Here is a 162,738-nt window from a genome sequence, read left to right as displayed (position 1 = left end):
CGGCCAATACCGCCAGCACCAGCCGCGTCTTCTCCTCGGCCGGGATCTTCGTTCGTCGTGATCGGACCATGATCCACCCAACCTCCTCGACAGCCACGCTGTGAATACCGCGACCCTGTCAGAAAGTTTGAGTCAGTGGAACCGCCTATACTCGAACGTATGTTCGAACTACTTGCGAACGTCGATCCGGACGCCGATGAGGCGGCCCTGGTCGAGGGCATCGCTGAGCTCGAACACCTAAAGGCTGTCGCTGCTGCCGGCCAGGCGCGGCTGACTGCAGCACTCGACCTGAAGCGTCGGGCCCGGGAAGAGGTCGAGGGCATACCCGCGGCCAACCGCGGCAAGGGTCTGGCCAGCGAGATCGCACTGGCTCGCCACGACGCCCCCAACCGCGGCAATCGCCATCTCGGCTTCGCCAAGGCTCTGGTTCACGAGATGCCCCACACCCTGGCGGCATTGGAGGCCGGCGCGCTCTCCGAATGGCGGGCCACCCTGATCGTGAAGGAGTCGGCGTGCCTGAGCATCGAGGATCGCGGAAAGCTCGATGTGCGGATGTGCGCAGATCAGTCTGAGCTCGAGGGCAAGGGCGACAAGACAATTGAGGCCGACGCCAAATCCATTGCCTACGAACTGGACCCGCAGGCTGTTGTCGACCGCGCTGTGCGCGCGGAGTCAGAGCGCACAGTGACTGTGCGTCCGGCACCCGACAACATGTCCTATGTGACAGTGCTGCTGCCGATGGCGCAGGGGGTCGGGATCTACGCCTCGCTCAAGCGCGCAGCCGACACCACCTTCGACGACCGATCCCGTGGTCAGGTCATGGCCGACACGGCTTACGAGAGGATCACTGGTCGCCCTGCGGACGTTCCCGCTCCCGTCGCGATAGACCTGGTGATCTCTGATGAGACGCTGCTGGGCGGCGACACCACTCCGGCTCGGGTCCAGGGGTACGGGCCGATCCCCGCTGCCATCGCCTGCCACCTGGCGAGCAGAGCTATCGCCGACGAACGCTCCAAGGCCACTCTGCGTCGGCTCTACCGCCATCCCGCCTCCGGTGCGCTGGTGGCTATGGAGTCGCGGGCTCGCTTGTTCCCCAAAGGACTCGCGCAATTCATCGCCTTCAGGGACGACACCTGCCGCACTCCCTACTGCGACGCGCCGATCCGCCACACCGACTATGCGAACTCGCACGCCACTGGTGGCGAGACAAATGGCCTCAACGGACGCGGCGCCTGCGAGGCCTGCAACTACGCGAAAGAGGCTCCCGGTTGGCGGATCACCACGAAACGCGATCGGGACGGCACACACACCTCCGAGGTCACCACGCCCACCGGAGCCCGCCACAAATCGAAGGCACCACCATTGCCGGGCAGGCCGCGATCCTCAGTGAGCAGCATCGAAATCGCGTTCGCCGACGAGATCGCGTGGCGCAACGCCGCCTGACTGACCTCTACACACCCATGCTGACTAGATGGAACTGTTGAACGGCTCCGGGCTGGCCATCGCGGCGGGGCTGAACGCCTACATCCCGCTGCTGGCGCTCGGCCTGCTTGTGGTCGAGGTTCGCGCGCTCGGCTAGATCCAAACGCCCTTACCGACCGCGACCACTCCCCCTGCGCTGATCGCGAATCGCTCGCGGTCCTTCTCCAAGTCGACACCGACCATCTCGCCGGGCCCCACGACGACGTTCTTGTCGAGGATCGCGTGGCGCACCACCGCGCCGCGGCCTATCCGGGTGCCCGGCATGATCACGCTGCCCTCGACGATCGCCCCGTCGTCGACAACAACGTTGGACGACAGCACCGAATTGCGAACGGATGCAGCCGAAATGATGCTGCCCGCGCCGACCACCGACTCCTGCGCGGAACCGCCGTTGACGAACTTGGCGGGCGCCAGCATTTCCGACTCGCCGCGGATCGGCCAGCGCTTGTTGTAGAGATTGAACACCGGATGCACCGACACCAGGTCCATGTGGGCGTCGTAGAACGCGTCCAACGTCCCGACGTCGCGCCAGTAGCCGTGGTCGCGTTCGGTGGCGCCGGGCACCTCGTTGTTGTGGAAGTCGTACACCGCGGCCATGCCGTCGGCGACCAGCCGCGGGATGATGTCGCCACCCATGTCGTGGTCGGAGTGGTCGTCGTCGGCGTCGGCGCGGATCGCGTCGATCAGCACCTTGGTGGTGAAGATGTAGTTGCCCATCGACACGAACGTCGACTCCGGGTCGTCAGGGGTGCCCGGCGGATCGGCAGGCTTCTCGACGAACTCGCGGATGCGTCCGGACTCGTCGGCGTCGATGCAGCCGAACGCGCTGGCCTCCGCCCGCGGCACCCGGATACCCGCGACCGTGGCTCCCGCGCCGCTCTCGATGTGGAACTGGACCATCTGCTCGGGGTCCATCCGGTACACGTGGTCGGCGCCGAACACGACGATGTAATCGGGATCCTCGTCGTAGATCAGGTTCAGCGACTGATAGATCGCGTCGGCCGAACCGGTGTACCAGCGCGGGCCGAGCCGCTGCTGGGCAGGCACCGGGGTGATGTACTCACCGGCCAACCCGGACAGCCGCCAGTTCTGCGAGATGTGCCGGTCCAGCGAATGCGATTTGTATTGGGTCAGCACGCAGATACGCAGGTATCGCGCGTTCACCAGGTTAGACAGCACAAAATCAATCAGCCGGTACGCGCCGCCGAAAGGAACCGCCGGCTTGGCGCGGTCGGCCGTCAGCGGGTAGAGCCGCTTGCCTTCCCCGCCGGCCAGGACGATGCCAAGCACATGTGGCAACTCCCTCATGAATCAAACCTATCCGCAGGTGCACGTGGCTGCCAGCCATTGAGTGCTATTGATCGGTTTTGTCAGTCAAGGTATTTGGCGTATTGGCAGTCGAATAAACCTCCGGCAGCTACTACGGTCGTCACTATGCGGGTGGCGATGATGACTCGGGAGTATCCACCCGAGGTTTACGGCGGGGCAGGCGTCCACGTCACCGAACTCGTCGCGCAGCTGCGCCACCTGTGTGAGGTCGACGTGCACTGCATGGGAGCGCCGCGGCCGGGCGCGTTCGTCCACCAACCCGATCCGGCGCTCAAGGGCGCCAATCCGGCGTTGTCGACGCTGTCGGCGGACCTCGACATGGTCAACGGGGCGTCCAACGCCACCGTCGTTCATTCGCACACCTGGTACACCGGGCTGGCCGGCCACCTGGCCGCGCTGCTGTACGGCGTCCCGCACGTGCTGACCGCGCATTCGCTCGAGCCGATGCGGCCGTGGAAGGCCGAACAACTCGGCGGCGGCTACCGGGTGTCGTCGTGGGTGGAGAAGACGGCCGTCGAGGCCGCCGACGCGGTGATCGCGGTCAGCTCCGGGATGCGCGACGACGTGCTCAAGACGTATCCGGCGCTGGATCCCAACCGGGTGCACGTGGTGCGCAACGGGATCGACACCGACGTCTGGTATCCGGTCGACCCGGAGCCGGGGGACTCGGTGCTCGAAGAGCTGGGCGTCGACATGACCCGCCCGATCGTCGCGTTCGTCGGGCGGATAACCCGGCAGAAGGGCGTCGCACATCTGATCGCGGCGACGCATCACTTCGCCCCCGAGATCCAGTTGGTGCTGTGTGCGGGTGCCCCGGACACCCCCGAGATCGCCGCCGAGGTGACGTCGGCGGTGCAGGAGTTGGCGCGCGCCCGCAGCGGCGTCTACTGGGTCCGCGAGATGCTGCCCATCGGCAAGATCCGCGAAATACTCTCGGCGGCGGCCGTTTTCGTCTGCCCGTCGGTGTATGAACCGCTTGGCATCGTGAACCTGGAGGCGATGGCCTGCGCGACGGCGGTGGTCGCCTCCGATGTCGGCGGCATTCCCGAGGTGGTCGCGGACCAGCAGACGGGTCTGCTGGTGCACTACGGAGCGGACGACCCAGCGCTGTTCGAGCGGCAACTCGCCGAGGCGGTCAACTCGTTGGTGGCCGACCCGCAGCGGGCCCGCCAGTACGGCCAAGCCGGCCGCCAGCGCTGCATCCAGGAATTCTCCTGGGCGCACATCGCCGAACAGACTTTGGAGATCTACCGAAAAGTGTCTTCGTAGGCGGTACAGGCGCCTAGCTGGTGACGCCCTTGAGTTCGTCGCCGAGGGCGGCCGCTTCTTCGGGGGTCAGTTCGACGACGAGCCGCCCACCGCCCTCCAGTGGTACCCGCATCACGATGCCGCGCCCCTCCTTGGTTGCTTCCAGTGGACCGTCTCCGGTCCGGGGCTTCATCGCCGCCATCGAGTGCTCCCTCCACATGAGCTGGCCCGCTCGGGCTGTTGATCTTCTCCTATTGTTCCCTATCCGCGGCGTTCGGTGTGCAAAGACCCGGCTATGACCGTCGATATCATGCGGCTTTGATGGCCGGGACCCAGCAGTCGGCGGTGTGGTCGTCGACCATTCCAGTGGCTTGCATCAAGGCGTAGGCCGTCGTGGGGCCGACGAATTTGAAGCCTCGGCGCTTCAACTCCTTGGCCATCGCGGTCGACTCCGGCGTCACCGCAGGCACCTGCGACAGGTCGGCCGGCCGCGGGCGTGGCGGCGGCGCGAACGACCACAGCAACTCGCCGAGATCGACGTCCAAATCGGCCACCGCGCGCGCATTGGCGATGGTGGCTTCCACCTTCATCCGGTTGCGCACGATTCCGGTGTCGGCCATCAGGCGGTCGATGTCGCGTTCGGTGTAGCGGGCGACGCGTTCGGCGTCGAACCCGTGGAACGCACGCCTGAAGTTCTCGCGCTTGCGCAGGATGATCAACCAGGAGAGTCCGCTCTGAAACGCCTCGAGGCTGATCCGTTCGAACAGCGCGGCCGAATTGCGCAGCGGACGACCCCACTCGGTGTCGTGGTAGTCCCGGTACAGCACGAAATCGTCTGGCGCCAAACGCGATTGATCGATCCAGCCGCATCGGGTGCGGCCGTCGTCGGTGACAGTCACGCGTCGTCCTCGCCGGAGGGCAACGCGTGGGCGCCCCGGTGCTCGTCGACGTCGTCAGTGTCGTCCTGGATGCCGTTGGCCGCGCGCACCGCGGCGAGTTGACCGCGCAGCAGGTCGAGTTCCTGGCCGAGTCGGTCGAGCACCCAGTCCACCTCGCTGGTCTTGTAGCCGCGCACCGCCTGGGTGAACTTGACGGCGTCGACGTCGGCGCCTGTGACGCCCGACGCGGGCAGCACCGTCGCGGTGGTGGCGCGCGGCAGCGGCGGCAACGATTCACCGCGGCCGAACAGCACGCTACCGAGGCCGAACAGCACGACGGCCACCAAGATCAGCACGACCAGATAGAGCAGAACCAAGGTCACACGTCGATATTGCCGGATGGCTCCGACAGGTCGCTAACCGCGCAACGTGTTCATCGGAGGCCGGTCCGCCAACGACACCGCCGAGGTGCGCGGGGTGTAGTCGTCGCCGTCGGCGAAGAACTGGGTCAGCGCCACCCCGGAGTCGGGTACGCCGCAGCGCGACAGCAGGGTCGCGATCACCTGGCGGCTCATCGACGCCAGTTCGGTCAGGGGCCGGTTGCGGTGTGTCCGAACTCCCAGGTTGACCTGGGCGATCGCGTCGAGGCCGAGCCGGTCGTAGGTGTCGATCAGCAGTCCGATCTCCACGCCGTAGCCGGGTGCGAACGGCACCGAGGTCAGCAGTTCCCGGGTGCCCGCGTACTCGCCGCCCAGCGGCTGCAGCAGACAGCTCAGTTCGGGTCGCAGCGACGCCAGCAGCGGGCGGGCGACCAGTTCGGTGACCCGGCCGCCGCCGTTGGCGTCCTCGCTGCCGCTGACCTTCAGCGGCCGCCGGTAGAAGCCCTTGACCAGATGCACCCCGTCGGTGGTCAGCAGCGGGCCGACCAGCTTGGGCACGAACATCGGGTCGGGGTCGATCAGGTCGGAGTCGACGAACACGATGATGTCGCCGGTGGTGGCGGCCAGCGACCGCCACAGCACCTCGCCCTTGCCCGGCTGTGGCTCCACCTCCGGCAGTGCGACCTCGCGGCTGACCACCTTGGCGCCCGCGGCGATCGCGCGGATCTCGGTCTCGTCGGTGGATCCGGAGTCGAGCACGATGAGTTCGTCGACCAGCCCACCGAGCAGCGGCGTGATGGTCTCGACGACACTGCCGACGGTCTCTTCCTCGTTGAGGGCGGGCAGCACCACCGAGATGGTCCGGCCGGCCTTGGCGGCGACCAGTTCGTCGACCGTCCACGACGGCCGGTTCCAGGTGTGGTCGGCCAGCCATCTGCCGGTGACGACGTCCGTTCCTGAGGAGCCGGGCGTCGGCTCGATGATCACGGTCATGACAGTCCCCTCACTGTGCGCGCTGGTGGCCGCACGCCCTGAATCGACGCGACCATTTCCAGCACGCGCCGGGTGGGGCCGACTTCGTGCACGCGGAACATGGCAGCCCCCTCCGCCGCAGCCAGAGCGGTCGCGGCCAGGGTGCCCTCCAGGCGCTCAGTCAGTCCCACACCCAGAGTCTCCCCGACGAAATCCTTGTTGCTCAGTGCCATCAGGACGGGCCATCCAGTGTTTACAAGCTCTTTCACATGGCGCAACAAAGTAAGACCGTGGTAAGTGTTCTTGCCGAAATCGTGGGTCGGGTCGATCATCACCGCGTCTCTGGCAACGCCGACGGCCACCGCGCGCTCGGCCGCCGCGGTCACCTCTGCGATCACGTCGTCGACGACTCCGCGTTCGGAGATACCGTAGTTGACCCGAAACGGCCGGGTCCTTGGCGTGGCACCCCCGGTGTGCGAGCACACCAGCCCGGCGCCGAATTCGGCCGCGACCTCGGCCAGAGCGGGGTCGGCGCCGCCCCAGGTGTCGTTGATCAGGTCCGCCCCGGCCGCGCAGGCCTGCTTGGCCACCTCGGCGCGCCAGGTGTCGACGCTGAGCACCTGATCGGGGAAGGTGGCCCGCAGCCACTCGATGAACGGCACGACGCGCACGATCTCCTCGTCGATGCCGACGGTCTCGCCCGGTCCGGCCTTCACGCCGCCCACGTCGACCACGTCCGCGCCCTCTTCGACCACCCAGTGCGCCGCCGTCTTCGCGGCTTCGTCGGTGAAGGTGGCGCCGCGGTCGTAAAACGAGTCCGGTGTGCGGTTGACGATCGCCATGATCAAGGCGCGATCGGCGGCCACCGGACGACCGCAGAAGGTGGACAACACGCCTTCCAGGCTACGGGCCTGCGATTTGGGTGTGTTCAGTCGCGGCCAGCGCGACCCGGCACACCGAAATCGGCGCCCAGTGAATCCACGAAGAGGTGCTCGACGGCTACTTCGACACCGGGCTCGCCATGGCGTTTCCGATGACCCCAGGTCATGAGGTCGCCGGCTGGGTCGACAGCGTCGGCCCGGACGTGCCGAAGGCGTCCGGTCTCGCGGAAGATCGCCCTCGACAATGGCGCGGACCACGCGATCAACGTTCGGGACAAGACGGCCGCATCGGTGCGCTCGGAATTGGAGGCGCTCACCGGGCGCCCCGAACTCGACGCGGTCATCGAATGCGCGGGCTCCGAGGACTCCATCCGGCTGGCGCGGTGGCTTCCGTCGGCTTGATCGGCAACCGCGTCGACATTCGCTTCGACGACGTGAACGAGACGCTCGAATCGATCGCTCGCGGCGATGTGCTCGGCCGCGCGGTGATCGTTTACGACTGACCGAATCGCTAGTTCTTGGGCCGCTTGCCGTCCGCGACCTCTTTCGGGTACTCGTCGTAGAACTCGACGTAGCCCTCGTCGCGGCCGGCCAGCACGTAGATCGGGTCTTCGATCTTGTCGGCTTCTTCGTCACCCTCGCCGGTGTTGCCGCCGTAGCCCTCCTTGCGGAGGTCGACCTTCTGACTCTTGAACGTCGATGTGTGCGCCAACTCCTTGACGACGCGGACGAACAGCGGCACCGCATAACCGGGCAATTTGTCGTAAGCCGCTTCGGCCAAGGCCTTGCCGTCGAACTCCTCGCCCTCCTTGAGCTGTATGGCCGCCATGCCTGCCTTGCCGCCGGCGCCCTCCACCTCGACCCCGAACACCGTCGCCTCCTCGACCTGCGGGTCGGTGGAGATCGCCGCCTCGACCTCGGTGGTGGCCACGTTCTCGCCTTTCCATCGGAAGGTATCGCCGAGCCGGTCGGTGAACGCCGCGTGCCCGAAGCCCTGCGAGCGCATCAAGTCGCCGGTGTTGAACCACACGTCGCCGTCCTTGAAGGCGTCGCGCACCAGCTTCTTCTCGGACTCTTCCTTGTCGGTGTAGCCGTCGAACGGCTGGAAGCTGCTGACCTTCGACAGCAGCAGTCCGGGTTCGCCATTGCGCACCTTACGGACGCGGCCGTTGTCATCGCGCACCGGATCGCCTGTCTCCGAGTCATATTCGACGAACGCCACCGGCGTCGGGCAGATGCCTGTCGTCTTGTCGACGTTGAGCACGTTGACGAATGCGGTGTTGCCCTCGCTGGCGGCGTAGAACTCGCACACCCGGGCGATCCCGAACCGCTTGGTGAAATCGTCCCAAATCGCAGGGCGCAGACCGTTTCCGGCGATCACCCGCACTTTGTGCTTGCGGTCGGTGTCCTTCTCCGGCTGATTGAGCAGATACGCGCAGATCTCGCCGATGTAGACGAATGCGGTTGCGTCGTAGCGGATGACCTCGTCCCAGAATTTCGACGCCGAGAACGACTTGCCCAGTGCCAGTGTCGAGCCCCCGTTGAGCACCGCCGACAACGCGACCGTCAACGCGTTGTTGTGGTAAAGCGGCAGACAGCAGTACAGGGTGTCGTTGCTGTTCAGCCGCATCCCCAGACCGCCGAACCCGGCGAGCGCCCGCAGCCACCGGTAGTGCGTCATCACGCTGGCCTTCGGCATGCCGGTCGTGCCCGACGTGAAGATGTAGAACGCTTTGTCCTTGGCGAGGACGGCCGACGCGGTGGCCGGGTTGCCTGTCGGCGCGGTTTCGGCGAGACGGTTGAATTCGTCGAGCGTCACGAGACCGTCGGTGTCGGCGCCGCTTTCATGAATCGGGTCGACGAATTCGGAGTCGGCGACGACGACCTTCGCCGAAAGCAGTCCCAGGCTGTGCTTGAGTACGTCGCCGCGCTGGTGGTAATTCAGCATGCCGGAGATGGCGCCGCACTTGACCGCGGCGAGCATCAGGAGGACGGGTTCCGGCGAGTTGCGCAGCATGATGCCGACAACGTCGCCGTGGCCGACCCCGCGTGCCGCGAGCACGGCGGCGTACCGATTGGCGGTCTCGTTGGCCTGCCGGTAGGTGATGTCGCGGTCCTCGAACCGCAGGAACACCTTGTCGCCGTAGCGGGCCGCTCGGTCCTGGAAAACCTTGCCGATGGACGTCTTGGCCGACGGGCGGGCGCCGAATCCGGTGATCACGCCACTCAAGATGGTCGGTAGGTCCATCAGCAGACCCGGTACCTGACTGGCGATGTCGAGCAACCCGACGCTGCTGCGAGTCCCCTTGTCACTCATGTTCGGTGCGTCCCCTCACTCTTCTGTTGTGCCACACCCTAGTGACCACGGTCACCGGGCAGGTGCGCACACCGCCATCGCCGCGGCTACCTCGCCGACAACGACCAATCGGTCCAGCGCACCTTCGGCGACATAACCGCTGTCGACCAGCCCGTGCAACCAGGCCAGCAGGCCGTCGTAGTGCCCGATCGGGTCGAGCATGACCACCGGCTTGTCGTGCATACCCAAATACCCCGCTGTCCAGGCTTCGAAGAACTCTTCGAGGGTTCCGATGCCTCCCGGCAAAGCGATGAACGCGTCGGCGCGGTCCTCCATGACTTGCTTGCGTTCGCGCATGGTGTCGGTGACCACGAGTTCGTCGGCGTCGGTGTCGGCCACCTCCCGATGCACCAGCGCCTTGGGGATCACCCCGACGGTTCGGCCGCCGCGCGCCCTGGCTGCGTTGGCGAGCGCCCCCATCGCCGACACGTTGCCGCCGCCGGAGACCAGCGTCCAGCCGCGCGCGGCGATCGCTTCACCGACCTCGACGGCCAGGGACAACAGCTCCGGATGTGTTGGGCCGGACGCGCAGTACACGCAGACCGCCCATTCGCGGTTGGGTTCTGGGGACACACGCACAAGGTAGCGATAGTCTCCGGCGGTGCCAGTTGAGTGGGTAACCGCGCCGCCCGAACCGGCACTGGAATTGGTCGAAGCGGGGGTGCGCGGACAAGCGGGCGCGGTGCTCATCGGGTCCGCGGGTGTCGGCAAGACGTGGTTGGCGCGCGCGACGGCCGACCGGTTGGCGGCACAGTTCGACCGCGTCGATTGGGTCACGGGGACCGCGGACGCCGTTCCGTTCGCGGCGTTCGACCACCTGATCGAGGTGCCCGACTCCGGTAAGACGGCCGAGGTGCTGCGGACCGCGCGGGAGTCGCTGAGCGACGGCAGGCTGTTGATAGTCGACGACGCGCATCTGCTGGACAAGCTGTCCGCCGCACTGGTCTACCAACTGGCGGTCAGCGGTGCGGTCAAGCTGGTCGTCACCATTGACCCGAATAGCGTTGTGCCGGAGGAGATCTCAGCGCTATGGCGGGACGATCTGCTGGCCAGGGTGGACGTCGACCCGGCCGGACACGACGACAGCAGGCAGGCCGCAGTTGTCAGGGATTTCGTCGCGGCGCTGCCAGAACCGGCGCACCGGGTGTTGGAGTATCTGGCCGTCGCCGATCCGCTGTCGCGCGCCGACGTCACCGCGCTCATAGGTGACATCAGCGATGCGGAGGCTTCAGGCGCCGTCGTGGTCGACGGGGACCTCGTCCGGCCTAAGCACCCGCTGTTCGTCGACGCGGTGCGCGACGCGCTGGGTGGGCCCGAACTGCGGCGGCTGCGGTCGGAGTTGGTGACTCGGCTGGCCCCGCCGGTCGGAGTGGTGGCGCGACTGCGGTTCGCGGTGCTGGCGCTCGACAGCGACAGCCCGCAGCCGGCGGCCGATCTGGCGGCCGCGGCCGAGGACGCGCTGCGGCTTGGTGATCTGGAGTTCGCCGAGCGGTTGGCCCGCGCTGCGGTCGAGCGGTCTGCGGAGCTTTCTCCCCGGCTGACGCTGGCCTATGCACTGGCGTGGCAGGGCCGCGGCAGGGAGGCCGATGCGGTGCTCGGCGCGGTGGATGCGTCGACGCTGTCGGAGACCGACCTGATGGCGTGGGCGCTGCCGCGCGCGGCCAACCAGTTCTGGATGCTCTCCGAGCCGGAGCGGGCGACCGCGTTCCTGCGGACGACGCGGAACCGGGTCTCGACGCCAGCAGCGCAAACCACGCTGGACGCGCTGTCGGCGACGTTCACGATGAACGCGGGCAGCCCCAACCGCGCCAAGCAGATCGCCGACGAGGTGTTGTCTTCGCCGGACGCCGACGACACCGCGGTCGGGTGGGCGGCGGCCGCGGCGGCGCTCAGTGCGGCGCGGATGGGCCGATTCAGTGAGGTGGACGCGCTGGCCGAACGCGCGATCGCGGCGGGGCATCCCGGCCTCTTGCGATTCACCAGCGGCTTCGGTCAGACGACGGCGCTGGTGATGGTAGGCGAATTGGACCGCGCGCAGGCGTTGGCGCAGCGGCTCACAGACTTCGCGCAGCTGCAGCAGCCCGGTCGCGCGATCGGCGAGGTGTTGGTGGCCGATGTGTTGATCGCCAAGGGTGAGCTCGAGTCGGCGGTGTCACTGCTGCGCGGTGCCGCGGCGGCGCTGGCGCCGACCGGATATTCGTGGGGTCCGCTGGCGTGGATGTTGTTGGCGCACGCGCTCGGCCAACTGGGTGAGACGGCCGAGGCGGGAAAGATCTTGTCGCGAGCCGAAACTCGGCACGGGTTGAAGTCGATGCTGTTCGCGCCGGAGCTTGCGTTGGCGCGCGCGTGGACACAGTGGGCACGGCGCGACGAGCACGGCGCGGTAGCCGCCGCGCGCGACGCCGCGAAGGCCGCCGAGCGTGGGGGTCAGACCGCAGTGGCGCTGCGCGCCCTGCTCGACGCGACCCGGTTCGGCGACCTCCGTGCGGTCGACAGCATCGCGCGACTCACCGGTGAAGTCGACTGTGTGCTTGGCCAGTTGGCTCTCGCGCACGCGCAGGCGCTGGTGGCCAAGGACGCGGATGCGCTCGATACGGTATCCACCCGGTACGACGCGATCGGGATGAAGCGCGCCGCCGCCGCAGCGACCGCGCAAGCCGATTCGGCGCGATGAGGTGGCCTGCGCCGGCCATACAATATCGGGATGAGTGACCCGCTGTACGTACAGCCTGACGGGGTGCGGACGTACTCGCAGATCCACGACGAGGTGGCGACCGGGCTGTCGCAATTGATGGGGGCCGCGGCACCCGAAGCCGCCGGTGTGCAGAACAGCCACGGCGTGATCGCGGCATCAGTCAGCAGCGCGCTGAACCAGGTGCTCGGTGGCCGCCAGGGCACGCTACAGGCGACATCGTCCTCAGCACAGACCATTTCGGAACTGCTGGCCAAGGCCGCGCAGGCCTACGAGCACGGCGATCAGAAGGGCGCCGCGACGCTGCGGGCCGCGGCCGAGGCAATGCAAGGGGCGCAAGGCACTTCGGGCGGGGCGGCCGGATCGCCTGCGTCGGCCGGCGCATCGGGTGCTGGCGATCAGAAGGGCGCCGAGATGATGGGCCAGATGGTCAGCCAACCCAAGTCGGGCTGAGCGGTCAGAGTCTGCGGCGCAGATCCTCGTCGCGGTGCTCCGGCGGCTTCGCCGGAGCGTGGCCCTGCTTGCCGTTCTCCGACGGCCCCGCAGTCGTGCGGTCGTTGGTCTCCAGGCGGTGCAGCGGTTCGCGTTCCTCACGCCGGGGCTGTTCGTGCGTTTGCGGTGCCGGTGCGGCGTGCTCGCGCGCGTGCGCAGGCGCAGGTGGTGGTGCTCCTGCCGCAGCCCCCTGGGTCGGGGCCGCGGGCGCACCGGCAGTCTGGCCTCCCCCGCCGCCCTGCGCGCCCTGCATCGCCTGCTGCATCAGCGAGCCGAACATGCCCGTCTGTCCGCCGATCGCCTGCGCGGGCGCACCGGCCATCTGCCCCATCTGGCCGGCCTGCTGCCCCAGCTGGCCGAGCATGCCGACCACCTGGCCCACCGACTGCGAACCGGCGTCATCCGAGTTCTGATACGCCGCCTGCGCCACGCCCAGCTTGCCTGCGAACACGCCCTCTTTGGCCTGAAGCGTCGCGACATTCGCCGCCAGCGGCGCGGCCAACGTCGGCAGCACGGCCGAGATGGTGGCGCTCAACGCGTCCTGTCCGGCGGGCAGCATCGGAATCTCGGGCAGCTCGACGGAGGCCGGATTCCAGGCCAGGCCTTCGGGTTTGCGCAGCGGGTCGGTCATGAAACGTCACCAATCGTCATCGACATCGTCCTCGGCAAGGTCGTACTCGAGCAGCGCGGGCACCGCCAGGCTCGCGCCGGTGCCGCCGCTTTCGCCGCGGTGGCCCATCATCGGCGCCATGCCGCCCATCCCGCTGCCCGCGGCCACCGGTGCGACCCCACCCGATGCACTGGTTCCGGCCGCGGCGCCCTCGGCCGGTGCGGTGCTCACCGACTTGGTGCCGACCAGGTTGGCCATCTGCGGCGTCTGCAACGGACTGCCACCCGCGCCCGGCAGCGACGCCGACCGCACCATCCCGGAGCCCCCACCCGCACCCGAGCCGCCCGCCAACGGGTGGTTGGAGAACGCGGAGAATGGTAGGCCGCCGGCACCCAGTGAATCCGACGTGCCGCCCTTACCGAACATCGAGGTCAGCTGTTGCAGCGGCTGGGAGAGCTGCTGCAGCTGTTGCCCCATCTGCTGCGGCACGGCCATCACCGCCTGGCCGAGCTGCATGGGAAGCTGCGCGGCCATCGAGCCCATCTGGCTCATCATCTGCATCGCCTGCTGCGGGGCCTGGGCAGCCTGTTTCCCGGCCTCCTCGCTGGTGTCCTTGGCCTCCTTGCCGCCGGGCACCGACGGCGCGACCCCCGGAAACGGGATACTGGGCGGCACGCCGAGGGTGTTGGCCAGTTCGGTCGTGTGGGCCGTCACGTTGGCGATGTTCTGCGACAGACCCATCTTGATGCGGCTGGCCACCAGCTCCTGGGCGTTGCTGAACGGCATCGCCGACAGCGCCTCGCACTCGTGCTGGACCTCCTGGGCGATGGTGTTCGCCAGCATCTTCGCCTTGACGACGGTGGCTTCCATCGCGCGCAGCTTGCCCGCGATCGCCGCGGCGTGCGCCGCGTTGGCCTCGTGGCCACCGATGATGGTGGTGGCCTCGCCGGTGGCGGCCAGCGCGCCGGCGCCCTCCCACACATCGGCCAGCTTCATCAGCTGACCTTGCTGCTGCGGCACGACCTGCCCGGTGATCTTGGTGGCCAGGGCCTCGTAGGTGGCCGCCGTGGCCGCCAGCATCTCCTCGTCGACGTTCGGCCAGCCGGGACCCGTCACCGTCTGCGACCCGTACGGGCTGCTGTCGGGCTCGATTGCCATGACGTCGAATTTACCGTGCTGGGGGTAGCTGCCGGTCCGCTAAATCGACTCCAACCGGCCGTCGCGCAGCTGTAGCCAGCGCTGGATGCCGATCTGCGCGAGGAACCGCTCGTCGTGGCTGACGACGACGAACGCACCCCGATAGGCGTTCAGCGCCGACTCCAGCTGCGCAACGCTGACCAGGTCCAGATTGTTGGTGGGCTCGTCGAGCAACAGCAACTGCGGAGCGGGCTCGGCGTAGAGCAGGCAGGCCAATGTGGCGCGCAGCCGCTCACCGCCCGACAGCGCCGCCACCGGAAGGTGAATCCGGTTGCCGCTGAACAGGAATTGGGCCAGCAGATGCATTCTGCGGGTGTGGGTCAGGCTCGGCGCACAGGCGGCGAGGCTTTCGGCCACGGTGCGCTGTTCGTCGAGCAGATCCAGCCGCTGCGACAGGTAGGCGACGCGGCCGTCGACCCGCTGCACCACACCCGCATCCGGGTGCACATCTGCGCCGACGACGCGCAGCAGCGTCGACTTGCCCGCGCCGTTGCATCCCGTCAACGCGATGCGCTCAGGCCCACGGATGTCGAGGTCGACGCCGTTGCCGGCGAACAACTTTCGTCCGCCACGGCTGACCTGTATGCCTTCGCCGTGAAAGACGGTGCGCCCCGCGGGGACGTCGGTGTCTGGCAGGTCGAGCACGAGCACGTCGTCGTCGCGAAGCGCCTGCTCGGCCTCGTCCACCTGAGTCCGCGCCCGGATCAACCGCTTGGCGTGCACGTCGTCGGACTTACCCGCCGACTCCTGGGCATCGCGTTTCAGCTTGCCTGCGACGATTTTCGGCAGGCCCGCATTCTTCAGGTTGCGTGCCGCTGTGCTGGACCTCCGCGCGACTCGTTCTCGTGCCTCCTGCCGCTGCCGCTTCTCGCGCTTCAACTGCTGCTCGGCGTTGCGCAGGTTGACCTCCGCGGTCTGCTGCATGTCCTGCACGGCCTGTTGATACATGCTGAAATTGCCTCCGTAGAACAGCATTTCGCCGTGATAGAGCTCGGCGATGCGGTCCATCCGGTCCAGCAGCACGCGGTCGTGGCTGACAAGCAACAGACATCCCGGATAGTCGTCGAGCGCCGCGTACAGCCGCCGCCGGGCTGCGAGGTCCATGTTGTTGGTCGGCTCGTCGAGCAGCAGCACGTCGGGTCGCTTGACCAACTGCGCCGCCAATCCCAACGACACGACTTCGCCACCGGACAGCGACCCCAGGCGGCGGTCGAAATCGATGTGCCCCAACCCCAGCCGGTCCAACTGGGCGCGGGTGCGCTCCTCGATGTCCCAGTCGTCGCCGATCACGCCGAAGACCTCCTCGCGTGCGTCGCCCGCGGCCAACGCCGAGAGCGCCGCGAGCACGGGTGCCACGCCCAGCAGGTCGGCGACGCTGCGATCGGCCACGAACGGCAGTGTCTGCGGTAGATACCCGACTGTGCCGTCGACGACGACAGTGCCTGCGATGGGTCGGTATACGCCCGCGATCAGCTTGAGCAGGGTGCTCTTTCCCGCGCCGTTGGGCGCCACCAACCCCGTGTGGCCGTCGTCGACGGTGAACGACAGGTCGGTGAACAGCGGCGTGTCGTCAGGCCAGGAAAAGGACAGGTTCGAACAGGTGATGGACATGTGAGGATCTCTCGTGACGATGCACGGACGGACGGCCGAAGGCAGTCGCTAACTCACATGCCCCAAGGGTACGAACCCGGTCAAGCGGATAAATATCGGCGCAGCATGTGCGCGGAAGCGGTGATCGCGGCGACGTCGACGCGCTCGTCGGCGCGGTGCGCGAGATTCGGGTCGCCGGGACCGTAGTTGACGGCCGGAATGCCCAGCGCCGCAAAGCGCGCGACGTCGGTCCACCCGTACTTCGCGCGCACCTGCCCGCCCGCGGCGTCGATGAGCGCGGCGGCCGCCGGCTGGGTCAGCCCCGGTAGCGCGCCTGGGGCGGCATCGGTCATTTCGATCTGCACATCCAACCCGTCGAGCACCTCGCGGACATGTTGCAGCGCCTGCTCGACGCTGCGGTCGGGCGCGAACCGGAAGTTCACGGTGACCGACGCAGCGTCGGGGATGACGTTGCCCGCGATCCCGCCGTCGATGCGCACCGCCGACAGCCCTTCGCGATACACACATCCGTCGATGTCGACGCTGCGGGCGTGATACTCCTTGAGCCGGGCCAGCACGTCGCCCAGCTTGTGAACGGCGTTGTCGCCCAACCACGATCGCGCCGAGTGCGCGCGGGTACCGGTAGCGCTGACGACGACACGTAGCGTGCCCTGGCAGCCCGCTTCGATGTAGCCGCCCGACGGCTCACCGAGAATCGCGACGTCGGCGTGCAGCCAGTCGGGCAGTTCGCGTTCGATGCGGCCCAACCCGTTGGCGGCCGCTTCGATCTCCTCGCAGTCGTACATCACCAGCGTCAGGTCGTGCGCCGGGTCGGTCACCGTCGCGGCCAGGTGCAGGAACACCGCGTCGCCGGCTTTCATGTCGGAGGTGCCGCAGCCGTAGAGTTCGCCGTTCTCGAGTCGGCTCGGCAGGTTGTCGGCGATCGGCACGGTATCGGTGTGGCCTGCGAGTAACACCCGCGACGGCAGGCCCCGGTTCGTGCGGGCCAGCACCGCGTTGCCGTTGCGCAGCACTTCGAAGCCGGTGGTCTGCGCGCGCAAAGCGGCCTCGATTTCGTCGGCGATGCGACGCTCGTCGCGCGATTCGCTGGGGATGTCCACCAGCGCCGCGGTCAGCGCAACGGGGTCGCCGCATAAATCCAGCGACGAGCCGCTCGGGCGAGGAGCCGAAGATGCAGCCACAGGAGTCGAGGTTAGTCGAGTAGCCTTTGGCGACGTGACTTCTGCAGCAGGCGTCGGCCTGGCGACCATCGCCGCCGACGGATCCGTCCTCGACACCTGGTTCCCGGCGCCCGAACTGGGCGCCGACGGTCCGACCGGCACCACGCGGCTGTCGGTCGCCGAGGTGCCCGCCGAGTTGGCCGAGCTGACCGGCCGCGACGAGGACCGCGACGTCGAGACGGTGGCGGTGCGCACGACGATCGCATCGCTTGACGACAAGGCCACCGACGCCTACGACGCCTACCTGCGACTTCACCTGCTGTCGCACCGGCGGGTGGCCCCGCACGGACTCAACGCCGACGGCTTCTTCGGCGTGCTGACCAACGTGGTGTGGACCAATTACGGCCCGTGTGCGGTGGACGGCTTCGAGGTGGTGCGGGCGCGGCTTCGCCGCCGCGGACCGGTGACGGTCTACGGCATCGACAAGTTCCCGCGGATGGTCGACTATGTGGTGCCCTCAGGCGTGCGCATCGCCGATGCGGACCGGGTGCGGTTGGGTGCGCACCTGGCGTCGGGTACCACCGTCATGCACGAGGGCTTCGTCAACTTCAACGCGGGCACGCTGGGCACTTCGATGATCGAGGGCCGCATCTCCGCGGGTGTCGTCGTCGACGACGGCTCCGACGTGGGCGGGGGCGCGTCGATCATGGGCACGCTGTCCGGCGGCGGCACGCAGGTGATCTCCGTCGGCAAGCGCTGTCTGCTCGGCGCCAACGCCGGGTTGGGCATCTCGCTCGGCGACGACTGCGTCGTCGAGGCGGGTCTGTACGTCACGGCGGGGACCAAGGTGCAGACCGCCGACGGCCAGACGGTCAAGGCTCGCGAGTTGTCGGGCGCCAACAAGCTGCTGTTCCGCCGCAACTCGGTCACCGGCGCCGTCGAGGTGGTCAAGCGCGACGGCACCGGCATCACGCTGAACGAGGCGCTGCACGCCAACTAGCCGCCGCGGCTAGCGGTCAAACCCGCTGCCGGCCAACCCAATCGGCCAGTCCCGCGGCATTGGTGACGTGGTCAAGGGCCATGGCGACGGCGCCGTGCAGTGGTCCCTCTTCACCGTGTTGGGCGTCGCACACCGGCGGCGGCGACACTTTGCGGAACGCCATCAACCCGTCGCGGTACGCGGTGTCGAAGACCTCTGGCGCGGCGGACCTGATCAGGGCGGCGACCCCGCCGAGCGTCACCACCTCGGGATCGTGCAGGTTCACCAGGCCGCCGACACCGCGCCCGAGCGACGCGGCGACGGCATCGACGGCTCGGCGGGTCGCGGCGTCGCGGCGTCCGATCAACTCGTGCACGTAACCGACCGGGTCGTCGGGCGGTCGATCGCCTCGATGTCTGGCCAGTGCGCGGCCGTCCACGGTGAGGTCCCAGCATCCGCGCGCACCACACGGGCACTCCAGTGCAGGGTTCCCGAACGGAACGTGGCCGTACTCCCCCGCCGCGCCGTGCGCCCCGGTGAGCGTCTCGCCGTTGACCACCAAAGTACCGCCGATACCTTGCGCCACAATCAAATACAGCGCGGTCGTGGCGCCCCTGGCGGCGCCGGTACGCGCCTCGGCCAACCCGGCCAGCGTCGCATCGTTACCCAGCAGCAGTGAAATACCAGCACGGGCAGGAATCTTCGACGTCAACACCGAAAGGTCGACGTCGCTCCAGCCCCTGGAGGTGAACTGCACCAGCCGCGAGTCGCTGACCGTGCCCGCCACCGATACCGCAATCGCCCTGAGCCGCTCGGACTTCCGCCGATAGACGGCACCGATGGCGTCGGCAAGCCGAGCAAGGACCGGCCCCAATTCGTCGCCAGGATACGCGGCCTGCGTCACCGGTTGCGGTAGGCCGTCGATGCCGGCCAACGCAAGGCGCCAGTCGGTGGCCCGCAGGTCGGCCGCAAGCACCAGCGGGCCCTGCGGGTGCGGACCGAGCACGGTGGTCGGTCGTCCACGTCCCTGTGTAGGCGCAGGCGTCTCGTCGAGCAGTCGCGCCTGCCGCATGCGGGCGACCAGTTCGGTGGCGCCGCCGCTGCCGATGCCCAGTCGCTGGGCGGCGGCGGCGCGGGTGATGCCGGGCTCGGACCGCACCGCGTCGATCAGTTGGCCGGCGCCCAACCAGCGCACATGCGCGGCCTGCCGTGGGTCCTGTGCCATCGCCGGTAGTATCTCACTTGAATATGCTCGGTTGCCGAGTATATTCGTGGCAATGTCGGTCACCGCGGAACGCGCCCCAAGTCAAGGGCTTCGGGACAGCGTGCCAGGACTGCTGTCTCTAGCGCTGGCCGCATTTCTCGCAGTCACGACCGAGGTTTCCTTGGTGGGACTGCTGCCCGCGGTCGGCGCGACCTTCAGTGTGTCCAATTCGGTCACCGGCCTGCTGGTCGGTCTGTACGCCGTGATGGTCGCCACCCTTTCGGTGCCGCTGACCGTCGCGACTGCCCGGTTCGGACGCAAGCCGCTGCTGCTGGCGACCGTGTTCGGGTACGCGGTGAGCAACCTGCTGGTCGCCGTCGCTCCGCTATTCGCGGTCGTCGCAACCGGGCGGGCCATCGGCGGGGTGACGCACGCGCTGTTCTTCTCGTTGATGATCGGATACGCACCGCGTTTGGTGTCGCGGGCGCATGTGGGGCGGGCGCTGGCGCTGGCCGGAGGCGGCGCCTCGGCGGGCATGGTCCTCGGGGTTCCGGTGACGACGTCGTTGGGCACCGCGGTGGGGTGGCGAGCGTCGTACGCGCTGCTGGCCGTGCTGTCGGTCGTGACGCTGGTGCTCGTCGCCCGGGTATTGCCGCGGGTGAATTCCGAACCGGTGTCGGATCGTTCGGCGACTGCGGGCCGCAAGGCGCTCACCGCCGTCTCGGCGTCGAACCTGTTCTCGTTTCTCGGGCAGTTCACGGTGTACACGTACGTCAGCGTGCTGCTGCTGAACAGCGGCGTCAGCCCGGCGTTCGTCGGCCCGATCCTGTTGGTGTGCGGCGCATGCGGTTTGCTCTCGCTGTGGTGGGTCGGCAGGCACCTCGACCGAAGCCCCCGCACCGCCGCGGTGGCTGTGCTCGGCACGGTGGTCGTCGCCGTCCTCACGCTCGGCGGCACGTGGCCCGCGATGGTCGCCGTCGTCGCCGCGACGGCCGTCTGGAACGGCGCCTTCGGCGGTCTGCCGTCGATTTATCAGGCCTGCGCTGTGCGCACACATGCGGTGTCGCCTGAATTGGCGGGGGCGTGGGTGAACGCGACCGCTAACGCGGGCATCGCAGGCGGCGCGGCGATCGGCGCCGGTCTGCTTCAGACCGCGGGCCTCTCGTCGCTGCCGTGGGTGGGCGCTGCGTTGATCGGCATCGGCCTCCTGGTGGTCGTGCTGTCGCCCAAGGCGTTTCCCGCGACGGCCTAGCCCGCCGCGTTGGGCCGCAGTGGCGGGCAGTTGCCCTGCGCATCGAGCGCCAACTCGAAATGCCAGATCTCGTTGGCGTAGATCTGACACAACCCGAACTGCGCGCCGTTGCGGATCAGCCACTTGTCCGCCTCGACTGGCGCGATATCGACGGCCTGTCCGACAACATGTTTCGACACATCCGGCGACGCCACGAATTGCCTGGCGACGTCGACGCTGCCGTAGGTGTGCACGGCGTCGTCGAACAGCTTCTGCTGGAACCCTTTTGATCGCCACCCGGAGTTGATCCTGAGGTCGACGCCCTGCGCTTTGGCGGTGTCGGCGGCCTTCTGGACGGCGGCGAGCAACGTCGGATCCAGGTTGGTCACCGTGGGGTTCGACGTGTCGTAGGGGCTCAGCGTCTGACCGTCGGGAATCCATCCGCCGTAGGTATCGGTGGCGGCCGGGCCGATGTTCAGCGGCGCCGGAGGCAACGGCGATTCGGTGGTGGACACCGGTTGGATCGGGATCGTCGTCGCGCACCCACCGATCAGCGAAGCGGCGACGAGGATCAGGGATACCGTGCGCATCAATCGTGTGCCGCGAGGATGCAGAACTCGTTGCCCTCCGGGTCGGCCAGCACCACCCAGGACTGCTCGCCCTGGCCGATGTCGACATGCCGTGCGCCCAAGGCAACTACACGGTCGATCTCAGCCTGCTGATCGTCGGGCCGGAAGTCGAGGTGAATCCGGTTCTTCACCACTTTGTCGTCAGGCACGTCGAGGAACAACCAGTTGGGTCCCGCACCAGGCGGAGCCTCGAGCACCACGTCGCCGTCGTCGTCGCGGTAGTGCCGCCACCCGAGAACCTCCGACCACCAGGCGCCGAGCGCGCCCGCGTCGTGGGCGTCGATGCAGATCTCGTCGAACCTCAGGGTCATCCGGTCAACTCCTTCTTCAGCACCTTACCCATCGCGTTGCGCGGCAGACTGTCCACCAACCGCACCTCGCGCGGCCGCTTGTGCACCGCAAGTTGTTGCGCGACATAGTCGATCAATGCTTGCGGGTCGGCGTCTCCCACGACGAATGCCACGATCCGCTGACCGAGATCGTCGTCGGGCACGCCGACCACCGCCACCTCGTGGACGTCGGGATGGCCCAGCAGTACGGTCTCGATCTCCCCTGCCCCGACCCGGAAGCCGCCGGTCTTGATCAGATCGACGGACTCGCGTCCGACGATGCGATGCATGCCCGCGTCGTCGATCACCGCGACATCACCGGTGCGGTACCAGTCGGCGTCGTACGCCTCGGCGGTGGCCTCCGGCTTGTTGAGGTAGCCGTCGAACATCGTGGGGCTCTGAATCTGCAGGCGCCCGATGGTTTTCCCGTCGTGCGGCACCGTTTCGCCGTGCTCGTCGACGAGTCGCGTCTGCACGCCGGTCAACGGCAGCCCCACCGAACCGGGTCTGCGCTCACCGTCGATGCGGGTGGACAGCGTGATCAGCGACTCCGTCGCCCCGTAGCGTTCGACCGGCCGGTGTCCGGTCAACTCGGTCAGCTTGTCGAAGATCGGCACCGGCAGCGGCGCGCTTCCCGACACCAGCAGCCGCGCCGAGGACAACGCGCGCGCCGCCGACTCGTCGGCGACGATGCGCGTCCACACCGTCGGCACCCCGAAGTATATCGAGCCACCGGCTTGCGCGTAGGCCTCCGGCGTCGGTCTTCCGGTGTGCAGGAAACGGTTTCCGATTCGCAGCGAGCCGATCAACCCCAGCACCAGGCCATGTACGTGATACATCGGCAGCCCGTGCACCAGCGTGTCCTCGGCGGTCCACTGCCAGGCCTCGGCGAGCATGTCGATGTCGGCGGCGAGCGCGCGCCTGCTCAGCACCACACCCTTGGGCGGGCCCGTGGTGCCCGACGTGTAGACGATCAGGGCCGTCGTATCCGGGTGCGGTTCGGGATAGCGATGCCACGACCGGGCATGCAGTCGCACCGGTATATGGGACAGGCCGTCGGCCTCGGCGGGTTTTTCCCCGAGCCACACCTGTGCGCCGGAGTCGGTCAGCATGTGCCTGCGCTCGCTGGCGCCGACGTCCGCCGGCACGGGCACGACGGGCACGCCTGCGATCAGACATCCCGCGACCGCCAGCACTGTGGTGGCACTGGGGGTGGCCAGGACGGCCACGCGGTCGGCGTCGGCGACCCGCTCGGCCACCGACGTGGCAGCGCCTACCAGATCGCTACGGCTCAGCGTGGCGCCGTCGATGCGTACCGCGTCGGCGATGTCGGCGCCGCCTGCGACGGCGGCTGGGTTCAGCGAGGCCAAGAGCACGACGTGAGGTTACCCATATGGGGCTCGGCGATACTGGGCGCGTGAACCAGATCCAGCGGGTGGGCTCGCGCGAGGTGTATAGGAACAATTGGCTGACTTTGCGAGAAGACGACATCCGGCGTCCAGACGGCAGCCCCGGCATTTACTCGGTGGTCGACAAGCCGACGTGTGCGCTGGTGATTCCGCGTGACAGCGACCGGTTCCACCTGGTCGAGCAGTTCCGTTATCCGCTGGGCAGGCGGCGCTGGGAATTTCCGCAGGGCGCCGCGCCGGGCCAGGAGGAACTCGAACCCACCGAGCTTGCGAACCGTGAGTTGAGCGAGGAGACCGGGTTGCGAGCGGCGTCGATGGAACTGCTGGGCACAGTCGACGTGGCGCCGGGAATGAGCAGCCAGCGGTGCGCGGTGTTTCTCGCGACGGGCATCACCGAAGGTGAGCACGACCGCGAGCACGAGGAGCAGGACATGCGCAACGGGTGGTTCACCCGTGGTCAGCTCGAACGGATGATGCGCGATGGCGAAATCACCGATTCACAGTCCGTCGCGGCGTGGGCTTTGCTGCTGTTGTCCGGTGGCTGAGATCACATGCGGAGGTTTGGCTCCCAACCCGACCACCGCCGCCGCCGCAGCCAGAGACGGCACGCCGACGACCCACATCGCCAGCTTGGCGTCGCCGGTCAAATCGGTCAGTCGCCCGGTCACGTCCGGTCCGAGGAATCCGCTGAGAGGCGCCCAGAACACCGGCACGGCACACATCACCGAACAAATGGACAGCGTGATGGCGACCGGATCGGTCAGTCGTTGTGATGAGTTCCGGCGGCCCGCGGGGTCTATATGGATGTGAACCGCGTGGCTGACAAGCATTTTGAACCGCACAACGTTCTAGACCGTTGAACAAACATGAGGTCTGAGGAGGTGACACGATGACCGCAATGTTCGGGATGATGGCAATGATGCCCGTGCTGTTCGCCAGTGCAGGCTACGTCCTCGTGTCATCCGGCAGCACCTCCGAATGCAAAGGATGCAAGCCCGATGAATGATGCGGACACCATCCGCCAACTCATCCTCCGCTGGGCAGACGCCGTTCACGCCGGTGATATCGAAGCCGTTCTGGCCGATCGTGATCCGGACATCGTCATGTTCGACGTGCCGCCTCCGTACGACGGCCTTCGGGGCATCGACGCCTACCGGAACTCCTGGCCGGACTTCTTCGAGTGGCAACGCCAGGGCGCCATCTTCGAGATCACCGAGCTGGATGTGACGGCCGGCGATGACGTGGCGTACGCGTACGCGCTAGCGCGCTGCGGTAAACCCGAGGACTTCGAGAACAACCCCGACAATCGGCTGCGAATGACCTTCGGTCTGCGCAAACGCGACGGCCGCTGGGTCGTCACGCACGAGCACGGCTCGTTCCCGCTGACCGGCTAGTGTCTGCGCTCGGCGAGCGCGCGCAGGAAGAACGTCAGATTCGCCGGACGCTCGGCCAGCCGGCGGACGAAGTAGCCGTACCACTGCGTGCCGAACGGGACATAGACGCGGACGTGGTTACCCGCGTCGGCCAACCGCCGTTGCTCGGTATCGCGGATGCCGTAGAGCATCTGGTATTCGAAATCGTCGACGCTGCGCCCGTTCTCCCGGGCCAGCGCGGGCACCGCCTCGATGATCTGCGGGTCATGCGACGCCACCATCGGGTAGCCCGACCCCGCCATCAACACCGCCAGGCACCGCAGGTAGGAGTCGGCGACGTCGTCGCCGGAGCGGTAAGCCACCGACGCCGGTTCGTCATAGGCGCCCTTGCACAAGCGGATCCGCGCGCCTGAATCCGCGAACTCGCGGCAGTCGGCTTCGGTGCGCTTCAGATAGGCCTGCAACACCGTTCCCAGCCAACTGAATTCGGTGCGCAGGTCACGCACGATCGACAGCGTCGAATCGGTGGTGGTGTGGTCTTCGGCGTCGACCGTCACCCACGCCCCGACCTGCTGGGCCCGCTCGCAGATCGTGTGTGCATTCTCCAGCGCGATCTTCTCGCCGTCGCGCGGCAGCGACTGACCCAGCGCGGACAACTTCAGCGACACCTCGAGCGGTCGCACCCGATCGCACGGTTCGTCGCGGCCGCCGAGCGCGTCGAGCAACTCGAGGTAGGCGGCGACGGTGGTGTTCGCGGTGTCGACGTCGGTGACGTCCTCACCGAGGTAGTCGATGCTGACCAGACGGTGCGAATCACGAAGCTTAGCAATGGATTTCATCGCATCAGCGACCGTCTCGCCGGGAACAAAGCGGTGCACCACGTCCCTGGTGACCGGCAGCCGCTCGGCGGTCCTGCGCAGCCCTTCCCGCCTGCTGGCGGCCAGGATCGCCGGACGCGCGACCCGGTGGAACAATTCGGTCATCATTTAAGACTCCATGTGCGGGTAATTGTGATCGGTGGGCGGCACGAACGTCTCCTTGATCGACCGGGCCGACGTCCAGCGCAGCAGATTCAGCGCCGAACCGGCCTTGTCGTTGGTGCCCGACGCCCGCGACCCGCCGAAAGGCTGCTGCCCGACCACGGCTCCCGTCGGCTTGTCATTGACGTAGAAGTTGCCCGCCGCATGCCGTAGCCGCTTCTCGGCGGCCAGCACCGCGGATCGGTCGTCGGCGATCACCGCACCAGTCAAGGCATACTTCGCACCGGTGTCGACGACGTCGAGTATCCGGTCGTACTCGTCGTCGGCGTACACGTGCACCGACAGGATGGGGCCGAAGTATTCGGTGCAGAACGACTCGTCGGTCGGGTCGTCGGACAACAGCACCGTCGGGCGCACGAAATAGCCATCGCTGTCGTCGTATTCGCCGCCGACGGCGATGGTCACGTTAGCCGCACTCTTGGCTCGTTCGATGGCTTTGACGTTCTTCGCGAACGCCCGCTCGTCGATGACCGCCCCGCCGTAGTTGCTCAGATCGGTGACGTCGCCGTAGCGCACCGCCTCGGTGGCCGCCAGGAAGTCGTCGCCCATCTGCTGCCACACCGAGCGCGGAATGAACGCGCGCGACGCCGCCGAGCACTTCTGACCCTGGTAGTCGAAGGCGCCGCGAATCAGCGCGGCGCCCAACACATCCGGGCGCGCCGACGAGTGTGCGACCACGAAATCCTTGCCGCCGGTCTCTCCGACGAGCCGCGGATAGGTGTGGTAGCGCTCGATGTTCGCGCCGACGGTACGCCACAGATGCTGGAACGTCGTCGTCGAGCCGGTGAAGTGGATGCCTGCCAGCCGCGGATCGGCAAGCGCCACATCGGAAACCGCGATCCCGTCGCCCGCGAGCAGGTTGATCACTCCCGGCGGCAAACCTGCGGCCTCCAGCAGCTGCATGGTCAGGTACGCGGCGAATGTCTGCGTCGGCGAGGGTTTCCACACCACGGTGTTACCCATCAGCGCGGGCGCGGTCGGCAGGTTGCCCGCGATCGCGGTGAAGTTGAACGGCGTGATGGCGTAGACGAAGCCCTCCAGCGGGCGGTAGTCGGTGCGGTTCCACACCCCGCGGCTGCTGATCGGCTGCTGCGCCAGGATCTGCCGCGCGAACGCGACGTTGAATCGCCAGAAGTCGATGAGCTCACACGGCGAGTCGATCTCGGCTTGGTAGGCGGTCTTGGACTGCCCGAGCATGGTGGCTGCGGCGATTTTCTCCCGCCACGGTCCGGCCAGCAGGTCGGCCGCGCGCAGGAACACCGCGGCGCGCTCGTCGAACGGGGTGGCCTCCCAGTCGGGCTTGGCGGCCATCGCCGCCTCGATCGCTGCCGACGCGTCGGCATGCTGGGCGTTGGTGAAGGTGCCCAACCGCGCCGAGTGCCGGTGTGGCTGGACGACGTCGACGCGGTCGCCGGCGCCCATCCGGTGTGCGCCGCCGATGACATGCGGCAGGTCGATCGGGTCGTCGGCCAGGGTGCGGAGCTGTTCGGTGAGCCGGGTGCGTTCACCCGAACCTGGTGCGTAATCGTGAACCGGCTCGTTGGCCGGCAGGGGCACGTCGGTGATGGCGTCCATGCTGCAAGGATCCCTGGAATGCGACGCACAACACATGGTCGATCCGACAACAGCATGTGGCGTTTATAGTCGAATCGGACAAAGGAGTGCGCCCATGGTCGAGCAGGCCGCCGGACTGGGCCTTGGGCAGCTGCTGCTGGCGCTGGACCGCACGATGGTCTCGCTGGTCGAGGCGCCCCGCGGCCTGGACATGCCGGTGAACTCGGTGGCGCTGGTGGATGCCGACGACGTGCGACTCGGCCTGGCGGTCGGGCCCGGCTCGGCGGATCTGTTCTTCCTCCTCGGAGTCTCGGACGCCGAGGCGGTGCGGTGGATCGGCCAGCAGCCGGGTGTGCCCGCCGCCATCTTCGTCAAGGAGCCGTCGGCGGCCGCGATCAAGCGGGCGGTCGCGCTCGGCATCGCGGTCGTGGCCGTCGAACCGCGGGCCCGGTGGGAGCTGCTCTACAAACTGGTCAACCACGCCTTCGAGCATCACGGCGACCGCGGCGATCCGCTCTACGACTCCGGCACCGATCTGTTCGGCCTCGCCCAGTCGATCGCCGATCGGACCCGCGGGATGATCAGCATCGAGGACGCCGACTCTCACATGCTGGCCTATTCGGCGTCCAGCGACGAGGCCGACGAACTGCGCCGGCTGACGATCCTGGGCCGCGCGGGTCCGCCCGAACATCTGGAGTGGATTGGGCAGTGGGGCATTTTCGATGCGCTGCGCGCCAGCGGCGATGTGGTCCGGGTCGCCGAGCGCCCGGAGTTGGGGCTGCGGCCGCGCCTCGCGGTCGGTATTCATCTGCCGTCGGCGGATTCGCGGCGGCGGCCGGGTTACGCCGGAACCATTTGGCTGCAACAGGGTTCGGCACCGTTGGCCGACGACGTCGAGGACATTCTGCGCGGTGGCGCGGTGCTGGCCGCGCGCATCATGTCACGGCTGGCGGCGACGCCGTCGACCCACACGTTGCGGGTGCAGGAGTTGCTCGGGCTGGTCGGCGAGGATCCCGACATCGGGGCGATCGCCAGCGAACTAGGCATCGCGGCCGACGGCCGCGCGGCCCTGATCGGTTTCGTCGGCGTAAAGAGTTCCGTGCCGGCGGACGTGATCGCATTGAGTGCCAGCGCTTTTCGCGCCGACGCCCAGATCGCGTCGACCGGCGAGCGGGTGTACGTGCTGCTGCCCAAGACCGGCGGCGCGTCGTCGGTGGCGTCGTGGGTGCGCGGCGTCGTCGCGGCATTGCGGCGCGAACTCGGTCTGACGCTGCGCGCGGTGATCGCGGCCCCGCTGGCCGGACTGGCTGCGGCGGCGTCGGCGCGTGCCGAGGTGGATCGGGTGTTCGACAGCGCCGAGCGGCATCCCGGCGCCATCGGTCAGGTCAGTTCGCTCGACGAGGCGCGTACCACGGTGCTGCTCGACGAGATCGTCTCGCAGGTGGCGGGTCAGCCCCGACTGGTGGATCCGCGGGTGCGTCGGCTGCGCGACGACGAACCGATATTGGCCGAGACGTTGCAGGCGTACCTCGACGGGTTCGGCGATATCGCCGCGGTCGCCCAGCGGTTGCATGTGCATCCGAATACGGTGCGCTATCGCGTTCGCCGGATCGAGAAGCTGCTGTCGACGTCGTTGGATGATCCCGACGACCGCTTAGTGCTGGCGCTGAGCTTGCGTGCGACGGAGCCTTAGTCGCCGAACGTGCGCTCGTATACGAGAATTTGGAGATTTTTCGAGCGGTAACGAACGTTCGCCGACGACAGAGGCTCCTTCGTTCAGCCGCGCAGCCGCTGCACCGCCGCGTCGATCCGCTCGTCGGACGCCGTCAAGGCGACCCGGACATGCTGCGCTCCCCGCGGACCGTAGAACTCGCCGGGCGCCACCAGGATCCCGCGCTGCGCCAACCACGCGAGGGTGTCGCGGCACGGTTCGCCGCGGCTGCCCCAGATGTACAGCCCGGCCTCGGAGTGGTCGACGGCCAGGCCGGCCGCCTGCAGCGCGGGCATCAGCACGGCCCGGCGTCGCTCATAGCGCCGGCGCTGCTCGACTTCGTGCGGATCGTCGTCCAGTGCGGCCACCATCGCGGCCTGGATCGGCGTCGGCACCATCATGCCCGCGTGTTTGCGCACCGCCAGCAGTTCGCCGACCACGGCAGGGTCGCCGGCGACGAAGCCCGCGCGGTAACCCGCCAGCGACGACGTCTTCGACAGCGAGTGCACGGCCAGCAACCCGGTGTGGTCGCCGTCGCAGACGTCGGGATGCAGCACCGAATACGGCTGCGCATCCCACCCGAGCCCCAGATAGCACTCGTCGGAGGCCACCAGCGCGCCGCGCTCGCGGGCCCACCCAACGACCTTGCGGAGGTGGTCGACGCCAAGCACCTTGCCAGTCGGGTTGCTGGGCGAGTTGAGGTAGACCAGCGCGGGCGTTTGCGGACCGAGTTGCGTCAGCGAATCAGCCCGCAGCACCTGGGCGCCCGCCAGCAGCGCGCCGACCTCGTATGTGGGATAAGCCAATTCAGGCACGACGACAACGTCATCGGGGCCGAGGCCGAGCAGCGTCGGCAGCCACGCGATTAGTTCCTTGGTCCCGATGACCGGAAGCACGGCATCGTCAGCCAGCCCGGTGATCCCGTACCTGCGACGTAGGGCCGCCACCGCCGACGCCCGCAACGCGGGGGTGCCAGCGGTCGTCGGATAGCCCGGAGCTGAACTGGCCGCGGCGAGCGCGTCGCGGATCACCGGTGCCACCGGATCGATTGGTGTGCCGACCGACAGATCGACTATGCCGTCGGGGTGCGACTTCGCGAGGGCGGTGACGTCAGCCAGGGTGTCCCATGGGAATTCCGGCAGAAACGTCGAGACGCGCTTACGAAGCTCCGCGCGAGCCGTTAGGAGTCCTCACCTTGTGGAGGCAGGCTCTTCACCGACTCGGGATCGTTCTCGGTGAGCCCCACCTTCGAGGCCCCGCCCGGCGATCCGAGTTCGCTGAAGAAGTCGGCGTTGATCTGGGTGTATCCACTCCACTGATCGGGCACGTCATCTTCGTAGTAGATGGCCTCGACCGGGCAGACCGGCTCGCATGCGCCGCAGTCGACGCACTCGTCCGGGTGGATGTACAGCATGCGTGCGCCCTCGTAGATGCAATCGACAGGGCACTCTTCGATACAAGCCTTGTCTTTGATGTCGACGCAGGGTTCGGCAATCGTGTACGTCACTGAGGTCTCCTCGATCTCCTGTCAGTGGGGCTGCCGTGCTTTGGTCGGGCCCGCCGAAAGTCGTTGCCAAGTATCCGTCGCCGAAACTTGGACGCGCGTGTCAGTGTGCCCTAACTTCCGCGTCGCCCGGTTAAGGGTTCCGCGTGGTTACTGATACTAGACGTTGCACATACAGCACGCCTAGGGACACACCTGGCCTTCCCTGCGTCGGGGTCATGTGACGGCGCGGCACATGCCCTGGTCGCAGTGATCTTGGCCGCATTCAGCGAAAACCCCGATTTTCAGGAAGAAGCGGCAATTGTCCAGACGTTTAACCAGATGTTAATTACTTAGGCCTGCCTAAGTCATATCCAAGGAGTCAGGAATGAGGAAATTCGCCCTCGGCCTGGCCAGCGCTGGCGCCTTCGCGGCGATCACCATCGGTTTGGCCGGCCCTGCAATGGCGTCGCCGGACTACGTCCTCCCAGGTCGGGACGACGCGTACACCAGGCAACCCCTGTCGACCACGGTCCGGCCGGTCGACAGCGCGGTGCAGATCAACTACCCCGCTGCAGGTGACGACATCAGCTGGCGCTGACAGATGGCGTCACTCACACACCGGTCGGCGCTGTGATCACCTGCAGGTAACGGAACAGCATCCTCACGTAACGGGTTCCAGTACTTAGCTCAACTAAGTCGGACAGAGGAGTCCTGAAATGAAGAAGTTTGCCATCTCCGTCGCAACCGCAGCCACCCTCGCGGTGACGGCCCTCGGTATGGCCGGGCCCGCCTTGGCCGCGCCGAGCGACGCTTCGTATCAGGCCGTCGACTGCTCGGTGCACGTCAACTCGGGCGGCACCGACGTCGGCGTGAACTGGTGCTGAGGTGACGATCCGCGTGGCCCTGCCCCACGCGATTTTGGGCGGCCACCCATCAGCAGACCTATCGCACTTTGAAGTCGACGGAGGATGACGGTTTGGTGACCGTCACTCCGGTCGCACAGCAGGGTCGGCCGGACAACAAGGTCTACGCCGTCTGCGACGCCGGTCGCGCCGAACTCGCGCGCTGGATCGCCGAACCGCTGTCGGGGCGCGGAAGTTCGGTGGCCGACAACCGTACCCGCGACATCGCGGTGAAAGTGCGCGGCTGCGAATACGGTGACCCTGACGCGGTGCGCGCTCAAGTGGCTGCGCTGCGCGCTGAGCGCGCCGAACTGCTCGACACCTACCGCGGTTTCGAGAAGCGGCAATTCCCCGACCCTAACGGGCTGTCAGGTGCCGCCCTGCATCAATACCTCGTGCTGCGTGGCGGTATCCGCGTCGGCGACGACTTCATCATCTGCTGCCGGATGTCGATGGCCGACTCCGTCGAGGACGGTCAGAGCTGGGACGAAATCACCGCACTGGCAACTGAAGTGGAGGCGGCGGGCGCCACCCTGATCAACACCCGGCATCGGCTGGCATGAGGCGCGGGTGCCGTCACCTCGGTGCCCAACAGCGCCTTCGTCGACATCAGCAACGCGTGGCCGAACACGTGACGATCCCGGTGATCGCGTCGAACCGGATCAACATGCCGGAAGCCGCCGAGCAGATCCTCGCCGACGGCAACGTGCAACTGATTTCGGTGGCGCGTCCGCTGCTGTCCGACCCGATGCGACGCGCCAAGCAGGTCGCCGTGGTCGGCGCGGGCCCGCCGGACTGGCGGCCGCCGTCACCGCCGCCCAGCGCGGCCATCGGGTGACGCTGTTCGACGCCGGCGACGTGATCGGCGGCCAATTCGATTTGGCACGAAGGATTCCCGGCAAGGAAGAGTTCGCCGAAACGATCCGCTACTACACCCGGATGCCCGACAAGCATGGCGTCGACGTTCGGCTTCGCACCCGCGCCACGGTGGACGACCTCACCGGTTTCGACGAGGTGGTGCTCGCCACCGGTGTGTCACCACGCCGGCTGAGCAGGCAGACGACTACAGGTCACCGTCATTAATTCTGAAGGAGTGGAAGGCCGAGTGGGGCGCGGCCGATCCGCAAGAGGCACGCGGCGCGCTGACCACCCCCATCCCGGCACCACCTGCGCGTGAGGTGTATCTGCTGCAGCGGACCAAGGGGCCGCAGGGTAAGCGGCTTGGCAAGACGTCGGGTTGGGTGCACAGGGCTGCGCTGAACGCTAAAGGGGTGCAGCAGCTTTCGGGCGTCAACTACGAACGCATCGACGACGACGGGCTGCACATCAGCTTCGGGCCCGATCGCTCCGACGTGCGACTGCTGGCGGTCGACAACGTGGTGATCTGCGCGGGCCGGGACGCGGTCCGCGCCCTCGAAGAAGGCCTGCGCCGCCGCGGTGTCGAGCCGCACGTCATCGGCGGGGCGGCGCTGGCCGCCGAACTCGACGCCACGCGCGCCATCCGGCAGGGCACCGAGCTGGCGGCCAAACTCTAAGGCGACGGACTCGTGCTCGCCGGGTTCTCCGGACATGACAACTGGACGTGCACCGTCTGGAATTCACCGGCGTTCAGGGGCTCAGCGACGGTGGGATAGATGCCCAGCACGTGGCAGTGCCGCTTGAGGTTCTCGTCCATATAGGCGATGTCCCGGTCGAGGCCGTTGAGCATCACGTTGTAGCCCCAGTCCTGCAGCTGCTCGATGACGTCACCGGCGTACGTGCCGAGATTCATGATGTTGTCGGCCTGCGCCACGGCGGGCACAGACAGTCCGGCCGCGACCAACGACATCGCGGCAACAGCCTTTCCAACCACCGAAGTTCTCCTTTGAACTCACGCTGAACAAAAGGTGAACTCCACATTAACGCGCACGTCAACCGCGTATGACGCATTTCGCGCCAGGGGAATGTATTCGGACTGTGGTCCGTTTAGTACGTCGAAGGTGTCGGAAGGGCCGACACCACTAGGTGAAAGAGACGCACATGACCTCGACTTCTGAAGCCACCACCACCAGCAAGCTCGGCGCGGGCACCTGGGCCATCGATCCGGTGCACTCGTCGATCAGTTTTTCGGTGCGCCACCTGATGGTGAGCAAGGTTCGAGGCCGCTTCGAGAAGTTCAGCGGCGCCATCGTCGTCGCTGAGGACGGCACCCCGTCGGTGACGGCCGAGATCGCGGTCGACTCGATCAACACCAACAACGAGCAGCGTGACGGGCACATCAAGTCGGCGGACTTCTTCGAGGTCGAGAAGTACCCGACGGCCACCTTCCGGTCCACCAATGTGCGGGCCAACGGCGACCACTACGCACTCGACGGCGAGTTCACACTGAAGGGCGTTACCAAGCCGGTCACCCTTGACCTCGAGTTCAACGGCGTCAACCCGGGTATGGGCCACGGTGAGGTCGCCGGCTTCGACGCGTCAGTGGTGTTGAACCGCAAGGACTTCGGCATCGACATCGAGATGCCGCTGGAGACCGGCGGCACGGTCGTCGGCGACAAGGTCACCATCGCGCTCGAGATCGAGGCGGTCAAGCAGGCCTGACGACGCGCGGGCCGGTGGGGCGTCAGCCCTGCCGGCCCCACACCGCCTCCGCGCCGGCGTCGCCGATGCGCACCACACCGACGATCGACGACACTCCGACGGCTAGCGCCAGGACCGCGACAATCACCGTCAGCACTGTTCTCGGCTTATCCGATCTGTTTGTCAGCCAGTGCAATACAGCGAGCGCGACCGCGACGAGCAATAGGCCGATCGAGAAGTAGATCATCCAATCGGCGCGCTCGGCGTGTTCCTGCAGGATCGGACTCGGCTGGGCCTGCTGGTCGTACAACCACTCCCCCGCCTCCGTGGTCAGCGGCGTCAGCACCAGGGTCACCGCCGCGAACGCCAACACCAGCCACACGAAGCGTCGGCGGGCCGCTGGCCACACTGCGCACAGCATCTCGAGCAGCGCGGTCAGTGGCGCCAGCACAACGATGGCGTGCACAAGCAGCGCGTGCGCGGGAATACCGGTGATCGTGGTCATGGCCCTCCTCGGCGACGGTTCGTCGTGTACACGTGCCGAGCGTGGCAGCTAGTTCACGACTGCGCCGAGTTTTACGCCGCGAGGGGTGCGTACGTCGTGGAACGTTGCCGCGCGGGCCTGCCGATGCCCGCCGCGATGTCGACCAGTTCTTCGACGCTCTTTGCCGAGCCGAACTCCGAACCGGCCATCCTGGAGATGGTCTCTTCCATCAGCGTGCCGCCCAGATCGTTCGCGCCGCCCTTGAGCATCACCTGCGTGCGCTCGGTGCCCAGCTTGACCCAGCTGGTCTGGATGTTGGCGATCCTGCCGTGCAGCATGATTCGCGCGAGCGCGTGCACCGCGCGGTTGTCGCGGTGCGTAGGCCCAGGCCGCGCCCCGCCCGCCAGATACAGCGGGCTGCTCTGGTGCACGAACGGCAACGGCACGAACTCGGTGAACCCGCCGGTCCGATCCTGGATACCGCGCAGCACGTTGAGGTGTCCGACCCAGTGATGCGGCTGGTCCACGTGGCCGTACATCATCGTCGACGACGAGCGCAGCCCGACTTCGTGCGCGGTGGTGACGACCTCGATCCACATCGACGTCGGCAGCTTGCCCTTGGTGAGCACCCAGCGCACCTCGTCGTCGAGGATCTCGGCGGCCGTACCGGGGATACTTCCCAGCCCCGCTTCGCGCAAGCTGGTCAGCCACTCCCGAATCGAAAGCCCGCTCTTGGTAACGCCATTGGCGATCTCCATCGGGGAAAACGCGTGCACGTGCATCGACGGGACACGGTTTTTGACCGCGCGCACCAGATCGGCGTAGCCGGTGACCGGTAGCTCCGGGTCGATGCCGCCCTGCATGCAAACCTCGGTAGCGCCGGCGACGTGTGCTTCCCACGCCCGGTCGGCCACTTCGGCCGTCGACAGCGAGTACGCGTCGGCGTCGCCCTTGCGTTGGGCGAACGCACAGAACCGGCAGCCCGTGTAGCAGATGTTGGTGAAGTTGATGTTGCGGTTGACGACGAACGTGACGTCATCACCGACAGTGTCTTTGCGTAGCGAATCAGCAAGCGCGGTAACGGCGTCCAGCGCCGGGCCGTCCGCGGTGGCCAACGCGAGGTACTCGTCGTCGGTGCAGCCTGCCGGGTTGCGCTCCGCCGAACGCAGCGCCGCCAGGACATCGGTGTCGATGCGTTCGGGCGCGCGCGCCGCCAGTTCGTGCACCTTCTCGCGGATCGACTCCCAGTCGCCGAACGCGCTGCCGAGGTCGCTGCGGGTGGCGGTGAGACGGCCTTCGGAATCGATCGCCGAATGCAAATCGGTGCGGCCCAACGACTCTGCAGCCTCGTCGGGTTCCTGCCACGGCCTCCCCACCGGATTGACGTCCAGGGCCAGGCCGGTCTTCGGGTCAGCCAACGCGTCGACGTGTCCGCGCACCCGCGGGTCGATCCACGCCGCCCCCGCCTGCACGTACTGCGGTTGCGCGGTCAACCGCTGCACCAGGTCGTAGCCCGCCTCGGCGGTGACGGCCGAGAGATCGTCCAGCGCAGGCCACGGCCGCTCCGGGTTGACGTGATCCGGCGTCAACGGCGACACCCCGCCCCAGTCGTCGACGCCGGCACCGATCAGCGCTAGGCACTCGGCGCGCGACACGAGATTCGGCGGCGCCTGGATACGCATCTTGGGGCCCATCACCAACCGGGTGACCGCGACCGTGGCGACGAAGTCGTCGAAACCGGCGTCAGGCACGCTAGCCATCGCGGTGTGGTCCTTGGCCCGGAAGTTCTGCACGATCACTTCCTGGACGTGACCGAACTCCTTGTGTGACTGGCGAATTGCGTGGATGGTCTCGGCGCGCTCGACGAGCGTCTCGCCGATTCCGACCAGCAGTCCGGTGGTGAAGGGGATCGACAACCGGCCGGCGTCGGCCAGTGTGCGCAACCGCACCTCGGGGTCCTTGTCGGGGCTGCCGTAATGCGCCAGGCCCTTGGTCTCGAACAGTCGCCGCGACGTGGTCTCCAGCATCATGCCCATCGACGGCGCGACCGGCTTGAGCCGTGACAACTCCGACCACGACATGACGCCGGGATTCAAATGCGGCAGTAGCCCGGTCTCTTCGAGCACCCGGATCGCCATGGCGCGCACGTAGTCCAGCGTCGAGTCGTAACCACGTTCGTCGAGCCACTGCCGTGCCTCGTCCCACCGCACCTCGGGACGGTCACCGAGAGTGAACAAGGCTTCTTTGCAACCCAATTCGGCGCCGCGGCGGGCCACGTCGAGGATCTCGTCGGGCTCCATGTACATGCCCATGCCCTGTGCGCGCAGCTTGCCCGGCACGGTGACGAACGTGCAGTAGTGGCAGGTGTCACGGCACAGATGAGTGACCGGGATGAAGACCTTGCGCGAATAACTGACCGGCAACCGACCGGTGGCGCCGCGCCTGCCTGCGGACTTCAGGCCCGCGTCGCGAACCCTCGCCGCGCTGGCGCACAGGTCGCCCAGATCCTCGCCGCGGGCAGTCATCGCGACCGCGGCTTCCTCGACGTTGAGCGCAACGCCGTCGCGGGCCCGCCGCAGGACACGTCTCAACGAGGCGGAGGAGGGCGCACCAGACTTCGGAGCGACCACCGGGCTGGGCAGATCGGCGCCGCGCTGGGGGTTCAGAGCCACTCCCGTGTAACCCCACGGTCGTCGAAAATCATCCGCAAGTCTCACATTCTGAAACCACTGCGCCGAACATATCGGCCACAGTAGTCCCAGTCGGGCGCCGCGTTGCGGCCCCGCCCCCGACACGTTGCTCAATTACCCCCGATCTTGTTGACACGCGCGTAAGTTCCCGATTGGTCCAGTAGCTGCCGTAGCTGGAGGGGGAGTTCAAGGTGGGAATTTTGTTTCGCTCAGTTCTGACCGTCGGGGTTGCCGCCGTCACCGCAACCGCTGTCGCCTTCGGTCCATCCATTCAGGAGCCGATGCCTGCCGCGCCACCTGCCCCCGTTGTTGCGGTCAGGTCTGCGCCGGTCGACTTGGCAGCGCAGGTGCGGCCCCTCGCGGTGGCAGAACTGCCGAACCTTCTGATCGGTTGGGTGGAGCGATTCATCGTGCCGCCGAGCGCGAGCCAAGCGTTCCCGGCGCCGCCGTCAGGTCCAGCCCCGGCGCCCCAATCGCTCACGGGCTCACTGGAATGGGCCTACCACGCCATCGAGCCGTGGGTGCAGTATGGCTTCGAGCTTGCGACCTACGCGGTGGGCTGGATTCCCTGGGTCGGCTGGCTGTCCGGCCAGATCATGATCTTCTACCACTTCGGCGAAAGCATCGTCCACGCGATCGCCCACAACACCCTGGACTGGCTGGCTGGTAACGGTAGCTTCTTGCAGAACGTCGGCGACGGCATCGCATGGACCATCGATGCGTTCATCCAATTGGGCATCGATCAGTGGAATTTCTGGCTACCGTCCCTGCCACCGTTGCCACCTTTCCCGTTGGCGGCGGCTGCGGCCACGACGACGACCGAAGACGCCACGACGCTGGCGGTCGCCGCCACCACGCAGCCGAGGGAGAAGCAGGACGGTGTCGAGGGTGAGGACGTCGTTGCCGTGACCGACGAGACGACGGTCAACGAGACGACGGTCAACGAAACCAAAGAGCCCAAGGCGCCCAAGGAGCTCAAGGCACCCAAGGAGCCCGAGGAGCCCAAGGGACCCAAGTCGTCGACCGACGTCGCGGCCGGGGCCGAGGACAGCAGCGAGTCCAACGACAACTCCTCCAGCCCCAAGAAGGCCTCGACAACCGAGAAGAAGAAGGGGCCCAGAGGCGGAACGGAATCGTCGACCTCGCCGAAGACCAAGGACACCACCGACAAGGGCGGGAAGAAGAAGGACTCCAACAAGAAGGACTCCAACAAGAAGGACTCCGACAAGAAGGACGACCAGTAGCGGTCAGGCCTGCGCGCGCACGCGCCGCCACAGCAGCAGGGCGGGCGGCAGCGCGCCCAACACGATCAGCAGCAGCGGTGCGTACTCCATGACACCGACGCCGCCGAACACGATGTCGTCACCGGGGCCGCCGAAAGTCAGCCCGGCGACGGTCAACAGCCAGCACCACAACGGCAACGCGGCCACTCGCGGTGAATCTGTCCATTGCATCGCCGCCCAGACGAGAGCGGCGTTGACGAACCCACTTATCAACGCGCTCACCGGAAAAGGCACGGCACCAAGCCGGAACTGAAGGAGGAATGCGGCCGCAATGGCCGACAGGACGCCGTCAACTGCGAGCAGCGTCAGGACGAGGCGACGCAGCGGCGTCAGGTGGGAATGCTGTCGAGCAGTGAGACGAGCGACCCGACCACCCATTGGAAGCTGTCAGCGCGGTCCTGCCAGTGCTGCAGGTTGGGATCCATATCCGGGTCCATCGCCCTCCCTTTCACACGTGAGCAGTTGACGGGCAGCTTACCGCGAGCCCGGCGCGCTATTCCAGATTCAACCCGGCCAGCAGGTCGGTTTCCCAGCCTCGGTCGTCGCGCTCCCCCGGGGTGCCCGCGGCGAGGATGTAGTGCTCGACAGCGCCGATCGGCAGCGCGATGTTGTTCGACAGCGCACATGATCGTCCGTCGGGGGCGACGGTGACCTGGGTGGCGTGCGCGCGCAGGGCCGCGACCTTGGCGGAATGCTGGTCGGGCACATCGATGACCGCGTCGATGGCGTCGTCGGGGTGACCGAACGGCAGGTCGTCGACGGACACCCGATGCCACTCCGGCGGTGCGTCGCCGAGCGCCTTCAAACCCTCGGCCATCGCGGACGTGGCCATCACCGTCCAGTACACCTTCGGCACGGTCCAGGGCGTCCCGGCGAACTCCCCGCGCCCCGAAGCGGCCACCGCAGCCATCGTGATTTCATGCGCGCGAATGTGGTCAGGATGCCCGTATCCGCCGTGGGTGTCATACGTAACGACGACGTGGGGTCTAAGTTGCCGAATCAGCGCGACGAGTTCGCCGACAACTTCGTTCATGTCGGCGTCGACGAACCGCTGCCAACGCCTCGGCGGGGTGCCGTCCATCCCCGAATCGCGGTAGCGGCCCGCACCGCCGAGGAAGATCGGTTGCGCGATGCCGAGCGCACGCAGGGCGCTCGACAACTCACCGATGCGGTAGCCGCCCAACTGGTCGGCGGCGTCGACCGCCAGGTACGCATAGCGGTCGCCGATGACTTCGCCCTCTTCGCCGAGTGTGCACGTGACGACGTGAACCTCGGCGCCACGTGCAGCGTAATGCGCAATGGTGGCACCGGTTGTCAGCGTTTCGTCGTCTGGATGGGCGTGCACGAACAACAGGCGCGGGGTTTCCTGAGATGGCATCGATAGCCACGCTACCGGCGGTCGGCCCAACCGCGCCTGGAGGTGTCGATCTGGGAGCGATGAGAGGTGCCCGTCACGCGGACGAGAGGTGTGAGCTGGCCGATGACACCGCTGCGGCGCGGGTGACTGTTGCGGGCGATCTGGGGCCGCCGCTGCGTGATCTGACACCCAGCGTTGTCGGGTAGGTAGCAGCTAGCGATGTTGCTGTATAACTTCGCGAACGTTGCCAGGATTGCGATTTGCTGCACAAAGTCAAAGAAAGTCAAAGAACCAAACTGTCGTCGGGCACCCAAATTGGCATAGACGTCAGTTAACTTTTGGCGCGGCCCCCGGTCGGTCCCAGCGACGTTGCCGAACCGTTACACATGCGACGATGGGGCTCGATGGCGGGCGAGTCAGTCGGCGATCCTCTACGTCCGGGTGTGAGACGAGGCGGGGCCGTTAGCAAATAACCTACGGTGCGAACCAGCACATTATTGACATTAGCAGCAATTTAAATTCAGCTAACTTATTGACAGGCTTATAAAGTGGCTTCGGTCGAACGGACTACTTTGCATAGGTTCACTAGTTTGAATTTGCCGTAGTCGAAGTTGGACGGAGCTGAACAGCTAACGTTGGGATTTCGGCCGGATAGTTTTGTCTGCAACAATGTCGGCAAACCGCGGTAAGAACCTGAGAATCAGATGAATCGTGTGACATAGGTTCGTGTGTGCGGCTCACTACTGCTCGGCTTCGGAGGAACCATGCAGCTGGCGCTCAGGCCCTACGTCACGACCGGCGTAGCAATCGTCGGCGCCAGCGTCATCGCTGTCGCACCGATCGTGCCGACGCCGAGTGACAGCTCAGTCGCCAAGAATCTCGACGGCGCGGTGAGGGGCGCGCTCGGCGGGTGACCGTGGCGACTAGGCAGATGCAGATATAGCGCCGCTCAAATGAATCGGCCCCCTCTTCCGTCCGAAGAGGGGGCCGATTCACATATAGATTCAGCTCGTGTCCCGGCGCACCGTTGAGTTCGGCTGCGCGATCGTCATTGTCGGCCTGCTGGCCGGTGTCGCCGGCGCGGCCACGACGCTGTTGCTGCATGCCATCGAACACCTCACCTACCACTACTCCTTCGGCAGCCTGCTGACCGGCGTCGGCGGCAGCAGCCCGGTCCGTCGCGCTGTCGGCCCCATGATCGGTGGCGCACTGGCCGGTTGCGGCTGGTGGCTTCTTCGACGACGCCGCGAGGTCCCCGGCATGACCGAGACGATCAAGAGTCACCGCGCCGTCGCACGCGTGCCGCTGTCGATCGACGCCGGCCTCCAGGTGCTGCTGGTCGGGTCGGGCGCGTCGCTCGGCCGCGAAGGGGCGCCCCGCCAATTTGCCGCAGCGCTAAGCGATTTCGGCACCAAACGGTTGGCCCTGACCCCGCGCGACCGCGAAATCCTGCTCGCGTGCGCGGCCGGGGCAGGACTCGGAGCGGTCTACAGCGTCCCTCTCGGCGGCGCCTTGTTCACGGCTCGCATCCTGCTCCGCACGTGGCATCCGCGCGCGCTCGGCACCGCGTTGATCACGTCCAGCCTCGCGGTCGCGGTGGCCGCCCCCGTCACCCACCTCGAGCACGCGCTGACGTGGCCGGACGCAACCCTTTCCTATCTATTCGCCTTCCTCGCCCTCGTGGTCGCGCCTCTGGCGGCCGCAGTGGGACTCGCGTTCAACCGCGTTATGGCCCTCGCGCGGCCCAAGGTGCAGTTCAAGTCGTGGGTACTCATCACGTCGGTCGCCGCCGCGGGTCTGTTGACCGGCATCTGCTCGATCTGGTGGCCGGAACTCCCCGGCAACGGACGAAGCATCCTGACCGTCAGCATCAACAGCGGTCTGACTCTGGGCGCAGCCGCGGTCATCTTGCTGCTGAAGCCGCTCTTGAGCGCGCTGTTCTTACGCGCGGGCGCGGTCGGTGGCCTACTCACGCCCGCCATGGCGACCGGCGCCGCCGCGGGATCGCTTGCCGCCCTCGCGTTGAACCAGTGGGCGGGCACCGAAATCCACGTCGCCGCTGTCTCATTGACATGCGCCGCGGGCGTCCTGGCGATCACGCAGCGGGCCCCGTTGTTCGCGGCGCTCTTCGTCTGGGAACTCGCCCGTCCGCCCTACTGGCTGCTCGCGGTGTTCGCGATCGCAGCTTACGCGTCACACGGGCTGCGCCTGCTCCGTGAGCGACACGCCGCAAATCCCACTACTTGATTCATCCCCTGCTTGGCAAACCAGCCGGCACTGATTTGTTGTGTTGTCAAGGATTGCTGCGGCTGACGATCGTTCGGATGGCGCATCGATCCGTGCGGACCCGTGGGCAACCTGCCGGCAACATCGCCCGAATCCGGCGGACACACGTACTGCCGACGTTTGCCGAATTTTCGGAAAGACTAGCTAATAAACAATGTTAATGGCTTGGCCCGGCGGCCCACGTAATAGCACTTACCTAGCCTTCGAATTTCCTTGTTAGCCCCACCACTCCGACCCCATTAGTCCAGCTACTGACCACTATCTAACAGGAAGCTGTGAGTCACAAATAATATTTCGAAAAGCCGTATTTAGCGCATTACTTCTGAGTAAGTTCCGAATGCTCGATCTACTGCATTTTGAGGAGATGCTATGCACGGTGCCACTGTTCGTCGTCCTTATCTCAATGCGGGTGTCGCCCTGGTCGGGGCAAGCGTCATCGCGGTCGCTCCCCTCGCACCAGCGCCGCCCCACGTGTCGCTGCCTGGCGTTCGCTCTGCCGAAGTCGCGCTGTCGGCGGCAACCAGTCCTTACGGACAGCTGCTGGAAAACACGGTCACCAATCTCAACGACTTGTTCCAACAGACGTTCGCGAACGGTGTCGCACCGCTTTTAGCGCAAGTACTGAAGAACCAGTCGACCATGATCACTCAACTCGGCCAGGCGTTGGAGCAGTCGCTGCAAATCAGCAACCCGTCCAGCTTTCCGGCGTTGCTGCAGAAAGCGTTGAGCGAACTGCGCGCCGGCAATATCCAGGGTGCGTCAGAGACCGTCGCCACCGGTTTGATCCAGGCCGCATTTCCATTCTTGCCGCCGCTTCTGCAGCCGCTGAATAACTTCGTCCACGTGGTGGATCAGTTGCCGACCGTAGTGCTCGGGGTCAGTCTCGGGGTGATACAGCCGCCGCTGGCGCTGGTGCAGGCCACAGGCCAGGCCCTGCAGAATGTCTTCGACGCCGCGACGTCCGGCGATCCCCTTGGCGTCGTCAACGCGATCATCAACGCCCCCGCTGTGATGCTCGACGGCTTCCTGAACGGTTACGCGCCGACCCAGACGGGCGGACTATTGTCGCCGGGACTGGGCACCCTCAGCCTGCTGGTCACCATCCGGGACGCGATCGTCACCGCGATCACCCCGCCGGCGGTTGCAGCGGCCAAGACAACGGCCGCGACTGACGAGGTGGCCTCGGCGAAGACGGCGGCCGCCAGGACCGTCACCCTGGACGTCGCGGCGGCCAAGACCGACACGGCGTCGACGGACGCTTCGTCGGCGATCACCTCCACCGGTGACACGGAGAGCGTAAAGAAGGACGCCGCGGCCACGGATGAGACCGCCGCCAAGGACGAGACGGCCGGTAAGGCCGCCGAGTCGACGTCCACCGAAGCGGAGTCCTCGAACGGGTCGACTGGCACTGCCAACGACACCTCCGCCAAGGACGACACCGGCGCCAAGGACGACACCGGCGCCAAGGACGACACCGGCGCCAAGGACAACACCGGCGCCAAGGACAACACCGGCGCCAAGGACAACACCGGCGCCAAGGACAACACCGGTGCCAAGGACAACACCGGTGCCAAGGACAACGCCGGCGCCAAGGGCGGCACCGGTAATTCCGGGGGAGCCAAGGGGTCTGACTCCGGCTCGTCTGCGAAGGACGACAGCACCGCGAAGTCGGGCGACGCCAAGAAGGAAACGGTCAAAAAGTCAGGCACCGCCAAGACCGGTAAGAAGAAGAAGTAATCGCTGAAGATCCAGTCGGCCCCCTCCGCTACCGGTGGGGGCCGATTACGTCGTCGCGGCCCTCAGTCTCCGCTCAGGAGCCGCCGGGATAATCCCCCTCTGTTATGAGTCGACCAGCCGTTTCGGGGTGGGAAACCGAGCCGATACCGCCAGTGGCAGGGCCACGGCACCGGCTTCCGAGTGCGCGCAGCAGGCGCCAAGCGCTCGCCACGGGCCGAGTGCTGGGCGCGTTGGCCGCTGTCGCCGCCCTGGCGGTGACGGCTGCGGGGTGGAGCGGTTACCGCAATCTGTCCGGCGGCATCACCACATCGCAGGCGTTGGTCGGCGCTCCCGCGTCTGTCGGTGGCGACGAGAACATCCTGATCATGGGACTGGACAGTCGACTCGACCAGCACGGCCAGCCACTGCCCCAGGACATCTACGACGCGTTGCACGCCGGCGACGAAACCGTCGGCGGCTACAACGCCAACGTGTTGATCCTGCTGCATTTGTCAGGCGGCGGCGCGAACGTCAGCGCGGTATCGGTGCCTCGCGACGACTACGTCGATCTGCCCGGCTGTCCCAGCGGGGTGTGCAAGGGCAAGGTCAAGCAGGCCTACGGGTTGGCCTATCAGCAGAAGATGGACTCGCTGAGCGACAGCATCGCCCAGTCCAGCCGCGAGCAGACCGCCCGCGAGGCGGGCCGCAAAGCCGAGATCAACACGGTGCGCAACCTGTTGAGTGTGTCGATCGACCACTTCATCGAAGTCACGCTCGGCGCGTTCTTTCAGATCGCACAGGTCGTGCAGCCCATCACGGTGTGCCTCAACGACGACACGTCGGATAGCTACTCCGGGGCGGACTTTCACCGCGGGGTCCAACAGATCAACGCCGCGCAGGCGATGGCGTTCGTACGGCAGCGCCGCGACGCGAACGACGAACTGTTCACCGACATGGACCGCACCCGTCGGCAGCAGGCGTTCATCGTCTCGCTGGTGACCGCGTTGCGGCACGGCGGCGCATTGTCCAATCCCGCCGACCTGAAGAACCTGCTGCAGGTCGCCGAGCAGAACATCGCCGTGGACGACGGCTTCGACCTTGCCCGCTTCGTCGACCGGGCATCGTCGCTGGCCGACAGCCGCCTGACCCTGTACACGCTACCGATCAGTGAGTTCGGCCAGAACTCCCAAGGCGAGGACGTCAACATCGTTGACGTGCAAGGTATTCGGCAGATAGTGCACAGCCTGTTCACCGATGGCTCAACTCCGCCCACCCCCACTCCGAGCCAAAATCCCTCTGCTCCAGCAACACTCGATGTCGTCAACGCCACGGACCACGACGGCCTTGGATCAGCGATAGAGCGCACCTTCGGTACCGACGGGCTGATCGCCGGGACGGTGTCGACGGCGGACCGGTTGGCCGACACCAGCACCATCGCCTACGGCGCGGGCGCCGGCGATGCAGCCCGCACGCTGGCCGACCGGTTGCAGGTCACCGCGACCGCCTCGGACACCGTCGCAGCCGGCACCGTGCGACTGACCATCGGCGCCGACTTCCCCGCCGATCAGTACATGACCGATTCCAGCCCGACGACCACCACCGCAACACCGGTCACCACGGTCGACGCGACAGCCACCGGCACCCAGGCGCCTGCACCCACCGATCTCACGGAGATGGTCGGGACGAACACTCCGTGCGTGAAGTGATCACTGAGGCGCCTTGACCCACTTTCCGGCGTCGCCGACGATGCCCACCGGCACCGTTCCGGTCAGGCTGACGTTCTGGACGCTGGGCCCAGCCGCGACGATCGTGGTGTCCTGCAGGATCGGTAGCACGGTCGCCATGTTCCACAGCCGTGGTTCGACGGCGTTGATCACTTGCCCGATGTCTTCGGTGCCGTCGAGCGCGGCGTCGATCTTCGGCTGAATGCTGCGATCGCAGATGCCGGTGATGTTGCTCGGCGCCTGCACCAGCTGACCGGACTCCGGGGTCGGCGGCGGACTGGTTTGCGTGGCCGTGGTGGCCGGCTTCAGCGACGTCGGTGACGTACTGGTCGGCGAGGGTGAGGGGGACGGCGTCGTGCCAGGCGTCGCGGTGGACACCGCCGTCGCTTCCAGCGCCGGACAGCCGTAGCGCGACGCCAGCGAGGTCGCCAGGTCGCCGCCCGCCTGATGCCAGCCGACCACCGCGTCGACCCGATTGTTGATCAGCGCATCGCCGTACAGCACCACTGGATCCAGCGCCGACACCGACGCGGCGATGCCGACGTTGCGGAGTTGGTCCGCGGCGGTGTTGGCCACGGCGACCGCGGTTGGGTCGTTGGCCGCCACCCCGAGCACGAGCGTCAGCGGGACACCGTCCTTGGTGATGCGGCCGCGGTTCTCGGGCGTTGGCGCGCCCGGCGTCGTCGGCGCGGTCGTGTCGATCGGCTCGACCTGGTAGCCCGCCTCGGCCAACAGTGCCAGCGCAGCCTCCTTGGTCATCGCGGGCGGCGCGGTCGGAACGTAGCCGGGGTCAGACGGCGAACGCACCTGCGCCTGCGCAAGTGTGACGGTGTTGTCGTCACCCGCACCAACCGACGCGAGCAAGTCGACGTCGAGCAGACCCAAAATCGCTTTGCGCACTTGGGAATCCGAGAGTGCGGGCTGCTGAGCTCGCAACGTCAACTGCATGACGCGCGGTGTGACGATGCGTGCCGTTCGCACGTCGGGGATCGCCGACAGTTGGGCGAACGCCGCCGCGCCGCCGTGCACCTGGGCCACCTGGGTATCGCCGTTGCGGATCGAATCGGCCAACGCGGCGGGGGCACCGCCGCGACGGAACAGCACCTGGTCGGGTTTGGCGGGCGCGCTCCAGTACCGGTCGTTGCGGGCGAGCAGGATCTCGTCGCGCTGCGGGTCGATGCTCTCCACGCGGAACTGGCCGCCGGTGACCGGCAGCGCCCGCGCCAGTCCCGCCGCGAATCCGCCGGGCACGTCCTTGACGATATGCGCGGGCAGGATGTTGTTGAACAGTTCGCGCCACGCCGGGTACGGCTGCGCGAACGTCACCACCGCCGTCTTTCCGCCCTCGATCGACTGCACACCGGTGATTAGGTCGTAGCCGGCCGGGTCGACGACACCGGGTTGGCCGACCATCTGGCGCCACAGGTACCAGAAGTCGTCGGCGGCGATCGGGGCGTTGTCCGTCCACGACGCCTCCGGCCGGATCTTGTAGGCGACGGTGAACGGGTTCTGGCTGATCACCTCGGCCGACTCCAACAGCGTGGGGTCCAGTTCCCAGCGAGACCCTGTGGGCGAGTTGGGATCCGGTACCGGCCGAAACGAGCTGGGCAGCACCAGCGAGCTGATCGCGGCGTTCACCGGGGACTGGTCGGACAGCAGGTGCGGATTGAAGCCGGGGCCGATCGAATCGATGGCCATGATGATCTGCGTCGCCTTGGCCGGCGGCGGCGGCGTCGACTGACTGGTGTCGGTGCTCTGCGGCGCCGGCGGCGGGCTGACGGTACATCCGCCCACCAAGGTCACCAGCGCGGATAGCGCAGCTATGACGCGTAGGGGCCCCGGCACGGTGTTCAGGGTATCGGCAGCACTAACTGCGGGCCTTGGCGCGCGCCTTCGCCCTGGCCCGTTGCGTGGCGTCGAGTTCGACCTTGCGCACCCTGACCACCTCCGGCGTCACCTCTACGCATTCGTCGGCGGCGCAGAACTCCATCGCCTGCTCGAGGTCCAACTCCAGCGGGCGAGCCAGCGTCTCGATCACGTCAGCGGTGGAGCTGCGCATGTTGGTCAGCTTCTTCTCGCGGGTGACGTTGACGTCGAGGTCCTCGGCGCGCGGATTGATGCCGACCACCTGACCCTCGTAGGTGTCCTGGCCGGGTTCGACGAAAAACTGGCCGCGGTCGGCCAACTGGATCATCGCGAACGGGGTGATGGTGCCCGAGCGGTCCGACACCAGCGAACCGGTGTGCCGCGCCCGGATGTCCCCGGCCCACGGCCGGTAGCCGTCGAACACCGCGTTGGCGATGCCGGTGCCGCGCGTCAACGTCAGGAAGTCGGTGCGGAATCCGATCAACCCTCGGCTCGGCACGATGAAATCCATCCGCACCCAGCCCGCAGCGTGGTTGGTCATCTCCTCCATCCGGCCCTTCCGGCCGGCCATCAGCTGGGTGATGGCACCGACGAACTCCTCGGGGCAGTCGATGGTCATCGCCTCGAACGGTTCGTGCAGCTTGCCGTCGATCATCTGGGTGACCACCTGCGGCTTACCGACTGTGAGCTCGAACCCCTCCCGCCGCATGGTCTCGACCAGCACGGCCAACGCCAGCTCACCGCGGCCCTGCACCTCCCACGCGTCGGGCCGGTCGATGTCGACGACCTTGATCGACACGTTGCCGACGAGTTCGGCGTCCAGCCGCGCCTTCACCATCCGCGCGGTCAGCTTGTGGCCGGAAACCTTGCCCGCCAACGGCGAGGTGTTGGTGCCGATGGTGACCGAGATGGCCGGCTCGTCGACGGTGATGCGCGGCAGCGCGTGCGCGTGATCCGGATCGGCCAGCGTGTCGCCGATCATGATCTCGGGCAGGCCGGCGACGGCGACGATGTCCCCCGCGATGGCGGAGTGCGTGCTCGTTCTTTCGATGCCCTCGGTCACCAACAGTTCGGTGATCTTGGCGTTCGTGATCACCGGGTGGCCGTCGACCTCGCGCATCCAGGCGACCTGCTGGCCCTTGCGGATCTTGCCGTTGTAGATGCGGATCAGCGCGAGGCGGCCGAGGAACGTCGACGCGTCGAGGTTGGTCACCAGCGCTTGCAGCGGCGCCTCCGGATCGCCCTTCGGCGGCGGAATGTGCTCCAGCAGCACGTCGAACAGCGGGTCGAGGTTGTCCCCTTCGGGGTTCTCGCCGTTGGCAGGTTCGACGGTGCTGGCGATGCCCGCGCGACCGGACGCGTAGAGCGTCGGCAATCCGAGCGCGTCCTCCGCGGCCTTCTGGGCCTCCTCGTCGAGGTCGGAGGCGACGTCGAGCAACAGGTCGTGGCTTTCGTTGACGACCTCGGCGATGCGGGCGTCGGGTCGGTCGGTCTTGTTGACGACGAGGATCACGGGCAGATGCGCGGCCAACGCCTTGCGCAGCACGAAACGGGTCTGCGGCAGCGGGCCCTCGGAGGCGTCGACCAGGAGCAGGACGCCGTCGACCATCGACAGGCCGCGCTCGACCTCACCGCCGAAGTCGGCGTGGCCGGGGGTGTCGATGACGTTGATCACCGTGGTCGAACCGTCAGGGTGCTTGCGGTGCACCGCGGTGTTCTTGGCCAGGATGGTGATGCCCTTTTCCTTCTCCAGGTCGCCGGAGTCCATCAGGCGTTCGATGGCGTCGTCGCCGCGGTGGTGCAGGGCGCCCGACTGGCGCAGCATCGCGTCGACGAGGGTCGTCTTCCCATGGTCGACATGGGCCACGATGGCGACGTTTCTGAAATCAGGGCGCAAATCCACGCCCAGATCATCCCAGTGTGGTCGGCCAATCACGAAAACGAGAGATGCCGGTCACTCGCCGGCTATCAGGCGCGCTCTTGGTCGGGTCTGTCGGCTTACACATCTGGCTCACAGCTCGCGCGCGTAGCGTCTGACGTGTTCGTCAAGACAGGTTGGAGGTTGACCTATGACGTTCGAAGAGGTCTTCACCATCACGGTCATCGCCGTTCTGGCGACCGCCGCGACCGCGGCGATCTACCTCGGACTGCTCAATTGGATGGGCGCGTTCTACGTCGTCCGCTGCGAAGCGTGCCATCACCTGACGTTCTCGTCGGCCAACAACGCGCAGCAATCATGCGCCCACTGCCGGCACCCTGCGTTGCTGCACCCGATCTACTCGCTGCGCCACTCCGGCGTGCGCGTGGTCAACGACCGGTTGCATTACTGACCCGGTGTCACGCCGTTCCGCCGACCCCCAGGATGCCGAAAGTCATTGACGCACTGGGTTCTTCGGATGTCGCGACCTCGCTGTCCAGCAGGAACCGCAAGATGAAGTCGTGTGACGTCGAGAGGTGTTTGCGCGTCAACTCGGCGGCGGCGATGGCGTCGCCGAGACTCACCGCTTCGTAGATCTGCCGGTGCTCCTCATGCAGATGACCCATGTAGCCGAACACGCCGACGTGAAGGTAGAGGTAGCGGTCGGTCAGTCGCCGCAATTGCTCGGTGAGGTGAATCATCGTGGGCCGGTTGGCCTGCGTGTAGATCAGGGCGTGGAACTGCGTGTTGAGCTCCAGCCACTCGTGTGGCGACGGCCCGGCCTCCATCGTCTCCAATATCGAAGACATCCGGGTGAGTTCGGCCCGCCCGACGTTCGGCACCGCGATTCTGGTCAGCACCGGCTCGACCGCCTCGCGCAGTTCGTAAAGCTCTTGTAGCTCGGCGACCGACAGCCTGCGCACGACGGCGGTGGCCGCGCTGATGTCGACCAACCCCTCACTCGCCAGCGCCTGAAGGGCGTCGCGGGCGGGCATCCGGCTGACGCCGTACTCGCTGGCGATCTGCTGTTGTGACAGCCGCGTCCCCGGGCGGAGTTCTCCGCTCAGCAACCGCTGCCGAAGCGCGTGGGCGACTCGGCCCGCCGCGGACTCACTCGCCATGTCGCCTCTCTCGAACCCTCACCGTCGGACATCCGTGGCAAACCGAGTCTATCGGACCCGAATGTATCCCCTTGCGACCTGGAACACACATCGACTAGCTTGCGGTATACGAGTTTATGTTTTGGTATACGACTTGGAGCCTGCGCGATGACCTTGATCGACTCCCCCTCTGATACCACCGCGGATCAGCGACGGCCCTATCCGACCGGGCTGCTGATCGGCGGTCGCGAGGTCGAGGGGCGGGCAGAACCCATCCGCGTCATCAATCCCGCGACCGGCGAGCTGATCACCGAGGTGGCAGGCGCCAGCGCCGAGGACGTCGACGACGCGGTCCGCACAGCCAACGAGGCCTTCCGGCACGGCGTCTGGCGGACCATGCCGATCCACGACCGGGCGCGGCTGATCCACCGGTTCGCCGACGGCATCGAAGCGCACATGGCCGAGCTGTACGAGCTCGAGACGCTGAACAACGGACGGCCGATCACCGAGACCAAGGCACAGATCACCCGGCTGGCGGAGTGGTACCGGTACAACGCCGCACTGCTGCTCGCCGACCGCACCTCGGTGGTCCCGCTGCGCGGTGACTACCACTCCTACACCAGCCGGTTCCCGATCGGCGTGGTCGGCATCCTGGCGTCGTTCAACCACCCGATGATGATCGCCTCCAAGAGTCTGGCGCCCGCCTTGGCGACGGGAAACACGGTGGTGCTCAAGCCTTCTGAGCAGACGCCGCTAACCGCGCTGCTGCTCGGCAAGATCGCGATCGAGGCAGGCATCCCCGACGGTGTGCTCAACGTCGTCCCCGGCCTCGGCCCGACGGCCGGCGCGGCGCTCACCGAACACCCGTTGGTCAAGAAGGCGGTGTTCACCGGCGGCACGGAACCGGGCAGGGCGATTGCGGTGGCGACGGCGAAACGGTTCGCCAAGGCGACACTCGAATTGGGCGGTAAGTCACCGGTTCTCATCTTCGACGACATCCCGGTCGACGTGGCCGCGCGCGGTGCTGCCTTCGGTGGTTTCATCGGCGCCGGCCAGACCTGCATCGCAGGTAGCAGGCTGCTGATCCAGCGCACGGTGTACGACGACGTGGTCGCCGCGCTTGCCAAGGTCGCGGCGTCGGTGCGCATCGGAGATCCCGCACTGGCGACAACCCAACTGGGACCGGTCATTTCGAAACGCGCTCAGCAGCGCATCCTCAACTATGTCGACATCGCTGTCGGTGAAGGGGCGCGGGTGGTCACCGGTGGACGGGCCGCCGACGTGCCCGGTCTGGGCGGGGGCTTCTTCGTCGAACCGACGGTGTTGGCCGACGTGACCAACGACATGCGGGTCGCGCGCGAGGAGATCTTCGGACCGGTGGTCGTCGCCATTCCGTTCGACGACGAGGCGGATGCCATCGCGATGGCCAACGATTCCGACTTCGGGTTGGGTTCGTCGATCTGGACGCGGGATGTGGCCCGCGCGCACCGGGTGGCCGGCCAACTGGAGACGGGAATGGTGTGGATCAACGACCACCACCGCCTCGACCCGTCGTCTCCGTGGGGCGGCGTGCGAGACAGCGGCGTGGGCAGAGAGGGCGGCTGGGAGTCGTTCCACGACTTCACCCATGTCCGCGCGGTCACCGTCCGGACCGCGCCCGACGACGTCGACTGGTACGGCGGCGTGGCGACGGATCGGCTGAACTGAGGTGGCCGGCCTGCGCGTCGAGTCCACGTCGGATGGCGTCCTCGAGGTGGTCATCGACCGGCCACCGCACAATCTGTTGACCGTCGAACTGTGCGCCGAGCTCACCGAACTGCTGCGCCATCCGCCTGCGGGCGCCCACGTCGTGGTGTTGCGGGCCAACGGATCGGTGTTCTGCCTGGGCCGGGAACGTGCAGGCGCGACACCGGGCGATCTCGTCTCCGAGACCAGGATCCTGGTCGGGCTGCATCAGGCGCTGCGTGACTCGCCGTTGGTGACGATCGCCGAAGTACACGGTGACGCAGCGGGTTTCGGGGTTGGTTTGATCGCGGCGTGTGACGTCGCGATCGCCGTTTCCGACGCCCAGTTCTCGTTCCCCGAGGTGGGTATCAACCTGGCGCCTGCTCTGGTGCTGGCGTGGCTGCCACGCGTGGTCGGCGAACGAGAAGCGTTCTGGCTCACCGCGACCGGCGAATCGATCAGTGCGAACCGCGCCCGGGACATGGGTCTGGTGAACGAGGTCGTCAGCGGAGCCGACGCGTTGACCAAGGAAGTGGCCGAGCGGGTGGCAGCACTGCGGGCTCGACACCCGCGCATTCACTCCGAGATCAAGGACCTCCTGCGGGCGTTTCGTTCGCTCGACGAGGACCAGGCTCTTGAGTTCAGCGTGAATCGGTTGGTGGTCGGGGCGCTGCGCCGCCACGACGTTTGACAAGTCAGCAAGTATCTCGTTCCAAGTGGCAAAGGAGCCAGCTATGACCGCAGGGACCGCGGGCGCGCGCACGCCGTGGCACCGGGAGATCACCCGATACCAATGGTCGGTGCTGTTGGCGACCACGCTGGGCTGGGCGCTCGATGGGTTCGACTACAGCCTGTTCACCCAAGTCGCGGGGCCGGCGACGGCCGATCTGCTCGGGCATCCGTCCACCTTTCACGCCGGGCTCGCCGTCACTGTCTTCCTGACGGGCTGGGCGATCGGCGCGATCATGTTCGGCGTGATCGCGGACTATGTGGGCCGGGTCCGCGTGCTGATCACCGGCGTGCTGCTCTACTCGGTGTTCACCGCACTCGCCGTCGCGGTGGTGAATTACGAGCAGTTCGTCGCGTTCCGGTTCATTGCCGGTATCGGGTCCGGGGTGGAGCTTCCGATCGGCGCGGCGTTGGTGGCCGAGGCATGGTCGAGCAGCAGGCACCGGGCCAAGGCCAGCGGGGTGATGATGTCGGGGCTGGCCCTCGGCGCGCTGTTGTCCGCCGTGGTCTACAACTTCGTCGGCCATCTCGGGTGGCGGTGGACGATGGCCTTCGGCCTGCTTCCGGCGCTCCTGGTCTTCTACATCCGGCGCACCGTGCACGAACCCGAGTCGATGGTCGAGGTGAAAGCCGCACGCCGGCAACGCAAAGCGGAACGCTCCGCGGGAGCCGCCAAGGCCGCCACCGACCGCTTCGTACTGGTCCGGCTGTTCACCAAGCCGCTGCTGTCGACCACTGTCGCCTGCACGCTCATCTGCATCGGCGCGCTGTTCGCGTTCTGGGGCGTCACCACGTGGACACCGGCGAACATCCGGGCCGTCATGGCCGACCAGGGAGTCACCGGCGGCGAGGTGGTCACCGCCGTCGCGTGGGGCACGGCGATGCTGAACATCGGCGGCGCAATCGGTTATGCCAGTTGGGGTTTCATCGCTGACAAGATCGGCAGGAAGAACACTTTCGTGATGAGCGTGCTGATCGGGCTCGGCGCGATCTGCGCCCTCTATCCGTTCGCGCACAGCTATGCGATGTATCTGGCGTTGCTTCCCGTCGTCGGATTCGGCGTGTTCGGAACCATCGGTGGGTCGGCGGTGTACTTCCCGGAACTGTTCGGACCTTCGGTGCGGGCGTCGGCGATGGCGGTGACCAACAGCATCGGTCGCTTCTTCACCGCCGCCGGACCGCTCTTTGCGGGCGTCATCGCGACCAGTTGGTTCGGCGGCAGTATCGCGATGGCGACGACTGTGGTGTCCGCGCTGATCGTCATCGTGTTCATCGGCTTGTTCCGCCTACCGGAAACCCACGGCCGGTTCGTCCACGGCGAAGAGCTCGCGGCCGTTGAGAATACAGCCGACCGGGCCTACGGATATGACATGAGCACCATCACCCGGCCGTCGGATGACGGGTCGGGGAAGTCGCTCTCGTCGAAGCCGTAATACTGCAGTTGGGTGTCGGTGATGGCGTCGATCACCTTGCCCTGTGTCTTGATCTCGCCGTCCGCCACGTCCTTCATGGCGCCGACGAAGTCGGGCACCGACAACGATTCGGCCAGCAGCAGCGCTTCACCACCCGACGCAAGTTGCACCAGCACACCGGCGCCCGCATAGTTGTTGCCACCGCGGCCCGTGCCACGCGGCGCCCAGTACACCGCTTCAGAGGCCAACGAGCCCTCGACCCTGCGGTATTGGTCGACGGCGTCGACGCTGTCGGCGACCGTGACGACCGGCAGCTTGGCGATGGTGCGCAGTTCCTGAATCCACATCCAGCTCAACGGGATACCGACGATCGCATAGATCATCACCATCAGCATCAGCATCGGTTTCCAGGCGATCTCCCACCCCAGCTTCCGTTGCGAGGTCCCCGCGTCGGCGGTCTGGGCGTCGAGTTGCTTGCGGCCGAACCCGAAGACGTACCAGGCCAATACGCGCGCCAGGGCCATCAACGCCAGGATGATCAGCCCGATGGTGCCCGCCACTCGCCAGTAGAAGGTGCTGTCACCCTGATTGGCCGTCATCGCCACCATCACCGCGGGGATGGGCGCGGTGAGAAGCAGCAGCAGCGCATACGACGGGTGGCTGGTGAGGTACTGGTAATGCGCCGTCCACTGCGGATTGCCCGCGGCCACCACGTAATCCCCGACGTCGGCCTTGATCATCGGCGTCCAGCTGCCGTCCACCACCCGTGGCCGGATCAAGTTCTTGACGAAGAAGAATCCGCACACCAGCGACACGACCAGCGCGCCCCAGAAGACGCCGGGCAGCGAGCCACGGGTGCCTGGCACACCGAATGCGCCGCGAATGTCGATGAGCTTGGCGATGAAGAACATCAACGGCACGGCGAAGAACAGCTCGAGCAGCCAAATCTGGATCAGTTGCGGAATTCGCGATCCGATCCGGTCGAAGGCGAGCACACCCCGCCAGATGAACCGCAGCACGCGCATGGGTGGGAAGAATAATGTGTGCCGCGTCCGAAGGCGCAAACATGAATCACGCAGTGAGCGCCTTCTTGAGGTGACCGACCCACGCGCGGTCCGCGGGCACCCACGGCAGGTCGCCTAGTTCCTCGGCGCCCACCCACCGCAGCGCGCGGTGATCGTTGGGATGTAAGACGCCACCGGTTTGCGTGACGCGGTAGGCGCGCAGCGTCATCGTCGGGCTCAACGACACGTCGGCGCCGATGCGCGAACCCACGATGACGTCGACGCCCAGCTCCTCGCGCAACTCGCGCACCAGGGCCGCGGCGTCGGTTTCGCCCGCTGCCACTTTCCCGCCTGGCAGTTCCCACAGCCCGGCCAACTCCGGCGGTCGTGCCCGCTGGGCGACCAGCAGCAGGGGACCCGAGATCAGTGCACCGGCAACGACGATCTGGTTCGACACTGCCGCGACGGTATACGGCGCATCAGCCGCTCGGGAACAGATGCGGAAACAGCTGGTGCAACAGCGAGCGCCCCGGATCGGGTGGCGGAGGCTTCATCGTCTCCGCCGTCAGCTGCGCCGCATGTGACACGTCGAACGGGACCGGCTCGTGGGTGACGGTGGGCGACGGCATCGGGGCGACGGCGCGCGTCGCGCTGGGCGTGGGCAACGCCGTCGTCGTCGGCGGGAACGAAACCGGTTGCCTTGGTTGGTGTTCGGCGCTGTCGGACACCCAGAAGACCGACACGACCAACCCGACCAACAGGACGACCAACAGCCCGCCCGCGGCGACAACAGAAACAGAACGCCGATGCACACCTCAATCCTGCGAAATGTGTCTGTCAGGGACCTGTCAGGCGAACCACGGTCGCGCTACGTTGACTAGATGGCTGTGTTGACGGACGACCAAGTAGATGCCGCACTGCCCGACCTACCCGGCTGGGAACGCGCTGATGGCGCACTGCGCCGCTCGGTCAAGTTTCCCGCGTTTCTCGACGGCATCGACGCCGTGCGACGTGTCGGCGAGAAGGCGGAGCAGAAAGACCATCATCCCGACATCGACATCCGCTGGCGGACGGTGACTTTCGCGTTGGTGACGCATTCGGAGGGCGGTATCACCGAGAAGGATCTGGCGATGGCGCGGGAGATAAATCAGATCGTCGGGAACCCGTAGCGGCGATCCACCCGAGCGTCGCCAGCGTGGCGACGATGTAGATCAGGCCTGCCCAGGCCAGATACCACGGCCGGGAGATCACCCAGATCGTCGGCTGGGCGAAGCTCAACAGCCACGGCACGCCGATCAGCGTGAGGACGAGCCAGCCCCATCCCAGCACCCGTGCGCCGAGCAGGTGCCGCAGCGGACCGTGCAGCAGCCAGATCATCAGCGGGATCAGCCACACCCAGTGATGAGTCCACGAGATGGGCGACAGCAGCAGCCCGAACAGTTGCACGATGACGATGGCGCCGAGCCGGTCGGCGGCGCCGCCGATAGCGCGCCACGCGAGCACCGCGAGCACCGCGGTGACCACGATGCCTGCGATCACGATCGGCCCGTAGCCGGCGTCGTGTCCGAGGATCCGCGAAATCCCGCCACGCCATGACTGGTTGAACGACGTCCCGATCGGGCCCACCCGGTCCGCGTCGCCGAGCAATTCCGTGAAGTAGTAACGGGTTTGGTCGCCGACGACGAGCGCAGAGACGGCGATGGTCGCGAAGAACACCACCGCGGAGAACACCACCGCGCCCCATCGCCGGGCGCCGACGAAGTACAAACCGGACACCGCAGGCGTGAGTTTCACACCTGCCGCGAGCCCGACGAGCAGCCCGGACAGCCACCAGCGCGTGCTGTAGACGGCGTATAACACGGCCAGCGTGAGAAGCACGTTGATCTGGCCGTAGTCGAAGGTGCTGCGCAGCGGTTCGATCCAGATGCCGACCGCGGTCCACACCATCGCGATGCGTCGATCGCTTTGCGGGCCGGTCACCAGTCGCTGGCTGATCCGCGCCACACCGTAGAGCGCGGCGATGATGCCGAGTTGCCACGCGAACGCGAGGATTCCGAACGGAATCAGATGCAGTGGATAGAACACGACGGCCGCGAACGGCGGATAGGTGAAGGGCAGCGGGAAGTCGGGCGTCTGGTCGGCGTAGACGTAGTCGTACAGCGTGCCGTGGTGGTCGAGTGCCGCCGCGCCGCCGACGTACACCCGAAGGTCGACGAAATTGGCGCCGTTGGGCACCAGGTATGTCCACGCGAAGCGCGCGGCGATGCTGAGCGCCAAAAGCACGGGCGCCGCGGCGGCCAAGCGGGCGGCCATGCGCGGTGCGGCGTCAGTCGAGGTGTCTATCCGCCCGACTCTAGCGACGGTCACCGATTCCCTTCGCATCCGTAACGGTTGAATAACCGCCACACGTGTCACTTGAGTAACACCAGTAACTGGACGACTGTCGGGCGCAGGCGTCCACCAACGAATTTGGGAGAACCATGAAATTGACCAGAAAAATGCTTGTCACCAGCCTGATCGCCGCGGCGAGTGCGGTACCGGTCGCATTGGGACTCAGCGCCACCGCGGCAGCTGAGCCGGCGGCGGCGCCGGCGCCCACCCCGGGCGTGCCGGGCCTGCCGTTCCTGCAGCAGTTGGCGACCAACCCAGCCGCCGCGACCACCCTGATGCAGGGCCTGACGTCAGTGCTCAGCGGTACGCAGGCCGCGGCTCCGGCGGCGGCGCCGGCGGCCACCCCTGCACCGACCGCGACGGCGTCTCTGACGCTTCCGCAGGCTCCGGCGGCTCCGGCGGCCCCCGCGGCCGCACCGGCTGCCGCCACCGCTCCGGCTGCTGCCGCCGCCCCGGCACAGAACCTGCTGTCCGGATTGCCCACCGGCCTCGCCTCGCTGCTGCCGCAGGGCATGCCGTTGGCAGGCCTGTTGCCCGCGGCGACTCCGGCGGCTGCACCCGCGGCGCCGGCAGCGGCCGCTCCGGCTGCCGCTCCTGCTGCTGCTCCTGCACCGGCCGCGGGCGTCGCGCCGCTGTTGATGCCGTTGTCCGCCTTGCCGTGACGGCGCCCGCGCAGCGATAGCCACTACCAGGAATCGGGGACATCATGGGATCGATCAGCACGAAGTTCGGCGGCGCCGCGGCCGTCGTCGGGTCGTCGGTAGCGCTGCTGTTGGGTGGAATGGTGCCTGCGGCCAATGCCGACCCGGCGCCCGCGCCGCTGCCGATCGATGCAATGCAGGCGCCGGGCTTGTCGGCGGTGCAGGGCATCGGCCCGGTGATACAACAGGCAGCGGCGGATCCGACCAACGCCGCGTCGACGTTGATGGCGGCCGCGGCCGCCTTCGCGGGAAACTCGGCGCTGCCGTCGGATTCGCGAAACGTGGCGACGGCGGTGAACCAGTTCGTCGCACACGTTCCCGCGCCAGGCGCAATTCCTGGCACGGAGGCGCATCTGCCGTTGGGGGTGGACCCGGCGCACGCCGTCGGTCCGGTGCCCGATGCGGCACCGGTGCTCCCGCCCGCTCCGGCGGCGGCACCCGCGGCAGCTCCCGCGGCGGCGCCGGTTGCGGTACCCGCAGCGGCAGCAGCACCCGCGCCCCCACCCGACCCCGCGGCGGCCCCGGCCGCGGCGCCGGGCTTCGGTCCTGACTCACCGACGACCCAGGACTTCCTGTACCCGTCGATCAGCAACGGCTGCCTGGCCGACGGCGGCAATGTGTTGGCGACCGCGATCTCGGTGGCGGGCCCGGCGAAGATCCCGTCACCCGGCCCGACCGCGGGCCAGACGGCCTATGTGTTCACCGCGATTGGCACCCCCGCGCCTGCCGCCGAACAGAAGCTGCCGTTGAACGTCACGTGGGTGAATCTGACGACGGGCAAGTCGGGCAGCGCGACGCTCAAGCCGCGGCCTGACATCAACCCGAACGGGCCGACGACACTGTCGGCCATCGTCGAAACCGGCTCGGGCAGCATCATCTCGACGATCTTCGGACAGGTGACCACGCTCGACAAGCAGTGCCAGTTCATGCCGACGATCGGGTCGACGGTCGTTCCGTGAATTCGGCGTCTGCCCAAAGCTGGGTTGATCAGTAGGCCATGAAGAGGATCATGTCCCGGTCGTACTCGCGGCCGGGATGTGCCTCGGCCAGATGAGCCTGGGCCTTCTCGACGAGGTCGTCCTCGTCCTTGCCGGTGATCGCCTCACCACAGGGGCAATTCAAGTGAGTCTTCATATGTTCACAATCGCATATCCGCCAAGATGGCGGTCATGGACTTGTACGACGTGATGCGCACCGCCGGTGCGGCCCGCCGATTCACCGACGACGCGCTGCCCGACGAAGTCATCGAGCGCATCCTCGACAACGCCCGCTTCGCACCCAGCGGTGGCAACCGCCAGGGCGCACGGGTGATCGTCGTACGGGACCGGGCCACCCGTGAAGCGATCGTCGAACTGAGTGTCACCGGCGCGCAGCGCTACATCGCGCAGTCCAGGAACGGCGAGGGCCCGTGGAACCCGGTGCAGCCCATGCGGGTTTCGCCCGAACAGGTCGCCGCCACCGAGGTGCCGCCCCAGCTCGGCGCCCCTGTGCTCAGCGCCGCCGCCGTCCTCGTCGTCACGGTTGACCTCAACATCTGTGCGGCAATGGACCAGGACCTCGACCGCATTGGCGTCGTCTCCGGCGCGTCTGTGTATCCGTTCGTCTGGAACATCCTGCTTGCCGCCCGCAACGAGGGCTACGGCGGCGTGCTGACCACCATGGCGGTGCCCGAGGAGCCGCGGGTCAAGGAATTGCTCGGCATCCCCGACGATTACGCGATCGCCGCCATCCTTCCGATCGGCAAGCCCGTCAAACAGTTCACCAAGCTCACCCGCAAGCCGGTCAGCGAACTCGCGACCCGCGAACGCTTCGACGGTAAGCCGTTTGTCGTCGGGTAACGGTTCGGCAGTTAGCTGAAATCGATGAGGTGTCATCGCTTCCCTTCGCGACGGCAGCCGTGAGACCTTGGATCCGTGACCTGCACGCTGGGCTACGCCACAGCCAGCGCCGCCGAGCAGAACCTGGAGGGACAGCTCGCGGAACTCAATGCTGCAGGCGTCGACCCGCGACGGGTGTTCACCGACAAGTTGTCCGATACCGCTGAGCGGGCCCGTGCCGGCCTGCACGCGATGCTGAGCTACGCGCGTTCGGGCGACACCGTCATCGTCGTCGCGGTCGACCGCCTTGGCCGCTCGGCCGCCGAGGTGACGCGCACGATCGCCGACCTCACCGACCGCGGAATCAGGCTGCGCACCCTGAAAGAGGGGCTCGACACCGGGACGTCGACGGGCCGCGTCGTCGCCCACATCCTGACGTCACTGGCCCAACTCGACCTGCAGCACGACCACCACGCGAGCTAACCCTTCGCCGCCTTGGCTGCCGCTTTCGCCTGCTTCTTGTACGACCGCACCTTCTCCAGCGATCCCGCGTCTGTCACGTCGGCCACCGACATGTACGACCCCGCCTTGCCGTAGTCCCCCGCTGCCTGCCGCCACCCCTTAGGCGTCACTCCGTACTGCTTGCCCAGCAGCGCGAGAAAGATCTTCGCCTTCTGCTCGCCGAACCCAGGCAGCGCCTTGATTCGACGCAGCACCTCTGGGCCGTCCGGGCTGCCCGCCGTCCACAGCGCCGACGCGTCACCGTCGTACTGGTCGACGATGATCTGCGCCAGATCCTGGATCCGCTTCGCCATGGATCCCGGAAAGCGGTGTATTGCAGGGGTTTTCGAGCACAGCGCCGCGAATTTGTCGGGGTCGTAATCGGCGATCTCGCGGGCGTCCACCCCGCCGATCCGGTCGGCGATCTTCTTGGGCCCCGCGAACGCCGCCTCCATCGGGTACTGCTGGTCGAGAAGCATGCCCACCAGCAGCGCGAACGGATTGGACTCCAGCAGCGCATCGGCCGCCGGGTCTTGAACTAGCTGCAGTTTCGCCACTTCGTCAGTCTAGATCCCGCGTTTGAGCTTGGAGTTGCCTGGGAACTAGCTTATTGTGACGCAGGTCTCACCGCGAGGCTGCGCGCACAACTACACATCGAGGTCAGGAGTCATCGTGCCCGGGACCCAACATCCACCGCAGGAAACCATTGTCAGCGGCGAAGAGTATCTGGCCGTGCAGTCCAGTCCGGAGTTTCAGGAGTTGCGAAACAGACTGCGCCGCTTCGTCTTTCCTATGAGCGCCCTGTTCCTGGTCTGGTACTTCGCCTACGTGCTGCTCGGCGCGTTCGCACACGACTTCATGGCCATCAAGGTGTGGGGCAACATCAACGTCGGATTGCTCATCGGCCTCGGTCAATTCGTGTCGACATTCGTCATCACAGGTATCTACGTCCGGTTCGCCAACCGTGAACTCGACCCACGCGCTGCAGCCATTCGCGCCGAGCTAGAGGGCGGTGCGGCATGACCGTCGACATCGTTGCCGCCGAGGCCGTCGGCAACCCCGTCGCCAACATCGGGATCTTCGCGCTGTTCGTCGCGATCACCCTGTTCATCGTGATCCGGGCCAGCAAGAAGAACACCACCGCCGCCGAATTCTTCACCGCGGGACGCGCCTTCACGGGCCCGCAGAACGGCATCGCGATATCGGGCGACTATCTGTCTGCGGCCAGCTTCCTCGGCATCGCCGGCGCCATCGCGGTTTACGGCTACGACGGCTTCCTGTACTCCATCGGCTTCCTGGTCGCCTGGCTGGTCGCCTTGCTGCTGGTGGCCGAATTGCTCAGGAACTCAGGCAAATTCACCATGGCCGATGTGCTCAGCTTCCGGCTCAGGCAGCGTCCGGTACGCATCGCCGCGGCCACCACCACCCTGGCCGTGTGCCTGTTCTACCTGCTCGCCCAGATGGCCGGCGCGGGCGGCCTGGTCGCGCTGCTGCTCAACGTCACCGGCGATCTGGGCCAGGCGCTGGTGATCGCCGTCGTCGGCTTGCTGATGATCCTCTATGTGTTGATCGGCGGGATGAAGGGCACCACCTGGGTGCAGATCATCAAGGCCGTGCTGCTGATCGGCGGCGCCGCGCTGATGACCGCCATCGTGCTCGGCAAGTTCGGGCTGAACTTCTCCGAGATCCTCGGCGCCGCACAGACCGCCGTCTCCGACTCGGCCAACGCGGCCGTCGCCAAGCGCGACGTGCTGGCGCCCGGCGCCCAGTACGGCACGTCCCTGACATCGCAGATCAACTTCATCTCGCTGGCGCTGGCCCTGGTGCTCGGCACCGCGGGCCTGCCGCACGTGCTGATGCGTTTCTACACGGTGCCGACGGCCAAGGAGGCCCGCCGCTCGGTGGTCTGGGCGATCGTGTTGATCGGCGCGTTTTACCTGTTCACGCTGGCACTGGGTTACGGCGCCGCGGCGCTGGTCGGCCCGGACGAGATCCTGGCGGCGCCAGGCGCGCAGAACTCCGCCGCGCCGTTGCTCGCCTTCGAACTCGGCGGCGTGATCCTGCTCGGTGTGATCTCCGCGGTCGCGTTCGCCACCATCCTCGCGGTGGTGGCCGGCCTGACCATCACTGCCGCAACGTCATTCGCGCACGACATCTACGCCAGCGTGATGAAGAGCCATCAGGTGACCGAGGACGAACAGGTGCGGGTCTCCCGCATCACGGTCGTCGTGCTCGGCATTCTCGCGATCGGCCTCGGCGTCCTGGCCGCCGAACAGAACATTGCCTTCCTGGTCGCACTGGCGTTCGCGGTCGCGGCGGCAGCCAACCTGCCGACGATCCTGTACTCGCTGTACTGGCCGCGGTTCAACACCCGCGGCGCGCTGTGGAGCATGTACGGCGGGCTGATCTCCACGATCGTGCTGATCGTCTTCTCCCCCGCGGTCTCGGGCGCCAAGACCGCGATGCTGCCGAGCGTCGACTTCGCGTGGTTCCCGCTGGCCAATCCCGGCATCGTGTCGATACCGCTGGCATTCTTGCTCGGCATCGTCGGCACGCTGACCTCACCCGACCGCGGCGACCCGATGGTCAACGCCGAATTCGAGGTGCGCTCGCTGACCGGCATCGGCGCGGAGAAGGCCGTTAGCCACTAGCACCACGGGATTACCGAGGCGTCCAGGTGGGTTATCTTCACCCGTGACCGCTCGACGCTTCGCCTTCGGCCTGTTGGCCTATGCGTTTGCGGCCATCATGGTCGGCACCACTTTGCCGACGCCGATGTACGCGCTGTACGGCGAGCATATGCACTTTGCGGTGTTGACCACCACGGTGATCTACGCGAGCTACGCGGGCGGCGTGCTGTTCGCCCTGCTGGTGTTCGGACGCTGGTCCGACGCGATCGGCAGACGGCCCGTGCTGCTGGCGGGTGTGGTGGCCGCGCTGGCGAGCGCCGCAGTCTTCCTCGCCGCCGACTCGGTGTCGCTGTTGCTCGTCGGGCGCGTCTTGTCCGGCCTGTCGGCGGGCATCTTCACCGGCACCGCCACCGCGGCCGTCATCGAAGCCGCACCGGAGTCGTGGCGCACCAGGGCCGCGGCGGTGGCGACGGTCGCCAACATGGGCGGCCTCGGCGTCGGGCCGTTGTTGGCCGGGCTGCTCGTGGAGTACGCGCCTGCGCCGTTGAAGCTCAGCTTCGTCGTGCACATCGTGCTGGCGGTGTTGGCGGGCGTAGCGGTGTTCGTCGTGCCGGAAACCTCTGCGCGCACGGGCAGCATCGGTGTGCAGCGGTTGTCGGTGCCTCCCGAGGTGCGCGCCGTGTTCGTCGTCGCCTCGCTTGCCGCATTCGCCGGCTTCGCGGTGACGGGATTGTTCGCCGCGGTGGCCCCGTCGTTCCTCTCCGGGGTCGTCGGCATCGACAACCACGCGGTGGCCGGGCTCATCGCCAGCACGATCTTCTTCGCGTCGGCGATGGCCCAGCTGGCCGCGCGCAACCTCGACCCGAACCGTGCGGTCGCGATCGGCTGCGCGATCCTGGTGGCAGGCATGGTGGTTCTCGCTGTGGCGCTGGAGGTGTCGTCGCTGACCGGGCTGATCGCGGCCGCGGTGGTGGCGGGTATCGGGCAGGGCATCAGCTTCAGCCGGGGCCTGGCGGCGGTCGCCGAACGCACACCCGCCGACCGTCGGGCCGAGGTCAGTTCGACGTACTTCGTCGTCGCGTACATCGCGATCTCACTGCCGGTGGTCGGCGAAGGCGTCGCGGCAAGGCACTGGGGATTGCAGACGGCCGGTGTGACTTTCGCGATCGCCGTGGCGATCCTGTCGGCGATCTGCCTGGTCGGCATCCTGATACTCGAGGCGCGGCAGTCGCGTGAGGTCGTCAGTTCAGGAATCTGCTGACGTAGGGCGCGAAACGCTCACGCATCTGGTTTTCATCCAGCCCGAACATCTCACACGACGTGGCGACCGTGCCGAGCCTGCCGCGCTGGTGGCCCCCCAGGTAATCCGTGATCGCCGCGCGAGTTTCGCCGCTCATCAGTTCCCCGACGAGCCCGAAAACACGTTCGGCGACACCGAGTTCGTCTGCCATGAAATCGTCGAAGGTCACGTCGATCGAGCGTTCCGGGACGATGACGTCGCGATCGCGGACGAGCGCGTCGAGCATCAGCCCAAGCCGGTCGATCCAAGCCGTGGCGATCTGCTCGACGGGGACCGGTGACCGGTGCATCCGCGCGGAGTAGACGAGCATCGCGACCATCGAGATCGCCACCGGGATCGGGTCACGGTGCGTGCACACCACCGCGACACCCGGAAACACCGTGTTCAACACCGGAAGCTGCTCGAGATGCTGCGGCGACTTGAGCAGCCAGCGCCTGCCCCCGCGCAGGAACTGCAGCGCCCGAAGTTGGGTGGCCAGGTACTCGTACGTCGACGTCTGGTCATGGCTGAGGTAATAGGACTCCCACCGCGGGACGTACGCGAGGGTCTCCATGAACATCGTGGAGAAGTCGTTGGCCAGCAACTGGATCTCCTCGTGCACGTGTTCGGTGGTCATCTCGTGCATGAGCGCGAAATGCGGCATGAGCGTGTTCATCACGCTGACCGCCATGTCCATCCGCGCGACCCGGGGATCCGGTTCGACGCCGGCCTCGGCGGGCAGCGGGAACGGTTCGAAACTCTCCCAGTAGGGCAAGGTCCGAAATGTGGACGCCGTTGCGAGCAGGTTGTGCAGATGCGTGGTGCCGGTGCGCGGCAGGCCCGCGATGACCACCGGCGGCAGCAGGTCGATGTCGTGAATCTCGGGATGCCGCTTCAACAGATCGGTCAGCAGTAGCCGGTTCTTCAGCCATTGCGACAGTTGGCCGAAGAAGTTGACGATGCCCGGCGCGTGCATGTCGTCGATGTCGTGGAGCGCCGCCAGGTAGACGTCGAGGCGTTCGCGGTAGTCGTCCGGTCCGAAGTCGTCGAGACCCGTGTCGGCGATCGCCCTGGCATGCAACGCGCCCGCCTCGAGCGGACAGTCGGCCGCCAGCGTGGCCATCATCTCGCGGATCTGTTGGGCCTCAACGCTGAACTGCGGGTCGGCGAGGTCGTCGAGTTGCACCAATCCCGGTGTGGCGTGCGTCACGCCGACTTATGTTACTCTGAGTTTCGTAATGACGGTAGAGATCGGCAGGCCCCGGGACCGGCGCATCGACAGTGCGGTGCTGCGCGCGACGGTCGACCTCCTCGGCGAGACCGGGTACGCCGCGCTCTCCGTCGACGCGATCGCGCGCCGGGCGCACACCAGCAAGCCTGCGATCTATCGCCGCTGGCCGAGCAAGGCGCACCTGGTGCACGAGGCGGTCTTTCCGATCGACAGCGGAACCGACCTGCCCGACACCGGTTCGCTGGACGGCGACGTTCGTGAAATGGTGCGCCGCACGGCAGCGGTGCTGACCACTCCGGCGGCACGGGCGGCCCTGCCGGGCCTCGTCGGCGAGATGGCCGCCGACCTGACCCTGCACGCGGCCCTGCTGACGCGGTTCAGCGGGATCCTGTCGCAGGGTCTGACCGAACGCCTGGAGAAGGCGCTGGCGCGCAACGAGATTCGGCCCGATGTCACGGCGGCGGATCTGACCGAGGCGCTCGCGGGTATTACGCTCCTGGCGCTGCTCACTCGCGGCGCAGCACTCGACGACGCCTGGGTCGAGCGCACCGCCACCCTGATATTGAGAGGAATCAGTGCATGACCCACGAATCGACCGTTGCGTGGCATGAGCTGCTGGAAACGCTTGGCAGCCTTGACCGTTCCTTCCTCGAAGGCGACCGCGCGGTCAGCGACGACCGGCACATCGCCGACGGCTATCGAATGCTCGCCACCACGCTGGGCGTGGCGTTCGACACCTACCTGTTCGCAGAGCCAAGCCGGCCGATGTTCGTCGAACTCAATACGCCGTTCCGGCGCGACCGCCGGTGGGGCGGGGACAACACGGACGCCTACTACTACATGTGCCCGGTCGACCCGAAGCGCCGCTACCGGATCAGCGGTAACCGAGGCGACAGCGTCTACTTCTCGGTGACGGCGTACAACGAGCCTGCCCCCGGCACCTGGTCCGACCGGATCGTGGCGCTCGTGCGCGACGACGACCTCGACTTCGACGACGACGGCAACTTCTCGTTCGAGTTGGGGCCGACGCCCGACGCCGCGGTGCTGATCACCCGCGACTACCAAGCCGATCCGATGACCGGGCGGCCAGTCCGTTGGCGCATCGAGACGCTCGACGAGCCGGAACCGATTCGGCACGGGGACGCCGAGACAGCCGCCGCGCTGCGGGCCAGCGCCGCGTGGCTGCGCACGATGTTCGCGATCGTGCCGCTCGCGGTCGGGGTCCGCGTCGACGACTCGCACACGCTCGGGCACGAGATATCGCAAGTGGCAAACCAATTCGCGGATCCCTACCAGGTGCCCGACGCCAACTTCGGCTGGTCCGCGCGCGACGCGTGCTACGCGTACGGCAGCTTTGTGCTCGAAGACGACGAAGCACTCGTCATCACCCATCGGCCACCGCAGTGCCGGTTCTGGAATCTGGTGGTGTGGAACCAGTTCATGGCCACCCACAACGTCAACGATGCGCGCAGCTCGGTCAATGGCCACGGCGCCATGCCGAATTCGGACGGTTCGGTGACGATCGTGGTTTCGCGCGGCTTGACGGCGCACCCGAATTCACTGACCACGCTGGACTATCCGCGTGGCAACCTGGCGTTCCGCTGGTTTTTGGCCGACGAGGTGCCCGCCAGGCCCGAAGTGCAGTTGGTCAAGGCTTCCGAAGCGCCGACGAGCGTGAGCCAATCCTGACCACGTCCCGCCGAGTGTGGGGTTGATGTACGGATTTCTGCCGACAAGTGTGCGGGTAACCCACGTTCGGCGGAGCCACTTTGAGGCGGCCGGCGCTGGCAGGTGAAGATCAGCGGGTCGACGCCGCGAGCCTGCCCGCGAGGATGACGTAGGTGGCCGCGAAGCTGCGCCGCATCCACGCAACCACCCGCGGCCGCGAGATCACCTCGCGGCGGACGGCCGCGGCGAACACGCCGTAGACGCTGAACACCACCAGCGTCACCACCATGAAGATCGCGCTGAGGTACACCATCAGGCCCACCGCGCCTGGCCGGTCCGGCGCGACGAACTGCGGCAGGAACGCGAAGAAGAAGATGGTCAACTTCGGGTTGAGCGTATTGACCAGAACGCCGGACACGATCACCCGCCACGGTGACACCGTCGCCGGACCGTCCTGCACCTGGAACACCGACTTATCGCGAAATGTCTTCCACGCCAAATAAAGAAGGTAGGCGACGCCCAGCAACTTGATGATCGAGAACGCCATCGCGCTGGCGTGCATGATGGCCGCCAACCCCGTCACCGCGGCGATCATGTGCGGCACGATGCCCAGCGTGCAGGCGAACGCCGCCACCAGACTGGCCCGCCAGCCACGGGACAGCCCGGCCGCGACGGTGTACAGCACACCTGCCCCCGGCGTGGCAACCACGATCAGCGTGGTCAGCAGGAACTCCGGCGTCATCCCGGCCCCTAACCGCTCTTGCGGCGGAACTCCCGACGGCTCTCCAACGGTCCGTGCGCCCGAGGCTGCTTCGCGCCGCCGTCCTTGTGGTCGGCACCGCCCGCTGCCTTGGCCTTCTTCCGCTCCAGCGCTTCCCGGAACTTGCGCTTGGTGTCGTCTTCCGGTTGATCAGCCATGACGGAAGCCTATCCCCCTGCGGCCGTCGCCGTCGTGTGCTTTATCGCCTGCCCGGCGGCATCCCGTAGACGTGGGCGATCGGCAGCGTCAACACCACCCGGCGTTCGTCGACCATGGCGCGCCGGTAGTCGTCCCAGTCGGGATGCTCGCCTGCGATATTGCGATACAACGCAATCAGCGCCTCGACGGTGTCGTCGTCCCGCGCCGCGGCGGGCGGGGTCAACAACGCCTCACCCTCGGCGACCGCGTACGCCCAACCGTCGTCGGAACTGACGTGGATCGACGCCCGCGGGTCGCGGCGCAGGTTGCGGGTCTTGGCCCGGTTCTCGGTGATCGACGCCTGCATGGTCAGATTGGGCTTGTCGAACCAGTACGACACGTTCGACAACTGCGGCCTGCCATCGCGTTTGATGGTGGCCAGCACGCCCAGCGAGTTCCCGCACAGCACGGCCAACAACTTGTCGTCGAACACCTGGCGCCCCATGGTTCGAGCCTACGTCCGGATCGGCCTGCGACGGCTACAACTTTCTCAGCCCGCGCATGATCTTCGAGAACGGCAACACCGAAGCCATCCCCTTGCGCAGGCTGCGCTGTGAACCGCTGGCGTTGGTCACCACGACATAGCGTGACCTGGTCGATCACCTGATCGGCCGTTCCCGTCAGATACATCTCCTCGAGCAGCGAGAGCGGCACCTTCGCCGTGTGCGCCAGGGCGGTCTGCTCGTCGAGCAGTTGCGGTTGAATGTCTTGTGCGCCAGTGAAATCGGTGCCCATCGGATGCTCGACGCCATGGCGCGGCCACACCTCAACCGACGCGGTCAGCCCGTATGCCTTGGCGGTTTCGCAGTCCAGCGCCTCCTCGACGTCGTCCTCGCAACGGCCGGTGATGACGGCCAGCATCGCCGCGGGCGTCACCGCCGACGGGTCGCGGCCCGCATCGGAGGCCGCCGACCGCACGACGTCCAGGGACCGGGCGTAGTCCTTCGGCCGGAAGATGAAGGCGGGAAACCATGCATCCGCGTGGCGCCCGGTGATGCCGAGCATGCGCGGGCCGTGCGCGGCCACCCAGATCTCGGGCCACAGCCCCCGATACGGCGGCAAGTCAAACACCGCGGTGCGCAGCGGAAACCATTCCGAGTCCCGGTTGACGAATTCACCGTTGGACTGCCACAGCGCGCGGATCGTCGCGAGGGCTTCCTCGAAGCGACCCACCGGCTTGGACCAATCCACTCCGTAGGGTTCTTGCCCTCACGTTCGCCGGTGCCGATGCCGAGTATCGCTCGGCCGCGGGTCAGCAGATGCAGCGTCGCGGCGGCCTGCGCCGTCACCGCGGGGTTGCGGCGGGCGGTGTCCGTGACGCACGCCCCGAGCCGCAGGCCCATGACGCCACCTCCCCCGCGACGAATTGTTTCACCGGCGTCGCGGCACCACCCCCTGGTTCCGCGCAGCGGTTCGGTGGCTCATGACTAGGCAACTAAGATTGCGGTCATGGCCCGGTACGCTGCTTTCCTGCGTGGCGTAAACGTCGGCGGCGTCAATCTCAAGATGCCCGACGTGGCCAAGGCATTCGAAGATGCTGGATTGACAAGCGTCCGAACGATCTTGGCGAGCGGGAACGTGGTGTTTGAGAGCCGCGCCGGGGTGGACGTGGTGCGGAAGAAGGCCGAGAAGGCGCTGCGCGACGCGTTCGGTTACGACGCCTGGGTACTCGCATACGACATGGACACCGTCGCCAAGATCTCCGAGAACTATCCGTTCGACCGCGAAGTCGAAGGCCACCACTCCTACGTCACCTTCGTCACCGACGAGCAGGTGCTCGACGAGCTCGCTGCGCTCGCCAAAGACGCGGGGCCCGACGAAAAGATCACCCGCGGCGACGGCGTCATCTATTGGCAGGTGCCAAAGACGGGCACGCTGGACACCACGATCGGGAAGACCATGGGCAAGAAGCGGTACAAATCGTCGACCACCACCCGCAATCTGCGCACCGTCGAGAAAGTGCTGCGGTGACGGCGGCCCCGACGGCGAAGGCGGACGGCACGGTGTTGACGGGCGTCTCCGAGTCCGCCCTGCTGACGCTGAGGGTGCGGGCCAACGAGGCACGCAGGCCGGATTCGATCATCGACGACCCGATGGCGATCGAGTTGGCCGACGCCATCGACTACGACTATGCGAAGTTCGGCTTCAGCAGGCGCCAAGACATGGCGCTGCGGGCGCTGGCCTACGACAGGGCCACCCGCCGCTACCTCGGCGACCACCCGAAGGCGACGGTCATCGCGCTCGCCGAGGGCTTGCAGACCAGCTTCTACCGTCTCGACGCGGCCGGAGTCGGTGACGAATTTCATTGGCTCACCGTGGATCTCCCACCGATGATCGCATTGCGCCGCAAGCTGCTGCCCACCTCGGACCGGATCAGGATGCTGGCCCAGTCGGCACTCGACTTCAGCTGGATGGACCAGGTCGACACCGAGCACGGCGTGTTCGTCACCGCCGAGGGGCTGCTGATGTATTTGCCACCCGACGAGGCGATGGGGTTGATAACCGAATGCGCCAAGCGCTTCCCCGGCGGCCAGATGATGTTCGACCTGCCGCCGAGCGGTTTGAAGGCGTTGCAGCGTCGCGGCGTGCGGGCGTCGCTGCGCTACCGGGTGCCGCCCATGCCGTTCTCGTTGTCGGTGTCGGAGATCGCAAACCTGGTGAACACGGTGCCAGGCATCAGGGCCGTGCACGATGTGCCGTTTCCCGCTGCTCGCGGCAAGGTGATGAACACGCTGCTGTGGACCGCGCAGCGCATTCCGCTCCTCGATTCGATCAGACCGGTGTTCACCCTGCTCGAATTCGGCTAGTCAGCCGAACGCGGCCTCGACGTAGCGCAACGCGTCGTCCTTCTCGATCCCCAGCGCACGCGCCGCGGTGACGAACGTGTGCGCGGCGGTCGCCATCGCGATGTCCGCCGGATCGACCCGCGCGACGAAAGTGCCGAAACGCCCCCGGGTTTCGAGAATCCCCGCCGTTTCCAGTTCCCGATATGCGCGTGCCACTGTGTTGACCGCCAGCCCCATTTGCCCCGCTAGTTCGCGGACCGTCGGCAGCCGGGTCCCCGGCGGCAGCTTGCCGTCTCTGACCCCGTCGATGATCTGCGTCCTGAGCTGGTCGAAAAGCGGCTTGGCGGCGTTCTGGTCAATGCGTACCCAATCCCCCAACTCGGCCACGTGCATCAGTATTCCGCAAACCGGCTACTTTGGTGATGTGCAACTGACGGTGCTCAGCGGAGCAGGCATTTCCGCCGAGAGCGGAGTGCCGACCTTCCGCGACGCCGAGACGGGGCTGTGGGCGAAGGTTGACCCCTACGAGATCTCGAGCACCGAGGGCTGGCGGGAGCACCCGGACAAGGTGTGGGCCTGGTACCTGTGGCGGCATCACATGATGGGGTCGGTGCAACCCAACACCGGCCACCTGGCCGTCGCGGCCTGGCAGGACCACGCCGACGTGCACGTCGTCACCCAGAACGTCGACAATCTGCACGAGCGCGCCGGCAGCCAGCAGGTTTACCACCTGCACGGCAGCCTGTTCGAATTCCGTTGCGACCATTGCCAGGGCGAGTATCGCGAGGCGATTCCCGATATGCCCGAACCGGTGGCATCTGTCGATCCGCCGCAATGCCCGTGCGGCGGGCTGATCCGTCCGAACGTGGTGTGGTTCGGCGAAGCGCTGCCCGAGGACGCGTGGCAGCGGTCGGTCGACGCGGTGACCAACGCCGATCTGGTGGTCGTCGTGGGCACTTCCTCGATCGTCTATCCGGCGGCCGGACTGCCCGAGTTCGCGGTGGCCAAGGGCACCCCGGTCATCGAGGTCAACCCTGAGCCGACACCGCTGTCCGACTCGGCGACGGCGGTGGTGCGCGAATCGGCCGCGACCGCGCTGCCGGGCCTGCTGCAGCGGATACCGACCCTGCTCTCTTAGCGATTTCGGTGTGATCGGTCGCGCTCGCCGCGACTATCCACACCCAAATCGCGGAATCACGCCGCCGGAGGCTTGACGGCACGGCCGAGCGCGACCTCCGACGTCGGCACCGGCAGCCACCGCGGAACCACCCACTCGCGGCGCGCACGGGTCACCGTGAAGCCCGCGTCGGCGATGGTCTGCTCGGTGTGCCGATGCGTATGACAGTTGCCTGCCAACCGCGGCCACAGCGTGGCGTCGGCGATGCGCTGCAACCTGGCTCGCGCGCCGGTGCTGGCGATGTGCTCGAAGTAGCGCAACTCGCCGCCCGGCTTCAGCACCGAAAACAGTTGCCGCACAACGCTGGACGGGTCGTCGACGGAGCACAGCACCAACGAGCACACGGCCGCGTCGAACGGCTCGCTGTCCGAGAACTGCTCCACCGTCTGGCTGCTGACGGTGACCGGCACCGGCGCCGCGGCCGCCGCCTGCTGCGCCTGCACTGCCAGCCTGCGCTCGGGCTCGACCGCGACCACCTCGGTCACGGTGTCCGGATACAGCGCGAAGTTCGTCCCGGTGCCCGCGCCGACCTCGAGCACACGGCCCGAAAGGCCCGCGAGGTTCTCCCGCCGCAGCCGCTTGAGCGGTTCGGGCTCGTGGCTCGCCATCCAGGTCCACACCCTGGCGAACAATGGATTATCGACGGTCGTGCTGCTCATCGAGCATCCCCTTCAGCATTCCGATGGTCTGTGTGGGCGACAGGTCGAGGTCGAGCGGTCCGGTCACAATCTGACCGACGCACATCGCCCTCAACACCCGGTCGACGAACGCCTCGGTGTCCCCCCATGGAAGATACGGCCGCGAGATCAACAGCGCCGCCAACCCGTGGGCCACCGTCCACAGTTCCAACGCGAAAGTGGTCGCGTCGCCCGCCGGGTACGTGCCGTCGCCGATCAACGCCTCCACGGCGTTGCGCATGTGCACGAACGCCGACGTGTTCAGCGCCATGTCGACATCGCTGCCCGGCGTGCTCTCACTCATCATCGCGATGCGGTACAGCTCGGGTGTTTTCACCGCGAACCTGACATAGGCCAGCCCCTGGGCGCGCAGCACGTCGATGTTCGACGGCTGATCCGCCGCGACGCGCTGCATCTCCTCGTCGAGTTTCTCGAAGTACCTCGCGCACACGGCGTCCAGCAACGCGTCCTTGTCGGCGAAGTGCAGATAGATCGACGGCGGCGTCACCCCGACCCGCTGCGCCACCGACCGGATGGACACCGCCTTCGCGTGTCCGGTCTCGAGCAGCAGTTCAGTCGCCGCGTCCAGAATGTCCTCGCGTAACTGGTCACCGGAACCGCGCGGCGCCCGCCGTCGACGACGCAACCGTTCAACCGTCACGCTAACCAGTGTCCGCCACGGCCGCGGCGACGCGCTGTCGATCATCGACCCGTGGCTCGTCGTCGGCCGTTTCACTGATTCCGATGCGCTCGTGCAACTTGGCCAACGGTTTGGGCGCCCACCAGTTCCACCGGCCGAGCACATGCATGAAGGCAGGCACCAACAGCATGCGGACCAGGGTCGCGTCGGCGAGCACCGCGAGCGTCAGGCCGATCCCGAACATCCGCATGAACGCCACCTGAGCCGCGATCAGCGCGGCGAAGGAAATCGCCATCAACAAGGCGGCGGCGGTCACGACGCGACCGGTGCGGGCCAGGCCGAGCGCGACACTCTCGTCGTTATCTGCACGCGTCTTGCCGGACTTTAGCCAGTACTCCCGGATCCGCGACACCAGGAACACCTCGTAGTCCATCGACAGCCCGAACGCGATGCAGAACAACAACACCGGCAGATTGGCGACGATCGTGCCCGTCGGCGTGGTGCCGAGCGCACCGAGATGACCCTCCTGGAAGATCCACACCAGCGCACCGAACGCGGCGGTCAGCGACAAAACGTTGAGCACCAACGCCTTCAGTGGCAACACCACGCTGCCGGTCAGCAGGAACAGCAGCACGAACGTGATCGCGGCGATGACGCCCAGGACCATCGGCAACCGTGAGGTGATCGCAGCGGAGCTGTCGCGATTGATCTGTGCGACACCGGTCAACTGCACGTGCTCACCCGCGGGCGCAGGCACCGCGCGCAGTCTCTCGAGTTGGGCCTCCGACGCATCGCTGAACAGCGGTGCAGTGCTGCCGACAGTCAAAAACGCGCTGCCGTCCTTGAATCCCGTTGCGGCAGAGGGTGGCCCGGCCTTCCTGCCGTCGACGTACGTGCCGCCGGGCGCCGACACCGACGACACGTCGGGCACCTGCGACAGCGCCGACGCGTACCGGTCGAGATCGGGCGGTGTCACGCCGGTGGTCTCCGGCATGACGACGGTGACGTTGCGTGCGGAGTCGACGGCGAAGTTGTCACGCATGTCGTCGCCCACTTGTCGCGCGGACAGCGACTGCGGCAGGACACGATCGTCGGGGAAGCCCCATCTGATGCCGAGGAACGGCGCGCCCAACACCAGCAGCAGGGTGACGATCGCCAATCCGATCGGAATTGCGCGCCGCATAACGCCTTTGGTGGTGCGATACCAGAAGGTCTGCTCGATCGATTTGCGCACCGGGTCGGGCCGGCGAAACGCCCAACGGGCCAGTCGTCGCACGTCGAGGGAATCCAACCGGTCGCCGAGCAGAGCGATAGCCGCGGGTGCCACCACGATCGCGGCCACCGCCGCGAACGCGACCACCGCGATGCCCGCATAGGCGAACGACTTCAGGAAGTACATCGGGAAGAGCACCATCGCGACCATCGACAGCGCGACCGTCATCGCCGAGAACAACACGGTGCGGCCCGCGGTGGTCATGGTGCGCACCAACGCGCGGTCACGGTCGGCGCCGTCTGCGAGTTCGTCGCGATACCTGCTGATGATCAGCAACGTGTAGTCGATGGCCAGCGCCAACCCCATCGCGACCGTCAGGTTCATCGCGAAGATCGACACGTCGGTGATCAACGTGACGGCCCGCAGTACCGCCATTGAACCCAGGATCGCGAATCCGCCGACGGCCAACGGCAGCGCGGCGGAGATCACACCGCCGAACACCCAGACCAGCACGAGGAAGCTCAACGGAATCGCGATGGATTCCATTGTCAGCAGGTCCTTTTCGCTCTGGCCGTTGATCTGCACGTAGATCATCGCCTCACCGCCAGCGCGCACGGTGATGCCGTCGCGGTCGTGCACCAGCTTTTCGGTCAGCTCCTTGGCGTGCTGCTGGGCACCGCTCTCGCCGCCGGTGATACCTGCGACGATCAGCCCCGTCTTACCGTCCTTGCTGACCAGCGCGGGAGCGGCGGACGCCGGCGCGGTCCACGCGGAGGTCACCTCCCCCACATACGGCGATGCCTTCAATTGGTCGGTGATCTCGGTGCCGACGGCGCGCGCGGCCGGCGCCTGGGCGCCGCGGTCGGACGTGACGCTGATCAACAGCTCCATGTCGCCCTGACCGAACTTGTCGACGAGCAGCGTGGTCGCCTGCGCCGACTCCGACGTCGGATCCTGGAATCCGCCCGCCGACAGGTGCTTGGCCACCGGGATGCCGAAAATTCCGCAGGCCACCATCACCAGAAGGGCTACCGCGAGGATCCGCAGGGGTGCGGCAATGGCGAGCAGTGCGATGCGTTGCAGCACGGAGCCTCCTTCACAGTGCGCTATCGGCGATAACTTATCAACGATAACTTAGGGCGGTCAATCAACCCGCTCATCGGTTAGTACGAGACGTCACCACCGGATCGTTCACCAAGGAACCATTCACAGCGTTCTCACAGCGGAATAGGCTGCGGCTCATGGCGACCACACAAGTGAGTACCCGCAGCGAGGCGTCCATAGCGGACGTCGGCCTGCTCATCTTGCGGATCGGCGTCGGCGCAGCGATGGTTCAGGCCGGGCTGCTCAAAGCGTTCGACTTCCGCACCACGGTCGACTTCATGGAAGCCGGCGGTTGGCGTCTGCCCGGATTCGCCGCGTTCATGGTCACCGCCGCCGAAACCGCAGGTGGCGTCGGTCTGCTGCTCGGAGCGTTGACGCCGTTGGCGGCCTGCGCCGTGATCGCCGCGATGCTCGACGCCTGGGCGGTCAACGTCTCGGCCGCCGCGTTCTGGTCGGAACCGTTCAATGTCCCGTTCCTGCTCGCGATCGGCGCCGCGACGGTGCTGTTCACCGGCGCAGGCTGCTATTCAGTGGACGCCAAGGTCTTCGGCCGCACCCGGTTCGGCGTCCGCGTCGCGGTGAGTTTGCTGGTGGTGGCCGTCGCCGCGGCGCTGCTCACCTGGACCTTGCTGAACGGCACGAACCCGATCCACTTCACGGCGCCCCCGCCAGCCTGAACCTACCCGGCGGTAAGAATTGCCACCATTTTCCGAATCGAGACTCAAAGATTCCTTAATGGTGATGGTTACTGTTCAGTACATGTGGATCGACGACACCAGTGCGGATGTCATCAAGGTTGACTTCGAGGCGCTCTACCACGGCGATGTCCTGGTCGAGGGTGATACCTCGGAGCAGCTCGACGACGAGCACACCCTTCCCACCGCAGTCTGAGTAGGCGCGCGCCGCGAGGCGCGCGTTCACCCATGACAGTTTGCCCACGACGGGCAGTGCGTCGATCGTCCCTTTTCTAGGCCACGTTCTCTTCAGCGTCTAGCTCGACCATGTCGGCCAGCCTGCCGGTGATCAGCTCCTCGGCTTCCGCGACGATCCGCGACACCAGCTCGCCACAGGTCGGGATGTCGTTGATCAGGCCCATCGCGGTGCCGACCGACCAGATGCCTGCATCCAAGTCGCCGACCTCGTAGACCTTGACGCCCCGCTTGCCTGCGACCAGGTCCTTGACGTCCTCGAACTGTCCGCCACGGTTGAGGATCTCGACCACCTCCCGCGACACCGCATTGCTGGCCACCCGCGCGGTGTTGCGCAGCGGACGGAAGATCAGTTCGGTGTCGAGCTCGCTGCCCGCGACGATCGCTTCCTTGACGTTCTGGTGGATCGCCGACTCGACGGTGCACATGAACCGCGAGCCCATGTTGATGCCGTCGGCACCGAGCGCCAGCGCCGCGACCAGGCCGCGCGCGTCGGCGAAACCGCCGGACGCGATCATCGGAATGTCGATCTTGGCGGCGGCAGCCGGGATCAGCACCAGGCCCGGGATGTCGTCCTCGCCGGGATGCCCGGCGCATTCGAACCCGTCGATGCTGATGCCGTCGACGCCCAGGCTCTGTGCCTTGACCGCATGCCGCACCGAGGTGCACTTGTGCAGCACCTTGATCCCGTTGTCGTGGAACATCGGCAGGTGTGGCGCCGGGTTCGACCCGGCGGTCTCGACGATCTTGATGCCGGAGTCGACGATCACCTGGCGGTACTCATCGTAGGGCGGCGGGTTGATCGTCGGCAGGATGGTCAGGTTGACCCCGAACGGCCTGTCCGTCAGGTCGCGGCACTTGGCGATCTCGCTGGCCAGATCCTTCGGCGTGGGCTGGGTCAGCGCGGTGATGAAACCGAGCGCACCCGAGTTCGCCACGGCGGCAACGAGTTCCGCGCGGCCGACCCATTGCATACCACCCTGCACGATCGGGTGCTCGATCCCGAACGTCTCGGTGAACTTCGTGTTGATCGTCACCGCGGCGCCATCCTGATGGCCCCGTCCAAGCGGATAACCTCGCCGTTGAGCATCGGGTTCTCGACGATGTGTACCGCCAGCGCGCCGTACTCGTCGGGATCACCGAGACGCGCCGGGTGCGGCACCTGCTTGCCCAGCGAGGCCTGCGCCTCCTCCGGCAGCGAGCCGAGCAGCGGAGTCTTGAACAGACCGGGGGCGATCGTCACGACGCGGATCAACTCGCGGGACAGGTCACGCGCGATCGGCAGGGTCATGCCGACGACGCCGCCCTTGGATGCCGAGTACGCGGCCTGACCGATCTGGCCTTCGAACGCGGCGACGGACGCGGTGTTGATGATGACGCCGCGCTCACCGTCGACGGGTTCGGTCTTGGCGATCCGCTCGGCGGCCAGCCGCAGCACGTTGAACGTGCCGATCAGGTTGACCTCGATGACCTTCTTGAACCCGTCGAGCGGGAACGGGCCGTCCTTGCTCAGCGTCTTGATCGCGTTGCCGATGCCCGCGCAGTTGACGTTGATGCGCAGCGGGCCCATCTTCTCGGCCGCATCCAGCGCAGCGCTCACCGCGTCGGGGTCGGTCACGTTGGTCTCGACGAACTGGGCGCGATCGCCGAGTTCTTTGACCGCGTCCTCACCCTTGAGGTCGATGACGACCACGGACGCGCCCCGGTCGAGCAGGCGCTTCGTCGTCGCCAACCCCAAGCCCGATGCCCCACCCGTGACAACGGCTACAGCGTCTTTGATCTCCACTGATTGTGTTCCTTTCTCTAAACCCAGTCGCGTAGGACAGCGTCGGTGTCGGCGCCCGGCACACCGGGCGGTTTCGGCTTGCCGGGGGCGGTGCGCGAAAATCGCGGCGCCGGTGAGGGATACAGGTAGTCGTTCTCGCGGTAGAACGTGTCGCGCTCGCTGTTGTGAGGCTCGGCCTCGACTTCGGCGAACGACAGCACCGGCGCCACGCAGGCGTCGCTGTCGGCGAACACCTTGGCCCAGTGGTCGCGGTCCTGCGAGGCGAACACCTCGGTGAGCTTGGCCCGCAGTTCCGGCCAGCGGCTCATGTCGTTCTGGTCGGGCAGTTGGTTGGCGTCCAGTCCGAGCTTGTCGAGCAGTTCGGCGAAGAACTGCGGTTCGATCGAGCCCACCGACACGTAGCGGCCGTCGGCGCAGGTATAGGTGTCGTAGTACGGCGCGCCGGTGTCGAGCATGTTGACACCCCGCTCGTCGCTCCACATCCCCATCCCGCGGAACGCCCACATCATGGTCGACAGCACGCTGGACCCGTCCACCATCGCCGCGTCGATGACCTGACCCTTGCCGGAGCGCTCGCGCTCCCACAGCGCCGACAGGATGCCGACGACCAAAAACATTGAGCCACCGCCGAAGTCGCCGACCAGGTTCAGCGGCGGGACGGGGCGTTCGCCTGCCCGGCCGATCGCGTGCAGCACCCCGTTGAGCGAGATGTAGTTGATGTCGTGGCCGGCCTGCTGGCTGCGCGGACCGGTCTGGCCCCAACCGGTCATCCGGCCGTAGATCAGCTTGTCGTTGACCTTCGCACAGTCCTCCGGGCCCAGGCCGAGTCGCTCCGTGACGCCGGGCCGGAAACCTTCGATCAGCACGTCAGCCTTCGCGACGAGTTGCAGGACGAACTGGCGGCCTTCGTCGCTCTTGAGGTCTGCAGTGACCGAGCGCCGGTTGCGCAACAGGTAGTCGCGACCGGGTTGAGTCGCGGGCCCCGGCCCCTTACCGGGCCGCTCGACGCGGACCACGTCCGCGCCGAGATCACCCAGCAGCATCGCGGCGTGCGGCCCTGGGCCGATGCCGGCCAATTCGACGACTCGCAATCCTTCCAGTGGTCCAGCCATGTCCAAACCCCGCCCTCTCTGCCAGGTACCCAGTGACCGCCGACATATCTTACTTGTATAACCATGTGGGCCGACTTAGGGTGCCTTCTATGACGAGGACTGACGCCCGCACCGACGCCTACACGAGCATCGACGATCTACTTGTCGAGCTCACCGACGGGGTGCTGACCGTGACGCTGAACCGCCCGGACAGCCTGAACTCGTTGACCGCGCCGATGCTCAAGGGCATCGGTGATGCGCTGGAGCAGGCGGCCGCCGATCCGCGCGTGAAGGTGGTGCGCCTCGGCGGTGCAGGTCGCGGCTTCTCGTCGGGCGCCGGGATCAGCGAAGAGGACCACGCGAACCCGGGCGCGGCGGGAACGCCCGCTGACGTGCTCGACGCGGCCAACCGGGCGGTCCGGTCGATCGTGAACCTGCCGCAGCCGGTGGTGGCCGTGGTGCAGGGGCCCGCGGCCGGTGTCGGCGCGTCACTGGCGCTGGCGTCTGATGTCGTATTGGCTTCGGAGAAGGCATTTTTCATGCTGGCCTTCACCAAGATCGGGCTGATGCCGGACGGCGGCGCGTCGGCGTTGATCGCGGCGGCGGCGGGCCGTATTCGGGCGATGCGAATGGCGTTGCTCGCAGAGCGGATCCCGGCCGCGGAGGCATTCGACTGGGGACTGGTGACGGCGGTGTATCCGTCCAACGAATTCGAGGCGCAGGTCGACAAGGTGATCGAGACGCTGGTGTCCGGGCCCGCAGTGGCGTTGCGCAAAACCAAGAATGCGATCAACGCCGCGACGCTGGTCGAGTTGGAGGCCGCGCTGGAGCGTGAGAAGAAAGGCCAATTGGTCCTGCTCGGGTCGGACGACTTCCGCGAGGGCACCAAGGCGTTCCAGCAGCGCCGACCGGCCCAGTTCTCTGACTGACACCACCGGCGAGCGCGTGAAAATCGGTGGACTCGACCACCGTCACTCCGCCACCATCTAGTGGTGAGTACGCAATTCGACATTGAACAGCCGGTGGGCAATGCCGGTGGCTGGCGTGTGCTCGCACCCTTCAAGTTCCGCGAGTACCGCCTGCTGATCGCGGCGGTGTCGTTGTCGATCTTCGCCGAAGGCATGTGGGCCGTCGTGATGGCGCTGCAGGTCATCGAATTGTCCGACGACCCGGCGTCGCTGTCGCTGGTCGCCACCTGCCTGGGCGCGGGCCTGGTCGCGTTCGTGTTGGTCGGCGGGCTTGCCGCCGACCGGATCAGCCAACGCGCCATCATCATCGCCGTCGAGACCGTCAACGTTATCGCCGTGTCCACCATCGCGGTGCTCGGACTCGTTGGTGCCCTGCGGATTTGGCATATGGCGGTGGCCGCCGCGGCGCTCGGCATCGCCGCGGCGTTCTTCTTTCCCGCCTACAGCGCGATCCTGCCGCGGATTTTGCCGCCTGAGCAGTTACTCGCCGCCAACGGTGTCGAAGGCGTCATGCGTCCGGTGTTCCAGCGGGCCGTCGGCCCCGCGATTGCAGGCCTGGTGGTCGGCGCGACGTTCCCGTCGCTCGGCGCGGCGGTGGTGGCCGCGCTGTTCGCCGTCGGGCTGACACTGCTGGTCGCCACCAGGCCCGCGATGAAACCCGCTGCGCCTGAAGCGGATCAGGAGCGGCCGCACCTGCTGCGCGATCTGCGGGAAGGCTTCGTCTTCATGGTCGGCACCCCGTGGCTGCTGTGGACGCTGCTGTTCGCCAGCATGTTCGTGCTGTTGGTGCTCGGCCCGATCGAGGTGCTGCTGCCGTTCATCGCCAAACAACGCTTCGAGGACGGCGCCCGCACCTACGGCTTCATCCTGGCCTTCTTCGGTGTCGGCAGCGCGCTCGGCGCGCTGGCGGTGTCGTCGGGGCGACTGCCGCGTCGCTACCTCACGGTGATGATGACGATGTGGAGCGTCGGTTCGGTTCCGCTGGTGGTTGTCGGCATCACGTCGTCGTTCCCGTTGATGGCCGTCGCGACGTTCGTCATCGGCTGCACCGACGGCGCGGGCATGGTGATCTGGGGCACGCTGCTGCAGCGACGCGTTCCGACCGCGATGCTGGGACGGGTGTCGAGCCTGGACTTCTTCGTGTCGCTGGCCTTCATGCCGGTGTCGTTCGCGATCGTCGGCCCGCTGTCGAAAGTCGTTTCAATGCAGACGATCTTCCTGGTGGCGGGTATCGCGCCGGTGTTGCTCGCGGCGGTCGCGATGTACGCCGCCAAGATGCGCCGCGACGAGTTGGCCCACCCGCTGCGCTAGACGCCGAACAGCGGCGGCAGTGCGAGCACCATGACCAGACCCCAGAAGAAGTGGGTCAGCATCGGTGCGAGCACGCCGCCGGTGGCCCGTCGTTCGAAGGCGCACACCACGCCGAGGATCAGGGCGGCAAAGCCCAGCATCGGGTTGCCGGTGGTGGCCCCGGTGGCGATGACGTAGACGACCGTCGACACCAGCACCGGATGCCACTTGCCCAGCGCGGTGTAGAGCGCGCCGCGGAAGAACAACTCCTCGGCGAGGCCGTTGATCACCGTGATGAATGTGACCAGCGCCAGCGGCCCGTAGTCGGCGAATTCCAGTACCCGGGTGATGTATTCGCGCACGGGTGGTATTTCGCGCGCGATCAAACCGCCGAGCAGAAAGACGGCGCCCAGCGCAACTCCGATCGCGGTTCCGGTGATCACCGGCCGTTGGTTGCGGCCCCGGAAGCGGATACAGCCGAGGTGCAACGGCCCAGACAAGAAGGCGCCGAGCGTCCAGACCCCGGCCAGCGCGAGCGTGAGCCAGTAGAACGACTCGTCGCCCGGCGGCCGCGTCAGCGAATACCCAAGCAGCGCACCGCCGATCACCAGTACCACAGCGACGACGATGCGGCGTCGCTGGATCACGCTCGGCGGCTCGTGGTGCGCGACGGGGCACGCGCCGACGATGCCTCTGACGTCGTCGAGGAATCCCGTCGTCATGCCGATTTCGCCCTCGGCGCCAAACTGATCAGGGTGTCGAGTCCGGTGCGCAGCGCGCCCGCAACGGGACCCGGCACCAGCCCGAGCAGACCGAGCACCGGCCATGCGATGGGCGGCATGACGGCCCGCGCCAACTGCCGGATGCGAGCAGTGTCCCCGCCTGCCCACACTGGGTCGGTGTCGGCCAGATGGTGCGGATCGGCCAACTCGTTGACCGGCCGCGGCCGATCGCTCCACAGCGCACGGGATATCGCGTCGTCGATACTCAACAGCCCGCCGGGCGGGTCGGGCACCACATCGCGCAACCTGGCTTCCGACGCCATCATCGGATGGTCGAGCGACTCCACCAGATCGGAGGCCAGCCCACCCGGGACCGGCAGCACCGCGGCCGTCATCCTCGACACCACGCTGGTGTCCACCATCGGCACAGGCAATTCCGCGCGCCACTTGCCCGAGATCCGCGCATAGGACCGCAGCAGATCGCCATAGGACGTCGTCTCGGGGCCGAAGATGTCGTAGGCACCGGCGGGCACGCGCTGGCCGTCGGCGGCGGCCACGAGGTAGTAGAGCACGTCGCGGATCGAGATCGGGTCCATCGGATTCACCGACCAGGCAGGCATCGGGATCAGCACGAACCGGTCGCCGACGTAGCGCAGCATCTCGAACGACGTCGACCCGGCACCGATGATCATCGCCGCGCCGAGCCACACCACATCCGCGCCGCCGTCGACGCTCAACGCGTGCGCCACCTCGGCGCGACTGGTCAGGTGTTCGGACAGTTCCTCGTCGTCGGGCACGAAGCCACCGAGATAGACGATCCGTCGCACCCCGGCGTCCTTCGCCGCGTTGGCGACGTTGGCCGCGGCGCGATTGTCCGCCTCGCGAAAGTCGGGCTGCCCGATGGTGTGCACCAGGTAGTAGACGACGTCGACCGGACCCGCATCGGCGAACGCCTGCTCGGCCGATGCCTCGTCATGCGCGTCGAGCGCGACCGCGGCGATCTGGTCGTACCAGCCGAAGTCGGCCAGCCTGGCGGGGTTTCGTGATGCGGCAATCACGCCGTGCCCCTCGTCGAGCAGAGCACTGACGAGCCGTGAGCCGACGTACCCGGTCGCACCGGTCACCAGAATTCGCACGGGAGTCACCGTACGGAGGTACCCGCGGCCATCAAATCGAAATCACATTCTGGTAGGGACTTCACAGCGTCGGTTGAAGACCTTGTGCGCGTGCGGAATTAATTGACGGCGTCGCGATGCAACTCGACGAGGGCCTGGTACACCTGGGCATTGTTGCGGTTGTGTGCCACCTCGGCATCGGACAGTTCCCGACGCACCTTACCCGGCACGCCTGCCACCAGCGAGCGCGGCGGCACCACCAGACCCTGCGGTACCAGAGCGCTCGCGGCGATCAGCGACCCGGCACCGATCTTGGCGCCGTTGAGGATGACCGCGCCCATCCCGACCAGGCAGCCGTCCTCGATCTCACACCCGTGCAGAACAGCGTTGTGCCCGACGCTGACGTTCGCGCCGATGCGGATGGGAAACCCCGGGTCGACGTGGATCGTGGCGCCGTCCTGGACGTTGGTGCCGAACCCGATCTCGATGAGTTCGGCCTCCGCGCGCAACGTCGCGCCGTACCAGACGCTGGACCCGGCGGCCAATGTGACCTGACCGATCACACTGGCGTTGGGCGCCACCCAGGACTCATCGTGTAGCTGCGGTGCACGCCCGCGAATGGGCAGGATCAGGGGTCCAGACATGACGGCCATCGTAGGCACCTGTTGTTAGACGCCTTGATACACCTTGCGATAACTCGACGGTGACATGCCCACACCGCGGCGCAAATGGTGACGCAGATTACCGCCGGACCCCAGACCGGCGAGCCGGGCCACCTCGTCGACCGGCAGATCGCGCGACTCCAGCAACTCGCGGGCGCGGTCGATGCGACGGCTGCGTACCCATGCGCCCGGCGCCTGCCCGGTCTCTTCGCGGAACCGACGGTTGAACGTGCGCGCACTCATCTTCGCGTGCCGCGCCAACCGCTGCACGGTCAGTTCCTCGTCGAGGTGCCGCAGCGCCCACTCGCGGGTGGCCGCTGTCGAAAAGTGGTCCGGCTCAGGCACTTGCCGGTCGATGAACTGCGCCTGGCCACCCTCCCGCCACGGCGGCACCACGCAGTACCTGGCGACCGCATTGGCCACTTTGGTGCCGTGATCGCAGCGAATGATGTGCAGGCACAAGTCGATTCCCGCGGCGAGACCGGCCGAGGTGAGCACGTCGCCGTCGTCGACGAACAACACGTTCTCGTCGACCAGCACCTCGGGGTGCAGCCGCCGCAGTTGGTCGGCGAATTTCCAGTGCGTGGTCGTCCGGCGCCCGTCGAGCAGGCCCGCCGCGGCCAGCACGAAGGCGCCGGTGCAGATCGACACCAGCCTGGTGCCCGGCCGGATCCGGGCGAACGCGTCTACGGCCTCCTGGCCCAGCACCCCGTCGACGCGGGCAGGCGGGTAATGCGTACCGGGAACCACGACGGTGTCGGCGGTCTCCAGCGCGTCCAGGCCCCCCGACGGCAGCAGGTCGAAACCCGTCGTGGCCGCGACCGGACCGGGCCCCACCCCGCAGGTGACGACGTCATACAACGCCTTGCCGTCGTCGTCCGACACCGACGAGAAGAAGGTCGGCGCGATGGCGGCGTCGAACCCGACGACCGGCGGCAGTAGCAGGACCGCGACGCGATGCATGCCCGCCATTTTGGCATGTTTTTGACGATTGGTGTCATTCATGCCACTAGCCTGCACTCGGCTGATCGGCGACAGTGATCCGGTGACAGCCACTGCCGCGCAGACCCGCACGCCCCTCGGCCGGTTCCACTGGGCCTGGGTAGTGGCCGCCGTCAGCTTCATCGCGATCCTCGGCGCGGCGGGTTTCCGCTCGGTGCCCGGCGTGATGATGAACCCGCTGCACCACGAGTTCGGCTGGTCGCACGGCGTGGTCGGGCTGGCGATGTCGGTCAACATGACGCTGTTCGGGCTGACCGCGCCGTTCGCCGCGGCCTTGATGGACCGCTTCGGGGTGCGACCGGTGTTGTCGGCGGCCCTCGTGCTGATCGCGACCGGATCGTCGCTGTCCGTGACGATGACCGCAAGCTGGCAGCTGGTGCTGCTGTGGGGCGTGCTCGTCGGCGTCGGGACCGGGTCCATCTCGATGGGCTTCGTCGCGACCGTGGCGACGCGCTGGTTCGAGGCGCGCCGCGGCCTCGTCACCGGCGTGCTGACCGCGGCGAGCGCCACCGGACAGCTGATCTTCCTGCCCATCGTCGCCGAGGTGACCACCAGGCACGGGTGGCGGTGGGCGTCGCTGATCGTGGCGGCGGCGGCGCTGTCCGTGGTCCCGCTGGTGCTGATGTTCATGCGAAACTACCCGCAGGACAAGGGTTTAACGGCCTACGGCACCTCCGGTGCCGTCGGACCCGCGGTTGTGCCCGCGTCGAGTTTCCGAGCCGCGTTCGACGGATTGTGGATCGGTGCGCGGGTGCCGGCGTTCTGGTTGTTGGCGGGCAGCTTCGCGATCTGCGGGATGACGACGAACGGGTTGATCGGCACGCACTTCATCCCGGCGGCCAACGACCACGGCATGCCGACCACGGTGGCGGCGGGGCTACTGGCGACCATCGGCGTGTTGGACGTCGCGGGCACCATCTTCTCAGGTTGGCTGACCGACAGGGTCGACCCCCGACTGCTGCTCGTCGTCTACTACACCGGGCGCGGCGTGTCGCTGCTGTTGCTGCCCTCGCTCCTTTCGCCGCACGCCGAGCCGAGCACCTGGGTGTTCGTCATCTTCTACGGCCTGGACTGGGTCGCGACCGTGCCGCCGACCATCGTGTTGTGCCGGCAGTACTTCGGCGCCCGCACCCCGGTGGTGTTCGGTTGGGTGTTCGCGTCACATCAGTTGGGCGCCGCGGTCGCCGCCGCGGCCGCGGGCTGGCTGCGTGATCAGCAGGGCACTTACGACATGGCGTTCCACCTGGCGGCGTGCCTGTGTTTCGTCGCGGCCGTACTCTGTTTCAGTGTGCGAAAGGCCCAGGTCAGCCCTGCTGTAACGTAATCGGGTCGTCGCAGCGACTTTGGAATTGGGTGTTCGCTGCCCTTAACATGCGATGCGACCTGACGAAGGAGCCGACATTGAAGACTCGCGCCAGCAAGGGAATGGGAGCCGCGGTTGGGATAGCCGCGATCGTGGCATCGGTGCCGTTCGCAATCAACGCGCCGGTGGCGGGTAGGGCCTACGCCGATCCGCCGGCAGACCCCAGCACGAGTTCCTTGACCCAGATACCCGACCCGCAGGGCCCCGGCTGCGACGCGTTCAAGACCGCGCTGCCGAACTGGAAGAGCTTCGACAGCCAGCCGGTCGGCAAGGTGCTGGCCAGCATCCCGGACCTCTCGACGTTCAACGCGCTGGTTTCCGGTGGCGCCAACCCCGCCGTCAACATCGTCCCAGTGCTGGAGAACGGCCCGTTCGTGGTGTACGCACCGTCCAACGAGGCGTTCGCCGCGATGGACCCGGCTCAGCTCGAAGCGATCAAGGCCGACCCGGCCGCCCTCGGCAAGCTCGACTACTACCACGTGTTCCTCGGCCTGCTCGGCCCCGACGACCTGCACGGCCAGCGGCCGTCGCAGCAGGGCGCCGAGGTCAAGGTGACCGGTAAAGGTGGCGACATCAAGGTCAACGACACCGCGAAGGTCGTCTGCGGCGGTATCCAGGCCGACAACGCGCGGATCTACATCATCGACCAGGTGCTCGACCCCAATGCGGCCCCGGAACCGATCACGCCGACCGGCACCAGCGCGACGACCATGACGACCACGACGACGTCGGCCGCTCCCCCGCCTGCTGGCTAGGGGCCACGCCGGCTAGAGGCCACGCCGGCCGAGCCGGCTAGAGGCCACGCCGGCCGAGCCGGCTAGAGGCCGAGGTCGCGGCCGATGATCTCCTTCATGATCTCGGTGGTGCCGCCGAAGATGGTCTGGATCCGCACGTCGACGTAGTCGCGGGCAACCTTGTACTCGTTCATGTAGCCGTACCCGCCGTGCAGTTGCACGCAGTTGTCGACGACACGCTTGCCGAGTTCGGTGCACCACCACTTGGCCTTCGACGCCTGCACCGCGGTGAGCTCCTTGTCGACGGCGGCGCGCAGGCACCGGTCGATGTACTGCTCAGCGATCTCGAGTTCGGTGTCCATCTCGGCCATCAGGAACCGGTTGTGCTGGAAGCTGCCGATCGGCTGCCCGAACGCCTTGCGATCCTTGACGTATTGCAGTGTCTCGCGCCAGGTTTCGCGTGCACCCGCGATGGCGGCGATGGCGATGGACAACCGCTCCGACGGCAGGTTGTGCATCAGGTGGTAGAAGCCCTTGCCCTCCTCGCCGAGCACGTTTTTGCCGGGCACGCGGACGTTCTCGAAGTGCAACTCGGCGGTGTCGGCGGCGTGCAGGCCCATCTTGTCGAGCTTCCGGCCGCGCTCGAAGCCCTCCATCCCCCGCTCGACGACCAACAGCGAGAAGCCCTTGTGGCCGGCTTCGGGATTGGTGCGAGCGACGACGATGACCAGGTCGCTGTTGATGCCCGCTGAGATGAATGTCTTGGAGCCGTTCAGAATCCAGTCGTCGCCGTCGCGCACCGCGGTGGTCTTGATGCCGGCGAGGTCACTGCCAGCGCCGGGTTCGGTCATCGCGATTGCGCCGATCAGCTCACCGGTGATGTAACCCGGCAGCCACCGCTCCTTCTGCTCGTCGGTGGCCAGCGAGGCGAAGTACGGGCCGACGATGTCGTTCTGCAGGCTCAGGCCGGGCGTCGCGGGCCCGAACTTTGCGAACTCCTCGACGATCACCGCGTTGAACCGGAAGTCGTCGACGCCACCGCCGCCGTACTGCTCGGGCATGTTGAACCCGATGAGGCCGTACTTGCCTGCGGCCACATAGGATTCGCGGTCGACCAGCCGTTCGCTCTCCCACTTCTCGGCGTGCGGCGCGCATTCCTTCTCCAGGAACTGGCGCGCGGTCTCGCGCAACTGCTCGTGCTCGGCTTCGAATACCAGACGCTTCATCTACTTTGCCTTCCATACAGGTTCGCGCTTCTGAGCAAACGCCAACGGCCCTTCCTTGGCGTCCTCGGAACGCATCAAGGTCCCGATCTCGCGCATGGTCCTTGTCCACCCAGGTTCGTCGCCGACGATCACGCCGTCGTCGACGCCCATGGCCACCCGCTTACTGGCCCAGACCGCAAGCGGCGCGTTGGATGTGACGCGTTCGGCGAGCGCGAGCGCCGCTTCGACGGCGGTGCCGTCGGGTACGACCTGGTTGATCAGTCCCCACCTCAGCGCGTCGGCCGACGACATCGGCTCACCGGTGAAGATCAGTTCCATCGCAACCTTGCGCGGCAGGTGGTCGACGATCCGGAACACGCCACCCGCGGCCGCGATCAGCCCGCGTTTGACTTCGGGCAGCCCGAATTTCGCGCGCTCCTCGGCCACCACCAGATCGCTCGCGAGCGCCAACTCCGAACCGCCGCCGAGCGCGGTGCCGTTGACGGCCGCGATGGTGGGCTTGTCGATGTAGTGGTGCACGTAACCGGCGAACCCCCACTCGGCGTGGTCCGGGTGGAACAAGTTCTCCCGCCGCGATATCGCCTTGAGATCCGCTCCAGCGCAGAACGATTCGCCAGCCCCGGTGATGACAACAGCGCGCACCCCGGGGTCGTCCTGCGCGGCCTGCAGCGCGTCACCGACCGCGGTGCTCACCGCGCCGTTGACCGCGTTGCGGGCTTCGGGACGGTTGATCGTGATGATGAGGACGTTGCCCCGCCGCTCGGTGAGAGCGGCGGGGGGGTGTACGTCTGGTGTCACAGCAGTTCGATGATGGTGGCGTTGGCCTGGCCGCCGCCCTCACACATCGTCTGCAGACCGTACTGAATCCCCTTGTCGCGCATGTGATACAGCATCGTGGTCATGATGCGGGCACCGGACCCGCCGAGCGGGTGGCCCAGCGCGATCGCGCCACCGTTGGGGTTCAGCTTCTTCTCGTCGGCGCCGATATCCTTCAGCCACGCCAGCGGCACCGGGGCGAACGCCTCGTTGACCTCGAACACGCCGATCTCGTCGAGGCTCAGGCCCGAGCGCTTCAGCGCCTTCTGGGTCGCCGGGATCGGCGCGGTCAGCATGATCACCGGATCGGCGCCGGCCAGCACCGCGGTGTGCACCTTGGCGATCGGCTTGAGACCCAGCGACTTCGCCTTCTCCGCCGACATCAACAGGATTGCGGCCGAACCGTCGGAGATCTGGCTGGAGTTGCCCGCGTGAATCACACCGCCCTCCTTGAACGCGGGCTTGAGCTCAGCCATCTTCTCGATGGTGGTGCCGCGCCGGATACCCTCGTCCTTGAGCACTGTGCTTGTTCCGTGCTCGTCCTTCACCTTGATGGCGACGATCTGGTCGTCGAACGCACCGGAATCCTGTGCCGCCGCGGCCTTCTCGTGAGAGCCGAGCGAGAACGAGTCGACGGCGGTGCGGTCGAAGCCCCACTGCTCGGCGATCATCTCGGCGCCGATGCCTTGATTCGGGGTTTGGCTGTAGCGGTTGCGGAACGCCTCAGGGTACGGATGCCCGCCGTTGGCAAGGGAGGAGCCCATCGGAGTGCGCGACATCGACTCCACGCCGCCTGCCACCACGACGTCGTAGTGTCCGGCGACCACGCCCGCCGCGGCGAAGTGAAGGGACTGTTGGCTCGACCCGCACTGACGGTCGACGGTCACGCCGGGCACGCTCTCGGGCCACCCGGCGGCGAGCACCGCGGTGCGGGCGATGTCGAGCGCCTGCTCGCCGGCCTGCATGACGCAACCCCAGATGACGTCGTCGACGATCTCGGGGTCGATGCCTGCACGCTCGACGAGGCCGTTGAGCACCTGCGCGGACAGGTCGCCGGCATGCACACCCGACAGCCCACCGTTGCGCTTGCCGACGGGTGACCGTACGGCCTCGACGATGACGGCTTCAGCCATGACACTTTCTCCTTTGAATGCGGTGTTTCCCCGAAGGTAGATCAACAAGGTTTACTAGGTCAACCTGCTGGTTGGTAGGCTGGTAGCGGCATCGTGGCCGGTTTTGCCCTGTTCGACATGGTTTACTGAGTTGCATAGCTCGGGGGACACTGCGTGGGAGAAGTTGATGTGACGCGAAGCACACCGCTGGCGCCGATGATCGGCCCGAACGGCGTCGGCTCCGGCGCGGCGGTCCGCTCGCCGAAGACAGCCGAACTGGTCGCGGGCACGCTGCGCCGCATGGTCGTCGACGGTCAGCTCAAGGACGGCGACTTCCTGCCCAACGAGGCAGAGCTGATGGCCCACTTCGGCGTCAGCCGGCCGACGCTGCGCGAAGCCGTCCGGGTGCTGGAGTCCGAGCGGCTCGTCGAGGTGCGCCGCGGTTCGCGCACCGGCGCCCGCGTGCGGGTGCCGGGCGCGGAGATCGTCGCGCGTCCGGCGGGTCTGCTGCTCGAACTGACGGGCGCGACCATCGCCGACGTGATGGTGGCCCAGGCGGGCATCGAGCCGATGGCGGCCCGGCTGCTGGCGGAGTCCGGCAGCACGGAGGCGTTCGACGAACTCGACAAGATGCTGGCCGAACACATCCCCACCGGGTGGCAGTCGGGCCGGCTGGCCGAGACGACGGGCGACTTTCACCGCCGCATGGTGGAGCTGTCGGGAAACGCCTCACTGGCGATCATCGCTGGCATGCTGCACGAGATCACCGTGCGGCACACCGCGTTTCTGTTCAAGGAACGCCGGCCGGTGTCGAAGTCGGACTACGACAAGCTGATGCGGTCCTACGGACGGCTGATGAAGTTGTTGCGGTCCGGCGACGGCGAAGCGGCCGAGGCGCATTGGCGCAAACACCTCGACGTGGCGCGCAGCCTGCTGCTGGAAGGGCTGGAGACCGTCAAGGTCCGCGACGTGATGGGCTGACCGAGCCGACCGCCAGCCGTGTGGCCTATAACGTTGCGCTATGTCGGTGTGGACCGGTTTGCAAAAATCGCTTTCACCCATCCGCCGCGTCGACAACGACCGACTCCGTCGCCCGGCGCTTGATGCGCGCATCGAGCGTCGCATACCACCACAATTGCTGTGCGACAACGCATTTAGCAGCATGCCTCCCGAGTAATCGTCGTTACCATGAAGCGCGATGGGATCACGGCGAAACCAGCTCAGATGCTCTTTCGGCGCACATTCCGCTGATCGACACGGAGTGAGCGGCGTCGCAGAATTCTCAACGAAATGGCGGACGCGTTTTTCTCATTTTCGTGGCGGATCCTAGAACCATACGGTCGTGCAGAAATCATTGAGAGCACGCTGGCGCGCCCGAATCAACCAGGTATTGCGGCTTTCCTGGGCAAGCTAACCCCTTGAAGTAATGGCACCCAGTTCAAATGCGTTCCGAACCGACGGGCGTGCTGTGCCAGTTCACCCAAGACACTGAAGCCGCGGACAGCTTTCGAGGCAAGCGCGGCACTGTCGCCGGCGAGGTATGCCGAAGTATTCGGAGGGTTGGATTCTGACGTTGCTAGGGCCCTGCGTGAATGTAGGGCGCCCATCGGCTGTGATGGTGGCGGTTGAGGGCGCGTAGCTGGCGGGCGGCATGGTGCAGGGCTACAGCGGCGGCATCGGCGGTGCCGGGCGTCATCTGGGCGAGGGTGCTGTAGAAGCCTTGCGTGACTCTTGCGGCGTCGGCGTCGTTTATCGGCCACAGCGCGGCGACGACGTGGCGGTATCCGGCCAGCTGACAGGCTGCGGCCAGATGGATCGGTTCGTCGAGCAGGCGGGTGCCGGTACGCGCCGTGGTGCAGGCCGATAGGAAAGCCAATACCGCACCTGGGGAGTGAGCTGCGGCGAGGTCATCACCGTGAAAGGTTTTGTGCGCCAGTCGGAGAACAATAGGAGCCCGGCTCTCGGATCGTTGAGACTGCTGTCGCCGTGGCAGGCGAAGTGCACCCAATTATGGTGGGGCAGGGCGGCGGTGACGGTGGCGGAGGTCGCGGCCTCAGTGTCCGGCAGGCCAAGCACCTCGACGCGGTCGGACAGAAGTTGTTGGAGGAACGCCGATTCGGTGGCCATGCCGGGAAGGTCGGGCTGGCCCGGCGTGCTAGGCATCGCCACACAAACATTCGCGGTTCAGCCGCCGCCGGTCGCTGGGTGCGAGCGTACAGCAGGACCCGCACTGTGGGCATCGTCGCAGTGAGCGGGTCCAGCGCCGCGTCTGCCCGACCTATCGTCAGTTAAATGTAGCGAGGTGCATTTCGCCACAACGCATTTCGCTGCGGCCGTCTATTGCCCCGTCGCTTCTCAATCTAAGTTCGTTTTCTTGGCCTTTCGGTGTCGCTTCTGCCAGTGACGCTTCGGTGACGGCGCAGCAACGTCATGTGAGCAGGAGCATGACTGCAAATGACAACACGCGTGCTCTTCGGTCACGCCACTGGTCGGGGCCTCGCGCGTAGTGTCCCGCCCATGAGGCCATTCACGCGGGTGAGCAGAGATCGCCGCAGCGGCGGGTCGCTATCACGCCAGGCAGCTCGCGCATGAGGTCTTGGACTCCCCAGAAGCATCCACCCGCCAGGATCGCGATGTTGGTGGTCGTCGTCGCGGCTCCGTGAGCTCTGAATCAGCCTGCTGTCCTGAGTTTTTCGCGGATTCAAAGAGGCTCAGGTAGCCCCCCATAACCCTGCGCATCGAGGTCGTCGCGGTGGATGAAACGCAGCGCCGCGGAATTGATGCAGTGCGCAGGCCGCCTTCGGAACGGGGTCCGTCGGCGAAAACATGCCCGAGGTGGCTGTCGCCATGGCACGAGCGCACTTCGGTGCGCACCATGAAGTGGCTGTGATCAGACTTTTCGACGACGTTGTCGCCGTCGAGCGGCTTGGTGAAACTCGGCCAGCCCGTACCGCTGTCGAACTTATCGACAGATGCGAACAGCGGCTCACCAGACACCACGTCGACGTAGATGCCCGGCTCGTGGTTGTCGAGATATTCGCCGGTGAAGGGTCGCTCGGTGCCGCTTTCCTGGGTGACGTAGTACTGCTCGGGGCGCAACGCGTCAATCGCGGCCGGATTCTTGTGGTAGTCGTGCGTCACAGGTGATCCTCGTCATCAATGCGGGGCTTGTCGTCCAATGGGCTAGTTGCGGCCGGCCATGATGCCGCCATCAACGTTGAGAATCGTGCCCGTGATCCAGCTTGCTTGGTCGGAGAGCAGAAAAGTGATGGCGTTGGCCACGTCGGCCGGGGTGCCGACACGTCCCAGCGGGTGCAGTGGCGCGAAAGTCGCCAGCGTGGCGTCGATCTCGTCCTTGGAGACAAATTTTTCGTAGAGAGGTGTTTTCACCACCGCCGGGGCGACGGCGTTGACACGGATCTGATGGCCGGCCAGTTCGATGGCCAGATTGTGGGTGAGGGCGTGTAGCCCTGCCTTCTGCATGGAGTAGCCCGACGACGGTGTCGCGCCGATGGCCTGATGCGCCCACATGGCGCCGATATTGACGATCGAGCCACCCGCACCGTTGGTGATCATGCCCGCGACCACGGTCTGGGTGAGAAAGAACAGCGCGTAGTTCAAGTCGAGGTACGAGTCGTAGACCTCGGCGTCGTAGTCCATGAATGGTTTTGGGATGAAGTAGCCGGCCGCGTTGACCATCAGCGTTGCATCCCCGTGGTGCTCAGATAGCGCGCCCTGGACATCGGTGACCGCGGATCGGTCCGTCAGCTCGGCGGCGATCCCCCAGGATTGACCGCGCCGACTGGTGAGCTCGGCCACGGTGTCATCGACACGATCTTTCGCGCGTCCAATGATCACCGCGCTGCCCCCGTACTCGACGACGTCGATCGCAACCTGCCGTCCCATGCCGGCACTGCCGCCGACAACAATGACCTTCTTGCCCTCAAAATGCATGTCCGGGATCCCTTCCTGGTTCTCCTGACGGCTCCGACTGGACCGCAGCTCAGGTCTGTCGGGAGTCAAGCCTGGGCCGCCCAGGGGTGAACTGTCTTCACCCCGCAGCGTCAATCACCTGGGTGAGCACAGACCAAGACCGTGAGCGCGGTATCGCATTGCCCAGGTCGCTGCAACGCTGTAGGCGCGGTGCAATTGCGCCGCGCCATAGGCGCACTGTGTAGTTGGTGTTACCGCGATTAGTGCACGAAGGCCCGAAATTCGATGTGCAGCGGTGGTCCAATCCGCCGAAACAGGTTGCGTCATGTAGTATTCGTGTATTTGCCGATGTGATACGCGGATTTTTCCGTCAGCTGCGGACTTCCAGCGGGAAGTGATGGGCAGAGATCTGCAGGCGGTTTCGCATGTACAGCCGATGTGCCGCTGCGCTATCGCTTCCAACGCCTGAATCCAGTTGGACTCCTTCGCATTGGCGGCGTTTGGCATCAGCGATCACCCAGCGGATGAGTTCGTCGGCAAATCCGTTCCACCTGCTGCCTCTAGTGTGCTCACGTCGTCGATGTACATGTAGTGCCCCGACACGGTCGACCACAGCTCGCGGAAACCAATGATCGATACCGCCGCACCCGAGGAAAGCTCGAACGCGCCGACTAGCCGATATCCCGTCGGCCGAAGCTTGGTGTCAATGAAGTCGATAACGGCGTCGGCGGTCCTCCAGCGCGACCTGAGCAAGAGCATTGCCTCGGCAGCTCGCGCGGTCTCGCCTTCGACGATTTCGCGTATCTGAGCCACGGGGCGTAGGTGAAAGGGCGAGGTCATAGAAGTCTCCATCGTTCGGCTTGGGATCGACCGGGGGCCGCGCGCAGTTGAAGCGAACGTGCCCCGGGCTGCTGCATGACTCGCTCTCGGCTTTCTATGCCGTGGCGGTCGGTTCTCCGTTCCTCAACAGTTTCGGGCTGGAGGCGCAGTGCCTGGATGATCGCGACCAAGACCATCAGTCGACTATCCATCGTCTGAACCATCACCCACCCGAACCGAACAACCGTGACCGCGAGAGAAAACGCTGGGCAAACCAGCGGCTCAGGCTTAATTCGGCGGACTGCTATGCAGCTTCGGCGGCGTTCTACCCGTCGGGGCAGCCGTCGTCGATCCATAGCTCAATCAGATGTATGGAGTCGTCCGGCACCGGGTCGAAACCAACTGGCATGCGGGGAAACTCCGCACCAGGCCCGGAGCCGAACGGCGGCTGCCCCTTCAAAGACAAGATCAAATTCGAGTGCGCTCCGTCACCGAGCACCAGGATCGGTTGTCCGAGCAGCTTCTTAGCGACGAACTCATCCCGAGTGATACCGCGCCAGAAGGCGTGGTGCGGGGGACCTACCTCGGTCCCTGGACCATTGACCGCCGCGTCGAGGATATCGACGACCTCACGAAAGGTGTTGATGCCCACCGGTTCTCCTATCAGGTTGTGGTTGCACCGCCACATGGCGGTGAAATCTAGGCCCGAACTCTTGGACATGTGGTCGGTTGTCGGGCGCGCGGTTACAGGTGAGCCCTTGTCGAGCCATCGCTGCAACAGGGCGATCTGGCTGGTGCTCCCATCGCAGCACGCCGATAACGAACCGCGCGCTTAACCCTGAGTCGCGCGAGGCTAGGCCGATGAGGTGGTGTCATCGGACTCTCCATCGTTGGTCGGCGATGGTGTCCTCATCGGGGATGATAGGCATGGCCGCTTCCTCAGCCGACGCAGCACCGCCGTCGATCCCCACATCGTGGGGCGCGGTAATCGGTAGTGGAATTTCTGGGATCGAGGCCGACGGCGACGAGCCGAGTTGCACGGCTGTCGCCGACCTGATCGTCGATCGGCTCGCCATCGCTATCGGCGCTGTCGCCGATCGCGTCACCATCCCACCGGTCGCTCACGTCAGGCACCTCGCGGGCCAGGCGGCGCGCCAGACTTTCATGGGTGCGCGCTTCGCTGGTGATCAGCCCCATGCCCCCAGCTCTCGGGGGCTTTCCGGGGGTGAATAGCCTTCGTCCAGGTCGATACCAGTCTGTTCCGAGTCCAGGCTCTCTTCTGGTTCGAGCAGATGGGCTGCCACGTCATCGAACTCAGAATTGCCCATCCGTGCTGTCTCCATTCCCTATCGCGGTCTCGCTGCGCATCGCGGTCGACTTTGAGCATGCCGCGCAGCGGGGCGAGCTGTCCTCGCCCGACTACTTCGTTCACCCGGGTGAGACGCCGGCCCTTCTTGTGAAGTCGCTTGGGAGACAACGACAGGAATCGGGATCTTGTGTTGAATTTGGCGCGAACGCTTCTGCCAAGCGTTTCAGAGATAGTCGCTGAGTTCGCTGAGGAGGGCCGATTTCCGCGCGCGCCCACGATGCGCGCGATCGGGTCGCCTCCCTTGAAGACGATCAGGGTAGGGATGGACACCACCTGGTATTGCCGAGCGGTCAGGGGGTTGGCGTCGACGTCGAGCTTGGCGACGGTGAGGCGCTCGACGTTTTCGGCGGCGACTTCTTCAAGTACTCGTGCCACGGCGCGGCACGGACCGCACCATTGCGCCCAGAAGTCCACCAGTACGGGTGTGGCGCTCTCGAGGACATCCGCCATAAATGAGGCATCAGTGACTGTGACCGAATAGGACTGGGTCATTTTCGTGCGGTGTCCTTCCAGACAGTGACATTGGTTGGGGCAGTGCGTGATTGGGCAATCCAGCGCTCCGCCTGGCGGTACCGGCGGTCGATCAGGTCGCCCGTCGAAAACGCCATCTACACGGGTATGGGTGCTCTGGTCGCGGGTCAGGACATAGCCGCGTGCGTCGAGGTCAACCAGTCCCACCAGCAGACCCGAGCGAGGAGTCTGACCGATGGCCACGAACACCGCGGCGAGGCCAATGTCGTACTCCGCGGCGGTGCGCACCCGCCGTACGCGCAGCCCTGTGACGCGGTGTCGGCCCATTATGGCGATCACTTCGGTCGAGTCCAGGACAACGACATTGGGCTGAGCGCGCAACCGGGCAACCATCGCAGTCGACGCGCGCAGTCGGGGCCGATGGTGGATGACCGTCACGCCGCAGCCAACGGCGCAAGAAACAGGGCCTCCTCGATAGCGGCCTCGCCGCTTCCGACGACGGCGACCTCGCAGCTGGCGAACCGATCACCATCGCGTTTAGCGCTGTCGCTGACTCCATTGCCTTGCAGCTCATGCTCTCCGGGCACGTTGAGCGGCCGGTTGACTTCGCCCATCGCAAGGATCAGCGCGGAAGCATGACGCAGGTCGTCGTTGATGGCGATCGACTTGACTTCACCTTCCAGATCGAAGCCGTCGACATCGCCGGTGTGGAACTCGGCGCCGAAACGTTGTGCTTGTGCGCGCATCGCGCGGGCGAGGCTGGGTCTACACACAGGCTGAGAAAAGCTGGGGTAGTTGTCCAACTGCCCCGCGGCCATCAGGGCGCCGCCGCGCAGACGGCCCGCTACCACCAAGGTGTCGAGTCCCGCTCGTGCGGCATAGATCGCCGCGGTGTAGCCGGCGGGACCTGAGCCGACGATGACGACGTCACGAACCCCGGCCTGCGCCCTCCATCAACGCATCACGCTGACGCGGCACCCAGCACCGGCTGTGCGCCGTGCATCGCCACATTGCGCCTGTTGGATTCGCAACGGAACCGGCTCGAGCCGCTGCGTCCACACTTCAGCAAGGATTGCGCGGAGTTGCGGCTCTTCTGGGCTGCCGGCGTACCCTCGTAGCCAGGAAGTAAGCCTATCGAATATCGCGGCCGGCAACGTCATCCGGCTCGACATCACCGCGTTGAGGATCCGCTCGATCGCGAGATGATTTTCCCCGGAGCCCAATTCGACAAACGTCATGGTGCGTTCATGACCCGTCAGACACACATCGACCGCTTCGGCGAGCATCCATGCCATGTCCGCGTCCGAGACGATCGATACGTCAACCGTGGTCGGCGCCGGCAATGACGGCTCAGTCGATCTCACGTCGCAGATGGTGCCAATGCGGCAGTCATCTAGCACCTACCTACCAGGGCGAAAGGAGCTGCGGGCCAATTGGTTTCGCACAGCAAGGCGCAGCGACGCGACCACGAATGAATGCCCAGTTGCCCGCGCGTTTTCCATCAGAGCATCACCACAGCTTGCAGGATGTCGGACTCGCTCAGAAGCGGTCTGTCACAGGCTGGGCATCGAGCGACTCGGTTGAACAGTCGCCGCAGGGCCGTGGGCTGCATCTCGGCCGCAGTGCATCGCGCCGTGTAGTCCAGCGCGTCTAAGTGATCAGCGCACACGTAACCGCACGCATTGCCCTGCGCATCACAGTCGAAGCGTTGACAGTGTCCGACCATGTGAAATTCCACATACGCCACCGCCGGCAAGGCGCACCGGAATCCGTTGTCAAGGAACCCCAGCTCACACTGTGGGGCGAAGTCAAGGCGATGGGTCACGGCGCGAACAACAGCCGGGGTCGTCTTCAGCGGAGTGATGTTTGAGATTAGCTCCGGTGTGGGGCATTCGGCGTCGACGTCTGTACCATGTTCAGGTTTCCTTCCTGCGTTTGGTGAATGGCGGTGGAGGCCGTTGTATTTCATTGCGTGGTCCTTGATCCGGTCGTTGCGTGTGGCGCGTCGTTGTTGTGGCAGCGTGGGGACGGTTGGCGCACGGCTGTTGTCGACGAGGTTTCCGCCGGGCTGGGTGATTGGTCATCACCTTCGGGGCCTGTTCACCCGGGCGATTGCTGCGGCATTGTGGATTTCGTCTCCGAACGCCTCCCTGCGCTGCGGGAGCCCGATGGCGCAGTGATCCAGAACCCGGGCCACAGATCACCCGGGTGATCCTGATCCGCGGGTGATGACCGTTCACCCGACGCGACGACAGGCTCCATCAAAAGAAGCACGGCTCTACGCGAAGCCACCTCCAACACGCCCTGTCCACAGACCGCCACTGCAGACCCGCGGACAAGCGCCGCAAGGGAAGTCCTCGCACCGCGACCAACGGAGATCACATGCGCCCAACCCGAACACGCGCCGGTTCGGTCAAAAACCGCCAGCGCGAAAACGCCGCGCGCCAGCGCGGCTCCATTCTGATCGTCGGTAGCGGATTCGCCGGATTCGAATGTGCACGCCGACTCGACAGGCTGCTACGGCGGCACCGCTCTGCCGCCACCGTGACCCTGGTCTCGCCCGTCGACTACCTGCTGTACACCCCCCTCCTGCCCGAGGTCGCCGGCGGTGCGATCGACCCCCGTTTCGCCACCGTGCCTTTGATCGACATGCTGCCGGGGGTCCGGCTGTTTCGGGCTTATGTCGATTCGGTGGACTTGTCCGCTCGTTCGCTGCGCTGTCGCGACCAGGAGAACAACTCCCATGAGCTCGCGTGGGATCGGCTCGTCCTGACTCCCGGCTCGATCAGCCGCCTGTTCGACATTCCGGGACTGGCCGAGCACGCACGCGGCCTCAAATCGACAGCGCAGGCGCTCTACCTACGCGACCACATCATCGAGCAGTTCGAACTGGCGCGCATCGACGGTGACCGTGAACGCGCGGCCGCACGCAAGACCATCGTCGTCGTCGGATCTTCCTACTCCGGAACAGAACTCATCACCCAGCTATGCGCAATGGCCGCAGTGGCGGCGCACGACTTCAGATTCCAGCCCGGTGACGTCCGGTTGATACTCGTCGAACGCTCAGGAAAGTTGATGCCTGAACTCCCCCACAAGTTGGCCACACGAGCCGAGCAGGAGCTCAGACGGCGTGGCGTACAGACTCTTGTCGGCGTCACGCTTTCGCGGGTTGCGGCCGATCATGTCGTCCTCAGCGACGGAACCCGCATTGGCACTTACACCGTCGCATGGGTAGCCGGCGTGGTCGCCAGCCCGCTTATCGCAGCGACCGGGTTGCCCACTGAAAAGGGCCGACTCCAGGTCCTGTCGGATCTACGGGTGCCCGGTTTCGACGGCGTCTACGCCGGCGGTGACGCCGCGGCCGTGCCCGATGTCACCAACCCTGGAACGATAACGCCGCCAACTGCACAACACGCCAAACGGCAAGGCAAAGTCCTCGCCCAAAACGTAGCTGCGAGTCTGGGTTACGGCCGCGCACGGGAATATCGACACCGCGATTTGGGAACCGTTGTCGATCTGGGTCCTGGGTTCGCCGTTGCAAATCCGCTCAACATTCCGCTGTCAGGGTTTGCCGCGAAACTCGTAACCCGGCTCTATCACTTGTATGCCATTCCGCGTAATGCAAACAGGTGGGCCGTCGCACTGGGATACCTCACCAACATTCTGTTTACCCGGCCGCTGGTGTCGATCGGGTTGGCCCAGCCGGCGGTGGCACGGTTCTCGGCCAGCGAGGAATTCATGCCAGCATCCGCGGCGATGCGCCCGAGTGACAAGCAGATGTACGCCGATGACCTGCGCTACCAAAAGGCGTCCGAGGCGTCGGCCTCTCACCCGGGTGAAATACGCGGCCGGGTCAAGACAATTCACCCCATGCGGACCGATGGTTATCGGTGATCCAACCCAATACGGGCAACACCGAGTCCACCTCAACCTTATGCGCCACCAGACAGGGATGGTTCGGCAGGGCCACAGCGGCGCAATGAGATATGAGCGGAGACAGCATGTCACACGATCAAGCAACCGGCAGGATGGCTGATGAGCTGAGAAGCTCCCGAACGACCGACATCGCGGCACTCGTCGCCCGCTATGCGCTGGTCATAGTCACCGCGTGGTTCGGCGCTATGAAGTTCACTTCCTCTGAGTCCCAAGGGATTTCACATTGAGTGATAATAGCCCCCCTTTGAGCTGGCTCTACAACATCATGTCCATCGACGGCTTTGGCCGATTGACCGGATCAATAGAGTTGATTGTCGCCGCACTGTTGGCCGTCAAGCCGTGGTTCCCGAAGGCTTCCGTAGTGGGCGCGGTCATCGCCTGGCTGTTCTTCGTGACCACGCTGAGTTTCATGATCACGACCCCTGGCGTCGGTGAAGCTTCTGCCGGTGGGTTTCCCGTTTTGTCCGCCGACGGGGGGTTCTTGATGAAGGACGGCTCATCGCTGTGGCTGCTTGCGGACGCATCGACGCAACCCGCAGACGTACATTGGTCACAACCAAACGTTCTGACATTCGCCACTCATCCTGACCTTGCCACCGTGCGATCATCAGACGATCCGGTTGCGTATGAACCGAAGCGTTGACGTGTCGCAAGTGCCGGACACCGGTGCGGTTCCCGACATCGCGACCGCGCCCAGCCGAAATCCGTTCCCGCCCATCGCCGACTACGCGTTCCTGTCAGACTGCGAGACCACCTGCCTGATCTCGTCGGCAGGGTCGGTGGAGTGGATGTGCGTACCCCGCCCGGACTCGCCCAGCGTGTTCGGCGCACTCCTTGATCGGTCGGCCGGCCATTTTCGGCTCGGCCCCCACGGGGTGTCGGTGCCGGCCGCACGGCGCTATCTGCCGGGCGGCCTGATCGTGGAAACCACCTGGCAGACGCGAACGGGCTGGCTCATCGTGCGCGACGCGCTTGTGATGGGCCCCTGGCATGACGTCGGGTCGCGGTCACCCACCTATCGCCGCACCCCAATGGACTGGGCCGCCGAGCACACCCTGCTGCGCACTGTGCGCTGCGTCAGCGGCACCGTCGAGCTGGTGGTGAACTGCGAACCATCGTTCGACTACAACCGCGCCGGCGGCAGTTGGCGATACCCCACCCCCGCTTACGGCGAGGCCGTTGCGCAGGCCCAGACAGATCCTGACACACACCCGAAACTCACGCTCACGACCAATCTGCGGCTGGGTCTCGAGGGCCGCGAGGCCCGCGCCCGTACACGGATGAAGGAGGGCGACAACGTCTTTGTCGCGCTGTCCTGGTCCGAACAGCCGCCGCCGCAGACCTACGAGCAGGCCACCCACAAGATGTGGCAGACCGGCGAAATGTGGCGGGAATGGATCAATATGGGCAACTTCCCCGACCACCCGTCGAGGTCATATCTAGAACGCAGTGCGCTGACGCTGAAAGGGCTGACGTACTCGCCTACCGGCGCGCTGCTGGCGGCGAGCACCACGTCGTTGCCACAAGCCCCACGCGGGGAACGGAACTGGGACTACCGCTACGCGTGGGTGCGCGATTCGACGTTCGCTCTGATGGGCCTATACAAGCTGGGCCTGGACCGCGAGGCCGACGACTTCTTCTCGTTCATCGCCGACGCGTCCTACGCCAACGACGGTGGACGTCGTCCGCTGCAAGAGATGTACGCCGTCGGCGGAGAGCGGGAACTGGTCGAGGAGGAGCTGCCCCATCTGACGGGGTATGACGGAGCCCGCCCCGTGCGGGTCGGCAACGGCGCCTACAAGCTGGAGCAGCACGACATTTGGGGCACGATTCTCGAAACGGTGTATGTGCATGCCAAATCACGCGAAGACATACCAGAAATATTGTGGCTCATGCTCAAGCAGCAGGTCGAGGAGGCGATAAAGCACTGGCGCGACCCCGACCATGGCATCTGGGAGATCCGCGGCGAACCGCAGCATTTCACATCGTCGAAGATCATGTGCTGGGTCGCGCTCGACCGTGGCGCGAAACTGGCCGAGCTGCAGGGTGAAAAGTCGTACGCACAGACTTGGCGCGCGATCGCCGAAGAGATCCGGGCCGACGTCTTGCAAAACGGCGTCGATTCCCGCGGTGTGCTCGTTCAACGCTATGGCTCCGACGCGCTGGACGCGTCATTGCTGCTGGCCGTGCTGACCCGCTTCCTGCCGGCCGACGACGCGCGGATACATGCCACCGTGCTGACGATTGCCGATGAGCTCACCGAAGACGGATTGGTGCTGCGCTACCGCGTCAAGGATACCGACGACGCATTGGCCGGTGAGGAAGACGCATTCATCATCTGCTCGTTCTGGCTGGTCTCGGCGCTGGCGGAAATCGGTGAGGTCACCCGCGCAAGGCGACTGTGTGAGCGGCTGCTGTCGTTCGCCAGCCCGCTGAACCTCTACGCCGAGGGGATCCAGCCGCGCACCGGCCAGCATCTGGGCAACTTCCCCCAAGCGTCTACCCACCTCGCACTGATCAACGCTGTCACGCACGTCATCCGATCCGAACAAGCGTCAGAACGCGCCGGGGCTTTCCGCGCCAGCCACCGCGCCACACATTCGGCGCGTCGGAGCCGCTGAAACAACTGCACGTCGAGTTCGGCCTTACCCCCCGACCGGATAGCGCAGGTTGCGCGCGATCGCCTGGCCGCGCTCAGGCGGCGATAGCCCACAACGCCTCTTTCAAGCCGCCCGGGCGTCCGACCCCGACCCACTGCCAGGGTCAGTGCTATCGACGCGAAGGCAACGAGCCGACCTGTGTGCGTGTCGCTTTCTTCTGGCTCGAGGAAATGAGCCTCGAGATCGCCACCGGCGCAGTCTCCATTCCGTTTCTGACTGGTCACACCCGCGGAGCGAAATCTCCCGCTCTGCAAGGACAACAGAACGCATCTGCGGAGCGGTCACCCGAGCACGGGAACTCGGCTTGCGATGACCCATCCGGCTCTACGCCCCTTCAGGGACAAACCATCTTCAGGATCACCTGGGTGAACATGCAGTGAGGGTGATGATCAGTCACCCCACCAGACGCGAACCTGAATCGGACCCCAGCACACCGGCCTGCTGAACCTGCCACAGCCTGTGTCCGCGCCGCTGTGCACTTCGGCTTGAATGCTCTGATTCACAATCGAATACAACGCAACAGATCACCGGAAAGGAGCCCTGATGTGACTGCCGAAACCTTCGACGTGGTCGTCGTAGGCGGCGGGGTGGGCGGGGTGGCCACCGTGCGCAAGCTTGCCTCGGCCGACCTAGCGGTAGCACTTGTCGAGGATCGGCTGGTCGGTGGGGAGTGTCAGTACTTCGGCTGCAACCCGAGCAAAACATTCCTTCGACCGATCGAGGTGTTCAACCTGGCCAAGGCTGTTCCTGATGTGCGAGAGGTCATTTCGAACGAGGGACCGGATCTCGCGGCCGTCTTCGCCAAGTGCGACTGGATGATCGAGCACCTCTCCGATGACGACCGAACAGCATCGCTGCGCCAAGCCGGCGTCGCCGTCTTTCACGGCATCGGCCGGCTGAACGGCGAACGAACCGTGCGCGTAGCGCATAACGATGACACCGAATCCGTTCTGAAGGCACGCCACGCGGCTGTGCTGTGCACCGGAACTCGGCCCACCGTACCGGACATACCAGGGTTGGCCCAGGCGCGCGCGTGGACCAACCGCGAGTTGACGACCATGACACACGTACCACCGCGCGCGCTGGTGGTGGGAGGTGGTCCGGGCGCCGTCGAAGCCGCGACGATCCTGACCGGTTTGGGTTCGGACGTAACGCTTCTCGTACGTGAGTCCGCCGTGCTGTGCGGCTGCGAGCCCGAAGTCCGCGACATAGTCGCACAGTCACTCCGAAACAGCGGTGTCAAAATTCATTTCGACACCGAGTTGTCCTCGGTAGCACGTCCCGGGGTCGGTGACCCCGTCACCGCAACCTTTCACGGCCAAACCCTCAAGGTTGACGAGATCGTGCTAGCCGCGGGACGATTGGTCAACACCGACGACGTCGGGCTGGAGTCTGTTGGCCTTCCGGGCGGGGAGTTCGTTTCGGTGAACGACCATCTGCAGGCGGTCGGCGTTACCGGCAGCTGGCTCTACGCTCTGGGCTACACCACTGGGCGTGCGCGGCTGTCCCATATCTCCACCTACCACGACCGCCTGGTGGCCGAGATCATCGCGGCCCGCGCGGCGGGGCGAGAACTCACCGACAACGAGTTGGCCGCCCGCGATGCAGGCACCCTCGCACAAGTCATCTTCACTGAACCGCAAATAGTCAGGGTCGGGCGCACAGAGAGTCAGGCCCGAGCAGACGGATACGTTTTCCGGACGCGAACCGCTCACTACCCGGGCACGTTGCGGTTTCTGCGCCTTTACCGGGATGGTTTCCACGGATGGAGCGAAGCTGGTCATCGACGCCGGAACCAACACCTTACTCGGAGCGACGTTCGTCGGCCCGCAGTTCTCGGAACTGGCTCAAGCAGCGACCTTTGCTGTCCTCGCAAAAGTCCCAGTCAGCCTTCTGCGCCATGCTGTCGCACCCCATCGGACCATCAACCAGGTGTGGGACCTGCTGCTCGCCGAGGAGTCCGACCTTGGTCATTATTGAGAACCCGAGCCATGAGTGCCGACGTGTACGAAGTGAAACGCCCTACGTACCAACACCGTTAGACATCGGCCCTCGCCCCGCTGACCGACGAGAAACATGCAAGGAGTCCGAAGATGACCACCGTTAGCCCGATCCACACCGGCGTGGCGTCACACATCGGCAACTATGCCGACGCGGTGGCCGTATCCGCTGGCTGTACACAGATTTTCGTCTCCGGAACCCCAGGATTGCGCGAGGACGGCACCCCACCGGAGGATTTCACCGACGAAGCCCGGCAGTGCTGGGTCAACGTCGAAATGGCGTTGGAGAAGGCCGGCGCCAAACTCACCGACATCGTCTACATGCGCCAATGGCTCACCAGCCGTGACCATGTGTCGGCCTACCTGTCGGTGAGCAGGGAGGTGATCACACACCAGCCCGCCGCCATGCTCAGCGTCATTGACGGGCTGGTGTGGCCCAACCTGCGGGTGGAAGTCGAAGCCATCGCCATCCTGCCGACGTGATCGGTTGCCCCGTGCGGATCAAGTGAAACATGTTTCCGTACAGACCTATTCGCAGCGATATACATACGACACAGAAGGGCTTTCGTCAGTTCAGTCATGCAAGTCATCTATAACGACAGCGAGGTTGCTATCAGGGAGTGATCGACGGCCAAGTCGTCGGCGCCGTGCATTACCGGCGCATCGGCAGTCGCATCGTCATCCGCCACGCAGTCATCGAGCCCAAGTTCCGCGGCGACGGTCTGGGAACACAGTTGGTCCGAATCGTCCTCGATGGTGTACGTGAGCGTGGTGAACGAATCACCAACTACTGCGGATTCGTCGCCGCCTTCATTGCCGACAATCCCGAATACCAGAGCATCGTGGACGCCGTCCGTCCCGGCGTGACTGCTCCGGCCACCCATCAGTAGCGGTGCGCTGGGTCGTCACGCCGTGGGGATGGACGTGAGGATCCGCGCCGCCGTCCCGACCAGTCGGGTCATGGTGGTGGCCGTGATGGTGTCGATGGCCGCCTTCCTCGACAGCACAGTGGTGAACTTGGCGCTGTCGGCCACCACACGCGATCTTGGCGGCGGGATGGGCCTGCAGCAGTGGGTCATTGACGGATACCTCCTGGCACTGGGCGCCATGATCCTGCCCGGCGGGTCGATCTCCGATCTTTCGGTCGAGTGCGGATAATGCGCTTCGGGCTGCTGGCCTTCGGAGTCGGTTCGATACTGGCCGCAACCGCGCCGTCGCCGGCGATCCTGGTCGCCGACCGCGTCGGTCAAGGTGCGGGTGCGGCCTTTTTGGCCTGGCTCGCTGGCGATGATCAACGCCGCATTCGACAACGCCCGCAAGTCAGCGGCTATCGGCAAGTGGACCGCATGGACCGGCACCGCGTTCGCGTTCGGCCCGCTGATCGGTGGGCTGGCCGTGGACTTCCTCAGCTGGCGGTGGATCTATGCACTCTCGGCCATCCCGATGGTCATCGGTTTTGCCTTGACGTTTTCGATGTGCCCCATGTCCGAGCCGTCCAGGACCGCTCACGTCGACATCGCCGGCGGGTTGTTGTCGGCGGCGGGCTTGGCCGCCACCGTGTACGCGCTCATCGAATCCCAGCGACGAGGCTGGCTCGACCCTGCAGTGAGCGGGTCTTTCATCGTCGGCGCCGTCGCACTCATCGGATTCGTCCGATGGCACCGCCGCGCACCGCACCCGATGCTGCCCTTGCAGTTGTTCAGCAGTCGCAATTTCGCCGGGGGCAATCTCGCGACCGCGTTCATCTACGGAGGACTGGCGCTGGGGTCGTTGATCATCGCGCTCTACACCCAGGAAGTCGTCGGCTATTCGGCAACCGCGGCAGGGCTGACCACTCTGCCGATCCCGATCCTGTCGTTTCTTTTTGCCCGCCAGGTCGGCAATGCCGCCACCCGCATCGGCCCGCGATATTCGTGATCGCCGGTCCGATGATCGCAGGGGCCGGGTTGTTGCTTATCCGGCTCTCGGCCCAGGGTTTCCACGTCGCGTTACAGCTGTTGCCTGGAACGACGCTCCTTGCAACGGGATTGGTCTTCACAGTCACCCCGTTGACCTCCATCTGCATGTTGGCGGTTGACTCGATGCACGGCGGCATGGCCTCAGCGATCAACAACGCCGTTGCGCGATTGTCGGGACTGATCGCGGTGGCGTGCATGAGGCTGATCGCCGCCGGCACGCTGACCGACGCAAGCTTTGCACGGCTCCTTCACGTCAGTGCGGTGCTCTTTATCGTCGGAGCGGTGGTCTGCGCGGTCACGATCACCAACCCTGTGGTCTCGTCCGAACTGGTGCCGTGTGAGGTCGCGGCCCTGTGCCGCGATCGGGCTGGTGCCCAGCCTGCCCTCGCCAGCGGCTGCGTGTAAACGCCTCACACGCTGGGACTTTGGCACATTTATCCGGAGAGGCGGCGCAATCGAAGACTGTTCACCGAAACCGCTGCCAGAAGGCGTGCACGTCTCAGAAGTCTTGCTATTTATTGTAGGTTCTCAATTTGCGTGGCGGATGGCGATGTCTCTACCTGCAGGTTTGCAAGATTCTCAACGAAATGGCGGATGCGTTTTTCTCATTTTCGTGGCGGATCCTAATGGGATTTGATCAGCGTGCCGTTGACGGGTTTGGACCCGTGATCGAGCGAAGCTGATCACCGAGCCGCCAGCCGGTGAGCACTCGCGGGTCCGGGAGCGTTGTTTGATTCCTAGTTCTAGATCGTGCCCCGGCCGGTTGGTGAGGTCACCTGAAGCACTGGTGGGATGTTGTGCCGCTCGAGCACTGATCCATTAGGTTGTCGCCGGGTGTCCTCGGGCTCGACAGTGGTTGCACCACACGACAAGTCGAGGAGGGAGCCGATGATCTTCGTGGGCGACGATTGGGCCGAAGACCATCACGACGTGCATGTGATGGATGAGGCCGGGCGGCGGCTGGCGTCGCGCCGACTACCGGAAGGACTCAACGGCATCAGCGAACTCCATGCGCTGATCGGCGAACGCACCGAGGAACCCGATCAAGTGGTGGTGGGCATCGAAACGGACCGCGGCCTGTGGGTGGCGGCACTTGTTGCCGCCGGATATCAGGTGTACGCGGTCAACCCGCTGGCGGTGGCCCGCTACCGCGACCGCCACCACGTCTCGGGCGCCAAATCTGATGCTTCCGACGCCAAACTGCTGGCCGACCTGGTGCGCACCGACCGGCACAACCATCGCAGCGTCGCCGGCGACAGCGCCGATGCCGAGGCGATCAAGGTGCTCGCCCGGGCCCATCAAAGCCTGCTCTGGACCCGCATCCGCCATACCAATGCCCTGCGGAACGCGCTGCGCGAGTATTACCCCGCCGCGCTGCAGACTTTCGACGATCTAGCCCACCGCGATGCCATGGGGGTGCTCGACCGCGCACCTAGCCCCGAGCAGGCAGCTCGATTGTCCTTGGCGGCGATTCAATCAGCGCTCAAACGTGGTGGGCGCCAACGGAACATCGCCGAGCGCGCCCGAGAGATCCACGCCACGCTGCGCACCGATCAGCTGACCGCCCCGGCCCCCATCAGTGCCGCGTTCGCGGCCACCACCCGCGCCACCGTGGCCATCATCGCCGAGATCAACCGCCAGATCAGCGACCTCGAAGCAACACTGGCACAGCATTTTGAGACACACCCGGACGCCGACATCTACCTCTCCCTGCCAGGACTTGGTGTCATCCTCGGCGCCCGGGTGCTCGGTGAGTTCGGGGACGACCCGAACCGCTACACCGACGCCAAGTCTCGCAGAAACTACGCCGGCACTTCACCATTGACCATCGCCTCAGGCAAGAAACGCGCGGTACTGGCGCGCCACGTGCGCAACCGCCGTCTATATGACGCGATCTACCTCTGGGCGTTTTGCGCCCTGTCCACCAGTCCCGGCGCCCGCGCCTACTACGACCGGCACCGCGCGGCCGGGAACACACACCATCAAACGCTCCGCGCCCTGGGCAACCGTCTCGTGGGCATCCTGCACGGCTGCCTGAGCCACCACGAAACCAACGACGAAAACACCGCCTGGGCCCACCGCCAAGCGGCCGCCGCTTGACGACTTACCACCGTGGGATGTCTAGAACCGTACGATCGTGCAACTATGTCACCGGCGGGAGAGCGCAATTGAGCACAAATCGAACGCAGCTGTCGCCGCCGGTAAGTAATCGATTCACGGCCGAGTAGAAGGTCCAGATGGTTTAGCCGGCACGCGAACGCGGCTTCAGTTCCTCCCACAGGTGGACAGTTGCTACGTTTTGCTTCGTTCGGTTCTGTTCGAATCCGTCGTGCGCCGTGCGTGTTGCGGTTCCCCGTCGGGAAAGCCACCCGGCAGAGGTGGCATATCTAAGCCCGCTCGGCGGTCACGCAGGCGAAGAAGCTGACTTAACAAGTGCAGCGCTTGTAGCGGGAAGTAGATCGTCATCTCCTCACGCGCGGTCATCTTGTAGAAGGAATGTTTCCCCTGCCCAGTCGCGACCTTCTCGCGGTGGAGAAATCCATGGTGCGCCCACGGACGAGCATGTGCGAAGCCTGAGGCGATCTGCCAGTCGCTGAAAACCGGCAGATCGGTGAACTCCGCGCCTTCCTTGATCGGTACGGTGACGCTGAAGCCTGACGTGGCGATTCCCGCGTCGATACCACCTGATACGGCCACCGTCCGTACCTCGTCCAACGCCGAGCGGTTTCTAGCGCGCGCGGCGGTCGCGTCGCGGCCTGTTCTAACGAGGAAGTTCTCGAAATCGTGGTAATTGCGTGAATGCCAACGCAATACCCGTTCGAGGCGAACGCTCCTCTTGCGTGGTCCAAGTATCCACAGTCCCGTTGCGGTGTTCTCTAGAGCGGTCCGTGCAAGCGTCGTACTTACGGCGAGGTGCTGTTGCTGCGCGTCATGTACCGCAACCTTGATTCCGTGGAGCTGGTCGACCGTCGTGTTTACGATGTGTCGAATTGCGTGGCTTATCTCGAAGGGGTGAGCTGCGCGGTCATCGCCCGCCAAGGAGCTTCCCGGTGCTACTACAAAATCGTTGATATCACCGATCCGTTCGGCGAGCCGTTCTACCGCCGCGGCGAATTCGCCCCACTTCGCTCCGATCGCTTGATCGGTCCCCATTACTTACAAACCTTGAGCACTGCGTAAACTCCCGTTCTGGGCTCCTGCGTTATCAATCAGTTCGTTCAGCTTCGCCACTGGAATGATTTGATACGGAGAGCTGAAGCGTGCTGACAACAGGTCGACGTCGACGACAATCAGTGCGGTGACGCTTGGATCATCAGCGCGGATGCCCAACGACTGCAACACTTCCGGCAAGTGTCTGACTACGAACCGATGACGCGCTCTGAGCCGTTCGACGGCTGATCCTTGACCTTCGATCAAGGCCGCAATTTCATTGGCCATCTCCCGCGGCGTGCGTGCGACCAGAAGTGCCTTCGCTTCAACTAGGTACAGAGTCTGCGACGGTTCGTGGAACGCGACGATGTCGATATCGCCGAGGTTCCGCTCTTCGATGTTCCTAAAGTCTAGGTTCCCGAGGCGACGTACCCGACGGTGGACGGGATCGCACCACCGATCAAATTCCTCTGCGACGCGCGACTCAAACCTGGTGCCCTTCCGGTCCTTTGCGGCACTAAGCGCGGCTTTCATGGCCGAGGTTCTAGCTTTCAAGCGACCTGAAACGTACTGCCCGTGCAGTTCGAAGGAAGTGCGCAGCGTGTTGCGATGTCCGAACATTACGTAGTCGACCCCCTTCGACACGTAGGCGATCAGTGGTCGTCGCAGATACGAGCGAGCGCGGTTGTAGCGCCACGGAAAGACTTCGGATCCGAGCGCCCAGAAATCGGCTTCGCGCGTCATCGTCAGCTCATCCAAGAGGGCAGTAATCTTCTCGTCGTTCCAGGCGAACTTGGACTCCATACGTTCTCTGATGGCCTGCACGGTCAACACGCCAACGTCCTGCTGATCGCGTTCAGTGGACAGATTGATCAATTCGCTTGTAAACAAGGCTAATTCAGTAAACGAAAATCCCCACTCGACTGCGGCGAGGCTGTCCGCCAGCGGGAAATCATCGTCTGCAGAGTCGTCATGGTTCGGATCCCATGTCTCCTGCCGAGCCGCATCATCGATGACCGACTGCGCATTCGCACTCATTAGACTCTGCAGGCCTTGGACATATCGGTCATCGTCACGACCGATGCCGAGGCGACCTGACGGAAGGATCGAAAGTTCTACGTGTGACAGTCCGGTGTGGATGGCGTCGGAGAGAAACCCCTTGTTAACGATCTCAGAAGCGATTCCGAGCAATGAGTCGTATTTTTCGAGCGTCGGCACCGCGATTGACCCGGGCTGTATCGCAGAGACCAACTCTATGAGGAATCGCGACGCTACCGAAGCCGTGGTGGTCTTCGCGATTCGCTTGGCGAGATCTTGAACATCCTGAGAATCTTGACCGAAGCACGCCAATGTCGACGGGTATCTAACGCGCTCAACGTAGTGATGGTGCAGTAGTGATTCGTTGGCGCAGATCAGGTACTCCAGTAGCGCCGCACCGTCGTAGGCAGTCAAATCCGTCATGAGTCGTTCACGCAAGTAGGCGACGACTTCGTTGTTCAGCAGGGCAGTGCGCTCGCTCGACGGGACAGCTCCAACCGGACGTCCGCAGTCGAGGCGCAAGTGAGCGCCCAATTCGTCGAGGAGCTTTGAGATGACAGCACCAGAGACAGTTCTATCGGGCGGCAGCGCGCCTGGCCACGCGATCAGATCAACGTCTGACTGCACGATGTGCAACATGCGTCGCTCCCCTGGCGGTACCAGCACTTCCAGTAACGGATCGGACTCGTGATCTGGATGCGACATACCGGCAAGGTGCCGCAATGAAGAGAGCATCACGGCAACAAGATCGCGGTCGAGTGCATTTGGGACCGACGACCTTTCGGGCTTGGAGGGAGCCTTGAACTCGAATGTCACGTCTTTGCCGTCCACGTCTGCGCCGCGTCGTATCCATCGATCGTCGTCGCCGCCGGAGAACTCGGTCTCGAGAAGAAGCAACTGAACTTCGTGTCCGAACGTCGAGAACAGCTCAGGCTCCGCCTGATAGATCTGGTAAGCCCAGTACGTCGACGATTCAGCGATCGATCTGAGCCGAATACCGTCCACGTTAGAACTCGCCCGAAGTTCTACCCAGATCGTAAAGTCGGGGAACTCCGCCGAAAAGATTACGCGAGGCGGCGCGAAGACCTCACAAACCGATGTGGAAGCACCATGAACTAGAAAGGACTCGTGAACTACGTTGGCGATGTGTACGAACCGTCGCCCCAACCGCTGCGAAATCTTGACTCGAAGGGCCTCAGAATAGTCCGACTCAACAACGAGCGCCGTCGGAGGCGGTGAGTCGTCCCCAGCATAGAACGACTCATCATTCTCCTCGTAGAGGCCGTAGAGATCCGCGAGGCCGCTATGCAGCACAGTTGTGTCGTTATCGTTCAGCCGATCGAGGGCTTCGGCAAAATACCAAAGGCTCAGCTTGTGGGTGCCCGAAGTGAAGAGGATCGTCTCAAGGTCCTCAAAAGTCGTACATAGATGGTGGTCCTCGTTCGGTGTCAACAGGTTGAAATCTCTGCCCAACATCCAGAACACGTCCACCGTTAGCCTTCGCTCGCCAGTGTCCGCCAGCTGCGCAGGCGGCGCGGCGACAGTGAGAGGATCGGCGAATACCGCGCTGCTCGACGCTTCGAGACTCGGGATATGACTCCGAATCTCCAGCACCTTGTCGGTGTCAATTGCGCCGCGCAGCAAGGTCAGGCCGGTAGAGATTTCTTCCGTTGGGTCGTCGTCGAACAACGACTCGCACAAGTTGCGGGTTAGGTGTGCGGCGTGCGCAGTCAGCGCCTCCTGCAACTGGGCGTGGCAATCGCATCTCGTTGCCTCTAAACAAATCGCATGGCGCAGAGTCACCATCAACTCATGCGGCGCCGCGATAACCACGTTCCCAGCGCGCGTGCGCACGAATGGGTGTGAGATGAGGCTCTCGTCGGGTTCATTGCCGTCCCACGCCGGCAGAACGTCCGAATCGACGAAGAACATGCTGTTCAGGTAGGCGACCAGAGCGCCTGGCAGTCCTTCAAAGAACTCGTCCTCGTCGAACGTAAGTGCACGCGCTAGCGTCGGACAGCTCCCATCGTCAATGGTCAGGCAGGAAGACGGGGATGGCGCAGTCGAATAGCGCTCGAGCATCATGTGCGCCGCCAGATTGTCACTTGTCATGAGAAGTAGGAGGGCGCATGCCTGCACATTGCGGACGAACTCGCTCGGGAAGCGTTGCCGATGGCGGCCAAAGATCGCGGGAAGTAGATGTCGTACCACTACGCCGGCGTCAGTGTTGAGACCCTCAAGAACGAGGTAGGTCTGCTCGAAGAAAGGCACTTCAACAGCGATGAACCCGCCGAAAACCGACCGCATTTGCGACAAAGCCCTGCCTTCACGAGACTCATAGTCAGCGATAATGGCAGGCGCGTCGGTATGTGAGCGGTCTCGTGCTGCGAACGAAGCGAGTCGACTCAGCGCATTAAGGTAATGCAGATTACCGGGAACAAGTTGAAGCGCGACGACACCTGCCAATGGGTCGACGTCACCGACTGACACGTCCCCCTGCACGCTGTCACCACCTCATCGCAGCTATCACGAGTTGGAAGCTACTCCAAGACACCGACAGATGCCGCTGCCGTCCGCCGATAATTGCGCCATATGTTAGTGTTTTGCATTAGCGATACTAATGTGATTGCGGAATCATCAGCACTACTTGTTGCCGACTCGGGCAAGGGAGGCACTCGCAACCGCTTCGGTGTCGCTGCTGCCCCACCGCACCCCGCGCAGAGTGGCCTAGTCCGGCCACACCGCGAGCCGCGTAGACGTCTCCACCAGCCCGTCGGATGTCTTCCATTGCATCGGCAGCAGCCGGTAGCGCCAACTGCCCGGGCGGCCGTCCTCACCAACATGGTCGACAGCAATCGAAATCAGCTCGTCGTCAAGGTGTTTGGCGTGTGTCTCGAAGTAAAGGCCGCGTTCGTCGTCGAGGTCCGACATCAGTTCGCTGCCGTACAGCAGCCGCGGGCCTGGCGCCCGGTACAGCAGCACGCACTGGTGCCGGTCCGGGCAGTGCCCACCGATCACCCGCACCACACAGTTCCTGTCGACCGGCCCGAGGTCGCTTTGCAGCTGCCCGGTCCCGTCGAACCACACCGATACCGGTTCAGGATGCCGAGACGTGGTCGCTCCTGTACACGTGCACTGGCACGGTGTCGTCCCACGGCTGGCGGGTCACCATATCGGCGACTTTGACGTAGCCGCTTTCGAATTCGCCGGTGGCCGCGTCGACGAGCCGGTACTCCTGGCGCTGCTTGTGGATCGGCTGCGCGTCGATCAACACGATACGCACCTCCCCTGGCTCGAAGCGGCACCGCTCGTGCAGAGCCTCGATCAACTGCTCGTTATGCATGTGGCCGTCGCCGAAGTTCCAGCCGATCGCCGTCGAACAGATGCGCTCACCGTCGGTCAGCACGTAGTCGGCCTCGTTCTGCCCGGCCATCGCGCGGTGCGCGAGTGTGAACATCGCGCGACCGTGAGTGTTGAAGGCGCGGAACGCATATCCCATATACAGGTACATCTGCGCGGTCTCCGGACTCCCGTAGTAGCGCTCCATCTGCGCCTGCGGCATGCTCGCGATCGAGACGATGTTCTTCTCGATCTTCTCTGCGGCCGACGGTTTGACACACCACAGCCCGGTGTCCCAGTTGCCCGCGTAGTACCGCATGCCAGGCAGGAAGGACACCTTGCGCGGGAACAGGTTTCCCACCGCGACGGTGCCTGCGACGACGACGAACAACAGCACCGGCAGCGGCGTCGACATGTCGCCCAAGCCGACGTCGGCGTGGCCGACGAACAGCGCCAGCACCGAGAACATCATGAAGACGTTCCACTCCAGTGGCACGCCCATCGGAATCGACGACAGGATGCCGAAGTGGAAACACAGCATCACGAACGCGGCGATCGCGGTCGGCCAGCCACCGTGGGAGAAGAACAACACCAACGGCACCAGTCCCTCGATCGCGGTGCTGAAGTGCGCGAGCCACCGCGACAGCCTGCCCGGCCGCAAATCGTCGGGGAAGTGCTCGAAGAACCTGCGCTTGATGAACCGCGGCCGGAACACCGGATTGTTGCTCATCATCGTCGAAATGACGAACGGGAAGTGCTTGTTCAGCTTCGATGTCGCCGCACCGAGCCAGATGGTCAGACACACCAGTTTGGCGGCGATGATCATGTCCACCCCGTGGCCGGCGAACAGGAACGCCACGGTGAACGACGCGTACACCTCACCGCGCGCCGCCAGGAAGATGACCTTGTCGCGCAGGCCGAGCACGGCCAGCAGGCCGAGGATCGTCCAGATCTGCCACATCGGCAGCACACCCACGGCCGTGCCGAGCGCGGGCATCGGCCCAGTGCCGTCGGAGAACAGCGCGATCACCAGCACGACGAGCAGCGCCGCGTAGAGCACGGCGTCGAGCGGCGCGCGGGTGGTGCCCTTCGTCAGCGGCACCCTGGTGGGCCACGGTGGCAGCCGAATCGTGTTGGGCCGCAACCAGTACAGGATCGAGCCCATCGGCGGGAAGAACCGGTTGTTCAGCGGACCGAAGCCACAGCCGAGTCCGACGACCTCGAACAACATGGTGTACAGCACGACCTTCTCGAACACGATCGGCTCGGCGTACCACTGCCCCACATTGGTGAAGCCGTCGACGCCGTCGGTGGCGAGCGCGAACAACCAGCCCACCAGCACGTAGAGCAGGATCTTGACGACGTAGAACAGGTGCAGCACCACCGGGGTACCGAATCCCACCTCGGCCCAGTGCCGGGCCATCGGCACGATCTTCTCGGCGCGCGTGCCCTTGCTCCACTCCTCGTAGTCCACGACGGGCGCGTCCTGCTTCAGAAACCCCATGTCGGATCAGACTAGAACGTGTTCTAGCCGAGCGGGACGGTTTGGCCTCAAGCGCGGCGGAGGCGTCCGCACAATCCGTTAACTGGCTACTTTCGGACGCGTCTGCACGGCCCGCGTCTCACCGCCGACGGCCCCGGCGAGCGGTTGACGGCAACAAAGAGCCACATCGCCCGTGAACCGTGAGAATCCCGTGAAGGGCAAACCGAAAAAGTTCTTGAAAAGTCACGGTTTCAACTCCGACCAAGATGGTTAACCCCACTGCGCGCCCGGCAAAACCGTTTGCTGGACGGTAAGGGTTACAGGGAGAGGGGAATTGACCATGCATCGTAAGGGGCTGCTCTCGCGGGTCGCGTTGGTATCAGGGACGGCAATCGTGTCCGGCGGGATCGCGCTTGCGGGCGCCGGCATGGCTTCGGCCCAACCGGGCGAACGGATCGACCATCAGATCGGCCACGCCGGCACGTACTACAACCACCAACTCGGGCACCTGGGCACGTTCCTGAATCATCAGGTCGGCCACGCAGGCACCTACTACAGCGTGCAGACCGGCCGCGCCGCCTCCTACGCGGTGACGCAGACTGGCCGGGCGGGTTCCTACGCGCTGACGCAGACGGGGCGGGCAGTTTCCGGCTTGTTGAACAGCCTGCTCGGCAAGAACAACCGCTAGCCAGCGGCGGGTGGATGCAGGTGGCCGGTGACCGGTCACCTGTACTCGCATGACTTCTGTTGTCAGGCTTCGGCGTTCGCCGGCGGGCGCCAGAAGATGACCAGCTGGCCGATGCCGCCGGCAAGGCCGAGCACCGCCGAGATCAACAGACCCCACCATCCGTGCAGGTAGTCGTAGAACCCCGACGAGCCAAACAGCGCATAGTCCAGGCTGAACCTGCCCGCCCCGATGGTGGCCACCGCCACCGCCGATACCGCCAAGATCAGGTTGTACTCCCAACCCTCCTTGACGATGAAGAACCCGTTGGGCCGATGCACCGTCCACGCCGCCACCAACATCAGCGCCACGAACCCCGCGGCTGGAATCGGCGTCAACAAACCCACCGCCAACCCGATACCCGCCGACATCTCCGTGGTCGCAGCCACCCGCGCGTGGAACATGCCCGGCCGCATACCCATGCTGTCGAACCAGCCGGCGGTCCCGGACAAACCACCCTTGCCGAAGAACTTGTTGTATCCGTGGGCAGCCATGGTCAGACCCAGCACCACCCGCAATATCAGCAGCCCCGTGTCGATCGCCGTGTGGTCAGTCATGCAACAAAATCTAAGCCATGTGTTAAACGGCCGACCAGCCCCCGTCCATTCCGAGGATCGTGCCGTGGATGTTTGCCGCCTCGTCGCCGGCCAGAAAAACCACCGCAGCCGCGACCTCCTCCGGCGTGCTCATCCGGCGCGACGGAATGCGCGTGAGCATTGGGGCGATGTGGTCGGCGAACTGCTCTTGACGTTCAGTGGCGATCGGACCTGGCGCGACTGCATTCACCCGAACGCCGAACGGTCCGTACTCGTCGGCCCACGACTGAGTGAATGAATGGATCGCCGCCTTGTTCGCGGAGTAAATCGCCGAGCCCGCGCTGCCGCGCAGTCCGGTGATGCTTCCGATGTTCACGATGACGCCGTCGCCGCGCTCAACCATCGCCGGCGCCAGCTGCCCGGTGAGCAAAAACGGCGCAAACACATTCACCGCGAAGGCTTTCCGCAGCAGTTCTTCGGGTATCTCGGCGGTCGGCGACGGCATCAACAGCATCGCCGCGTTGTTGACCAGGATATCGATCCGACCGCCCGCGGCGGCGGTGGCCTCTTCTGCCAGCCGGCGCACCTCGTGCTCGCCTGCGCCCAGGTCGGCGACGACGAATTCCGCGGAACCGCCCGCGGTTGTTATGTCCGCGACCACGGCATCGCCGCGGACCTTGTCACGGCCGCTGACGACGACGAAGGCATCCTGCGCAGCCAACGCCGAGGCGATCGCCACGCCAAGGCCGCCCGTGGAACCGGTAACCAGTGCTGTGCGGCCAGCCAGCCGCGCGTTGCTTGAACTCATGAATTCACTGGTACGCTCGGAAAAATGGACCTGCAAGTCCAGAAGTTGACCGTCAAGGGGCGGGCGACCAGACAGCGCATCATCGAGGGCGCTGCAGCCGAGATACGCGAGAACGGCGTCGCGATCGCCACCCTCGACGACATCCGAGCACGCACCCGAACCTCGAAAAGCCAGCTGTTTCACTACTTCCCCGACGGTAAGGAGCAGTTGCTGCTCGCAGTGGCCGAGCACGAGGCTCAGATGGTCTTACAGGATCAGCAGCCATACCTCGGTGCGTTGACGTCGTGGGCAGCATGGCAACGCTGGCGCGACGCGGTCGTCGACCGGTACCGCAAACAGGGCCAGCACTGCCCGCTCGCCGTGCTGATGTCGGAGATCGGCCGCACGACGCCTGGCGCGCAGGCCGTGACGGCCGCGCTGATGCGTAAATGGCACGGCGAGATCGCCGCCGGCGTGCGCTACATGCAACTGCAGGCCAAGGTCGATGCGCGGTTCGACGCGGACCGCATCGCCGCGGCGCTACTGGCCGGAATCCAGGGCGGGGTAGGCGTACTGCTGGCCACCGGCGACCTCAGTTACCTCGAGGCCGCGCTCGACGTCGGCATCGAGTCCCTGCATAGGACCTACAGCGCGGCCTCGAGTCGTTCGACGTAGGCGTCGATGTCCCCGACCGCCGATTCGGCGGCGTGCACGCTGACCGCGATCGTGTCGCCGATGCCGTGCACCCCATGCGTCAGGCCCATCATCGGTGACAGCCCCGGATAGCCGGCCGTCGCCACCACGGGCAGCCCGCCGAAGCGCAGGTCGGCCGGCCCGCGGTTGACGCTGGACACGACTGTGTTGCCGGTGACGGTCGGCGAGCGCAGCGTCGGGTCGAATTGTGCGACGCCCCAGCGCAATAGCGGCGCGGGGACCGACGCCGCGGCCCGGCTCGCGGCCCGCATCGCCGGGTGCGCCGCCCGTCGGCGCCGGTCGGCCATGTCCTCGACGATTCCGGCGATGCGTGCGTCGATCGGCAGATCCGGGTACAAACCGACGCCGACGTTGCCGAAGTGGTTGTGCGCGCGGCGGACACCGGCTTTCGCCATAGGCACCTCGGCGCCGAGCGTTGACGGGTCGTCGCCGAGTTCGCGCAGGTGGCCCGCCAGCGCGGTGGCCACCGCCGCCAACACACCGACGGTGACGGTCGGCCCCGACAGCGTGGCACGGTTGCGGATCACCGTGCGGATGCTGCGCGTCCCGTCGGGGCGCGCGTTGCTGCGTAATGCGGGACGCGAATCCGCCTGTGCGGGAATCAGACCCGCGGCCACATCGCGGCTCAACTGCCGGTGCGCCCTCGCCGCGGTGAACGCGCGCCACGGCAGTGCGGCACCCCGCATCGGCGGTGGCGCGGAAACGGGCGGCACCTCCACTGCGCGACCGAACAGCCACGCCGCCAGCGCCGACGAGCGGACGCCGTCGCCGAGCACGTGGGCGGACTGAAGCACCGCGACCGTTCCGATGCCCACACCCGGCACCTCGTCGACGGACGGGTACACGTGCACACGCCACGCCTTCCTGCGCGGGTCGAGTTGGTGTTCGGCCAGCCTGGCGACAGCGGTCAGGCAGTCGGCCCAGTCGCCGACGGGATCGTGCACCGCGACATGGTCGACGTCGATGTCGGACCGTACCCACGCCGGGTAGCTGAACCGATTGCGGTCCTCGATCCGCAGCCTCAACTCCTCGGCCGCGTATGCCCGGCGCCGGAGCTCCTGCACCGCCTGCTCGTGATCGGTGGGCACACCCGCGAAGGCGTAGAGCAGGAACTGATCGTTGGGGATCTTGGCCGACATCCAATACGTTTGCGCATCGACCGCCGCAAGCCGTCGGACCATCATGGGTTTCAGGCTATTGTCTGCCCATGCTTCCACCCAAGCGCGACGACGGCGTCGTGGTCGTCACCGGCGCGTCGTCGGGTATCGGCGAGCAGATCGCCCGCGAATTCGCCCGCCGCGGATACCGATTGGTCCTCGTCGCTCGGCGGGCCGACCGACTGCGGCAACTGGCCGAAGACGTTGGCGGCCTGGCCCACGTGCTGCCGGTCGACCTGTCCGATCGCGAGGACCGCGCGACGCTGCCCGATCAGGTGGCCGCGCTCGGCGTCGTGGCGGACGTCCTGATCAACAACGCAGGGCTGGCGACGCTTGGCGCCGTTGCCGATTCCGATCCGCGGGCCGAACTCGACCTGGTGGAGGTCGACGTCGCCGCCGTGGTCGACCTGTGCAGCCGGTTCGTCCCCGACATGGTCAAGCGGGGCCGCGGTGCGGTGCTCAACGTCGCGTCGGTGGGGGCATTCGGTCCTGTGCCCGGCCAGGCGTCCTACGGCGCGGCAAAAGCGTTCGTGTTGTCCTACACCCATGCGCTGCGAGAAGAGTTGCACGGCACCGGCGTCAGCGCCGCGACGCTCTGCCCGGGTCCCGTGAAGACCGGTTTCGGCGAGGCGGCAGGCATCCCCGACGAAGTAGCCGAGAAGTCGCTGCCCAAGTTCCTGTGGGTGAGGCCGGACGCGGTGGCCAAGGCCGCGGTCGACGGGTTGGCGTCGGGTAAGGGCGTGATCATTCCTGGAGCGGCGAACCGGATCGCGGCGGCGGCCAATCACCTTCTGCCCCGCCCCCTGATCACCCGACTGGTGGCGCGCAGTCATCCCGGGCTGAAGGACTAGATGCTGCCGATGAACTCGACGATGCGGCGGCCGACCGCATCGGGCTGATCCAACTGCAGGAAATGTCCGCCGTTTTCGATCAGCGCGATCTCGCTGTCGTCGGGCAGTACCCTCGCGATCCACGGCGTGTAGTCCTGGGAGCAGCCGTCGTCGGTGCCGTGCAGATACAGCGTCGGCAGCCGCGGCGCGTCCAGCCAATGCTTGTCGAGTTCGGCGTAGCGGGCCAGTGGCCTACTACCCCGGATGGTGGCGCGGTAGAACGCGAGCGCGGCCCGCCACCGCTCAGGCACCCCGATCGCGTCGTCGACGTAGCGCAGATCCTCGTCGGCCTGATAGCCGGGTGACCATCTGCGCCACAGCTTCGGAACCACCCAGGACGCGGAACGGTCTGGCAGCCAAGGCAATTGGAAGTACATGAGGTACCAGCTAAGCAGCAACTGGCGCGGCAGTTTGGCGGCGAGTCGTACCGGCTGGGGCACCCGACCGAGCGGGCGGAACGCCGCGCCGAACGGCACCGACATGATCACCGCTTTGCGGAACGGGGCATCAGGCATCGCGGCGAGTCCAGCCCCCGCGATCGCACCCCAGTCGTGACCGATGAACACGTCACGTCCCGTCGGGCCCGCGGCGTCGAGCACCCGCAGCGCGTCGTCCATGTACGCGCCGACGTGGTAGCTGCCGTCAGAAGGCAGCGACGAGGGCGCGTAGCCGCGCATGAACGGTGCCACCACGCGCCAGCCCGCGTTGACCAACGCGGGCGCCACCTTTCGCCACCCGTAGGCGGTGTCGGGAAAACCGTGCAGGCACAACGCGATTGGCGCGTCAGTCGGCCCCCATGTCAGCGCCCGCAGCTGTACAGCCGGCGCCGAGACGTCCAGCCACCCAGGGTCGGCCACGCTACACCGGGTCGAATTTGGAGATCAGCCAACGGCCGTCCACCTTGTCCAGCGTGACCCGCACACTGGACGCGGTATCGGTCGGCGCGTCCTGTCCGACGACCACGGTCTGGTTGACGAAGACCAGCACCACGGCTTCACGCGGATTGGCCGACACCGACGCCGCCACGGGAACCGTTGCCACCGCGGAGATGTTCTTCTGCTTGGCCCCCGGAATCACCACGTCGTTGGTCAACGAGGTGTACGAGTCGCGGAAGTCGCCGGTCAACAGATCGCGGGCGGCCCCGAGTTCCTGCTCGACGGTTTCGGCCTTGTAGGACAGCAGCTTGACGGTGCTGTCCTTGGCGGCCTGCACCGATTCGTCGCGCGCACGGTCGTTGTCGCGCACGGTGTTGTCCATCCATTTCAGGTATCCGGCGCCGAGCGCCAGCAGCAGCGCCACCGCGGGCAGCACACCGAAGACGAACACTCGCGACCACTGGATACGTCGCCTCGGCTTGGCGGCCGGTTCAGCGGCGGTGTCGGTCGACTCGGCCGTGTCGTCGGTGACCGTGTCCTCCACCTTGTCGGCGTCAGCGTCGGTTTCGGTGTCGATTTCGGTGTCGGCAGGCACAGTGGTTTCTTCCTCCGAGGTCTGGTCCTGTCTGTGCTTGGTCACGGCACGAACTCCACGTTGGCGACCTTGGCCTCGTCACCGACCTTCTCCACCGAGATCCGCATCCGCCAGGCGCGTGGAGCCTGGTCCGGCGCACCGGCATTGGAGGTCTTGACCGTCATGGCCACCAACACGTCAGCGCCCTTGTCGGTGATCGAGTCCGGCACCAGTCCGGCTTCGGCGACGGTGCCCTCCGATTTGGACTGCGCCTGCTTGACCACCTCGGTGAACGGTTGGGCGCGCCTCTGGAAGTCGTCGTAGAAGGTGCCGGTCGCGGAGTCCAGGATGCGTTTCACGTCGGCGTCCGCGTGCTGCCAGTCGATCGTGGTCAGGTTCAGCGCACCCTGCCTGCCGACCTGGAGGAACAGCTTCTCCCGCTCGTTGATCTGGTGCGACTGGTAGGTGCGGAAACCCAGCCAGCCCGTCAGCCCTGCCAGCCCCACGACCAGGACGGTGCCGATGATGGCGCCGAGTTTGACGTGCGACATCGGCGTCCTGACCTTGGCGGGCGGTGCGACCGCCTCGTCGGACTGCTCGGTGTCCTCGACCGAGTCGGTCACCTCATCGGTGACGACCGCATCGGACTGCTCGACACCGCTGGGTTCCGGCTCGATGGCCGTCGAATCGCTCACTTCCCCTTCGGGGGCAACAGCATCGTCTGCCATGTTTGCTCCTCTGTGGCACTGCGGGCCAGGTTGGACTGTGTGTACACACGTCCGTCCGGTCCAACGTACGTGCCAGTCGCTGGGTCGTACTCGGCGGCCGCTATCGGCGGCGGCGCCGGACCCGGCGGCGGAGCGGCTTGCGCAGGTGGCACCCCCGGCGGCACATGCGGGACGGCTTGCCCAGACAATGTCGCGTTGGGGTCGCCTTTCCAGTTGTAGCCGTCGTTGAGAGGCACGTAATTCTCGTTGCTCTCACACTGCTGCCATGTCGGGGCGCGTTTGCCAGGCACCGTGATGCAGGGCAGGTTGCGCGCGCCGCGCACGTTGAACGGCGCGTCCTGGGGCACCCGGCAGTACAGATCGCCTGGCGGCCTGTCGGGGTAGTCCTCGAAGGTCGGCACGCGTTGCTGCTGGGCGGGCAGGAAGCCCGTGGTGCAGGGCGGCGGCAGCTGCTGCGGCGGCAGCGGTATCGGCGCCGGGAACGCCGGGATCATCAGGTTCAGGTTGAACGTCAGGGCGTCGCCTTCGTAGTCCTGTTTGGTGTTGCGCTTGTGCACGCCGACGGCCTGGGTGACCGCGGTGCCCTGTGGCAGCAGCACCAGCAGCTGCTCAAGGCTCGGCCGGTACGTGACGGCCACGTCGCCGACGCTGACGAGGTTGGCCAGCACGATCGGCAGCGTCGGCTGCAGCCGGTCGAACAATGCGCGCGCCTCGTCAGCGGCGCCGGGGCCGTTCTCCAGGATCCCGGCGACGGCCGAATCCTGGCTCTGCAGTTGGCTGGTGACGTTCGCCAGGTTCGACGCCCACGCCCGGATCGAAGGCGCGGTATCGGTCTGCGAGTCCAGCACCGGCTTGGACTGATCGATCAGCGTGGTCAGCGAGTCGAGGTTTTTGCGGGCGTCGATCGCGAGGGTGCTGCTGCCGTTGACCAACCGGCGCAACTCGGGGCCGAGGCCGCCCACCGCCACGTACGCCTCGTCGACGACGGTCTTCAGGTTCTCCTGCGGAATCGCTTGCAGGCCACGGGTGGTGTCGGTCAACACCTTGTTGATGTCCGTCGGCACCGTCGTGCGGTCTGCGGGAATCACGTCGCCGTCCTTCAACGACGGGCCGCTGGCGCTGCGCGGTATCAACTGGACGAACTGCTCACCGACCGAGGACACGCTGTGCACTTCGGCCGTCAGGTCGGCGGGAATCGGGACGTTCTTGTCCAGCGAAAGCACCGCCTGGACACCGGTGTCGGTCAGCTTGACACTGTCCACGATGCCGACCTGTGCGCCGCGATACGTGACGTTGCTCCGCGGGTACAGGCCGCCGGTCTCGTGCAGTTCCAGCTTCACGGTGTACTGTCCGACTCCCACCATGTCCTGCACCCGCATGTAACCGAACAACATGACGGCAAGCGCGGTCGTCGCGATGACGGCGAAAATCGCCATCTGGATCAGGATTCTGCGCGTCAGGATCATGGCTAGGGCCCCTGATCGAATCGGTAGGGAGCGATCAGCGGGTTACCCGCGGTGCCGGGTCCGCCGGACATGCAGGGGCTGGGGAACTGGCCGATGGTGCGGCCCCACTGAAGCTCGAGCCACGTCAGATCGCATTCCCACCGCGACCCGGTGAATATGCCCTGGTCGATCCGACTCAGCGTCAGGTCGAGCATCAACGTCAGGTTGGCGTAGTCACCGCGCATCCAGTTGGTGAGCGTTTCCTTGGGGAACGGGAACGTGGGCAGGAAGCTCAGCGCCCGGGTCAGCGCCGGCCCGGAGTCGGCGAGCGATTGCAGCACCGGCCCAAGGTCTTTGAGCTCCTGGACGAGCGCGTCCTTGGTCTGGTTGACCGAATCGGCGGCCAGCGCGCTGAACTTGCCGAGCTGCGCTAGTGCTTCCGAAAGGTTGTTGCGTTGGTCCTTCAGCACCACCAGCGCGTCGGGGATGGTCTTCAAAGCCTTGTCCACCACGGGTTTCTGCGCCGCGAACTGGCCGACGAGGTTGTTGAGGCTCTCGGTGGCCGCGATGATGTCGTCTTTTTGGTCGTCGAGGTAGCCGATGGCCTTGTCGAGCTGCTCGATCAGGCTGCGCAGGTCGTTCTCCCGCCCCGCGAACGCGACGCTGAGCGCCTCGGTGATGTCCTGAATGTTGCCGATGCCGCCACCGTTGAGCAGCAACGCAATCGCGGACAACGTTTGTTCGGTACTGGGGTATTTACCCGAGGATGCCAGCGGGATCAGCGAGCCTTCGCGCAATCTGCCTTGCGGCGGAACGTCTTTCGGGGGGGCCAGTTCGATGTGCAGTGACCCCAACAGGCTGGTCTGTCCGAGCGTGGCGGTCGCGTTGGCGGGCAGTTCGACGTCGCGATTGAGCCGCATCGTGACCAGCGCGTGCCAGCCCTGACGCTCGATCTTGGTGACCGTGCCGACGTTGACGTCGCCGACGCGGACCCGGGAGTTCTGCTCGATGTTGTCGACGTCGGGCATCTGCGCCTGGATGGTGAACGAGCCAGGGCCGACGCCCTGCACGCCGGGCAGCGGCACCGAGTTCAGTCCCCTCCAGTCGCTGCAGCCCGCCAACCCGAGCGCCAGCACCAGCATGCCCACCGCGATGCGAATTCCGTTGCCGCGCATCATGGCCCCACCCCAGGTGGCACCATCATGCCGCTCAGCCCGTCGGCCGGATTCGTCGCAACCGGCATCTCTGCCGCCAACGGTGGTCCCGGCGGGGGTGGCGGCGCGGCATCCGGCGCGCGCGGCGCCGACGGCGCGGCGGCCGGCGGGGGTTGCGGCGGAATGTAATCCGGGCGCATCCAGTCCTCGCTGTAGGTCAACTCGTTCGGCCGCGTCGTTGCGCCGACGAACACGTTCTGCGCCAGCGGCAGGAAGTTGTACTGCCGGTTCTTGACGATCGGCGCCAGGTATTGCACGCACAGCTTCGCCGACTCCTCGGCGCCAAGCCGGGACGCGGCCTGAATGGCGCCGCACAGGAACGAGATCGGATTGGCGAAGTTGTTGATCATCGGCACGCTGCTCACCGCGCCCTGGGCGGGCTGCCAGATGTTCACGTAGTTCTGCAACGTGTTGGGTGCCACGTGCAGGAACTGCTTGACGTCGGCGAGGCTGTCGTTCAACGCCTGGGTGACGCCCGCCAACTTGTCCGTCGTGGTGCCGAGCGCTTCGCGGTTGTCCGCGACGAACTGCTGCACCTCCGGTATCACCGCGTTGAGATCGCGCACCGCGTCGGCGACTTCGTTCGGGTTGTCGGCGAGCAGGCCCGTCACCGAGGCCAGGTTCTGGTTCAGCTGACGCATCAGGTTGGTGCTGTCCTGCAACGCCGACACCAGGATCGCGAGGTTCTTGACGGTGGAGAAGATGTCGGTGCTGTGGTCGCCGAGCGCCGAAAACGCTTGCGACAGCTTGATCACGGTGTCGCGGATGTTGGCGCCCTGCCCGCGCAGGTTGTCGGCGGTGGTGTTGATCACCGAGCCCAGCGGCGCCACCCCGCCCGGTTCGGTCGGCTGCAGGGTGTCGGCCAGTTTCTCCAATTGCGTACGGACCTGGTCCCATTCAACGGGTACCACGGTGCGGTCCCTCGGGATCACCGCGTTGTCCTTGAGCACCGGACCGGTGGTGTAGACCGGGGTGAGCTGGATGGCGCGGGCGGTCACCAGAGTCGGCGACAGGATCGCCGCCTTCGCGTCGGCGGGCACCTTGTACTTGCTGTCGTAGTAGAACGAGATCTTCACCCGTTCGGGCTGCGGCTCGATCTCGGTGATCTTGCCGACATTGACGCCGAGAATGCGGACGTCGTCCCCGACGTAGATGCCGTTGCTGTTCTCGAAGTACGCCACGACATTCGTGCGATTGATGGTGTCGGTGGTCCGCAGCACCGCCACCACACCGGCCACCAGGAGCACGACGAGGGCCAGGGCAACCCAACTTCTGCGGATGTGGCTCATGGACCCACCGCCCCTGGGCCGGGAACCGCGACTGGGCTCGGCGTCGGCTGCGGTGTCGAATCGAGCCCCGGTGGCGCCAGCGCGGGCGGACCCGGCGGCGGACCACCAGGCGGCGGCGCGGGCAGCGGCTCGCGGTACGGGTAACAGCCCGTCGGGCCGGGCAGCGGCAGGCCGGGCGGCCCGCAGCCCTGATCGCCGGGATTGCCGGTGATGGCGTCGGGCAGCGTCAGATGCGGTTCGCCGCCCTGCCCCGTCCTCGGGAAGGGCACCGGCAGGGCCGGGGTGCCGGGCTGGCCGACCTGCGGGTCGCTCAACTGGGACGGCAGCTTCACGTTCGGGTCGAGACCGAGATCGGAGAACGCCGCGTCGATGAAGGGCTGCAGGAACTGGCCGGGCAGCAGGTTGGCGACGTAGGTCTTGAAGAACGGACCCGACGCCACCGATTCGCCGAGCGACATCGAGTATTCGGTGAGCAGGTGTAGCGACCTCTGCAGCCGGTCCTTCCGGTTGTCCAGCATCGTCAACACGCCGTTGAGCTTGTCGAGCGCCGGGCGCAGCGTGGCCTTGTTCTCGCCGATGAAGCCGTGCAGCTGTTGAGACAGCGCCGAAATGTTGCCGGAGATCTGATCGACTGCGGCGCTTTGACTTTGCAGCTCGGCGAGCAGCGCGTTGGTGTTGCCGATCAGGCTGACCACCTGGTTGCTGCGCTCAGCCAGCACCGTGGTGGCCTTGTCGGCGTTGGTCAACAGCCCACGCAACTGGGCATCGCGCTCGTTGAGGGTCTGGGAGAACCGGGCCACTCCCTCGACGGCGATCTTCAATTCGGGTGGGGTGTCGGCGAACGTCTCCGAGAGCACACGCAACGAATCCGACAGTTGGTTGGTGTTCAATCCGCTGATCGTGGTGGCCAACTCGCCGAGCGCATCGGGTAGTTGGTAGGGCGAGGTGGTGCGGTCGAGCGGGATGACGCCGTCCTGTTGCCCCTCACCGCGGGAGGTGACCTCGAGGATCTTCGTGCCGAGCAGGCCCTTGGTCTTGATTGCGGCCTCGGTGCGGTCGCCGAGCCGGATGCCCTTGTCCACGGTGAACTTCACCAGCACCCGCGTCCCGTCGAGTCCGATCGATTCGACCTTGCCGACCTGGAAGCCCGAAACCTGGACGGCGGCATCGTCCATCAGCCCGCCTGCTTCGGCGAAGTAGGCGGAGTACTCCTTGCCCTGGTTGATGAACGGCAGCTTCTCGTAGTTGACCGCGCCCAGAATGATCGCGATCGTGATGGCAATCCCGATGGCACCGATGACGAAGAGGTTGCGTTCAGCGAATGGTTTCATCGCGGCGCGCACCTCCCCGTGCTCTGGCCCGCGACCTTGACGTACACCGGCTGGCCGCCCTTGCCATTCAGCTTCAGCACGATGTCGCACAGGTAGAAGCTGAAGAAGTCGCCGTAAATGCCTTGTCGCGCAAGAGCTTGGTAGGCGTCCGGCAGGGTGTTCAGGAAGTTGTCGAAGTAGTCGTGGTCCGCGACGACGATCGCCGAAGCGCGGTCGGTTTCGTGGACGGTCTTCGCAAACGGTGGCCGCGCCTGGGCCAACAGGTCGGTGATGCTTCCCGCCGCGGCGTTGGCGTAGGCCACGCCGTTGCTGATGTCCTGCCTGCGGTCTGCCAGCGTCGTCGTCAAGTCTGCGAGAGCGTCGACCGCCTTGCCGAATTGGTCGCTCTGGTCGCCGAGCGAGCCCAGCACGGTGTTGAGGCTGACGATGGTCTCGCCGATCAACTGGTCGCGGTCGGCGAGCGTGCTGGTCAGCGCGGCGGTCTGCGACAGGAACGAATTGATCGTCCCGCCCTGACCTTGTAGTGCCGCAATCAACTGGCCGGACAACGCATTCACCTGCTCGGGATCCAGCGCACGGAACAGCGGCCGGAACCCACCGATCAGCGCGTCGAGGTCGAGCGCAGGCGACGTGCGGGCCAGCGGAATGGTGTCGCCCGGGTTGAGCTTCTTGACGCCTCCGGCACCTTCCTCCAGGGCGAGGTACCGGCCGCCGATCAGGTCGTCGTACCGGATGACGGCCCTGCTGCCCTCGGTCAGCACCACCGAGTCGTCGGCAGTGAATTCGACCATCGCCGTGGTATCCGGCTGAATGGCAACGTCTTTCACCTGACCGACCTCGACGCCTGCGATGCGGACGAAGTCGTTCTTCTCGAGCCCGGTGACATTGGTGAACGCGGCCCGGTAGGTGTGGGCCTTCTCCCCGAAGCGCATCTGCCCGAACACGGCGTACAGCCCGAACACGCCGAGCAGGCACACAACCAGAAAGACAGCGAGGCGCACCACCGTGGCTCGCAGGTTCTCTTTCATGGCTGGTTACCTTTCGCGGTTGCGGGGTTCGGTCAGGGCGACGGAGCGGCAAGCTCCGGAAGCGGTACGGGCGGCAGCGGTGTCGGCTGCATCTGTGCAGGCGAGTGCACGATGAACGGCTCCGAGCCCGGCGTCGGCCCCGGCTCGCGCGGCGCCATCGGGGGCGGCGCGGGCGGAAGTCCGGGCCACAGCGGGGTGCCGTCCGGTGCGTACAGGTCGGCGCCGTACGCCGGCGCACCGGGATACGGGATCGGTCCTGGCGCCGGCCCGCCGAACAGGTTGCGGATGCTCGGCGGTTCGGGCACCGCGCGGGTGACCGGCAGGTAGTTCGCCCAGGCCGGGAAGCCGATGCCGGGGTTGGGCCGCCAGTCGATGCCGGTGCCGAATCCGGTGTTGGTGACGAGGTTGCGCACCGGCCAGTTCTTCGCGACGTCGGGCAGCGACCCGCATCCCGGCTTGCCGCCTGGTCCACCCTTGGCGCCGATGACGGGCAGGTTGTCCGGATAGTGGTAGGGGTCGTCGCCGAGGGCCAGGGACGTGTCGAGCACGAGTGTGCGGCCGTTGCCGCCCGCCGATTCGTAACCGCCGGTGTCCAGGATGGTCTTCGCGCCCATCAGCAGGCAGGTGTACTCGGGGTTGTACTTGTAGAGCAGATTCGTCGTCGGCTCCAGCACGTTGATGGCCTTGATCAGGTTCGCCTGATTCGGCGCCAACAGGTTGATGCCGCTGTTGGAGAACCCAATGGTGGCCAGCAACAACGCATCCAGCTGCTTGGCGTGACTGGTGACCGTCTGGCTGGTGGTGCTCGCCGCGTTCAACACCGTCAGGATGTCCTGCGCCGCACCGCTGTACGCGTCGTTGAACCCCTTGAGCGCCTGCCAGTCCGCGCGGATCGTCTCGCTACGCGGATTGAGTTGTAGCAGCACCTGGTTGGCGTCGGTGGTGGCCTGGCCGATCTTCTCTCCCTGTCCGCGAACACCTTCGGCGAGCGCGGCAAGCGTGCTGTTGAGTTTCGCGGTGTCGACCTGGTTGAGCACCGCCACCACGTTCTGGAAGACCGTGTTGACCTCGGTGCTGACGTTGCGCGACTGCAGCACCTGACCGGCGGCCAGCCGCTGCGGGCTGGGGTTCTCCGGATAGACGAGGTCGACGAACTTCGCGCCGAACACCGTGGTGGCACGGATCTGCGCCTCGACGTTGGCGGGGATGAACTCGATCTGGTCGCGGTCGATCTCCAGCTTCAGCGACACCGGCTCTCGGCCGCCGTGGATGGCGGACACCCGGCCGACCTGGACGCCGCGCATCTTGACCTTGGCGTTGGTCTCCATCACCAAACCCGCGCGGTCCGACGTCAGCGTGACCGGGACCTCGCTTCGGAAGGTGCCGGCGAACAGGGCCAGGCACAGCCAGATCAACAGGGCGGAACCCACCACCAGGATCAGCGTGTACCACGCGGGGTGCAGGCCGGTGTCGTCGCTGTCCATCTGCTACCCGGCCAAGTTGAAATTTCCGGACTGGCCGTACACGGCCAGCGACATCATCACGAGAACGAACGCGGCGACGATCAGCGACGTGCGAACGGCGCGCCCGACCGCTTCACCGACGCCCGCCGGTCCGCCACGGGCGGTGTAGCCGTAGAACGTGTGCACGAGCATGATCACCACGGCCAGCACGACGCACTGCAGGAAGGACCACATCAGGTCGGTCGGGTTGAGGAAGGTACGGAAGTAGTGGTCGTACACGCCGGTCGACTGCCCGTAGATGACGGTGGTGCCGAACTTCGCCGCCCAGAACGAGGCAATCACCCCAACGCAATACAGCGGGATGACGACGAGCAGACCCGCGAGCACACGGGTGGACGCCAGGTAGGCGACCGACCGGATGCCCATCACTTCGAGCGCGTCGATCTCTTCGTTGATCCGCATCGCGCCCAGTTGCGCGGTGGCACCGGCCCCGATCGTGGCAGACAGTGCGACCGCCGTGGTGGCAGGCGCGATCAGCCGGACGTTGAAAAATGCTGACGCGAAGCCGGTCAGGGCTTCGACACCGATCTCGGAGAAGTCGGTGTACCCCTGCACGGCCACCAACGCGCCCGTCGTCACGGTCAGGAAGCCGACGATGGCGACCGTTCCACCGATGACGATCAGCGCACCCGCGCCCAGACCCATGGCGGCGATCTGCCGGATCAACTCGACGCGGTACGAGGTGACGGCGATGTGGATTGAGCGCAGTGTCGTGCCGTAGAACTTCGTCTGCCTGCCGATTCGGTTCCAGGGCTCGGCCACTGACCGATACCTGGCCTTCAGCCACGGGAACTGCGAATGGGGTCGGGAGACGGTCACATCGTCACCTTCACGGCGACGGCGGTCGCGACCACGTTGATGGCGAACAGCGCCATGAACGTGAACACGACGGTTTCGTTGACCGCGATTCCGACGCCTGCCGGGCCGCCGCCCACCGAAACGCCCTTGTAGCAGGCGATCATTCCGGCGGACAACCCGAACAACGCGGCCTTCAGCAATGCGATCGTGACGTCCGCGGCACCGATGATCAGCGTCAGACCTGCCGCGAACGCGCCGGGCGACACGTGCTGGATGTAGACGCAGAACAGGTAGGCGCCTGCCAGGCCGACCAGAATCACCGTCGCGGCCAGGGCCAGCGACACCAGCGTGGCGGCCAGCACCCGCGGAACAACAAGAGCCTGAATAGGATTGACGCCCATCACTCGGAGGGCGTCAAGTTCTTCACGGATGGTGCGCGCACCGAGGTCGGCACACATCGCGGTGGCCCCCGCGCCGGCCACCACCAACACCGTGACGATCGGTCCGATCTGTCGCACCGTGCCGAGCGCCGCGCCGGTGCCGGAGAAATCGGCGGCACCGAATTCGGTCAGCAGGATGTTGAACGTGAACGTCAGCAGCACCGTGTAAGGGATCGTGAGCATCAGCGTCGGGACGATGGAGACCCGAGCGACAAACCAAGACTGCGAGATGAATTCGCGCCACGCGAAGGGCGGCTTGAACATGGCGACGAAGGTGTCGAGCGCCATCGCATAAAAGCCGCCGAAGCCGCGCACCGGTTTGGCTAAGAGACTGGAAGCGACCATCAGCGGGTCCTCCCTCGTCTTTCCCTCATCGCCATAGGCTGCCGATCCCTCCCGCGAACAACCTGGTGCGCAAGTTGTGAGTGTTGCACGGGATGACGCGGCAGAACCGTACATCACAGATTTCTGGCCGCACAACACGTAGCCCTGGCCCGGTGAGAATCACCGCTTGTCGAGGTGCGCGTGCCCTAACAGCAAAACGCAGGACCGGCACCGCCGGGGTTTCTGGAATTGCGTTCCAGCTGCGACAAAAAGTGCTCTACCTTGATCTCATGACCACCGCGACGCGGCGTTGGGCGAAGACCGATGCGATCAACAGCGCATTCTCGACGCTGCCACCGAGGTTTTCGCCGCGCGCGGATACACCGCGGCGACGATGGCCGATATCGTCGACCAGTCCCGGGCCAGCATCGGCAGTATTTACCACCACTTCGGCGGTAAGCGCGAGTTGTTTCTGGCTATCTTCGAGCGGCTCACCGCCGATATCGACCGCTACATCGAAGAAGCCGCCGACGCCTATCGCGGCGGCAGCCGCCAGCGCGCCTTCGAGGCGAACGCGCGGGCGTATCTCAACGCGATCTGGTTTTATCGGCGCGCGGCGGTGGTGCTGGCGTCCGGTGACACCCCGGCCGGCTTCGACGAGGTCCGGCGCAGCGACATCCAGCGCGGGTTCCACCGCTGGATGTCGGTGCTCGAACTCGACACCTCGCCGCGCGGTCAGCTGCTGATGCGTCTCCTCATCGACGTGATGACCGAGGCTTCGGCGATGGTGATGGTGTGCGCGAACGCCGACGAGGTCGGGCCCATCACCGATGCGACGATCGAGTGCCTGCGCCGCCTCACGCGTCGACAGCGTCCTCGATATCGGCGATGACGATCTTGCGCATTCCGTGCAGCGCCTTCGTCGCCGCGGTGGCACGGGCCGGATCGGGGTCGGAAGTCAACTCGAGAACGCGGGCGGGGGTGACCTGCCAACTCACCCCGAAACGGTCCTTGAGCCAACCACATTCGGACTCTTCGCCACCGTCGACCAATCGGTCCCAGTAGTAGTCGACCTCGGCTTGGTCCTTGCACTCGATCATGAAAGACACCGCCTCGGTGAATTGGAACGCAGGCCCGCCGTTGATGCCGATGAATCGCGTGCCGTCGAGCACGAAGGCGGCCCACACCGCGTCGCCAGGTTTTCCAGGGCCGGCATCGGTGTAGCGCGCGATCTGTTCGATCGACGAGTTCGGAAAGACCGTCGTGTAGAACTGTGCGGCTTCCTCGACGTTGTTGTCGAACCACAGACACGGGGTGATCGCTGGCATCGCAGACTCCTATCGTATGAACGGCTCTCGCTGTACTGACCGTCCTCGCGTCAGAGACTCATCGCCCGTCGGCGGGCGCCTTGGCTCCGAGCGCGCGCAGCGCGAACTGAAGCACCCAGTCCATCGACCGGTGCAGTCGCTGTTCGTCGTCTGGCGACTGATTGGCCATTTCACGGCTGATCACCGCGCTGATGGCCGCCGCGTCGTGTTCGGGGTCGGCCAGCGGAAACGAACCATCTTCTCGGCCGCGCCGGAGGATCTCGACCAGTGAACGTTCCCTGTCGTGGTGGGCGCGCTCACGGGTTTCCCGATACCCCTTCGCGGCGCGCACCTCGTCGGAGTCGATCACGGTCAAGTGCATGCGCAGTTCTTCGTCATGCATCCAGCCGAACATCCCGCCGATCCAGGCACGCAAGTGGTCGACGGGATTGCCGGGCTCGTCGACGATGCGGTCGAGCCGAGCGGCCAGTGCGTCGCTCTCCTGCCGCAACAGCGCCAGGAACAACTCGTCCTTGGATTCGAAGTGACGGTAGAAGGCCCGCGTCGACACCCGGGCGCGCTGCAAAATCGCGGCAACCGGGATCGGGCCCGAGTGCGGCTCAGACAGGCAGCGATAGGCTGCGTCGATGATGCAGCCGCGGTCGTCTTCGCTGGCGGGATCTGGCTGCACGATCGCAAAGTCTAGGGACGCTATGCACCTGCTGGGCCGAAGATCGACGCAAATTATCACCTGGGTAACGTGAGGCCGTGAGCACCGCCCGCTGCGAGCCGCAGACCGTCAAGTTCCGCGGCATCGACGACCTTGTTCTGGTTGCCGACGAGTGGAATCCCAGGGTTAGCAGCGGGCCTTCCGTATTGTTGCTGCACGGCGGCGGGCAGAACCGCTTCTCCTGGAAGAACACGGGCCAGATCCTGGCCGACTACGGATTCCACGTCGTCGCGTTGGACAGCCGCGGCCACGGGGACAGCGACCGTTCCCCCGACGCGACCTACACGGTCGATGCGTTGGCCGCCGACACGCTCGTCGTGCTCGAGCAGATCGCGGGCCCGGTGATCCTGATCGGCGCCAGCATGGGTGGCATGACCGGCATCCTGGTCGCCGATGCTGCGGGGCCGGCGAAGGTCACCAAGCTGGTGCTCGTCGACGTGGTGCCGCGATACGAGAAGAGCGGCAGCGCCCGGATTCGCGAGTTCATGTTCAGTCACGTGCACGGCTTCGCGACCTTGGACGAGGCGGCCGACGCGGTCGCGGAGTATCTGCCGCATCGGTCCAAGCCGCGCAGCCCGGAGGGTTTGAAGAAGAACCTGCGACGACGCGACGGCCGCTGGTATTGGCATTGGGACCCGAAGTTCCTTACCGCCCCGGCGGACGACGCGTTCGTGCGGGAGGAAAAGCTCGAGCAGGCGGCGATGAGTCTGACCGTCCCGATCCTGCTGATTCGCGGCAAGCTGTCCGATGTGGTCAGCCCAGAAGGGGTGAAGGACTTCCTGGAGAAGGTGCCGCACGCGGAGTTCGTCGAACTCTCCGACGCCGGGCATACCGCGGCGGGAGACGACAACGATGCATTCACCCAAGCCGTCGTCCAATTCGTCAGCCGGTGACCGTCGGGTTCAATTTCCTTGAGGCACCGGAGCTTCCGGCGCCTCAAGTGAGTGAGACGCAAGCCGGGGAGATCCTGGCCCGGCACTACGGACGGCAGGCCCGCGCGACATCGCTCGGCAGCCAACAGGACAAGAACTTCGTGATGACCGACGCCGACGGCGCCATCGTCGGTGTGCTGAAGATCGCCAATCCTGCCTTCAACGCCACCGAGATCGAGGCGCAGGATCTGGCGGCGCTGCGCATCGCCGAGGCCGAACCCGCGTTGCGGATCGCCGTGCCGATGCCTAATTCCGCCGGCGAAATGTGCACGGCCGTCGACGGTTTGGTGGATGGCACCGCGTATGTGCGGCTGTTGCGCTACCTGCCAGGCGGGACGCTGTTCGAGCCGGGCTACCTGTCGCCGGACAAGGTCGCCGGTTTGGGCGAAGTGGCCGGGCGGGTGAGCAGAGCGCTCGAGGGGTTCAGCCATCCCGGTCTCGACCGGATCCTGCAGTGGGATCTGCGGTATGCCGAGGCCGTCGTGTCCGAACTGATCTCGTACGTCGCGGATCCGTTGCACCGGGCCCGGCTTGACGCGGCGGCGCAGGAAGCATGGGCGCGTGTCGCGCCTCTCGTCGACTACCTGCCGCGCCAAGCGGTGCATCTGGACATGACCGACGCGAACGTGGTCCTCGGCGACGGCGTGCCGGATGGCGTGATCGACTTCGGTGACCTGTCCGACACCTGGGCGGTGGCCGATCTGGCGATCACCGCGTCGTCGGTGCTGGGCCACGTCGGCAGCGAACCGGTCTCGATCCTGCCTGCGGTCAGGGCGTTTCACGCGATCAGGCCGCTGACGGGGGCGGAGGCGGAGGCGTTGTGGCCGCTGCTGGTGCTGCGGGCCGCGGTGCTGATCGTCAGCGGAGCGCAGCAGACCAGCCTCGACCCCGACAACCCGTATCTCGCCGACCAGGCGGGCAGCGAGTGGCGCATGTTCGAACAGGCGACCTCGATCCCGATCGACGTGATGACGGAGGTGATCAAGGCCGACCTCGGGTTCGCCGCGTCACCGCCACCGGTGCCGGGGTCGCTGCTCGACGTCGATCCCGCTTCGGTGACGACGCTGGACCTCGGCACCACCTCGGACGTCTACGATTTCGCGTTCACCGACGACGGATCGCTGCGGCGCGACGTCGAGGACGAATTGGCCAGGGCAGGCGCCGGGGTCGTCGTCACGCGGTACGGCGAGGCGCAACTCAGCAGGACGGTCAGGCTCAGCCAGCAGAGCCCCGAGGTGGTCGCGACCGGCGTCAGGCTGTGGGCAGCGTCCGGGCTGGCCCTCGTCGCGCCGTGGGACGGTGAGATCGACGGTTCGACGTTGCGGGGCGCCGACTACGAACTGGCATTGACCGGAGCCGACGTCGCGTCGGGCAGCGTGCGCGCGGGCGAGCCGCTGGCCGATGTTCCGGCGGGCCGCTGGGTTGAGGTGGCGGTGCGGCCGGTCGGCGCGCCCGCTGCGCCGGCGTTGGTGCGGCCGGAGTTGGCGCCCGGCTGGCTGGCGCTGACCCGCGACCCACGGCCGCTGCTCGGGCTGCCTGCGGTGAGCGCACTCGAGGCGGGCGATCTGCTGTCGCGACGCGATGCGAGTTTCGCGCCGGTACAAGAGTTCTACTACCGCAGGCCGCCGCAGATCGAGCGCGGCCGACGGCACTATCTGATGTCCACGGCGGGCCGCACGTACCTGGACATGGTCAACAACGTGACGGTGCTCGGCCACGCGCATCCGCGGATCGCGGATACGGCGGCCAGACAGCTGCGCAAGTTGAACACGAACTCACGGTTCAACTACGAAGCGGTCGTCGAATTCAGCGAGCGGCTGGCGGGGCTGCTGCCGGATCCGCTGGACACCGTCTTCCTGGTCAATTCCGGTTCTGAGGCGAGTGATCTGGCGATCCGGCTGGCGACGGCGGCGACGGGCCGACGGGATGTGGTCGCCGTCCGCGAGGCGTACCACGGTTGGACGTACGGCACGGACGCGGTGTCTACGTCCACGGCCGACAATCCCAATGCGCTTGCCACTCGGCCGGATTGGGTGCACACCGTGGAGTCGCCGAACAGCTTCCGCGGCAAGTACCGCGGCGCCGAGGCGGTGCGGTACGCCGCCGATGCGGTGGCGGTGATCGAGCAGTTGGCGGCGGAGGGCCGACCGCCCGCGGGGTTCATCTGCGAGAGCGTCTACGGCAACGCGGGCGGTATGGCGCTGCCAGACGGGTATCTGCAGCAGGTGTATGCCGCGGTCCGAGCCCAGGGCGGACTGGCGATCTCGGATGAGGTTCAGGTCGGCTATGGCCGTCTCGGCGAGTGGTTTTGGGGTTTTCAGCAGCAGGACGCGGTGCCCGACATCGTCGCGGTCGCGAAATCGGTCGGCAACGGCTATCCGTTGGGTGCGGTGATCACCAGTCGCGCGGTCGCGGAAGGGTTCCGGTCACAGGGGTATTTCTTCTCCTCGACCGGTGGCAGTCCGCTGTCGTGTGCGATCGGGATGACGGTCCTCGACGTGCTCCACGACGAGCGGTTACAGGAGAACGCTGCGACGGTCGGAGCGCACCTGAAGGCGAGACTGCAGGCGCTGCAGCACAAGCACCCCATCATTGGCACCGTGCACGGGATCGGGTTGTATCTCGGTGTGGAGATGGTGCGCGACCGGTCGACGCTGGAGCCTGCCGTGCAGGAGACGTCGGCGATCTGCGACCGGATGCTCGAACTCGGGGTGATCATCCAGCCCACCGGCGACCATCAGAACATCCTGAAGACGAAGCCGCCGTTGTGCATTGACGTCGAGGGCGCGGACTTCTACGTCGACACCCTGGATCGGGTCCTGACGGAGGGCTGGTAATCCCAGCCCGCGAGCGCGGAGGAGCGTGGCCAGATCCACTCGGATCTTGGCAAGAAACGAGAAGTCCGGTCCGCCGGCAGTCGCCTAACCTTACCGCAATGTCCGCGATCCTGCTCAGCGCCCACGTCATCGTCGCGATCCTGGCGGTTGGGCCAATTGCCGTCGCGGCGAGCATGTTTCCGCGGTATGCCCGCGACGGTGGTGCTGTCGCCGATGTGTTGTACCGCATCTGTCGGACGTACGCCGCGGTAGCCGTGGCGGTTCCGTTGCTGGGCATCGCCACGGCGGTGTCGATGGGTGTGCTGACGCAGGCCTGGGTGCTGGTCTCAATCGGGCTGACGGTCGTCGCCGCGGTGGTCTTGATCGCGGGCATCCTGCCCGACCAGCGGGCGGCGTTGGCGGGGGACACCGTCACTCGATTAGCCATGACCACAGGAGTTTTCAACCTGCTGTGGGTCGCCGTGACCGTCCTGATGATCGTGCGGCCGGGGTCGACGACCGGAGTCTGAGTTGCGGCGCACTCGGGACGTGCGCGGCAGGCAGGGTCAGGCCAGCAGCGGCACCTCGGCGTGTCGCTTATCGGTGAGGATCTCGAACATCGCCCGGCGGGGGGCCACCAGCTCCGCGCGCTCGAAAGCCTTGCCCGCTAACTGAACTCGACATGTCGCGATCGCCGAGTTGTAGCAGTACTTCTGCGCCCCGTCGGTGTCGGTGTAGGTCAGCCCGATGACATCCGACGGCTCCGCCACGATCTCGCCTTCGATCATCTGATCCCCGACGCGCCCGCCGAACGCCCACGAGAACGGCTGATACCTCCCGTGAGTCTGCAGACTGCCCACGATCGAACGGACCGCGAACTCCTGCCCGGCATGCCTGAACACGAACAGCGTCGCGGCGGGCGTCAACACCGGCCCGATCGCGGCCCGCGCGGTGACGATCTCCAGCGTCGTATCCGGCGCATCGTCGAAACCGCACACCTGCCCGAACGCATAGGCGGGGGTATGCCGCGTGCCCCAATTGTGGTTGACACTGCCGGTCCAACCGTCGAGCACGAGACAGGCGTCGTCGAGTTCCACCCGCCCGTCGAACTGCGCCAACGGATGGCGCACCGTGGTTTTCGCGGTCGGAATGCGCGCCTTGTACGCGCGGTCGGTGAGCAGTTTCACCGAGTCCTCACCGCCAGGGGTGATGCGCAGGTCCCATCGCGCCGAACGGCTCCCGCCCGTCACCACACCCTGCGCCGACCTGTCGTCGATGGACGTCGCGCCGATGCGGGCGGTCCAGTCGTCGTATTCGTAGTCGGCGGCGTCGATCGGGTACGGCTCCTTGAGCGCGCGGTTGCCCTGACCGTCCGGGTCGAACACCATCACCCACACGTCGGCCACCGGGTCGCCCATCGTGGGCAGCAGCAGGGTCTCGCGCAGCCACAGCGCCTGTGGCAGTTCAGGGTGGTTCGCGCGGATGTAACGGCTCTCGTAGTAGGGCGCCTGCGGCTTCACGCGATCAGCATCCAATACTTGACCGGTGATCGGAGCGCAGATTGCTGCTTACGTACTCGCGGGCGTCGCGGCGGTGGAGGCGGCGGCGCTCGTCGTCCTCGGCCTGCGCTATCGGCGCCAGCAGCAGGAACTCGACGAGTTGCGCCGGCGCGTCGACACCAGGAACATGCTGTTCACCGGCGGTCGGGAGGCCGTCAAGCAGGTCTGGCAGACCGCCAACATCCTGCGCAAGGATGGCCTCGGCGCGGCGGTGCGGTCGTCGATCGAGGACCTGGCCGATTGGGCCGAGGTGGAACGACCTGACCTCGCCCGGTTGGCGCCGAGCGGCAAGGTCGCCATCGTGTTCTCCGACATCGAGGACTCGACGGCGCTCAACGAGCGCATCGGCGACCGGTCGTGGGTCAGGCTGATCGGCAGTCACGACAAGATGGTCCGCAGGCTCGTCGACAAACACTCCGGCCATGTGGTGAAGAGCCAGGGTGACGGTTTCATGATCGCGTTCGCGCAGGCCGACGAGGCGGTGCGGTGCAGCATGGCCGTGCAGCGTTCACTTCGCAGGCGGCCCAACGGGATTCGGGTTCGCATCGGCATTCATATGGGCAAGTCGGTACGTCGCGGTGACGATCTGTTCGGCCGCAACGTCGCGATGGCGGCCCGGGTGGCCGCGCAGGCCGACGGCGGCGAGATCCTGGTCAGCGAGGTGGTTCGGGACGCCCTCACCGATGCGGACAACATCGCGTTCGACGACGGGCGCGACGTCCAGTTGAAGGGGTTCTCCGGCTCGCACCGGCTTTACGCCGTCGCGTCCTAGGTGGCCTTGTCGGCGTCTGCGACGCGCTGGTGCAGTCGGGCGCGGATGTCTTCGGGGGTGTAGGCGTTGCGCTTGCGTTGGTCGCGTGCGACCAGCACGCCGCCCGCCACTACGCCGGCGACTCCCGCCAGTCCAACCCACTTCCATAAGCTGCGCATCGCGACAGTTTGCCTAAGCTGCCCGTGTGAAGGAAAGCACCGTGTCGCTGAGTCGGGCGCTGGACGAGACCAGGACGGGCGATATCTGGCTGTTCCGGGGGACCTCCGGGCCGGACCGGGCGATCCAGACGATGAGCAACGCACCGGTCAATCACGTGGGGATGACCATCGCGATCGAGGATCTGCCACCGCTGATCTGGCACGCCGAGCTGGGCGACAAGCTGACCGACATGTGGACCGGAGGTCACCACCGCGGAGTTCAGCTGCACGACGCGAGGCAGGCCGTCGAGCGGTGGATGAACAGCTATCACCAGCGCTGCTGGCTGCGTCAGCTCACGCCGTACGCCACCCGCGAGCAGGAAGACCTCGCGTTGAAGGTCGTCGCGAGGATGGACGGCACGCCGTTTCCCACCACGGCTCGGCTGACGGGCCGGTGGTTTCGCGGCCGGCTCGCGGTCGCCGACTTCACCCGCGGACTTCCGTTCGTGCACAACAGTGTTCGGGCAGCCGCCCAGCGCAGGAAGAAGGAGAAACTTCAGGTCGGGCTGGAGACGGCGTACTGCGCGGAGACCGTCGCCATCACCTATGAGGAGATGGGTCTCCTGTCGACGGAGAAGCATTACAACTGGTTCGACCCGGGCGTGTTCTGGAGCGGTGACGAGCTTCCGCTGGCACCCGGTTACCAGTTGGGCGACGAAATCGCTGTGGTCGCAGACTGATCCGCGCTCACAGCCGCGCGAAGCACGGGTTGGCGTCCGCTTTCGGAATCGTCGCGTTCTGGCTGGAGAACGTCCCGACGACGCCCGTGCTCGTCACCTTCACACTGTCGGCATGAATGCCGAGCGGATAGTTGTCGTTCAGCTTCTTGGTCAGCGTGTCCAGCCCTGCCTGCACCGCGTCTTGCGGCAACACGCCGGTGACGTCGACGACCTGGAGGTTCAGATCACCGTCGGTGACAACGGGTTTCGCGGTGACGCTGCTGCCGGGTGCAGTCAGGATGATGGTGCCTGCAGCGGCGTCGGTGCTGACACCGGTGACCAGATTGCCGACCCCGGGCAGGTTGGCCGCCACAGTGTCCTTGATGCCGGAGGACTTCCAGCTCAGGGTCGCGGTCAACGATCCGATGGTGCCCTTGCCGTTCGCGGAGTCCTGCAGTCGCACGTCTTTGAGCGTCACGTCGGCGGTCATTCCGTCGGCGCTCTGCACCCTGTTCCCGTCGGTTTCCACCGTGATGTTGGTGTAGTGGCCGGTGATGTGCTGCCACAGAAACGGCGGATTGACGCCGAATGAGATGGAGGCGCCGTCCTTGACGACGCATTCGGCGACCTCGGTCAGGATGCTGTCGGCCCTGTACCGGGCATAGAGTTCACCACCTGCCAGTCCTCCGATGAGCAGCGCGACCACGATCACGACGATGAGCACAATCGACATCCGCGACAGCCCGCGTCGACGCCGCTTCTGCTCGGGCGACGGGGGCGGTGGCGGTGCCGGCATTCCCGGTCGCGGCGGCGGTGGGGGCGGCGGCGTGCGCCAAATCTGTTCGGTGGGTGACGCATCGGCCGGTGACGGTGGCCGCGGAATCCGCTGCGTCGGGCCGGCGTCGGCGGGGCGATACGGCCCGCGCAGACGCTCGGTCGGCGGCTCCGGCCGTCGCGGCGGCCGGGGGGGCCCCGGCGGCGGCGCGCCCCTGCCGCGCCAGTCAGGCTGCCGGGGGCGTTGCGGCGGAGTCACCTGCGCGATTCTGCCTCATGTTGGGCCCGGCCCGCGCCGTTCCCGTTGGCTACCGCACCCGGGTTGCAGGTAGCCGCAGGCAACGACGGGTGTCAGCGGTGACGACTTCGGCTTGCTGAGGCGGCAGTCTTCTAACCAGCCCAACAGGGTGCCCGACAAGCCAGGAGGACGACATGCAGAACAGGATCAAGTACCTCGCCCCGGTGATGGCCGTCGCTGCCATCGGTGTCGCGCTCGCCCCCGTCGCCAGCGCCGCGACCGCGGCGACATCGCATACCGCACCGTCCGCCGTGAGCACCGCGGGCACCGACCCGATCGTGCCGTTCGGCACCGACCCGCACAGCCCGTACGTGCTGGGGTACCACACCTCAGACCACGACGAGTCCAACACCACCAACGGTCAAGTCGACGTTCCGTTCTGAGCAGGCAGGAGATCATCATGAAGACCTTCAAGTACGCCGCGCCGTCGCTGGCCGCCGCCACGCTGGGTGTCGCGGTTGCGTTCGCCCCGATCGCCAGCGCTGCCACCCATGCGACGCCGGCGCCGACGCAGTCGCCGCACGCCGCGGTCACCGACACCGATCCGGCCACGCCGTACGGCACCGACCCCGAGAGCCCAGCCATCTTCGGCTACCACACGTGGCTCGGCGACGACACCGACGTGCCCTTCTGAGCGTCGGTGACCAAGACCCCATCTGCACATCGCAGGTGGGGTCTTTGGCTCATTCGGTGGGCAGCGACAAGCCCGCGTAGATCTCGTTCAGCATCGTCGGCAGCATGGCCTGCGCTGTCGTTCTGCCGTCGGGCGAGAGCGTCAGGTTCGTCCAAATCACAAGTGCCACATCGTTGTCCGGGTCGTAACCCATGAACGAGTTGAAGCCGGGCAGTTCGCCCCCGTGATAGAACATCGCGGCGTTCGGGCCGAACCGCTGATACGAGATGCCGTAGCCGTATTTCTGACCGTCGGGCTGGTCGGGATCCTCGGCTTGCGGGCTGGCCAACCATTCTCTGTGTGAGTCGGCGGTGAACACCTTGCCCGATACCAGCGCCTTCATCCAGGTGGCGAGGTCGTCGGCGGTGGAGATCGCCCCCCCTGCCGCGGTGGCATATGAGGGGTTCTGGTTCGTGTAGTCGACGGGCTGCAGCGTTCCGGCTTCGGCGTCGGCCTTGACGTCGGCGGGATAGGCGACGTCGGCGAGCGCGTAGACGCTTCCGCCATACATGTAGCCGTGCGAGTAGGGCGCAGGCATGGAGGTGTCGTCGGCGGCGGGAAGCGATGTCTGCGTCAGGCCGGCGGGGCCGAACAGTCGCTCCTGCAACTGCTCCACCAACGGGCGTCCGCCGACCTTCTCCGCGATGACACCGAGCAGCGTGTAGTTGGTGTTGCTGTAGTCGTACGAGGCGTCGGGCGCGAACAGCGGCGGGTGCCGGAACGCGATCGCCAGCGCCTCCTGCGGCGTCCACGCCTTCTCGGGGGTGGCATCCATCGCGGCGGCGAGTGCGGGGTCGAACGTGTAGCCGTACAGACCGCTGCGCATCTTCAGAAGCTGTGCGACGGTGATGCTTTCGCCATTCGGCACGTCGGGAACGTAGCGCGACACCGGGTCGCGGAAGTTCAGTTTGCCGTCCTGGGCGAGCAGCACGATCAGCGCGGCGGTCATGGTCTTGGTGTTCGACGCGATCCGGAAGTGGGTGGCGGCGGTCGGGGGTATTCGGGCGCCGAGGTCGGTGGTTCCCACGCCGGCGGTGACGTCGCCCTTCGGTGTGCGCACCAGCACCATAGTGCCGGGCACCTTCAATTTTGTCGCGGCGCTTTCCACGACAGCTTGAAGAGTCTGTGGGTCAATGGTTTTCAGTGCCGATGGTGTCGACTCGCCGGCCGGCGAGCACGACACGAGCACTGCGGCGATCAGGAGCGCTCGGCAAAACCGCATCGTCGGGCAGCCTCTGGGCCTGGCAGAGTTCGACGGGCCTGCCACATCACCCCGGGCACGGTACGTGCGAGGTCCAGGCGACTCCTGGCGAAGCTGTTGATGGCGCGGCAGAAGGACCAAACCTGGCGTGGGGTGGGGACTTTCGGCACCCATGACAGCTCCCAGTGAATGCCGTTGATGGGGTCGTCGAAGAACACAGCGTAGTAGCCCGGCCAGTATTGCGGGTAATCCTTCGGCGCATCAGTGACGTCGATGTCGCGCGGCAGCAGGAACTCGTGGTGAAACCGGTCGACTTCTTTCCGGCTGCGCGCCCACAACGCGATGTGGTTGATACCCACGGCCTGGTCGACGTGCCTGAGCTTGTGGCCGGTGCGCGCAGGCTGGATGCCGATGTAGCTGTGCGGGTTGACGTACCGCGTGAAGTAGTAGATCGACTGGTACTCCATGTCCAGCGACGAGAAGCTGTCGTATCCCAGCCAGCCGAACAACGCGTCATAGAACGCGATGGAGTCGTCATAGTCCGATACCGCGAACTCCACGTGGCTGACGCCGCGCCACCGCATCATCCCTCCCCAGCACTCGGCTACTACACACGGTAGTACAGCAGGGTCGGAGATTTACTCGTTTTGGCGACGTTCGGCTTCGGCCATTTCCCTGGCGACGTCGGCTTGCTGCCGCCGCGCCGCCGCTGACGAGCGCTCCGACTGGTCGTCTATCCGCTGCAGCCTCTCCCGTTCCCAGGCGGCAGCGGTGCCCTCGCGTTCGTCCGCGAGCCTCTCGCGTTCGTCTGCGGTGTCCTCGCGAACGTCGGCGACGCGGTCCCGCTCATCGGCGATTTTGTCGCGTTCGGCGGCGGAACGCTCGCGACGTGTCAGCTCAGCCTCGCCACTGACCACAGCTCACGGTAACTCTCACACTCTGCCGCGGGCAGCCCACGCGGTCGCGGTCACCGTGAACGGGCCGTTTCCCAGGCGGTTTCGCGCCACTGATTCGAGGCGGGCACGGTCGGCGTCGTCGAGTCGGCGGACATGTTCGCCGGCGGGACCGATGCCGAAGGTGTACGGCTGCCACCACTCGTCGAAAGTCGGGTGCACCAGGTCGACGGAAATGGCTGCTTCGTTCACCTCGTGCAGGCCGGCAGCTTCGAAGATCTCGGTCAGGTGCCCGGCGTGCGCGCCCGACAGCAGTGATTCGTCGACGGCTTCGGGGTCGATCACATGTACCGAATCCCAGAACGGGGCCAGAGCGCCGGTCGGCCCGTCCCAGACGCATGCGGCGACGACGCCACCGGGCCTGGTCACGCGCGCCATCTGGGCGATGCCGCCCACCGCGTCGGTCATGAAGTGCACCACCAACTGCGCGAAGGCGGCGTCGAAAGCACCGGAGTCGTAAGGCAATTCCTCTGCGGTGCCGACACGCACGTCGACGTTCGGAAAGCACGCGTGAAGTCCGTCGACGAAGGACGGCGAGGGATCGATCGCGGTGACCTGGGCGCCGAGGGACAGCAGGTGCGCGGTCAACGCGCCAGGCCCGCAGCCGACGTCGAGCACCCTGTCGCCCGCCTGCACGCCGCCGAATGCCGCGAAGACCGTCGCGAGCGGATCGGCGTATCGCCCCATGAACCGTGCGTAAGCGTCCGGCGGGACATCGAAACTCATCAGCGAATGCTATGACTGCGCAGCAGGCAGCTGGGCACGAATCGCATCCCTGTCGATCAACGACCAGACCTCAGCGATCCTGCCGTCAACAAACCGGTAAAACACGTGTTCGGCGAACGAGATTCGGCGTCCTGTCGACTCGAGACCCAGGAACTCGTTATGTGGCGTGCACTGAAAGTAGAGCCTGCATGAGACGAAGTCGCCGTCGGCGATCAGGATCTCGGGGACGTACCGAAGGTCCGGTGTGGCGTCGGTGTCGGCCACCAACATCGCCCGGTAGCCGCTAAGACCCAGCGGGTCTCCGTTGTGGACGACCTCGTCGGCCACGAACCGTCCGAGTTCGTCCCAGCGTCGGGCGTTCAGGCACGCCAGGTAGTCGCGATACACCGTGAGCAGATCGCTGGTCACACGCCGAACTTAGCGCGGGCCTGCTCGGTGACCGGGGTGAACAGGTTGACCAGGTTGCCGTCCGGGTCGCGGAACAGCAGCGCGCGGTTGCCCCACGGCATGGTCGTCGGCTCGGTGACCACCTCGTTCCATTCGCCGCGTAACCGCTCGAATTCGGCGTCGACGCCCTCGACGATGAACTCGGTGATGGCGCCCCGGTGCGCTGCCGGCTCCGCGGATCCCGCCCCGAACAGTGGGACCGTCTTGTCACTCCCGATCGCCAGCGTGCCCGTCGCGGTGGGAATCTCGGCGAACAGTTCATTGGCCCACACCGCCTGGGCGTTGGTGATCACCTCGTAGAACGAGACGACGCGCTGCACGTCGGCGGTGATGATGCGAATCGAAACCAGTTTCATGCCGCGCGCGCTAGACGCGGCCCCCGACAAGCTAGTCGAGCTCATCCCAGAAGGCAGTGAGGACCGCGGCGCTTCGGGCCGGATCCTCGACCATCCACCAGTGCCCCAATCCGTCGAGGATTGCGGTGCGGGCGCCGGCCCGGTCAGCGGCGCGACGCCGCATCTCAGCGGATCCGACGTAGGTGTCTTCGGTGGCGAGTACCGAAAGCCCTGGGCGGACCGCCGCCTTCTCCAGATCGCGTCCCGCGTGCTGCATCGCAGGCTGGGTTGCCGAGCGGTACAGCAGCAGGATTGCGCGGCCCATCTCCGGTCCCTGGCCCGCAGCGATTTCGGTGCCGACCGCCAACGGCATACCTGCGGTGGCGTACATGGCGGCCCGTTCTTCCGGCGTGCCACCGAGGAACGTTTCGATCAGCTGCTCGCCTTCGCCGGGCGTCTGCCATACCTGGGCCAGCTCGTGCCACTCGTAGTCGGGATCGAACATTCCGACGACATCGCTGACCCAACTGCGGACGAGCTCCGGGCGATGCATCACCACGTTCATCGCATGGATGCCGCCGAAGTCGTGTCCGACCAGATCGACTGGGCCGTCAATGCTCTCGAGCTGATCCTCGAGCCAGTCGCGGTAATCGAGGTACGTCGCCGAAAACCCCTCGGGCAGCGGAGCTCCGAAGCCCGGAGGTGACAACCGGACCACGTCGTCGCGGCCGAGGGCATCGACCAGCGGTGTCCAAAGCGCGGCCGTCTCCGGATTGCCGTGTACCAATACGACCGCCATGCGCACATCCTGGCATGCGCCCGCCGCCAAGCCGTTGAGGTGGCTCAGACGTTGAAGCGGAACTTCGCACCGGGCGTTTCCCCTGATGGGCTTCGATGGGCTGTTGTGCGAAAAAGGGCTCTGACCAGCACCCACCCATCATTTTCCAGTCTTGCCGTTAGGCACCAACTGTGGCCCCAGTATGGTCCGTTGACCCCGTCTACGTGGCCTCCTTCATCTTCAATTGCTTGGGCACCAGAATGCCGAATCGAGCATCCGACTGCCCCTCGCCAAGTGCTTTCACGACGACCTCGCGGAGCGCTTCTTGCGTGGGCTCCTCTGAGGACAGTTGGGGTTGCCCCGACAATTGCCCAAGCGAGGCCCGGCGCCAGTACTCCCCCCCGATTGTCGCGAAAGAATATATCGACGTGATGTGGTCGAACCGAAGTGTTGGCCAACCGAATTGACACCTTCCATTGACCGGGCGGAAGCGCTGCTGCCCGTCCGAACGCCAGACGATCCCTGCGTGGCTCCCATGCTGTAGGTGTCGACTGCACGAGCTGGCCGGAATCGAGCTGCATCGGCAAGGCAACGTCACTGTGCTTGCAGGTGACAACGACGATCAGGTCATAGATCACGGAGTCTGAAGCATTGATGAGCAAAACCAGGAACATTGACGAGCATTTCCAATCCCCGCCCTTGAATCCACTCGCGATACCGGGAGCTTAAACCGGGGCCTAGCCATGCGGTGATTTGCTCAGCCTGGCGACGCTTGTCAGAACGCCGCCGTTCCCAAACTTCGTAAGCGAACACGGTGGTTTCGATCGCGAACGCTAGGACCGTGCCGACACCAGCCACCCAATCCGGTACCGATCCCCAATTCACGCCCATGCCCCGTTCGCTGAGTTGGCCCCACTGCACTAAGGTCAGTACCCCAAGAACAACGGAAACCAGACCGAAGACGGTCGTGGAAACCATCCAGAGCCATATGCGTGACGATTGGCCGCGAGACATGTCGTTAGTCTCTCCCTTGTTCACGACTCGATGGAGCTGGCGATCTTCAGTTTTGGCGTCCAGGCACGCTGAACGCCCTTTGGCGCACCAGATGGAGCTCCAGATCAGTCGTCTTTCGGTTCTCCACAGGCGCGACTGCCGAGTCAGAGAAATTTCGCTACTTCTGCCTCTAGCGAGAAATGCCCCTTCTCTCCGAGCTCGTTCATGTAGTCCATGGCGTCTTGTTTCAGGCTCTCATCGCCTGACGCAATCGCTCGCGCAATTACGGTCGGCACGGCGTCCTGCATGAGCTCGAAAGTTACCAGTCCCGACTCGTCTTGGCCCTCAAGCAACATCTTCAAGACTTCAAGCGCCGCATGCGGATCGAGGTCAGCCGCAAAGGCAATCTCCTTGCCAATCATGTGGGATTCCGACCTAACATCTGGGCACAGCTCTATCGCCTGCTTTAAGCGCGGAAGCCACCACTCCACCGCGAACTTGTGGCACTTCACGAACCAGCAGAACTCTGCGAGCTCCTCCCGGTCATCAGGCTTATCCTGTACATGGGCAACCCGAGAGTCCCAAAGTTCTGCGAGCCGGTTCCGGATTGGGTCATCGACGGCCTGTGCGTGTGTGAATGCCCAACCAACATGGCCGATGGCATCACCACGAACCTTGGGCGGGACGACAGAGAAGAACTCGCGAGCAGGACTCTCCTCGATCGTGTTGTGTCCCCGGATAATTGCATTAATGACCCAGTCACCGATCCGCTGGAGCGGATCAAACTGCGTACGCCATCCGGCAACTACCGGCTGCTCAAGCCGAATTGCTCCAGTCATCGATGAGGAGAGCAGTTTAAAGATTGAAACGTTGTAATGATGGGTAGTGATCGCCGTGGTGAGGGCGATCTGCTGCTGGGTCGACAACCCAACTTCTGAGCCAAAGAAGTCAGAAGCATTTGTTTCCAACCACTCTGGGTCGGTCATCAGCAGCCGCCCCACCCCTTCGCCCACGGCGGCACTCGACGCGCCGTGGATATCGTCCCGCGATAACTCTCGCATCAGGGTGGACCTCGCTGATTGGTACCAGATGGTGTCCGTACCGTGGGCCATCAAGTAGGTCAATCCGCGTATCCCCATCGGCCACTGCCAATTAAGCGAAGTTGTGAAGGCATCCATCCCAGTGCTGCCGGCGCTCGCGATGTACCCGTCCCAAGCTATTTCGTCTGAGAAGGATCCAATTATCAGCTCGGCGACCTGAGGCATTACTCCCTCAGGAATCACAAGTTTGGACTGCGGCTTAGCCAACTGTTCGAGAAGTCCTACGGCAGCCCGTTTGGCAGAGCGAAAGTCCGGATCGTCGTCTCCATGTCCACCCTCTGGAGGGAAAGGAGACTGATCGTCATGTTCTAGGATGCCCCCAATTACCTCAATAAGCTGTGTCCAATCTGGCTCAATACCAGCTTTCGCGGCGTCCCGCCACCCACTAACGATCGCCCTCAAGTAGGTAGGACGCAGCCGATCGACAAGGTTGCCCACCCCCGCAACCGCTTTCGGACTCCCTGTCAGAAGTGCGGTCAATTCGCGTCCTTGCCCCTCATGCGAAGGCTCAGGGCCCCATCCATCGCCCGCGTCGTGCCAACTTTCAAGATGGTTGATTAACTCCGTAGCGCTCATCGCTGCCATATCATCTTGGCGCAGAGGACTATTCGGCCCCGACCAGCTCCAGACAATCGGGGCCGGTTCTAGTGGTGCATCGATGACTCCGTAGCTGCGATCTAGATCCGCCAAGGTCGCCTGCAGCTGCGCTGGCAATGCTTCGCGGCCGATAGCAGACAACCAACTGTGTTTCCAGAGGTTCCCGTATTCCTGAACTTGCTCGTCGATATCGGCGGACTCCTCGCCGTCGCCGCGCAACTGTTCTCTTCGCCGATCACTCTCGGCCAGACAGCCTCGCTCGATGAAACCAGGGAGGTCATCAAGCACTCTCGGCGAAACGTTGGCGACAGCACGCGCTAGCTCCGCGTAGTCAATTCGACATGAATAGTGAAGTGAAAGTTCGTCAAATAGCAGCGTGCGCGCCAAGTCCAGTAGCTCAATCATGTGCGGGTCAGCACCGTCGGTTTGGCGGATTGCTTCGCCGAGCGAGAACAGGGCGAGCTTCCGGCCAAGGAGCATGTTGGTTTGCAACAGTGTCCCGGTAGCACCTGCCGCGTCAACTAGCATCGCCCTGATCGCCAGATCTCTTACCGCCTCAATCAACGCCTGCTCGACGTCTTCGTGGTCGTGGCTTCGTTTGCGTATGGATTCCCGCGAAAAGTGGGTGTTGTCGTAATCCTTCTTCAGCTTTCCGGCCATGCGCTCGTACCCAATAAGCCATGGCAAAACGACCGCTAGGCCGTCGTTTCCGATCGCCGCAACCAATTTTGAGAGCCCTAACTCATACCAATAGTCCTCGATAGTGGTTGCGGGCTTAAGACGGTCTTTCCCTCGGGTGGGCTTGAAGATCACCCCGGCTAACCACTTGCCGACCTCAGTCTGCCCGCCTTGAAACAAATTTGCCACGACGGCCACTAGGTCTCGTGGATCAGTCCGCCATCCCATCCCAGTTGACTTCCACGACTTGATCAGAGGTTCTAAACGCGCAGCTTGTTCGGCTGGGATCGCTGCGCCGATCGCGAATGCACCTCGCCGAACCCAAGCGTTGTTACTTTTACCAAGTTTGAGTAGCACGTCAACTACTGCTTCCGGCACATCGGGGGCAGCACGAATCAAATAATCGATCTCTGGCCAGTAGACGTCTCGGACCAACCCATCATCGGTCACTTCCGGCTCGGGAGGGCTGCTGAATATTCCGTGTTCCGCAAGGGGCTTGACCCAAAGGGGGTTTTTGATGCCCTCAAAGAATGCGCGCCTAAGCTGCAGGGTAGGAATCCTGCGCAACACTTCCTTAACCTGCTCATTGTTGGGCGCTTTGAACCGCGATGTCACTCCTCCTCCTCATCTACCAGAGCATTGATGTCATCGAGCAATGGCTTCAAGGCCCTTAGGTTCTCGAAGAAGACACCAGTTCGGACTTCGATAACATCCTCGACGACCCTGATGTTGGCTACCAGGTCAGCGTCAGAGGGCAGAGGCCTCTCCGCATCGTGATTGCGGTCAATATGAGCCCATCCAACGAAAAATTGGTACGCCTGATCCCATTGTCTTACGGCTGGGTGATTTTTGTCTTTTTCGCCGGTCACCAACGAAGCAGCATTTAGCTTGTTCCGACTGTCTTCTTGAGCAGCAGCAGCAATGATCGAATCAATAACCTGAGCCACAGCTTTGGGTAGCGGTATTATGTCTTGATCGGCGGACAGGTCTACCTCTGGATTTTTCCGAAGCAGTCTCGGCAATTTACTCGTGAGAGAACCAGAAGACGGATTTGGCCTTGGGATAGTGTCGACCTTTAGCGCCGCAGGCAAGCCGTTTATTAATTCACGCATACAATGGCAAATTACTGAAATTCGAGCTGATTCACACCCTTCCTCCGCTGTCTCCTCTAGGCCTCGCAGCGCGGTCCGGTACATGCCGGCAAGGCGCGGACTACGGTCCGCCAAGGTGTCGGCGATGCTCTGCTGTCGTTCAATCACCTGCGGCTTCACCATCCATCCCTCAAACGCGTACCAAACGTTCGCCAAGCGCAACCAAGATGATTACGCATCAGAAAGTGGGTATCGCTCAACTCCATGCATTCTTGTTAAACCCGACTGACCACGCGAGATCTGTTCGCTTGGATCTGACCAACCCCTACTGTACGTCTCAGAACTTGTTGTGTGTTGAGTCGTGTAATCGTGTGCGTACCAGATACTCCCACCGATTAGCGGTAGCCCCGTCGTGCCCAATCAACGGGTGGCGGCACGCTCCTCAGCTCCCATCGCCGCGAACAGGACAGCAGCCGCTTTCCGAGTTTTGTCTTCCGCCTTTGGCCACCGATGGGCGTACGTATTGAGTGTCGCCGTCGCGGATTTGTGACCCATCGGCCGCTGTACCATGACCACGCCACAGCCCGCCTCGATTAATCCCGACGCCAAGAAATGCCTGAGGTCATGCAGACGATAGTCGACGCCCGCAATGCTTTTGGCCTTGCGCCACAGATAGCCCACCGAATTCTGGTGCACCGGATTTCCAGCCTCCCCACGGAACAGCCAACGGTCTGGGTCATCACCCGGCACCTGGGTACGGACGTGCTCGCTCAACAAGTTGATGAGGCCCTTAGGTACGTACATAGTGCGACTGCTGCCGTATTTTGGTGGCCTGATTTCTACTTGCTTCCCATTGGCGCGCTGAACCTGGCGGACGATGCGAATTTCATGGCGCAGAAAGTCGATGTCAGAACCTTAAGTGCAGCAGCCTCTCCCAAACGCATCCCGCCGAAAGCACATAGACCGATGAACGCGACGAACTTGCCGTGGGCGCAACTGAGCAGAGCACCCACCTGACCCGGGCAGGAATTGTCAGGCCGTCGTCATCGGCGGTATCGGCCCTTTCCGCTCTCGGGAGGCGAACGTTCAGAGTGATGTCAAAAGGGATGGCACGGTCAGCGACAGCAGCACCAATTACGCACCGTACCTTGTTGAACCGAGTCCGGATGGTACTGGCTTCAAGGGGCTTGTCTTGCATAGACTTTACCCAGGGCTGAAGATGAGAAGGACGCAGTCGTTCAGGGCGATGTTGCCGAACGTGACGGACCTAGCGGCGAGATCCGTTGCCCGCACAGTCCCAGGCACCCACGGCTGGTCCGCCGACCACTGTTCGTAGAACGCCGAGAAGGCCATCCGCCCCGCTGGCACTGGCGTATTCACCTCTGGCGACAGACCTCAGATGTGCCTTGGCCGCCTTCTCACTTGAAAAGCTGGCCGAACGTTGCTTGCCGTCGTCGTCGTTCCAACTGGCGCGGAAGCGCCTACCAGTGCTGTGCCTAACGCTCTTCGCGCCGTCCTGGTTTGAACCAACTGTCATCCAAAGCCGATGGCGCTTGGATTGCGGTTCCACCCACGGCGGGGACACTACGCCGTTTGCTGGCGATCTATCGCTAATCGTCGTCCCAGTGTGGTCCCACTTGTTTAAAAGTGCTGCTGAACTGGTACTTCAGACGTTGAAGCGGAACTCGACCACGTCGCCGTCGGCCATCACGTAGTCCTTGCCTTCCATCCGCACCTTGCCCGCGGCCTTGGCGGCGGCCATCGACCCGGCCTCGACCAGGTCGTCGTAGGACACGATCTCGGCCTTGATGAAGCCCTTCTCGAAGTCGGTGTGAATGACGCCAGCAGCCTTCGGCGCGGTATCGCCCTGATGAATGGTCCAGGCGCGGGCCTCTTTCGGTCCTGCGGTCAAGAACGTCTGCAGCCGCAGCGTGTGAAAACCCGCCCGCGCCAACGCATCCAGGCCGCGTTCGGTCTGCCCGATCGACTCCAGCAGTTCAGCGGCCGACTCGTCGTCGAGTTCCTGCAGTTCGGCCTCGATCTTCGCGTCCAGGAACACCGCGTCCGCAGGCGCCACCAGTTCGCGCAGCGACGCCACGCGTGCCTCGTCCGTCAACACCGCCTCGTCGGCGTTGAAGACATATAGGAACGGTTTGGTGGTCAGCAGGTTCAGCTCCCGCAGCAGCGACGCGTCGACGCCCGAGGCGAACAGCGTCGTGCCGCCGTTCAGTACCTCCTGCGCCGCCACCGCCGCCTCATACGCCGGCCGGCGGTCCTTGTGCGTGCGCGCCTCCTTCTCCAGTCGCGGCACCGCGCGCTCCAGCGTCTGCAGGTCGGCCAGGATCAGCTCGGTTTCGATGACCTCGATATCCGACTTCGGGTCGATCCTGCCGTCGACGTGCGCGACGTCGTCGTCGGTGAACACGCGCACCACTTGGCAGATCGCGTCACTCTCGCGGATGTTGGCCAGGAACTTGTTGCCGAGCCCAGCACCCTCCGAGGCACCTTTGACGATCCCGGCGATATCGACGAACGTCACCGGCGCGGGCACGATCTTCGCCGAGTCGAACATCTCGGCGAGTTTGGCCAACCGCGGGTCAGGCAGCGGCACGACACCCTCGTTCGGTTCGATCGTCGCGAACGGATAATTGGCTGCCAGCACGTTGTTGCGCGTCAGCGCATTGAACAAGGTCGACTTACCGACATTCGGCAAGCCGACGATTCCGAGGTTCAGGCCCACAGGCACCAGAGTTTAGGAGACTGTGACGGGCACGCCAGAAGCGCGCTGACAGCTACATTCGGTAACAGCCGGTACGGTCTACCTGTGTCAGCTCAGCGCGCGCGGTCGGCGGTGCCGGCCGATCACCGCTCTGCGCACCCCAACGTCCCGGGCGTTCCGTGGTGGGGTGCTGTGCTGTTCGCCGTCACGATGACCGCCGTCGGCTTCGCGTACGACGCGGGCTCCGGTAACAAAGAGCTGGACGTCGTGTTCGCGGCGCTGTATGTGCTGGGCTGCGTATTCGCCGTGCTCGCGGTGCGCCAGTCCGGGATCTTCACCGCCGTCATCCAGCCGCCGCTCCTCCTGTTCGTCGCCGTGCCGACGGCGTACTTCCTGTTCCACGGTGCACAAGTCGGCGGCGTCAAAGACCTGGCGATCAACTGCGGTTATCCGCTGATCGAGCGGTTCCCATTGATGTTCTTCACCTCCGCGGCGGTCCTGCTCGTCGGGCTCGGCCGCTGGTATTACGCGATGTCGTCGCGCCGTGGTGCGGGGCAGTCCACCGCCAACGACACCAAGGCCGCCAAGGCGAAATCCGGTCGTGTGTCTTCGGTCACATCGAAGATGTCGTCGCTGCTGACCGGTGACGCCGACGAAGAAGACGCCGCTGAGGAACCGCGGCGCAAGCACACCATCGACCGGCCCAGCAGAGCGACCAAAACCGCCAGGTCGGGACAGGGCGCCGCCCGCACGACGCGGACCACCAAGCGGACCGCGCCGTCGCGTTCCCGGCACACCCGCCCGCCGGAGACCGAGCTCATCGAACCCGTCGTTGACCGCCCGCGCAGACCCCGCCCGCTCCGGCAGACCGATCAGCCGCCGCCCGCCGATCCGCCGCGCAGGCGGTCACGCTCGTCGTCGACGCGCGAACCCCGCAAGGCGATGCCACCGGAGCGGCGCACCTCCTACGAACGCCCGGAACGCCGCCGCTACGACGACTATCCGCCGCGCGAGCCACACGCCAGCAACGGCAACGGCAGTGGTACGCACCATCCGGTGTCGCGGGTCCGCTACCGCGGTGCCGATGAGAGCGACACCCGTGCCGAGAACCGGTCGCGGCCCCGCGCATCACGCAACGGCTGGGAAGCCGAAAGCTGGGAGTACGACATCTAACCCCGGACGATCCTGATCGTGGTCCACGCACCGATGTGGATGCGGTCGCCGTCGGCCAGCGGTGTCTCCTCGCCTTCTGCCAGACGGCTGTCGCCGTTGAGGTAGGTCCCGTTGGTCGATCCCAGGTCGGTGATGGTCAGCACGGACTGGTGTATCCGCAGCACCGCGTGCTGCGACGAGACGCCCCGGTCGACCGGATGGATGCCCAGGTCGATCTCGGGGTTCACCCCCTGTTTCCGGTTGCCCCTTCCGATCAGCGTGCTCTCACCCTGCAGCGCGATCCTCCGTTCCGGAAAGAACCCAGGAAACTCGACGCTCTCGGGGCCACCCTGGGCCCGTACGCGTTCGTAGAGGTCGCGGTCGGCGGTGACGACGGCCGTCCAGATCGGTGCTGCCGGCGTCGACGGCGCCGACGGTTCCGGCAGCGCGGAATCGTGGCCACACGCTTCACAGAACCGGCCTGTCACCGGCATCCCACACGACGGGCAGGCCTTGGCCTCGACCGCGGGACCCGAAACCGGTTCTTCCGCAGCGCTTCCGATCGGCGCCCCGCAAACATCGCAGTAGTCGGCGGCTTTCGACGTATGCCCCTCGACGCAGGTCGGCATCACGCCTCCTTCCGCACTCGGGCCGTCCTGGTGGACCGGGCATCCAGAGCCATCTCATCGGCGGCGGCGACGTCACGCCGCAGCGCAACGGTGCCGGTGCGTTCGTCGACCTCGACCACTCCCCTGAGGAGCTTGGCCGTCCCGTCGTTCCTGGATTCGACGGCCAGTTCCATCGCGCGTTGCAACTTCGCGGTGGCGGTGCGGACATCTCCGGACTTGCGCGCGCTCAACCCCTCCTGCACGGCCTGCGCCAACTCCTCCTGGCCGGTGTAGTGCGCGACGCGTCGACTGATCTGCGCCGACAACGCTGTGTCTGCCGTCCACACCGCCTTGACCAGGCCCTCGCCCAGAACATCCTGCCCCGCAACGACACTCACCCTCACGGCGAGCTTCTCCCTGCCGACTGCGGCCGGTTCCACCTCGACCTGGATGTGGTAGTCGCGGTCCTCGGAGCCCCACGAGCCCAACGGGTACTCCCCGCACTGGTTTCCTGCGTCGATTCGGCGGTGCGTCAGGTCCTCGACGGTCGGCGCCACCTGCTTGACGAATTCGACGGTCGCCCCTGCGGGCGTCCACAGTCGCAGCGTCAGCGCCGGAAACGCCTTGGCCATAGACCCTTTCATCATCGACGCAAAGTCGTCCGCGAGGTCCTCGGGATCGGCGACGATGTCGACGGTGCCAAGCAGCGCGGTCGAGATCGCGCGTAGCTCGTCGACCTCCCAGTCGGTACCCACCCCGCGGCAGTCACAGGTGAATTCGCCTTCGCTGAGACCGATCTCCTCGCCCAGCTCCTCCGGCGTCTCGTGCTCGTCCTTGCCGTCGGTGAGCAGGATGGCATGGGTGATCGCACCTTTTCGCTGACCGACGATGCCGCGAACATGCGCGAGCCACGTTCCCATCGCGGTGCCGCCGTGTGGCCGGAGTGCGTCGACGGCACGCATTGCCGCAGCCTTGGTTTCGGTGCTCGCCCGCGCCAACCCCTCCTTGGGGTAAACACTGGTGGCCTTCTCGGTGCCGTCGACGATGGTGAAATACGTTCCGTCGACGAGTTCCATGATGGCGGCGGCGGTGGCCCGTTTGGCGGCTTCGAACTTTTCGATCGGCGCCTGCATCGACGTCGAGCAGTCGATGATGATGGCCTCGACCCGATCAGGCGCCGCGACCGTCGCCGTCACGTCGGCGGTGATGCTGACGATCGCGTCCACCGTTCCGCTGCCCTCCGCGAGGTACGGATTGTGGTCGACATCAACGGAAATGCCGTGCCGCTCAGCCGAACTCATCCGGCCCTCCGATCGGGATCACTGCGACGGTGATGTTGTCCTGACCCCCGCCGTCCAACGCGAATTGAGTCAGCGTCCTGGCGGCGGCGCCCGGATCGGTGGCGGTGCAGAAGCGGGCGATGTCGGCGGCGTCGGGCAGGTAGTTCCACAGCCCGTCACTGCACAGCAGCAGCGTGCCGGGCCCGGTCGCGGTGACCGTCTGCACGCTGGAGTCCGACCAGGGTTGCGGTTCGCTGTCCGCGCCGAGCCACCGGGTCAGGGTGTGCGCACCGCGTTGCACCGCATAGGAATCCGGCGCAGCGCCCGCGGTGATCAGTTCCTGGGCCAACGAATCGTCGACCGTCAGCTGCCTCGGTTCGCCGGGCGGCTCCGGCAGCCAGTACGCCCTGCTGTCGCCTACGTTGCCAAGGGTCACCTGCGCCGTGCCCTCAGTCGTCGGGATGACGATGGCGGCGGTGTAGGTGCACGACGGCGCCGACGCGGCGTCACCACCGGCGGCGCTGGCCGCAGCGGCTGCCCCATCCAGCCCGGCCAGCATGGCGGCCCGCCCCGGTTTTCCCGCGGCCAGTGTGGTGATCATGGCACCGACGCCTGCTTGCGATGCGGCGGCCGCGGCGATCTGCGCCTGGGCAGACGACGAAACGCCGTCGCACACCGCCACCACGATCGCCTCCGGTCGTTGCCCGTCGCCGCCGAGAAGGATTGCCGCCGCGGCGGCGTCCTCGTTGCGGGCGTGTTCGATACCGCGGTCGGTGACCAGTACGACAGGACCGACGGTGGCCTCGTCGCGGTCCGGTTCCTCGCGGCGGTGTCCGCAGACCGTGCAGTACTCGTCGAAATCGGCCGGGTTGCCGCAGTCGGCGCACGGCGCATCTTTCGCGGTTTCGTGTCGCGGGATGGCCACCCGACGCACCTCCGCCAGCGAGGCGCCACAGCCTTCGCAGAACCGGTCGGCGCGTAGCACCATGGTGTCGCAGTGCGGACAGGTGGCTGCCTGAGTCATACGCGCGTCCTCGGTCGGATCTGGTTGGCTCTCTCCACCAATGCAATACGTTCCCACATGTCGGTCGCCTCATGTGCCAGCTCGCGATAACCACGTTCCATGCCGACGCGGATGCTGGGTTCGTCGAACGCCGCACCCAACAATCGCCCGCCGAGGCTGGGCTGGTGGCCCGCCTGCAGCCAGTCCAGCGCGGCGCCCAACACGCCGAGCCGGATCGACGCGCGTTTGGCGGCCGACTCCAGGTTCAATTCGGACGCGCGCCTGCCGGCGTCCAGCAGCGTCTGCTCATCGAGCTTCGCCGATTCGGCGCCATCGAGCAGCACTTCGACGGCGCTCGCCGCAGCAGGAGTGAAATGGGCTGATTCCGTGGGAACTTCGTCGAGCGCCGCGATCGCACTCGTTCGGTCCCCGGCATGTACCCGCTGCCGCGCGAGCCCGAATGCCGCGCTGACATAACTGCGGTCGGTCCGCCACACCGTCTCGTAGTAGCGCGCCGCCACATCGCGTGCACCGTTCAGTTCCGCGGTGGCGGCAATGGCCATCTTGGGGGCGAGCTCACCCGGCAGCCCCGCCAGCACTGCCTCGAAATCGGCGGCCGCGTCGTCGTAGGCACCCTCCAGCAGTGCGCACTGTCCGCGATACCAGCGCAGTCGCCAATCGCCGGGAATCGTGGACTCCAACTCTGCGAGCCGTTTCCTCGCGTCCTCGGGTGCGCCGATCTCCAGCGACGCCCGCACCAGCCGCAGCGGCACCTCCACCGAGGTCCTGTTGGCTTGTTGCGCACCGGTTCTGGCGATCTGCAGCGCGTGCTCCAGCTGGGCGGGCGGGGTCCCGCTCGTCGTGGCCAGGATCGCCGCGCCAGGATCGCTGGGATCGACGACCGGAACGGGAAGCGCGGCGATCACCGCGTCGGCGGCGACCGGCTTGTCCGTGCCCGCGCCGTAGATACCACGTTGCGGACTGAAATGACTCGACATCCGCGGCTGCGGATCGCCGGTCTCTGCCGCCGCGATCTCGTGCAGCACACCGGTCAGTTGATCGGCGAGCACCTCCATCGATTCGAAGCGGCAGTCGGGGTCGGGGTGGGTGGCGCGAACGATCGCCCGGTGCAGTGATTCGTATCTCGCGAGCACAGGTACAGTGTCGGGGCCCGGCAACTGCTCGACGAAGCGTCCCTTCTCCTGCGGCACATCCATCACCAACACCGCGAGCGTGCGGCCCACCGTGTACACATCGCTGGCGACGGTCGGACCGGTTTCGGCGATCTCGGGCGCCTGGTAGCCGAGGGTTCCGTAGATCGCACTCTGTTCGTCGTCCATCGCGATCACCGCACCGAGGTCGATCAGCTTGAGTTGGTCCTCGGTCTGCATCACGTTGTCGGGTTTGAAGTCGCAGTAGGCCAGCCCCTGCGAGTGCAGGTAGCCCAGCGCGGGCACGATCTCGATCATGTAGGCGACGGCCTGGTCCGGCGGGAGCGGTGCGCCGCGGGCCTTGCGGATCTGCTTCAGCGAGGTGCCGCCGACGAACTCCATCACGATGTAGCCCACCGGCACTCCGGCCGAATCGGGATGCTGAACGAAGTTGTAGATCCGGACGATGTTCGGGTGTTCCACCCCTGCGAGGGCCAGCACCTCGGCCTTGGCAACCGCCATCGCCTCGGCGTCACCGGAATTCAGCAGGCCTTTGAGCACCACCCAGCGGTTCTCGACGTTGCGGTCGGTCGCCAGGTAGATCCACCCCAATCCGCCGTGTGCGATACACCCCTGGACTTCGTATTGGCCTGCGACCAGGTCGCCGCGAGACAGCTTGGGGACGAAGGAATATCGCGTGCCGCATTCGGGGCAGAAGCCCTCCGTGCGCCCCGGGTTACCGTCCCGTTGCCGGCCCACCGGCTTATTGCATTCGTGGTTGCCGCAGTATCGGCTGGCCTCCGGTACCTGCGGGTCGGTCAGGATGGCGGCGGACGGATCGCCCCTAGGGATGCGGGGCATCTCGACCAGCCCGCCGCCGAGGCGACCGCGGCCGCTGCCCATCGGCGACGACGTGCTCCTTGCGGTGCGCACCGAGGCCGTGCGCACCGAAGGGGCCGAATGCCTGGGTGCCGTCGCCACCGAAACCGCCTGCGGGGCAGCGGGTTGCGGTGCCGTGCCGCAGACGTCACAGTAGCCGTCGACGATGGTGCCGTCGCAGTCCGGCTCGGCGCATTTCATACCGTCTTCTCCCGCTTGTCGGCGATCATCTGCTGGTAGTCCGAGATCGCACGCGTCACGGCGCGAAGGTCACACGGCCGCCGTGACAGTAGACCTTCCGCTATCCGCAGGCAGGCCAGCAGGTCCCGGTCCTCCCCCAGCCCGAGTCTCGCGGCCTTCGCTTGGTAGGCCGTCAATCGGCCCTTGAGCTCAGTGCGCCGGTCGAGCAGTCCCTGCGCGAGTTGCTCCTCCTCGCGTGCGGCTTGCAGGGCCGCCTCGACGCGGCCCCGCAGTGACCGCAATGCTTTCGGGTCCGGTGCCGTGAGGGACGTCAGTTCGTCGCGTAACGCCGGGTGTTCGTCGCGGCGTTGCGGGAACGTCCCGGCGAGCACCTTCTGCAAGGCGTACCCTCGCACCTCTGCCGCACGCGTGCTCGCGTCGCGCAACTCGTCGAGTCGGTTGGCTACAGCCGCGACCGCCCGTACCCAATTCGACTGTATGTCAGCCAGTTCCGCGATGGCGGCGACGCGCTGTTCGATGTCGCGGGCGGCGAGGGACAGCGGGTCGGTCGCGGAGATCTCGAGCAACTCGACCATCTGCTCGGGTTCGGGTGCGCCTGCCGCGTCGAGGAGTTTCCGCGTCGGGGCCAGCTTCTCGGCGACCAGCGAGTTGACCCGGTCGACCGCGTCGAGGAAGTCGACCACGCCTGGATAGGTTGCGTGCATGCGCTCAGCCGTGTCGGCCAGCCCGACGTATTCGACGGTCTCTGCGTGTCCGCTGATTGTGCGCTGCGCCAACGGAATCGGCTGGCGCGACACTTCCAGCGTCGGCTCCCTCAGCAGCCGTGTCAGTTCGATGCGGTCACTGTCGTCGAGCTTCGACCGGCGCCCGCGCACCGCGCGGGGGGGGTGGGGGGTGGGGGGGGTGGGGGTGGGGGGGGGGGGTGGGGGGGGGGGGGTGGTGGGGGGGGGGGGGGGGGGGGGGGAGTGCGGCTCGGTGGTTGTGGTGGGGGGGCGGGTGGGGGGGGGGGTGGGGTGTCA

At 65.8% G+C, this 162,738-nt stretch carries 164 protein-coding genes and 9 pseudogenes; 67 read left to right on the top strand and 106 right to left on the bottom strand.

Annotation, left to right across the window (positions count from 1 at the left end; translation table 11 throughout):
* The first annotated feature begins 159 nt into the window (after nt 1-159).
* Nucleotides 160-1,443 carry a DUF222 domain-containing protein gene (locus A5724_RS14860; RefSeq protein WP_067802886.1) on the top strand — a complete coding sequence of 428 codons (1,284 nt, stop codon included), beginning with the start codon at nt 160-162 and terminating at the stop codon, nt 1,441-1,443.
* A 132-nt stretch (nt 1,444-1,575) separates the two neighbouring features.
* Here the strand turns inward: A5724_RS14860 and glgC are convergent, their stop codons facing one another.
* Nucleotides 1,576-2,790 (bottom strand): glucose-1-phosphate adenylyltransferase, encoded by a 1,215-nt coding sequence (gene glgC, locus A5724_RS14855; protein WP_067802883.1) that lies wholly within the window; start codon nt 2,788-2,790, stop codon nt 1,576-1,578.
* Between the two features lie 126 nt (nt 2,791-2,916).
* Here glgC and glgA point away from each other — a divergent pair, with 126 nt between their 5' ends.
* Entirely contained in the window at nt 2,917-4,080 is a 1,164-nt protein-coding gene (gene glgA, locus A5724_RS14850; protein WP_156752286.1) for a glycogen synthase, read from the top strand.
* Nucleotides 4,081-4,093: 13 nt separating this feature from the next.
* On the opposite strand, the gene A5724_RS14845 is transcribed toward glgA, so the two are convergent.
* From A5724_RS14845 to folP, 5 genes are all read right to left on the bottom strand, one after another.
* Nucleotides 4,094-4,261, bottom strand: coding sequence for a DUF3117 domain-containing protein (locus A5724_RS14845; RefSeq protein WP_003931055.1), 168 nt, complete (start codon nt 4,259-4,261; stop codon nt 4,094-4,096).
* Nucleotides 4,262-4,367: 106 nt separating this feature from the next.
* A complete protein-coding gene (locus A5724_RS14840) occupies nt 4,368-4,958 on the bottom strand; it encodes a DNA-3-methyladenine glycosylase I (protein WP_067802880.1) in 591 nt (196 codons plus the stop codon).
* Nucleotides 4,955-5,320, bottom strand: a complete 366-nt coding sequence (locus A5724_RS14835) for a DivIVA domain-containing protein (RefSeq protein ID WP_067802877.1) — start codon at nt 5,318-5,320, stop codon at nt 4,955-4,957. The genes A5724_RS14840 and A5724_RS14835 overlap by 4 nt, the downstream gene beginning before the upstream one ends.
* A 33-nt stretch (nt 5,321-5,353) precedes the next feature.
* Entirely contained in the window at nt 5,354-6,310 is a 957-nt protein-coding gene (locus tag A5724_RS14830; protein WP_067802875.1) for a glucosyl-3-phosphoglycerate synthase, read from the bottom strand.
* Nucleotides 6,307-7,131, bottom strand: coding sequence for a dihydropteroate synthase (folP, locus tag A5724_RS14825; protein ID WP_232004841.1), 825 nt, complete (start codon nt 7,129-7,131; stop codon nt 6,307-6,309). The genes A5724_RS14830 and folP overlap by 4 nt, the downstream gene beginning before the upstream one ends.
* 146 nt (nt 7,132-7,277) lie before the next feature.
* Between folP and A5724_RS34595 the strand changes: the two genes are divergently transcribed.
* Nucleotides 7,278-7,673 carry a hypothetical protein gene (locus A5724_RS34595; protein ID WP_232004835.1) on the top strand — a complete coding sequence of 132 codons (396 nt, stop codon included), beginning with the start codon at nt 7,278-7,280 and terminating at the stop codon, nt 7,671-7,673.
* 8 nt (nt 7,674-7,681) lie between these two features.
* On the opposite strand, the gene fadD6 is transcribed toward A5724_RS34595, so the two are convergent.
* The gene (gene fadD6 / locus A5724_RS14815) at nt 7,682-9,487 is read right to left on the bottom strand and encodes a long-chain-acyl-CoA synthetase FadD6 (protein ID WP_067802865.1); all 1,806 of its coding nucleotides are present in this window, start codon (nt 9,485-9,487) and stop codon (nt 7,682-7,684) included.
* 51 nt (nt 9,488-9,538) lie between these two features.
* Nucleotides 9,539-10,099, bottom strand: coding sequence for a TIGR00730 family Rossman fold protein (locus A5724_RS14810; protein WP_197518659.1), 561 nt, complete (start codon nt 10,097-10,099; stop codon nt 9,539-9,541).
* Between the two features lie 28 nt (nt 10,100-10,127).
* On the opposite strand from A5724_RS14810, the gene A5724_RS14805 reads away from it, so the two are divergent.
* Entirely contained in the window at nt 10,128-12,200 is a 2,073-nt protein-coding gene (locus A5724_RS14805; RefSeq protein ID WP_067802860.1) for an ATP-binding protein, read from the top strand.
* Between the two features lie 30 nt (nt 12,201-12,230).
* Complete coding sequence (locus A5724_RS14800) at nt 12,231-12,671, top strand: ESX-1 secretion-associated protein (protein ID WP_067802857.1); 441 nt, start codon at nt 12,231-12,233, stop codon at nt 12,669-12,671.
* A 4-nt stretch (nt 12,672-12,675) separates the two neighbouring features.
* Here the strand turns inward: A5724_RS14800 and A5724_RS14795 are convergent, their stop codons facing one another.
* The 4 genes from A5724_RS14795 to dapE all read right to left on the bottom strand — a co-directional run bounded on the left by A5724_RS14795 (nt 12,676) and on the right by dapE (nt 17,270).
* A complete protein-coding gene (locus A5724_RS14795; protein WP_067802852.1) occupies nt 12,676-13,341 on the bottom strand; it encodes a hypothetical protein in 666 nt (221 codons plus the stop codon).
* 6 nt (nt 13,342-13,347) lie between these two features.
* Nucleotides 13,348-14,478, bottom strand: a complete 1,131-nt coding sequence (locus A5724_RS14790; protein ID WP_067802848.1) for a hypothetical protein — start codon at nt 14,476-14,478, stop codon at nt 13,348-13,350.
* A 39-nt stretch (nt 14,479-14,517) separates the two neighbouring features.
* Entirely contained in the window at nt 14,518-16,128 is a 1,611-nt protein-coding gene (locus A5724_RS14785; protein ID WP_067802845.1) for an ABC-F family ATP-binding cassette domain-containing protein, read from the bottom strand.
* Between the two features lie 80 nt (nt 16,129-16,208).
* Nucleotides 16,209-17,270: a succinyl-diaminopimelate desuccinylase gene (dapE, locus tag A5724_RS14780; protein WP_232004840.1), complete on the bottom strand. Its 1,062-nt coding sequence runs from the start codon at nt 17,268-17,270 to the stop codon at nt 16,209-16,211.
* A 73-nt stretch (nt 17,271-17,343) separates the two neighbouring features.
* Here dapE and dapD point away from each other — a divergent pair, with 73 nt between their 5' ends.
* Nucleotides 17,344-18,288 carry a 2,3,4,5-tetrahydropyridine-2,6-dicarboxylate N-succinyltransferase gene (gene dapD, locus A5724_RS14775; RefSeq protein ID WP_067802840.1) on the top strand — a complete coding sequence of 315 codons (945 nt, stop codon included), beginning with the start codon at nt 17,344-17,346 and terminating at the stop codon, nt 18,286-18,288.
* Nucleotides 18,289-18,304: 16 nt separating this feature from the next.
* Here dapD and A5724_RS14770 read toward each other — a convergent pair whose 3' ends face one another.
* Nucleotides 18,305-19,492, bottom strand: a complete 1,188-nt coding sequence (locus tag A5724_RS14770; RefSeq protein ID WP_082965028.1) for an ROK family transcriptional regulator — start codon at nt 19,490-19,492, stop codon at nt 18,305-18,307.
* 52 nt (nt 19,493-19,544) lie between these two features.
* Here A5724_RS14770 and A5724_RS14765 point away from each other — a divergent pair, with 52 nt between their 5' ends.
* Nucleotides 19,545-20,723, top strand: coding sequence for an MFS transporter (locus tag A5724_RS14765; RefSeq protein ID WP_067802838.1), 1,179 nt, complete (start codon nt 19,545-19,547; stop codon nt 20,721-20,723).
* On the opposite strand, the gene A5724_RS14760 is transcribed toward A5724_RS14765, so the two are convergent.
* From A5724_RS14760 to A5724_RS14750, 3 genes are read right to left on the bottom strand one after another with little or no spacing between them, the layout of a single operon-like run.
* A complete protein-coding gene (locus A5724_RS14760) occupies nt 20,720-21,292 on the bottom strand; it encodes a M15 family metallopeptidase (protein ID WP_067802835.1) in 573 nt (190 codons plus the stop codon). The genes A5724_RS14765 and A5724_RS14760 overlap by 4 nt on opposite strands.
* The gene (locus tag A5724_RS14755; protein ID WP_067802832.1) at nt 21,292-21,642 is read right to left on the bottom strand and encodes a VOC family protein; all 351 of its coding nucleotides are present in this window, start codon (nt 21,640-21,642) and stop codon (nt 21,292-21,294) included. Before A5724_RS14755 ends, A5724_RS14760 begins: the two co-directional genes overlap by 1 nt.
* A complete protein-coding gene (locus A5724_RS14750) occupies nt 21,639-23,036 on the bottom strand; it encodes an acyl-CoA synthetase (RefSeq protein WP_067802829.1) in 1,398 nt (465 codons plus the stop codon). Before A5724_RS14750 ends, A5724_RS14755 begins: the two co-directional genes overlap by 4 nt.
* A gap of 17 nt (nt 23,037-23,053) precedes the next feature.
* Here A5724_RS14750 and A5724_RS14745 point away from each other — a divergent pair, with 17 nt between their 5' ends.
* The gene (locus A5724_RS14745; RefSeq protein WP_067802828.1) at nt 23,054-23,614 is read left to right on the top strand and encodes an NUDIX hydrolase; all 561 of its coding nucleotides are present in this window, start codon (nt 23,054-23,056) and stop codon (nt 23,612-23,614) included.
* Here the strand turns inward: A5724_RS14745 and A5724_RS14740 are convergent.
* Entirely contained in the window at nt 23,567-23,899 is a 333-nt protein-coding gene (locus A5724_RS14740) for a hypothetical protein (RefSeq protein WP_197518658.1), read from the bottom strand. The genes A5724_RS14745 and A5724_RS14740 overlap by 48 nt on opposite strands.
* 168 nt (nt 23,900-24,067) lie before the next feature.
* Between A5724_RS14740 and A5724_RS14735 the strand changes: the two genes are divergently transcribed.
* Complete coding sequence (locus A5724_RS14735; RefSeq protein WP_067802822.1) at nt 24,068-24,463, top strand: SgcJ/EcaC family oxidoreductase; 396 nt, start codon at nt 24,068-24,070, stop codon at nt 24,461-24,463.
* Here A5724_RS14735 and A5724_RS14730 read toward each other — a convergent pair.
* Nucleotides 24,460-25,425 (bottom strand): proline dehydrogenase family protein, encoded by a 966-nt coding sequence (locus A5724_RS14730; RefSeq protein ID WP_067802942.1) that lies wholly within the window; start codon nt 25,423-25,425, stop codon nt 24,460-24,462. The two genes, A5724_RS14735 and A5724_RS14730, sit on opposite strands and share 4 nt — an antisense overlap.
* 3 nt (nt 25,426-25,428) lie before the next feature.
* Nucleotides 25,429-27,057: an L-glutamate gamma-semialdehyde dehydrogenase gene (gene pruA, locus A5724_RS14725; protein ID WP_067802820.1), complete on the bottom strand. Its 1,629-nt coding sequence runs from the start codon at nt 27,055-27,057 to the stop codon at nt 25,429-25,431.
* A gap of 94 nt (nt 27,058-27,151) precedes the next feature.
* On the opposite strand from pruA, the gene A5724_RS14720 reads away from it, so the two are divergent.
* Entirely contained in the window at nt 27,152-28,729 is a 1,578-nt protein-coding gene (locus A5724_RS14720; RefSeq protein WP_067802818.1) for a CdaR family transcriptional regulator, read from the top strand.
* An 83-nt stretch (nt 28,730-28,812) separates the two neighbouring features.
* On the opposite strand, the gene dapC is transcribed toward A5724_RS14720, so the two are convergent.
* Nucleotides 28,813-29,889 carry a succinyldiaminopimelate transaminase gene (dapC, locus tag A5724_RS14715; protein WP_067802814.1) on the bottom strand — a complete coding sequence of 359 codons (1,077 nt, stop codon included), beginning with the start codon at nt 29,887-29,889 and terminating at the stop codon, nt 28,813-28,815.
* A gap of 38 nt (nt 29,890-29,927) precedes the next feature.
* A complete protein-coding gene (gene fdxA, locus A5724_RS14710; protein ID WP_067802812.1) occupies nt 29,928-30,254 on the bottom strand; it encodes a ferredoxin in 327 nt (108 codons plus the stop codon).
* Nucleotides 30,255-30,618: 364 nt separating this feature from the next.
* Between fdxA and A5724_RS14705 the strand changes: the two genes are divergently transcribed.
* From A5724_RS14705 to A5724_RS34585, 4 genes and pseudogenes are all read left to right on the top strand, one after another.
* Complete coding sequence (locus A5724_RS14705; RefSeq protein WP_067802809.1) at nt 30,619-30,831, top strand: hypothetical protein; 213 nt, start codon at nt 30,619-30,621, stop codon at nt 30,829-30,831.
* Nucleotides 30,832-30,949: 118 nt separating this feature from the next.
* A complete protein-coding gene (locus A5724_RS33785) occupies nt 30,950-31,117 on the top strand; it encodes a hypothetical protein (protein ID WP_156752284.1) in 168 nt (55 codons plus the stop codon).
* Nucleotides 31,118-31,161: 44 nt separating this feature from the next.
* A pseudogene (locus A5724_RS34930) lies at nt 31,162-31,284 on the top strand (PadR family transcriptional regulator); the annotation flags it as partial.
* A 12-nt stretch (nt 31,285-31,296) separates the two neighbouring features.
* Nucleotides 31,297-32,670 (top strand): annotated as a pseudogene (locus A5724_RS34585) (FAD-dependent oxidoreductase); the annotation flags it as partial.
* Here A5724_RS34585 and A5724_RS14680 read toward each other — a convergent pair.
* Nucleotides 32,667-32,987 carry a hypothetical protein gene (locus A5724_RS14680; RefSeq protein WP_156752283.1) on the bottom strand — a complete coding sequence of 107 codons (321 nt, stop codon included), beginning with the start codon at nt 32,985-32,987 and terminating at the stop codon, nt 32,667-32,669. The pseudogene A5724_RS34585 and the gene A5724_RS14680 sit on opposite strands and share 4 nt — an antisense overlap.
* A 167-nt stretch (nt 32,988-33,154) precedes the next feature.
* Between A5724_RS14680 and A5724_RS14675 the strand changes: the two genes are divergently transcribed.
* Nucleotides 33,155-33,715 carry a YceI family protein gene (locus tag A5724_RS14675; protein ID WP_067802939.1) on the top strand — a complete coding sequence of 187 codons (561 nt, stop codon included), beginning with the start codon at nt 33,155-33,157 and terminating at the stop codon, nt 33,713-33,715.
* A 22-nt stretch (nt 33,716-33,737) separates the two neighbouring features.
* Here the strand turns inward: A5724_RS14675 and A5724_RS14670 are convergent, their stop codons facing one another.
* Together A5724_RS14670 and A5724_RS14665 are read right to left on the bottom strand one after the other, a co-directional pair.
* Nucleotides 33,738-34,199, bottom strand: coding sequence for a DUF2231 domain-containing protein (locus A5724_RS14670; protein WP_067802794.1), 462 nt, complete (start codon nt 34,197-34,199; stop codon nt 33,738-33,740).
* Between the two features lie 71 nt (nt 34,200-34,270).
* Nucleotides 34,271-36,850: a bifunctional FO biosynthesis protein CofGH gene (locus A5724_RS14665; RefSeq protein ID WP_067802791.1), complete on the bottom strand. Its 2,580-nt coding sequence runs from the start codon at nt 36,848-36,850 to the stop codon at nt 34,271-34,273.
* A gap of 218 nt (nt 36,851-37,068) precedes the next feature.
* Here A5724_RS14665 and A5724_RS14660 point away from each other — a divergent pair, with 218 nt between their 5' ends.
* On the top strand, nt 37,069-38,112 hold the full coding sequence (locus A5724_RS14660) for a hypothetical protein (protein WP_156752282.1): 1,044 nt from the start codon (nt 37,069-37,071) through the stop codon (nt 38,110-38,112).
* 3 nt (nt 38,113-38,115) lie between these two features.
* Here A5724_RS14660 and A5724_RS14655 read toward each other — a convergent pair whose 3' ends face one another.
* Both A5724_RS14655 and mshB read right to left on the bottom strand, forming a co-directional pair.
* On the bottom strand, nt 38,116-38,529 hold the full coding sequence (locus A5724_RS14655) for a hypothetical protein (protein WP_067802785.1): 414 nt from the start codon (nt 38,527-38,529) through the stop codon (nt 38,116-38,118).
* Nucleotides 38,530-38,644: 115 nt separating this feature from the next.
* A complete protein-coding gene (gene mshB, locus A5724_RS14650; RefSeq protein ID WP_067802782.1) occupies nt 38,645-39,529 on the bottom strand; it encodes an N-acetyl-1-D-myo-inositol-2-amino-2-deoxy-alpha-D-glucopyranoside deacetylase in 885 nt (294 codons plus the stop codon).
* A gap of 743 nt (nt 39,530-40,272) precedes the next feature.
* Here mshB and A5724_RS33780 point away from each other — a divergent pair.
* The 4 genes from A5724_RS33780 to A5724_RS14630 all read left to right on the top strand — a co-directional run bounded on the left by A5724_RS33780 (nt 40,273) and on the right by A5724_RS14630 (nt 45,216).
* Nucleotides 40,273-40,422 (top strand): hypothetical protein, encoded by a 150-nt coding sequence (locus tag A5724_RS33780; protein WP_156752281.1) that lies wholly within the window; start codon nt 40,273-40,275, stop codon nt 40,420-40,422.
* A 97-nt stretch (nt 40,423-40,519) separates the two neighbouring features.
* Nucleotides 40,520-41,755: a chloride channel protein gene (locus tag A5724_RS14640; RefSeq protein ID WP_067802774.1), complete on the top strand. Its 1,236-nt coding sequence runs from the start codon at nt 40,520-40,522 to the stop codon at nt 41,753-41,755.
* A 408-nt stretch (nt 41,756-42,163) separates the two neighbouring features.
* A complete protein-coding gene (locus tag A5724_RS34580) occupies nt 42,164-43,531 on the top strand; it encodes a hypothetical protein (protein ID WP_232004834.1) in 1,368 nt (455 codons plus the stop codon).
* A 104-nt stretch (nt 43,532-43,635) separates the two neighbouring features.
* Nucleotides 43,636-45,216, top strand: a complete 1,581-nt coding sequence (locus A5724_RS14630; protein WP_082965024.1) for an LCP family protein — start codon at nt 43,636-43,638, stop codon at nt 45,214-45,216.
* Here A5724_RS14630 and A5724_RS14625 read toward each other — a convergent pair whose 3' ends face one another.
* Complete coding sequence (locus A5724_RS14625; RefSeq protein ID WP_067802765.1) at nt 45,217-47,088, bottom strand: ABC transporter family substrate-binding protein; 1,872 nt, start codon at nt 47,086-47,088, stop codon at nt 45,217-45,219.
* Nucleotides 47,089-47,101: 13 nt separating this feature from the next.
* A complete protein-coding gene (gene typA, locus A5724_RS14620; RefSeq protein WP_197518662.1) occupies nt 47,102-48,997 on the bottom strand; it encodes a translational GTPase TypA in 1,896 nt (631 codons plus the stop codon).
* Between the two features lie 172 nt (nt 48,998-49,169).
* Between typA and A5724_RS14615 the strand changes: the two genes are divergently transcribed.
* Nucleotides 49,170-49,430: a hypothetical protein gene (locus A5724_RS14615; RefSeq protein WP_067802760.1), complete on the top strand. Its 261-nt coding sequence runs from the start codon at nt 49,170-49,172 to the stop codon at nt 49,428-49,430.
* Nucleotides 49,431-49,437: 7 nt separating this feature from the next.
* Here the strand turns inward: A5724_RS14615 and A5724_RS14610 are convergent, their stop codons facing one another.
* On the bottom strand, nt 49,438-50,139 hold the full coding sequence (locus A5724_RS14610; RefSeq protein ID WP_067802757.1) for a GntR family transcriptional regulator: 702 nt from the start codon (nt 50,137-50,139) through the stop codon (nt 49,438-49,440).
* A 147-nt stretch (nt 50,140-50,286) separates the two neighbouring features.
* On the opposite strand from A5724_RS14610, the gene A5724_RS14605 reads away from it, so the two are divergent.
* The 3 genes from A5724_RS14605 to A5724_RS14595 are packed head-to-tail and all read left to right on the top strand — an operon-like array spanning nt 50,287 to nt 54,005.
* Nucleotides 50,287-51,825, top strand: coding sequence for an aldehyde dehydrogenase (locus tag A5724_RS14605; RefSeq protein ID WP_082965023.1), 1,539 nt, complete (start codon nt 50,287-50,289; stop codon nt 51,823-51,825).
* 1 nt (nt 51,826) lies between these two features.
* Nucleotides 51,827-52,534 (top strand): enoyl-CoA hydratase/isomerase family protein, encoded by a 708-nt coding sequence (locus A5724_RS14600; RefSeq protein ID WP_232004833.1) that lies wholly within the window; start codon nt 51,827-51,829, stop codon nt 52,532-52,534.
* Nucleotides 52,535-52,577: 43 nt separating this feature from the next.
* Nucleotides 52,578-54,005: an MFS transporter gene (locus tag A5724_RS14595; RefSeq protein ID WP_067802754.1), complete on the top strand. Its 1,428-nt coding sequence runs from the start codon at nt 52,578-52,580 to the stop codon at nt 54,003-54,005.
* On the opposite strand, the gene A5724_RS14590 is transcribed toward A5724_RS14595, so the two are convergent.
* The 3 genes from A5724_RS14590 to A5724_RS14580 are packed head-to-tail and all read right to left on the bottom strand — an operon-like array spanning nt 53,930 to nt 55,800.
* Nucleotides 53,930-55,009, bottom strand: coding sequence for a hypothetical protein (locus A5724_RS14590; RefSeq protein WP_067802751.1), 1,080 nt, complete (start codon nt 55,007-55,009; stop codon nt 53,930-53,932). The genes A5724_RS14595 and A5724_RS14590 overlap by 76 nt on opposite strands.
* A gap of 46 nt (nt 55,010-55,055) precedes the next feature.
* Nucleotides 55,056-55,445, bottom strand: a complete 390-nt coding sequence (locus A5724_RS14585; protein WP_067802748.1) for a (deoxy)nucleoside triphosphate pyrophosphohydrolase — start codon at nt 55,443-55,445, stop codon at nt 55,056-55,058.
* Between the two features lie 22 nt (nt 55,446-55,467).
* Nucleotides 55,468-55,800: a hypothetical protein gene (locus A5724_RS14580; RefSeq protein WP_067802745.1), complete on the bottom strand. Its 333-nt coding sequence runs from the start codon at nt 55,798-55,800 to the stop codon at nt 55,468-55,470.
* 69 nt (nt 55,801-55,869) lie between these two features.
* Between A5724_RS14580 and A5724_RS33100 the strand changes: the two genes are divergently transcribed.
* Nucleotides 55,870-56,157, top strand: a complete 288-nt coding sequence (locus tag A5724_RS33100; protein WP_082965022.1) for a 4a-hydroxytetrahydrobiopterin dehydratase — start codon at nt 55,870-55,872, stop codon at nt 56,155-56,157.
* Here A5724_RS33100 and A5724_RS14575 read toward each other — a convergent pair.
* Nucleotides 56,099-57,370, bottom strand: a complete 1,272-nt coding sequence (locus A5724_RS14575) for a mannosyltransferase (RefSeq protein WP_082965021.1) — start codon at nt 57,368-57,370, stop codon at nt 56,099-56,101. The two genes, A5724_RS33100 and A5724_RS14575, sit on opposite strands and share 59 nt — an antisense overlap.
* A gap of 98 nt (nt 57,371-57,468) precedes the next feature.
* Here A5724_RS14575 and A5724_RS14570 point away from each other — a divergent pair, with 98 nt between their 5' ends.
* Nucleotides 57,469-58,041, top strand: a complete 573-nt coding sequence (locus A5724_RS14570) for a hypothetical protein (protein WP_067802740.1) — start codon at nt 57,469-57,471, stop codon at nt 58,039-58,041.
* Nucleotides 58,042-58,085: 44 nt separating this feature from the next.
* A complete protein-coding gene (locus A5724_RS14565; RefSeq protein WP_067802737.1) occupies nt 58,086-59,039 on the top strand; it encodes a hypothetical protein in 954 nt (317 codons plus the stop codon).
* A gap of 28 nt (nt 59,040-59,067) precedes the next feature.
* Here A5724_RS14565 and A5724_RS14560 read toward each other — a convergent pair whose 3' ends face one another.
* Nucleotides 59,068-59,214 carry a DUF1059 domain-containing protein gene (locus A5724_RS14560; RefSeq protein WP_067802734.1) on the bottom strand — a complete coding sequence of 49 codons (147 nt, stop codon included), beginning with the start codon at nt 59,212-59,214 and terminating at the stop codon, nt 59,068-59,070.
* Between the two features lie 35 nt (nt 59,215-59,249).
* Here A5724_RS14560 and A5724_RS14555 point away from each other — a divergent pair, with 35 nt between their 5' ends.
* Nucleotides 59,250-59,918 (top strand): nitroreductase family protein, encoded by a 669-nt coding sequence (locus A5724_RS14555; RefSeq protein WP_067802932.1) that lies wholly within the window; start codon nt 59,250-59,252, stop codon nt 59,916-59,918.
* 75 nt (nt 59,919-59,993) lie between these two features.
* A complete protein-coding gene (locus A5724_RS14550) occupies nt 59,994-60,380 on the top strand; it encodes a recombinase family protein (RefSeq protein WP_067802731.1) in 387 nt (128 codons plus the stop codon).
* On the opposite strand, the gene A5724_RS14545 is transcribed toward A5724_RS14550, so the two are convergent.
* Entirely contained in the window at nt 60,377-60,955 is a 579-nt protein-coding gene (locus A5724_RS14545; protein ID WP_067802728.1) for an HhH-GPD-type base excision DNA repair protein, read from the bottom strand. The two genes, A5724_RS14550 and A5724_RS14545, sit on opposite strands and share 4 nt — an antisense overlap.
* Nucleotides 60,956-61,070: 115 nt before the next feature.
* On the opposite strand from A5724_RS14545, the gene A5724_RS14540 reads away from it, so the two are divergent.
* From A5724_RS14540 to A5724_RS14530, 3 genes are read left to right on the top strand one after another with little or no spacing between them, the layout of a single operon-like run.
* Nucleotides 61,071-61,421: a DUF485 domain-containing protein gene (locus A5724_RS14540; RefSeq protein ID WP_067802724.1), complete on the top strand. Its 351-nt coding sequence runs from the start codon at nt 61,071-61,073 to the stop codon at nt 61,419-61,421.
* The gene (locus tag A5724_RS14535; protein ID WP_067802721.1) at nt 61,418-63,049 is read left to right on the top strand and encodes a cation acetate symporter; all 1,632 of its coding nucleotides are present in this window, start codon (nt 61,418-61,420) and stop codon (nt 63,047-63,049) included. Before A5724_RS14540 ends, A5724_RS14535 begins: the two co-directional genes overlap by 4 nt.
* 43 nt (nt 63,050-63,092) lie before the next feature.
* Nucleotides 63,093-64,289: an MFS transporter gene (locus A5724_RS14530; protein WP_067802719.1), complete on the top strand. Its 1,197-nt coding sequence runs from the start codon at nt 63,093-63,095 to the stop codon at nt 64,287-64,289.
* On the opposite strand, the gene A5724_RS14525 is transcribed toward A5724_RS14530, so the two are convergent.
* On the bottom strand, nt 64,270-65,433 hold the full coding sequence (locus tag A5724_RS14525; RefSeq protein ID WP_082965031.1) for a sulfotransferase: 1,164 nt from the start codon (nt 65,431-65,433) through the stop codon (nt 64,270-64,272). The two genes, A5724_RS14530 and A5724_RS14525, sit on opposite strands and share 20 nt — an antisense overlap.
* Nucleotides 65,434-65,545: 112 nt before the next feature.
* On the opposite strand from A5724_RS14525, the gene A5724_RS14520 reads away from it, so the two are divergent.
* Nucleotides 65,546-66,121, top strand: coding sequence for a TetR/AcrR family transcriptional regulator (locus A5724_RS14520; RefSeq protein ID WP_067802716.1), 576 nt, complete (start codon nt 65,546-65,548; stop codon nt 66,119-66,121).
* Nucleotides 66,118-67,227: a DUF1214 domain-containing protein gene (locus tag A5724_RS14515; RefSeq protein WP_067802713.1), complete on the top strand. Its 1,110-nt coding sequence runs from the start codon at nt 66,118-66,120 to the stop codon at nt 67,225-67,227. The genes A5724_RS14520 and A5724_RS14515 overlap by 4 nt, the downstream gene beginning before the upstream one ends.
* Before the next feature lie 109 nt (nt 67,228-67,336).
* Here the strand turns inward: A5724_RS14515 and A5724_RS14510 are convergent, their stop codons facing one another.
* From A5724_RS14510 to A5724_RS33095, 4 genes and pseudogenes are all read right to left on the bottom strand, one after another.
* Complete coding sequence (locus A5724_RS14510) at nt 67,337-67,948, bottom strand: LysE family translocator (RefSeq protein ID WP_067802710.1); 612 nt, start codon at nt 67,946-67,948, stop codon at nt 67,337-67,339.
* 8 nt (nt 67,949-67,956) lie between these two features.
* Nucleotides 67,957-68,124 carry a DUF5302 domain-containing protein gene (locus A5724_RS33770; protein ID WP_156752280.1) on the bottom strand — a complete coding sequence of 56 codons (168 nt, stop codon included), beginning with the start codon at nt 68,122-68,124 and terminating at the stop codon, nt 67,957-67,959.
* 41 nt (nt 68,125-68,165) lie between these two features.
* The gene (locus A5724_RS14505) at nt 68,166-68,609 is read right to left on the bottom strand and encodes a PPOX class F420-dependent oxidoreductase (protein WP_067802708.1); all 444 of its coding nucleotides are present in this window, start codon (nt 68,607-68,609) and stop codon (nt 68,166-68,168) included.
* Nucleotides 68,610-68,643: 34 nt separating this feature from the next.
* A pseudogene (locus A5724_RS33095) lies at nt 68,644-69,519 on the bottom strand (LLM class flavin-dependent oxidoreductase); the annotation flags it as partial.
* A 94-nt stretch (nt 69,520-69,613) separates the two neighbouring features.
* Between A5724_RS33095 and A5724_RS14495 the strand changes: the two are divergent.
* Both A5724_RS14495 and A5724_RS14490 read left to right on the top strand, forming a co-directional pair.
* Entirely contained in the window at nt 69,614-70,135 is a 522-nt protein-coding gene (locus tag A5724_RS14495; protein ID WP_067802701.1) for a DUF1697 domain-containing protein, read from the top strand.
* On the top strand, nt 70,132-70,971 hold the full coding sequence (locus A5724_RS14490; RefSeq protein WP_067802698.1) for a class I SAM-dependent methyltransferase: 840 nt from the start codon (nt 70,132-70,134) through the stop codon (nt 70,969-70,971). Before A5724_RS14495 ends, A5724_RS14490 begins: the two co-directional genes overlap by 4 nt.
* Here the strand turns inward: A5724_RS14490 and A5724_RS14485 are convergent, their stop codons facing one another.
* Nucleotides 70,972-71,337: a GntR family transcriptional regulator gene (locus A5724_RS14485; RefSeq protein ID WP_067802927.1), complete on the bottom strand. Its 366-nt coding sequence runs from the start codon at nt 71,335-71,337 to the stop codon at nt 70,972-70,974.
* 37 nt (nt 71,338-71,374) lie between these two features.
* On the opposite strand from A5724_RS14485, the gene A5724_RS14480 reads away from it, so the two are divergent.
* On the top strand, nt 71,375-72,088 hold the full coding sequence (locus A5724_RS14480) for an NAD-dependent deacylase (RefSeq protein ID WP_067802695.1): 714 nt from the start codon (nt 71,375-71,377) through the stop codon (nt 72,086-72,088).
* A 56-nt stretch (nt 72,089-72,144) separates the two neighbouring features.
* Here A5724_RS14480 and A5724_RS14475 read toward each other — a convergent pair whose 3' ends face one another.
* The 3 genes from A5724_RS14475 to A5724_RS14465 are packed head-to-tail and all read right to left on the bottom strand — an operon-like array spanning nt 72,145 to nt 75,743.
* Nucleotides 72,145-72,786, bottom strand: a complete 642-nt coding sequence (locus A5724_RS14475; protein ID WP_067802692.1) for a class I SAM-dependent methyltransferase — start codon at nt 72,784-72,786, stop codon at nt 72,145-72,147.
* Entirely contained in the window at nt 72,764-73,465 is a 702-nt protein-coding gene (locus tag A5724_RS14470; protein ID WP_232004832.1) for a TetR/AcrR family transcriptional regulator, read from the bottom strand. Before A5724_RS14470 ends, A5724_RS14475 begins: the two co-directional genes overlap by 23 nt.
* A 1-nt stretch (nt 73,466) precedes the next feature.
* Nucleotides 73,467-75,743: an MMPL family transporter gene (locus tag A5724_RS14465; RefSeq protein WP_067802689.1), complete on the bottom strand. Its 2,277-nt coding sequence runs from the start codon at nt 75,741-75,743 to the stop codon at nt 73,467-73,469.
* 155 nt (nt 75,744-75,898) lie between these two features.
* On the opposite strand from A5724_RS14465, the gene A5724_RS14460 reads away from it, so the two are divergent.
* Together A5724_RS14460 and A5724_RS34575 are read left to right on the top strand one after the other, a co-directional pair.
* The gene (locus A5724_RS14460; RefSeq protein WP_067802686.1) at nt 75,899-76,438 is read left to right on the top strand and encodes a DoxX family protein; all 540 of its coding nucleotides are present in this window, start codon (nt 75,899-75,901) and stop codon (nt 76,436-76,438) included.
* Between the two features lie 64 nt (nt 76,439-76,502).
* A complete protein-coding gene (locus A5724_RS34575; protein WP_232004843.1) occupies nt 76,503-76,652 on the top strand; it encodes a hypothetical protein in 150 nt (49 codons plus the stop codon).
* 76 nt (nt 76,653-76,728) lie between these two features.
* On the opposite strand, the gene A5724_RS14455 is transcribed toward A5724_RS34575, so the two are convergent.
* From A5724_RS14455 to A5724_RS14445, 3 genes are read right to left on the bottom strand one after another with little or no spacing between them, the layout of a single operon-like run.
* A complete protein-coding gene (locus A5724_RS14455; RefSeq protein ID WP_067802683.1) occupies nt 76,729-77,727 on the bottom strand; it encodes a nitronate monooxygenase family protein in 999 nt (332 codons plus the stop codon).
* Nucleotides 77,724-78,476 (bottom strand): 3-hydroxyacyl-CoA dehydrogenase, encoded by a 753-nt coding sequence (locus A5724_RS14450; protein WP_067802679.1) that lies wholly within the window; start codon nt 78,474-78,476, stop codon nt 77,724-77,726. Before A5724_RS14450 ends, A5724_RS14455 begins: the two co-directional genes overlap by 4 nt.
* A 17-nt stretch (nt 78,477-78,493) precedes the next feature.
* Complete coding sequence (locus A5724_RS14445) at nt 78,494-79,588, bottom strand: CaiB/BaiF CoA-transferase family protein (protein WP_067802676.1); 1,095 nt, start codon at nt 79,586-79,588, stop codon at nt 78,494-78,496.
* A gap of 89 nt (nt 79,589-79,677) precedes the next feature.
* Here A5724_RS14445 and A5724_RS14440 point away from each other — a divergent pair, with 89 nt between their 5' ends.
* Together A5724_RS14440 and tet(V) are read left to right on the top strand one after the other, a co-directional pair.
* Entirely contained in the window at nt 79,678-80,496 is an 819-nt protein-coding gene (locus A5724_RS14440; RefSeq protein ID WP_067802673.1) for an enoyl-CoA hydratase, read from the top strand.
* A 93-nt stretch (nt 80,497-80,589) separates the two neighbouring features.
* Complete coding sequence (gene tet(V) / locus A5724_RS14435) at nt 80,590-81,846, top strand: tetracycline efflux MFS transporter Tet(V) (RefSeq protein ID WP_197518661.1); 1,257 nt, start codon at nt 80,590-80,592, stop codon at nt 81,844-81,846.
* Here tet(V) and A5724_RS14430 read toward each other — a convergent pair.
* The 4 genes from A5724_RS14430 to A5724_RS14415 form a co-directional block, all read right to left on the bottom strand.
* A complete protein-coding gene (locus A5724_RS14430) occupies nt 81,843-82,547 on the bottom strand; it encodes a CPBP family intramembrane glutamic endopeptidase (protein WP_067802669.1) in 705 nt (234 codons plus the stop codon). The two genes, tet(V) and A5724_RS14430, sit on opposite strands and share 4 nt — an antisense overlap.
* Nucleotides 82,544-83,692 (bottom strand): NAD(P)H-binding protein, encoded by a 1,149-nt coding sequence (locus A5724_RS14425; protein WP_067802666.1) that lies wholly within the window; start codon nt 83,690-83,692, stop codon nt 82,544-82,546. Before A5724_RS14425 ends, A5724_RS14430 begins: the two co-directional genes overlap by 4 nt.
* 89 nt (nt 83,693-83,781) lie before the next feature.
* Complete coding sequence (locus A5724_RS14420) at nt 83,782-84,315, bottom strand: gamma carbonic anhydrase family protein (RefSeq protein ID WP_082965019.1); 534 nt, start codon at nt 84,313-84,315, stop codon at nt 83,782-83,784.
* A 15-nt stretch (nt 84,316-84,330) separates the two neighbouring features.
* Nucleotides 84,331-85,287 (bottom strand): GlxA family transcriptional regulator, encoded by a 957-nt coding sequence (locus A5724_RS14415; RefSeq protein WP_067802914.1) that lies wholly within the window; start codon nt 85,285-85,287, stop codon nt 84,331-84,333.
* Between the two features lie 40 nt (nt 85,288-85,327).
* Between A5724_RS14415 and A5724_RS14410 the strand changes: the two genes are divergently transcribed.
* Together A5724_RS14410 and A5724_RS14405 are read left to right on the top strand one after the other, a co-directional pair.
* Entirely contained in the window at nt 85,328-86,650 is a 1,323-nt protein-coding gene (locus A5724_RS14410; RefSeq protein ID WP_082965018.1) for an MFS transporter, read from the top strand.
* 77 nt (nt 86,651-86,727) lie between these two features.
* Nucleotides 86,728-87,444, top strand: a complete 717-nt coding sequence (locus tag A5724_RS14405) for a fasciclin domain-containing protein (protein ID WP_082965030.1) — start codon at nt 86,728-86,730, stop codon at nt 87,442-87,444.
* 62 nt (nt 87,445-87,506) lie between these two features.
* On the opposite strand, the gene A5724_RS14400 is transcribed toward A5724_RS14405, so the two are convergent.
* From A5724_RS14400 to A5724_RS14390, 3 genes are read right to left on the bottom strand one after another with little or no spacing between them, the layout of a single operon-like run.
* Nucleotides 87,507-88,649: an acyl-CoA dehydrogenase family protein gene (locus A5724_RS14400; protein WP_067802661.1), complete on the bottom strand. Its 1,143-nt coding sequence runs from the start codon at nt 88,647-88,649 to the stop codon at nt 87,507-87,509.
* The gene (locus A5724_RS14395) at nt 88,650-89,447 is read right to left on the bottom strand and encodes a crotonase/enoyl-CoA hydratase family protein (protein WP_067802658.1); all 798 of its coding nucleotides are present in this window, start codon (nt 89,445-89,447) and stop codon (nt 88,650-88,652) included.
* Nucleotides 89,444-90,598 carry a thiolase family protein gene (locus A5724_RS14390; RefSeq protein ID WP_067802655.1) on the bottom strand — a complete coding sequence of 385 codons (1,155 nt, stop codon included), beginning with the start codon at nt 90,596-90,598 and terminating at the stop codon, nt 89,444-89,446. The genes A5724_RS14395 and A5724_RS14390 overlap by 4 nt, the downstream gene beginning before the upstream one ends.
* Nucleotides 90,599-90,766: 168 nt before the next feature.
* On the opposite strand from A5724_RS14390, the gene A5724_RS14385 reads away from it, so the two are divergent.
* Entirely contained in the window at nt 90,767-91,558 is a 792-nt protein-coding gene (locus tag A5724_RS14385; RefSeq protein WP_067802652.1) for a FadR/GntR family transcriptional regulator, read from the top strand.
* 595 nt (nt 91,559-92,153) lie between these two features.
* Here the strand turns inward: A5724_RS14385 and A5724_RS33760 are convergent.
* The 12 genes and pseudogenes from A5724_RS33760 to A5724_RS33065 all read right to left on the bottom strand — a co-directional run bounded on the left by A5724_RS33760 (nt 92,154) and on the right by A5724_RS33065 (nt 98,533).
* Nucleotides 92,154-92,585 (bottom strand): CHAT domain-containing protein, encoded by a 432-nt coding sequence (locus tag A5724_RS33760; protein WP_082965017.1) that lies wholly within the window; start codon nt 92,583-92,585, stop codon nt 92,154-92,156.
* Nucleotides 92,549-92,740, bottom strand: a pseudogene (locus A5724_RS35160) (hypothetical protein); the annotation flags it as partial. The gene A5724_RS33760 and the pseudogene A5724_RS35160, both read right to left, overlap by 37 nt.
* A gap of 394 nt (nt 92,741-93,134) precedes the next feature.
* Nucleotides 93,135-93,212, bottom strand: a pseudogene (locus A5724_RS34190) (peptide-methionine (S)-S-oxide reductase); the annotation flags it as partial.
* A 66-nt stretch (nt 93,213-93,278) separates the two neighbouring features.
* Nucleotides 93,279-93,718: pseudogene (msrB, locus tag A5724_RS14375) on the bottom strand (peptide-methionine (R)-S-oxide reductase MsrB).
* Between the two features lie 42 nt (nt 93,719-93,760).
* Nucleotides 93,761-94,531 (bottom strand): SDR family NAD(P)-dependent oxidoreductase, encoded by a 771-nt coding sequence (locus tag A5724_RS14370; protein WP_067802646.1) that lies wholly within the window; start codon nt 94,529-94,531, stop codon nt 93,761-93,763.
* Between the two features lie 492 nt (nt 94,532-95,023).
* Complete coding sequence (locus A5724_RS14365; protein WP_232004831.1) at nt 95,024-95,350, bottom strand: hypothetical protein; 327 nt, start codon at nt 95,348-95,350, stop codon at nt 95,024-95,026.
* 304 nt (nt 95,351-95,654) lie between these two features.
* Entirely contained in the window at nt 95,655-95,981 is a 327-nt protein-coding gene (locus tag A5724_RS14360; RefSeq protein WP_232004830.1) for a hypothetical protein, read from the bottom strand.
* Nucleotides 95,982-96,201: 220 nt separating this feature from the next.
* Nucleotides 96,202-96,300 carry a DUF5709 domain-containing protein gene (locus A5724_RS34570; protein WP_232004838.1) on the bottom strand — a complete coding sequence of 33 codons (99 nt, stop codon included), beginning with the start codon at nt 96,298-96,300 and terminating at the stop codon, nt 96,202-96,204.
* Entirely contained in the window at nt 96,269-96,526 is a 258-nt protein-coding gene (locus A5724_RS34565; RefSeq protein WP_232004842.1) for a hypothetical protein, read from the bottom strand. The genes A5724_RS34570 and A5724_RS34565 overlap by 32 nt, the downstream gene beginning before the upstream one ends.
* A gap of 335 nt (nt 96,527-96,861) precedes the next feature.
* A pseudogene (gene trxA, locus A5724_RS33075) lies at nt 96,862-97,190 on the bottom strand (thioredoxin).
* Between the two features lie 413 nt (nt 97,191-97,603).
* Nucleotides 97,604-98,053 (bottom strand): NAD(P)/FAD-dependent oxidoreductase, encoded by a 450-nt coding sequence (locus A5724_RS34560; protein ID WP_232004837.1) that lies wholly within the window; start codon nt 98,051-98,053, stop codon nt 97,604-97,606.
* 69 nt (nt 98,054-98,122) lie between these two features.
* The gene (locus A5724_RS33065; RefSeq protein ID WP_232004829.1) at nt 98,123-98,533 is read right to left on the bottom strand and encodes a tryptophanase; all 411 of its coding nucleotides are present in this window, start codon (nt 98,531-98,533) and stop codon (nt 98,123-98,125) included.
* 1,096 nt (nt 98,534-99,629) lie between these two features.
* On the opposite strand from A5724_RS33065, the gene A5724_RS14335 reads away from it, so the two are divergent.
* The 11 genes and pseudogenes from A5724_RS14335 (at nt 99,630) to A5724_RS14290 (ending at nt 109,823) form a co-directional block, all read left to right on the top strand.
* Nucleotides 99,630-101,063: an NAD(P)/FAD-dependent oxidoreductase gene (locus A5724_RS14335; RefSeq protein ID WP_067802907.1), complete on the top strand. Its 1,434-nt coding sequence runs from the start codon at nt 99,630-99,632 to the stop codon at nt 101,061-101,063.
* 286 nt (nt 101,064-101,349) lie between these two features.
* On the top strand, nt 101,350-101,748 hold the full coding sequence (locus tag A5724_RS14330) for a DUF417 family protein (RefSeq protein ID WP_232004828.1): 399 nt from the start codon (nt 101,350-101,352) through the stop codon (nt 101,746-101,748).
* Entirely contained in the window at nt 101,732-103,726 is a 1,995-nt protein-coding gene (locus A5724_RS14325) for a glycoside hydrolase family 15 protein (protein WP_082965014.1), read from the top strand. The genes A5724_RS14330 and A5724_RS14325 overlap by 17 nt, the downstream gene beginning before the upstream one ends.
* 512 nt (nt 103,727-104,238) lie before the next feature.
* A pseudogene (locus A5724_RS34555) lies at nt 104,239-105,189 on the top strand (FAD-dependent oxidoreductase); the annotation flags it as partial.
* Between the two features lie 328 nt (nt 105,190-105,517).
* On the top strand, nt 105,518-105,745 hold the full coding sequence (locus tag A5724_RS34550; RefSeq protein WP_232004836.1) for a hypothetical protein: 228 nt from the start codon (nt 105,518-105,520) through the stop codon (nt 105,743-105,745).
* Nucleotides 105,746-105,858: 113 nt separating this feature from the next.
* Complete coding sequence (locus tag A5724_RS14305) at nt 105,859-106,248, top strand: RidA family protein (RefSeq protein ID WP_067802625.1); 390 nt, start codon at nt 105,859-105,861, stop codon at nt 106,246-106,248.
* A gap of 134 nt (nt 106,249-106,382) precedes the next feature.
* Nucleotides 106,383-106,655 (top strand): annotated as a pseudogene (locus tag A5724_RS14300) (GNAT family N-acetyltransferase); the annotation flags it as partial.
* 28 nt (nt 106,656-106,683) lie between these two features.
* A complete protein-coding gene (locus tag A5724_RS34545; RefSeq protein ID WP_232004827.1) occupies nt 106,684-106,923 on the top strand; it encodes a hypothetical protein in 240 nt (79 codons plus the stop codon).
* 99 nt (nt 106,924-107,022) lie between these two features.
* Nucleotides 107,023-107,682 (top strand): MFS transporter, encoded by a 660-nt coding sequence (locus A5724_RS34540; protein ID WP_232004826.1) that lies wholly within the window; start codon nt 107,023-107,025, stop codon nt 107,680-107,682.
* Nucleotides 107,679-108,128 carry a hypothetical protein gene (locus A5724_RS34535; RefSeq protein WP_232004825.1) on the top strand — a complete coding sequence of 150 codons (450 nt, stop codon included), beginning with the start codon at nt 107,679-107,681 and terminating at the stop codon, nt 108,126-108,128. Before A5724_RS34540 ends, A5724_RS34535 begins: the two co-directional genes overlap by 4 nt.
* Before the next feature lie 483 nt (nt 108,129-108,611).
* Nucleotides 108,612-109,823 carry an IS110 family transposase gene (locus tag A5724_RS14290; RefSeq protein ID WP_067802619.1) on the top strand — a complete coding sequence of 404 codons (1,212 nt, stop codon included), beginning with the start codon at nt 108,612-108,614 and terminating at the stop codon, nt 109,821-109,823.
* Between the two features lie 192 nt (nt 109,824-110,015).
* Here the strand turns inward: A5724_RS14290 and A5724_RS14285 are convergent, their stop codons facing one another.
* The 4 genes from A5724_RS14285 to A5724_RS14270 form a co-directional block, all read right to left on the bottom strand.
* Nucleotides 110,016-110,876: a hypothetical protein gene (locus A5724_RS14285; RefSeq protein WP_067802616.1), complete on the bottom strand. Its 861-nt coding sequence runs from the start codon at nt 110,874-110,876 to the stop codon at nt 110,016-110,018.
* Between the two features lie 3 nt (nt 110,877-110,879).
* Entirely contained in the window at nt 110,880-114,413 is a 3,534-nt protein-coding gene (locus tag A5724_RS34185) for a hypothetical protein (RefSeq protein WP_197518655.1), read from the bottom strand.
* A 225-nt stretch (nt 114,414-114,638) separates the two neighbouring features.
* Complete coding sequence (locus A5724_RS14275; RefSeq protein WP_067802609.1) at nt 114,639-114,998, bottom strand: hypothetical protein; 360 nt, start codon at nt 114,996-114,998, stop codon at nt 114,639-114,641.
* A 10-nt stretch (nt 114,999-115,008) separates the two neighbouring features.
* Entirely contained in the window at nt 115,009-116,754 is a 1,746-nt protein-coding gene (locus tag A5724_RS14270; RefSeq protein WP_067802606.1) for a DUF3556 domain-containing protein, read from the bottom strand.
* Between the two features lie 313 nt (nt 116,755-117,067).
* Here A5724_RS14270 and A5724_RS14265 point away from each other — a divergent pair, with 313 nt between their 5' ends.
* Nucleotides 117,068-117,421, top strand: coding sequence for a hypothetical protein (locus tag A5724_RS14265; protein ID WP_156752278.1), 354 nt, complete (start codon nt 117,068-117,070; stop codon nt 117,419-117,421).
* Nucleotides 117,422-117,483: 62 nt separating this feature from the next.
* Here the strand turns inward: A5724_RS14265 and A5724_RS14260 are convergent, their stop codons facing one another.
* Nucleotides 117,484-118,014 carry a DoxX family protein gene (locus A5724_RS14260; RefSeq protein ID WP_067802600.1) on the bottom strand — a complete coding sequence of 177 codons (531 nt, stop codon included), beginning with the start codon at nt 118,012-118,014 and terminating at the stop codon, nt 117,484-117,486.
* Between the two features lie 22 nt (nt 118,015-118,036).
* Nucleotides 118,037-118,801, bottom strand: a complete 765-nt coding sequence (locus A5724_RS14255) for an SDR family NAD(P)-dependent oxidoreductase (RefSeq protein WP_067802597.1) — start codon at nt 118,799-118,801, stop codon at nt 118,037-118,039.
* Between the two features lie 24 nt (nt 118,802-118,825).
* On the opposite strand from A5724_RS14255, the gene A5724_RS14250 reads away from it, so the two are divergent.
* Nucleotides 118,826-119,455, top strand: coding sequence for a TetR/AcrR family transcriptional regulator (locus A5724_RS14250; protein ID WP_067802594.1), 630 nt, complete (start codon nt 118,826-118,828; stop codon nt 119,453-119,455).
* Here A5724_RS14250 and A5724_RS14245 read toward each other — a convergent pair.
* Nucleotides 119,425-120,678, bottom strand: a complete 1,254-nt coding sequence (locus A5724_RS14245) for a wax ester/triacylglycerol synthase domain-containing protein (RefSeq protein ID WP_067802591.1) — start codon at nt 120,676-120,678, stop codon at nt 119,425-119,427. The genes A5724_RS14250 and A5724_RS14245 overlap by 31 nt on opposite strands.
* 23 nt (nt 120,679-120,701) lie before the next feature.
* Between A5724_RS14245 and A5724_RS14240 the strand changes: the two genes are divergently transcribed.
* Nucleotides 120,702-121,502: an SDR family oxidoreductase gene (locus tag A5724_RS14240; protein ID WP_067802588.1), complete on the top strand. Its 801-nt coding sequence runs from the start codon at nt 120,702-120,704 to the stop codon at nt 121,500-121,502.
* Here the strand turns inward: A5724_RS14240 and A5724_RS14235 are convergent.
* The 11 genes from A5724_RS14235 to A5724_RS14185 are packed head-to-tail and all read right to left on the bottom strand — an operon-like array spanning nt 121,499 to nt 133,131.
* On the bottom strand, nt 121,499-122,398 hold the full coding sequence (locus A5724_RS14235) for an alpha/beta fold hydrolase (RefSeq protein WP_067802584.1): 900 nt from the start codon (nt 122,396-122,398) through the stop codon (nt 121,499-121,501). The genes A5724_RS14240 and A5724_RS14235 overlap by 4 nt on opposite strands.
* Nucleotide 122,399: 1 nt before the next feature.
* A complete protein-coding gene (locus A5724_RS14230; protein ID WP_067802581.1) occupies nt 122,400-123,056 on the bottom strand; it encodes a hypothetical protein in 657 nt (218 codons plus the stop codon).
* A complete protein-coding gene (locus A5724_RS14225; RefSeq protein WP_067802578.1) occupies nt 123,053-123,718 on the bottom strand; it encodes an Mce protein in 666 nt (221 codons plus the stop codon). The genes A5724_RS14230 and A5724_RS14225 overlap by 4 nt, the downstream gene beginning before the upstream one ends.
* Nucleotides 123,682-125,184 (bottom strand): MCE family protein, encoded by a 1,503-nt coding sequence (locus tag A5724_RS14220; protein WP_067802575.1) that lies wholly within the window; start codon nt 125,182-125,184, stop codon nt 123,682-123,684. The genes A5724_RS14225 and A5724_RS14220 overlap by 37 nt, the downstream gene beginning before the upstream one ends.
* Nucleotides 125,185-125,186: 2 nt before the next feature.
* Complete coding sequence (locus tag A5724_RS14215; protein ID WP_067802572.1) at nt 125,187-126,341, bottom strand: virulence factor Mce family protein; 1,155 nt, start codon at nt 126,339-126,341, stop codon at nt 125,187-125,189.
* Nucleotides 126,338-127,666, bottom strand: coding sequence for an MCE family protein (locus A5724_RS14210; protein WP_067802568.1), 1,329 nt, complete (start codon nt 127,664-127,666; stop codon nt 126,338-126,340). Before A5724_RS14210 ends, A5724_RS14215 begins: the two co-directional genes overlap by 4 nt.
* On the bottom strand, nt 127,663-128,997 hold the full coding sequence (locus A5724_RS14205; protein ID WP_067802900.1) for an MCE family protein: 1,335 nt from the start codon (nt 128,995-128,997) through the stop codon (nt 127,663-127,665). Before A5724_RS14205 ends, A5724_RS14210 begins: the two co-directional genes overlap by 4 nt.
* The gene (locus tag A5724_RS14200) at nt 128,994-130,025 is read right to left on the bottom strand and encodes a virulence factor Mce family protein (protein WP_067802565.1); all 1,032 of its coding nucleotides are present in this window, start codon (nt 130,023-130,025) and stop codon (nt 128,994-128,996) included. Before A5724_RS14200 ends, A5724_RS14205 begins: the two co-directional genes overlap by 4 nt.
* A gap of 32 nt (nt 130,026-130,057) precedes the next feature.
* On the bottom strand, nt 130,058-131,509 hold the full coding sequence (locus A5724_RS14195) for an MCE family protein (protein WP_067802563.1): 1,452 nt from the start codon (nt 131,507-131,509) through the stop codon (nt 130,058-130,060).
* A 3-nt stretch (nt 131,510-131,512) separates the two neighbouring features.
* Nucleotides 131,513-132,367 (bottom strand): ABC transporter permease, encoded by an 855-nt coding sequence (locus A5724_RS14190; RefSeq protein WP_067802560.1) that lies wholly within the window; start codon nt 132,365-132,367, stop codon nt 131,513-131,515.
* Nucleotides 132,364-133,131 carry an ABC transporter permease gene (locus tag A5724_RS14185; RefSeq protein WP_067802558.1) on the bottom strand — a complete coding sequence of 256 codons (768 nt, stop codon included), beginning with the start codon at nt 133,129-133,131 and terminating at the stop codon, nt 132,364-132,366. Before A5724_RS14185 ends, A5724_RS14190 begins: the two co-directional genes overlap by 4 nt.
* A 289-nt stretch (nt 133,132-133,420) precedes the next feature.
* Between A5724_RS14185 and A5724_RS14180 the strand changes: the two genes are divergently transcribed.
* Nucleotides 133,421-134,002 (top strand): TetR/AcrR family transcriptional regulator, encoded by a 582-nt coding sequence (locus A5724_RS14180; RefSeq protein WP_232004824.1) that lies wholly within the window; start codon nt 133,421-133,423, stop codon nt 134,000-134,002.
* On the opposite strand, the gene A5724_RS14175 is transcribed toward A5724_RS14180, so the two are convergent.
* Nucleotides 133,968-134,438 (bottom strand): VOC family protein, encoded by a 471-nt coding sequence (locus tag A5724_RS14175; RefSeq protein WP_067802556.1) that lies wholly within the window; start codon nt 134,436-134,438, stop codon nt 133,968-133,970. The two genes, A5724_RS14180 and A5724_RS14175, sit on opposite strands and share 35 nt — an antisense overlap.
* 58 nt (nt 134,439-134,496) lie before the next feature.
* On the bottom strand, nt 134,497-135,108 hold the full coding sequence (locus A5724_RS14170) for a TetR/AcrR family transcriptional regulator (protein ID WP_197518654.1): 612 nt from the start codon (nt 135,106-135,108) through the stop codon (nt 134,497-134,499).
* 77 nt (nt 135,109-135,185) lie between these two features.
* On the opposite strand from A5724_RS14170, the gene A5724_RS14165 reads away from it, so the two are divergent.
* From A5724_RS14165 to A5724_RS14155, 3 genes are all read left to right on the top strand, one after another.
* Nucleotides 135,186-136,040, top strand: coding sequence for an alpha/beta fold hydrolase (locus A5724_RS14165; protein ID WP_067802555.1), 855 nt, complete (start codon nt 135,186-135,188; stop codon nt 136,038-136,040).
* The gene (locus tag A5724_RS14160; RefSeq protein WP_067802553.1) at nt 136,037-138,916 is read left to right on the top strand and encodes an aminotransferase; all 2,880 of its coding nucleotides are present in this window, start codon (nt 136,037-136,039) and stop codon (nt 138,914-138,916) included. The genes A5724_RS14165 and A5724_RS14160 overlap by 4 nt, the downstream gene beginning before the upstream one ends.
* Before the next feature lie 98 nt (nt 138,917-139,014).
* Nucleotides 139,015-139,425, top strand: coding sequence for a hypothetical protein (locus A5724_RS14155; protein ID WP_067802550.1), 411 nt, complete (start codon nt 139,015-139,017; stop codon nt 139,423-139,425).
* A gap of 36 nt (nt 139,426-139,461) precedes the next feature.
* Here A5724_RS14155 and A5724_RS14150 read toward each other — a convergent pair whose 3' ends face one another.
* The gene (locus A5724_RS14150) at nt 139,462-140,415 is read right to left on the bottom strand and encodes a hypothetical protein (RefSeq protein ID WP_197518653.1); all 954 of its coding nucleotides are present in this window, start codon (nt 140,413-140,415) and stop codon (nt 139,462-139,464) included.
* A gap of 25 nt (nt 140,416-140,440) precedes the next feature.
* Here A5724_RS14150 and A5724_RS14145 point away from each other — a divergent pair, with 25 nt between their 5' ends.
* Nucleotides 140,441-141,226, top strand: coding sequence for an adenylate/guanylate cyclase domain-containing protein (locus tag A5724_RS14145; protein ID WP_197518652.1), 786 nt, complete (start codon nt 140,441-140,443; stop codon nt 141,224-141,226).
* Here the strand turns inward: A5724_RS14145 and A5724_RS33750 are convergent.
* Nucleotides 141,223-141,384 carry a hypothetical protein gene (locus tag A5724_RS33750; RefSeq protein WP_101952515.1) on the bottom strand — a complete coding sequence of 54 codons (162 nt, stop codon included), beginning with the start codon at nt 141,382-141,384 and terminating at the stop codon, nt 141,223-141,225. The genes A5724_RS14145 and A5724_RS33750 overlap by 4 nt on opposite strands.
* Before the next feature lie 41 nt (nt 141,385-141,425).
* Here A5724_RS33750 and A5724_RS14140 point away from each other — a divergent pair, with 41 nt between their 5' ends.
* Complete coding sequence (locus A5724_RS14140; RefSeq protein WP_067802891.1) at nt 141,426-142,103, top strand: guanylate cyclase; 678 nt, start codon at nt 141,426-141,428, stop codon at nt 142,101-142,103.
* Between the two features lie 7 nt (nt 142,104-142,110).
* On the opposite strand, the gene A5724_RS14135 is transcribed toward A5724_RS14140, so the two are convergent.
* Entirely contained in the window at nt 142,111-143,115 is a 1,005-nt protein-coding gene (locus A5724_RS14135) for a DUF2993 domain-containing protein (RefSeq protein ID WP_232004823.1), read from the bottom strand.
* A 173-nt stretch (nt 143,116-143,288) separates the two neighbouring features.
* On the opposite strand from A5724_RS14135, the gene A5724_RS14130 reads away from it, so the two are divergent.
* Nucleotides 143,289-143,537 carry a hypothetical protein gene (locus A5724_RS14130; RefSeq protein WP_067802546.1) on the top strand — a complete coding sequence of 83 codons (249 nt, stop codon included), beginning with the start codon at nt 143,289-143,291 and terminating at the stop codon, nt 143,535-143,537.
* A 17-nt stretch (nt 143,538-143,554) separates the two neighbouring features.
* Nucleotides 143,555-143,788, top strand: a complete 234-nt coding sequence (locus A5724_RS14125) for a hypothetical protein (RefSeq protein ID WP_067802543.1) — start codon at nt 143,555-143,557, stop codon at nt 143,786-143,788.
* A 49-nt stretch (nt 143,789-143,837) separates the two neighbouring features.
* On the opposite strand, the gene A5724_RS14120 is transcribed toward A5724_RS14125, so the two are convergent.
* The 12 genes from A5724_RS14120 to ychF all read right to left on the bottom strand — a co-directional run bounded on the left by A5724_RS14120 (nt 143,838) and on the right by ychF (nt 155,466).
* The gene (locus tag A5724_RS14120) at nt 143,838-145,049 is read right to left on the bottom strand and encodes a serine hydrolase (RefSeq protein ID WP_067802540.1); all 1,212 of its coding nucleotides are present in this window, start codon (nt 145,047-145,049) and stop codon (nt 143,838-143,840) included.
* Nucleotides 145,025-145,612: a VOC family protein gene (locus A5724_RS14115; protein ID WP_067802888.1), complete on the bottom strand. Its 588-nt coding sequence runs from the start codon at nt 145,610-145,612 to the stop codon at nt 145,025-145,027. The genes A5724_RS14120 and A5724_RS14115 overlap by 25 nt, the downstream gene beginning before the upstream one ends.
* 54 nt (nt 145,613-145,666) lie before the next feature.
* Complete coding sequence (locus A5724_RS14110) at nt 145,667-145,945, bottom strand: hypothetical protein (RefSeq protein ID WP_067802537.1); 279 nt, start codon at nt 145,943-145,945, stop codon at nt 145,667-145,669.
* 15 nt (nt 145,946-145,960) lie between these two features.
* The gene (locus A5724_RS14105; protein ID WP_067802534.1) at nt 145,961-146,707 is read right to left on the bottom strand and encodes a class I SAM-dependent methyltransferase; all 747 of its coding nucleotides are present in this window, start codon (nt 146,705-146,707) and stop codon (nt 145,961-145,963) included.
* Nucleotides 146,708-146,716: 9 nt separating this feature from the next.
* A complete protein-coding gene (locus A5724_RS14100) occupies nt 146,717-147,115 on the bottom strand; it encodes an ester cyclase (protein ID WP_067802531.1) in 399 nt (132 codons plus the stop codon).
* Complete coding sequence (locus tag A5724_RS14095; RefSeq protein ID WP_067802528.1) at nt 147,112-147,510, bottom strand: VOC family protein; 399 nt, start codon at nt 147,508-147,510, stop codon at nt 147,112-147,114. Before A5724_RS14095 ends, A5724_RS14100 begins: the two co-directional genes overlap by 4 nt.
* Nucleotides 147,511-147,541: 31 nt before the next feature.
* A complete protein-coding gene (locus A5724_RS14090) occupies nt 147,542-148,288 on the bottom strand; it encodes an alpha/beta fold hydrolase (protein WP_067802525.1) in 747 nt (248 codons plus the stop codon).
* Between the two features lie 606 nt (nt 148,289-148,894).
* Nucleotides 148,895-149,305: a hypothetical protein gene (locus A5724_RS33745; RefSeq protein WP_156752276.1), complete on the bottom strand. Its 411-nt coding sequence runs from the start codon at nt 149,303-149,305 to the stop codon at nt 148,895-148,897.
* 119 nt (nt 149,306-149,424) lie between these two features.
* On the bottom strand, nt 149,425-152,250 hold the full coding sequence (locus A5724_RS14085) for a hypothetical protein (protein ID WP_156752275.1): 2,826 nt from the start codon (nt 152,248-152,250) through the stop codon (nt 149,425-149,427).
* Nucleotides 152,247-152,909 (bottom strand): hypothetical protein, encoded by a 663-nt coding sequence (locus A5724_RS33740; RefSeq protein WP_156752274.1) that lies wholly within the window; start codon nt 152,907-152,909, stop codon nt 152,247-152,249. Before A5724_RS33740 ends, A5724_RS14085 begins: the two co-directional genes overlap by 4 nt.
* A 237-nt stretch (nt 152,910-153,146) precedes the next feature.
* A complete protein-coding gene (locus A5724_RS35155; RefSeq protein WP_369830637.1) occupies nt 153,147-153,605 on the bottom strand; it encodes a tyrosine-type recombinase/integrase in 459 nt (152 codons plus the stop codon).
* Nucleotides 153,606-154,392: 787 nt separating this feature from the next.
* Complete coding sequence (gene ychF, locus A5724_RS14070) at nt 154,393-155,466, bottom strand: redox-regulated ATPase YchF (RefSeq protein WP_067802512.1); 1,074 nt, start codon at nt 155,464-155,466, stop codon at nt 154,393-154,395.
* 84 nt (nt 155,467-155,550) lie between these two features.
* Between ychF and A5724_RS14065 the strand changes: the two genes are divergently transcribed.
* Nucleotides 155,551-156,618, top strand: a complete 1,068-nt coding sequence (locus tag A5724_RS14065; RefSeq protein ID WP_067802510.1) for a DUF6542 domain-containing protein — start codon at nt 155,551-155,553, stop codon at nt 156,616-156,618.
* Here the strand turns inward: A5724_RS14065 and A5724_RS14060 are convergent.
* From A5724_RS14060 to A5724_RS14040, 5 genes are read right to left on the bottom strand one after another with little or no spacing between them, the layout of a single operon-like run.
* On the bottom strand, nt 156,615-157,226 hold the full coding sequence (locus A5724_RS14060) for an FHA domain-containing protein (protein ID WP_067802508.1): 612 nt from the start codon (nt 157,224-157,226) through the stop codon (nt 156,615-156,617). The genes A5724_RS14065 and A5724_RS14060 overlap by 4 nt on opposite strands.
* Nucleotides 157,226-158,506 carry a VWA domain-containing protein gene (locus A5724_RS14055; protein WP_067802505.1) on the bottom strand — a complete coding sequence of 427 codons (1,281 nt, stop codon included), beginning with the start codon at nt 158,504-158,506 and terminating at the stop codon, nt 157,226-157,228. Before A5724_RS14055 ends, A5724_RS14060 begins: the two co-directional genes overlap by 1 nt.
* A complete protein-coding gene (locus A5724_RS14050; protein ID WP_067802503.1) occupies nt 158,493-159,509 on the bottom strand; it encodes a PP2C family serine/threonine-protein phosphatase in 1,017 nt (338 codons plus the stop codon). The genes A5724_RS14055 and A5724_RS14050 overlap by 14 nt, the downstream gene beginning before the upstream one ends.
* Nucleotides 159,506-161,719, bottom strand: coding sequence for a serine/threonine-protein kinase (locus A5724_RS14045; protein WP_067802500.1), 2,214 nt, complete (start codon nt 161,717-161,719; stop codon nt 159,506-159,508). The genes A5724_RS14050 and A5724_RS14045 overlap by 4 nt, the downstream gene beginning before the upstream one ends.
* Nucleotides 161,716-162,594, bottom strand: coding sequence for a hypothetical protein (locus A5724_RS14040; protein WP_067802498.1), 879 nt, complete (start codon nt 162,592-162,594; stop codon nt 161,716-161,718). Before A5724_RS14040 ends, A5724_RS14045 begins: the two co-directional genes overlap by 4 nt.
* Nucleotides 162,595-162,738: the final 144 nt, after the last annotated feature.

Origin of the sequence: Mycobacterium sp. ACS1612 (genome assembly GCF_001667505.1) — a bacterium.
In the GTDB taxonomy this organism is placed as follows: Bacteria; Actinomycetota; Actinomycetes; order Mycobacteriales; family Mycobacteriaceae; genus Mycobacterium.
This window is presented reverse-complemented; position numbering and strand designations above follow the sequence as displayed.

Excerpts from the sequence above, each read along its gene's own strand:
- A5724_RS14520 (WP_067802716.1), top strand. The coding sequence starts at position 65,546 with ATGACGGTAGAGATCGGCAGGCCCCGGGACCGGCGCATCGACAGTGCG.
- A5724_RS14285 (WP_067802616.1), bottom strand. The coding sequence starts at position 110,876 with ATGGGGACCGATCAAGCGATCGGAGCGAAGTGGGGCGAATTCGCCGCG.
- A5724_RS14370 (WP_067802646.1), bottom strand. The coding sequence starts at position 94,531 with ATGCATTTTGAGGGCAAGAAGGTCATTGTTGTCGGCGGCAGTGCCGGC.
- A5724_RS14045 (WP_067802500.1), bottom strand. The coding sequence starts at position 161,719 with ATGAAATGCGCCGAGCCGGACTGCGACGGCACCATCGTCGACGGCTAC.
- A5724_RS33750 (WP_101952515.1), bottom strand. The coding sequence starts at position 141,384 with ATGCGCAGCTTATGGAAGTGGGTTGGACTGGCGGGAGTCGCCGGCGTA.
- A5724_RS14830 (WP_067802875.1), bottom strand. The coding sequence starts at position 6,310 with ATGACCGTGATCATCGAGCCGACGCCCGGCTCCTCAGGAACGGACGTC.
- A5724_RS14290 (WP_067802619.1), top strand. The coding sequence starts at position 108,612 with ATGATCTTCGTGGGCGACGATTGGGCCGAAGACCATCACGACGTGCAT.
- A5724_RS14675 (WP_067802939.1), top strand. The coding sequence starts at position 33,155 with ATGACCTCGACTTCTGAAGCCACCACCACCAGCAAGCTCGGCGCGGGC.
- A5724_RS14400 (WP_067802661.1), bottom strand. The coding sequence starts at position 88,649 with ATGAAGCGTCTGGTATTCGAAGCCGAGCACGAGCAGTTGCGCGAGACC.
- A5724_RS14440 (WP_067802673.1), top strand. The coding sequence starts at position 79,678 with ATGACGAGGACTGACGCCCGCACCGACGCCTACACGAGCATCGACGAT.
- A5724_RS14515 (WP_067802713.1), top strand. The coding sequence starts at position 66,118 with ATGACCCACGAATCGACCGTTGCGTGGCATGAGCTGCTGGAAACGCTT.
- mshB (WP_067802782.1), bottom strand. The coding sequence starts at position 39,529 with ATGCCATCTCAGGAAACCCCGCGCCTGTTGTTCGTGCACGCCCATCCA.
- A5724_RS14670 (WP_067802794.1), bottom strand. The coding sequence starts at position 34,199 with ATGACCACGATCACCGGTATTCCCGCGCACGCGCTGCTTGTGCACGCC.
- A5724_RS34575 (WP_232004843.1), top strand. The coding sequence starts at position 76,503 with ATGGTTACTGTTCAGTACATGTGGATCGACGACACCAGTGCGGATGTC.
- A5724_RS34550 (WP_232004836.1), top strand. The coding sequence starts at position 105,518 with ATGGTTTCCACGGATGGAGCGAAGCTGGTCATCGACGCCGGAACCAAC.
- A5724_RS14205 (WP_067802900.1), bottom strand. The coding sequence starts at position 128,997 with ATGAAACCATTCGCTGAACGCAACCTCTTCGTCATCGGTGCCATCGGG.
- A5724_RS14420 (WP_082965019.1), bottom strand. The coding sequence starts at position 84,315 with ATGGCCGTCATGTCTGGACCCCTGATCCTGCCCATTCGCGGGCGTGCA.
- A5724_RS14210 (WP_067802568.1), bottom strand. The coding sequence starts at position 127,666 with ATGAGCCACATCCGCAGAAGTTGGGTTGCCCTGGCCCTCGTCGTGCTC.
- A5724_RS14525 (WP_082965031.1), bottom strand. The coding sequence starts at position 65,433 with ATGATGGCCACGCTGGCGGCCGACTGTCCGCTCGAGGCGGGCGCGTTG.
- A5724_RS14245 (WP_067802591.1), bottom strand. The coding sequence starts at position 120,678 with ATGATGGTCCGACGGCTTGCGGCGGTCGATGCGCAAACGTATTGGATG.
- A5724_RS33100 (WP_082965022.1), top strand. The coding sequence starts at position 55,870 with ATGGCTGTGTTGACGGACGACCAAGTAGATGCCGCACTGCCCGACCTA.
- A5724_RS14365 (WP_232004831.1), bottom strand. The coding sequence starts at position 95,350 with ATGACCTCGCCCTTTCACCTACGCCCCGTGGCTCAGATACGCGAAATC.
- A5724_RS14260 (WP_067802600.1), bottom strand. The coding sequence starts at position 118,014 with ATGACTGACCACACGGCGATCGACACGGGGCTGCTGATATTGCGGGTG.
- folP (WP_232004841.1), bottom strand. The coding sequence starts at position 7,131 with ATGGCGATCGTCAACCGCACACCGGACTCGTTTTACGACCGCGGCGCC.
- A5724_RS14535 (WP_067802721.1), top strand. The coding sequence starts at position 61,418 with ATGACCGTCGACATCGTTGCCGCCGAGGCCGTCGGCAACCCCGTCGCC.
- A5724_RS14250 (WP_067802594.1), top strand. The coding sequence starts at position 118,826 with ATGGACCTGCAAGTCCAGAAGTTGACCGTCAAGGGGCGGGCGACCAGA.
- A5724_RS14800 (WP_067802857.1), top strand. The coding sequence starts at position 12,231 with ATGAGTGACCCGCTGTACGTACAGCCTGACGGGGTGCGGACGTACTCG.
- A5724_RS14090 (WP_067802525.1), bottom strand. The coding sequence starts at position 148,288 with ATGGCGGTCGTATTGGTACACGGCAATCCGGAGACGGCCGCGCTTTGG.
- A5724_RS14770 (WP_082965028.1), bottom strand. The coding sequence starts at position 19,492 with ATGGCACAGGACCCACGGCAGGCCGCGCATGTGCGCTGGTTGGGCGCC.
- A5724_RS14240 (WP_067802588.1), top strand. The coding sequence starts at position 120,702 with ATGCTTCCACCCAAGCGCGACGACGGCGTCGTGGTCGTCACCGGCGCG.
- A5724_RS14765 (WP_067802838.1), top strand. The coding sequence starts at position 19,545 with ATGTCGGTCACCGCGGAACGCGCCCCAAGTCAAGGGCTTCGGGACAGC.
- A5724_RS14050 (WP_067802503.1), bottom strand. The coding sequence starts at position 159,509 with ATGACTCAGGCAGCCACCTGTCCGCACTGCGACACCATGGTGCTACGC.
- A5724_RS14655 (WP_067802785.1), bottom strand. The coding sequence starts at position 38,529 with ATGGGTGGTCGGGTCGCTCGTCTCACTGCTCGACAGCATTCCCACCTG.
- A5724_RS14460 (WP_067802686.1), top strand. The coding sequence starts at position 75,899 with ATGGCGACCACACAAGTGAGTACCCGCAGCGAGGCGTCCATAGCGGAC.
- A5724_RS33785 (WP_156752284.1), top strand. The coding sequence starts at position 30,950 with ATGAAGAAGTTTGCCATCTCCGTCGCAACCGCAGCCACCCTCGCGGTG.
- A5724_RS14220 (WP_067802575.1), bottom strand. The coding sequence starts at position 125,184 with ATGATCCTGACGCGCAGAATCCTGATCCAGATGGCGATTTTCGCCGTC.
- A5724_RS14740 (WP_197518658.1), bottom strand. The coding sequence starts at position 23,899 with ATGCTTGTCAGCCACGCGGTTCACATCCATATAGACCCCGCGGGCCGC.
- A5724_RS14060 (WP_067802508.1), bottom strand. The coding sequence starts at position 157,226 with ATGCCGACCTGCGTCGAGGGGCATACGTCGAAAGCCGCCGACTACTGC.
- A5724_RS14445 (WP_067802676.1), bottom strand. The coding sequence starts at position 79,588 with ATGGCTGGACCACTGGAAGGATTGCGAGTCGTCGAATTGGCCGGCATC.
- A5724_RS14255 (WP_067802597.1), bottom strand. The coding sequence starts at position 118,801 with ATGAGTTCAAGCAACGCGCGGCTGGCTGGCCGCACAGCACTGGTTACC.
- A5724_RS14120 (WP_067802540.1), bottom strand. The coding sequence starts at position 145,049 with ATGCGGTTTTGCCGAGCGCTCCTGATCGCCGCAGTGCTCGTGTCGTGC.
- A5724_RS14745 (WP_067802828.1), top strand. The coding sequence starts at position 23,054 with ATGGGGCTCGGCGATACTGGGCGCGTGAACCAGATCCAGCGGGTGGGC.
- A5724_RS14610 (WP_067802757.1), bottom strand. The coding sequence starts at position 50,139 with ATGGCGAGTGAGTCCGCGGCGGGCCGAGTCGCCCACGCGCTTCGGCAG.
- A5724_RS14575 (WP_082965021.1), bottom strand. The coding sequence starts at position 57,370 with ATGCGAAGGGAATCGGTGACCGTCGCTAGAGTCGGGCGGATAGACACC.
- A5724_RS14560 (WP_067802734.1), bottom strand. The coding sequence starts at position 59,214 with ATGAAGACTCACTTGAATTGCCCCTGTGGTGAGGCGATCACCGGCAAG.
- A5724_RS14130 (WP_067802546.1), top strand. The coding sequence starts at position 143,289 with ATGCAGAACAGGATCAAGTACCTCGCCCCGGTGATGGCCGTCGCTGCC.
- A5724_RS14860 (WP_067802886.1), top strand. The coding sequence starts at position 160 with ATGTTCGAACTACTTGCGAACGTCGATCCGGACGCCGATGAGGCGGCC.
- A5724_RS34565 (WP_232004842.1), bottom strand. The coding sequence starts at position 96,526 with ATGGGGCTGATCACCAGCGAAGCGCGCACCCATGAAAGTCTGGCGCGC.
- A5724_RS33780 (WP_156752281.1), top strand. The coding sequence starts at position 40,273 with ATGCAGCTGGCGCTCAGGCCCTACGTCACGACCGGCGTAGCAATCGTC.
- pruA (WP_067802820.1), bottom strand. The coding sequence starts at position 27,057 with ATGGACGCCATCACCGACGTGCCCCTGCCGGCCAACGAGCCGGTTCAC.
- A5724_RS33770 (WP_156752280.1), bottom strand. The coding sequence starts at position 68,124 with ATGGCTGATCAACCGGAAGACGACACCAAGCGCAAGTTCCGGGAAGCG.
- A5724_RS14105 (WP_067802534.1), bottom strand. The coding sequence starts at position 146,707 with ATGAGTTTCGATGTCCCGCCGGACGCTTACGCACGGTTCATGGGGCGA.
- A5724_RS14430 (WP_067802669.1), bottom strand. The coding sequence starts at position 82,547 with ATGACGACGGGATTCCTCGACGACGTCAGAGGCATCGTCGGCGCGTGC.
- A5724_RS14565 (WP_067802737.1), top strand. The coding sequence starts at position 58,086 with ATGGGATCGATCAGCACGAAGTTCGGCGGCGCCGCGGCCGTCGTCGGG.
- glgA (WP_156752286.1), top strand. The coding sequence starts at position 2,917 with ATGCGGGTGGCGATGATGACTCGGGAGTATCCACCCGAGGTTTACGGC.
- A5724_RS33740 (WP_156752274.1), bottom strand. The coding sequence starts at position 152,909 with ATGGTGAAGCCGCAGGTGATTGAACGACAGCAGAGCATCGCCGACACC.
- A5724_RS14605 (WP_082965023.1), top strand. The coding sequence starts at position 50,287 with ATGACCTTGATCGACTCCCCCTCTGATACCACCGCGGATCAGCGACGG.
- A5724_RS14390 (WP_067802655.1), bottom strand. The coding sequence starts at position 90,598 with ATGGCTGAAGCCGTCATCGTCGAGGCCGTACGGTCACCCGTCGGCAAG.
- A5724_RS14510 (WP_067802710.1), bottom strand. The coding sequence starts at position 67,948 with ATGACGCCGGAGTTCCTGCTGACCACGCTGATCGTGGTTGCCACGCCG.
- A5724_RS14730 (WP_067802942.1), bottom strand. The coding sequence starts at position 25,425 with ATGACCGAATTGTTCCACCGGGTCGCGCGTCCGGCGATCCTGGCCGCC.
- A5724_RS14215 (WP_067802572.1), bottom strand. The coding sequence starts at position 126,341 with ATGATGCGCGGCAACGGAATTCGCATCGCGGTGGGCATGCTGGTGCTG.
- A5724_RS14195 (WP_067802563.1), bottom strand. The coding sequence starts at position 131,509 with ATGGACAGCGACGACACCGGCCTGCACCCCGCGTGGTACACGCTGATC.
- A5724_RS14055 (WP_067802505.1), bottom strand. The coding sequence starts at position 158,506 with ATGAGTTCGGCTGAGCGGCACGGCATTTCCGTTGATGTCGACCACAAT.
- A5724_RS14720 (WP_067802818.1), top strand. The coding sequence starts at position 27,152 with ATGGTCGAGCAGGCCGCCGGACTGGGCCTTGGGCAGCTGCTGCTGGCG.
- A5724_RS14155 (WP_067802550.1), top strand. The coding sequence starts at position 139,015 with ATGTCCGCGATCCTGCTCAGCGCCCACGTCATCGTCGCGATCCTGGCG.
- A5724_RS14495 (WP_067802701.1), top strand. The coding sequence starts at position 69,614 with ATGGCCCGGTACGCTGCTTTCCTGCGTGGCGTAAACGTCGGCGGCGTC.
- A5724_RS14705 (WP_067802809.1), top strand. The coding sequence starts at position 30,619 with ATGAGGAAATTCGCCCTCGGCCTGGCCAGCGCTGGCGCCTTCGCGGCG.
- A5724_RS14555 (WP_067802932.1), top strand. The coding sequence starts at position 59,250 with ATGGACTTGTACGACGTGATGCGCACCGCCGGTGCGGCCCGCCGATTC.
- A5724_RS14755 (WP_067802832.1), bottom strand. The coding sequence starts at position 21,642 with ATGACCCTGAGGTTCGACGAGATCTGCATCGACGCCCACGACGCGGGC.
- A5724_RS14415 (WP_067802914.1), bottom strand. The coding sequence starts at position 85,287 with ATGCATCGCGTCGCGGTCCTGCTACTGCCGCCGGTCGTCGGGTTCGAC.
- A5724_RS14410 (WP_082965018.1), top strand. The coding sequence starts at position 85,328 with ATGCCACTAGCCTGCACTCGGCTGATCGGCGACAGTGATCCGGTGACA.
- A5724_RS14595 (WP_067802754.1), top strand. The coding sequence starts at position 52,578 with ATGACCGCAGGGACCGCGGGCGCGCGCACGCCGTGGCACCGGGAGATC.
- A5724_RS14225 (WP_067802578.1), bottom strand. The coding sequence starts at position 123,718 with ATGGCAGACGATGCTGTTGCCCCCGAAGGGGAAGTGAGCGATTCGACG.
- A5724_RS14115 (WP_067802888.1), bottom strand. The coding sequence starts at position 145,612 with ATGCGGTGGCGCGGCGTCAGCCACGTGGAGTTCGCGGTATCGGACTAT.
- A5724_RS14200 (WP_067802565.1), bottom strand. The coding sequence starts at position 130,025 with ATGAAAGAGAACCTGCGAGCCACGGTGGTGCGCCTCGCTGTCTTTCTG.
- A5724_RS14790 (WP_067802848.1), bottom strand. The coding sequence starts at position 14,478 with ATGGCAATCGAGCCCGACAGCAGCCCGTACGGGTCGCAGACGGTGACG.
- A5724_RS14505 (WP_067802708.1), bottom strand. The coding sequence starts at position 68,609 with ATGGGGCGCCAGGTGTTCGACGACAAGTTGTTGGCCGTGCTGTGCGGG.
- A5724_RS14125 (WP_067802543.1), top strand. The coding sequence starts at position 143,555 with ATGAAGACCTTCAAGTACGCCGCGCCGTCGCTGGCCGCCGCCACGCTG.
- A5724_RS14735 (WP_067802822.1), top strand. The coding sequence starts at position 24,068 with ATGAATGATGCGGACACCATCCGCCAACTCATCCTCCGCTGGGCAGAC.
- A5724_RS14785 (WP_067802845.1), bottom strand. The coding sequence starts at position 16,128 with ATGTCCATCACCTGTTCGAACCTGTCCTTTTCCTGGCCTGACGACACG.
- A5724_RS14590 (WP_067802751.1), bottom strand. The coding sequence starts at position 55,009 with ATGCGCGTGCTGCGGTTCATCTGGCGGGGTGTGCTCGCCTTCGACCGG.
- A5724_RS14305 (WP_067802625.1), top strand. The coding sequence starts at position 105,859 with ATGACCACCGTTAGCCCGATCCACACCGGCGTGGCGTCACACATCGGC.
- A5724_RS14175 (WP_067802556.1), bottom strand. The coding sequence starts at position 134,438 with ATGCCAGCGATCACCCCGTGTCTGTGGTTCGACAACAACGTCGAGGAA.
- A5724_RS14760 (WP_067802835.1), bottom strand. The coding sequence starts at position 21,292 with ATGCGCACGGTATCCCTGATCCTCGTCGCCGCTTCGCTGATCGGTGGG.
- A5724_RS14325 (WP_082965014.1), top strand. The coding sequence starts at position 101,732 with ATGAACCGAAGCGTTGACGTGTCGCAAGTGCCGGACACCGGTGCGGTT.
- A5724_RS14630 (WP_082965024.1), top strand. The coding sequence starts at position 43,636 with ATGAGTCGACCAGCCGTTTCGGGGTGGGAAACCGAGCCGATACCGCCA.
- A5724_RS34580 (WP_232004834.1), top strand. The coding sequence starts at position 42,164 with ATGCACGGTGCCACTGTTCGTCGTCCTTATCTCAATGCGGGTGTCGCC.
- A5724_RS14475 (WP_067802692.1), bottom strand. The coding sequence starts at position 72,786 with ATGAGCAGCACGACCGTCGATAATCCATTGTTCGCCAGGGTGTGGACC.
- A5724_RS14095 (WP_067802528.1), bottom strand. The coding sequence starts at position 147,510 with ATGAAACTGGTTTCGATTCGCATCATCACCGCCGACGTGCAGCGCGTC.
- glgC (WP_067802883.1), bottom strand. The coding sequence starts at position 2,790 with ATGAGGGAGTTGCCACATGTGCTTGGCATCGTCCTGGCCGGCGGGGAA.
- A5724_RS34545 (WP_232004827.1), top strand. The coding sequence starts at position 106,684 with ATGGACGTGAGGATCCGCGCCGCCGTCCCGACCAGTCGGGTCATGGTG.
- A5724_RS14795 (WP_067802852.1), bottom strand. The coding sequence starts at position 13,341 with ATGACCGACCCGCTGCGCAAACCCGAAGGCCTGGCCTGGAATCCGGCC.
- A5724_RS14270 (WP_067802606.1), bottom strand. The coding sequence starts at position 116,754 with ATGGGGTTTCTGAAGCAGGACGCGCCCGTCGTGGACTACGAGGAGTGG.
- fadD6 (WP_067802865.1), bottom strand. The coding sequence starts at position 9,487 with ATGAGTGACAAGGGGACTCGCAGCAGCGTCGGGTTGCTCGACATCGCC.
- A5724_RS14615 (WP_067802760.1), top strand. The coding sequence starts at position 49,170 with ATGACGTTCGAAGAGGTCTTCACCATCACGGTCATCGCCGTTCTGGCG.
- A5724_RS14570 (WP_067802740.1), top strand. The coding sequence starts at position 57,469 with ATGAAATTGACCAGAAAAATGCTTGTCACCAGCCTGATCGCCGCGGCG.
- A5724_RS14845 (WP_003931055.1), bottom strand. The coding sequence starts at position 4,261 with ATGGCGGCGATGAAGCCCCGGACCGGAGACGGTCCACTGGAAGCAACC.
- A5724_RS14185 (WP_067802558.1), bottom strand. The coding sequence starts at position 133,131 with ATGGTCGCTTCCAGTCTCTTAGCCAAACCGGTGCGCGGCTTCGGCGGC.